The sequence below is a fragment of the Rhodanobacter soli genome (assembly GCF_040548735.1).
Lineage (GTDB): Bacteria > Pseudomonadota > Gammaproteobacteria > Xanthomonadales > Rhodanobacteraceae > Rhodanobacter > Rhodanobacter soli_A.
The window spans coordinates 1,922,997-2,151,754 of record NZ_JBEPSD010000001.1 but is presented as its reverse complement, the minus strand read 5'-3'; the positions used below and the strand labels follow the sequence as shown (position 1 = coordinate 2,151,754).

Below are 228,758 nucleotides of genomic sequence, written 5' to 3'. Positions count from 1 at the left end.
ACCCACCTCAACGAGCTGGAGTGGGTCGACGGCGAGATCTACGCGAACGTGTGGCTGACCGACCGCATCGCGCGGATCGACCCGGCCAGCGGGCATGTGGTGGGCTGGGTCGACCTCGCCGGCCTGTTCGACATCAACCAGCTGCCGAATCCCGGCGACGACGTGCTCAACGGCATCGCCTGGGACGCGGAACACAAGCGCCTGTTCGTCACCGGCAAGTGCTGGCCGCAGCTGTTCGAGATCAAGCTGGTGAAGCGGCCCGCACGGTAAACCCGCGTCGCGGCCGGTGGCGTCACAGCGTATTCAGATAGGTCGACAGCGCCTGCACGTCGTCGTCGCCGAGCGTGGCCGCTATGCCATGCATCACCTTCGCATTGCTGCTGCCGCCGCGCGCGCCGCTCTTGAAGTCGCCCAGTTGCTTGGTCACGTACAAGCCGGACTGACCACGCAGATGCGGGAAGGTCGCCCACGGCGGCTGCGGCGCGCTGCTCGGATGCGGCTGCGGGCCCAGCCCGGCCGGGCCGTGGCAGCCCTGGCACGGTGGTATGCCCTGCGCCGGATCGCCGGCCAGGTACAGCTGCGCGCCGCGCGAATTCGCATCGGCCTGGCCGGCCGGCTTCGGCGCCAGCGCGGCGTAGTAGCTGGCCAGGTCGCGCATGTCGGCGTCGCTCAGCGCGGCGGCCTGGCCGGTCATCACCGGGTCATTGCGCTGGCCGTCGTGGAATTCCTTCAGCTGCACGTACAGGTAGGTGGCCGATTGTCCGGCCAGGTTCGGAAAGTTCGGCGCGATCGCCACGCCCTGCGGGCCGTGGCAGGCCGCGCATACCGCGGCCTTGGCCGCGCCGGCGTGGGCATCGCCGCTGACCGGCTGCATGCGGCGCAGGTCCAGCACGCCGACCGGCGCAGCGGACGTCGCGGTGGCGGGTTGCTGTGCGGCGACGTCGAGCGCGGCAGTCGACATCAGCAGGCAAGCCAACAGGAGACTGGTGCGATACGTCATCACGGCTCCTACAACTTCAGGTTCAACATGACGCCGACCAGGCTCACGTTGTAGTGCAGCTGGCCGCCCTTGTCGGTGTAGAGGCGGTGGTCGTAGCTGAGCGTGTTGTCGAGCCCGGCGTAGTGCCAGTCGCTGAAGGCGCCGGTCTCGTAGCGGCCGTACAGGCGCACGCCGACGTTGCGGTTGACGCGGAAGCTGAGGCCCAGGTCGAGCGTGTTGGTGCGGTACTTGTTGTCGGGAAAGCCCGCCGCTGCGGCCGCCACCGAGGCCGGATCGCGGGTGGCCAGCGCGCCGATGGTGGCGTAGTTGTAGCCGACGTGACCGAACGAACCGGTGTAGTTGTAGCTGACATCGGCGCGCGCGCGACCGAAATCGTGGCTGAAGCTCAAGCCCGCGTTGCGATTGCTCTCGCGGTCGAACTCCCACCACTGGTTCGCGTACGGATACAGCGGCCCACCGAGATCGGGGTTGACCTGCTCGGGCGTGCCGAAGACGGCGCCGTTGTCCGGCCCGTCCGCATCGTTGACGTTGGAGATGCCCATGCGCGAGGTTTCCGCGCCGAGGTAGGCGTTCATCGTGGTCGCCGGGGTCGGCTGCCAGTCCCACTGCAAGGTGGCGCCGGTGGTGCGGGTGTTCTGCCGGCCGATCAGCGCGTCGTATTGATCGCGGTTGCCGTAGAAGGTGGCCGACAGCGTGGCCGAGTCGCCCCACGGGTAGGTGACGATCGCGCGCGCCTTGCTCTCGGTGCGGTCGGACAGGTCGTACTTGCGCATGTCGGCGACGGTATGCGCCGGCAGGCCGTTGGCCGGATCGACGAAACCGGGCAGCGACTCGGAGAAGAACTGCACGTACGGATCGTAGTTGTACTTGTCGCCGTCGCGCTTGGCGTATTCCCAGCTCAACCGCACGGTGGCGCCGATGACATCGCGGCTGACCCAGTCGAACTTGATGCGCTGGTCGTCGACGCGCTTGCGCTCGCGATACTTCGGCCGGTTGTGGTCGTAGGTGTAGGTGACGCCGAGCGAGGTCTTGCGCCCGAGCTGCCAGTCCGCGCCCAGTTCGAGGATCGTGTCGGTGTAGCCGAACGGCACGTTGCGCACGGTGACGTTGACCGACTGATACAGCGGATTGGTCGGGTCGAAAATGCCGGTCTCGCCCGGCACCACGCTGCCCTGCGAGCCGTTCTCGGAGATGTAGCCGTACTGGCCGGTGAGCGGGTTATAGGCGAGGTAGCGGGTCTTGTTGTCTTCGCGATACCAGCGCAGGCCGGCATGCCAGCCGAAGGCGGGGGTGGGATGGAAGGTGACCCGCGCATCGAGCAGGCCGGTGTCGATGCGCGCATTCGCGCTCTTCTGCGACAGCGCCGCGGTGGTGTTCCAGTTCGCGCACTGGAAGGTGTAGTCGGCCGGCGGCGCGATGAAGATGCCGCCGGTGCCGGTGCAGGTGGTCGGTGGCAGCAGCGCATCATTCTGGCGCATCGTGCCCCACGCGCCGGCCACGGTGAACTGGCCGTTCCACTTCAGTTCGCGCGACAGGTCCAGCCGCACGTTGTGGTAGTCGTTGTCCGGCTCGAGCGAGAACTGGCCGTCCTTGATGTCGGCCACCTGCGGCGTGCCGACCACGTTGTACAGGGCGAACGGGCTCTCGAAATTCAGGTGGTCCTTGTGGTTGCGGAAGAACGAGCCGTTGTAGGTCGCGAGGAAGTGCCACAGCTTGCCGACGTTGCGCACGCTGAGGTTGATGTCGGTGGTGCGGAAGTCGATCGGCCGCACCGTTTCCAGGATGCCGCCGTTGTCCGGGAACGGGAAGTTGAAGAACATCGAGCCGCCCCACAGGCGGGTCCCTGTGCGCTTCTCGTTGGTGATCGCGGCGGAGCCGATCCAGTTGCGATACAGCACGCCCTCGTAGCTGAGCCCTTCGCGCGTGCGGGTGAGCCCGATGCTGCGCCGTGGCGTGGCGGCCGATACAGCGGCCACCTGGGCCGGCGTGCTGGCGCCGGCCACCAGCGGCGCGGGCAGGGTCAGGTCGGTGCTGCCGACGCCATTCCAGATCGGGTAGGCATTGGTCGACACCGTATGCGGCATGTCGCGATAGAACGCTTCTATCCGGTAGCTTCCATAGCGTCCGCCGCGCAGGCGATAGAACTGATCGTCGCCGCTGAGTCGGCTGCCGCGGAATTCGACATAGCTGCCGGTCTTGCGGTTGTCGAACTGGAGGCCGAACAAACCCAGCACGGCGCCGCTTTTCCAGTCGGCGTACTGGCGGAAATATTCCGCGTTGCGGTCGCCGCCGACGTGCAGGTAACCGAAGTCGAGCACCCCGGCATAGGTCCAGTCGCCCTGGCCCACCGGTTTGCCGGCGTCGACCATCGGCGGATACGGATACAGCGCGCCGGTCGGCGTGCGCAGCATGCCTGCATGCAGGTACGACATGCCGTCGGGATCGGCCGGCTGCAGCATCGGTGTCCAGCCGCGCAGGTCGAGCGCATTGCCGAACTGCATGTCGCCCACGCGCATGGTGCCGCTGGTATCACCGGCCAGCGCGCCCTGCGTGCCGAACAGACCGCACAGCAAAGCCACGGCCAAGGTCGTCGGCGTCGTGCGATTTACTTTCAGCGCAAGCATCGTCCGCCTCCGTCACTTGTGGAACTTCGGTCCGGAAGGATTGTTCGAGCCGTGGATATTGCTGTGGCAAGTCAGGCAGCCGCGCCCGATCAGCCGCTCGTCCGGGTGCGGACCGTTGCCGAGTCCGGCCGCGCTCTGCAGGTCGTTCGGGTGCAGCGTCATGGTGTGGCACTGCTGGCACAGCATCGGGATCGGTGCGACCAGCAGGGTCTGCTGGTTGGAGCCATGCACGTCGTGGCAGTTGAGGCAGTTCGCGCGCACCGGCGCGTGCTCGAACAGGAATGGCCCGCGCTTCTCCGCGTGGCAGGTGTAGCAGGTCTCGTTGACCGTGTCGGTCTTCAGCAGCGGCTTGGTGATCGAGCCGTGCGGGTTGTGGCAGTCGGTGCAGGCCATCTGCCCTTCCGGCAGCGGCATGTGCGAGCGGCGGTTGAACTTGGCGCGGATGTCCTGGTGGCAGGTCGAGCAGACTTCGTTGATCGACGACTTCGCCAGCACGCCTTCGGGCGACAGCCGCGCCATCGGGTTGTGGCAATCGGTGCAGGACAGGCCGCGGTTCTGGTGGATCGAGCCGATCCAGTGCTGGCGTGCGCCACCGGCATGGCAGCTGAGGCACACCCCGGCCTGGACTTGCGGCGGGGTTTTCGCATCGTGGGTGAAAGCGATGATCGAGCCCGGCGCGGTCGGGTTCTTGGCGTGCTCGGAGCCCGGGCCGTGGCAGCTTTCGCAGGCGGCCTGCGGGCCGCTGTTCGCCGCACCGGCGCGGAACGAGGCGACGTGCAGGCTGTGCGACGCCTGCATGTTTTCCTGCGAATGACAGGCCACGCAGGTCTTTGCACCGACCGGATCGGCGTTCGGTGCCAGCGGATTGGCCGGAATGGACGCGGCATCGAACGGCGTGGCCGGGCTGTCGCTTGCCGGCGGCAGATGCGGATTGTTCGCCCGCGCCGCGCCTGCGCCCATGTCGGTGGCCGGCAACATCTTCGCGATATCGCTCTGGCTGAGCGCGCTGGACGGGCTGTGCGCGGAATCTGCCGGCGCGGGGGCGGTCGCCTGCTGAGCCCGCGCACCCCAGGATCCCGAGAGGATGCCCCCGGCACCCAGCACCACGCACAGCAAGGCGGCAGGAAACAACGAAATCACACGCATGGCTTGAAGCCCCTTGGCTAGCGTGAACAAACCGCAATCGGCCGACGCCCCTGCCCGGTACGAATTCCTTGGCGGCCGGCCTTGTCCCAAGCCGGAGTATTCACCCGGAGGTGAAAGATTGTTAAGCCTTTTTGATTGCGTTGAATGTCCATGATCACAGAACAATTCCCGGTGATTGTGCGTCGCAACAAGACATTGCGCCGCATCGCGCTAGCCTGATCCGGGCCGCAAGGACAAGTTGTGCAGGATCTCAACGACATTTACTACTTCGTGCAGGTGGTGGAGCTGGGTTCGTTCACCGCCGCCAGCAAGGCGCTGGGCGTGGCCAAGTCGCAGCTGAGCTTCCGGGTGGCGCGGCTGGAGGCCAGCCTCGGCGTGCGGCTGATCCAGCGCACCACGCGGCGCTCGCACGTCAGCGAGATCGGCCAGCGCTACTACGAACAATGCCGGCAGCTGCTGGCCGCCGCCGAGCAGACCCAGCGCGTCATCGACGAAGCCCAGGCCGCGCCGCGCGGACGCATCCACGTGGCCTGCCCGGTGCTGTTCGCGCAATTGCTGCTGGCGCCGATCCTGGTCGACTTCCTGCGGCGCCATCCCGAGGTGCAGGTCGACCTCGACATCTGCCACCACCAGGTCGACGTGATCGCCGGCGGTTACGACATCGCGTTCCGCGTGCACGATTCGCTCAAGGACTCCAGCCTGGTGATGCGCAGTTACGGCATGGACCCGCAGGTACTGGTGGCCAGTCCCGAGCTGTTGCGACGCCAGGGCCAGCCGACCCAGCCGCTGGAGCTCAAGCGTCTTTCCAGCGTGGGCCTGATCAGCGCCGAAGGGCGGCACTTCTGGCACCTGCAAGCCGCCGACGGCCGCACCCAGCAAGTGGAACACCACCCCAGCCTGACCAGCGACGACCTGCAGGTGCTGTACCAGGCGGTGATCGGCGGCGTCGGCGCGGCGCAGCTGCCGCAGTTCGTCTGCCGCGGACCGATTGCCGAAGGCCGGCTGGTGCCGCTGCTGCCGGCGTGGTCGCTGCCGGCCGGCAACGTGCACGCGGTGTACCCCTCGCGCCACGGCCACACCCCGGCGCTGCGCAGCTTCATCGAGTTCGTGGCTCAGCACATGCCGCAGGTATTGCGCCGCACGCAGCAGGGCGTGCTGGCCGAGAATGTGAAACCCGCACCGGCAGGCCTGATCGCCGGCTGAAACCGGGCCGGCTACGCAGCCAGCCAGCGGGCCGCACCGCGGCCGGCGATCAGGCCGCTGGCGAAACAGGCAGTCAGCAGGTAGCCGCCGGTGGGCGCCTCCCAGTCCAGCATCTCGCCGGCGCAGAACACGCCGGGACGGGCGTGCAGCATCAGGTCTTCATCCAGCGCCTCCAGCCGCACGCCGCCGGCCGTGCTGATCGCCTCGGCGACCGGCCGCGGCGCGCGCAGGCGCAGCGGCAAGGCCTTGAGCCGCGCCGCCAGCGCCAGCGGATCGGCCAGGGTGGGCTTGTCGGCGAGCTCGAACACCAGCGCGCACTTCGCCGCGTCCAGCCCGGCGCGGCGGCGCAGCCAGTCGCCGATGCTGTGCTTGCCGCGTGGCGCGGCAAGGCGTTCGGCGAGTGCCGCTTCGGTGTAGCCAGGTACCAGATCCAGGCGCAGCAGCGCTTCGCCGTGCTCGCGGATCTGCTCGCGCAACTCGGCGCCGATCGCGTAGATCAGGCTGCCCTCGATGCCGTATTCGCTGAGCACGAACTCACCCTGGCGCGAGCGGGCAACACCGCGACGGTCCACCCAATGCGCCACCACCGGTTTCAGCGGGGCGCCGGCGAAGCGGCTGGAAAGATGCTCGCTCCACTCGAGTTCGAAACCGCAATTCGCCGGTTGCAGCGGCGCGATGTCGATCCCCATTTCCTGCAACGGCTTTACCCAGGCGCCATCGGAGCCGAGCTGCGGCCAGCTGGCACCGCCGAGCGCCAGGATGACCGCCTTGGCCGGCACCGCGCACTCACCCTGTGGAGTGGCGAAGTGCAAGGTGTCATGCGCCTGCCAGCCGAGCCAGCGATGATGCATGTGAAACGTCACGCCGGACTCGCGCAGGCGTCGCAGCCAGGCGCGCAGCAACGGCGCCGCCTTCAGGTCGGCGGGAAATACCCGGCCGGAACTGCCGGCAAAGGTTTCCACGCCGAGTCCATGCGCCCACGCGCGCAGCGCATCCGCATCGAACGCGTCAAGCCAGCGCCCCACCTCGCCATGGCGCCTGCCGTAGCGTTCGACGAAACGCGCGCGGGGTTCGCCATGGGTGAGGTTGAGCCCGCCCTTGCCGGCCAACAGGAATTTCCGCCCGACCGAGCCCTTCGCGTCGTACAGGTCGACCGCCACGCCGGCCGCACACGCGGCCTCGGCCGCCATCAGCCCCGCCGGACCGCCGCCGATGATCGCCAGTCGGGGAAAGGCTGTCCGGGTCATCCGTGCATGGTCGCATGCCGCCTGTGCGGAATGAACCTGCAGCTTCAGCACTACGGCGGCGAGTGGGCGATCTATCGCGCCACCATGCCACGCACTCCGTTGGATCCGGGCAACGCTGCGCCACGGAGCATTCCACGATGAATCGGACATGGCTGGACATGCGCTGAAATGCCAGGGTGCAATAGGGCGCATCGAGGCAATATCTTTCGGAGCATCAATAATACTATCGTTCCAAACGTAACTAATTACGCCAATAAATCGCCAAGCCCGGGAAATAAATGCGGCGCAAAGATGCCGCAGGCGCAGATCGAGATAATACCGCCACGGTGCCGATTTTCCCGCTGAAAACTGGATTCACCGTGCCGTCTCGAGCGCAAAACCGGCAGTACGAAGCCATCTGCAGGCGCCAACTTCCGATTTGTTCGCTCATTCGAAAATCGTAGTTAATTACGTCATCCAGCCTTTTTCATAATCCGATAATTATGTGATGGCAATCACCCGATCCCTGAAAAAATCCTATTGACGGTTTTCGGTCGAAAACCCTACCGTCAACCAGTTCGCCAATGGGGAGCTTGACGAATGATCCCGTGATGACGTCACGCCACCGACGTTTATTTATCCGGCGGCAGACCTGCGCGACATCCCGGAGGGATTGACGGGGGGAGGGTCGATCGCAGTACGCACGGGATCGCTGGGCAATCCAAAAAAACCATGGCGCCGTATCCACGGCGCTCACTTCATGAGGTCCACGTGGCCCCAGCGGCTTCGTTCGCCTCGAAAAAACATTTTGGGAGCTTCACAAATGCCAAGCCATTTTCGTCTCACCTTGCTGACTGCCGCCATCGGCATGGCCGCCATCGCGTCGGCCAACGCCACGTCAGCAAACAGCCATGCCTTCGTTGCACTGAACCAGCACGCCACCCAGCTGCGCCAGGGGGATGTGGTCACCGGTCCGCTGGCCACCTCGCAGCCGATGCACATTGAAGTTGCGCTGAAGCTGCGCAACCCGGCCCAGCTGCACACCTTCCTGGCCACGGCCAGGACTTCGACCCTGTCGATGGTGGAACACAAGATGTCGCACCAGCAGTTTGTCGACAATTATTCGCCGACCGCGGATCAGGCCAATCAAGTGGCGGCGTGGTTGACCGCGGCCGGCTTCACCCATGTTCACATCGCATCGAACCGCCTGATGGTCTCGGCGGATGGCCGCGCGGATACCGCGCAGGCCGCGTTCAAGACCAGCTTCACCAAGGTGCGCACGAAGGAAGGCCGGATGGCCTTCATGAACAACAGCGGCGTGCAGATTCCGGCCGCGCTGCAGGACAGCGTGCTGTCGGTGATCGGCCTGCAGAGCGTGCACCAGGCGCACACCTTCGCCAAGCCGATGCAGGCTGGCTACACCACCCAGGCGGTGACCGGCCACAACCCGACCGAGTTCTCGTCGATCTACGGCGGCAACGGCGTGGCCACGGCGGCCGGCGTCCCGGTGGGCATCGTCACCCAGGGCAAGATCACCCAGACCATCACCGACCTCAACACGTTCACCTCGCAGAACGGCCTGGCTACGGTCACCACGCAGACCGTCAACACCAACGGCACCAGCACCGACACCAGCGGCCTGGGCGAATGGAGCCTGGACAGCCAGGACGTCGTCGGCATGGCCGGCGGCCAGGTCGGCAGCCTGATCTTCTACAACATCCCGACCCTGTCCAACGCCAACCTCACCGCCGACTTCAACACCATCGTCAACGCCAACGCCACCAAGATCATCAACGTGTCGCTGGGCGAGTGCGAGACCAGTGCGCAGGGCGACGGCTCGGCCGCAGCGCAGGACCAGATCTTCCAGCAGGCGGTGGCGCAGGGGCAGACCTTCTCCATTTCCACCGGCGACTCCGGCGCCGACGAGTGCGGCGACGGCGGTGTCACGCCGAGCTGGCCGGCCGCGTCGCAGTACGTGGTGGCGGTGGGCGGCACCACCCTGAACGCTTCCACCACCACCTGGACCAGCGCCACCGTGTGGACCAGCGGCGGCGGCAGCTCCAGCACCTTCGAGCCGCAGCCCAGCTGGCAGAACGGCGTGGCTCCGGGCAGCAAGCGCGGTCTGCCGGACATCGCCTATGACGCCGATCCCAACTCGGGCTCGAAGATCATCGTCAACGGTGCCACCCAGCAATACGGCGGCACCAGCCTGTCCGCTCCGTTGTTTGCCGGTGCCTGGGCGCGCGTCATCGCGATCAAGGGTTCCAACGTCGGCTTTGCCGCACCGCTGCTGTACCAGCTGCCGGCGTCCGATTTCCACGACATCACCTCGGGCAACAACGGCGGCGAGACCGCCAGCGCCGGCTACGACCTGGCCACCGGTCGCGGCGAACTGATCATCAGCGGCGCCGCCAACGACATCGGTGGCGGTTCGCCGCCGGCCAACGTGCCGCCGGTCGCCAACTTCAGCGATTCGATCAGCGGCCTGACCGTGAACTTCACCGACAGCTCCACCGACAGCGACGGCTCGATCGCCTCGCGCTCGTGGAACTTCGGCGACGGCAGCACCTCGACCGCGACCAACCCGAGCCACACCTACAGCGCCGCCGGCACCTATACCGTATCGCTGCAGGTAACCGACAACAGCGGCGCGACCAACACCAAGACGCAGTCGGTGACGGTCTCCAGCGGTGGCGGTGGCGGCAACGTGCTGCAGAACGGCGTGGCGCTCACCGGCCAGTCCGGTGCCACCGGCGCGCAGCTGTTCTACACCGTGGTGATCCCGGCCGGCGCCAGCAACCTGGTGATCTCCGAGTCCGGCGGTACCGGCGATGCCGACCTGTACACGAAGTTCGGCTCCGCCCCGACCCTGTCCAGCTACGACTGCCGCCCGTACGTCACCGGCAACAACGAGAGCTGCACCGTGGCCTCGCCGCAGGCCGGCACCTACTACGTCATGCTGAACGGCTACACCGCGTTCTCCGGGGTCAGCGTCAAGGCCACCTGGAGCACCAGCAGCGGCGGCGGCAACGTGCTGCAGAACGGCGTGCCGGTGTCCGGCCTGAGCGCGACCACGGGCAACGCCCTGTACTACACGATGGTCGTGCCGAGCGGGGCCAGTAATCTCAACATCAAGATCGCCGGCGGCACCGGCGACGCCGACCTGTACGTCAAGCTCGGTTCGACGCCGACCACCAGCAGCTACGACTGCCGTCCGTACGTCACCGGCAACAGCGAGAGCTGCACCGCCTCGGCGCCGACGGCGGGCACGTACTACGTCATGGTGCGTGCCTACAGCAGCTACAGCGGCGTCACGCTGACCGGCAGCTACACGCCGTAAGCGGCTGACTGCAGCACCGGCGCGCAAGGAAGCGCGCCGGCAGCAACCCGAGGCCCGGCCGGCAACGACCGGGCCTCGTGGTTTTCGATGGTGCAAGCGCACATCGGCCCGTTGCGCCAACGTTGTATCGTGCCGGCTTTACCGCCGGAGAATGCACGCGATGTCCCGGATCACCTCCCTGCTCCTGTTCGCCCTGCTCGCCACATCGACCGCCGCAGCGGCGCAACCCGCGCCGGCGATGCCGCATGAACAGCCGGCACTGCATGCGCTGGCTCACGCCCCCAGCGAGGTGGAACTGCGCGCCACGATCACGAAGCTGGTCGGCTTCGGCACCCGCCACACCCTGTCCGACACGACATCCGATACACGCGGCATCGGCGCCGCGCGACGCTGGGTGAAGTCGCGCTTCGAGGCGATCTCGCGTGACTGCGGCGGCTGCATCGAGGTGATCACCCCGTCGCAGACGTTCACCGGCAAGCGCGCACCAAAACCGACCGAAGTGATGGACGTGGTCGCGATCAAGCGCGGCAAGCGCGACCCGAACCGGGTGATCGTGATGACCGGCCACCTCGACTCGCGCGTCACCGACGTGATGAACGCCACCAGCGACGCGCCCGGCGCCAACGACGACGCTTCCGGCGTCGCTGCCTTGATCGAGGCGGCGCGGCTGCTGTCGAAACAGGACAACGACGCCACCCTGGTATTCGCCGCCTTGTCCGGCGAGGAGCAGGGCCTGTACGGCGGCAAGGTGCTGGCCGACTACGCCGTTGCGCACGGCTGGCAGGTCGAGGCCCAGCTCAACAACGACATCGTGGGGAACAGCCAGGGCCAGAACGGCGTGATCGACAACACCCACGTGCGCGTGTTCTCCGAGGGCACCAAGAGCAACGAGACGGCAGCCGAGGCGGACTACCGCCGCTACCACGGCGGCGAGGTGGATTCTCCCTCGCGCAACCTCGCCCGCTACATCGACCGCCTCGCCGACAGCTACCTGCCCGACTTCCAGGTGCGCATGGTCTACCGCACCGACCGCTACGGCCGCGGCGGCGACCAGGTGCCGTTCCTGGAAGCGGGCTACCCCGCCGTGCGGGTCACCGAGGCGCACGAGAACTACACCCGGCAGCACCAGGACCTGCGCAGCGAGGGCGGCGTACGCTACGGCGACACCATCGACGGCATCGACTTCCGCTACCTCGCCCGCGTCACCGCATTGAACGCCATCACCATGGCCGCACTGAGTCGCGCGCCCGCGCCGCCCACCGGTGTCGACAGCAAGGGCGCGCTGGCCACCGACACCACGCTCAGCTGGCGCAAGGTGCCCGGCGCCGCCGGCTATCGCGTGCACTGGCGCGACACCACCGCGGCGCAATGGCAGCACCAGCGCGCGGTCGGCGACGTCGACCACGCGGTGCTGCAGGACGTGGTGATCGACGACTGGTTTTTCGGCGTGTCGTCGGTCTCGGCCGACGGCTACGAGAGCCCGGTGGTGTTCCCCGGCTATGCCGGCAGCTTCGAGCGTTCGCCGGCAGCGGCGTCGAGCAGCGCCGGTCGCTGAAGCGGCGCCGGCAGCGCTCGCTCAATCCAGCGACACGCCCAGCAGGCCCAGCCGGCGCAGGCCGTCGGCGCTGGGTTGCAGCGCGCGGCCGTGCGGCAGCGGCCGCAACCAGCCGGCCTCGAGCATCGCCGCGGTCAGCGCCACGCCAAGCGGTCCGCCCAGATGCATGCGCCGCTCGGTCCAGTCCAGGCAGCTGCGGCCGTACAGCCTGGCCACGTTCGGCAACGGTAGTCCGCTGCCGACCAGCGCGTCGACGCCGGTAGGCAACAGCTGCAGGCCGCGCGTACCGGTGTGCAGCCAGTCGCGTTGCAGCAACGTGGCGCAGAACGCCACGCCCAGCGCGCCGGCCAGGTGGCGATAGCAGCAACGGGCACGGCGCAGTTGCGCATCGCCCTTGGCCGGCAGCGCGTGCAGCGCCGGGGCGCGGGCCAGCGACAACGATTCCAGCATCGCCGCGACGCGTTCGTCGGCGAGGCGGTAGTAGCGATGCCGGCCCTGCGCCTGCAACGCCAGCAGGCCGCCGTCGAGCAGCCGGCGCAGATGCGCGCTGGCAGTGGCCGGGCTGATCCCGGCTGCCTGCGCCAGCTCGCCCGCCGGTCGCGCGGTGCCGTCGACCAGGGCCAGCAGCATCGCGGCGCGTGCCGGCTCGGCCAGCAGGCTACCGAGTTCGGCCAGTTGGTAGCGATTGAGCGGTGCGGCTTCGTCCATGCGTGCAGTCTAGCCAGCGTGTTGCCCGGACGCTTCGCCGCGCAACGAAACGGCGGCGCCCTCAGTCGCGCTGGAACAGCGCCAGTTCGGGCCGGTGCAGGCTGAAACCCTGCACCCGGTTCACCCCCAGCGCCGCCAGCGCCTGCACGGTTTCCGCGTCGGCTACCCATTCGGCGACCACCTCCAGGCCGAGCCGATGGCCGATGTCGGTGACCGCCCTGACCATCAGGTGGCTGACCGGGTCGGTGAGCATGTCGCGCACGAAGCTGCCGTCGATCTTGATGATGTCCAGCGGCAGGTTCTTCAAATAGGTGAACGAGGACATGCCGGCGCCGAAATCGTCCAGCGCGATCTTGCAGCCCACCGCACGCAGTTGCTCCATGAAGCGCACCACCTGCGACAGGTTGCGCACCGCCACGGTCTCGGTGATCTCGAAGCAGACCCGCGACGGCTCCACCCGGTAACGGCGCAGCATGTCGATGATCAGTCCGGCCAGCGCCTCGTCCTCGACGCTGGCGCCGGACAGGTTGATCGCCACCATGCGCAGCACGCCGCCGGTCGGGTGCAGCCGGTCGAAGTTCGCCAGCGTGGTCTCGATCACCCAGCGGTCGACCACCGGCATCAGGCCGTAGCGCTCGGCCGCGGGCATGAACACACCGGGCACCACCAGCTGGCCGGATTCCTCGCGGAAGCGCAGCAGCATCTCGATGTCGGGTTCGCCGCCGGCGGCCAGCGGCAGCGGCCAGATCTCCTGGTAGGTGAGCACCAGGCGATGCTCGTCGATTGCCCAGCGCAGCCGGTTCGCCCATTCCATCTCGCTGTGCCGGCGCACCGTTTCGTCGTCGCTTTCGGAATAGAAATGCACGCGGTTGCGGCCGAGTTCCTTGGCCATGTAGCAGGCGGTGTCGGCCTGTGACAGCAGGTCTTTCACCAGGATGCCGGGGCGGTCGATCGCGACGCCGCCGATGCTGGCGCTGATCGTGTAGCTGCGCTGTTCCCAGATGAACACGTAGCCGTCGATGCAGCGGCGCACGCGCTCGGCGATCCGTTCGGCGTCCGCGAGGTCGGCCACGTTGGCCACCAGCACGCCGAACTCGTCGCCGCCGAGTCGCGCCAGCACGTCGGTGCCGCCCAGCTGCTTGCGCATCACGATCGCCAGCTGGGCCAGCAACTGGTCGCCGGCGAGATGGCCGGAGGTGTCGTTGATCAGCTTGAACTGGTCGAGGTCGATGTACAGCAGCACGGCCAGCGGAGTGCCGACCGCGGTCGCCACCAGCGCGCCGTGCAGGCGGCGTTCGAATTCGCGCCGGTTGTACAGCTCCGTCAGCGCGTCGTGGCTGGCCTGATGGCTCAGCAACTCGGTCAGCTGGCGTTGCTCGCTGATGTCGCTGGCCACCATCAGCAGCTTGCCGCGACCGCTCAGCAGCACCCGCGAGATCGCCACGCTGGCCCAGAAGCGTACGCCTTCGCCGTTATGCAGGGCCGCCTCGATCCGGCTGCAGCCGCGGGTGTCGGCATCCTGCAGTTGCGTGCGCAGATCCTGGTCCTCGAACAGGTCGGCCAGTTGCCGTTCGGTCACGTGCTCGCCTAGGCGGTCGCGCGAGGCCTGGTTCGCGTAGGTGATCTGCCCGCCATCGACCTCCGCCAGCAGCACCAGCGCCGGCAGCAATTCGTTCAACGCACGGAAGCGCTCCTCGCTCTCGCGGAAGCGGCGACTCATCCGCCAACCCAGCTCGAGCGCGCGCTGGCGTGTGCTCACGATGGAGTACACCAGCAACGCCAGCAACAGGCTCGCCAGCAGGCCGGCGGGCAAGGCGGACCGGCGCCAGTCGACGGCGAGCGCGTGGGAATCGCGCGCTTGCATCAACACGTTCCACACCCGGCCGCCATAGGCCAGCTGGCGCTCGAACCGGTAGCCGTCCGTCGCCATCGCAGCGCCCGGATCCGAATCGAACAGCGGCAGCACGTGCCGCGCATCGGTGACGTCGCTGAGGCGCAGGCGCAGCTCCTGGGCCGCCTTGTCCGGCAAGGCATTGCCGATCAGGCGGCTCGCCCGGAACGACACCGCGATCGAGCCGCGCAGGCGTTGCCGCCGCTCCTCGACCGACTGCGGCGGGTCCCCCGGAGCGAATACCGGCAGCCGCAGCGTGATGCCGTCATCCGCTCCCGCGGCAGCCGGCTGCTGCACCGGCCGGAACGGTGCCGACAAGGTTGCCCGGTCGCTGTCGCGCGAGGCCAGCAGCCCGGCGAGATTGTTCGGCTGCGCGCCCACGTCGAGCCCGACCACCGCCTCGTTCCCCATCATCGGCTCGACCCAGCGCGTCACGTAGTGCACGCCATCGGGCCCCGGCTCACGCTGCGCATAGGCCAGCGCAAGCAGGCTGGGAAACTGTTCGCGGGGATGCAGGTTGTTATAGAAGCTGTTGAACTCGGTCGCGGTCACTTCGTCCGAGGCGAGGAACAGGGTCTGCACCGCGCGCAGCAGCGACTCCGCCGAATGCAGCTTGCCCTGCAACCCGGCGTAGGTCTTGTTGGCCAGTTCGTCGCGGAGGAAGGTCCGTTCCACCTCCTGCCGCTGTTTCTGCTGATGGTGCACGGCCAGCGCCAGCGCCAGTCCCGTGAGCAGGGCGAGCAGGCTCCACAGCCAGGCCGTCAGTCGCCACGACGAAGGCATCGGGATCGCGGGATCGGACTCGCCGCGACTGTCCATCGCCGTCACCGGATCAAACTCGTCGAAATCCTTGTTTCCTGGCAAGGGGTCCACCACGCGATACCGTGAGCACGGATGGTACACAACTGCGTTGTGGTTGCACCGCCATGCCCGTCACGATGCCCGCCGACGCAACTCAACGCCGCTCGCGCGGCTTCGCCCGGTGGGTCGGCGTGGCGGTCCACGGATCGTCCGGCCACGGGTGGCGCGGGTAGCGGCCCTTCAGTTCCTTCTTCACTTGCGGGTAGGTGCGTTCCCAGAAACCCTTCAGGTCCTGGGTCACCTGGATCGGCCGGCCCGCCGGCGACAGCAGGTGCAGGGTGACCGGGATGCGCCCGCCGCCGATGCGCGGCGTGTCGGCCAGGCCGAACAGCTCCTGCAGCTTCACCGCCAGCACCGGCGGCTCGCCCTCGGCGTATTCGAGCCGGCGGCTCTGCCCGCTCGGCACGAGCAGGCTTTCCGGTGCCTGCGCGTCGAGCGTGCGGCGCTGTTCGTAGTCGAGCCGCGAGGCCAGCGCCTGCGTCAGTTCCTCCGCGCCAAGCGCATCGAGCCGATGCCTGCCGTCGAGACGCGGCGCCAGCCAGTCTTCCAGCGAAGCGAGCAGCGCCGCCTCGGAGACATCCGGCAAGCCCAACTCGGGCATCCATGCGCGCAGCGCCTGCATGCGTGCGCGCAGCCGCCGCGCATGATCGCTCCACGGCAACGCGTCGAGGCCCTTCGCGCGCACGGCGGCAAGCAGGGCGGGCAGCGCATCGGCGGGTTTCACCGGCACGCTGCGGCGCTCCAGCACGATCGCGCCGAAACGCCGTTCGTCGAACGCTTCGGCAGCGGCGCGTTCGTCGTTCCAGCGCAGCGTACGTTCGCGGGAGAAGCGCAGCGGGTAATCGCGCTCCAGCACGCGCGGGTCGAGCGGTGCGGCGGCGTACACCAGGCTGTCGCGCGCCTCCAGGCGCAAGTCCAGCACCACCAGCCACGGCTCGCCCAGCAGCGCGGTGTTCTCGTGCAGGCGCACGCCGCGGCCATTGGCCAGCGTGTAGCGCAGCGGATTGCCGTCGTCGCGATGCGCGATGCGGTCGGGGAACGCGTGCAGCAGCAGGTCGCCGACCGCGTGGCTGTCGGGCACGCCGCTGGCCGCCGTGCGCACGTCCAGGCGTCGGCGCCAGCCCTTGCTGGCCTGCTCGATCGCGGCCAGCGCGCCGCTGTCCACCTCGCCGCGCGCGGCCGCACCACGGCGGTCGCGCCAGGCATGCAGCGCGGTCACGCGGGCGCGGAAATCGTCGCTGCGCGCCTGCACGCCGCGCAGTGGCGAGCGTGCCTCCATCAGGGCCAGCAGGTCGGCCGCCAGCGCGTGCAGCTCCGGCGGCGCGCGCAGCGCGGCGGCGCCGAGTCGCGGCGTGGCGCCCAGTTCCAGCATGCGCCGGCCGAGCGCAGTGATGCGGCCATCAGTGTCCAGCGCGGCCAGACTCACCAGCAGTTCGCGCGCCTGCGCCAGCGCGCCGGGCGGCGGCGGATCGAGCCAGGGCAATGCCGCGCTGCTGCTCGCCGTGATGCCCCAGGCGGCCAGTTCCAGCGCGAGCCCCGACAGTTCCGCCTGCGTGATTTCGGCTGTGCGCGCCGGCTCCAGCCGCTTGCCCTGCGGCCACAGCCGGTACGCCGTGCCCGCCGCCACGCGACCGGCGCGGCCGGCACGCTGGTCGGCCGAGGCCTGCGAGATGGTCACCGTCTCCAGCCGGGTGAAGCCGGAGTTCGGATCGAAGCGCGGCTCGCGCGCGAGCCCGCTGTCGATCACCGCGCGGATGCCCGGCAGGGTGATGCTGGATTCGGCCACGTTGGTCGCCAGCACGATGCGCCTCGTACCGGACTCGGCCGGCGCCAGCGCGGCCTGCTGCTCGGCCAGCGACAATTCGCCGTGCAGCGCGACGACTTCGAGATTTTCTTCCCTCTCCCTCTGGGAGAGGGATCGAGGGTGAGGGTCCGACGAAGCCTCGACGCCACGCTCCGCCCGTACCCTCTCCCGGCCTTCGGCCACCCTCTCCCGAAGGGAGAGGGTCTCTTCCAGCACCGCCTGCGTGCGCGCGATCTCGCGCCGGCCGGGCAGGAAGGCCAGCACGTCGCCGTCGTTCTCTTCCAGCGCTTGCCGCACGACGCGGGCCAGCTGGTGCTCGATACTTTCCTGGGTGCGCGCCGGCGGATAGTCGACGCGCACCGGGAAACTGCGGCCCGGACTGCTGATGCGCGGCGCGCCCAGCCATGCCGCGATGCGCTCGCCATCCAGCGTGGCCGACATCAGCAGCAGGCGCAGCTCCGGCCGCAGCGTGGCCTGCACGTCCAGCGCCAGCGCGGCGCCCAGGTCGCCGGCGAGGTGCCGTTCGTGGAATTCGTCGAACACGATCGCGCCGATGCCGGCCAGTTCCGGATCGTGCTGGATCAAGCGGGTGAGGATGCCCTCGGTGACCACCTCGATGCGGGTCGCCGCGCTCACCTTCGACTCGAAGCGGATGCGATAGCCGACGGTCTGGCCGACCGCTTCGCCGAGCTGCTGCGCCATGAATTGCGCGGCGGCGCGCGCCGCGATCCGGCGCGGCTCCAGCATCACGATCTTCTGCCCGGCCAGCCACGCCGCGTCGAGCAAGGCCAGCGGCACCTGGGTGGTCTTGCCGGCGCCCGGCGGCGCCTCCAGCACCAGCCGCGGCTGCGCCGCCAGCGACGCACGGATCTGCGGCAGCAGCGGGGTGATCGGGAACGAAGGCGGCGCGCTACTCATCGCGCGCATGATAGCGGGCGACGTCGTGCGCCCGCCCCGGCAACGTGCTGGGGCGGGCGCTTGGCTACGGCTTCGTGCCGGCGCCAGCCGGTGCGCGCAGCGGCTCCAGCGATTCGAACTTGCTCTGGTAGTCGTCGGTGATCTGCTTCGCATCCGCGCCGCCGCGAATCACCCGCGGCGTGATCAGCACGATCAGCTCGGTACGGTTGCGGCTGCGGTTGGTGCTGCCGAACAGCCGGCCCAGCACCGGGATGCGGTTGAGGCCCGGGATGCCGGTATCGGTGTTGCCCTCGGCCTGCTGGATCAGGCCGCCCAGCAGCACGGTCTGGCCGCTCTGCACGGCAACCTGGGTGGCCAGTTTGCGCTGCGAGATGGCCGGGTTGCCGTTGACCAGCGGCACCGACTTGTCGGCCTGGCTGACTTCCTGGCTGATGTTCATGTAGACCAGGCCGCCGGGATTGATCCGCGGCTGCACGTTGAGGATCACGCCGGTGCTCAGGTAGTTGACCTGGCTGTAGCTGGTGGGGGTGCCGATGCCGGTGTTCACGCTGGTCTGGTTGATCGGGATCTGGTTGCCGACCGCGATGCTGGCCACCTGGTTGTTCATCACCACCATCGACGGCGCCGACAGCGTCTTGGTGTTGCCGCTGGTCTCCATCGCGCGCACGGCGACCTGCAGGTCGCTGTTGAGGAAGGAATAGAAGAACGGCTCGCCGCCGAACGCGTTGCCGCCCTGGCCCAGCCCGAGCTGGCGATGCCGGTATGGCTGGCCAGGCTGGAACGTGCCGTCCGACGTGCTGCCGGTGCTGCCGGTCAGTCCTTCCAGGTACCACTGCACGCCGAACTGGAATTCGCCGGTGAGGTTGACCTCGAGGATGCGCGTCTCGATCTGCACCTGCAGCGGCACGTTGTCGAGTTTGTTGATCGCGCCCTTGATCTCCTCCCACTGCGAGGGACGCGCGCGCACCAGCAACTGGTTGCTGCCGTCGACCGAGCTGATCCGCACGCTGCCGTCGCTGGAGCTGTACTGCTGGTCGCTGGCCGCGCCGTTGTTGGCGCCGGCCGGGTTGCTGCCGAAACCGGTCGAACTGCTGCCGAAACCGCCGCCGGCCGCCGCGCCGCCCTCGCGGCCGTTGCCGCTGGTGCCGCTGAAGCCGCCGCCCGCATTGACATTGTTCTGGCCGCCGTCGCGCGACGCATCGGCCGGGTTGCCGAAGCTGCCGGCGGTGCTGCCCATGCTGGTCGCGCCGGCGTTTTCGGCGCTGCCCAGGGTGGCGCCGGCCAGGCCCGGCCCGACCTGGCCGCCGTTGTCGCCGCCGCTGCCGGCGCCATTGGTGTAGATCTGCGCCAGGTATTTCGCCAGGTCCGACGCCTTGATGTTGCGCACGTCGTAGACGAACAGCTGCGGCTCGTTGCCGCCGCCGCGGTCGATGCGGGCAATCCAGTCGCCGACTTCCTGCAGGTAATCGGGCTGGGTGCTGATCACCACCAGCGCGTTGGTGCGCTCGATCGGGATGAAGCGCAGCATGCCGGCCAGCGGGGTGTCGCCGTGCACGCCGAACATGCCATCCAGCTTCGGCATCAGCTCGCCCACGTTCGCGTACTGCAGGTTGAACACGCCCACCGACATGCCGCGCAGCCAGTCGACGTCGAACGTGCGCACCATGCTCTGGTAGTTCGCCAGCTCCTGCGGCGTGCCGGACATCACCAGCAGGTTGCGCGCCGGATCCACCAGCAAGGTCGCGTCCGGCCGCGCGAACGGCTTGATCAGCTTCTGCATCTCGGTGGCGGAGATGTAATGCAGCGGGAACAGCCGCGCCTGCATGCCGCCCTGCGGCGCGGCGGCGCCGAGGCTGGGCACCAGGTTGCCGGCCACCGCATCCTTCTGCGGCATCACCACGTAGCCGCCGTCGCGACGCACCAGCGCGTTGCCGGTCCACGACAGCAGGGTCTCCAGGATCGGCAACGCCTGGCTCGAATCGACCGGTTCGGAGGTGGAGAACGAGATGTTGCCCTGCACGCCGGGCACGATCGTGTAGTTCTGCTTGAGCAGGTCGCCGAGGATCGCCTTGACCACCGCCTGCACCGGCTGGTTCTCGAAGTTGAACGTCACCGCGCCGTTGCCGCTGGCCGCCGGACGCGGCGTGGCCAGCGCGCCGGGCCGGATGAACTGGCCGCTGCCATGACTGACCTCGGCGGTGGCCGCGGGGACACTGCGGCTGCCGCCGTCGCTGTTCAGCGGCAGCGGCGCCGGCACCGGGTTTTTCGTGCCGGCCATCGCCTCGCGCTGCAGCGCGCCGTCGTCATGCGGTTGCGGCAGGCTGGCGCAACCGGCCAGGCCCACGACGAGGGCGAGCGTGGCGGTGCGCAGGATTTGCTGGGTGAGCGTGCGGGACATGGATCAACGTACTCCTTCGTGGGCCGCGGCGGCACGGGCGGCCCGACGTTTCTGGATGTTTTTGCGCAGCCGCTCGACGGCCGATTCCCCGGCAGGCTGCGGCGCGGCCACCGGGGCGGGATGCACCGGCACGATCGTGGCGCGGCCGGAGCCGCTGCGGTCGGCCGCTGGCGTCCCGGCAGCGCCCGGCGCGACCTGCATCGCCGCCTCGCCGGCCGGCTGGCCGCGTGCATCCGGCCCGGCCCGCGGCTGATCGATCGGCGCGCCGGCCGGCAGTTTCAGTTCGGTGCGTCCCGCCGGCGAGTCGAACAGCGCCGAGCGCGGGCGCAGCTCGACCAGCTTCACGCTGCCGTCGGGCAGCGCCTCGCCTTCGCGCAGGCGCACCTGCTTGTCGCCGTTGCGGTCGTGCAGCAAGGCCATGCGCAGGCCGGGGGTGAGGATGATGCCGGTCAGTTCGAGATCGCCGAGGTTGCTGCCGCCGTCGGCGGCGCGCGCGACCGGCTTGCGGTCGGGGCTGAACAACGGCTTCTGCCAGACCAGCGCGAATTGCTGCAAGGGCACGGGCTGCGGCAGGTTGGCGGGATTGCCGGCCGGTGGCAGCGGCGCCAGCGATCGTGGCGCATCCCACTGCGCGCCGCGGCCGATGCCGGCCAGCAGCAACAACAGCACGGCTCCCAGCACGACCACGAGCGCGATCAGCAACGGGGTCAGCTGACGCTGGTTGGCGGCGTTCATGGCGCGGCCCCCGTGGCATCAGGCGAACGGCTGGACGGCGCCGGTGCATTGCGCGCCGGGCGCACGTAGCCGGACAGGGTGAACTGCACCTCCAGCGGTGCGGCGCTGTCCTGCTGCGCCGCGACCGGGTTGCGGTAGATGCTGAGATCGTCGACGAACAGGTACGGCGTACCCTGTTCCAGCGCCTGCAGCACGGCCGCCAGCGGCTCGACGTCGCAGCTCAGGCTGATGCTCACCGCGGCCTTGCGATACGGCTCGCCGGCCGTGGCCGACGGGTTCGGCAGCGGCATCTTCTGGCTCACCACGCAGCGCCCGCCCGCGGTGTTGCCGGCGACCACGTCGACCACGCGCTGCATCAGGTCCGCGGCGGCGGTGTTCGGATCGTCGGCGGCAAGGAACGCGCTGCTGGCGGCCTGGCCGGCGCCGAGCGCGGCGAGGCGCTGCTGCAGCGCCGGCTTCTCCGCGATGGCGGCGGCGTAGCGGCTGTGCGTGTCGCGCAGGTCGGCCATCTCGCTGCGCACCTGCTGCAGCGGCGCCACGAACCACCAGTGCAGCAGCACGAAATAGGCCAGCAGCAGCGCCAGCAGCAACAGGAGGATCGCCGCGATGCGGCTGTCGCGCGGACTCAGGGCGGTCATCTTCATGGCGCGCTCCCGCCGGCAGCCGGAGTCGTGGTTGGCGGCTTCGGCTGGTTCACGCGGGCGGTCAGGTAGAAACGCTCCTTGCCGGTGGTCGGGTCGGGCTGGATGCTGCCCTGGAAACTGGCGTCGGTGATCAGCTTCGAATCCTTCAGCGCGTCGAGCAGTTTCGCGGCCTGCTGGCTCTGCCCCTGGAAGCCGACCTGGCCGGTATTGTCGACGCTGAAGCGCTCCAGCCACGCGCTGTCCGGCAGGCGCGCGGTGACGTCCTGCAGCAGGCTGAGCATGGCCACCGTGTTCTTCTTGCGCTGGGCCAGGAAGCCGGCCGCACCGGCGTTGTCCTGCAGTTGCTGGCGCAGCGCGGCCACCTGCTGCGCCTCGCCGCGCATCGCCTCGACCTCGGCCTGCATCTGCGCCAGCGCCACCTGACGGTTGTGCAGCCACTGGCCCAGCACCAAGGCCAGCAACAGCACGCACGCGGCAGCCAGGATAAGGTTCAGCCGGCGGCGCGGGCGCGCGCGATGCGGCACCTGCTCCGGTGGCAGCAGGTTGACGCCGAGACGGCCGTCGCCCACCGCCAGGTCCACCGCGTCCACCGCGATGCCCTGCGCACGCAGGCGCGCCAGCAACGGGTCCAGCGTGTCGCGGGTGACCACCACCAGCTCGGCGTTGAAGCGCCCGGGCGCGGCGGGCGGGCCCAGCTCGCGCGCGGCGTAGTACACCTGCGCCACGCCGAACGGGGTCTGCCGGTCCATCTCGAAACCGGCCACCTGCAGCAGGTTGTCGCGCGCCGCCAGCGGCAGCGCCAACGTGCGCCGCAGCACCACCGCGGGCGGCAGCAGCAGCGCCAGCCGCAGGTCTTCGCGATCCACGCGATGCAAGGCGGCGCCCAGCGCGACCGGCGGAACGCGCACGCCATCGGTGGTCATGTCGGCGCCGTCGTCCCAGCTCGCCAGCACGTCGCCGTAGCCACTGCGGCGCAGGCTCCACAGCGCGCCGGCGTGCTGCAGCAGATGCCAGTCCGCGCCGCTGCCGAACCAGCCACGCCAGCGTGGCGGCAGCATGCCGCGCAGTTCGCCACCCCACCAGCCGAGGAATCCCGGCAACGGCGAGGCACGCCAGCCGCGGCGTACACGATCCACCCACGGCCGCAGCGACTGCGTTGCCGTACTCATTCTGCCTCCCCCTCCTGCCAGCGCAGCACGGTATACGGTTGCACCTGCCCCGCCTGCAGGCGAATCGTGGCGCGCAGGAGCGCGCGCGTGCCGTCGGCCAGCGTAGCCTCGGACCGGATACTATGCGTCGTTCCGTTGCTCAGAACCAGCTGCGGGTCGTCCGCGTTGCGCTGCCGAGCCGCCTCGACCATCTTGCGCTGCTCCGGCGTCATCCCCGGGATCGCGGCCAGCGCCAACGGCGGCGCGGTGTTCGGGTCCGGGCTGGCACCGCCCGCCCAGATCGTCACCACCGGCGCCACCTGCCGATACAGCGCCGGCGTCATGCCCAGCACCATCTGCAATTCCTCGACGCTGGCGAACGGGCCGTTGCGCGGGCCGTAATCGCGCCCGTCCGCCATATACGCGGCACGCTGGCTGGCGGCCTCTCCTTCGAGGCCGATCGGGTTGCGCCAGTCGACTACGCGGTCGGCCAGGGCCTGCGCCTGGTCCGGCTTCAGCCCGGCGGCCTGGAACAGGCCCTGCAGCACCTCGGGCGAGGCGGCGTTGAGGTCGACCTTGCCGCCTTCGTCGATCGCGCGCACGCTGACCGTGGCGCCGTCGTAGCGGAACGTGTAGGCGCGGCCATCGGCCACCCAGCGCTGTTTCTGCTGCGGGTTCTGCAGGCCGTAGACGGCGCGCATCAGGCCGGCCTCGGCGGCGTAATGGGCCTGGGTCTGGGCGAACTGGTAGCGCGCCTGCAGACCTTCGGTGCGCGCCAGCGCGGCGTAACCGCCGAGCAGGATCGCCAGCAGCGTGCACGCCCACAGCACCAGCAGCAGGGCGACCCCGCGCTGGCTGGCCGGCGACCGCCGCGGTGCGCGCTTCATCGCAGGCTCCCGCCGCGCGGGCCCAGTTGCGGCAGGCCAGCCTGCGCCGGATTCACCCGCAGCGGCACGTCCAGTTGCGGCCAGTCCACCGTACCCAGCACCTGCAGCTCGACGCGCACCAGTTGCGGCAGCAGGCGACCATCGGCCCACGCCGGCGACCACGGCAGCGCCGCGCCCTGCCGATCGACGCCGCGATAGGTGAAGCTGCCAGCCTTGATATGGTCGAGCAGCACCTGCGGCTCGCCCAGCGGCTGCGGCGGCTGGCCGTCCGGCGGCAGCAGGGCCAGGCTCAGCTCCAGCCGCAGGCCGCCGTGGCCGTCGTCGACCAGTTGCAGCCGCTGCAGCTGCGGACCCAGCTTGCCCAGATAGCCGGGCAAGGGCGCCACGTAACGCATCTCGTGCGCGCTCCCCTCGAAATAGATCGGCTCGCCGTGGTCGGTGTGGCTGATCGGCTGGGTCAGGCTCTGCGCCAGTTCGCGGCGCAGGAACTGCTGGGCCGAGCGCACCTGGTCGATCCGCTCGATTGCCGCGGTGCCCGAGCGCACGCTGTGGGTGGCGGTGCGGATGCCCGAATACACCCCGACCAGCAGCAGCGCCAGCAGCACCAGCGCGGCGAGCACTTCCAGCAGGGTGAAGCCGGCGGCGCGCTTCACGGGGACGCCTGCGCATCGTTGGCAAGCACCGGCCCGCCCAGCCGCAACGTGCGGAAGTGCGCCGAACGCGGATGTGCCGACGGCCCCCACGACACGGCCAGGTCCAGCTGATACAGCTGCAATGGCGCGCCCGGCAGCGCCGGCCCGGCCTGGTTCCACGGGGTCACGTCGAGTTGCCAGCGGTACTGTGGGTTGAAGCGGCCGGAGCGGCTGCCCGGCTTGACCGGCTCGCCCACGAACGCACTGTCGAGCAGGCTGCGCGCCCACATCGCCGCTTCGCTGTGCTCGGCCGCGTTGTGGGTCAGGTTGATCGAGGCGCTGGCCACCTTCATCAGCGCGGTGAACGCGATCGCCAGCAGCATGATTGCAGCGATCACTTCGAGCAGGCTGAAGCCGCGCTGCGGGCGTGCGCCGTTCATCGCGCCGCCACCGTGTCGACCACGCGCACTTCGCCGGTCAGCCACGACACGTTGACGTGCCACTCGCGCCGGCCGCTCTGCAGCGTGATGCGCCCACCGGTGGAACTGCCGTCGGGGAAGAAGCGGATGCGCCCGGTGTGGTCGTTCGGCTGATCATCCTTCGCGCTGGTGATGCTCACGCGCAGGCCCTTCGGCAGGCGCACGTCCTGCCGCTTCGCGCCGTCGTAGCTGTTCGCGCGGGTATCCACGTCGAAATGCTGCTCCTCGCCGCGCACGATCGCCTGCGCACGGGTGGCCCGCAGTGCGCCGGCCAGCTCGCTGCTGGCCGCGCGCACGCGCGCACTGGCCAGGCCCTGGGTCACCGAGACCGACACCGCTGCCGCCGCGATCCCGACCAGCAGGATCACCGCCAGCATTTCCAGCAGGGTGAAGCCGTTGGCGCGCGAGGCTCTCACATGCTTACTGCCAGTTGCCCACGTCCTTGCTGTAGCCGTCGCCGCCCGGCTTGCCGTCCTGGCCGTAGAAGATCAGGTCGAAGCTGCCGTTCTGGCCCGGATACTGGTAGCCGAACGCGTGGCCCCACGGATCCTTCAGGTCGGACTCCTTCGCGTACGGGCCCTGCCAGTTCGGCGCGTTCGCCGGCTTCACCGCCAGCCCTTCCAGCTGCTGCGGCGGCGCACCGTTGTCCAGCGCGTAGTTCTCGATCTTCTGGCTCAAGGTCATCAGCTGCGCCTTGCCGGCGCCGTACTTGCCCTTGTCGACGTTCTTGCCGACCTGGGTCACCACCACCGCGCCGATGATGCCGATCAGCACGATCACCGCGAGCATTTCGAGCAGGGTGAAGCCGGCGTTCGAACCGGGTCGTCGTGGCTGTCTGTGCTGCATGGGAATCACCTCGGGTATGCGAATGGAATGTCTACTGGATATTGCTGGTCAGGCTGAGCAGCGGCAGCAGGATCGCGGCCATGATGATCGCCACCAGCACGGTCATCACGATGGTCAGCGCGGGCACCAGCGCAGCCAGCAGGCGGTCGATCGCGCGTTTGGACTCGAGCTCGAACGTGTCGGCGACCTTCAGCAGCATCGTGTCGAGCTGGCCGGCCTCCTCGCCCACCTGCACCATCTGCATCGCCAGCCGCGGGAACAGTTTCGACTGGCCCAGCGCCAGGCTCAGTCCCGCGCCGCCCTTGACCTGCTCGTGCGCCGCGTCCAGCGCGGCGTCCAGCGCGCGGTTGCCGGTGACCTGGCGCGCGATGGCCAGCGCGCTGAGCAACGGTACGCCGTTCTTCAGCAAGGTGCCCAGCGTGCGTGCGATCCGCGCGGTTTCCACCTTCAGCAGCAGCGGGCCGACCAGGCGCAGCCGCAGCAGGCGGGCGTGCCAGGCCAGCCGCGCCGCCGGATCGCGCAGCCGCGCGCGCCAGGCGAACAGGCCGCCGCCAAGCAGCAGCAGGATCAGCCACCACCACGATTGCAGCGCGTTGCCCAGCGCCAGCACCGCGGCGGTGATCCACGGGATCGGCACCTGCATGTCCTCGAAGATCGGCACGAACTGCGGCACCACGTAGGCCAGCAGCAGTACCAGCGAGCCGAGCACGCCGACCAGCAGGAACGCCGGATAGATCAGCGCATTGACGATGCTGCCGCGCAGCTGCTGCGCGCGCTCCAGATAATCGGCCAGCCGGCGCAGCGTCTCTTCCAGCGAACCGCCCGCCTCGCCGGCGCGCACCAGGCTGACGTACAGCTTGGGGAACACGCCATGTTCCTCATCCAGCGCCGACGACAGGCTGTTGCCGCCGCGCACGCGATCGCGCACGCGCTCGACCAGCTTCTTCGCGTGCTCGCCCTCGGGCAGTTCGAGCAGGATGCCAAGCGCGCGGTCCAGCGGCTGGCCGGCGCCGAGCAGGGTCGCCAGCTGATGGGTGAACTGCGCCAGCTGGTCGCCCGTGAACGGACCGCGCTTGAACAGCGCGGCGAAGCCGCTGCCACCGCCCGCACCGTCGGCTGGCAGGGCTTCCAGCGGCGTGTGGCCCTGATCCTGCAGGCGGCCGATCACTTCCTCGACGCTGGCGGCCTCCATCTGCCCCTGCAGCGTCTCGCCGGCGTCGTTGACCGCCTTGTAACGGAACTGCGCCACCTCAGCCTTCCTGCGTCACGCGCAGGACCTCTTCCAGCGTGGTGATGCCGGCCACGGCCTTGGCGATGCCGTCCTCGTACATCGTGCGCATGCCTTCGGCACGCGCCTGCCGTTCGATCTCGCCTTCGTCGGCGCGCTGCATCACCAGGCGGCGCAGCGGATCGCTCATGGTGAGGAACTCCATGATCGCGCGACGGCCACGGTAGCCGGTGGGATTAGCCGCGCTGCTGCCCGGCTTCCACAGGCGGATCGGGCGCTCGTCGGTGTACTTGTGCAACTCGAACTGCTCGATCACCTCGGGCAGCGCTTCATACGGGATCGCCGTTTCCGGATCGAGCCTGCGCACCAGCCGCTGCGCCAGGATGCCGTTGATGGTGGAGCCGAGCAGGTAGTCCTCCACGCCCATGTCGAGCAGGCGCGTGATGCCGCCGGCCGCCGAGTTGGTGTGCAGCGTGGACAGCACCAGATGGCCGGTGAGCGCGGACTGGATCGCGATGCGGCAGGTTTCCAGGTCGCGCATCTCGCCGATCATGATCACGTCGGGGTCCTGGCGCATGATCGAGCGCAGCGCGCCGGAGAAATCCAGCCCGATCTGCGGCTTCACCTGGATCTGGTTGATGCCTTCGAGCTGGTACTCGACCGGATCCTCGACGGTGATGATCTTCACGTCGTTGGTGTTGATCCGCGACAGCGCGGTGTACAGCGTGGTGGTCTTGCCCGAGCCGGTGGGGCCGGTGACCAGCAGGATGCCGTGCGGCTTTTCCAGCACGTCGACGAAGCGCTGCTGGAAGCTGTCGGTGAAGCCGAGCGAGGCGAAGTCGAACACCACCGATTCGCGGTCGAGGATGCGCATCACCACCGACTCGCCGAAGCTGGTCGGCACGGTGGACACGCGCAGGTCGAGTTCCTTGCCCTGCACACGCAGCTGGATGCGGCCGTCCTGCGGCAGCCGGCGCTCGGCGATGTTCAGCCGCGCCATGATCTTCACGCGCGAGATCACCGCCGCGGTGGACGACGACGGCGGCGCTTCCACTTCATGCAGCACGCCGTCGATGCGATAGCGCACCTTCAGGCGGTTCTCGAACGGCTCGATATGCACGTCCGACGCGCGCTGCTCGACCGCCCGCTGCAGGATGAGATTCACCAGCCTGATCACCGGCGCCTCGGAGGCCAGGTCGCGCAGGTGCTCGACGTCGTCCTCTTCCGCCGCGCTGCCGTCCAGGTTCTCCACGATCGTGCCCATCGCCGAGCGGCCGCTGCCGTAATAGCGCTCGATCAGCCCGTCGATTTCCGAACGCAGCCCGACCCGCAACGCCACCGGCCGGCCGGCGGCGAGTTCCACCGCCTGCAGCGGATACGGATCGGCCGGATCGGCCACGATCAACGCCAATCCGTGCTCGTCGTCCTGCACCGGCACCACGTGCTGCTGCTTCAGGAAGCGCAGCGATACGTCGAGGTCGGCCGGCGGCAGTTCCGGCGCGTCGCGCGCCGCCAGCAGCGGCACCTGCAGCAGGTCGGCCCAGGCTTCGGCCAGGTCGCGCTCGGACACCAGCCCGAGTCGCGCCATCAAGGTGGTCAGCGTGCCCTCGGCCGATTCCTCGTGCAGGCGGCGGGCGCGACCGAGGTCGCCGTCCTTCAGGCGCCCGCGCGCAACCAGCCACGCGCAGACTTCCGCCTCGCGATCGTTCACGGCCATGCCCGCCCCGCTGACCGCCGGCTCAATGGCTGCCGACATCCTTCACCCCGCTCGATACCCGCAAAAATCGCCGACGCCCCAGCAGCGGAACGACGCTCGTCATTGTTATCACATACGCCAACCGGCAAGCGAGCGTCGCCCGCGGCCATGTGCCGTTCCGTTCACGCAACCCATCTGCCGGAAGCGCCCATTGTGACGTCTGCACCAGGCTTCATGGGTGTCCACGGCCTAGGAAAATTTCCCGATCCGTGGCGGGCGTGATGCGGATCGCGCAAGTTGTTCCGACGACATGGCGCCGGCCGCCAGGAGGCCTCCCGGGCCCGAGGCGGTGGCCTGGGCTTGCCGGGGTCTGGGACAATGCCGGTCTTCGATGAACGGTCACCCCTCATGCAACTGCTCGACATCGGCGCCAACCTCACCCACGAGTCGTTCCACCACGATCTCGATGCCGTGCTGCAGCGTGCGCACGCGCAGGGCGTGACGCGGATGGTGGTGACCGGTGCGTCGCGCGACGGCAGCGAGCACGCGTTGATGCTGGCGCGGGCGCATCCCGGCGCGCTGTTCGCCACCGCCGGCGTGCATCCGCACCACGCGGTCGACTACGACGACGCCACCGATGCCGCGCTGCGCGAACTGGCGCGGGACCCTGCGGTACGCGCGGTCGGCGAAACCGGGCTGGATTACAACCGCAACTATTCGCCGCGCGACGTGCAGCTGCAGGTGTTCGAACGCCAGCTGCAGATCGCGGTGGACCTGCAGATGCCGCTGTTCCTGCACCAACGCGACGCACATGCGGATTTCGTCGCGCTGCTCGGGCGCTACCGCGACAAGGTACCGGGCGCGGTGGTGCACTGCTTCACCGATACCGGCGAGGCGCTGCGCGACTACCTGGCGCTGGACTGCCACATCGGCATCACCGGCTGGATCTGCGACGAACGCCGCGGCACCCACCTGCGCGAACTGGTGCGCACGATCCCGGCGAACCGGCTGATGATCGAGACCGACGCGCCCTACCTGCTGCCACGCACGGTGCGGCCGCCGCCGGCGCACCGGCGCAACGAGCCGATGTACCTGAAACACATCTGCGAGGAGATCGCCCGCGACCGCGGCGAGAGCGTGGAAGTCACTGCGGCGAACAGCACGGCGACGGCGGAGGCGTTCTTCGGGTTGGCACCCGTTCCGTAGGGCGCGTCCCTACCGCAAGAGCACGCGCGTCTCGCCCGGCGCCAACCCGTCCAGCGCGTAGTCGCCGATGCGCACGCGGATCAGCCGCAGGGTCGGGAAGCCGACCGCTGCGGTCATCCGGCGCACCTGGCGGTTGCGGCCTTCGCGCAGGGTGAGGCTGAGCCAGCTGGTGGGAATGGCCTTGCGGAAACGCACCGGCGGGTCGCGCAGCCACAGCCAGTCCGGTTCGCCGGCAAACGCCGCCTCGGCCGGCAGGGTCGGGCCGTCGTTCAACATCACGCCGCGGCGCATGGTCTGCAGCGCCGCCTCGTCGATCGCGCCATCGACCTGCGCCAGGTAGGTCTTGGCCTGCTTGTGGCGGGGGTCGGTGAGCCGGTGCGCCAGCCGTCCGTCGTCGGTCAACAGCAGCAGGCCTTCGCTGTCGTGGTCCAGCCGTCCAGCCGCATAGACGTCTTTTTGGCCGACGAAATCCGCCAGCGTGGCGCGGCCGCGATCATCGGTGAACTGGCACAGCACGCCGTACGGCTTGTTCAACGCGATCAGCATTCGCGCTTCGACTCAGGGAGTCGAAGCCGCTGCCGGCACCACGGGTTTGACGAAGCGCAGGGTCATCCGGTCGGACTCGCCGATCGCCAGGTACTTCGCGCGATCCTGCTCGCCCAGGGTGAGCGTGGGCGGCAGCGTCCACACGCCCTTCGGGTAATCCTTGGTGTCCTTCGGGTTCGCGTTGATCTCGCTGCTTTCGTCCAGCGTGAAACCCGCCTCGGTGGCCAGCTTCACCACGTAGCTGGTGGGCAGGTAGCCGCTGCGCTTCACCGCATCCAGCGAGGCGCTGTCGTCGGCGCGGTGGTCGACCACGCCGAGTACGCCGCCGGGCTTGAGCACGGCGAAGAACGCCTTGAACATCGCCGGCGCGGTGTCGGCCATCACCCAGTTGTGCACGTTGCGGAAAGTCAGCACCAGATCGGCCGAAGCCGGCGCGCCGAACACCGGCGCCTTCGGATCGAACTGCACGATGCGGGCGTTGCCGTAATGCAGCGCGTCAGCGGCGAATTTCTTGCGCAGGGCGCTGTCGTCGTCGCGTGCCTCGCTGTCGGCAGTAGGCGCCTTCTCCGCCGCGACGTAGTGGCCGTTGTCATGCAGCAGCGGCGCCAGGATCTCGGCATACCAGCCGCCGCCGGGGGTGATCTCGATCACCGTGCGGTCCGGGCGCACGCCGAAGAACTGCAAGGTGGCCTTGGGGTGGCGATACACGTCGCGGGCGCGGTTCGCCGGCGAACGCCAGCTGCCGGCCAGCACGCTGTCCAGCTGCGAGGCGGTGAAGTCGCTAGCGCTGGTGGGGGGCACCAGCATGTCGGCCGGCTGGTCCGGCTCGGCCGATGCGGCCTGCGCCACTTGCGCGCCGGCCATCGCGGGCAGGCCCAGGCAGGCCGCCAGCAGCAGCATCGCGACCAGGCGCGCCGTACCCATCCTTGTCACTCGTGTCCCGCGGTTCATCGATGACTCCTTGGCGCGTTGGCCGTCCGGAATTGACGCAATATCACGAAAATCATGTGCAGACTGGGTAGATGGCTCAAAACGGTCGCGGGCACACCGATTGCAGACCGTCGATGTGTTCGTGCAGATCCGGCGCGATGCCCTGCCACATCGGGTCGAGGATGAAGTCGATGCCTTCGTAGCGGGCCAGCTTCGCGGCCGGGATGAAATCCGCGTCGCCGGCGATCAGGATGATCTGGTCGACCAGCTTCTTGTAGGTCAGCGCGGCGATGTCGATGCCGATCTTCATGTCGACCTGGGTCTGCCGCATGTCCGGTTCGAAATGTTCGTCGCCCAGATCGTCCCAGTGCAGGCTGCCCTCGCGCAACTGCTGGTAGGCATTGCGCTTCAACTGCCACTCGCCGCGTTCGGCCAACCGACCCAGCCGCAGCGCCATCTTGCGCTGGCGGCGCAGCTGGTCGTGCAGCTCGCGGCGGAACGCGGCGGCGCCGGTGCGGCCGAAGTCGATGCTGTCGCCGCTGATCGGCTTGACGAAACTCTTTTCCAACGGCGGGCAGTCGTAGAAGAAGATGCGGTACAGCTGCTCGCGCGGCCGGTCGACCGCCTTCAGATGCTCCAGCGCCATGCTGAACACGGTCTTCGCCACTGCGCGCGCGTCGCTGGCATCACGCTCGCCGTATACCTTGCGGTAGCGGGCAAGAAAGAAGGCGCCGTCGACGAGGATGGCGGTGCGGTTCATGGAACAACCTTATGCATGGCGTCTACGGATATAAAAAACGATGGACGCCGCCAGCAGGATGGAGCCGGCGGCGTGTGCGCATTCTACGTCAGTAGTGGATCACCGAGCGGATCACCTTGCCTTCGTGCATCAGCTCGAACGCCTCGTTGATGCGCTCCAGCGGCAGCACCTCGGTGATCATCTCGTCGATCTTGATGTCGCCGGCCAGGTAACGCTCGACGTAACCGGGCAGCTGCGAGCGCCCCTTCACGCCGCCGAACGCCGAACCGCGCCAGACCCGCCCGGTGACCAGCTGGAACGGTCGCGTGCTGATCTCCTGTCCCGCGCCGGCGACGCCGATGATGATCGACTCGCCCCAGCCCTTGTGGCAGCACTCCAGCGCCGAGCGCATCACGTGCACGTTGCCGATGCACTCGAACGAATAATCCACGCCGCCGTCGGTGAGCTCGACGATCACCTGCTGGATCGGCGTGTCCGGATAGTCCTTCGGGTTGACGCAATCAGTGGCGCCGAGCAGCTTCGCCATCTCGAACTTCGCCGGGTTGGTGTCGACCACCACGATGCGCCCGGCTTTCGCCATCACCGCACCCTGCACCACCGACAGGCCGATGCCGCCCATGCCAAACACCGCCACCGATGCGCCCGGCTCCACCTTCGCCGTGTTCAGCACCGCGCCGATGCCGGTGGTGATGCCGCAACCGAGCAGGCACACCTTCTCCAGCGGCGCCGCCTTGTTGATCTTAGCCACGGAGATTTCCGGCAGCACGGTGTATTCGCTGAACGTGCTGGTGCCCATGTAGTGCAGCAGCGGCTTGCCGTTCAACGAGAAGCGCGAGGTGCCATCCGGCATCAGGCCCTGGCCCTGGGTGACGCGGATCTTCTGGCACAGGTTGGTCTTGCCCGAGCGGCAGAACTTGCACTCGCCGCATTCGGGCGTGTATAGCGGAATCACGTGGTCGCCCACCTCGAGCGAGGTGACGCCCTCGCCGATTTCCTCGACGATGCCGCCGCCCTCGTGGCCCAGGATCACCGGGAACAGGCCTTCCGGGTCCGCGCCGGACAGGGTGAACGCGTCGGTGTGGCAGACGCCGCTCGCCACGATCCGCACCAGCACCTCGCCGGCCTTCGGACCGGCCACGTCGACCTGTTCGATGCTGAGCGGTTTGCCTGCTTCCCAGGCGACGGCGGCACGTGACTTCATGATTCAACTCCTGGCGATGGACCGGCAACGACCCACGATGATGACGCGTCCGGCCTGTTTGCGAAACCGCGTCAATCGACCGCCTTGTCATCGGGCCGAAACGCCGACATCTGCCGACGGTAGTCGTCCGCCTCGGCTAGCAGCCATTCGCGGAACAGCTGCAAGCCCCGATGCTCCTGCGAGCGTGGCGGATACACCAACCAGTACGCCTCCTTCACCGCCAGGTAGTTTTCACCCAGCACCTGCAATCGCCCGGCGTCGATCAGCGACTTCGACGTCACCATCCGCCCCAGGGCCACGCCAAGGCCCTCCAGCGCCGCGTGCCGCAGCGCATCGAGGCTGTCGAACTGCGCCACGTAGCGCGTCGGTGGCGCGCCGCCGGTGCGGCCGAACCAATCGTTCCAGCGTGTGGAAGGGCTCGGCTCACCGAGCAGCGGCCAGCGCGACAGATCGCGCGGATCGGCACCGGCCATCCGCGCAATCAACTCGGGCGCGGCCACCGGTGCGATCCATTCGCCGAACAGCCGTTCGCAATGCAGGCCGGCCCATTCGCCGCGACCGTAACGCAGGGCCACGTCGACCGGTTCGCGCGTGAAGTTCACCAGCGTCGAACCGGACTGCAGGCTGAGCTCCAGCTCCGGATGCGCGGCAACCAGTTTCGGCAACCGCGGCACCAGCCAGCTCGACATGATGCCGGGGCTGGCGCTGAGCGTAAGCGCATCGTGGTGGCGCGTGCGGTAATGCGACAGCGCGTGTTCGATGCCGTCGAAATGTTCGCCGACCGCCTCCAGCAGGCTGCAACCGTCGACAGTCAGCGTCACCCCGCGTGGTCCACGCTCGAACAGGCGCCGTTCCAGCCGCTCCTCCAGCTGGCGCATCTGATGGCTGAGCGCGCTGACGGTGAGGTTGGCCTGCGCCGCCGCGCGCGACAGGTTGCCCAGCCGGGCGACCAGCACGAACTGTTGCAGCAGCCCCAGCGGCAGCTTTCCCATCTTGAATATTCCTCAAGGCTGGCTTGCGAATATATCGCTTTTTGGCGACCTCCGGCACGCGTACCTTGAGCGCACCCCAAGCCCAAGGCTTCCCAAGGAGGCTTCCCCCATGAGCTCGATCTGGAAAGATTTGCTGTTCCTGCACGGTCACATCACCAACATCGATCCGTCCTGGCGGCCCGACCCGCCAGATGATGCGGGCGAACGCAAAGCCATCGCCGACAAGGCTACGGCCAAGAAGGTCAAGTCGATCGCCGCGATGTGCTGCGCATCGGCCTGGCCGCGACTCATCCGGCCCCGCTGACCCGCACCACGGCGGCCGGCGCTTGATTCCGGCGCCGGTCGCAACCACCTCGGACGGAGTGCCCCCAGCCCCGCCCGAGGTTTTCCATGCAGCAGCGTCCACTCGGCCATTCGCCGCTTTCCATCGCCCCGCTCGCCTTCGGCGGCAACGTGTTCGGCTGGAGCGTGGACGAGAAGCGCTCGTTCGAACTGCTCGATGCCTTCGTCGACGCCGGCGGCAACCTGATCGACACCGCCGACGTCTATTCGGCCTGGGTGCCGGGCAACGCCGGCGGCGAATCGGAAACCATCATCGGCAAGTGGCTGAAGAAGAGCGGCAAGCGCGACCAGGTGGTGATCTCGACCAAGGTGGCCAAGTGGGCCGAGCATCCCGGCCTGTCGCCGGTGAACATCCGCCAGGCGGTGGACGGCTCGCTGCAGCGCCTGCAGGCCGAATGCATCGACCTGTACCAGGCGCACCAGGACGACGCCAGCGTGCCGATGGAAGACACGCTGGGCGAATTCGCCCGGCTGATCGAGGCCGGCAAGGTGCGCGTGATCGGCGCGTCGAACTTCTCCGCCGCCCGTTTCGCCGATGCGCTGGCGGTGTCGAAACGGCACGGCCTGCCGCGCTACGAAAGCCTGCAGCCGGAATACAACCTGGTCAGCCGCGCCGGTTACGAGAAGGAACTGGAGCCGCTGATCCGCCGCGAGCACATCGGCGTGATCAGCTACTACGCGCTGGCCAGCGGCTTCCTCAGCGGCAAGTACCGCAGCGAGGCCGACCTGGCCAAGAGCGCCGCACGCGGCGGCGCGGTGAAGCAGTTTCTGAACCCGCGCGGCCTGCAGGTACTCGCCGCACTCGACGCGGTGGCCGCCGCGCACCACGCCACGCCGGCCCAGGTCGCGCTGGCCTGGCTGATCGCCCGCCCCGGCCTCACCGCGCCGATCGTCAGCGCCACCAGCGTGGAACAGTTGCACGAGCTGCTCGGCGCCACTTCATTGCAGTTGAGCGACAACGAGATCGCGCAACTGGATCTGGCCAGCGCCTGATCACTCCGGCGCGTCGACCTGGTAGCCCTCGGCCTGCAACGTGGCCAGGTAGCCATCCGGCTTCAGCAGCTCGTCCATCGGCAGCAGCGCGAAGGTCTGCGCGTTGCCGGCCAGCGCCTTGCGCGCGGCGGCCAGCCACGTGGCGCGCTGTTTCGCCGGCACGTCGTCGAGGCCGAGCGCCTGTGCAAAGCCGGCGCCGGCGACCGCGGCCACGCAGGCATCGTGGCGATCGCTGTCGGGCAGTTCGCGCAGCGCCTGCAGGTCGCCGGTGGCCCAGGCATTCGCCCGGGCGGTCATCGCCGGCATGTCGTGCTCGACGCTGTCCAGGGTGCGGATGAAGCAGGTGGTGTCGCGCGGCGCGGCCTGCTTGAACGCCTTGATCGCCGCGCGCGGGTGCTCGATCAGCACGTGGTAGTCGGTCGACAGCTCGGGCACGCCGTGGCGCTTGGCCAGTGCGTCGATGTTCGCCTTGATCCCGCCGGAACGGCTCAGGCCGTTCGCCTTCAGCGCCTTCTTGTACAGCTCCTGCGACGCGAACAGCGGCCGCCAGCGTTCGATGCCGCGATCGTCGCCGATGTATTTCTGCTTCAGCGTCTGCCAGCGCGCATACACCGGCGGCGGCAGCACCTGCTGCAGGGTTTCGCCATCGGCGTTCTTGCGCGCGCCGTAGGCCGAAGGCAGCAGAAAGAGTTTTCCCAGGAAACCGACGTCGGCCTTCAGCTGTACCGAGGGCGCCAGCAGCACCTGCTGCGAGGCGCCGATCACCTGATCCACGTCGCGCGACTGCCACTGCATGTCACGCGGCAGCGGCGACAGCGTGCCGAGCACCCACATCACGTGATCGCCCTTGCTCACCTTCCATAGGCCGGGACCGGGCTGCACGCCGCTGACCACCACGGCGGGCAGGTCGGCCACGTCCGGCGCCGGCGGTGTGGCTGCCGACTGCGCGAACGCCGGCGGCAGCCCGCCCAGCGCGAACAGGAAAGCGAGATGCAGCAGACGCATGACGGACAGCTCCGGCTTCGACAGTCGCCATTGTGGCAGGGCGATGCTGAGTCGCAGGTGGCCGGCACGACAACGGGGCGCCGTGCGGCGCCCCGTTCCGCCACGCATGGTCGGCGCATCACGCCAACAGCTTCGCCAGCGCGGCGTTGAAGGTGGCGCTGGGGCGCATGGCCGCGCTCACCCGCGCCATGTCGGGGTGGTAGTAGCCGCCGATGTCGACCGGCTTGCCCTGCACGCCGTTGAGCTCGTCGACGATGGCCGCCTCGTTTTCCGTCAACGCCTTCGCCAGCGGCGCGAACTTCGCCTTCAGCGCGGCGTTCACGTCCTGCGCGGCCAGCGCCTGCGCCCAGTACAGCGCCAGGTAGAAGTGGCTGCCGCGGTTGTCGATGCCGCCGACCTTGCGCGAGGGCGACTTGTCGGTGTCGAGGAACTTGCCGTTGGCCTGGTCCAGCGTCTTGGCCAGTACGTCCACCTCGGCGTTGCCGTAGCGGTTGCCCAGGTGTTCCAGCGACGCGGCCAGCGCGAGGAACTCGCCGAGCGAATCCCAGCGCAGGTAGTCCTCTTCCAGGAACTGCTGCACGTGCTTCGGCGCGGAGCCGCCGGCGCCGGTCTCGAACAGGCCGCCGCCGGCCATCAGCGGCACGATCGACAGCATCTTCGCGCTGGTGCCCAGTTCCATGATCGGGAACAGGTCGGTGAGGTAGTCGCGCAGCACGTTGCCGGTGACCGAGATCGTGTCCAGGCCCTGGCGGATGCGCTCCAGCGAGAACTTCGTGGCCGCCACCGGATCCATGATGCGGATGTCCAGGCCGCTGGTGTCGTGGTCCTTCAGGTAACGCTCGACCTTGGCGATCACCTGCACGTCGTGCGCGCGCGCCGGGTCGAGCCAGAACACCGCCGGCGTGTGCCGCGCGCGGCTCACCGCCAGCTTCACCCAGTCCTGCACCGGCGCGTCCTTGGTCTGGCACATGCGCCAGATGTCGCCGGCCTCCACGTCGTGCTGCAGCAGCACGTTGCCGGCCTCGTCGATCACCTTCACCACGCCGTCGCCGGCGACCTGGAAGGTCTTGTCGTGCGAGCCATACTCCTCGGCCGCCTGCGCCATCAGGCCCACGTTCGGCACGCTGCCCATGGTCGCCGGGTCGAACGCGCCATGCGCCTTGCAGTCGTCGATGGTCGCCTGGTAGACCCCGGCGTAGCAGCGGTCGGGGATCACCGCCTTGACGTCCTGCAACTGGCCCTGCGCGTTCCACATCTTGCCGGAGTCGCGGATCATTGCCGGCATCGACGCGTCGACGATCACGTCGCTGGGCACGTGCAGGTTGGTGATGCCCTTGTCCGAATTGACCATCGCCACGCCCGGGCGCTGCGCGTATTCGGCGTCGATGTCGGCCTTGATCGCCGCCTGCGTCGCCTCCGGCAGCGTGCCGAGGCGCGCGTACAGGTCGCCGATGCCGTTGTTCGGATTGAAGCCGACCTGCTTCAGCGCATCGGCGTGCTTCGCCAGCACGTCCTTGTAGAACTCGCTGACCGCCACGCCGAACATGATCGGGTCGGACACCTTCATCATGGTGGCCTTCAGGTGCAGCGAGAACAGCACGCCCTGCCGCTTCGCGTCCGCGATCTGCGCGTCGACGAACGCGGCCAGCGCCTTGCGGCTCATCACCGCGCCGTCGATGATCTCGCCGGCCAGCAACGCGGTCTTCGGCTTCAGCACGGCGTGGCTGCCGTCCTTGCCGAACCATTCGATGCTGACGTTGCCGGCCTGCCCGATCAGCGCGGACTTCTCGGTGCCGTAGAAGTCGCCGCCATCCATGTGCGCCACGTGGGTCTTCGAATCCTTGCTCCACGCGCCCATCTTGTGCGGATGCTTGCGCGCGTAGTTCTTCACCGAGGCCGGCGCGCGGCGGTCGGAATTGCCCTCGCGCAGTACCGGGTTCACCGCGCTGCCCTTGACCCGGTCGTAGCGCGCCTTGATGTCCTTCTCGCTGGCGTCCTTCGGCGCATCCGGGTAATCCGGCAGCGCATAACCCTGGCCCTGCAGCTCCTTGATCGCCGCCTTCAGCTGCGGCATCGAGGCGCTGATGTTCGGCAGCTTGATGATGTTCGCCTCCGGCGTGGTGGCCAGCTGGCCGAGTTCGGCGAGATCGTCGGCGAGCTTCTGCCCGGCCTGCAGGAATTCCGGGAACAGCGCGACGATGCGCGCGGCCAGCGAGATGTCGCGCGTCTCCACCCTGATGCCTGCCGTGCCGGTGAACGCGGCGACGATCGGCAGCAGCGACTGCGTGGCCAGGAACGGGGCTTCATCGGTCAGCGTGTAGATGATCTTGGGCGTGGTGGACATTGTCTGTTCGGACCTCTCTGCTGCGGCATTCAGGGATGGGCGTTGCTGCTTCGGGGCGGGGCCGGCGCCGCATGGTGCGCGCCACGCCCGCGGCGGCCGGATCTTCCGAAGCCGCCCGGGCAAGCCCGATCGGAGCTCACGTAAAGCCTCCCATTGTCGCGTTTTCGCCGGGGAGGGGAAAGCGCGCGACCGACGCCGCCCCATACGGCTCCGCATGCATGCCGCTCCCGGTCACGCGGCGTGTACGACGGCAGAAAGCCGAAACGACAAGGGCGCGGCATGGCCGCGCCCTTGTCGTTTCGCTATCCCTCGCCGCAGCGATGGGTCACTTCACCGAGAAATCCTTGCTGGCGACCTGGTTGCCGTTCAACGAGATATCCACCTTGTAATTGCCGGCCGGGAACCCGCCGGGCTTGCTGATCATGAACGCGGTGGTCTCCGGGCCCGTGGCATTGAGGGTCTTGCTGTCCTCATGCACGACCTGGCCATCCTGGTAGGTCCACTTCACCGCCAGTGCGGCATTGCCGCTGCCGCTGGTGTCGACCGAGGCGTAGATGCTGTCCTTCGGCGCGAAACTGGTGCCACTGGCGAGGATCTTGTTGTTGGCGTCGACCGTCGAGCCCAGCTCCACCGAGCTGAAGGTGACTCCGGCAGGCGCGTTGTTCATGGCCATCGGCGCCGTGGAGGATGACGCAGGCGCCGCAGGTGCCGGGGCCGTGGCGGCGGCTGGCGGCGTGGCGGACGGAGCCGGCGCGGTCGATTCATTGTTCTTGCCGCAAGCGCTCAGGGCCAGCACGGCAGTCAGCGATGCGAGGAGGATCAAGGGTTGGCGAGTCATCTTCATGGGGCGTCTCCTGCTTCAGGACTGGGCGGGAATCTTCAACATCTGGCCGGGCCGGATCCGATCCGGATCGGTCAGCTGGTCGCGGTTTGCGTCGAAAATCCGCTTCCATTCATTCGCATTGCCATAGAAGTGCTTGGCGATCTTCGACAGGTTGTCGCCTGCCACCACGGCATAGGTGGTGGCCGCGTCGGCAGTCGAGCTGACCTGCGACTGCACGTCACTGAAATCCGCCTTGGGCGGTGCATCCGGCGCGGTGGACTTCACCCCGCCCTGCACATCGGAAAAATCCGGTTTGCTGGTTTCGTTGCCCATCGCACGCAACTCCGTCTCGGAAGGGGGATTCAGTGATAACCACCTTGCAGTTAACGGGTTGTGAGTGCGTTGACGGGGCGTTCAGGTGGAATCGCAGCCGCCCGGCGCCCCCTTGGATCAGCCGATGCCGGACCCGGCCAGCATCGCCTTGCGCCCTTGCCGCCGTGCCCACCACGCTTTCCGCCGCTCGGCGAGGCACGAGAAAATGACGTACAGCGCCGGGGTGCTGAGCAGGGTGAGGCTTTGCGAGATCAGCAGGCCGCCGATCAGGGCGATACCGAGCGGGCGGCGCAGTTCGCTGCCTTCGCCGAGGCCGATCGCGATCGGCAGGGCGGCGAGGATGGCGACCATGGTGGTCATCATGATCGGGCGAAAGCGCACGATGCACGCTTCGCGTGCGGCTTCCAGTGGCGGCTTGCCGTGTTCGCGTTCGGCGACCAGGGCGAAGTCGATCATCATGATCGCGTTTTTCTTGACGATGCCTATCAACAGCACCAGCGCGATCTGCGCCACCACCGACAGCTCGGTGCCGGTCAGCCACAGCGCCAGCAGCGCGCCCACGCCGGCGGCCGGCAGGGTGGACAGGATGGTGATCGGATGGACCAGGTTCTCGTACAGCATGCCGAGCACGATGTAGACGGTGAGCACGGCGGCCAGGATCAGCCAGCCCATGCCGCTCTGCGACTGCTGGAAGCGGCGGAAGTCGTTGCCCATCTGCACCCGGATGTCGCCGGGCATGCGCATGTTCTTCACGGTGGACTGGATGATCGCCATCGCCTCGCCCATGCTCACGTCGGGCGCGAGGTTGAAGCTCAAGTCCATCGTGGTGTACTGGTTTTCGTGGGTGATCTGCGACGGCGCCAGCCCCGGCTCCTGCCGCGCGAACGCGGTGATCGGGATCATCTGGCCACTGCTGGAGCGCACGTAGATGCGGTTGAGCGCCTCCGGCGTGGCGGTCTGTTCAGGCAGCGCGTTGACCACCACCTGGTACTGGTTGATGTCCGAATAGATGGTGGACACCTGGCGCTGGCCGAAGGCGTCGTACAGCGCGCCATCGATGCTGCCGATCGACACGCCGAGCCGGGCGGCCTTGTCGCGGTCGATCACGATGTTCTGGCGCAGGCCGGCCTCGTCGACGTCGGTGCCCACATCCATCAGCTTGGGATTTTTCTTCAACTCGGCCTGCAGTTTAGGCAGCCACTCCTGCAGGCTGGCCAGGTCGTTGCCCTGCAGCGACACCTGGTATTGCGCGCCCTGGCTGGTGCCGCCACCGCCGCTGGGCAGGTCCTGCACCGGGCGCAGGCGCAGGTTGAGGTCGGGATAGTTCGCGGCCTTCGCGCTGAGCCGCGCGAGCACCGCGAAGGTGTCGTCCTCGCGGCCTTCGGCGCGGGTCTTCAGGTCGATGTTGAACGAGCCGCTGGTGCCTTGCCGGCTGCTGCCCAGGCGCGAGCCCACGGTGGCGACGTCGGGATCGGCCATCAGCATCGTGGTGAGCCGTTCCAGCCGCTGCCTGCTTTCGGCGAACGAGACGGTGGCGCTGGAACTGGCGCGGCCCCAGATCAGGCCGGTGTCCTGCGCCGGGAACAGGCCGGTCTTGACCACGCCGAACAGGTAGAACGTGACCACGATCAGCACCAGCGGCGTCAGCGAGAACAGCAGCGCGTGGCGCAGCGAGAAGTTCAGCGCACGGGTGTACACGCGCAGCATGCCGGCGTGGAAACCGTCCAGCGTGCGGGCGAGCCGCGACGGCTGCGCCTTTTCCTTCGCGGCATGCCCATTGAGGAAGCGCCCGCACAGCGCCGGCGTCAGCGTCAGCGAGACCAGCGCGGAGACCACGATCGCCGCCACCAGGGTCACCGCGAACTCGTGCATGAACATGCCGGTGACGCCGCCGGCAAACAGCAGCGGGATGAACACGGCGATCAGCGAGGCGGTGATCGAGACGATGGTGAAGCCGATCTCGCGCGCGCCAGCCAAGGTCGCCTGCATACGCGACATGCCGCCGTCGATGTGGCGGATGATGTTCTCGATCACCACGATCGCATCGTCCACCACGAATCCGATCGCGATCACCAGCGCCAGCAGGGTGAGGTTGTTCAGCGTGTAGCCGAGGATGTACATCACCACGAACGCGCCGGCCAGCGACAGCGGCACCGCCACCGCGGCGATCAGCGTGGGCGCGAGCCGGCGCAGGAACAGCGCCATCACCAGGATCACCATCGCCAGCGAGATCAGCAACGTGGCCTGCACCTCGTGCAGCGAGGCGCGGATGGTCGGCGTGCCGTCGAAGAACGGGGTCAGCACCGTGCCGGGTTGCAGGTACTCGCGCAGCAACGGCAACTGGTTCTTGACCAGGTCGACGGTGGCGATGACGTTCGCGTCGGCCTTCTTGTACACGTACATCAGCACGGCCGGCTTGCCGTGGAACCATGCAGCCTGGTACGCGTCCTGCTGGCCGGCATAGACGTTCGCCACGTCGGCCAGCCGCACCGGCGTGCCGTTGTGGCTGGCGACCACCAGCTGGGCGAACTCGTCCGCGCTGTGCAATTGGGTGGTGGCGCTGACCGACATGGTGGTCTTGCCGTCGGACAGGAAGCCCTCCGGCGAAGTCACGTTGGCCGCGCTCAGCGCGTTGCGCAGCTGGTCCGGCGACAGGCCCATCGCGTTCAGCGCGCGCAGGTTCACGTCGACGCGGATCGCCGGCGTGGCCGCACCCGCGATCTCCACCGACGACACCCCCGGCAACTGGCGCAGCCGCTGCGCCAGCAAGGTGTCGGACAGGTTGTACAGGTCGGCCGCCGATTGCGTGGCCGAAGTCAGCGCCAGCGCGATGATCGGGTCGTCGTTCGGGTTCGCCTTCTGGTAGCTGGGCGCGCCGTTGAGGCCGGTGGGCAGGTCCGGTGCGGCCGAGTTGATCGCCGCCTGCACGTCGCGCGCGGCGGAATCCAGGTCGGTGCCGTTGCGGAACATCATGAAGACGAAGGTGCGGCCCTCGGAGCTGGACGAGCGCATCGTCTCGATGCCGGGCACCTGGCCCAGGTGCCGTTCCAGCGGTGCGGCCACGGTGGACGCCATCGTGCTGGCGTCCGCGCCGGCCTGGCTGGCCTGCACGAAGATCGCCGGGAACTGCATGTTCGGCAACGCCGCCACGCCGAGCAGGGCGTAGCAGATCATGCCGGCCACGAACAGGCCCATCGCCAGCAGCGAAGTGCCGATCGGGCGGCGGATGAAGGTGCCGGAGATGTTCATGGATTCAACGTGGGCGGGGGATGGGCGGGGTACGGCAGACGACGCGTGAACGAATCATCCCACCCTCAACGTCCATGCCGCGAAAAGGTTGATCGGGGAGAGGCACGCGAAGAGCAACCCCTCCCCAACCCTCCCCTGCATGCAGGGGAGGGAGCCAGGCGACGTGCACGGCTCCTCCCCCTGCGCAGCAGGGGGAGGTCGGGAGGGGGTGCTTCTGGCTTTCCCTCCCCTGCCCTGCAGGGGAGGGAGCAAGACAACACGACAGCGGGATCACACCGCGCTGCGGACCTGGGCGTGGGTCAGCGCGCGCTGCTCACGGCGCGCGGCCAGCCAGTCGGAGAAACGCTCCATGTACAGGTAGATCACCGGCGTGGTGTACAGCGTGACCAGCTGCGACAGCAGCAGGCCGCCCACGATCGACACGCCCAACGGCCGGCGCAGTTCCGCACCGATGCCGTTGCCCAAGGCCAGCGGCAACGCACCGAGCATCGCCGCGGCGGTGGTCATCATGATCGGGCGGAAGCGCAGCAGGCAGGCGCGGCGGATCGCGTCGCGCGCGTTGAGGCCGGTGCGGCGTGCCTCGATCGCGAAGTCGATCATCATGATCGCGTTCTTCTTCACGATACCGATCAGCAGCACGATGCCGACGATGCCGTCCACCGACAGGCTCATGCCGCACAGGATCAGCGCCAGCAGCGCGCCGACACCGGCCGGCGGCAGCGTCGAGATGATCGTCAGCGGGTGGATATAGCTCTCGTACAGCACGCCCAGCACGATGTAGATCACCACGATCGCGGCCAGCAGCAGCAGCACCTCGTCGCCGAGCGAGGAGGTGAATTCGGCCGCCTTGCCGACGAACTCGCCGCGTACCTGCGGCGGGAAGTTCAGCTGCTGCTCGACCTCGTGGATCGCCGCCACCGCGTCGGACAGCGAGTAGCCCGGCGCCACGTTGAACGCCAGCGTCACTGCCGGCAGCTGCTGCTGGTGGCTGACCACCAGCGGCGCGCTGGTGACCTGGGCGGTGACCAGCGAGGACAGCGGAATGGTGCCGCCGCCGCCGATCTCGAAGCCGACGTTGCCGGCGTTGCCGATGCCCGACGGGGTCGCCGAGTTGCTCGACTTCAACTGGCCGAAGCTGGTCGCGTTGCTGCCGGTGAGCGCACCGTTGCCGTTGCCGCGCACGGTGAGCTTGTTCAGCAGGTCGTCGCTGCTGCGGAACTCCGGTGCCACTTCCAGCACCACGCGATACTGGTTGAGCTGGGTGAAGATGGTGGAGATCTGGCGCTGGCCGAAGGCGTCGTACAAGGTGTCGTCGATGCTCTGCACCGGCACGCCGAGGCGGCTGGCCTTCTCGCGGTCGATGGTCAGCTTCAGCGCGTTGCCGTTGTTGGCCAGGTTGTTGTCGACGTCGGCCAGCTCCGGCCGCTGGCGCATCGCCTGGGTCATCTGGTTGGCGTAGCCGGCCAGCTCGACCGAGTTCACGTCGGACAGCGAATACTGGTATTCGGTGGCGGCGACGCGGCTGTCCAGGGTCACGTCCTGCACCGGCTTCAGGTACAGCGCCACGCCGGGGATGCCGGCCACCGCGTGCTGCAGCCGCGGCAGCAGTTCGTCCAGGCCGTCGCGATCGCCGCGATCCTTCAGCACGATGCTGAGCTGGCCCTGGTTAAGCGTAGGGTTGATCGTGCCGGCGCCGATGAAGGCGGCCACGCCGGCCACCGCGGGATCCTTGCGCAGCGCCTCGGCGACCGCCTTGGTGCGGTCCTCCATCTGCGGGAACGCGATGTTGTCGTCGGCCTGCACCACGCCGGTGATCAGGCCGGTGTCCTGCTCGGGCAGCAGGCCCTTGGGGATCACCATGTACAGGAACACGGTGAGCACCACCGCGGCGCCGGCCACCAGCATGGTCAGGCGCTGGTGGTCGAGCACCCAGTCCAGCGAATTCTCGTAGATGCCGACGGTGCGCGACCACACCGTGCGCTTGCCCGCCACGGCATGGCGCTCGTGCGCGTCGTCGCCCTCGGGCAACTGGTCGGGCTTGAGCAGGTAGGCGCACATCATCGGCGTCAGCGTCAGCGACACCAGCATCGAGATGGTCACCGCGATCGTGAGCACCCAGGCGAATTCGTGGAACAACCGGCCGGTGACGCCGGGCATCAGCAGCAGCGGCAGGAACACCGCCACCAGCGACACAGTCAGCGACAGCACGGTGAAGCCGATCTCCTTCGCGCCGACCTCGGCCGCCTCCTTGCCGCTCTTGCCCTGCTCGATGTAGCGCACGATGTTCTCGATCATCACGATCGCATCATCGACCACGAAACCGGTGGCGACGGTGAGCGCCATCAGCGAGAGGTTGTCCAGCGACATGCCGGTGAACGCCATCACGCCGAACGTGCCCATCAGTGACAACGGCACCGCCGTCGCCGGAATGATGGTGGCCCACAGCCGGCGCAGGAACACGAAGATCACGCCGATCACCAGGAACACGGTGAGGATCAGGGTGAACTCGACGTCGTGCACCGAGGCGCGGATGGTCACCGTGCGGTCGGCGAACACGTCCAGGTGCACGTCGGCCGGCAGCGCGCTGCGCAGTTCCGGCAGCACGTTGCGGATCTGCTCCACCGTCTGCACGATGTTCGCGCCGGGCTGGCGGCGCACGTCCAGCAGCACCGCCGGCTGGCCGTTCGCCCACGCGGCGAGCTGGTCGTTCTCGACGCCGTCGACCACGCTGGCCACGTCGGACAGCCGCACCGGCGAGTTGTTCTTGTAGCTGATGATGGTGCTCTTGTACTCGGACGCATCGCTCAGCTGGTCGTTGGTGCCGATCGAGTAGCTCTGCGTCTTGCCGTTCAGCGTGCCCTTCGGCGCGTTGACGTTGGCCTGGGTCAGCGCGCTGCGCACGTCTTCCAGGGTCAGGCCGAGGTTGGACAGCTGCGCCGGGTTCACCTGCACGCGCACCGCGGGGCGCACGTTGCCGGCGATCGAGACCAGGCCCACGCCCTGCACCTGCGACAGCTTCTGCGCGATGATCGAATCGGCCAGGTCGTTCACCTCGCGCAGCTGGCGGCTGTCGGAGGTGAGCTTGAGGGTGAGGATCGGCGCGTCGGCCGGGTTGACCCGGTTGTACACCGGCGGGTACGGCAGGTTGCCCGGCAAGGTGCCCTTGGCCTGGTTGATCGCCGCCTGCACGTCCTGCGCGGCGATGTCGACGTCGCGATCCATCGAGAATTGCAGGATGATCGTGGACAACCCGGCGGAGGAGTCCGAGCTCATCATGGTGAGCCCGGAGATCTGCCCCAGGTTGCGCTCCAGCGGTGTGGTGATCAGCGCCGCCATGGTGTTGGCGCTGGCACCCGGATACTGCGTGCTCACCACCAGGCTGGGCGCCTCGATCTCCGGCAAGGCGGACACCGGCAGCTGGCGGTAGCCGAGGATGCCGAGCAGCAGCACCGCCACCATCAACAGCGAGGTGGCGATCGGGCGGCGAATGAAGAGGGTCGAGAATCCCATGGCTATCCGTAACGTGTAGGTGCGGGTTCAGCCGCGATCATGGCCGGGACACGGCCGGGTTCACACGACTGCGGTGGCGTTGCACGGCTTGGCGCGCGGCCGCTCAGCCGCGACGGCGACCACCCTTGCTGCTCTGCTTGGCTTTCTCCAGTTCGGCCGCGGTCGGCGCCGCCGGCACTTCGCCCGGCTTCAGCGCATTGACCTTGCTGCCAGGCTTCAGCCGGAACTGGCCTTCGGTAACGACGCGGTCGCCGACCTTGAGGCCGCTGCCGATCATCACGTGGCTGTCGCCCACTTCACCGGCGATCGCCACCGCCTGCATCTTCACCGTGCTGTCGGCCTGCACCTGGTAGACGTAGTCGCCGTCCGGTCCGCGCTGCACCGCCTGCGCCGGGATCACCAAGCCGCCGTCGACCGTGTTCACCAGCAGCTGCACGTTGACGAACTGGCCCGGCCACAATTCGTTTTTGTCGTTCGGGAATTCCGACTTCAGGCGGAACGTGCCGGTGCTGGTGTCGATCTGGTTGTCGATCACCTTGAGCACGCCGCCGCTGGCGATCGGGTGCGCATCGGTGCGATCCAGCGCGGTCACCTGCAGCGAGGCGCCTTCCTGTGAGGCGGCGGCGCGCACCATGTCGAGGTTCTGCTCGGGCAGGGTGAACATCACGTTGATCGGGTGCAGCTGGGTCAGCGTGACGATGCCGGTGCTGGTGGTCACCACGTTGCCCGGATCCACGCCGCGGATGCCGGCGAGGCCGTCGATCGGCGAGATCACCTTGGTGTAGGCCAGTTGCACCTGGCTGTCGCGCACGCTGGCCGCATCGGCGGCCACCATGGCCGCGTACTGGGCGGCCGTGTTGCGCAGGGTGTCCAGGTCCTGCTTGGAGATGTAGCCCTGGGCGGCCAGGTCCTGGCTGCGCGTCAGGTTGCTCTTTGCCGTCTCCAGCAGCGCCTGGTCCTGGCGCTGCTTCGCCGCCGCCTGGTCGTAGGCGGCCTGGTAGGTGCGCGGGTCGATCTGCGCCAGCACCTGCCCCTTCTTCACCGGCTGGCCTTCGGTGAACTCCAGGCTGAGCAGCTGGCCGCCCACCTGCGGGTTCACGGTGACCGTGTTGAGCGCCTGCACCGTACCCAGCGCGGTCAGGTAGACCGGCACGTTCTGCTTGACCACCGGCACCACGGTGACCGGCACCGGCGGCGTTTCATCCTTGCCGTCCTTGCCGCCCTTGCTCTTGGTGGCGGACTGCGCCGACGCGGTACCCGCCGGGGCGGGCTTGTGCAGCAGGCGGAAACCCACCGCTGCCACCACGATCACGGCAATCACGATCAACGCGATCTTCCAAAAACGCGACATGTAAAACTCCTGGATTAAACGGTGCGCCCAACCGGCACACGACTGCGTGGCATGCGTTTGCGACATGACGGACGCGTGCCGGGCCATGCCGACACGCGTCTCTCGGGATCAAAGCATAGGGGCAGATCAACGAACTTGGACAATGCCGGTTGACATGGGTGCGGCATGACCGATGGCAGGGGCGCTGCCCGATACAGGGCCATCCGCAGGCACCGCGCGGGCTGCCGCGGCAGGCACGGTCGCCGCGACGGGTCGCCGCGGAGGCCTGAAACTTGCCGCGCGCTTCGTTTATAATCGCCGACTGTTGCCTGTCCGACCCTCGAATACGGGTCGAACGGCAAGCGCGATCCGTGTCGTGCACTCACGCACGGCAATCCACACCGGGATGCGTCCATCGCGCCGGTGCGACAGCAACAGGCAATTCAGGCAGGTCGGAACAGCCATCGTGGCGCTCCGTCCTGCCCACTGACAGGAGTACGTGCGTGAGCGGTCCCATGAGCAAATCCGATCAGAGCGTCTTGCGCCAGTTCTCGATCATGATCGGCGGTCTGGCTGTGCTGACGGTGGTGCTGATCTTCGCGGCGCTGGCGATCCACGACCACGAGCCGAAGGAAACCAACCCGAAGCAGCCGGCCAAGATTGCCGCGCGGATCGCGCCGGACGGCGCCGTCTACGCGGGCAATACCGGCCGCGCCGCCATGCAGGCCGCCGCCGATGCCGCCGCCAAGGCCGCCGCGTCGCAGGTCGCCTACGGCGGCACCACCGACGGCAAGGCGATCTTCGACCACCTGTGCACCAGCTGCCACACCTCCGGTGTCGCCGGCGCGCCGAAGGTGGGCGACAAGGCCGTGTGGGGCCCGCGCCTCGCCGAAGGCATCGACACCCTGGTCAAGCACGCGATCGAGGGCTACCACGGCCCCGACGGCAATTTCATGCCGCCGAAGGGCGGCAACCCGGCGCTCACCGACGAACAGGTGACGAACGCCGTGCACTGGATCGTCGATCAGGCCAAGTAACTGGCCTGATCCAACAAGCTTTCGCCAAACGCCGCCCACCGGGCGGCGTTTTCGTTTGCCCCTTCCCGTGAGGGGGACAAATCGGCAGGATTGCCGATTTGCACGGCGCAGCCGCCCGAAGGGCGAGGGCCATGGATGGCCCGAGTGCAGGTTGGGATGGGGAGCCCCGGCGTGCGGAAAGGTCAAAAACACCTCTCACCCGACCCTCCCCTGCTTGCACAGCGCAGGGAGTACACCCGATTACTCCGCGTGCTCCCCGATCCACGCCTGCGCGAACTCCCGCAGCTCCGGGAAGAACGCCGCGAAGCGCTGCTGCAACTCCGCTTCCCGCTCCAGCAGCACCGGCAACGCCGAATCCAGCGGATTGAGCCGGCTCAGGCGCTGCCCGATACCGCCCAGCGCCTCGTCCAGCACCGCGTCATCGGCGTAGCCGGCCGGCAGGCCATGCGCTTCCATGTAGCCGCGGAAACGCCGCAGCGCCGGCGGCAGCAGCGCATCCTGCCGCCACAGCAGGGCGCGCAGGGCGGCGGAATACTCCGGCAGCGGCTGCGCACTCCAGCGCGGAAAATCGCGCGCCAGGCAGCGGTCGAACCACATGTCCAGCAGGATCCCGGCATAGCGCCGGTACGGCGATGGCAGCAGCGCCTTCGCCGCCAGTACCTCGGAATGGGCATCGGTATACACGTCGATCGCCCGATGCAGGCGGATGCCGGCGATCACCCGCGGCGGGAACCAAGTCACGTCCGGCTGCCCGTGCACGAAATCGCCCAGCATCCCGCCAAGCTGCAGGGCCTCGTCGTCGCCGGCCAGCAGCGCGTGCGCCAGGTGGTTCATCCGGGGCGTCCGCGGCAGCCGGTCCGCCCGGCGGTTATCATCGTGCACATGAATCCCACCGAGCTCTCTGCCGAACCTGCCAGCTTTCCGGACGTCGCCGCCAGTTTCATGCTCGACGGCCCCGCCGGCAAGCTCGAGACCATCAGCGACGTCGCCGAACCCGCCTGTGCGCGCGGCGGCGTGGTCGTACTCTGCCATCCGCTCACGATCGAGGGCGGCAGCATGCACAACAAGGTGGTGACGATGGCCGAACGGGCGCTGCGCGAATCCGGGCTGGATACGGTGCGTTTCAACTTCCGCGGCGCCGGCAATTCGCAAGGCGACTACGACACGGGCCACGGCGAAAGCGACGACCTGGCCGCGGTGGTGGCCTGGGTGCGCCGCATGCGCCCGGACGATGCGTTGTGGCTGGCCGGCTTCTCGTTCGGCAGCTACGTGACCATCGCCAACGCGGTGCGCCTGCGCGCCGATGCGTTGATCAGCATCGCGCCGCCGGTCGGGCGCTGGCCGTTCGAGGCGATCGCGCTGCCGACCTGCCCATGGCTGATCGTGCAGGGCGAGGCCGACGAGATCGTCGAGCCGCAGGCGGTGTTCGACTGGGTCGAGACGCTGGAGCACCGGCCCGAACTGGTGCGCATGCCCGAAACCAGCCACTTCTTCCACCGCCGGCTGATGGACCTGCGCGGCGCGATCAAGCACGCGGTGCGCGGCTGGCTGCCGCCGAAGCGGCATGCCTGACGCCCGCCCATCACTCCTTCCCAAGACCCGTCCGCTCCATGAGTGAAACCCCCTCGCTCGCGCCCAGCGCGCGCTACCTCGAAGGCGTCGCCGCGCACCGCTGGGAGTCCGACCCGACCCAGCTGGCGCTGCTGCCGGAATTCGACCGCATGCACGCGGCGCTATGCGCCGAGCCCGCGAACGGCAATGGCAACGGTCTGTTTGACCGTCTGAAATCCCTGCTCGGCAACGACCCGCCCGAGGCGGTGCCGGGGCTGTACCTGTGGGGCACGGTGGGCCGCGGCAAGACCTTCCTGATGGACCTGTTCGTGGCCAGCCTGCCGCACGGCGTGGCGCTGCGCCGACACTTCCACCGCTTCATGGGCGAGGTGCACGCGAGCCTGCGCGCCCTCGGCGAGCGGCAGAGCCCGCTGGTCGAGGTCGCCGCCGACATCGCCGGACGCTGCCGGGTGTTGTGCCTGGACGAGTTCCTGGTCAACGACATCGGCGACGCGATGATCCTGTCCAACCTGCTCGACGCGCTGTTCGCGCGCGGCGTGAGCCTGGTCACCACCTCCAACACCGCGCCGGCAAACCTGTACAAGGACGGCCTGCAGCGCGCGCGCTTCCTGCCCGCGATCGCACTGATCGAACGGCGCTGCCACGTGGTCGAGATGGCCTCTTCGCGCGACTGGCGCCTGCGCGCGCTGACCCAGGCGCCGGTCTACCTGACCCCGCCCGGCGCCGAGGCGCACCGCGCGCTGGAGCGCATCTTCGCCAGCCAGGCCAGCGGCAACGTGCTGCAGGATGGCGTGCTGCACGTCAACAGCCGCGACATCCCGTTCCACAAGCGTGCCGACAACATCCTGTGGTTCGACTTCGCCGCGCTGTGCGAAGGCCCGCGCGCGGTCGCCGACTACATCGCACTGGCCAAGGCCGGCCCGGCGATCATCGTGTCCAACGTGCCGCAGTTCACCATCTACAGCGAGGACGCGGCAAAACGCTTCGTGCAATTGGTCGACGAGTTCTACGATCGCCACGTCAAGCTGGTGCTGTCCGCCGCCGCGCCGATCACCGAACTGTACGACGGCGAGCGCCTGCGTGCCGAGTTCGGCCGCACCGAGTCGCGCCTGATCGAGATGCAGAGCGAGGAATACCTGGCGCTGCCGCACCGCCCGGAGTGAGGCGGCGGCTTACAGCGCCGTCGCGGTGCCGGCATGCGCGCGCTGGAAGCGGCGGTGGTGGACCAGCAGGCCGCTGAAGTAGGCGATGTAGTAGCCGACCAGCAGGCCGATCACCAGCATGGTCAGCGGGCTGGAGGCGTAGCCCATCGGTGGCATCGCACCGGGCGCGGCCGACGCCTGCTGCATCTGCGGCCACGCCACCATCAACCGCCAGCCCAGCCGACCCAGCAGCAGCACGGTGAGCAGCGCACCGATCCATGGATTCGGCACGTAGCAGTCGCCCTTCGCCGGGTCGACCTCGAAGCGGGTCAGGCGCAGGCCGAGCAACCCCAGCGCGCCACCGACCAGCACGCCGCCGAGCAGGCCCTCGGCCAGTGCGACGTGGTGGAATCCGCTGAGCGCGAGCAGGCCGCCGATGATCGCGAACACCACGATGCGGAAGATCATCCGCTTGCGCCGGATCGGCTGGCGGCCGAACTGCCGGCTCACCCGCCGCCACACCATCCAGGCCAGCAGCGGCAGCATCACGAGGTATTGGGTCAGGTGGGCGGGCATGGGCATCTCACCGGATGGGTTGCGTCCAGCATAGTCGGCCGCGGGATGGCTGACGACTGACGTTTGTCACCCCTCGTCCCTGCGGCAGGAGCGAGGCGTGCTACTTCGCCTTGCCCTGGTTCGCCACCGCGGCCATCTTCGCCGCGATCGCGTCGGCGTCGCCGAGGTAGTAGTGGCGCAGCGGCTTCAGCGCGTCGTCGAACTCGTACACCAGCGGCACGCCGTTGGGGATGTTGAGCTCCACGATCGCCTCGTCGGAGATGCCGTCCAGGTACTTCACCAGCGCACGCAGCGAATTGCCGTGCGCCACCACCAGCACGCGCTGGCCGGACCTGATCGCCGGCGCCAGCACCTCGTGCCAGTACGGCAGCACGCGCGCCACGGTGTCCTTCAGGCATTCGGTATCGGGAATGTCCTTCGGGTCGAGCGCCGCGTAGCGCGGGTCATGCACCGACTCGTTCGCGGCCCGATCCAGCGGCGGCGGCGGGATGTCGTAGCTGCGCCGCCAGATCTTCACCTGGTCCTCGCCGTACTTCGCCGCAGTCTCGGCCTTGTTCAGGCCGGTGAGGCCGCCGTAGTGGCGCTCGTTGAGGCGCCAGTCGGTGAGCACCGGTATCCACATCAGGTCCATCGCGTCCTGCACGCCCCACAGCGTGCGCACCGCGCGCTTGAGCACCGAGGTATGCGCCACGTCGAAGCCGTAGCCTCCTTCCTGCAGCAGGCGGCCGGCCTCGCGCGCCTCGGCCATGCCCTGCTCGGTGAGGTCGACGTCGGCCCAGCCGCTGAAGCGGTTGTCGAGGTTCCACTGCGATTGGCCGTGGCGGATCAGGACGAGCTTGTGCATGGGGGCGCCCAACAGTGATGAGTAAACCGGGAATGGTGCCGGCCGCTCCCGGCAGCGTCAAATGCGGCCCCTGCCACAGGTCATGTCAACCCTCGGCCCGGTGGCTGCATCCTAGTGCGTGTACCCACCCACTGAAGACTCAAGGAGATTGCCATGCGTCGATTCCCGACGATCCTCATCCTGGCCGCACTGGCGCTGGGCCTGGGCCTGCCGCCGCTGGCCAGCGCGGGCGACAACGACATCGACAAGGTCAACGGTTCGGTGCAGGTCGCGGCCGGGCAACAGGTTGGCGACGTCAGCACCGTCAACGGCGCGGTCCATGTCGGCGATGGCGCCAGCGTGCACGAAGCCAGCACCGTCAACGGCGAAGTCGAACTGGGCACCAAGGCGCAGGCGACCGAACTGGGCACGGTCAACGGCGCGATCAGCTTGGGTGGCGACAGCCGGGTCAGCGGCAAGGTGAATGCCGTCAACGGCAGCATCCATCTGGCTAGCGGCGCCGAAATCGGCGGCCGGCTGGAGAACGTCAACGGCGCGATCGTGCTGGATAGCGCTCACGTCGCCGGCGGCATCGGCACGGTCGGCGGTGACATCACGGTCGGTGCCGACTCGCACGTCGAGGGCGGCATCCTGGTCGACAAGCCGAACAACGGCTGGTTCCACTGGGGCAGCGACCGTAAGCCGGTGATCGTGATCGGCCCGCACGCCGTGGTGCAGGGCACGCTGGAGTTCCGCCGCGACGTGGTGCTGAAGGTCAGCGACAGCGCGCAGATTGGCCCGGTCAAGGGCGCCACGGTGGAGCGGTTCCACGGGGATGCACCGTAGGCTGCGACCCGGCATTCGTCACCACAACGGAACACAGCGAGCCACCATCCGGGGCTCGCCGGGAGACTGCCATGAACACCTCAATCGCCGTCGCGGTCGTCGCCGCGGCGCTGGTGGGCTGCGCCAGCGCACCCATGAATCGCGACGCACTTCGCCAGCACGCCGAGCGCAACTGCCGCGTCCAGTCCGCTGTGTCGAGGGCCTATGCGATTGACAGTACTGGCGCAAGCATGCACAGCGTCGCCTATGTCCGTTGCCTGCGCGCCACCGGTTTCAAGACTGAAATCTGAGAGGAGTGGGGGTGGGCGCTACACCCAATCCCGCGGCTTCAGATATTCCATCAGCCGCGCCTCGGGCGAGCCCGGCTCGGGCTGGTAGGCGTATTCGAAACGCACACGCGGCGGCAGGCTCATCAGGATCGATTCGGTGCGCCCGCCGGACTGCAGGCCGAACAGGGTGCCGCGGTCGTAGACCAGGTTGAACTCCACGTAGCGGCCGCGCCGGTACAGCTGGAATTCGCGCTCGCGCTCGCCGTACGGCGTGTCCTTGCGGCGCGCCACGATCGGCAGGTAGGCATCCAGGAAACCCTGGCCCACGTCGCGTGTGAACGCGAAGCAGCGCTCGAAGCCGCCCTCGTTGAAGTCGTCGTAGAACAGCCCGCCGATGCCGCGGGTCTCGTCGCGATGCTTCAGGTAGAAGTACTCGTCGCACCACTGCTTGTAGCGCGGATAGACGTCCGCACCGTACGGCTCGCACAGGTCGCGCGCCACCGTGTGCCAGTGCCGCACGTCCTCGTCCACCGGATAGAACGGGGTGAGGTCGAAACCGCCGCCGAACCACCACACCGGTTCCACGCCTTCCTTGCTGGCCTCGAAGTAGCGCACGTTGGCGTGGGTGGTCGGCACGTGCGGATTCTTCGGGTGCAGTACCAGCGACACGCCGGTGGCGATGAAGCTGCCGCCAGCCAGCTCCGGCCGGTGTGCGGTGGCGCTGGGCGGCAGCTGGTGGCCGTGCACGCGCGAGAAATTCACCCCGGCCTGCTCGAACACTGCACCGTCGCGCAGCACGCGGGTGCGCCCGCCACCGCCGGCCGCGCGTTGCCACGCGTCTTCCTCGAAGCGCGCCGCGCCGTCGGCCTGTTCGATCGCGGCGCAGATGCGATCCTGCAGTTCGCGCAGGAAGGTTTCGGCCTGGTTGGCTTGCTCGCTCATCGTCCGGCTCGTCGATTCAACCCGGCCAGTCTAGCAAGCGCACCGACGTCGACCGCCGTGGCACGGCGTCGCGTCGGCCTGAGCCAGATCAGCCACCCAGCTCAGCTGATCCGCGCCGCCATCCGGCGGTGCCCGATCAGCTGCGCCCAGCGCAGGCCCAGGTCGATCCACATCAGGTAGCTGGCTTCGAGCAGCAACAGGCCGAGGTAGCGGCGCTGCCGCGGCAGCGCCGGTTCGGCGGCAACCGGCAAACCATCGAAGCCGAGCCGGCGCGCCAGCAGCAGGCAGCGCGCCAGGTGATAACGGCTGGTCACCAGCGCCACCGGTGGCAGGCCGGCGTCGCCGGCCTCGGCCAGCAGCAGGCGGCGCGCGTGGCGCAGGTTCTCCAGCGAGTCGACCGAATCCTGCTCCAGTTCCACCCGCACCCCGCCGGCCAAACCGTGCCGCTGCAGCCAGGCCTGACCGGCGGCCGCCTCGCTGCACTGGCCGCCGCTGCAGCCGCCGAGCAGCAGCAGGTGGTCGGTCTGCCGCTGCTCGGCCAGGCTCAGCGCACGGCGCAGGCGCTGCTGGTAGTCATGCTCGGGCGCATCGCGCTCGAGCCGGCGGCCGAACACCAGCGTCACCATCCGCCGCGGCGGCGCCAGCGGGCTGCGCATGGCAACGTGGCAGACGTGGATCAGGTAACCCAGCCAGACCAGGCCCGCGCTCAGCACCAGCGCCAGCACGGTCACCAGCGCGGCATGCTGCACGTCGCGGTCGCGCAGATAGCGCCAGCTTCGTGATGGGGACGGGGTCGACGACACGGGGTTTCGCGGAGAACCGGGGTGCTCCAGTTTAGCTGGCGTGCCCTGTTCGCGGCACCTTCATGCCGCGGCAACCACCCTGAATGCCCACCCGGTCACAGGCTAGGCAAGCTGCAGGGTGCCCGTTAGGCTTTCCTGATGCCCATTCTCATGACACCCCTCGCGGTCACCGCGTATACCGCCACTTCCGCCATGGGCAGCGGCCTCGCAGCACAGCTCGACGCGCTCGAACACGCCCGCAGCGGGTTGCGCCCGAACGACATCAGCAGTGCGCCGCTGGCCTGCTGGGTCGGCCGCGTCGACGGCGTGGAGGGTATCGCCCTGCCCGCGGCATTCGGCGCGTGGGACTGCCGCAACAACCGGCTGGCCTGGCTGGGCCTGAACCAGGACGGCTTCCTCGAACGCGTGCACGCCGCGCGCACGCGTTACGGCGCCGACCGCGTGGCGCTGCTGCTGGGCACGTCCACCGCCAGCATCGGCGCCACCGAGGAGGCCTATCGCCGCCTCGATGCCGACGGCGGCTTCGCCGACGACATGCTGCGCCCGGCGATCCACGCGCCGCACTCGCTGGCCGCCTTCGTCGCCGCCGCGCTGGAGCTCGAGGGCCCGTGCCTGACGGTTTCCACCGCCTGCTCGTCCAGCGCCAAGGTGTTCGCCAGCGCCGAACGGATGATCCGCCTCGGCCTGGTCGACGCGGCGGTGGTCGGCGGCGTGGATACCTTGTGCGACAGCGTGCTGTTCGGCTTCAACGCACTGGAGCTGGTGTCGCCCGAACCGTGCCGCCCGTTCGACGCCGCGCGCAACGGCATCTCGATCGGCGAGGCCGCCGGCTTCGCCCTGCTGGAACGCATCGAGGCGGCGGCGGATGCGCCGCGACTGCTCGGTTACGGCGAAGCCAGCGACGCACACCACATGTCCACGCCGCATCCGGACGGCCTCGGCGCCGAGCTGGCGTTGAACGACGCGCTGGCGCGCGGCGGCCTCGACGCGGCCCGGGTCGACTACATCAACCTGCACGGCACCGCCAGCCAGAAGAACGACGAGGTCGAGGCGGCGCTGGTCGGCCGCGTTTTTCCGGCCCGCACGCGGGCCAGCTCGACCAAGGGCTTCACCGGCCACACGCTGGGCGCGGCCGGCATCGTCGAGGCGACGATCGCGCTGCAGGCGATCGAGCATGGCCTGGTTCCCGGCAACCTCGGCGGCGACACGCCCGACCCGATCTGCGGCGCGCACTTCGCCTGGTGCAACGAACGCCAGCGCGTCGACGTGGCGCTCAGCAACTCGTTCGGCTTCGGCGGCAACAACGCCTGCCTGGCGTTCGCCCGCGCGGGATTCGCCGCATGAGCATGCTGCGCGTCCACGTCGAAGGCGTCGGCCTGTGGTCGCCGCAACTGGCCGACTTCGCCGCGCTGCGCGCGCTGCTGGCCGGCGCTACCGCGCCGGCGCCGTCACCGCGGCCGGCCGCCGCCACCCTGCCGCCGAACGAACGCCGGCGCGCGCCGGAAAGCGTGCTGCTGGCGATCGAGGCGGCCGGCCAGGCGGTGGCAATGAGCGGCCGCGATGCCGCCGCGCTGGCCTGCGTGTTCGCTTCCGCGCACGGCGACCAGGCGATCACCGACTACATGTGCGCCACCCTGGCGCGCTCGCCGGCGGAGCTGTCGCCCACTCGCTTCCACAATTCTGTGCACAACGCCGCGGTCGGCTACTGGACCATCGCCACCGGTTGCCACGCACCGTCCACCGCGATCTGCGCCCAACGCGCCAGCTTCGGCGCCGCGCTGCTGGAAGCGGCCAGCCAGGCGCTGGCCGAGCAGCGTGCGGTGCTGCTGGTATGCAGTGACACCACCGGCAGCGGCCCGCTGGCCGAAGTCACCGGCTGCGCGCAGGCATTCGGCTGTGCACTGGTGCTGGCGCCGCAAGCCGGCCCGGCGACGCTGGCCCGGCTCGACCTGCAGCTGGGCACCGCGCCCGCCGACGCGCCCTTGCCGGAACCGCTGCAGGGCTGGCGCGCCGGCAACCCGTCGGCCGCCAGCCTCCCGCTGCTGGCCCTGCTGGCCGGTGCGGGCGGGCACTGCGAACTGCCCGTCGCGGCTACACTCGGATTGCGGATCGACATGGAGAACGTCGCTTGAACACTGCCGTGGCGCGCTGGTGCGTGCTGATTCCCTGCCTCAACGAGGAGGCCGCCATCCAGTCGGTGGTCGAATCCGTGCTGGCGCTCGGCGCGCCGGTGATCGTGATCGACGACGGCTCGGACGACCGCACGCCGGAGATCGTCGGCGCGCTGCCTGTGACCCTGCTGCGCCACGAGGAGCGCTGCGGCAAGGGCGAGGCGCTGCGCCGCGGCTTCCGCGAAGCGCTGCGCCAGGGCTACGACGCGGTGCTGACGATGGACGGCGACGGCCAGCACCTGGCCAGCGACATCCCGCGCATCGTGGCCGCCGCCGCGCGGTATCCCGGGCACATCGTGATCGGCGCGCGCCTGCTCGACCGCGAACAGCAGCCGAAGGGACGCCGGCGTGCCAACGCGGTCGCCGACTGGGGCATCTCGTGGGCCTGCGGGCAGCCGATCGCCGACACCCAGAGCGGGCAGCGCTGGTACCCGCGCGCGGCGCTGGACCTGGTCGACCTGCCGGCGGAGAACTTCGTGTTCGAGGCGGCGATCCTGATCGCTGCCTCGCGCGAGAAGAAGCTCGGCGTGGTCTCGGTGCCGATCGCCTCGCGCTACCACGGCGCGTTTCGCCCCAGCCACCTCAAGCCGGTGCGCGACGTCACCCGCATCACCATCTACACGATCGGCCAGGTCCTCTACTACGGCCACATCATCGCCAGCCATCGCCGCTCGCGCGCAGCGCCGCTCATCGTCGACGACGGCACGACGGGCTGACGCCATGGGCCACGCGCTGCTGCTGGTGCAGTTGGTGGCGATCCTGGTTACCGCACGCGCACTCGCCTGGCTGCTGCGCTGGATCGGCCAGCCGCCGGTGATCGGCGAGATGATCGCCGGCCTGGCGCTGGGCCCGCTGCTGTTCGGCGCGCTGGCGCCGGCCTGGCAGGGCTGGCTGTTCGCACCGGCCAGCCTGCCGGCGCTGGACGGGTTGAGCCAGATCGGCCTGGTGCTTTTCATGTTCATCGTGGGTGCCGAGCTGCGCCTGTCCGGTGGCGTGCGGCAGGCGCTGCGCGCGGCCGGGGCGGTGGGCGGACTCGCCGTGCTGCTGCCGATCGGCCTCGCCCTGCTGATCACGCCGCTGCTGTATGCGCGCTACGCGCCGGCCGGCATCGCGTACTGGCCGTTCGCGCTGTTTCTGGCCGCGTCGCTGGCGATCACCGCGATGCCGGTGCTGGCGCGCATCCTCAAGGACCGCCACGTCACGCACACGCCGGTCGGCCAGCTTGCGCTGACGGCGGCGGCGATGGCCGACGTGCTGGCGTGGATCCTGCTCGCGCTCACCGTGGCCTTGATCTCCGCCCACGGCGACTGGACGCCGTTCTGGCGCAGCATGGGCGGCGTCGGCGCGATGCTGGTGCTGTGCTTCGCGCTGCTGCGCCCGCTGCTGCGACGCTGGCTGGCGCGGCATGCGTCGAAGGGCCGTCCGGACGGCGGCGTGCTTGCCGCACTGCTGATCGGCGCGTTCGGTTGCGCCGCGCTCACTGAATGGCTGCACCTCCACGCGGTGTTCGGCGCCTTCCTGTTCGGCCTGTGCCTGCCGCGCGACGATGCGCTGCTGGCCGGGTTGATCGAACGGCTGGAACACGTCACGGTGATCGCGCTGATGCCGGTGTTCTTCGCGCTGACCGGACTGAGCACCAGTGCCGATGCGTTCCAGCGCGATGCGCTGGGCGCCTTCGCGCTGATCTTCGCAGTGGCGGTGGTCGGCAAGGTGTTCGGCGGCGCACTGGGTGCGCGTCTTGGTGGCCATGGCTGGCGCGACAGCTTCGCGGTCGGCTCGCTGATGAACGCGCGTGGCATGGTCGAGCTGATCGTGCTGAAGATCGGCCTCGATGCCGGCGTGATCGGCCGCGAGATGTTCACCCTGCTGCTGCTGATGGCGATCGTCACCACCATGATGAGCACGCCGATGCTGCTGTACTTCAGCCGCCACCGTCGGCTTGCCGCCGTGGAATGCTCACGCCACCCAGACCAGGGTTGAGCCAGCATCGGTCGTGCACGGCAGCCGTCGTGCACTGCGGAGTCCTGGACCAGCATGAGCGATGCGATGCACGAAGCGGTGATCCTCGGCGGCGGCCTGGCCGGCCTGTGCCTGGCGTTGCAGCTGCGCGGCGAGTTTCCGGAGATGGACATCCTGGTGCTGGAGCGCAACCGGCATCCGCTGCCGGATGCGGCGCACAAGGTCGGCGAGTCGACGGTGGAGATCGGCGCGGATTATTTCGACCACACGCTGGGCCTGCGCGAACACATGGATTCGGCGCACATCCGCAAGTTCGGCCTGCGCTACTTCTTCTCCGACGGGCGCGACGACGTCGAGAACACCACCGAACTGGGCGTGAGCCGGATCCTGCCGGCACCGAGCTACCAGATCGACCGTGGCATCTTCGAGACCTTTCTCGGCGAGGAAGCGCGGCGACGCGGCATCGCGTTCCGCGACGGTGCCACGGTCAAGCGCTTCAACGTGGGCGAGCATGGCGCCGCGCACGAGGTGCATTACGTCGATGCCGATGGCGAGCACCATGTCACGGCGCGCTGGCTGCTGGATGCGTCGGGCCGCGCCGCGCTGCTGCGCCGGCGCTTCGAGCTGACCGTGGACAACGGCCATCACGCCAACGCGGTGTGGTTCCGCATGGATGCGAAGCTCGACATCGACCGCTGGAGCGACGACGCCGACTGGCACGGACGCGTTTCGCCGCCGGAACGCTGGCGCTCGACCAACCACCTGACGGGGCCGGGCTACTGGGCGTGGCTGATTCCGCTGGGTTCGGGCGCGCACTCGGTCGGCATCGTCACCGACGCGGCGATGCATCCGCTCGACGGCATGCGCAATTTCGAGCTCGCGCTCAAATGGCTGCATACCCGCCAGCCGGCCATGGCCCGCGCGATCGCCGCCGAGCGCGACAGCCTGCTCGACTTCCGCTTTCTGCGCAATTACTCGCACGACAGCCGCCAGCTGTTTTCCGCCGACCGCTGGGCGCTGACCGGCGAGGCCGGCAGCTTCCTCGATCCGTTCTACTCGCCCGGCAGCGACTTCATCGCGATCGCCAACACCTACATCGTGGCGCTGCTCGGTCACGACCGCGCCGGCCGCAAGCTGGCGCCGTACGCGCGCATCTACGAGCAGCTGTTCCGCTCGTTCTACGCGAACACGCTGAGCCTGTTCCGCGGGCAGTACCCGATGTTCGGCAACGCCCAGGTGCTGCCAGCCAAGGTGACCTGGGACTATGCATACTACTGGGGCGTGTTGTGCCAGCTGATGTTCCAGCGCCGGCTGACCGACCTCGACCTGCTCGGCGAGCTGCGCCCCGAACTGGACCACGCGCAGGCGCTCAATGCGCGCATGCAGCAGTTGTTCCGCCACTGGCATGCGGCCAGCGCCGGCCACAGCCGGCGCGAGATGCTGGACCAGTGCAGCCTGGTCTGGTTCGCCGCACTCAACCGCGGCCTGCACGACACGCTGGACGACGCCGGCATCCGTGCGCGGCTGCGCGGGCACGTGCGCGTGCTCGACGGCCTGGCCGATGCGCTCACCCTGCAGGCGGCCGCCGTCGACGCGCGCCTGCACGCGCCGTTGTCCGGCCAGCCGCGGCCGGCGCTGTTCAACGCGGCGTGACGGTTCGACTCAGCCCATCGCGCCGTTGACGCCGATCGACTGGCCGTTGATGTAGCCGGCCGCGTCCGAGCACAGGAAGGCAACCAGCGCGGCGACTTCCTCCGGCTTGCCGGCGCGCTGCGCGGGGACCAGTTCGCGGATGCGTTCGGGCGGAAAGGCGGCATCGGCCATGCGCCCCTCGATCACGCCGGGCGCGACCACGTTGACGGTGATCCCGCGCGAAGCCATTTCGCGCGCCAGCGACTTGCTGGCGCCCACCAGCGCGGCCTTCGCCGCGGCGTAGTTGGTCTGGCCGCGATTGCCCAACTGCGCCGCCGCCGAGCCGATCGAAACGATGCGGCCGAAGCGCGCGCGCGCCATCGGCAGCAGCAGCGGCCGGGTGACGTGGAAGAAGCCGTGCAGCGAGACGTCGATCACCCGGTGCCACTGCTCGTCGCTCATGCCCGCCATCGGCGCGTCGTCGTGGATGCCGGCGTTGTTGACCAGCGCCTGGATCGGCCCCTCGGACAGCAGCACGTCCAGCGCCGCGCGGGTCACTTCCGCATCCGTGACGTCGAACGCCAGCGCCTGCGCGCTGCCGCCGCCGGCGACGATCGCCGCGGTGGTTTCCTCGGCCCGGGTCAGGCTGTGGTGGCCGTGCACGATGACGTGCCAGCCGGCCGCGGCAAGCGCGTGGCAGATCGCGCCGCCGAGCTCGCCGCTGCCGCCGGTGACCAGGGCGCGGCGTGCGGGATGGGCTTCGGACATGGCAGGCCTCATAGGCGGATCAGCGGGAAGGATGGATCACCGCGGCACGCCCGCTGGCGAGCAGCCGGCCGCGATGCTCGACGCGGAACGCATACTGCGCGCCGCCGTCGTCGGCGTAAAGACACTCGGCACGGACGTCCAGATGGCCGTCGAGCCGGTCGACGTATTCGTCGAACAATTGCACGTCGCGCAGGCTGACCAGCATGCCGGGGCGCACCGTCTCGCTGCCGCGCGCACGCGCCAGCAGCGCGCCGTGCACCGCCATCGCCTGCGCGCCATATTCGGCCAGGTGCACCGCGTGCAGGCCGTGCTCGCCGCGCAGCGGGTTGTCGGCGCGCGCGTGGCCTTCGCTGATCGCGTGGATGCTGCGCTCGTCCCACGCCAGTACCGCATCGAGCAGGCACATCGTGCCCGCGTGCGGGATCAGGTGCGCCCAGTCAGTCTTGTCGAGCATGCGGCGCCATCAGGATAGACAGGCAGAAGTGGAACGCCACGCCGAGGCTCACGGTGAGCCCGATCGCGCGCAGCACCGGGATCGTGGCCCATGCCAGCATGCCGAACACCAGCAGTGCGGACAGCACGCAGACGAGGGTGGCGTGCAGCGTACGCCGCTGCTCGGCGGGGTCGCCGGTATCGCGTTCGAAGAACAGCGCGTAGTGCAGACCGAGGCCGCCGGCGAGGATCAGCGCGACCAGGTGGAACAGCGAGATCTCGATGCCGGCCACGCGCTCCACCGCCAGCACCAGGAAGGTGGCCAGGGTCATCGGTGCCAGCACGTGCCAGGCGCGGCGCAGGCTGCGCAGGGCGAACGTGATGGTCAGCACCAGCAAGATCGCCGCGACCAGCAGGGCCTGCAGGATGCGCGTGCGGTAGTCGACCACCAGCGACTCCGAAGCGGCCTTCAGGTCGAGCAGGCGCACCGCGCCGTTCGTGTTTTCGCCCAACGCCTGCAGCGCGGCCGCGTCATGCACGCCGCTGACCGTGCCCAGGCCCAGCCAGTGGCCGTCGCGCTCCACCAGCATCGCGGCGAGGCGCTGGCCCAGCGGCGTCTGCGCGTAACGCTCTGGTGTCAGCGGCGGCAGCTGGCGCGCAGCTTCCACATCGTCGACGAATGGCTGGAACAGGTCGGCGCGGAACGGTAGGCCCTGCAACGCTTCGCCCAGCGCGAGCTGCAGCGTGGCGCGGTCGGGCAGCTTCTGCTGTCGTTCGCGCTGCAACGCTGTCGTCGGCAGATAGCGCGACGGCAGTTCCAGCGCATCGGCCGCGTGTTGCGCCAGCAGCGCATCGACGCGCGGCTGCAGTTGCTCCGACAGCGCCAGCACGCCCTGCTCGGTCGGCGCCTGCAGCACCAGCAGGTAGCGCACGTCGGGCGCACCGAGCGCCTCGCGCAGGCGCGCGTCGTGCTGCAGCAGGTCCTGCGGCAGCGGGGTCAGCGCGGCGAGGTTGTTTTGCCAGAACGGCGCGGGTGCGAGCGCCAGCATCAGCACGATCGCCACGGCGACCGCGACGGGAATCCAGCGCGGTCGCGGCAGGCGATCCACGAACGCGCGCGCGCGCGCCAGCCAGCGCATGTCGGCGACGTCGCGCACGCGCCGCGGCAACAGGTACGGCAGCAGGTAGCGCGTGCTGAAGCCGGCCACCAGCAGGCCGACGATGGTGAACACGGCCAGCTGCTTCAGCCCGTTCACGCCGGAGGCGTAGAACGCCAGGTAGGCGATGCAGGCCGAGGCGATCGCGGTCAGCAGCAGCGGCCACAACGTACGCACGCTGTGCACCGCGTCCTCGCCGGCGCGGCGGTGGCTGAGCACACGGATCGGGTACTCCTGCGCCACGCCGAGCAGGGTGAAACCGAACGCCAGGGTGATCCCGTGCACTTCAGGGAAGGCGAGCGTCAACGCGGCGATGCCGGCCAGCGCGGCGCTGGCGATCGGCAACGCCGACAGCAGCAGCGAGCTGAAACTGCGATACGCCAGCAGCAGCAGCGCGATGAAGCCCACGGTGGAGATGCGCCCGATCCAGTCGGCCTGATGCCGTGTCTGCGCACCGACCACCACGCTGAAATAGCCCGGCCCGCTCAATTGCAGGGTCGCGCCGCTGCTGCCAGGCAGCGCATGGAAGGCCTGCCGGATGCCGTCGATCGCCTTCTGCTGCGCGCCCGGATCGAACCCGGCGGCGACCGTCTGCACCAGCAGCAAGGCTTCGTCCTGCGGCGAGAACCACACGCCCTCGCGCAGTTCCGGCGATTTCGCCGGCGCCCACCGCTCGGCCAGCTTCAGCACCTCCAGCGTGGGGTCGCGCGGCAACAGGCCTTTCAGCAGGCTGGCCGCCGGCGAGGAAAGATCGTCCAGCCGCTGCTGCAGCTGGTCGGCCAGGTACGCCTCGTCCAGCGGCTGCGTGTCCAGCGTGGGCGACAGCAGGTAGCGATACGGCAATAGCTTGGCGTCCAGCGCGCCGAGGTCGAAGCTGCCGTTGAGCACCTGGCTGTAGCGCCGGTCGTTTTTCAGCGCCGCGGCGAGGCCCTGGCTCAGGTTCGCCAGCTGCGCATCGGGCTGGCCATTGATCGACAGCAGCAGCAGGCGCGAACCCGGCCCTTCGCCGACCTGCTCCATCAACAGGCGCTGGTCCGGCGTGGTCGGCGCGGGCATGAAGCTGCGCAGGTCGGTGCTGACGTGCAGGCGCTGGCTGACCATCCAGCCGAGTCCGGCCAGCGCCAGCAACCATCCGATCAGCAATGCCGCGCGTGCACCCCGGCGCATGCTCAGGGTGCGCCCTGGCACAGCGCCTGCAGCGCCTCACGGGTGGGCGCGGCCGGCATCTGCGCGGCCAGCGGGCCGAGCAGGTCGACCGCGAGGTCGCCGTCGGCTTCCTGCATGTGCATGCAGCGCGAGGCCTTCGCGTAGCCGTCGATGCGGATGCTGGCGACGGTCTTCGCCACGCGGGCGTCGCGCGGCACCAGGGTCAGCGTCCACGCACCGCCGGCGTCGCCGCCCTGGCGGATCTCGAATGCCTGCTGCAGGCGCGCGGCGTCGCCGCTGAGCAACGCCACGAAGCTGTCCAGCAACACCTGCAACTGCGGTGCACGCTTCAGCGAGAAGTGCCGCGGACTCTTGCCGGCACGCTGCTGGGTCACCTCGCCGTCGGCGATGATGGACGTTTCCTGTTGCGGGTGATCGACGCGCCGCTGCAGGCGGTCGCCGCCGAGCCACGACAATTCGCCGGAGACCACCAGCGGCCGATCGAGCACCTGCAGGAAACGCGCCTCGGCGAAGGCGGTATGCGCGGGCGCGGGCTGGCCCAGGGCCGCGATCAGCGCCGGCGCAGACGACGCTGCCGGCGCCGGCTCAGACGCCGACGCGCTCGCCCACAGCGGCAGCAGCAGGCCCATCAGCCACAGGCGCGTCTTGCCAGAAATCATAGAAGTTGAACCAGTTGTAGGGAGCGACATGGATGTAGTGTTCCAGCCGTTGCGCGTAGCGGGCAATCAACGCATCCAGCGCCGGGCCGCGATCCTGCCGCGGGATGTGCACCTGGTCGCTGAACGGCTCGAAGATCAGCTTGTAGCGGTTGCCGCCCAGGTACAGCCCAAAGCACAGTACCACCGGCACCTGCAACGTATGCGCCAGCAGCCACGGGCTGATCGGGAACGGCGCGGAGGAACCGAGGAAGCCGGTGCGCCGCAATACCTCGTGGCCGCGGCCGCGATCGGCCAGCATCGCCACCAGTGCACCGTCGTGGCAGGCCTCGGCCATCGCCAGCGCGATCGTGGTGCCGTCCTGCGCCGCGTCGATCACGCAGGCACCGACGTCCGGCGCCAGCGCTTCGAGCAGTTCGGTCATCGCCGGGGTCTTCTGCTTGTCCAGCACCACGCGCAGCGGCATCTCCGGCCGCCGCGCGCCGATCGCCCGCAGCGCCTCGAAGCTGCCCTGGTGCGAGCCGAACAGCAGCACGCCGCGGCCCTGCGCGACACGCTGGTCGAGCAGGTCCAGGCCCTCGGTCTCGATCTGGAACGGCTTTTCGCCATGCGCGAGCAGGAAGATCCGGTCCAGGATCGTCGCGGCAAAGCAGTGGATGTGCTTCAGCACCTGCCACGCCGTGGCCGGCCGGCCGAACGCCCGCTGCAGGTATTGCCGCGAGGCCTGCCGTTCCGGCCCGCGACGCAGGAAGAAGTACAGCGTGATCGGGTACAGGCACAGCCGGCCCATCCGGCGTCCGCCATGCAGCGCGATCGCGCGGATCAGCCAGATCGCGAAACGTCCGCCGCCTTCCGGTCGGCTCTGCCAGTGTGTGTGCGTGCTCATGTCGTTCCCTCGACCAGGCCGCGTGCCAGCAGGATGCCGTCACGCCGGATCTCGAAACGCGCCCGCGCGCCGTCCGCGGCGGTCAGGCGCAACGTGGCGGTTTCTTCCGGCAGCAGCGGCGCCGCGAACTTCGCTTCCAGCACGCGGCCCAGCCGCTGGCCGCGCCAGGCGCGCAGGGCCAGCGCCACCTGCTCCAGCAAGATCACCCCCGGCACCAGCGGCGCAGCGGGAAAGTGGCCGGGCAACGCCGGATGCCCCGCGCCGATGCGCAGCGCCTGTTCGAAGCCGGCGTTCATGGCGCCACCGGGCGCTTGCCGCGCAGCAACTGCGGCCAGTGCAACGCCAGCTGCAGCAGCATGTCGTGCAGGCCGGGGTGATGCAGATGGCGCAGCCGCCAGCGGCGATAGACGTACTCCAGCAGGAACGCCGCGCCCAGCAGGACATAGCAGCCCAGGTGCAGCCATGTCGCGGCCCAGCGCTCGGGCACCGGCAGCGGCGAGGCGATGCCGGCGCGCGCCAGCAGGCCGCTGTGGTCGGCGCACAGCAACAGCACGGTCAACAGCAGCGCCTGGGCGCCCAGCAGCAGCGTCCAGAACCAGGTGATCTGGCGCGCGTAGGCAGCCACGCCCGGCTGCAGCAGTCGTTCGTCGCCCTCGATGGCGACGATGAAGCGCGCCACCAGCGGCTCGGACGTGCCCAGCGTGCGGCCGAACCAGCCCGCCAGCAGCGCATTGATCAGCACCGGCACCGCCTCCAGCAGCAAGTCGGCAAAGCCGTACCGCCACGTCCACAGCAAGCCGGCCAGCACGCCCGACCACCACAGCCACGGCGCGGCGCGGCGCGTCAGCAGCTGCGGCAGCATCAGCACGCTCAGCAGCAGGGCCAGCGCCAACAGTGCGAACACCTGCCGATGCGTCACCGCGCCGGCGATCGCCAGCAGCGGATAGGCCGGCAGCAACAGCAGGCCGTAGCGCCGCGTCGTGCCGTCAGAGGGTGAAGAGGACGTCATGCCGGGTTCCGCGTTGGCTCCATCGAAGCCGCCAGCCTGCCACCGGCGCCGGAACGTGGCGTGACAGAAGCGACGTCGATGCGTCGATGCGCCCGCTTCAACCGACGCGGTTCTTCTCGACATGCGCGGACAGCGTGCGCAGGTTGGTGAAGATCTGCCGGTTGTCCGGATTGTCCGAGCGCAGCTGGAAGCCGTAGCGCTTGGATACGGCCAGGGCGATCTCCAGCGCGTCGATGGAATCCAGCCCCAGCTCGCCGCCGAACAACGGCGCCTCCGGGTCGATCTGTTCCGGGGTCACGGTCTCGAGATTCAGGCATGCCACGACCAAGGTGGCCAATTCGTGCTGTGCCGCTGTCTGTTCCGCCATGCTCGATTCCGTACGCTGGATGCATTGCCTCCCCCCGGTGGCAGTGGGCGCGGAGTGTAACATAGCGCCCTTGTCGTTCCCGGTTGTACGCAATGATGCAGGGCTGTGAAAACCCCCAGATCGACCCGCAGTCGCGCCGCGCGCCGCGGGTGTCCTACCGCATGGCCGAGGTCGCGGCGACCCTGGCCGAACCCGGCACGCTGGCGCTGTTCGGCTTCGGCGACGACGCCCCGGCCAGCACCGACCCGCGCTACCTGCAGGTGGCGCTGCAGGCCTTCGACGCCCCGGCGCCCATGGAACTGTGGCAGGTCGACGCGCCGGTCGGCTGCGGCAGCGACGGTGCGCTGCGCTGGTCGGCCGGCGGCGGCTGGCTGTTCGCCTCGATCGAACTGGACGAGCGCGAACACGGCGGTCCCGTCGCCACCGCCCGGCTGGCCTACGAACGGTTGCATCGCTTCGTCGCGACGCGTGAGGCGCGACATGTACTGCGGGTCTGGAATTATCTCGGCGCGATCAACCACGGCGACGGCGATGCCGAGCGCTACAAGCATTTCTGCGACGGCCGCGCCACCGGCATGGGCGACTTCTTCGCCGAGGGCTTCCCCGCCGCCACCGCGATCGGCCATCACGGCGACCCGCATCGGCTGCAGGTCTACCTGCTGGCCTGCGACCAGCCCGGCACGCGGGTGGAGAATCCGCGCCAGGTCAGCGCCTGGCGCTACCCGCGCCAGTACGGCCGCACCCCGCCCAGCTTCGCCCGCGCGATGGCGCTGCCGGCGCAGGACGTGCTGGCGATCTCCGGCACCGCCGCCGTGGTCGGCCACGCCTCGGCGCACCAGGACGACCTCGACGCCCAGCTGGAAGAAACCCTGACCAACCTCGAGGCGCTGCTGGCCAGCGCCGGCATGGCCGCCGGCTTCGACACCCGCTCGCCGCTGAAAGCCTATGTGCGCCACGTCGCCGATGCCCCGCGCGTGCGCGCGTTCCTGCACAGCCGCCTGCCCGGCGTGCCGGTGCTGCTGTTGCACGGCGACATCTGCCGCAGCGAGCTGCTGGTGGAGATCGACGGCTGGCGCTACGCGTAGGACGAGGAGTGAGTGAAGAGGAGTGAGGAGTGAGAGAAAAGCCGAAGCGCACCCCGCCGTTGCCTTCTCTCACTCCTCACTTCTCACCACTCACTTCTGCTTCAAGGGTCGCTTCCATCCCTCGAACGTCTGCTGCCGGCCGCGCGCCACGGTGAGTTCGCCGGCCGGGGCGTCACGTGTGATCACCGAGCCGGCGCCGATGGTGGCCTGGGCACCGATGGTCACCGGGGCGACCAGCGCGCTGTTGGAGCCGATGAAGGCGCCGTCGTCGATGCGCGTGACGAACTTGTTCACGCCATCGTAGTTGCAGGTGATCGTGCCGGCGCCGATGTTGACGCCGCGGCCCACCACGGTGTCGCCGAGATAAGTGAGGTGGTTCGCCTTGCTGCCTTCGCCGAGGCGTGTCTTCTTGGTCTCGACGAAGTTGCCCACGTGCACGCCGGTGTCGAGTTCGGTGCCGGGGCGCAGCCGCGCGAACGGCCCGATCGTGCAGGGACCGTGGGTCACCACGCCGTCCAGGTCGCAGTGCGACTGCACTACCGTCCCGGCGGCCAGCTGCACGTCCTTCAGCCGGGTGAACGCGCCGATGCGCACGTCGTCGCCGAGCACCACACGGCCTTCCAGGATCACGTCGATGTCCAGCTCGACATCGTGACCGGCCTCGACCGCGCCGCGCACGTCGATGCGCAAGGGGTCGGCCAGACGCACGCCGTCGGACATCAGCGCGCGCGCGGCGCGCTGGCGATACGCCGCTTCCAGCTCGGCCAGCTGCTGCGGATTGTTGGCGCCGGCGGCCTCGATCGGGTCGATGCATTCGACGCTGAGCGCCGCCCGGTTTTCCGCGGCGGCCATGTGGAAGATGTCGGTGAGGTAGTACTCGCCCTGCGCGTTGTTGCGGTCGAGCCGGCCGATCCAGCCGCGCAGAGCCTGCGCCTCGGCGACCAGGATGCCGGTGTTGACCAGGTTCACCGCGCGCTGGTCGGCATCGGCATCCTTCTCTTCGACCACCGCGCGCACGCGGCCGTTGCCGTCGCACAACACGCGGCCGTAGCCGTGCGGGTCGGCGAAGCGGGTGGTGAGCAGGCTGAAGCCGCCTTCAGCCGCCACCAGCTGCTGCAGTGTCTCGACCCGGGTCAGCGGCACGTCGCCGTACAGCACCAGGACACGCACCTTGCCGGCGGGCACGCCGGACAGCGCCTGCTCCACCGCATGACCGGTGCCCAGCCGCTCTGCCTGCAGCGCCCAGTGCAGGTCGGGCTGGTCGGCAAACGCGGCTGGCACCTGTTCGCCGCCATGGCCATAGACGACGTGGATCGCCGCCGGCTGCAGCGCACGCGCCGCAGCGATCACGTGCGCCAGCAAGGGTCGGCCGGCCAGCGGCATCAATACCTTCGGCCGGTTCGATTTCATCCGCGTGCCGGCGCCGGCGGCGAGGATGACGACATGGAGAGGCGTTTGATTCATGGCTGCAGGACCTTGTCGCGCGTCGATCAAAAAAGCATACCAGTCCGTCCTGGCCGGACGATGGCGGAAATGGGCTCAGGGCGTTGCCGCCGCGGCCGATACCGTCGACTGGCCCGCATGGCACGCGAAGCGGAACACATAGGCCAGGCTGAACGGCTTCGTCTCGCTGTCCACCACATGGCTGTTGCCGTCGGCGTCAGCGGCCCAGCGGTTGATCTGCAGCGGATTGAACTGCCACTGCGCCGCGGCGGTGCGCACCGCGGCGATGAAGGCGCGCCGGCTGCCATCGGCCTGCCCCTCGCCCGCCACGCGCACTTCGCTGACCATGCCTTTCCCGTCGACGACCAGCAGCGCCGGCACCTCCTGCGGCGGCGGGCAGCTGGCGAGCAGGTTCGGCGGATACACCGGCGTCACGCGCTGGAACGGCGTACCGCCACTGGACACTTCGCCCAATGCCAGTTGATAGCGTGCCGTGCCGGGCGGTGCCACGGCCCGCCACGATGCCTCGCCCGTGGCGGATGGCGATGGCGGCGGCAAGGGCGGCGTGGTGGCGCAGCCGACGAGAGTCAGCAACAGCCCGCCCCATGCGCACTTCAGCCGCGTCATCGCCATCGTCGCCATCTGCCCAAAGCTGCATCGTGCCGACGCAAAAACGCCGGCACAAGGCCGGCGTCCTTTTCTGAAGTGTCCATCGAAGCGACCGCTTCATCCATGAGTGCGGCCACGGACGGCCGCCTCTTGATCCTGGCTCTGCGCTCACGGACGAGCGCACAAACTCAGTGCTTGAGGTTCTTGCGCAGCCGCTCCAGCGCCTGCAGCTGGGTGATCGCCTCGGCCAGCTTGGCCTGGGCTTCGGCGATCTCCATCGCGTCGGTGCGGTTCGCCAGCGCGTCTTCAGCCTCTTTCTTGGCGCGCTGCGCGGAAGCCTCGTCCAGGTCGGCGGCGCGGGCGGCGGTGTCGGCCAGCACGGTTACCACCTGCGGCTGCACCTCCAGCATGCCGCCGGAAACCCAGAACTGCTGGCGCTCGCCACTGGCCAGCAGCACGTCGACGTGGCCCGGCTTGAGACGGGTGATCAGCGGCGCGTGGCGCGGCGTGATGCCGAGCTCGCCGATTTCGCCGGTGGCAACGACCATCGTCGCGTCGCCGGAGAAGATCTCGGCTTCGGCACTGACGATGTCGACGCGAATGGTTTGGGTCATGACTCAGGTTCCAAATGCTTAAGGCGACGGGCGGACGCGCGGTCCGCCCGCAGGATCAGGCGGCCTTCTTGGCGCCCATCTCTTCCGCTTTCTTGATCGCCTCGTCGATGCCGCCGACCATGTAGAACGCCTGCTCCGGCAGATGGTCGACGTCGCCGTCGACGATCATCTTGAAACCGCGAATGGTTTCCTTCAGCGACACGTACTTGCCCGGCGAGCCGGTGAACACCTCGGCCACGTGGAACGGCTGCGAGAAGAAGCGCTCGCACTTGCGCGCACGCGCCACGGCCTGCTTGTCCTCTTCGCTAAGCTCGTCCATGCCCAGGATCGCGATGATGTCCTTCAGCTCCTTGTAGCGCTGCAGCGTGCCCTGCACCTTGCGGGCGACGTCGTAGTGCTCCTGCCCAATCACGTTCGGATCGAGCTGGCGGCTGGTCGAATCGAGCGGATCCACCGCCGGGTAGATGCCCAGGCTCGCGATGTTGCGGCTCAGCACCACGGTCGCGTCCAGATGGGCGAAGGTGGTGGCCGGCGACGGGTCGGTCAGGTCGTCCGCGGGCACGTAGACGGCCTGGATCGAGGTGATCGAGCCGGTCTTGGTCGAGGTGATGCGCTCCTGCAGCACGCCCATTTCCTCGGCCAGCGTCGGCTGGTAACCCACCGCCGACGGCATGCGGCCGAGCAGCGCGGACACTTCGGTACCGGCCAGCGTGTAGCGGTAGATGTTGTCGACGAAGAACAGCACGTCGCGGCCCTTGCCGTGCTCGTCCTTCTCGTCGCGGAAGTACTCGGCCATGGTCAGGCCGGTCAGCGCGACGCGCAGGCGGTTGCCCGGCGGCTCGTTCATCTGGCCGTAGACCATCGCGACCTTGTCGAGCACGTTGGAGTCTTTCATCTCGTGGTAGAAGTCGTTGCCCTCGCGGGTACGCTCGCCCACGCCGGCGAACACGGACAGGCCTTCGTGCGCCTTGGCGATGTTGTTGATCAGTTCCATCATGTTGACGGTCTTGCCCACGCCGGCGCCGCCGAACAGGCCGACCTTGCCGCCCTTGGCGAACGGGCAGATCAGGTCGATCACCTTGATGCCGGTTTCCAGCAGGTCGGTCGCGGCCGCCTGGTCGGCGTAGCTCGGCGCCTCCCGATGGATCACCCATTGGTCCTGCTCACCGATCGGGCCGGCCTCGTCGATCGCGTTGCCGAGCACGTCCATGATGCGGCCGAGGGTGGCCTTGCCGACCGGCACCTTGATGCCTTCGCCGGTGTTGCGTGCCTCGAGGCCGCGCTTCAGGCCCTCGGTGGAACCGAGCGCGATCGTGCGCACAATGCCGTCGCCGAGCTGCTGCTGGACTTCCAGCGTGATCGCGGTGCCGTCGATTTTCAGTGCGTCATACACCTGCGGCACCTGGTCGCGCGGAAACTCCACGTCGACGACCGCGCCGATGATCTGAACAACTTTGCCCTGGCTCATGCTGATAGCTCCGGATGTAACTTTTGAGGTTTGTTGCGGCGCCGCTTCGCGTCGCCATGAATTTTGGAGGAGCAGCAGCGGTTACACCGCTGCTGCTCCTCCCACGATTTCCGAGATTTCCTGGGTGATCGCCGCCTGGCGCGCCTTGTTGTAGATCAGCGTCAGCTCGTCGATCACCTTGTTCGCGTTGTCCGACGCGCTCTTCATCGCCACCATGCGCGCGGCGTGCTCGCTGGCCAGGTTCTCCAGCGCCGCCTGGTACACCACCGATTCGATGTAGCGGGTCAGCACGTGCTCCAGCACGGTCTGCGCATCGGGCTCGTAGATGTAATCCCAGTCGTGGCTCGCTTCCAGCTTCACGCCGGCGTAGGCCGACTCGCCCGCTTCCTGGTGCGCTTCCATCTCCGCGGCCACCAGCGGCAGCGGCAGCAGCGCGTCGATGGTCGGCTTCTGCGTCATGGTGTTGACGAAGTCGTTGTAGGCGAGGAACACGCGGTCCAGGCCATTCGCCTGGTAGGCATCCATCATCACCTTGATCACGCCGACCAGCTGTTCGAGCTTGGGCTTCTCGCCGAGGTGGCTGACGCTGCCGACCAGGTTGACGCCCTTGAGGCGGCGGAAGAACGCCACGGCCTTCTGGCCGATCGCCACCACGTCCACCTGCACGCCCTGCTTGTGCCATTCGGCGATCGCCGGCAGCAGGCGGCGGAACAGGTTGGAGTTGAGGCCGCCGCACAAGCCGCGATCGGTCGACACCACGATGTAGCCGACCCGCGCCACGTTGTCGCGCTGGACCATGAACGGATGGCTGAAGTCGGTGCTGGCCTGCGCCACGTGCGCGATCACCTTGCGCATCGAGCGCGCATACGGGCGCGAGGCCTTCATCAGATCCTGCGCCTTGCGGATCTTCGAGGCCGAGACCATCTCGAGCGCACGCGTCACCTTGCGCATGTTCTGCGTGCTCTTGATCTTGGTTTTGATTTCGCGTCCGCTGGCCATGCTCTATTCCGCTCGTTGTGCTCGCTGGTGGGAAGAGGCCCCGTTACCGTCGCACTCTTCCGATTCGCTCTTCTTGCCGGGCCTTACCAGCTACCGGTCTTCTTGTACTCGTCCAGCGAAGCCTTGAAGGTGGCCTCGATGTCCTTGTCCCAGTTGCCGGTGGCGACGATGGTCTTCATCAGGTCGGCATGGTTCTGGTGCATGAACGCGTGCAGGCCCTTCTCGAACGGCAGCACCTGATTCACCGGCAGATCATCGAGGTAGCCCTGCTCGGCGGCGTACACCGACAGCGCCAGTTCGGCGATCGACAGCGGCGCGTACTGCTTCTGCTTCATCAACTCGGTGACGCGCTGGCCGCGGTCCAGCTGGGCGCGGGTGGCCGGGTCCAGGTCCGAGGCGAACTGCGCGAACGCAGCCAGCTCACGGTACTGCGCCAACGCCAGCTTCACGCCGCCGGACAGCTTCTTGACGATCTTGGTCTGCGCGGCGCCGCCGACGCGGGACACCGAAATGCCGGCGTTCACGGCCGGACGGATGCCGGCGTTGAACAGGTCGGTTTCCAGGAAGATCTGGCCGTCGGTGATCGAGATCACGTTGGTCGGCACGAACGCCGAAACGTCGCCGCCCTGGGTCTCGATGATCGGCAGCGCGGTCAGCGAACCGGTCTTGCCCTTCACTTCGCCGTTGGTGAACTTCTCGACGTACTCCTCGGACACGCGCGAGGCGCGCTCGAGCAGGCGCGAGTGGAGATAGAACACGTCGCCCGGATACGCCTCGCGGCCCGGCGGGCGCTTCAGCAGCAGCGAGATCTGGCGGTAGGCCACGGCCTGCTTGGACAGATCGTCATAGACGATCAGCGCGTCCTGGCCGCGGTCGCGGAAGTATTCGCCCATCGCGCAACCGGAGTACGGCGCGACGTACTGCAGCGCGGCCGACTCGGACGCCGAGGCGACCACGATGATGGTGTTGGCCAGCGCGCCGTTCTCGTCGAGCTTGCGCACCACGTTGGCGATCGACGAACGCTTCTGGCCGATCGCGACGTAGATGCACTTAATGCCGGAATCCTTCTGCGCGATGATCGCGTCGATCGCCAGCGCGGTCTTGCCGGTCTGGCGGTCGCCGATGATCAGCTCGCGCTGGCCGCGGCCGACCGGGATCATCGCGTCGACCGACTTGTAGCCGGTCTGCAGCGGCTGGTCGACCGACTTGCGCCAGATCACGCCCGGCGCAACCTTCTCGATCGGCGCGTTGAGCTTGGCGTTCAGCGGGCCCTTGCCGTCGATCGGGTTGCCCAGCGCGTCGACGACGCGGCCGAGCAGCTCGGGGCCGATCGGCACTTCGAGGATGCGGCCGGTGGTCTTGGCGGTGTCGCCTTCGCGCAGGTGCTGGTATTCGCCCAGCACCACCGCGCCGACCGAGTCGCGCTCGAGGTTCAGCGCCAGCGCAAACGCGTTGCCCGGCAGCTCGATCATTTCGCCCTGCATCACATCGGCCAGGCCGTGGATGCGCACGATGCCGTCGGACACGCTGATGATCGTGCCCTCGTTGCGCGCTTCCGCGCCGAGCTTGAACTGCTCGATGCGGCTCTTGATCAGTTCGCTGATCTCGGACGGATTCAGGGTGGTACTGGACATGGTCGTTATCCCAAAGATCTAGAAACGAGTTGAGAGGAGTGAGTAGTGAGCGAGAGCGGCGGTGTGGTCATTGGCGTTCCACTCGTCTCTCACTTCTCTCCACACTTTTATCTGCTTTCAGTGCGCCAGCGCGCCGGCCAGCTTCGCCAGGCGTCCACGGGCGGAACCATCAATCACTTCGCTGCCGGTATCGATCACCACGCCGGCCAGCAACGCAGCATCGACCCGGGTTTCCAGTTCGATCTCGCGCTTGAAGCGGCGCTTCAGCGACGCCTTGAGCTGCTCGGCCTGGGCCGCGTCCAGCGCCATCGCGCTGGTCACCTTGACCAGCAGCTGCGACTCGGATTCGCGCTTGAAGGCCTCATACAACTCGGCCACTTCCGGCAGCAACGCCAGGCGCCGCTGCTCGGCCATCTCGGCGAGGAACTGCCCGAACGGCGCATCGGCAGCGATGCCGGCCGGCAGGTGCAGGGCCACCAGCTGCGCCGGCAGCACCCGCGGATCGTTGCCGAGACCGGCCACGCGCGGATCGTTCGCCACCGCGGCGGCGAACGCCAGCGCCTGCGACCATGCGTCCAGCGTACCGGCCTCGTGCGCCACTTCGAAAGCGGCGCGAGCGTACGGACGGGCGAGGGTGATTGCCTGGGCCATGGATCAGATCTCGGCCGCGAGTTGGTCGAGCAACGCCTTGTGCGTCGACGCATCGACCTCGCGCTGCACGATCTTGCTGGCGCCCTGTACGGCCAATGCGCCAACCTGCTCGCGCAACTGGTCACGGGCACGCTGCGCCATCGAGGCGATGTCGTCCTGCGCCGCCGCCTTCAGCCGGTTGATCTCGCTGACGGCTTCGCCGCGGGCCTTCTCGATGATCTGATTGGCCTGCTGCTGGGCCTTGTCGATGATCTCGGAAGCCTGCAGGCGGGCCTGCTTGATCTCGCCCGCCACCTTCACGTCCGCGCTCTTCAGCTCGGCGTGGGCGCGCTCGGCGGCGTTCAGGCCTTCGGCGATCTTGATCTGCCGCTCTTCAATGGCCTTGTTGATGTGCGGCCAGATGAAGTGGACGCTGAACCAGATCAGGATGGCGAACGAAATCATTTCGCCAATCAAGGTCGCGTTGAAATTCATCGCTGCGTTACCTGTAAATACGGAATGGAACAGACCCGGGTATCACAACACCCGAGCCGGATACGCGGTGGCGCCGCAACGGCGCCACCGGAGGATGCTGCTTACTGGCCTGCGCCGGCAGCGGACAGGACCTTGCCGAGCAACGGGTTGGCTACCGCGAAGTACATCGCCAGCGCCACGCCGATCAGGAACGCCGCGTCGATCAGGCCAGCCAGCAGGAACATGCGGCCCTGCAGCAGCGGCACCAGCTCCGGCTGACGGGCAGCGGCTTCAAGGAACTTCGAGCCCATGATGCCGATACCGATACAGGCACCGAGTGCGCCGAAACCGATGATCAGGCCGAGCGCGATGGCGGTGAAGCCCTGGATTTGTGCAAACTGAACGAGATGTTCCACGGTGATCTCCTGAAAAAAATTGAAGCTGAAAAGTTGATTTACAAAACGGATGTCGCGAAAACTTCACTCAGTGATGGTCATGCGCCATCGAGATGTACACGATCGTCAGCACCATGAAGATGAACGCCTGGATCGAAATGATCAGGATGTGGAAGATGCCCCACACCGTGTAGCCGATGATGCCCGCGCCATACAACGCCCAGCCAGCGAGACCCGCGCCGGCGCTGAACAGGCCGGCGATCAGCATGAACACCAGCTCGCCGGCGTACATGTTGCCGAACAGTCGCATCGCCAGGCTCACCGGCTTGGAGGCCAGCTCGACCAGGTTGAGCAGAAAATTCGGGATCCACAGCAGCGGATGCTTGCCGAACGGCGCGGTGAACAGCTCGTGCATGTAGCCGCTGGCGCCCTTGGCCTTGAAGCTGTAGAAGATGATCAGGATGAACACCGTCAGCGACATCGCGAACGTCATGTTGATGTCGGCGGTGGGCACGGCGCGGAAATGGCCGACGCCGAACTTCTCGGTGATCCACGGCAGCAGGTCGACCGGCAGCAGATCCATCGCATTCATCAGGAACACCCAGACGAACACGGTCAGCGCCAGCGGCCCGAGCACGCGGCGGTCGCCATGGAACACGTCCTTGACCTGGCCGTCGACGAACTCCAGCACGATCTCGACAAACGCCTGGCCCTTGCCCGGCACGCCGGCCGTGGCCTTGCGCGCCTTCAGCCAGAACCACAGGCAGAACATCGCGCCCAGCACCAGCGACACGGTGATCGAGTCGACGTGCACCGCCCAGAAACCACCCTCGCTCGTATGCGGGGTCAGATGCTGCAGATGGTGCTGGATGTATTCGGTAAGACCGCCCTGCGGCTCGCTTGCCATGGATCAACCCTTGAATCTGAACGCCAGCAGATAAACCGCGTAAGCCGCCGCCAACCCCGTGATGGCGGCCAGCGGTGGCAACTTGAATTGGAACAGGATCACGACCAGCCCCCCGACGATCACGATCCATTTCAGGAACATGCCCGTCAGCAGGCGGCTCAACGCCAGGCCCGCCCCGCCGAGGCCGCTGAAGAATCGCGCCGACATCAACGCGGTACCCAGCGCCACCAACGCCGCACCTGCAGCCGCCGACACCGCTTCGCGGCGCCCCAGCGCCAGGAAAACCAGGCCAGCCAGCAGCGCCACAGCGAGCTGCAGCAAAATGATGCGCAAGGCGAGGCGTCGACCAGAGGCAAGACTGTTCAGCACGTAGCGTCTCCGCGCGGCCTGCATCAGGCGGCACCGATACAGCTAAGGGCCACGATCCAATCCGCAAAAGTATATCAGTGCGGCAATTGCGCGGACAAGCCGTGCGGCCTGCGACATCGTGTCCGGCCGCCCGGAAACTGCCTGTACGGATCGCACCCTGCCCCGCCCGCCACCGCTCGCATCTTCCTGCGACCGTACATACAAACAGGGCCGAACACTAGGTTCGGCCCTGTTTCATCGCGTGAACTGCGACGTATGGCTGGATTACTTGGCGGCAGCCTTCTTGGCAGCGGCGACCGGCGCCACGACGGCGTCGTTGGCGGCCTGACGCTGCTCCTGCACGAGCGCATTCAGCGACTCGGCAGTCTTCTGGGTAATTGCGAGCACTTCCTGCGAAACCGCCACCGCACGCTCGGCATTGTCGCGGCTCAGGCTGGTGCCCTTTTCCCACAGGCTGCGCAGGCCGTTGATGTCGCGGGTTTCCAGCGCTTCGGCGACGAATTCGGCGGAGACCTTGGCCTGCTCCTCGAGCGCCTTGAGCTGCAGCTCGGCGACCGTCTCGAGGCCCTTCAGAGCCAGCGACTGCGCCTTGAACGCGCTGTCGGTGAACTGCTTGGTGAAAGCGAAAAGCTGGTTGTTGAGTTGCTGCGTCATGACGTAGTCCTCGTTGAGGATGGGGGTAGTGGCATGCACTCTAGCAACACTTCTGTTGCAATGCAACATATATTTTCATCAACAACCGGCCACGCCAAGAAACATTCATCAAAAACTGTAACTTATGACGATTTTAGGCGTTACGGCGGCGCGTCAAAAGCTGTCGCGACTGCAACTGGCCCCCGAGGTGCAGGTCTCGTGCACCACGACTTTGTCCAACCCGGCCAGACGCGGTTGCAGCCGTTGCCAGATCCAGCGCGCCAGCATCTCGCTGGTCGGGTTCTCCAGCCCTTCGATCTCGTTGAGATAGTGATGGTCGAGTTGCTCGTACAGCGGCGCAAAGGCCGCCTTGACGTCGGCGAAGTCCATCACCCAGCCCAACAGGGAATCCGGCTCGCCGGCCACATGGATCTCGATGCGGAACGAATGCCCGTGCAACCGCGCGCACTTGTGCCCGGCCGGCACGTTCGGCAGCCGATGCGCCGCCTCGATCTGAAACACCTTGAAGATATGCATGGCGGACGCCTGCGCGTGGTGGCGATGAATGGACCGGCGGAAAGACACACGCCCTGGTCCTGGTGGCTATGGGTGGACTCGAACCACCGACCCCAGCATTATGAGTGCTGTGCTCTAACCGGCTGAGCTACATAGCCTTGGGGAAACCCGCCATGCCGGATCGGAACGATGCGGGCGGGGCGCGGCAGTGTAGTCGGGTAACCCGGTCGGTTCAAGTCCGACGCTTGCCGCCGCTTTGCGCGCCGTGGTTGAATCGACTGCGGGACTTCGCTGCGGTCTTGCCGGCAATGGCCGGGGCCGTTCGATTCCAGGAGGCGACATGATTGATGTAGATGGCTACCGTCCGAATGTCGGCATCGTGCTGCTGAATGCAGACGGCCGGCTGTTCTGGGCGCGCCGGATCAATCGCGACGGCTGGCAGTTCCCGCAGGGTGGCATGCGCTCGGATGAAACCCCGCTGGAGGCGATGTACCGCGAACTGGAAGAGGAGACCGGCCTCGCCGCGCACCACGTCGAGGTCATCAGCGCCACCCACGGCTGGCTGCGTTATCGCCTGCCGAACCGTTACGTACGCCATCACCAGCGGCCCACCTGCATCGGCCAGAAGCAGGTCTGGTTCCTGCTCAAGCTGGTCGGCGGGGAAGATGCATTGAAGCTGGATGCCTGCGACAAGCCGGAGTTCGACCTGTGGCGCTGGGTCGACTTCTGGTATCCCGCCGCGCACGTCGTCAACTTCAAGCGGCAGGTATACGAACGGGCATTGCGCCACTTCGCCCCGTTGGTCGAAGACCTGTTCAGCGTTCAACTGGGCACCCTGCCACCGCGCGACAGCGACAACGCCGACACTCCGCCGACCGGGCCACGCGACGGCCGCGCTGCCGCCTGAACGGATCGCCGCGGCCCCGTCAACTGCTTGTTGACAATCATTCGCATTCGCGTTCTTATACGCGCCATGTACATCTGCATGTGCAATGCCGTCACCGACCACGACATCCGCCGCGAAGCGGCCGATGGGGTGCATACCTTTGCCGAACTGCAGGCCCGCACCGGCTGCTCGGACTGCTGCGGCTGCTGCGAACAGGAAGCCCGCGCCACGTTCGACCAGGCGGTATCGCAGGTCCGTTGCCAGCTGCCGCTCGCCGCAGCCTGAACCCTCGCGTTCTGCTCGCCATGCGCGGGTGCCCTCCCGCGCACAGGCAAACCATTGCCATTCTCATTCCGTCGATCGCCGCGTGGAATTCGTATAGTCCACGTTGTCCGTCGACGGGAGAACGACCATGAAAGGTGATGCCAAGGTCATCGAGTTCCTCAACAAGGTGCTCTACAACGAACTGACCGCGATCAACCAGTACTTCCTGCATTACCGCATGCTCAAGGACTGGGGCTACACCGAGCTGGCCGAGCACGAGTACAAGGAATCGATCGAGGAGATGAAGCACGCCGATCACCTGATCGAGCGCATCCTGTTCCTCGATGGCCTGCCGAACCTGCAGCACCTGGGCAAGTTGCGCATCGGCGAGAACGCGCTGGAATCCATGCAGGGCGACCTGGACCTGGAACTGGCCGCGGTGAAGGACCTGCGCGAGGCGATCGCGTACAGTGAAGGCATCGCCGATTACATCAGTCGCGACCTGTTCAAGAACATCCTGCACGACGAGGAAGAACACATCGACTGGCTGGAAACCCAGTTCAGCCTGGTCAAGGACATCGGCGCAGAGCGCTACCTGCAAAGCAAGATGCAGAGCTGAGCCACGTCGGCTGCATCGAGGTCCGGCGCACCGAAGCGTGCACCTGTTCCTTGACGCTTTCATCACGCCGGGGCTATACCTTCGGTTTTCCCCGGAACGCGCCGCATGGCCTCACGACCACCACCGCGTTTTGTCGTGCGCCGGCACGACGACGCCAGCCACCGCCGACGCTGGCTGTGGCTGGGCGTGGCCTGGCTCTGCAGCCTGCTGGTGGTCGGTCTGGTCGTCGCTGCGCTGAGCCGGCAGGCGAATGCCCCGGCCGCGGTCGACAACCGCCAGCAGCGCGCCCTGCTCGGCCAGATCGACGATCTGAAGCAGCAGCTCGCGAACCTGCAGCGGGCAGCCCAGGTCAACGAAATCGCCACCCGCTCCCTGCGCGGCACCCTGGCCCAGCGCGAGGAAGAACTCAACGGCCTGCGCGCCGACCTGGGCTTCTACTCGCGACTGGTCGGCGGCGACGCCCAGCGGCAGGGACTGAAACTGCAGGAAGTGAAGTTGCAGCCGATCGCCGGTTCGCGCGGCTGGAACCTCAGCCTCAGCCTGACCCAGAACGCCAAACGCGGCGACGAGATTTCCGGCAACGCCCTGGTCAGCGTGGAAGGCCTGCGCGGCGATCAGGTGGCGCGGCTGGACTGGCCCGCGCTGGGCGATGCCGCGCAGAAGGACGGCCTGCCGTTCCGTTTCACCTATTTCCAGCAATTGCACGGCACCATCGTGCTGCCGGCGGATTTCCGTCCGACGCGATTGCGCATCAGCATTCAGCCCGCCAGCGGCGAGCCGGTCAACCGTGCCGTCGCATGGGGCGCCGCGCTGAGCGGAAACATCACCAACGCCGAAGGGGACCGCGATGCTCAACCGTAGACGCAACGACCGCAACGATCGCAACAACACCAGCCACGAGACCAGCCTGATCGCGCGCGGCACGGTGATCCGCGGCGACCTGCGCTTCAGCGGCGCGCTGCACCTGGATGGCCGCATCGAGGGCACCGTGCTGGGCGAGGGCGACGACGCCATGTTCACGCTCAGCGAGCACGGCCAGGTGCACGGTGAGATCCACGTGCCGCAGGCGGTGATCAACGGCCACGTGACCGGCGACGTCAACGTCAGCGTCCGGCTGGAACTGGCGCCGCAGGCGCGCATCGACGGCGACCTGCGCTACCACACGCTGGAAATGGCCGCCGGCGCCCAGGTCAACGGGCGCATCTCGCGCCAGGTCGAGCAGGCGCAGCGCGAACTGCCGGCGCCGGATGCCGAACTCGACGAGGCCATGCCGGCCTGAAGCGGTATGCTTGGCTACAGTCCGCCACGCCCCCATCTAGATGACCATGGAAACTCTCGTCGCGATCCCCGATTACCGCAGCAGCGGCGCCCCGCTGGTGTTCACTGCCGCCGCCGCGCACAAGGTGCATGAGCTGATTGCCGAAGAGGGCAATCCGGCGCTGAAGCTGCGCGTCTACATCTCCGGCGGCGGCTGCTCGGGCTTCCAGTACGGCTTCACCTTCGACGAGGCCCAGGCCGAGGACGACCTGGCGATCGAGCGCGAAGGCGTGACCCTGCTGTGCGATCCGCTGTCGCTGCAGTACCTCACCGGCGCGCAGATCGACTACGCCGAGAACCTCAGCGGCGCGCAGTTCGTGATCAGCAACCCGAACGCGAAGACCACCTGCGGCTGCGGCTCTTCGTTCTCCGCCTGAGCACGCCGCCGATGGATCGGGCCAAACTGCCGCCGCCGAACACGTTCGCCGGGCTCAGCCTGGTGCTGAACCGCGTCGCCGAGTCGCGCGACGAATCGGTGTGGATCGTCGAACAGGCGCGCTCGCCGGAAGCGCGCTACCTGCTGCTGGATGCCACCGGCGAAGCCTTCCTGCGCCGTGACGGCGACGCGTTGCGCTGGCTCGACGTGAACGAACGCGAGCAATGGCTGGGCGGGCTGCACGCCAGCCTGCTCGGCATCGCCTACGAACGTCCGCATTTCCTGCTGGTGGTGGACGATCCCGCACGCAGCGGCGAACTGGAAGTTGCACTGGACGCACGCCGCATGAATCTGCGCAGTGCCGGCCTGCAGCTGGCCGCCGACGAGGCCGGCCTGTTCGCCTACGCCAAGGGCCTGTCGCACTGGCAGCGCGAGACGCGTTATTGCGCCCATTGCGGCGCACCGTTGCTGCTGGTCGCCGCCGGCCATCGCGCGCAATGCACCAACCCGGACTGCGCGCGGCTGCATTTCCCGCGCACCGATGCCGCCGTGATCATGCTGGTCGAGCACGACGGCGCCTGCCTGCTCGGCCGCCAGGCCGGCTGGCCACCCGGTCGCTATTCCACCCTGGCCGGCTTCATCGAACCGGGCGAGGCGCTGGAGGATGCGGTACGCCGCGAAGTGGCCGAGGAAGCCGGCGTGATCGTCGGCGAAGTGCGCTACCACTCTTCGCAACCGTGGCCGATGCCGGCTTCACTGATGGTCGGCTTCATTGCCACCGCCGTGTCGCGGCAGATCGTCATGCGCGACCACGAGCTGGAAGACGCACGCTGGTTCACCCCGCAGCAGCTCGTCGACGGCATCGCCGACGGCAGCTTCCTGCCCTCCACGCGGCTGTCGGTGTCCTACCAGCTGTTGGCGCACTGGCTGCAGCAGTGCGCCGGGCTGGACCTGGACGCGCTGGTCGCCGACGCCACGCCGCGCTGATCCACCGGCACGAACTTCATACCGATCCGCCGGTCCCAGCCGCATCCACCACCAAGGATCGGCCATGGCGCACGGAAGCACTCTCCTATCCGCCCGCGGGCGGTCGCATGCGCACCCGGCTTGGCGCGCCGCACTGCGCCGTGGCGTGATTCTCGGCGGCGTCACTGCGTTGCATCTAGCCACCATGGCACTGGTACTGCGTTCCACGCCGCCGTACCGATCGGCGCGCACCGCCATTCACGACGATGACGAAGCCCTGCACCTCAGCTTCGTGGCACTGCTCGACAGATCGCGGTCGGCCAGCCCGTCGCCGCGGCCCGTGCAACCCCGAGCGACACACCGCAGGACACTGGCTATATCGTTGCCACCGAGCGCGGCCATGCCCATCGTCATCGCCCCACCGGCAAACGTGCCGGGTGGTTCCGGCGACTACCGCTCCGCGATCCTGGATGCAGGCCTGAACGACGCGCAACAGGCGCCACGCGTGCGCCTGCCGGGTTCGTCGGATGCGCCGCTGCGCACCGGCATCCAGCTGCGAACCACCCCAAACCTGCAGCAGGTCGTGCGCGCGATGACCACGGCCAGCCGCTGCAAGTACGAACGCATGAAGATGGAAAGAAGTGCCAACCAGTTCGTGACACGCCAGCTGGTGGAACGCGCGCTCGATGCTGATGGCTGCGGGCCGCAGGCGACGCATGCCGCGGCCGACGCCACGACCGATACGATCTCCCGCCGCGCGATCTTCGACGAGTGATGCCATCACGTGATGTCGACACCGATCCGTCGCTTACAATGGCAGCCACTGTCCGCGAGCCCGTTACGTCATGGCCATCAGTCTGCTAGTCGCCCTCGTCGCCCTCGGCCTGCTGCACGTCATGCCGCAACTGGCACGCTGGCGCGGCGACGGCCTGTTCCGCCGCTGGGTGGCGCAATTGGCGGACACCAGCGGTGGCGGCCGCGTGGCGCTGGCCCTGCTGCTGCCGCTGATCCTGTGCGTGCTGCTGGAATGGTTGCTCGGGCGTTCGCCGCTGGGCGAATTGCTGCGGTTGCTGTTTGCGCTGGCGGTGCTGCTGTACTGCTTCGGCCCGCGCGAGTTCGAAGCCGACCTGGAAGCCATCCTGGACGCCCCGGATGGTGCCAGCCGCGAGGCCGCGGCGCAGGCGTTGGCCGACGACGGCCGTCCCATCGTCTGGAATGCACCGGCACTGGGCGAGGCGATCGCCTATGCCGCGTTGCGCCGGCGCTTCGCCGTGTTGCTGTGGTTCTTCCTGCTCGGCCCGGCCGGGGCGCTGCTGTATCGGCTGGCGCAGACGCTGGGCCGCGATGACACGTTGCAGCTCGATCCGGGCAGCCGCCGCGCCGCCGGCTACGTGGCCAACGCGCTGGACTGGCTGCCGGCGCAGCTGCTGACCTTCACCCTGGCCGTGGTCGGTCACTGGGAGGCGGTGATCGACGCCTGGCGCCGCTGGCACAGCCAAGCCGCGCCGACCGGCTGGTACGACGCCGGCCCGGGTTTCCTGGGCGCGGCGGCACAGGCCGACGTGCTGATCGATATCGAGGCCGGCGACGGCTACGCCGAGGAACACAGCGACCCGCTGGCCGAACTGCGGCGCCTGCGCAGCGCCTTGCTGCGCGCCTTGCTGGCTTGGCTGAGCGTGGTGGCGCTGATCGTGATCGGCAGCTGGGTCGGCTGAAAGAAGTCCTGGCTAGGCCAGGTCGCCGCGCAGTTCGCGCACCCGCGCCTCCAGCGTTGCCGCGGTGACCTGTTCGGGCGCACGCGGTGCATCGACCACCAGTTCCACCCGCGCCCGGAAACGCCGCGGCAGGCGCGCGCGATGCAGCATGGAATCGCGCCGGCTCCACACGCTGCCCCACAGGCCGCGCAGCGCGATCGGTACCACCGGCACCGGCCGCCGCGCCAGGATCTTCTCCACGCCTGGCCGGAACGGCGCGATCTCGCCGTCGCCGGTCAGCCCGCCTTCGGGAAAGACGCATACCACCTCGCCGGCAGCGAGCGCTTCGTCGATCGCGTCGTAAGCCTGTTGCAGCACCGCGGGATCCTCCTTGAGGCCCGCGATCGGGATCGCCCTGGCGGTGCGGAACACGAAGCGCAGCAAAGGGATGTTGAAGATCCTGTAATACATCACGAAGCGCACCGGCCGGCGCAGGTTCGCCATCAGCAACAGCGGGTCCATGAAGCTGACGTGGTTGCACACCAGCAACGCCGGGCCTTCCTCGGGGATCTGCCCGGTGCCATCGGCGCGCACCCGGTACAGCGTATTCACCAGCACCCAGGTGATGAAACGCATCACGAACTCGGGTACCAGGGTGAAGATGTACCAGGCCACCAGTACATTGAGCAGCGCCGCGGCGAGGAAGATCTGCGACGCATCCATGCCCAGCGCACCCAGCCCCAGGCCGAAACCGGCTGCCGCCACGATCAGCAGCGCGTTCAGGATGTTGGTACCGGCGATGATTCGCGACAGCTTCTCGCGCGGCGCGCGCGCCTGCACGAACGCGAACAGCGGCACCACGTAGAAGCCGGCGAATACGCCGATCAGGGTGAGGTCGAGCGCAACGCGCCAGCTGCCCGCGCCGTGCAGGAAGGCCAGCCAGTCCAGCCCGCGCGCGGCCGCCACGCCATGCCGCGCGAAGTACAGGTCCACGCCGAACGCGGTCAGCCCGAACGCACCCAGCGGCACCAGGCCGATCTCCACGCGCCGACCCGACATCTTCTCGCACAGCAGCGCGCCGACGCCGGTGCCGATCGAGAACAGGGTGAGCACCAGCGTGTTCACCGAACCATCGCCACCCAGCGTCTCGCGCGTGTAGATCGGCAGCTGCGCGATCAGCACCGTGCCGAAGAACCAGAACCACGAGATGCCGAGCACCGCGTTGAACACCGCGCGATCGGCGCGGGTGATCGCCAGCACCCGCTCGGTTTCGCTGAACGGGTTCCAGTTGAACTTGAGTTCCGGTGCGGTCGCCGGCGCCGGCGGGATCCGGCGGCAGGCCAGGTAGCCGGCCACCGCCACCGTGATGGTCGCGCCGGACGCCAGCAGCGGCCCCACACCAGCCACCAGCATCAGCGAGTTGCCGGCGATCATGCCCACCAGCATCGCCATCTGCGTGCCCATCTCGACCAGCCCGTTGCCGCCGACCAGTTCATCCGGCTTCAGCGCCTGCGGCAGGATCGCGTACTTGATCGGCCCGAACGTGGCCGAATGCATGCCCATCATGAACAGCACGATCAGCAGCAAGGAGGTGTGGTGCGTGTAGAAACCGTACGCGGCCAGCACCATCGCACCGATCTCGAACAGCTTCACGTAGCGGATGATCCGGCTCTTCTCGTACTTCTCGGCCAGCTGGCCGGCAGTGGCGGAGAACAGGAAGAACGGAATGATGAACAGCGCCGGCGCCAGGTTGGTGTACAGCGACACGGTGTGGTCGTCCAGCCCCATCTGGAACGCCACCAGCATCACCAGCGCATTGCGGAACGCATTGTCGTTGAAGGCACCCAGCGCCTGGGTCCAGAAGAACGGCGCAAAGCGCCGCTTGCCCAGCAATGCGAATTGGCTCATGCGATGCCTTGGTGAGTATGTGCCGCCCCGCCGTGGCCCATGAGCCGCGACGCCCGCTATTGGCCATTATTACCCACCGCGGTCAGTGACAGGGCAGCTTTGGGCATCCGACCACCCAGCAAACGCGTATCCGACATGAAAAAGGCCGCCGGGTTATCCCCGGCGGCCTTCTTGCAGCTACAACTATTACTTCAAATCATCAGAAGTCGTACGAGGCACCGAAGCGGACATATCGTCCCGTCTGCATGCTGTACGGACGGCCATAGCTCGAGCTTGCCTCGATCGGGTAGGTCTGGGTGATCTTCTGGCTGTCGAACACGTTGTTGACCATCACGTTGAAGGCCAGCTTCTTGCCCGCCCATTCCGGCCGGTACTCCGCGCTCAGGCTGAGCGTATAGGTCCACGGGTTGCGCGTGGCACCCGGCGACGACGGCTCGCCCTTGCAGAAGTGATAATACGGACCGTAACCGAGACCCGGATTGGTCTGAGCTTCACCGTAGTAGCCCAGGCAGGTCTTCGGCGAACCAGACAGGATCGCCAAATTGCCCGACACCATCCATTCCGGCGCGATCTGATACGAACCGTACGCCTTGATCTGGTGGCGACGATCGTTGGAGAGTGCGCCGTTGGCGTAGTCCATGGTCGCGGCGTAATCCCAGTCCACCGTTGCCGACACGTCATCCTGACCGATGTCGGAACGCACCTGGCCTTCGCTGTTACCGTAGCTGCGCGACCACACGTAGTCGACCTTGCCGAACCACTTGCCGTCGAACGGATGCTCCAGATACAGGTTCAGGCCGTAGTACTTGCGCTTCATCGTGGTGTTGAAGTGGAAGTCGTTCTTCCAGTCCATCTCCACGGTGTAGTAGCCGCCGCCCAGCTTCGGAATGTTGAAGACGGAGGTGCTGCCCGGATTGATCAGGATGCTCGCCGGTACCCGGGTAGCGTCGTAGCTATTCGGGTCGATGCCCATCGCGTTCATCTTGGCGATGATCGAAACGTTGTCACCGACGTCGTCAATCGCGTTGCGCAGGTTGCGGTAGGTCGCCTTGGCGCCGTACACCCACGAGTCGCCCAGCTTCTTGTCGAAACCAAAGATGTACTCGTCCTGGTACTCCGACTTCAGGTTGGTCGAGGCCGAGGTCTTCGGATCACGCGCCTGGCCGTACTCGCCGTTGGCCGACACGGGCGCACCGGAACCCAGATAGGTGTCGATCGGGGTCAGGCCTGTCGGGATGCCGTTGGCGTCGATGCCGGTGTAGGTAAAGTACTCGCGGGTGTACAGCGAGGTGCCGGCGGAACGCAGCGCCACGCTGGTGGGCAGCGCAAGGTAGTAGCGACCGGCGTTGCCGTAGACCTTGAAGCTGGAATCACCGTTCACGTCCCAGCTGAAGCCCACGCGCGGCGCCCACTGCGGGCTGGTCAGGCGCAGGTAGGGCTGGCCGACGGCGTTGTAGTTGGTGAACTGGTCGTTGCGCAGACCGATCTTGACCAGCCAGCGGTCATTCACCTGCCAGCTGTCCTCGACGTACTGCGCACGCTGCGCCACGCGCACCGACGCATTGTCGTGGTAGCGGTAGCGGGCTACGTAATAGCCGGTCTCGCCACCCGGCTGGGAGCCTGTATTAGCCACCCACGGCGAGTTCTGCCAGTCGGCACCCGGCTGGGCGGTACCCGGACCACCCATGACGTAAGTGTCGGGATCGCCGAAATCGTTGTACTCCCAGGCGTAGCCGAGGCCTTCGTCGGGGAACTTGGTGCCGCCGTCAATGTTCTTCTGATCCTGATTGTCGATACCGGCGGTCAGCGTATGGTCGCCGAGCTTGTAGCTCACGTCGACGCGCAGGTTGGTGTTGGTCGAGCGATGGCCCGGCAGGTTGATCGTCGACACCGTCTGGCTGTTAGTAATCGGCGAGTCGCCATTGAGATCGGGATTCTGATCCTGGGCGCCGAAGATATACGGATAGGTCGGATCGTAGTCGGCGACGCTGCTGTACCAGGTGCCCTTCATCTTGCCGTACAGCGCAGTGACTGTCAGGTCATCGGTGATATAGCTGGTGAACTTGGCCGAATAGACGTCCGCACCGTTCTTGGTGTGGGTGTCGTTGCTGTTGAAGCCGCCTTCCGTCTTGGTGGCATAGTCGAAGTCGTTGAATACGCCCTGATACGACGACTTGTTCGACGCACCGGTCAATTCGAGGATGTTGCTGTCGGTGATGTTCCAGTCCAGCTTGCCGTACCACTTCGGGTTGTCATAGCGGTAGTGGTCCACGAACGGCGCGACGTTCGAGCCGGTCGACTCGCCCTGCTGGCGCTCGGCCTCGACGGCCGCGAACAGGAACAGCTTGTCCTGGATCAGCGGGCCGCCGACGTAGGCGTCCACCGTGGTGGTCCACGACTTGTTGTTCTTGCGATACTGCCGCATCGCACCCTGCGAACCGTCCTTCTTGACGTAATACCAGTTCTTCGGGTCGGCACGCAGATCCTTCGGGGTCCATTGGATCTGGCCACCGAAGTGCCACTCGTTGGTGCCACGCTTGCCGACCTGGCTGATCACGCCGCCGTCGGAACGGCCGTAGGCTGCGCCGTAGCCGCCGCTCATGATTTCCTGCTGATCGATGGCGCCGTACGGCAAGGTGATACCGCCGAAGCCGCTGAGCGGGTCGGTGGTGTTGAAGCCGTTGATGTAGTACGCGTTCTCGGTCACCGAGGAGCCGCCGAACGACACCACCGAGCCACCGGTCAGATTGGTGAACAGGCCACTACCCTGGACCACGCCCGGGGCCAGCAGGGCAATCGCCTCGGCGCTGCGGGCCAGCGGCAGGCGGGCCAGCTGCTCGGCGGTGATGACCGTGCGGGAGTCGACACCGCTCACGTCGATGGTCGGCAGGGCGTTGGCCTGCACCGTCACCGCCGACAGGGTCTGGGCGTTCTGCGCACCGAAGGAAACCTCGGTACCCGAACCCACGCGCAGAGTAACGTTGGAGCGCGAGTCGACGGATTGGCCGTCGTGCTGCAGCGTCACCGTATAATTACCCAGCGGCAACGAATCAACCGCATAGCGGCCGGACGCATCGACAGTAACCTGACGGGTAATACCCGACGTACTCTTGACCAGCACGGAATCACCCGCCTGTGCTTGGCCGAAGATGCTGCCCGTGGTTGCCTGGCCAAAGGCCAATCCGGCGAAGCCCAGTCCCAGTGCCAGAGCGAGCGCTGTACGCTGCAGCTGCCCGGTCTTGAAGTTTTTACGCGAATTCATCGTGTGATTCCCCATGGTTCGGCCCGAGCTATCCGGGCACAAGAAACTTTTTGTGTGTTCGTGACATCCAAGGGCAACATCCCAAAAGCTATGCAAGCCCATGCCGATCCACATGATTTAAACTAGGTTTCTTGCGCAAATAGCTACGCAAGTTAGACCGACGTTAATTCAAGAAATCGCGAAGGTCAACACTTCCCTAACTTTATTTCGAAGGTTTTTTCGCTTGACATACGCTCATAACCTGCGCTAGCTCTACTCCCCTTCTCATAGGCACTCCAAATGGATACGCAAAAGCTCACGAATTCTTCACCCACTGGGACGTTCGCCGAACGCATCAGATTGCTGATCCAGCGCGTCGGGAGTGCTACCGAAATCGCAAGAATGTGCGGCTTCTCCGAAGGCGTGGTGCGCAGCTGGCGCGATGGCAACACCGATCCGTCGCGCGCGCGTTGCGTGACGCTGGCCAAGACACTGGGCATCTCGCTGGTGTGGCTGGTGGCCGGCGAAGGAACGCTGCAAGTCGACCCCACCCATGCCGGTGCGGATGAACAGTACAGTTCGGAAAAAGCCGCACCACACCGCTCCCACGGTCGCATGGGCCCTACGCATAACCATATGGCGACCACCACCACGAGTGTCGATGCGCAGCGGCTGGATACCGCCGTGCGCATCCTGCAGTCGGAGCTGAGTCTGGCCAACAGCCAGCTAGCCCTGTCCGACAATACCGATTTGCTGACCCAGCTCTATGAAATGCTCGGCCCTGGCGGCTCCCATGTGGATCCGCTCGCCATGGTGACGTTCAACCAGAAGCTCGCCGAGCGGATCCGCCAGGAGCGCGGCACGGCCTGACCCGCAACCTGCTTGCATCACAAAAAAGCGCGGCGGCCTTGAAGGTCGCCGCGCTTTTTTTGGCCTACCGTCAGAGCAGCGCGATATCGGCAATGGCCCCGAACTGGGCCTTCAGCTGGCCCAGCAAGGCCAGTCGGTTGGTACGCACGGCCGGATCGTCGGCGTTCACCAGCACGCTCTCGAAGAATGCGTCCACCGGCACCTGCAACTGCGACAGGCGTGCCAGCACCGCGGTGTAGTCACCGGCGGCCAGGGCCGTGGCGCTGTCCCGCTGTGCGGAGGCCAGCGCGTCGGCCAGTTCGCGCTCCGCATCCGCCGCGAAATGCGCCGGGTCGACGATCTTCCCGATGGGCGGTGCACCGGCCTCCTCGGCCTGTTTGCGCAGGATGTTCGCGACGCGCTTGTTGGCAGCGGCCAGGCTGGCCGCTTCCGGGCGACGGCCGAACTCGGCCACCGCGCGCAGACGGTGGTCGAAATCGGCCAGGCTGGCCGGCTGCACCGCCAGCACTGATTCGAACTGGGCGTTGTCGAAGCCCTGTTCGGCGTAGTAGCCGCGCAGGCGATCGAGCACGAAATCGTACAGTTCATCGACCAGGATCGCCCGCCGCTGGCCCGCGTTGAGGGCCGGTGGCTTGCCGTCCTTGCCCGGCTTCAAGCCCGCCGCCAGCGCAGCGTCCGGCAACAGTTCCAGCGCCTCGACAAAGCTGCCGCGCAAGTCCAGTTCGAGGCCGCCCTCGATCAAGGTGCGCGCCAGGCCCAGGGCGGCACGGCGCAGCGCGAACGGATCCTTGTTGCCGCCGGGCTTCATGCCGACGGCGAAGATGCCGGCCAGCGTATCCAGCCGTTCGGCCACGGCCAGCACCTGGCCGAGCCGGTCGGCGGCGATCGCATCGCCGCCGAAACGCGGCTGGTAGTAGCTGTCCAGCGCCTCGGCCACTACCGCCGGCTCGCCGTCGTGGCTGGCGTAATAGCGCCCCATCACGCCCTGCAATTCGGGGAATTCGCCGACCATGCGGGTCAGCAGGTCGCATTTGCTCAGGGAGGCGGCGCGGGTGGCCGCGCCGGCATCGACGCCAGCCCGGTTGGCGACGATCCGCGCCAGTTCGGCCACGCGCACGCTCTTGTCCCACAGACTGCCCAGCGCCTGCTGGTAGGTGACGCCCTTGAGCTGCTCCTGGTAGCCGGCCAACGGCGTCTTCAGGTCCTCGTCCCAGAAGAACTTGGCGTCGGCGAAGCGCGGCCGGATCACCCGCTCGTAACCCTTGCGGATCTCGGCCGGGTCCTTGCTCTCGATGTTCGCGATGCCGATGAAGTGCTCGGTCAGCTTGCCGTCGGCGTCGAATACCGGCACGAACTTCTGGTTCGCCACCATGGTGGTCACCAGCGCCTCGGGCGGAACGCCGAGGAACTCGCGCTCGAACGTGCAGGCGATCGCCACCGGCCATTCGGTGAGGTTGGCCAGTTCGTCCAGCAGCGCATCGTCGAGCCGCGGCACGCCACCGGTCACCCCCGCAGCCCGTTCGATCTGGTCGTGGATGCGCTGGCGCCGCTCGCGTGGATCGGCCAGCACGTTGCAGGCGCGCATCGCATCCAGCCAGCCGTCCGCATCGGCCAGGTGCACCGGCTGCGGGTGCATGAAGCGATGGCCGCGCGATTTGCGGCCGCTGCTCAGGCCCAGCACGCTGCCGTCGACGATGTTGGCACCGTGCAGGATCACCAGCCAGTGTGCCGGGCGTACGAAGCTGTAGTCGTGATCGGCCCAGCGCATCGGCCGCGGGATCGGCAGCGTCTTCAGCGCCTCGTCGATGATTTCCGGCAACAGCGCCGCCACCGGCTGGCCCGGCTTGACCGTCCGCCAGACGAACCAACTGCCTTTGTCGGTTTCCAGTTTTTCCAGCTGCTCGACGCCGACGCCGCAGGACTGCGCGAAGCCAAGTAGCGCCTTCGACGGCTGGCCTGCCGCATCGAGCGCCGCAGCCAGCGCTGGGCCACGGCGTTCCAGCGCCTGCTCCGGCTGCGTCACGGCTACTGCAGGGATATACGCTGCCAGGCGGCGCGGCGAGGCATAGGCCTGGGCCAGATCGAGCCCGGCGTCGATGCCGCGCCTGGCCAGGCCGTCGCAGATGCCGCGCAGGAAAGCGGCGGACAGTTCATCCAGCGACTTCGGCGGAAGCTCCTCGGTGCCCAGCTCGATCAGCAGTGACTTGGCGGCGCTCATGCGGCCTGCTCCTTCGCGTTCTTCGACGGCGCATGCTTCAGGCCCGGGAAGCCGAGCCTCTCGCGCTGCGCCACATAGGTCTCGGCCACGCTGCGCGACAGCGTGCGCACGCGCAGGATGTAGCGCTGGCGCTCGGTGACGCTGATCGCACGGCGCGCGTCGAGCAGGTTGAAGGTATGGCTGGCCTTCATCACCTGTTCGTACGCCGGCAGCGGCAGGTTCGCCCCGATCAGCTGGTTCGCGGTGGCCTCGCATACGTCGAACCAGCGCAGCAGTTCGGGCACGTTCGCGTGCTCGAAGTTGTAGGTGCTCTGCTCCACCTCGTTCTGGTGGAACACGTCGCCGTAGGTCACGATGCCACGTGGACCGTCGGTCCAGACCAGGTCGTAGACGTTGTCCACGTTTTGCAGATACATCGCCAGCCGCTCGAGGCCGTAGGTGATCTCGCCGGTCACCGGGCGGCATTCCAAGCCACCGGCCTGTTGGAAGTAGGTGAACTGGGTGACCTCCATGCCGTTGAGCCAGACCTCCCATCCCAGTCCCCAGGCACCCAGGGTCGGCGACTCCCAGTTGTCCTCGACGAAGCGCAGGTCGTGCACCAGGGGATCGAGACCGAGTTCCTTCAGCGAGCCGATGTACAGGTCGAGGATGTTTTCGGGATTGGGCTTCATCACCACCTGGTACTGGTAGTAATGCTGCAGTCGGTTCGGATTCTCGCCGTAGCGGCCGTCGGTGGGTCGGCGCGAGGGCTGCACGTAGGCGGCGGCCCAGGGCTCGGGACCGAGCGCGCGCAGGAAGGTGGCGGGGTGGAACGTGCCGGCGCCGACCTCGGTGTCGAGCGGCTGCAGCAGCACACAACCCTGCGCCGCCCAGTAGCGGTTGAGGGTCTGGATCACATCCTGGAAGGTGCGTGCGGACATGGTTTTCCGTGACCTTGGGTAAAGCGCGTTAGTATAGCCGCAGCTCGCTTTTCCACCGGGTTCCGGTCGGAAAACGCACCGCGGGGGACGCATCCGGATGGCCGCTTCACCTCAAATCGCATCCCTGCTCGGCCGACGTGGCCGGCTGGAGCTGGACGAACTGCTGGCGACGCTGGTGGTCGACGGTTACCTGCTGGCCGATGACGCCAAGCAGGTGCGCATGGGTGTCCGAGCCGGCCGCAGCACGGTCGAGCTGCATCCGCTGGTGCTGATCGCGAACGCCAAGCTGGCGAACCAGCACGAAAAGGGCCGACCGCTCAGCCTGGAAGCCCTGACCGAGTGGCTGGCCGGCCACGCCGGTCTGCCATACCTCAAGATCGATCCGATGAAGATCAATGTGGCCTCGGTGACGCAGGTGGTGAGCCATGCCTACGCCAAGCGCCACCGGATCCTGCCGATCGCGGCCGCACCGGGCGAGGTGACGTTCGCCACCTGCGAGCCGTTCGAGGCCGGTTGGGCGCCGGATCTGGCGCAGATGCTGCGGCGGGACATCAAGCGTGTGGTGGCCAGCCCGATCGACATCAACCGCTACCTGCAGGAGTTCTACGGCGTCCAGCGCTCGATCCAGCTGGCGCAGGACGCCAAGGGCAGCAGCGATGCCTCTTCCGCCATCCTCAATTTCGAGCAGCTGGTCGAGCTGGGCAAGAGCGGTGAAGTCGGCGCCGACGACCGCCACGTGGTGCACATCGTCGACTGGCTGCTGCAGTACGCGTTCGAGCAACGCGCCTCGGACATCCACCTGGAACCACGCCGCGACACCGGGCATATCCGCTTCCGCATCGACGGCGTGATGCAGAAGGTGTTCGAACTGCCGGCGCCGGTGATGACCGCGGTGACCGCGCGCATCAAGATCCTGGCGCGCATGGACGTGGCCGAAAAACGCCGCCCGCAGGATGGCCGCATCAAGACACGCTCGTCCTCCGGCCGCGAGGTGGAGCTGCGCATCTCGAACATGCCCACCGCGTTCGGCGAGAAGGTGGTGATGCGCATCTTCGACCCGGACCTGGTGGTGAAGGACTTTGCCCAGCTCGGCTTCTCCGCCGGCGAGGGCGCCAACTGGCGCAGCATGGTGGAGCGGCCGCACGGCATTGTGCTGGTCACCGGCCCCACGGGCTCGGGCAAGACCACCACGCTGTATTCCACGCTCAAGCACCTGGCCACGCCGGAGCTCAACGTGTGCACGGTGGAAGACCCGATCGAGATGGTCTCGCCGGAATTCAACCAGATGCAGGTGCACGCGGCGATCGACCTGGATTTCGCCGCCGGCGTGCGCACGCTGCTGCGGCAGGACCCCGACATCATCATGATCGGCGAGATCCGCGACCTGGAAACCGCGCAGATGGCGGTGCAGGCCTCGCTCACCGGCCACCTCGTGCTGTCCACCCTGCACACCAACGATGCGCCTAGCGCGGTCACCCGCCTGCTCGACCTGGGCGTGCCGCATTACCTGATCCAGTCCACCCTTACCGGCGTGGTGGCGCAGCGACTCGTACGCACGCTGTGTCCACACTGCAAGCGGGCAAGCGCGCAGGATCTTCAGGCCTGGACCGTACTCACCCACGGCTGGGACATGCCGCTCCCGCAGCAGGTGTTCCAGCCGGTCGGTTGCCTGGAATGCCGCAATACCGGCTTCCTCGGCCGTACCGGCATCTACGAGATGCTGAAGCTGTCGCCGCGGCTGCGCGGCATGATCTCGGCCCAGCTCGACCTGAGCGGATTCGGCCAGGCCGCGCTGTCCGAGGGCATGCGTCCGCTGCGCATCTCGGCCGCCGACCAGGTCGCCGCCGGATTGACCACCGTGCAGGAAATTCTCACCGTCTTGCCGCCGATCGACGCGTTCGACGATACTCAGCCGTAAAGACGTCCAGATGATGCGTGACCAACTACCCGCATGAAGCCCGTACTGATCATCCGCACCGGTCGCGCGCCGGATCGTATCCGGGCCCGCCACGGCGACTTCCCTCACTGGTTCCGGCTTGGCGCGGGATTGCATCCGCGGCAGCTGCGGATTGTCGACGTCGCGGCCGGCGAGGCATTGCCGGCGCCGCGTGAAGTCGCCGGAGCCATCATCACCGGTTCGGCGGCCATGGTCACCGAACGCTCGGCATGGAGCGAGCGCACCGCCGGCTGGATCCGCGATGCGATGGATGCCGAGCTGCCCTTGTTCGGGGTCTGCTATGGCCATCAGCTAATGGCCCACGCGTTGGGCGGGCGCGTCGACTATCTGCCGGGCGGGCGTGAAATCGGTACCCAGGCCATCGAGGTGTCAGCCGCCGGCGCGCAGGATCTGCTGGCGCGTGGGCTGCCGGCCAGCTTCCGCGCTCATACCACGCACGAACAAAGCGTGATCGAACCACCAAGTGGAGCTGCCGTACTGGCTCGATCGGCACGGGACCCGCATCAACTGCTGCGCTACGGACCCCATGCACTCAGCGCGCAATTCCACCCGGAGTTCAATGCCGAAGTGATGCGCGCCTATATCCGGCGCAAGCATGCCGACATGCGGCGCGAGGGTACGGACCCGCAGCAGATCTTCAGTGCGGTGGCCGCCACGCCGATTGCCCGCCGGCTGTTGCGCCAGTTCTCACGCCATCACCGCTGGATTGCGGCCGCAGGCTGAAGCCTCAGCCACGCAGGCGACGGGCGATGGCATCGCGAGAAAACAGCGCAAACACCACGCCGAACAGAAAACCGCCGATGTGTGCCCACCAGACATAGGCGCCATAGCTCGGCCCCGCATAGCTGAACAGCAATTGCAGCAGAACCCAGAGGCCGATCAGCAGGAACGCCGGCACCCGCACGAACTCCAGGTACAGGCCCAGTGGCAGCACCAGGCCGAGGCGGGCACGCGGAAACAGCGCCACGTACGTGCCGACCACCGCCGATACCGCGCCACTGCAGCCGATGATCGGCAGGCGTACACCGGTCAGGGACAACGCACCGATCAGGTTCGCCACGATCCCGCCCACCACGAACAGCAGCAGGAACCGCAGCGAGCCCAACGCGCGTTCGCCCGGCAGGCCGAAGATCGCCAGAAACAGCAGGTTGCTCAGCAGATGCAGCCAGGTCACATGGATGAACAGCGCCGTGAACAGCCGCAGCAGGGCGGGATCGGTCAACTGCGGCAGCAGCGCCTCATGTGGATCGAAGATGTTCGCCGGTACCGTGCCCCACTCCAGCAACAGGGAAACCCGTTGCGTCGCAGGCGTCAGCGCCAGGCCCACGAAACACATCACGCAGACCGTCACCACCAACAGGGTTGCCCAGTGCCAACGGGGACGGCGACGTGTTTCGACATGGACAAACAAGAATCGCTCCCCAGACATGTGTCGGCCGCAGTGTGCCAGCCATCATAGGCGATGACGAATTGCCCGCGATGATGGAATCGGTATTTCGCTACCAAAGAACCCCCCACCGTTGCCGTTGAGGGATATTCCAGGATGAAGCCCGAATCGGTGCGCGGTGGGAGCCGCCGATCGTCGATCGCGGCCGTAACCGCCACAAAGACGAAGGCCTCCCCGGATGGGGAGGCCTTCTTTGGATAAAGCCCCTGGCGGTGACCTACTCTTGCATGGCAAAGCCACACTACCATCGGCGCATGCGCGTTTCACTTCTGAGTTCGGGATGGGATCAGGTGGTACCACGCCGCTATGGCCGCCAGGGAAGGGGTGGGAGCAGCGCTGACGCGCCGGCTCCACATTTTTGAAGAGACGGCCCTGACAGCCGGCTCTCCTGTGAACGATCCTCGATTGAAGAGTTGAAGAGTCCGGCCATGGATGGCCGGTCTTGACTCTCCGTGAGAGGATCTCACGTAAAGATAATTGTAAACGAGTGACAAGCGTCGAGGTGAATTCGAATCAATCGAGACGGTGCAAAGGAACGTTTGCGAAGCGTCTTGGGGTTATATGGTCAAGCCGCACGGCTCATTAGTATCAGTTAGCTGAACGCATTGCTGCGCTTCCACACCTGACCTATCAACCACCTGGTCTTGATGGTGCCTTAAGGAGAGTCAAGCTCTCGGGAGATCTCATCTTGGGGCGTGCTTCCCGCTTAGATGCTTTCAGCGGTTATCACTTCCGTTCGTAGCTACCGGGCAATGCCATGGGCATGACAACCCGAACACCAGCGGAACGTCCACTCCGGTCCTCTCGTACTAGGAGCAGCCCCCCTCAAATCTCCAACGCCCACGACAGATAGGGACCGAACTGTCTCACGACGTTCTGAACCCAGCTCGCGTACCACTTTAAATGGCGAACAGCCATACCCTTGGGACCGGCTACAGCCCCAGGATGTGATGAGCCGACATCGAGGTGCCAAACACCGCCGTCGATATGAACTCTTGGGCGGTATCAGCCTGTTATCCCCGGAGTACCTTTTATCCGTTGAGCGATGGCCCTTCCATACAGAACCACCGGATCACTATGACCTACTTTCGTACCTGCTTGATCCGTCGATCTCGCAGTCAAGCACGCTTATGCCATTGCACACAGTGCGCGATGTCCGACCGCGCTGAGCGTACCTTCGTGCTCCTCCGTTACTCTTTGGGAGGAGACCGCCCCAGTCAAACTACCCACCATACACGGTCCCTGACCCGGATTACGGGCCGAGGTTAGAACGTCAAGCACTTCAGGGTGGTATTTCAAGGATGGCTCCACGCAAACTGGCGTCTGCGCTTCAAAGCCTCCCACCTATCCTACACAGAAGAACTCAACGTTCAGTGTAAAGCTATAGTAAAGGTTCACGGGGTCTTTCCGTCTTGCCGCGGGAACGCTGCATCTTCACAGCGAATTCAATTTCACTGAGTCTCGGGTGGAGACAGCGCCGCTGTCGTTACGCCATTCGTGCAGGTCGGAACTTACCCGACAAGGAATTTCGCTACCTTAGGACCGTTATAGTTACGGCCGCCGTTTACTGGGGCTTCGATCAAGAGCTTCGCCTTGCGGCTGACCCCATCAATTAACCTTCCAGCACCGGGCAGGCGTCACACCCTATACGTCCACTTTCGTGTTTGCAGAGTGCTGTGTTTTTGATAAACAGTCGCAGCGGCCAGGTTACTGCGACCCATCAACGCTCAGTCACGCACGTGACCACGTCGATGGGCGCACCTTCTCCCGAAGTTACGGTGCCATTTTGCCTAGTTCCTTCACCCGAGTTCTCTCAAGCGCCTTGGGATTCTCACCCTGCCTACCAGTGTCGGTTTACGGTACGGTTTTTCTACAGCTGAAGCTTAGTGGCTTTTCCTGGAAGCGTAGTATCAGTCACTTCGTCCAATAGGACTCGTCTCGGTGCTCGGCATAAAGGGTCCCGGATTTGCCTAAGACCCATGCCTACCGCCTTTCCCCGGGACAACCAACGCCCGGTAGACCTAACTTTCTCCGTCCCCACATCGCACTGTAGAAAAGTGCTGGAATATTAACCAGCTTCCCATCGACTACGCATTTCTGCCTCGCCTTAGGGGCCGACTCACCCTGCGCCGATGAACGTTGCGCGAGGAAACCTTGGGCTTTCGGCGTGGGGGCTTTTCACCCCCATTATCGTTACTCATGTCAGCATTCGCACTTCCGATACCTCCAGCAGACTTTACAATCCACCTTCACAGGCTTACGGAACGCTCCTCTACCGCGTACACATAAATGTGCACACCCCGAGCTTCGGTGCATAGCTTAGCCCCGTTAAATCTTCCGCGCAGACCGACTCGACCAGTGAGCTATTACGCTTTCTTTAAAGGATGGCTGCTTCTAAGCCAACCTCCTGGCTGTCTATGCCTTTCCACATCGTTTTCCACTTAGCTATGACTTTGGGACCTTAGCTGCGGGTCTGGGTTGTTTCCCTTTTCACGACGGACGTTAGCACCCGCCGTGTGTCTCCCGGATAGTCTGTCCTGGTATTCGGAGTTTGCCATGGTTTGGTAAGTCGCGATGACCCCCTAGCCATAACAGTGCTCTACCCCCAGGAAGATTCGTCCGAGGCGCTACCTAAATAGCTTTCGAGGAGAACCAGCTATCTCCGAGTTTGTTTAGCCTTTCACTCCTATCCTCAGCTCATCCCCATCTATTGCAACAGATGTGGGTTCGGTCCTCCAGTGCGTGTTACCGCACCTTCAACCTGGCCAAGGATAGATCACTCGGTTTCGGGTCTACTGCCTGAGACTATGCGCCCTATTCAGACTCGATTTCTCTTCGCCTCCCCTATACGGTTAAGCTTGCCACAGACAGTAAGTCGCTGACCCATTATACAAAAGGTACGCAGTCACCCTTGCGGGCTTCCACTGCTTGTACGTATACGGTTTCAGGGTCTATTTCACTCCCCTCTCCGGGGTTCTTTTCGCCTTTCCCTCACGGTACTAGTTCGCTATCGGTCAGTCAGTAGTATTTAGCCTTGGAGGATGGTCCCCCCATGTTCAGACAAGGTTTCACGTGCCCCGCCTTACTCAATTTCACACAAAGTGCCCTTTCGTCGACTGGGCTATCACCATCTATGGCCGGCCTTTCCATGCCGTTTGACTAGAACACAATGTGCTTTTGGGCTAGTCCCCGTTCGCTCGTCGCTACTCAGGGAATCTCGGTTGATTTCTTTTCCTCCGGGTACTTAGATATTTCAGTTCCCCGGGTTCGCCCTGCATGGCTATGTATTCACCATGCAGTACTCCTTGCGGAGTGGGTTTCCCCATTCGGACATTGCCGGATCAAAGCTTGTTGCCAGCTCCCCGACACTTTTCGCAGGCTGCCACGTCCTTCATCGCCTCTGACTGCCAAGGCATCCACCGTATACGCTTAGTCGCTTGACCATATAACCCCAAGTCGCCTCGGGGCAGCACCCTCCTCAGGTGCAGCCAAGTTACTTCGTTTTCGTGCCTTAACACTTGTCTCGGTTCGGTTCGAACCAAGACGCTTGTCACTCGTTTACGTGTTTTCAAAGAACATCACACCGGCCTCAATGCCGGGTGATTTCAAAATCTTGGGTGTGCTGATACTTCACGCAGCGCTTGATGGTGGAGCCTGTCGGGATCGAACCGACGACCCCCTGCTTGCAAAGCAGGTGCTCTCCCAGCTGAGCTAAGGCCCCAAGGTATCCTCGGACTAATGGTGGGTCTGGGTGGACTCGAACCACCGGCCTCACCCTTATCAGGGGTGCGCTCTAACCACCTGAGCTACAGACCCAGTGAGATCGAACCCCAGAACCTAAGCCAGGCTACCTGGAACTCGGTTCGAAGCGGCTGTTCCTGAAGAGCCCGGCCATGGCTGGCCGATTTGCTCTTCGCGAAACGGACTTCGCGTGAAATACAGGTGTCTTGTGTGGACGTCTTGCGTGAAGACTCACGCCGTCATTTCTTGAAAGGAGGTGATCCAGCCGCACCTTCCGATACGGCTACCTTGTTACGACTTCACCCCAGTCATGGACCACTCCGTGGGCGTCGTCCTCCTTGCGGTTAGACTAACGCCTTCTGGAGCAACCCACTCCCATGGTGTGACGGGCGGTGTGTACAAGGCCCGGGAACGTATTCACCGCGGCATAGCTGATCCGCGATTACTAGCGATTCCGACTTCACGGAGTCGAGTTGCAGACTCCGATCCGGACTGGGATCGGCTTTCTGGGATTGGCTCCACCTCGCGGTATTGCAACCCTCTGTACCGACCATTGTAGTACGTGTGTAGCCCTGGCCGTAAGGGCCATGATGACTTGACGTCATCCCCACCTTCCTCCGGTTTGTCACCGGCAGTCTCCTTAGAGTTCCCACCATTACGTGCTGGCAACTAAGGACAAGGGTTGCGCTCGTTGCGGGACTTAACCCAACATCTCACGACACGAGCTGACGACAGCCATGCAGCACCTGTGTTCCGATTCCCGAAGGCACTCCCGCATCTCTGCAGGATTCCGGACATGTCAAGGCCAGGTAAGGTTCTTCGCGTTGCATCGAATTAAACCACATACTCCACCGCTTGTGCGGGCCCCCGTCAATTCCTTTGAGTTTCAGTCTTGCGACCGTACTCCCCAGGCGGCGAACTTAACGCGTTAGCTTCGACACTGATCTCCGAGTTGAGACCAACATCCAGTTCGCATCGTTTAGGGCGTGGACTACCAGGGTATCTAATCCTGTTTGCTCCCCACGCTTTCGTGCTTCAGCGTCAGTGTTGTCCCAGATGGCCGCCTTCGCCACTGATGTTCCTCCCGATCTCTACGCATTTCACCGCTACACCGGGAATTCCACCATCCTCTGACACACTCTAGCTGTCCAGTATCCATCGCCATTCCCAGGTTGAGCCCGGGGATTTCACGACAGACTTAAACAACCGCCTACGCACCCTTTACGCCCAGTAATTCCGATTAACGCTTGCACCCTTCGTATTACCGCGGCTGCTGGCACGAAGTTAGCCGGTGCTTATTCCTCAGGTACCGTCAGCCCCATAGGTTATTAACCCGTGGTATTTCGTTCCTGATAAAAGTGCTTTACAACCCGAAGGCCTTCTTCACACACGCGGCATTGCTGGATCAGGCTTGCGCCCATTGTCCAATATTCCCCACTGCTGCCTCCCGTAGGAGTCTGGGCCGTGTCTCAGTCCCAGTGTGGCTGATCATCCTCTCAGACCAGCTAGCGATCGTCGCCTTGGTAGGCCATTACCCTACCAACTAGCTAATCGCACATCGGTCCGTCCAACCGCGCGAGGCCCGAAGGTCCCCCGCTTTCTCCCGTAGGACGTATGCGGTATTAGTCCCGGTTTCCCGAGGTTATCCCCCACGTCTGGGTAGGTCCCGATGCATTACTCACCCGTCCGCCACTCGCCACCCACAGTATTGCTACTGCTGTGCTGCCGTTCGACTTGCATGTGTTAGGCATGCCGCCAGCGTTCAATCTGAGCCAGGATCAAACTCTTCACTTAAGTTTTCGATCGTCACATCGCCTTTGCAGACCATGATGACAATCTATCTTTCTGAAGCGTTCTTCCCAACCAATCAAAACTCATTACTGACTTTTTACTTGGTGGGACGCTTGCATTGCTTGGACAGGTCGTAACCCTCCAGCACAAGACGTCCACACAATTCACCTGCGCACACTGTCAAAGATCCTTGTTCTGCATCCCGTTTCCGGTCTGCGCCCCAGAACGTTTCGTCCCGGGTGAGCCGCCCATTCTACATCGCTTTTTGCGACCGTCAACACCTCGGTGAAGCTTCTTCGAGGTCCCGGCAGTCCGTCTTGCGACGTTGGGCGACTGCGGGCCGCGAATAATACGGGCTGCGCTTTATTTGGCAAGCGTTTCTTGAGAAAAATTTCACGGAATCTTCGCAAGCGACTGTCGTGTCGTCGAATTTTCTTTTCCCAAACGCGCCCGCACATCGCCATACCTGTGGCACAGACGTACCGAAATCAGGCGAGTACGAGCTTCACGCGGGCAAAGTTGCGCTTGCCGACCTGCAATACGCCTTCGAAGCCGGCGCTGAAGACGCGCTGCGCATCCTCCACCACTTCCGCGTCGATGCGCACGGCGCGCTCCTTCAGCTTGCGATTCGCCTCGGAATTACTGGCGGTGAGTCCGGCCGCGGTCAGCAAGGCGGCCAGTCGCATGCCTTCGGCCGGCACCACGACGTCCGCCTGCGGCAGCAGCGAGGTATCGCCCTCGCCGCGTACGACGGCATGCCAGCCGGCTACCGCCTGCTCGGCGGCAGCCGCGTCGTGGAAGCGCGTGGCCAGTTCGCGCGCAAGGCGCAGCTTGGCGTCGCGCGGGTTGAGCGCGCCGCTGGCGATGTCCTGTTTCATCCGGGCCAGCTCGTCCAGCGACACGTCGAAACTGAGCAGCTCGAACCAGCGCCACATCAGTTCGTCGCCGATCTTCATGGTCTTGGTGACGATGTCGATCGCCGGCTCGTTGATGCCGATGTAGTTGCCCAGCGACTTGGACATCTTGTTGACGCCATCCAGGCCTTCCAGTAACGGCATGGTCAGCACGATCTGCGGCGGCTGGCCGTGGTGTTCCTGCAGCGCGCGGCCCATCAGCAGGTTGAACTTCTGGTCGGTGCCGCCCAGTTCCACGTCCGCCTTCAGCGCCACCGAGTCGTAGCCCTGCACCAGCGGATACAGGAACTCGTGGATCGCGATCGGCTGCTGCGCTGCGTAGCGCTTGGTGAAGTCGTCGCGCTCGAGCATGCGCGCCACGGTGTGCTGGGCAGCCAGCCTGATCATGTCGGCCGCCGACATCTGGCCGAACCATTCGGAATTGAAACGCAGCTCTGTCTTCTCGCGGTCGAGCACCTTGTAGACCTGCTCGGCATAGGTCTCGGCGTTGGCCAGCACGTCTTCGCGGCTGAGCGGCTTGCGGGTGACGTTCTTGCCGGTAGGGTCGCCGATCATGCCGGTGAAGTCGCCGATCAGGAAAATCACCTGGTGACCCAGGTCCTGGAACTGGCGCATCTTGTTCAACAACACGGTATGGCCCAGGTGCAGATCCGGTGCCGTGGGGTCGAAGCCGGCCTTGATCCGCAACGGGCGACCGCTCCTCAGACGCTCGGCCAGATCCTCCCGCTTGATGATTTCGTCGGCGCCGCGCGCAATCGTGGCCAGCGCCTGCTCAAGCTCGCTCATTGGTTTCTCTCTGATGAAGTGGGCAGCGGCCCGCAATGTGATCGTGCCGTCAACGTTAATTGTGTGTTAACCAGGAATGCGTTGCAAACCCTTGATGCGAAAGGCGTTGACGCCCTTTGCACATGACCGTTATGGTATGCGCAGTTTGTTACTTTGTAGCGCGGGCGTGTACAGCATGGCAGAAGAAAAGCAGGGGGCGCGGCAAACCCGCAAGCAGGCGATCTGTCGCAAGGCGCAGCGTCGGCACTCCCATTTCTACGAGCGCCGTGCACACTGGTCGTTCAATCGCTCGGGCGAGATCGAACCGATCCGCTGGAACCGCGAGCGTCTGGTGCTCGCCGGCACCGCGTTGCTGATCACCCTGCTGTCAGGTTTCATCATGCCCGCCTGGGCCAGCGCGATGCGTCCCGCGCCCACGCCGGAAGTCCACTCGTTGCTGCCGCTGGCGCTGCCCAAGATCGCGCCGGTCAACACCACGTCCGGCACCGTGGACGACTGGCAGGTGGTGCGGGTGCAGCCGGGGCAGACGCTGTCGGACATCTTCGGTGCCCGCGGCCTCGGCATGGCTGACCTGCAGAAAGTGATGGACGCCGCCGGTGGCGCGAAATCCGCCCTGCACAGCATTCGCCCGGGTCAGGAATTCGACTTCCTGCTCGGCAACGACGGCAGCCTCAAGGGCTTCCGCTTCGACCGCGACCAAGCCAGCCGCGCGACCGTCCGTCTCGACGGCGCGCAGCCCACCGTCGCCATCCAGCAGCGCGACATGGACCTGCGCGAACAGGTGGCGCATGGCGTGATCCGCAGCAGCCTGTATGCCGCCGGCGACCAGGCCGGCATGGACGCGGCGATGGTCGGCAAGCTTGCCGACCTGTTCAAGTACGACATCGACTTCGTGCAGGACCTCCGCGTCGGCGACAGCTTCACGGTGATCTACGACGATATCTACCGCGATGGCGTGCGCTACGGCCAGGGCAACATCATCGCGGCCGAGTTCGTCAACCAGGGCAAGCGTTACACCGCCTACCGCTTCAAGAAGGCCGACGGCAGCTACGGCTGGTACAGCGAGGACGGCCGGCCGATCCAGAAATCGTTCCTGCGCATCCCGGTCGATTTCACCCGCATATCCTCGCAGTTCACCGCGGCGCGCATGCACCCGGTCCTCGGCCGCATGCGTGCGCACAAGGGCGTCGACTACGCCGCACCCAGTGGCACGCCGATTCATGCGGCCGGCGATGGGGTGATCAAGTACCACGGCTGGGAGCGCGGCTACGGCAACTTCGTGGTGATCCAGCACGACAAGACCATCAGCACCGCCTACGGCCACATGTCGCGCTTCGTGAAGGGTCAACACGTAGGCGAGCGCGTGCGCCAGGGCGAAGTGATCGGCTACGTCGGCATGACCGGCCTCGCCACCGGTCCGCACCTGCACTACGAATTCCGCGTCAACGGCGTGCAGCGCAACCCGCAGACGGTCACGCTGCCGAAACCCGAGCCGCTGCCGGCCGTGCAGATGGCGCGCTTCAAGGCCGAAGTGGTGAAGCCCCAGCTGGCACGGCTGACCGAACTGGACTCCCGCATCAAGCTGGCGCGTGCCAACGCCCCCGCCAACCACGACAACTGAGCATCCACCGCGCGTGGACGACGACGCCTCGGCGCTCTACCTCGGACTGATCTCCGGCACCAGCGCGGACAGCATCGACAGCGTGCTGGTCAGCTTCAGCCGTGGCGTACCTCAGCTGCTGGCCAGCCACGCGCATCCCTGGCCCACGGCGCTGCGCGAACGCATGCTGGCCCTGGCGCAAGGCGAAACCGCGCTGGACCTGGATGCATTTGGACGGCTGGACGTCGAAATCGGCCACGGCTTCGCCGACGCGGCGCTGCACCTGCTCGAACACAGCGGCACCCCGGCAACGGCCGTCCGCGCGATCGGCTCGCACGGCCAGACCCTGCGCCACCGCCCGACCGGGACGTACCCGTTCACGCTGCAACTGGGCGACCCCAGCGTAATCGCCGAACGCTGCGGCATCGACGTCGTGGCGGACTTCCGCCGCGCCGACATCGCCGCGGGCGGGCAGGGCGCGCCGTTGCTGCCGGCGCTGCACGCGATGCTGCTGTCCCGGCCGGGACACGCCCGGGTGGTGCTCAACCTCGGCGGCATCGCCAACATCACCGTGCTTGGCGCCAACGGCAGCGTGCTCGGCTTCGACACCGGCCCGGCCAACGGCCTGCTCGATGCCTGGTGCCTGCGCCAGCGCGGCGAGTCGTTCGACCGTGACGGCGCGTACGCCGCCAGCGGCCACCTCGACGCTGGCCTGCTCGATGCTTTGCTGGCCGATCCCTACTTCGCCTTGCCGCCGCCGAAGAGCACCGGCCGCGAGCATTTCCACCTGGACTGGCTGGCCACGCACGCGCCCTCCGCCGCGCTGGACCCGGCCGACGTGCAGGCAACCCTGCTGGAGCTCACCGCGCGCAGTGTCGCCATGGCGATCGCGCAGCATGCCCCGGGCGCGGAAGAAGTGCTGGCCTGCGGCGGCGGCGTGCACAACGGCGCGTTGATGCGGCGCCTGGGCGAACTGCTGGCACCCCGCGTACTGCTGAGCACATCGCGCTACGGCATCGACCCGGATTTCCTCGAAGCCACCGCGTTTGCCTGGCTGGCGCGCCAGCGCCTGCTCGGCCTGCCCGGCAACCTGCCGGCGGTCACCGGCGCGCGCGGACCGCGGGTGCTGGGCGCGATCTATTCCGGGCCCGCCGCCGGTTCGCCGTAACGGATACGCTCCGGCGCCAGCTGGGTCGGGCGAGTTTGCGCCAGCGCGCGCAACGCTTCCTGGAATACTCCCTGTTCCGCGGCTTCCCACTGACCTTCGAGCACGGTCAGCGCTTCCGGATCGCGCAAGTTTTCGCTGAAATGCTGGGCGGCCGAGATGCCCAGGCCATTGCGCAAGGCGTGCAGCATCACGTCGTTGACCGAGCACTGGCGCTCCCTGGCCAACGCCCGGATCCGTTCGGTGAGCAGACTGTCGACGTGCTGCAAGATCATGTCCGGCACAAGCGTCACTCCCTGTTACACGTGCCCCTGTCGTGCCGGATGTTTGCACAGCCACGGCGAAGCCAGGCGTCACGACGACGATTCCGTGGATGACTTGGCAGTTCCACTGTGAGCGCGGCCACGCTGCCCGGCTGGGCGCCTACGCAGCTGCTTCCGCCGCGACACGCGCGCGTTCGACGCCGCGGAAGTAGCGCCACAGGCAGGCGAACAGCAGCATCGACGGCAGCACCGCCAGTACCGTGATGACGAAGTAGCCGCCGTAGCCGGTCGTCGTGGCGATGCCGCCGGCGAAAAAGCCGAGCAGCTTGCCGGGCAGGTTGACCAGCGAGCTCAGCAGCGCGTACTGCGTCGCGGTGTGCTGGCGGTTGACCAGCGAGGACAGGAACGCCACGGTCGGCGGCCCCAGCATGCCCAGGGTCAGGTTCTCGCCGGAGATCACCAGGGTCAGCACCAGCAGGTTGCCCGGATGAGCGATCAGCAACAGATACAGCAGGTTGCTGCAGCCGCACAGCACGATGGTGACGCCAAGCGGACGCCACGCACCCCAGCGCGCCACCGCGGCGCCGCCGATGAACACGCCGACGATGCCGATCCAGATGCCGTAGATCTTGGTGATCGTGCCGATCTCGGTCTTGGAGAAACCCATGTCGCGGTAGAACGGGCTCATGATGCCGCCGATCGTGGCCTGCTCGGGCATCTTGAACAGCAGCAGGAACAGCAGCGTCACGCCGGCCAGCGCCCAGCCGTAGCGACGGAAGAAATCGGCGAACGGATCGATCACGCTTTCGCGCATCGCGTCGCGCCAGCGCGTGGCCCGTATCCGCAACACGTCCGGCTCGCGTGCCATCAGCGTGGTCGCCAGCGGCACCACCATCGCGATCGCCATCAGCGCGTAGACCAGCCGCCACGGCAGGTGGTCGGCCAGGATCAGCGCCACCGCACCGGCCAGCAGCAGCCCGATCCGGTAGCCCAGCGAGTAGGTGGCGACCAGCGCGCCCTGTGCCTCGATCGGCGCGATCTCGATGCGGTAGGCATCCACCGCGATGTCCTGGGTCGCGCCAAAGAACGCCACCACCAGCGTAGCCGCCACGAACGGGACCAGCTGCACCGGCGTCAGCAACGCCATCGCCAGCAACCCCACCGTCACGCCCAGCTGCGCGAACAGCAGCCAGCCGCGGCGCTGGCCGAGCCGCGCGAAGCCGGGGATTCGCCAATGGTCGAGCAGCGGCGCCCACACGAACTTGAACGCATAGGTCATGCCGGCGCTGGCGATCATCGTGATGTCTTTCAGCTCGATGCCGTTTTCCTTCAGCCAGTACGCCAGCGTGCCGGCCACCAGCAGGAACGGCAGGCCGGAGGAGAAGCCGAACAGGAACATCGTCCACGCCGCCGGCTGGGCGAACGCCCGCCACACCGACGGCTTCGCCGGCTTACGTGGCAGCGGCTCAGTCGGCATAATCGACGGTGTAGGGCGCGTGGTCGGAGAAACGTTCGTCGCGGTAGATCGAGCAGGACTTGAGACGCTGGCGCAAGGATGGCGTGACGACCTGGTAGTCGATCCGCCACCCCACGTTGTTCGCGCGCGCCTGGCCGCGATTCGACCACCAGGTGTATTCGACCGCCTCCGGCTTGATCGCACGGAAGCTGTCGATCCAGCCGCGCTGCTGGAACAGCAGGTCCAGCCACGCGCGCTCCTCCGGCAGGCAGCCGGAATTCTTTTGGTTGGACGACCAGTTCTTGATGTCGTTCTTCGTGTGCACGATGTTCCAGTCGCCGCAGATCACGTAGTCGCGGCCGCTCTTCAGCCACTGGTCGAAGATCGGCGTGATCCACTCCATCGCCTTGAACTTGAACTGCTGGCGCTCGTCGCCGGAGGAACCGGACGGGAAGTACAGCGAGACCACGCTCAGATTGCCGAAGCGCGCCTCGATGTAGCGGCCTTCGTTGTCGAACTCGTCCCAGCCCAGTTCGGTCAACACCTGATCGGGCTCGCGCCTGGCGTAGATCGCCACACCGCTGTAACCCTTCTTGCTGCTGGCGTCGCGGTAGAAGCAATGATGCCCGTCGGGACGGAACATCGCGTCGGTCAGCTGGCCTTCCTGCGCCTTGGTTTCCTGCAGGCAAACCACGTCGGAATCCTGCTTGCGCAGCCAGTCGAACACGCCCTTGGTCGCGGCCGAGCGGATGCCGTTGGCGTTGAGGCTGATGATGCGCATGGGCTCTCCCGATCTCGTGATGGGTGATCATAACAACCACGGCACCCCGCCAACGCCATGGAAGCGAACATGCCAGCCACTGCCGCCATCCGCGTCGTCCCGGTCGACGACGCACTGCGCCCGAAGCTGCTGGGCCTGCACGTACTGCCGGTCCAAGGCGGCTGGGTCGGCGCGATCGCCGACCTGCTGGCCGACGTGGCGCAGTGCCCCGGCAGCGAGGCGATGGCGATCCTGCACGCCGACCGGCCGATCGGCTACTACCGCATCGAAGCCACGGCGCGCAGTGTGGCCGGGCGCGATCTCGAGCTGCCGTCGCTGGGCCTGCGCGGGTTCTTCATCGATGCCGCCTGGCAAGGCCAGGGCCTGGGCCGGCGGGCGTTGCAGGCGATGTTCGCCGACCTCGCCCGGCGCCACCCGTGGGCGCGCCAACTGGCGCTGATGGTCGACCGCAACAACCACGCAGCCCTGCGGCTCTACCAGCGCGCCGGCTTCGACGACAGCGGCGAGCTGTACCATGGCGGGCGTTCCGGCCCGCAGCACCTGCTGCTGCGACCGCTGCCCTGACCCCACCGTTTGCGAGAGACCCGTGCACGACTATCAGCGCGACTTCATCGAACTCACCCTGCAGCGAGAGGTGCTGCGCTTCGGCGATTTCACCCTGAAATCCGGCCGCCACAGCCCGTACTTCTTCAACATGGGTCGGATCGACTCCGGCGCCGCGCTGGCCCAGCTCGGCCGCGCCTATGCCGCCTCGGTGGTGAACTCCGGCATAGAGGTGGACATGCTGTTCGGCCCCGCCTACAAGGGCATCGCGCTGGCCGCCGCCACCGCGATCGCGCTGGCCGATGGCCACGGCCGCGATCTGCCGTGGGCCTACAACCGCAAGGAGGCGAAGGACCACGGCGAGGGCGGGGTGCTGGTCGGCGCCCCGCTCGAGGGCCGCGTGCTGATCGTCGACGACGTGATGACCGCCGGCACCGCGGTGCGCGAATCGCTGGCGCTGATCCGCGCGCACGGTGCCGAGCCGGCCGGCGTGCTGATCGCGCTGGACCGGCAGGAGCGCGGCCAGGGTGAGCGCTCCGCCGCGCAGGAAGTGGCCGCCGACTACGGCATCCCGGTGATCGCGATCACCGGTCTCGACGACGTGCTGGCATATGCCGGCGAGCGACCGCAACTGGCCGCCGAGCATGCCCGCTTGCTGGCCTACCGCGAGCGCTACGGGGTTCAGCGTTGAGAACCTGTTCGGCCGATAGACTCAGGCGAACCCGGTCACACTGCCAGCCGCTGCCGTCGGCGCGGAGCTAGGCAGCGCGGCGGCGGTCGCTATACTGGGCAACGAGAGAGGAATCCATGCGCAAACCATTGCTCGTCATTGCTGCTGTCGTATTGGTCGCGAGCCTGTCGGCGCATGCCCAGAACACCGGCAACATCCGTTACAAGTGGTACGACGGGCAAGGCCTGATGCACTTCAGTGACAGCCTCACCGCCGAAGCGATGAAGTACGGCTACGACCTGGTCAACGACCGTGGCCTGGTGGTGCAACACGTGCCGCGCCAGCTGACCGCCGCGGAACGCGCCGCCGCCAACAAGCTGGCCGCCGAACAGGCGGCCAAGCAGCGCGCCGCGCAGGAGCGCGCGAACGCCGACACGCAGATGCTGGCAGCCTATCCGGACGAGGAGTCCTACCAGATCTCGCTGCAGCAGACGCTGGACACCATCGACCAGCAGATCCACACCACCCAGATCAACCTGCGCAGCCAGGAAAAGGCGCTGACCGACCTGCTCGGCCGCGCGGCCGATCTCGAAAACGCCAAGAGCCCGGTGCCGAAATTCCTGGTCGACAGCATCGCGCAACAGCGCAACGTGGTCGCCGCCCTGCGCAACACGCTGCGCCGCCAGCAGGCCTTGCATGCACAGACCGTGCAAGAGCAGGTCGGGCAGCTGGCGCACTATCGCGAACTCAAGGCGGCGCAGGAGCAGCCGGCGGAGTAGGGCGATTCTGCGGCGACGTGAGCCCCATCATCCGCAGGAATGAGCCTCGGACCTTGTCGGGGCCCGCGATTTTCAGAAGGGCAGCTTCAGCCCGGAATCCACCGCCAGCAGCTGCTGGCGGAAGACCTGCTGGATCCGCTTCAACGCGACCGGGTTGTCCGCCTCAAACCGCAGCACCAGCACCGGCGTGGTGTTCGACGCGCGCACCAGTCCCCAGCCGTCCGGCCAGTCCGCGCGCATGCCGTCGATGGTGACGAGGGTGGCGTCCTCGAAGTTGGCCTGCTGGCGCAGCTTGTCCATGAAGCGGTAGTGCTCGCCCTCGGCCAGTTCCACTTTCAGTTCCGGTGTGGAGACGCTCTTCGGCAACGTCGCGAAGATCTCCTCCGGGCGGCGCCCCTGCAGGTCGCCGGCGAGGATCTCCAGCAACCGCGCGGCGGCATAGACGCCGTCGTCGAAGCCGTACCAGCGTTCCTTGAAGAAGAAGTGTCCGCTCATCTCGCCGGCCAGCTCGGCGCCGGTTTCGCGCATCTTCGCCTTGATCAGCGAATGCCCGGTGCGCCACATCAGCGGACTGCCGCCGGCATCCAGGATCTGCGCCTTCAGGTGGCTGGTGCACTTCACGTCGTAGATGACCGTGGCGCCGGGCTGGCGCGACAGCACGTCGCGCGCGAACAGCATCAGCAGACGGTCCGGATAGATGATCTCGCCGCCACGGGCGACCACGCCGAGGCGGTCGCCATCGCCGTCGAACGCCATGCCCAGGTCGGCGCCGGTCTGCCTCACCGCGAGGATCAGGTCTTCCAGATTGGCTGGATCGGACGGGTCCGGATGATGGTTCGGGAACGTGCCGTCGACGTCGCAGTACAACGGGACCACCTCGCAACCGACGCCCTCCAGCACCTGCGGCGCGATCGCGCCGGGGATGCCGTTGCCGCAATCGACCACGACCTTCAGGCGGCGCTCGGCGAGCACGTCGCCGACGATTTTCTCGATGTAGTCCGGGGCCACGTCGACCTGACGCAGACCACCGCCGCCGCCGCTGGCCAGGGCGCCGCTGGCGATGCGTTGGTACAGGTCCTGGATCGCCCCTTCGGACAGGGTCTCGCCGCCGACCACGATCTTGAAGCCGTTGTAGTCCGGTGGATTGTGGCTGCCGGTGACCGCCACGCCGCAGCCGGTGTTGAAGCGATACGCGGCGTAGTACACCACCGGGGTCGGCACCGCACCGATGTCGATCACGTCCACGCCGGCCTCGCGCAGGCCCTCGGCCAGCGCACCGGCCAGCTCCGGCCCGGACAGGCGGCCGTCGCGGCCGACCACGATCTCGCGCAGGCCCTTCTCGCCCATCAGCGTGCCGATCGACTGGCCCAGCGCGCGCGCCACGTCCTTGTTCAGGGTCTTGCCGACCACGCCGCGCACGTCGTACGCACGGAAGATGCTCGGGTCCACGCTGGCCGCCGCGGCAACCGGCGGTGGCGCGACCTGCGCCGGCGGGCGGACGCGGACCGCGGCAGCCTTGGGAACTTCGATCGACGCTTCGGGCGGTTCCGCTTCGGACGGCGCCGGTGCCCGCAGATGGCGCAGGCGCAGCCACAGCAGGTAGCCGCCGCCACCGAGGCCGAACAAGGTCAGCAGCCCACTCAACAGCCACGAACGCGGCAACACGATGAAGGCGCCCGGCAAGCCGGCGCCGACACTGAACACGCTGCCCGCGATCGGCTTGCCGGCCGCTTCGGCTTCGGCCGAGGTGGTGCCGTGCGACAACAATTGCACATAGCCGCTATCGTCGCCCTGGCGCAGGTCGAGCCGGCCGCCGGCCGGCGAAATCGCATCGAAACGCTGCCGCAACGGGGCGAACGGCAACTCGACCCAGGCCCAGGCCTGGGCTTGCGGCGGCGGCCCCAGCGGAATCACCAGGCTCAGCCGGCGATCGCCGTTGCCGTAGGAGACGCTCTGCGCCAACGGCACGCCCTCGGCGCTCTGCGCGGCCATCAGCTGGGCCGCCTTGGCATAGCCGAATTCGCGGTAATTGGCCTTGAGCACCTCGCTGAGGTCGCCGCTGTACAGCTCCAGCTTCTTCGCTTGCGGCAGTTGCTGGCGCAGCGCCGCGGCGGACCGCGCCGGATCGCTCATCAGGGTTGCCGGGTCCACGCCTGCCAGCACCTTTTCCACCGCACCGCGCTGGCTGGCGATTTCCCGGGACAGCGTCTGGACGGCCTCGTCCTGGGCCATATGCACGCGCTGGACCGCATTGCCTTCATCGGCAATCAGCCAGGTCTGCCATGCACAGAACAGACCCAGCAGCAGCAGCACGGTGCCGCCGGCCAGCGGCAGCAGGGCCTGCCAGTCGACCCGCAGGCCCCGCAGCCGTTCGTTCGCGATGTTCAAAGCCATACCCCGCCCCCGCGGCTGTAGCCGTGGGCCGGCCCGATCCGTTCGGGCCGGCCCCGCTGATTATTGGATGCCGGTGGAACCGAACCCGCCGCCGCCGCGCTCGCTCGGCGCGAAATCGGTCACGATGTTCAACCGTGCCTGCGCCACAGGCACCAGCAGCAGCTGGGCGATGCGGTCGCCCACGGCGATGGTGTACGACTGGCTGCCGCGATTCCAGCACGAAATCATCAGCGGACCCTGGTAGTCGGCATCAATCACCCCGACCAGGTTGCCCATCACCAGCCCGCGCTTGTGGCCCAGCCCCGAGCGCGGCACGACCAGCGCGCACCAGCCCGGGTCGCCGATATGGATCGCGATGCCGCTGGGCACCAGTGCGCTTTCGCCCGGCGCCAGGGTCAGCGGCGCATCCAGTGCGGCGCGCAGGTCCATGCCGGCACTGCCGGGCGTGGCGGCCTGTGGCAGCGGGATGCTGTCGCCCAGGCGCGGGTCGAGGATCTTCAGCTCGACGTCGATCGTCATCCGCGCGTCGCCCGGTAGCGTTCGGCCACGTGGGCGATCAGCCGGCGCGCCAGCTCGGCTTTCGATGTCCGCGGCAACTCGACGGTGCCGTCGGCCCAGTACAACGTCAACGCATTGTCGGCGGCCTCGAAACCGAGGCCGCCACCCACCTGGTTTGCCGCAATCATGTCCAGACCCTTGTGGCGCAGCTTGCCCTGCGCGTAGCTCGCCACATCATGCGTCTCCGCGGCGAATCCGACCAGGAACGGGTGCGCGGTTTGCGCGGAAAGGCTGGCCAGGATGTCCGGATTCTCGCCGAGGCGCAGGGTGAGTTCGCCGCCGTCGTGCTTTTTCAGTTTCTGCGCGGACACCTCCAGCGGACGGTAATCACCCACCGCCGCCGCGCCGATATAGATGTCCGCCTGCGCGGCGGCCAGTACCGCCGCATGCATCTGCGCCGCGCTGCGCACATCGACGCGCTGCGCCACGCCGGCCGGCGTGGTCAGGCTCACCGGCCCGGCCACCAGGGTCACTTCGGCACCGGCCTGGGCGGCCGCTTCGGCGACCGCGAAACCCATCCGGCCGGAACTGCGGTTGCCGATGAAGCGCACCGGGTCGATGTCCTCGTAGGTCGGGCCGGCGCTGACCAGCACCTTCAGCCCCGCCAGCGAACGATCGCCGAACGAGGCCACCAGCGCATCGCGCAATTCGTGCGGCTCCAGCATGCGGCCGCTGCCCACGTCGCCGCAGGCCTGGTCGCCCACCGCCGGCCCCAGCAGCTGCGCGCCGTGCTGGCGCAAGGTGGCGATATTCGCCTGCACCGCCGGGTGCGCCCACATCTGCTGGTTCATCGCCGGCGCCAGGTACAGCGGCGCGGCGCTGGCCAGGCACAGCGTGGTCAGCAGGTCGTCGGCCATGCCGTGCGCCAGCCGCGCCAGCAGGTCGGCGCTGGCCGGCGCCACCAGAATGCGTTCCGCCCAGCGCGCCAGCTCGATGTGGCCCATCGCCGCCTCGGCCTGCGCGTCCCACAGGCTGACCCGCACGGCCTGGCCGGACAACGCCTGGAACGTGGTCGGGCTGACGAAGTGGGTGGCGCCCTCGGTCATCACCACGCGCACCTCGGCATCGAGATCGCGCAGGCGGCGGACCAGTTCGCAGGACTTGTAGGCGGCGATGCCGCCCGACACTCCGAGCAGGATGCGGCGTTGGGCAAGACTCATGTAAGGCGGGCCTGACAATCGGGCAGAAGCCTAGCTTACCGGATTCACTCGTCTTGCCCGCTGCCCGGCGGCGGCGCCAGCGGGCAAGGTGGGGGACATGAGCATCCGCGACTGGCCCGAAGGCGAACGTCCCCGCGAAAAACTGCTGGCGCGCGGCAGCAGCGCGCTGTCCGACGCCGAGCTGCTGGCGGTGCTGCTGGGCAGCGGCAGCCGCGGCAAGGATGCGCTGGCGCTGGGTCGCGAACTGCTGAATATCGCCGGCAGCCTGGGCTCCCTGCTCGGCCGCACCGAGCAGAGCATCCGCGTCGGCGGACTGGGCCCGGCCAAGCGCGCCCGCATCGCCGCCGCGCTGGAGCTGGCCCGGCGTAGCCTGGCCGAACAGTTGCTGGAGAGGCCCAGCCTGGGCAACCCACGCGACAGCGGCGATTACCTGCGCGCGCGTCTGCGCCACCTGCCGTACGAGGTATTCGGCTGCCTGTATCTGGACAACCGCCACCGCGTGCTGGCGTTCGAGGAGCTGTTCCGCGGCACCGTCGATGGCGCCAGCGTGCATCCGCGCGAGGTGGTGCGGGCGTGCCTGCAGCACAACGCCTGCGCGGTGATCTTCGCCCACAACCACCCCTCCGGCGTGGCCGAACCCAGCGCCGCCGACCGCGCGATCACCCACGAGTTGCGCGACGCGCTGCAACTGGTCGGTGTGCGTGTGCTCGACCACCTGGTGATCGGCAGCGGCGAGCCGGTATCGATGGCGGCACGCGGCCTGATCTGAGAACCGGCTCGCGGGCAAAAAAACGGCGTGGCACAAGCCACGCCGCTGGGCCGATTGGGGAGGTGGAGAGAGCGGCGTCTCCGTCGCCGCGCCATGGAGGGGAGTTCATGTCGCGACCCAGCCAGTGTCGCAGTGCCGCATGACAAACGGATGACGCTCGCGGGTCTCGAAAGTGTCGCCAAGGTGCCGGAACTTATGCACAAAGCGGTGATACCGGCACTTGCCGCGCCTATCGGTTCTCTCGCTCTAGGTTGTCGGCATAGTCAATTGATATACATAAACAATTTCTTTCGATAGCTGAATTTTCGGCACTCCCGGGCGAACCTGAAGCCGCCAGTTGTCGCTTTCCCCACAGACTTATCCACAAGATGGCTCACCGCGGCGCATCAAAATCCTGCCGCCATGACACCACCCCATCAGCCCACGCCATGACGCCCTCTCCTGGCGCGTTTCGCCGGCATGGCGGTCTGTTAGGATTGGCGGTTCCATCACGAAACCGACCCCACCCGTGAAAGAACAGCTGCGCGAACTGGTGCTGCAGGCGATCCAGGCCCTGCAAGACGACGCCACCTTGCCTACCGATCTCAGCCTGCCCGGCTTCGTGATCGAGCGCGCGCGCAGCCGCGAACACGGCGATTTCGCCAGCAACGTGGCGATGCTGCTGGCCAAGCCGGCGCGCGCCAAGCCGCGCGAGCTGGCGGAGAAACTGGTCGCCGCGTTGCCGGCGAACACCCTGGTGGAGAAGGTCGAGATCGCCGGCCCCGGCTTCATCAACTTCTTCCTCGCCGCCGGCGCCTATCACGCCGAAGTGCGCCGGATCATGGCCGAGGGCGACGCCTACGGGCGCAGCACCAGCGGCAACGGCAAGACCGTCGGCGTGGAATTCGTCTCGGCCAACCCGACCGGCCCGCTGCACGTGGGCCACGGTCGCGCCGCGGCGATCGGCGACTGCCTGAGCCGCCTGCTCGACGCCAGCGGCTGGAACGTGAGGCGTGAGTTCTACTACAACGACGCCGGCGTGCAGATCGCCAATCTGGCGATTTCGGTGCAGGCGCGTGCGCGTGGCATCACCCCGGACGACAGCAGCTGGCCGGAGAACGGCTACCGCGGCGACTACATCGCCGACGTGGCGCGCGCCTATCTCGATCGCGAGACGGTGGTCGCCGATGGCGAGACGGTGACCGCAGCCGGCGACGTCGACGACCTCGACGCGATCCGCCGCTTCGCCGTGGCCAGCCTGCGCCGCGAACAGGACCTGGACCTGCAGGCGTTCGGCGTGAGCTTCGACACTTACTTCCTGGAGTCCTCGCTGTACACCGACGGCAAGGTCGAGGAGACCGTGCGCGAGCTGGTCGCGCACGGCCACACCTACGAGGACGGCGGCGCGCTGTGGCTGCGCACCACCGATTTCGGTGACGACAAAGACCGCGTGATGCGCAAGTCCGACGGCACCTACACCTACTTCCTGCCCGACGTGGCCTACCACCTCAGCAAATGGCAGCGCGGCTACGAACGCGCGATCACCGAGCTGGGTTCGGACCACCACGGCTCGCTGGCCCGCGTGAAAGCCGGCCTGCAGGCGCTCGATTGCGGCATCCCCAAGGGCTGGCCGGAATACGTGCTGCACCAGATGGTGACGGTGATGAAGGGCGGCGAGGAGGTGAAGATCTCCAAGCGTGCCGGCAGCTACGTCACCCTGCGCGACCTGATCGACGAAGTGGGCAAGGACGCCACGCGTTATTTCCTGATCTCGCGCAAGAGCGATTCGCAGCTCGTGTTCGACATCGACCTGGCGCGCTCGCAGTCGAACGACAACCCGGTGTACTACATCCAGTATGCACATGCCCGCGTGTGCAGCGTGCTGCGCCAGGCGCCGGAGAAGGGCTTCACGGTCGACCTGGACGACGGTCTCGCCCACCTGGCGCAACTGGACACCGAACACGAGCAGATCCTGCTCACCGAGCTGTCGAAGTACCCTGAACTGGTCGAGGCCGCGGCGGCGAACCTGGAGCCGCACCTGGTCGCGGCGTGGCTGCGCGAGCTGGCCAACGCGTTCCACACCTACTACAACTCGCACCAGTTCCTGGTCGAGGACGCAAGCTTGCGCAACGCGCGCCTGGCGCTGGTGGTGGCGACCCGCCAGGTGTTGAAGAATGGTCTGGATTTGTTGGGCCTCGGCGCCCCGGAGAAGATGTAATGGCAGCACGCAAGGGCAGGGGCCGGCAGGCCGTGCGCAACGGCAGCAATGGTTTCCCGGGCTGGGGTTACGCGGTCATCGGCCTGGTGGCCGGCGCGATCCTGATGGCCGTGATGATGCGCGGCAGCCTGCTGACCAGCTTGCGCAAGGCCGACGGCCCGCAGGCGAATCCGCAGGCCACGGCCGAGCGCGGCAGCGCACCGGGCGTGCTCGAATCGACCGGCGACAACGCGCCGAAGAAGCCGCAGTTCGACTTCTACTCGGTGCTGTCGGAGAAGGAAGTGCGCATCCCCGACGCCGAGATCAGCGCGCAGGCGCGCGTCGAGCAGCAACAGAAACAGCTGCAGGCGGCACAGCTGCAGGCGCAGCGGACAGCCCAGGCGGCGCCGACGGCGGCACCGGCCAATGCGCCGGCCGCGGTCAGCCAGGACGTCACCGCCGCGCCGGCCAATGCCGTGCCGCAACCCGCTGCCGGCAGCGGCTACCTGCTGCAGGTCGGCGCCTTCCCGAACGCCGCCGACGCGGAAACGCTGAAGGCGAAACTCGCGCTACAGGGCTTCGTGGCGAACGTGCAGTCGGTCAACATCGGCGGCCAGACCTACAACCGCGTGCGCCTCGGTCCGTTCCGCTCGGCCACCGAACTGGAATCGACCAAGCAGCGCCTGGCCGGTGCCGGCATCAACGCGATTGCACTGAAGGAAGGCCGCTAAGCCGGCCGCAGCCATCTCCCGCTAGACTTCCCGCATGACCACCAAGACCGTCTGGATTACCGGCGCCACCTCCGGGTTCGGCGCCGCCACCGTGGAGCGCTTCGTGGCCGGCGGTTGGCGGGTGATCGCCAACGGTCGCCGTGCCGACCGGCTGCAGCAGCTGGTGGAGCGGCACGGCGCCGAGCGCGTGCATGCGGCGGCGTTCGACGTGCGTGACGAGGCGGCGATGCGTGCGGCGCACGCGAACCTGCCGCCCGCGTTCGCCGGCATCGACCTGCTGATCAACAACGCCGGCCTGGCGCTGGGCACCGCGCCGGCGCAGCAGTCGGACCTGGCGCAGTGGAAGCAGATGATCGACACCAACGTCACCGCCCTGGTGACGCTGACCCACCTGCTGCTGCCGCAACTGATCGAGCGCCGCGGCGCGATCGTCAACATCAGCTCGATCGCCGGCAGCTACGCCTACCGCGGCGGCAACGTATACGGCGGCACCAAGGCCTTCGTCACCCAGTTCTCGCAGAACCTGCGCAGCGACCTGCACGGCACCGGCGTGCGCGTGACCTCGGTGGAGCCGGGCATGGCCGAGACCGAGTTCACCCTAGTGCGCACCGGTGGCGACCAGGCCGCGTCGGAGAAGCTCTACGCCGGGGCCCAGCCGATCACCGCCGGCGACATCGCCGACACGATCTGGTGGATCGCCAACCTGCCGCCGCACCTCAACATCAACCGCCTCGAGGTGATGCCGGTCAGCCAGTCGGCGGCCGGGCTGCAGGTGGCGCGGGACAGCTGAACCCGCTCAGCCCGCCGCGCCGCGATGCACGTCGTGCGTCACGAAGGGATGTTCGGGATCGGGCGCAGCCAGCCACTGCGGCTGCGCCAGCGTGTGGCGCATGTCGTCCAGGCCGCTCTGCCAGTGGCTGCGCATGCTGGCGGCGCTGAACTCGTAGTCCTTGAAGTGGCCTTCGTGCGGCCGGTCCTGGTAGATCAGGTGGACCACGTTGGTCAACGCCTCCGCCGCGCGTGCCTCGGCATGGCGGTACGCCGGGTCGTTGCGCCGCTCGGCCGGCACCAGCGCCATCACGTCGTGCAGCAGCCGGCGCTGTTCCTGCGTGCGGCGCATGAACTCGGTGACCAGCCGGGTGCGGCTGGAGTACTGGATCTCCTTGCTGCGCTCGGCCACGTCGGCGAGATCGCGCGGCAGCGCACCGCGGGCGCTCCATAAGTCGACCTGGAACACCAGCGTGTCGCAGCCGGGGCGCTCGCTGAGCACCTCGTACAGCGGGGTGTTGGAAACCATGCCGCCGTCCCAGTAGAACTCGCCGTCGATCTCCACCGCGGGGAAGCCCGGCGGCAGCGCGCCGGAGGCCATGAAGTGCTCGGGGCGCAGGCGCTGCCTGCGGTTGTCGAAGTAGGCGAAGTTGCCGCTGCGCACGTTCACCGCACCGACCGCCACGCGCATCGCGCGCGGGTCGTTGAGGCGGTCGAAATCGACCAGCCGCTCCAGCGTGGCGCGCAGCGGCGCGGTGTCGTACCAGCTCACGCTGTCCGGCGTGGCATGCGCGCCCAGGAACGGCGGCGGCTGGCGCGGGCGGAAGAAGCCGGCCTGGCCTTCGGTCATCGCGCGCCAGGCGGCCAGGCCGCTCAACCCGTTGAGCCATGACGTGGGCCACGCCACCGCGTCGAACCAGGGCAGCGACGGCGTATCCGGCCACAGCGGCGGGCGGCAGATCGTCTCCCAGAACTCGCGCAGCCGTTCCACCTGTCGCTCGCGCGCATTGCCGGCGATGATCGCCGCGTTCAGCGCACCGATCGAGATGCCGGCCAGGCGGTTCGGTTGCAGGCCGGCCTCGTCCAGCGCCTCGAACACGCCGGCCTGGTAGGCGCCGAGCGCGCCGCCACCCTGCAGCACCAGGGCGACGGTGCGGTAATCGCGGGCCACCGCCGCGGCCAGCGAACCGGCCGGCTCGGGCTTGCTCACTGCATGAACCAACCGTGGCTGACCACGATGCTCTGGCCGGTCAGCGCGGCGGACGGGAAGGTGGCCAGGTACAGCGCGGTCTGCGCGATGTCGTCGACGGTGGTGAAGGTGGCATCGACGGTGTCCTTCAGCATCACGTTCCTGATCACCTCGTCTTCCGTGATGCCCAGCTCTTTCGCCTGCTCGGGGATCTGCCGCTCGACCAGCGGCGTGCGCACGAAGCCGGGACAGATCACGTGCGAGCGCACGTTGTGCGGCGCGCCTTCCTTCGCCAACGTGCGGGCCAGGCCGAGCAGGCCGTGCTTGGCGGTGACGTAGGCGGACTTCAGCTTCGACGCCTCGTGCGAGTGCACCGAACCCATGTAGATCACGATGCCGCCACGGCTCTTGCCGGTGCCGTCGTCCTGGTACATGTGCTTGAGGGCGGCCTTGGTGGTGAGGAAGCCGCCGTCGAGATGGATCGCCAGCATCTTTTTCCAGTCGGCGAAGGCGAACTGCTCGATCGGGTTGATGATCTGCACGCCGGCGTTGGAGATCAGGATGTCCAGACGGCCAAACGCGGCGACCACCTTGTCGGTGCCGGCGTTGACCGCGTCCTCGCTGGTGACGTCCATCGCCACGCCGAGCGCCTTGCCGCCGGCCGCCTTGATTTCGGCCGCCACCTTGTCCGCGGCGTCCTGGTTGATGTCGGCGATCGCCACGCTGGCGCCGTGCTGAGCGTACAGCTCCGCGATCGCCTTGCCGAGACCGCTGGCCGCGCCGGTGATCAGGGCGACCTTGCCGTTGAGACTGCTCATGCGTTGCTCCTTCACGAATTCAGAGGATCGGGTTTTTCTTCTCCCTGCGGGAGAAGGTGGCGCGAAGCGACGGATGAAGGTGCGGCCGGAGCGGGATATCGCGCTCCGCACCGAACCCTCACCCCCACCCCTCTCCCGAGGGGAGAGGGGCTTTCCATCAATGCGACTCTTCGGCGAGATAGGTGTACGCGGTGAGCCCGCCGTTGAGCGTGTCGTACAACTGCCCGGCTTCCGCACCGGTCACGCCCGCGCCGGCGATGCGCTCGCGATAACTCTGCCGCAGCGCTTCCAGGTCGTAGCCGACGTAGTCGAGCATCAGGTCGGTGGTGTCGCCGCGGCGTACATGGGCGAAGGTGTAGCCGTCGCCGTCCACGCGCACGTTGACCGCGTCGGTGTCGCCGAACAGGTTGTGGATGTCGCCCAGCGTTTCCTGGTAAGCGCCGACCATGAAGATGCCGAGCCGGTAGCTTTCGCCGTTCCGCAGCGCGTGCAGGGGCAGGCTCACGTCGACGCCCTCGGCATCGACGTAGTGGTCGATGCGGCCGTCCGAATCGCAGGTGAGGTCGACGATCACGCCGCGCCGGGTCGGCTGCTCGTCGAGCCGGGCGATCGGCGCGATCGGGAAGATCTGCCCGATCGCCCACACGTCCGGGATCGACTCGAACACCGAGAAGTTGACGAAGTACTTGTCGACCAGCTTCTCGTCCAGCTCGTCCAGCGCCTGCCGGTGCGAGCGCTCGGCCGGCAGCAGGCGCAGCCGCACCGCGCCGGCGATCGCGTAGTACATCTCGTCCAGCCGCGCGCGGTCGGCCAGCGCGAGCTGGCCCAGCGCGTACAGCGTCTGGCCTTCGCTGAGGTGATGCTGGGCCTCGTGGAACAGTTCCAGCGCGGGACGCCGATCCAGTTCCTCCCAGGTCTCGCGCAGGCGGCGCAGCACCGCCGGTTCGTCCGCGCACGGCGGCGGGATCGCACCGGCGGGCACTTCCTCGACCTCGGTCACGTTGACCACCATCACCGCGTGATGCGCGGTCATCGCGCGGCCGGCCTCGGTGAGGATGTGCGGCGCATCCAGGCCTTCGGCGGCCACCGCCTCGGCCAGCGACTGCACGATGGTCGAGGCGTACTGCTCGATCGAGTAGTTGATCGAGTTGTGGCTGCGCGAGCGCGAACCCTCGTAGTCCACGCCAAGGCCGCCGCCGACATCGACGATCTCCAGCGGCACGCCCATCCGCTTCAGCTCGACGAAGTAACGCGTGGCCTCGCGCATGCCGTTGGCGATGTCGCGCACGTTGGAGATCTGCGAGCCCATGTGGAAGTGCTGCAGCTTCAGCGTGTGCTTGAGCCCCGCCACGTCCAGCCGTTCGATCAGGGTCAGCACCTGCTGCGGCGACAGGCCGAACTTGCCCTTGTCGCCGCCGGTGTTCTGCCACTTGCCGGCGCCGATCGAGGCGAGCCGCACGCGCACGCCGAGCAGCGGTTCCACGCCCAGCGCCTGCGCCTCGCTGAACACGTGGTCCAGTTCGGACAGCTTCTCGATCACGATGTGCACGCGCAGGCCGAGCTTGCGCCCGATCAGCGCGAGGCGGATGTATTCGCGGTCCTTGTAGCCGTTGCAGATCACGATGGAGCCGGGCCGCGCCATGGCCAACACCGCCATCAGCTCCGGCTTGGAGCCGGCCTCGAGGCCGAAGCCGTGCGTACCGGCGGCGACCAGCTCGCCGGCCACGCCGCGCTGCTGGTTCACCTTGATCGGATAGATCGCGGTATAACCGCCGGCGTAGCCGTGCTCGGCGATCGCCTGGGCGAACGCGCCCTGCAATCGCGCCAGGCGGTCGGCCAGGATGTCGGGGAAGCGCACCAGCAGCGGCAGCCGCAGGCCTTCGGCGCGGGCGCGTTCGACAATTTTCGGCAGCGACAGCGCCGGGCCGTACGCGCCGCGCGGACGCATCACGATCTCGCCGGCCGCGCTCACGTCGACATAGCCGTCGCCCCAGTGCGGCACCGCGTAGGTGTGACGCGCGGTGTCGGTATTCCAATGGTTCGCCATCAGCGTTGCTCCTCGTGCAAACGAATGATGTCGTCGCAGCGGCGAGCCTTGACGCTTTGCTCCACAAGAGCACGAGCCCGAGCGACCGGAAGCCTCGCACGCCGCGGGGCCGATCGGACTGGTCGGCCGCCGGCGCGCTGCGCCGGCCTGGCCAGCCGCCATTGTAATGGGCACCTGTGACGATATGCGCATGGGCCGCCGACCCGCTCTCGGGACGTTCACCCCGGTTATCGCTACAATTGGCAGTCTTTGTCCTTCCACCCGGTTCGTCAGGAACACCCGCCATGTCGCAGCAGTCCACTCCGAATGAAGCCAGCTGGTTCACCGAGGCCCACCAGGCCTCCGGCTCCTCCATCGGTTTCCGTACCGAGCAACTGCTGCACGCGGAGAAGACCCCGTTCCAGACCATCGAGATCCACAAGACCACCGACTGGGGCAACCTGATGGTGATCGACGGCTGCGTGATGCTGACCACGCGCGACAACTTCTTCTACCACGAGATGATGACCCACCCGGCACTGTTCACCCATGCGCGCGCCAAGCGCGTGGTGATCATCGGCGGCGGCGATTGCGGCACGCTGCGTGAGGTGCTCAAGCACGAGGAAGTCGAGCACGCGGTGCAGGTGGAGATCGACGAGCGCGTGACCCGGCTGGCCGAGGAGTATTTCCCCGAACTGTGCGAGTCCAACGGCGACCCGCGCGCCGAACTGCTGTTCATCGACGGCATCAAGTACATGGCCGAGGCCGAGCCCGACTCGCTGGACCTGATCATCGTCGACTCGACCGACCCGGTCGGCCCGGCCGAAGGCCTGTTCAACGCCGCGTTCTACGCCAGCTGCTACAAGGCGCTGCGTCACGGCGGCCTGCTGGTGCAGCAGAGCGAATCGCCGCTGGCGCATATCGAACTGATCAAGTCGATGCGCTCGGCCATGCGCACCACCGGTTTCAGCGCGGTGAAGACGCTGCCGTTCCCGCAGCCGTGCTACCCGACCGGCTGGTGGAGCTGCACGATGGCGCGCAAGGGCGGCGACCTGTCCGGCTTCCGCGAGCGCGGCGCGCTGAGCAAGAACTTCCCGACCCGCTACTACAACGCCGACATCCACAAGGGCGCGCTGGCGCAGCCGGAATTCATGCGCGAGGCGCTGGGCGAGTAACCATCCTCAGAACAGCGTGTTGCGCACCTTCGGCAACAGCACCAGCAACAGCGTGGCGAGCGGGCCGAACAGCAGCGACAGCAGGAACCACAGCAGGCCGCTGCGGTTCTTGCCCTGCGCCAGGGCGGCATTGATCAAGGCCAGCGTGCCCCAGCCGACAAACCAGGGTGCGCCATCGGCGAATGTCGACAGATGATCCACTACGCGTCTCCCGAACGATGACATGGGGGCGCGGCCCTGCGCCGGGGAACACCCATCCTAGCAAGCCTTGCCGCCCCGATCCGTCTTCGCCGGCCGATGGATCAGCCGCGCTTAATCCGCGGGAGGTATGCTGCGCGCTTTGACTGCGGACCCGAGCCCATGATGCGTGGATTGCGTTGCCTCGTCCTGACGTGCACCTTGTCGCTGGCCGTCGCGCCGGCATTTGCCAAGACCGCCACCGGCAAGAGCCAAGGCACGCCGGACAAGGCAGCCCAGGCCCGCGACAAGGCCCAGCTCGCGTTCCAGCGGGATCTGGTCAGCGTGCTGGCGCCGGGCGGCGATCCGTTGCGATTGCTCGGCGCGGCCCTGCTGGCGCGGCCACTGTTCAACCAGACCCCGAGCAACAGTTTCCATCGCCTGATCGAACGCGCCACCCAGGCCGAAGGCGCCGGTGCGGCGGTGTACTGGGTGCAACTGGCCGATTGCGACAGCAACGCCGACGCCTGTCCGAATGCCGTGGCGCTGGAACATCTGCTCGGCCAGGCGCCGGACAACGCCGCAGTATGGCTGCTCAAGCTCGGCGCCGATGCCCGCGGCATGAAACAGGACGCCGCCCGCGACGACCTGGCCAAGGCTGCCGCGGCGAAACTCTACGACGACTACACCGGCACCAGCCTGCAGGCGCTGGCCAACTCGGTCGGCGTGCTGCCGCCGCCGCCCGACACGCTGGACCCGGCCCACCCGGGTGGCGCGGTGGGCATGCAGACCGTGCTGGTCTTCGGCCTGGCCACCACCCAACCGCAGCCAAGCCTGCAACTGGTCGCCAAGCTGTGCGAGAACGCCGGCGAGGATGCCTCGATCAAGGCCGATTGCCTGGCCCTGGGCAAGACTCTCGAGTGGGGTTCCAGCCCGCTGGCGCGTTCGCTCGGCCTGCACCTGCGCGAAGTGCTGGCCGATGATCCGGCGCAACAGCAGGAAGCCAAGGACGCCCGCCGCAACCTGGTCTGGCAGGTACAGAGCTTCGCCCAACTGCTGGCCCGGGCGCAGGACGACGCAGCGCTGGCCCAGCGCCTGCTGGCGCTGGCCCGCAACGGCGGCACCGAGATGAGCCTGCAACTGGCCGCCCTGCGCGACAACAGCATTCCGGCCGAAGCCCCCGCCGACTGGCAGCCGCGCAAGGCGCAGTGAATCAAGCAGGGCAACGAGGGAACAAGCGTTCGCGCACTGCGCGTTTCCCGCTCCCTGTTTCCCTTTCCCGCTCCCCCCGGTAGGCTTGGTCCACCTTCCGTGGCAGGGGTGATCCGATGCTTACGACGCTGGTGGCAAGCAGCAAGGGTGGTTGCGGCAAGAGCACGCTGGTGACGCAACTGGCGTCGCACTGGGCACAGGCGGGGCAGCACACCGCGATCATCGACGCCGACCGGCAACACTCCAGCTTCCGCTGGGCCGAGCTCAGACCGGACAATGTCCCCGGCGTGCTGGCGCTCGACAGCGGCCGCCGCAGCCTGCAGCGCGTGCCGCCGGACACCCAGCAACTGCTGATCGACACCCCTGCCGGTTCCGGCGAGCGCGAGCTGGAGCCCTTCATCGACGTGGCCGACGTGCTGCTGGTGCCGGTGCTGCCGTCCTCATTCGATCTCGACGCCACGCTGCGCTTCCTCGGCGAACTGCAATCGATCAACCGCATCCGCCGCGGCAAGCTGCCGGTGGCGCTGGTCGCCAACCGGCTCAAGCCGTGGACCCACGCCAGCCAGGACGCGGTCACCCAGCTCGCCGAGCAATCGCCGTTCCCGATCGCCGCGCAGTTGCGCGACAGCCAGGCCTACGTGCTGCTGAGCGGCCTCGGCAAGGGCATCTTCGACTATCAATCCGAACAGGTCCGCAGCCACCAGCAGGACTGGAAGGCCCTGTTGCGCTGGATCAAACGCCAGCACTGAAGCGCGCCCCTCCCGATGTTCATCGCGCGCCTCGCGCAACCACACCCCCGGAGTCCTCCATGCACGAACTGATCCTGTTGCGACACGCCGAAGCCGTGCCGATAGAAACCTCCGGCGACGACCTGCAGCGCCCGCTCAGTGCGCGCGGCGAGCAGGAAGCCCAGGCCGCCGGGCTGTGGCTGGCCGCACACGGCCTGCGCCCCGACCGGGTGCTGTGCTCGCCGACCCGGCGCACCGACGAGACCACCCGGCTGGCGCTGGCCGCGATCGACAACGCACCGGTACCGCAGCAAGCCAACGAGATCTACGACGCCTCGCCCGGCGAGCTGCTGGCCCTGCTCGACCAGCATGCCGACGCCGACACGGTCATGCTGGTCGGCCACAATCCCGGCATGGAGCGGCTGGTCGCCCTGCTGGTCGAAGGCCGTTCCGACGAATTCCGCGGCATGCCGCCCGGCGCGCTGGCGGTGTTGCACCTGGACGGCGCACTGGAGCCGGGCAACGCCCGCCTGGACGCGTTCTGGTCGCCCTGACGCACGCGCCGGCCTGAGCTGCGCAAGTCGCGCCGGCCATCCGGTGCGGCGATGCGATGCCCGCCGCCGGTACCTCACGGCTACAGCACGCGCAGACCGTATCATTCGCCCATGCCTGTCCTGCGTCGATTCCTGCTCCCGCTCCTGCTCGCGCTCCTGTTGCTGCAAGGCTGCACGGTGTCGCGTGCGCAGATCCGCCGCGCCGATGCGGTGGTCGCCGCCACCACCGATCGCAGTGTCAGCTGCGCGCAAGCCGACCACTGCGCACTGCCGTCGCCGCTGCTGGCCGCAGCCACGGCGGCACTGGCCGCCTCCACGCCGGAGCGGCCGGTGCACGTGGTCACCCTGCTCGACGACTCCGAGCCGGCCATGGCCGCGCGGATCAACCTGGTGCGCGCGGCGCGACAGTCGATCGACGTGCAGACCTTCATCTGGGACCAGGACGACGCCGGCCAGCTGATGCTGGACGAACTGGTGCAGGCGGCGCGGCGCGGCGTGCACGTACGCATCCTGGCCGACCAGCTGTTTTCCTTCGACGACCTGGACCTGCTCGACCGGCTGGCGCGGGTCAGCCCGAACCTGCAGGTGCGGCTGTACAACCCGACCTTCCAGAAGGCCCACACGCAACCGCTGGAATTCGCCGCCGGCGTGCTGTGCTGCTTCATGCAGTTCAACCAGCGCATGCACAACAAGCTGCTGCTGGTGGACGACCGCATCGGCATCACCGGCGGGCGCAATTACCAGGACCGCTACTACAACTGGGACGACACGTTCGACTACGTCGACCGCGACGTGATGGTCGGCGGCCCCGCCGGGCGGCAGATGGCGGCCAGCTTCGAGCTGTTCTGGAACCACAAGCGCTCGGTGCCGCTGACCCACCTGCGCGACGTCAACCGACGCATCCTGTCCGACCGCGCGCCGCCGGTCTGGCCGGCCCCGCACTACCTGCGGCCGTCGCGGGTGGCCCGCGTGCAGCAGGCCGCCGAGGATCCGGCCTGGCTGCAGGCCTGGCTGGTCGACGCTTCGCTGCGGGTAGGCAAGGTCGACTATTTCAGCGACCTGCCGGCCAAGACCGATGCGACGCACAAGCGCAGCGCGATGGATTTCACCCGCCACATCATGCGCATGATCAGCGCGACGAAACGCGAGGTGCTGCTGCAGACGCCGTACCTGGTGATGAGCAAACACGCCCAGCACATCTTCCGCGTGCTGCACCGGCGCACCGATCCGCCACGGGTGATCGTCTCCACCAACTCGCTGGCCTCGACCGATGCGTTTGCCGTGTACGCGATGTCGTACAAGCACCGCAAGCGCTACCTGAAGAAATTCGGCTTCGAGATCCACGAGATGAAGCCGCATGCACCAAGCGCGGCGGTGGACAACGAACTGGCCAACCTGGGCATGGATGCGCCAGGCCTGCCGCGGGAAACCGCCAGCCCGGCCCGCGCCGCCGAGGCGCGCTTCCACCTGCTCGGCAGCCGCGGCAGCAACAACCGGCCGGTGCCGCTGCACAGCGAAGGGCGCCGCTTCGGCCTGCACTCGAAGTCGATCGTGGTCGACGACGCCTTCGCGATGGTCGGCTCGCACAACTTCGACCCGCGCTCGGACCGCTACAACACCGAAGCCGGCGTGATCGTCTACGACCACGCCTTCGCCGACCAGCTGCGCCAGAGCATCCTGCGCAGCACCCAGCCGGAGAACGCATGGGTGATCGCGCCACGGCAATCGAAGGTGCCGGTGCTGACCGACATCAACCAGGCGATCGGCACGGTCTCCGAGCAACTGCCGCTGTTCGACCTGTGGCCGTTCCGCTACGCCACCAGCTTCGACCTCAAGCCCGGCTGCCAGCCACTGCGCGCCACCGACCCGAACTTCTACGCCTGCTACCAGCCGGTCGGCGATTTCCCGGACGTGGCGCTGTCGCCGAAGCTGATCATCACGCGACTGGTCACCGCGTTCGGGGTGGGCGCCAAGGGCGTGCTGTGAGCGTCGCTGGCCGCCGCGCGTTCTGTTCTGCGGAAACCACTTTCGTCACCTGCCGCCTTGTTTGAAGCAAGGGCGAAGAGCTTTCGTCCCTCTTCGAAGACCGAGTCACTTTCTCTCGTTTGCCCCAGTGTGTCTCGAAGCAAAAGCTCAAGTGCAAAGCGGTCGATCGCCTTCGGCGACCGAGTCACTTTTCTCTTGCGTGGCCAAGAGAAAAGTAACCAAAAGAGAAGGCCACCCCGCTTGCGCGCCTTGCGGGCATCCCTGCCCGCAAGGTCCGCGGTCGGGTTACGGGGTTTGTCGACAGGGCATCCTGCCCTGACGCCAAACTGGTTCGCATCCATGCGAACCACCCTTCGGGCTTTTCCTCCACCCGTCCGCCGCTTCAGAGGGGCCCCGGGTAGAGCAGCAGGCCATCGTGGCCCGCACTGTTCAGAAGAGCCAGATCAAAAGCAGAACAACAGCAGAGCGGCGCCTTGCTCCGACTGCTGCTCTGCTTCGCTTCTACGCATCATCACCGAGTGCGGGCCACGATGGCCCGCTGCTCTACCCAGGGTCCCTTGCGCGGCGGTGAGTCGGGGCCGACAGGCCGCGCAGCGGGCATCGACAGGGATGTCGATGCCTTTTCGCCAGGGCAGGATGCCCTGTCGAAAAGCCCGGCCCCGGCTCACGGACTTGCCGGGCAGGAGCCCGGCAAGCGTCAAGCGGGGTGCCCCTCTCTTTGGTTACTTTCTCTCGGGCAAGCGAGAGAAAGTAACTCGCCCTCCCCAAGGAGGACGAAAGCTCTTGCTCTCGAACCACCAGCGTCAACGCGGCCGGACAAAGGCCCTACGGCAACTGCGCGATGCGGTCGCCCTGCGAGGAGAAGCGCATCGGCAGTTCGCCGCTGAGGCCGTCGGAGTGATCCGGCGGTACCGCGAAGCGCCAGCCGCGCACGCTGCGCAGGGCATGCTCGTCGAGCACCGGGTCGCCGCTGGACTGACTGACGCTGGCGCTGCGCACTTGGCCGGCGCCATCGATGTCGACGCGCAGCAGCACGCGGCCGTCCAGATGGCCGCGCAGCTTGTACCACGGTTGCGAGGTATCGCTGGGCATCGCCAGCGGCACCAGTTCCGGCGGTGGCGGCATGCTGGCCTGCGCATCGCCAGCGTCGATGGCGGAGAGATCCGCCGGGACGCGCGCCGTCCGCACCACGCGGGCAGGAGCATGCGAGCGCCGCGGCGAGGGCAGGGCATGCGGCGCGGATGCCGTCCGCGCGGCGGCATAGCGCGGCGGCGGGCCGGGCCAGTCGGTGGTCAGCGTGCTGAGCCAGCCGGTGCCGGCAATGCCGACGGCCAGTGCGAGCAAGCTGAGGGTGCTGGTGGTGCGCAGGCGAAACATGGCGGCCTTTATGCACCCTCCAGGGCGAATCGCGGCTGAAGCCGCCGACCCGTCACCGTTCGAGGATCGCGGTGACGCCCATCCCGCCGGCGGTGCAGATCGAGATCAGGCCGCGGCCGGAACCCTTCTGCTCCAGCATCTTCGCCAGCGTGGCGATGATGCGCGCGCCGGTGGCGGCAAACGGATGGCCGACGGCAAGGCTGGAGCCATGCACGTTGAGCCTGGCCGGGTCGATCGAGCCGAACGGCGCGTCCAGGCCGAGCCGGTTCTTGCAGTAGTCGGCCGACTCCCACGCGCGCAGCGTGCACAGCACCTGCGCCGCGAACGCCTCGTGGATCTCGTAGTAGTCGAAGTCCTGCAGGGTCAGTCCGTTGCGCGCCAGCATGCGCGGCACCGCGATGGTCGGCGCCATCAGCAGGCCCTCGCCGTGCACGAAATCCACCGCGGCGACTTCGGCATCACGCAGGTACGCCTGCACTTTCAGGCCGCGCTGCGCGGCCCACGCGTCGCTGCCCAGCAGCACCGCGGCGGCGCCGTCGGACAGGCCGGTGGAGTTGCCGGCGGTAAGCGTGCCGTGGCCGGACGTCTTGTCGAACGCCGGCTTCAGCGAAGCCAGCTTGTCCATGGTCGAGTCCGGGCGCAGGAAACCGTCACGCTTCAGGCCGCGGAACGGGACCAGCAGGCCCTCGAAGAAACCGGCGTCGTAGGCGGCGGCCAGCTTGTGATGACTGTCCAGCGCCAGCTGGTCCTGCGCCTCGCGGGTGACATGCCACTCCTTCGCCATCTGCTCGCAGTGGTCGCCCATCGACTTGCCGGTGCGCGGCTCCGCTACGCCGGGAAACGACGGCTTCAGCTCGCTGAGCGAGAATCCGCGCAACGCCGTGCGCAGCTTGTCCAGCGGCGTCTTGGCGCGGTTCATCGCCAGCAGGCGTTTGCGCAGGCGGGTGCCGTAGACGATCGGCACGTCGGACGTGGTGTCCGAACCGCCGGCGATGCCGGCTTCGATCTGTCCGGCGGCGATCTTGTTGGCGATGATGATCGCGTTGTCCAGCGACGTGCCGCAGGCGCGCGCGGTGGTGATGCCCGGCGTGGTCGGCGCCAGTCCGGAACTGAGCAGAGCCTCGCGCGCCAGGTTCCAGTCGGACGAATGCTTGATCACCGCACCCATCGCCACTTCACCCAGTTCCACCCCGTGCAACCCGAAGCGCTCGACCAGCGCGCCGAGCACTTTCACCGACATGCCGAAGTTGCCGACGTCGGCATACGCCGTGTTGTTGCGGCAGAACGGAATGCGTACGCCGCCGATGATGCCGACGCGCCTTTGCGTGTTTTCCATGCTCAGAACAGTCCACCACTCAAGTTTGTCAAGGCTAACCCGCCATGCCGCGCGGCGAAAGCCCAAAACGCTGAATGGTAGAATTGGTTCCCTTTGCCCATGGATCACCGCCTCGTGGAAGCGCAAACGCTGCTCGCCCTGCCTGTCGTGCTGGCGCTGGAACCGGTCGCGGGCGAGCCGCCGGCGCCGCTGACGCTCTCCCGCGACGAGGCCGCGGAGCTGGCCTCCCTGGTTGCCGCCGACCTGCACGCGCTGGTGCCGCAGGTGGACGCCGCCCGGCTGGCGCTGGCCGGCGCGCTGTTCGACCAGGTCGAGTTGCTGCGGCCGGGCTTCCCGGTATGGGCCACGCTGGACGAGCTGGCGCGGCGCGTGCCGCGCGGCCATCTGGAGAACGTGGTGGCCTTCGGCAGCCATGAAGGACACATGCCGGCGCAACCGCTGGAACCGTCGCCGGTGTACGCCGAAGGCCCGATGCGGCTGTTGCCGATGAGCCTGCTGGCGCCGGCGGCATTGGCCGAGGAGCTGTCCGGGCAACTGGAGATCCAACTGGTCGGCCGCGGCGAGGCAGGCACGCTGACCGCCGACTGGCTGATGCGCAGGCTCGGCATCCGACTGGAGCACGTGCGCTACCTCAGCCGCAACGACTTGCTGGCGCTGACCTGCGTGCAGTACGAGCACGTCAACCTGGCGCCGCTGTGGGCGCTGCTGGAGACGGCGCTGCTGACCCCGTATCGCGAGGAAGCGACGATGAGCGCGCGCGGACTGGTTCTGCGCTACGCCGACGGCAAGGTGCTGGTGCAGTCGCCTGCGCAATGGCTGGCCGCGCAAACCGGCGACGCCATGGAGCGCGCGCACGGGTTCGCCGGCATCGTGTTCGAACTGCGCCAGTACGCCGCGCTGCTCGATGCCCATCAGTTGCCGCTGCAGTTGCAGCTGGACGCCGCGCAACAAACCGAAGCCACCCACGGCTACCTGCTGGAGACCTTGGCCGCGGCCGATCCCGGCTACGACGCGCCGACGCTGTTCGCGCACGAGGCGCCCGGCCTCGGCGTGATCGCGATCACCGTGGCGCAGCGCGGTGACGGCGGCCATGCGCGCGCGCTGGCGCACGCTTATCCGCTGCAGCCGCAGGCGCTGGGGCCATTGCTGGCGCTGCTGGCGGACCGTTACGGCAGCGCCGGCGAACTGCACGCGCTGGGCCGCGTCGTGCTGGATGGCGACGGCCGGCTCGGCGCGCCGCCCACCGCCCTGCACTGACACCCCCCAAGGGCGTCATTCGGGACATATGGGCAACGGCAGCAACTCGGCGCATGATGGGGCGGCGCCGACAGGGGGCGCCATGCTGACGGAATGACCATGCGGCCGCTCAAGCCTGCCGAGGTATTGCCATCGCTTCCGGATGAAACCGACTGGCCGGCCCGGGTGGCGCGCGGCACGCCGGCGCTGCTCGCCTATCTCGACCTCGAGCAGCGCTTCCGCTACGCCAACGACACCCATCGCCGCTGGCTCGGCATCGACCCGCAGCAACTGTTCGGCCGGCGCCTGATCGACGTGGTCGGCCGGCGCAACCACCAGCTGGCGGGCGCAGCGCTGGAGCGCGCCTACGCCGGCCACATGGCCAGCTACGAGGGCGAGCTGTACAACGGCGGCGAGCGGCGCTACGCGCACGGCAACTTCCAGCCCGACTTCGACGCCGACGGCCGGGTCTGCGGCATCTTCACCGCGCTGATCGACATCACCGAGCGGCGCACCCTGGAACTGCAGCTGCACGAGAGCGAGCAGCGCTTCTTCGCCGCGTTCCAGCACGCCGCGATCGGCATGGCGCTGACCCGTCCGGACGGCCGTTTCCTGCGCGTCAACGCCGCGGTCTGCCAGATGCTCGGCTACCGCGAGGAAGAACTGCTGCAGCTGGACATCGCCAGCCTCACCCATCCGGACGACATGGCGGCCGACGCGGAACTGATGGCGCAGCTGCTGGCCGGCCAGCGCGAGTCGTACCAGCTGGAGAAGCGCAACTTCCACAAGGACGGCCGCGTCGTGCACATCCTGCTCAGCGTGTCGCTGGTGCGCGACGAGCAGGGCGCGCCGCTGTACTTCGTCTCGCAGGTGCAGAACATCAGCCAGCGCAAGGCGTTCGAGGACGCGCTGCACCGCGAGCGCGAGCTGGCCGAGGTGACCCTGCGCTCGATCGGCGACGCGGTGATCACCACCGATCCGCAGCTGTGCATCACTTCGCTCAACCCGATCGCCGAGGCGATGACCGGCTGGAACGGGATCGAGGCGCAGGGCCGGCCGATCGAGGAGATCTTCCAGCTGTTCGATGCCCAGCACGGCCACGCCGTGGCGAATCCGCTGCGCGCGGCGATCGAGCACAACACCATTGTCGACCTGGCCGGCCGGACCCTGCTGCGCCACCGCCACGGCTTCGACACGCCGGTGGAGGATTCCTCCGCGCCGATCCACGACCACGCCGGCAACGTGATCGGCGGCGTGCTGGTGTTCCACGACGTCAGCGAGACCCGCGCGCTGGCGCTGAAGATGATCCACCTGACCCAGCACGACACGCTCACCGGCCTGCCCAACCGCAGCCAGCTGCACGACCACATCGGCCAGGCGATCGCCACCGCGAACCGGCGCCAGCAGCGCGCCGCGCTGCTCTACATCGACATCGACAACTTCAAGCAGGTCAACGAACTGCACGGCCACGCGGCCGGCGACCGGGTGCTGCGCGCGTTGACCGCCCAGTTGCACGGCTGCCTGCCCGGCGACGAACTGCTGAGCCGCTACGGTGGCGACGAATTCGTGGTGATGCTGCCGCACCTGGAAAGCGTGGGCGAGGCGGCCAGCCTGTGCCAGATCCTGATCAACCACGGCGAGCAGACCCGCGTCGATGGTCTGTCCGAACTGTCGCTGCGCCTCAGCATCGGCATCAGCGTGTACCCGGACGATGCGGTCGAGCCGGAAGACCTGCTGCAGCACGCGGAGACCGCGCTGGTCGCGGTGAAGGCGCAGGGCCTGCACGGCTACCGCTTCTTCACCGCGTCGATGAACGAGCGCGCGCGGGCGCGCCGGCGGATCGAGACGGCGCTGCGCCAGGCGCTGCCGCGGCACGAACTGGACTTGCACTACCAGCCCAAGGTGGACGCGCAGAACGGCCGCATCGTCGGCGCCGAGGCGCTGTTGCGCTGGCACGCGAACGGGCGCGAGCAGTACACGCCGGACCAGTTCATCCCGGTCGCCGAGGATACCGGGCTGATCCTGCCGATCGGCGCCTGGGCGCTTCGCCAGGCCTGTCGCCAGGCACAGCGGTGGCTGAGCGCCGGGTATCCGATTCCGGTGTCGGTGAACGTGTCGCCGCTGCAGTTCCAGCATGCCGAGTTCTACAACTGGCTCGACGAGGTGCTGGACGAAAGCGGCCTCGAGGCCGGCCTGCTCGAACTGGAACTGACCGAGCGCATGGTGATGTCCGGCGGCGACGCCACTACCGGCCTGCTGCAGCGGATCAAGCGGCGCGGCGTGCGGCTGTCGCTGGACGACTTCGGCACCGGCTACTGCAGCCTGTCCTACCTGAAGCATTTCCCGATCGACGCGCTGAAGATCGACCGCGTGTTCGTACGCGACATCACCACCGACCGCGACACCGCCACCATCACCAGCGCGATCATCGCGATGGCGCGCAGCCTCAACAAGGACGTGATCGCCGAGGGCGTGGAGACGCAGGAGCAGGGCGCCTTCCTGCGTCACGCCGGCTGCTCGCAGCTGCAGGGTTTCCTGTACGGCGCAGCGGTGCCGGCGGCGGAATTCCAGAAGCTGCTGTTCGAGTCCGCCTGAAAAGCCCGCCCTACGAAGCAGGGCCCGGCAGCAGCGCCTCGTACATGAAGTAATGGCAGCGCTGCATGCCGAGCCCTTCGTAAGTGGCCTGCGCGCGCTGGTTCTCGGTTTCCACGTACAGGCGCAGGCCGACCGCGCCGGCGGCTGCGGCGCGTTGCGCGACGTCGGCGTACAACGCCCGGAACGCGCCGCCACGGCGCGCGGCGGGCACCACGTAGACGCTCTGGATCCACCAGAAATCGCCGTCGCGCCAGTCGCTCCATTCGTAGGTCACCAGCAGGCTGCCCACGGCCGCGCCGTCGCGCTCGGCCACCAGGTAGAAGCCGCGCTGCGGCCGCTCGAACACGCCGCGGATGCCGCGTTCCAGCGTCGCGGGATCGAGCCGCTTGTGCTCGGTTTCCCAGGCCATCGCCGCATTCCAGGCGGCCAGTTCGGGCAGGTCGGTGAGGGCGGCGGCGCGGATCTGCAGCGACACGGCATGGCTCCGGTGAGGGGATGGACGTACATCGTAGCGTGCGCGGCCTTCACACGCCGACGCGTAACGTGGAAGCGAAGCCGGCGGTTGCAGCCCATCGAGGCGGGCTCCTGCCGGCGTGCCGCCCGCACGGAGCGCGTCGTGTTCCGCTCCGGCACGAGCCCAAGGAAAACCTGCTTTGAACATCGGCAACCTCCTCGACCTGCTCAAACTGCGCCGCCTGCGCGCCTTCCGCCGCCGTCGCGCCGCCGCGCGCACGCGGCCGGAGCAGGAGCCGGCACTGCGCGCGGAGCTGTTCAGCACCGAACAGATGGAACGGCACGGTCGCGCCCTGGCCGCGCAGCACCGGCTCAGCCCGCAGGTCAGCATGGATTCGCTGCTGGCGCGGCTGGACGACAACGAGGCGGTGCTGACCCACACCTGCGAACGGCTGACCAGCGCCACCCGCAAGCGCCGTCGCATCACCCCGGCCGGCGAATGGCTGCTGGACAATTTCTACCTGGTCGAGGAACAGATCCGGATCGCCCGCCGCCATCTGCCGAAGGGCTACAGCCGCGAATTGCCGCGCCTGGCCAGCGGCCCGTCGGCCGGCCTGCCGCGGGTCTACGACATCGCGCTGGAAATCATTTCGCACGGCGACGGCCGGGTCGACACGCACAACCTGCTGCGCTTCATCGGCGCCTACCAGGAAGTGACTCCGTTGCGGCTGGGCGAACTGTGGGCGATCCCGATCATGCTGCGGCTGGCCCTGATCGAGAACCTGCGCCGGGTCGCTGCACGGGTGATGGCGGACTGGCGCGATCGCGGCAAGGCCGCGCGCTGGGCCGATGCGATGACCGCCACCGCCGAGCGCGACCCGAACTCGGTGGTGCTGGTGGTCGCCGACATGGCGCGCTCGGACCCGCCGATGAACGGCCCGTTTGTGGCCGAGATGGCGCGCCGGCTGCAGGGCCAGAGCCCGGCGCTGGCGTTGCCGCTGAGCTGGATCGAGCAACGCCTGGCCGCGTCGGGGCAGAGCATCGAGCACCTGGTGCAGCTCGAAGCGCAGCAGCAGGCCGCCAACCAGGTCACGATCGGCAACAGCATCGGCAGCCTGCGCACGCTGTCGGCGATCGACTGGCGCGACTTCGTCGAGCACTGCAGCCTGGTCGAGCGCTGCCTGCGCGAGGACCCGGCGGGCGTCTACGCGGCGATGGATTTCGCCACCCGCGACCGCTATCGCCACGCGGTGGAATCGATGGCGCGCCGGCACCGGCTGAGCGAACTGCAGGTGGCCGAGGCGGCGATTGCGCTGAGCCAGGCCGAGGCGCCCACCGACAGCACCGCGCCACCGCCGCAGCACGTCGGCTACTACCTGATCGACCGCGGCCGGCGCCGGCTGGAACAGCAGCTGGGCATCCGGCCGCCGCTGCGCGAGACGCTGCGCCGCGGCTTCGACCGCGCGCCGCTGCCGATCTACCTGGGCCTGCTGGCCTTGCTCACGTTCGCGTTCGCGCAACCGCTGGTCGCCGCCGCCGCGCACGAGGGGCTGTCGCCGTGGACACTGCTCGCGCTGGCGATTCCCGCCGTCATCGTGGCCAGCCAGCTGGGGCTGAGCCTGCTCAACTGGATCGCCACCCTGTCGATCGCGCCGCGGCAGCTGCCGCGCATGGATTACTCGCACGGCATCCCGGCCAGCGCGCGCACCCTGGTGGCGATTCCCAGCCTGTTCGCCAGCGCGCAGGACGTCGACGAGCTGGTCGAGTCGCTGGAGGTGCGCTTCCTCGGCAACCGCGACGACCACCTGCACTTCGCCCTGCTCACCGACTTCGTCGACGCGGACCGCGAGACCTTGCCCGACGACGAGGCGTTGCTGCGACGGGCGCAACGGCGCATCGAGGCACTCAACGAGCGCTATGCCGACGGCCGGGCCGACCGCTTCTTCCTGTTCCATCGCCCGCGTCGCTGGAACGTGGGCGAGCACTGCTGGATGGGCCACGAGCGCAAGCGCGGCAAGCTGGCCGACCTCAATGCGCTGCTGCGCGGCAACGCGCACGGCCGCTTCATGCTGATCGTGGGCGACATCGCGGCGCTGGACCCGGTGCAGTACGTGATCACCCTGGACACCGACACCGAGCTGCCGCGCGACGCGGCGCAGGCCTTCGTCGGCACCATCGACCACCCGCTCAACCGCGCCGTGTACGACCCCGAGCGGCGCCGCGTGGTCAGCGGCTACGCGATCCTGCAGCCGCGCGTCGGCATCAGCCTGCCCAGCACCGCGCGTTCGCGCTACGCGCAGCTGTACGGCAGCGACGCCGGCATCGACCCGTACACGCAGATGGTTTCGGACGTCTACCAGGACGTGTTCGGCGAAGGCTCGTTCATCGGCAAGGGCATCTACGCGATCGACCCGTTCGAGCGCACGCTGGACGGGCGCTTCCCGGAAAATCGCATCCTCAGCCACGACCTGGTCGAAGGCTGCCACGCACGCTCGGGCCTGCTCAGCGACGTGCAGCTGTTCGAGACCTACCCGGCCCGCTACGGCGCCGACGTGAAGCGCCGGCACCGCTGGATCCGCGGCGACTGGCAGCTGCTGCCGTGGCTGCTGCCGTGGGCGCCGACCGCGCACGCCGGCTGGCGGCGCAACGCGCTGACCGCGTTGTCGCGCTGGAAGATCCTCGACAACCTGCGCCGCAGCCTGGTGCCGGTGGCGGTACTGGCGCTGCTGGTCACCGGCTGGCTGCTGATTGCGCCGGTGCTCTCGTGGACCGTGGCCGTGCTGTCGATGGTGCTGGTGCCGCCGCTGCTGTCGGCCCTGCTCGACCTGGTGCAGAAGCCGCGCGAGGTGCAGCTCGACCAGCACTTGCGCGCCGGCTTGCGGGCCGGCATGCAGCACCTCGCGCGGATGGCGCTGGGGCTGGCATGGCTGCCACACGAGGCGCTGTACCACATCGATGCGATCGTGCGCACGCTGTGGCGCATGGCGATCAGCCAGCGCCACCTGCTGCAGTGGCAGACCTCCAGCGAGGTCGAGCGGCGCAGCGACAACGCGCCGGCCGCGTTGTGGCGGCAGATGTGGATCGGTCCGCTGCTGGCCGTGCTGCTGGGCGTGGCGCTGGTGTTGCAGCGTCCGCAGGCGCTGTGGCTGGCGATGCCGCTGCTGCTGCTGTGGCTCGCTTCGCCCGCGGTCGCGTGGTGGATCAGCCAGCCGCGCCCGCTGGACGCGTTCGCGCCGAATGCGGCGCAGCAGCGCTTCCTGCGCACGCTGGCGCGGCAGACCTGGGCCTTCTTCGACGCCCACGTCGGCGCCGCCGACCACTGGCTGCCGCCGGACAACCTGCAGGAGCAGCCCGGGCCGGCGATCGCCCACCGCACCTCGCCCACCAACATCGGCATGGCGCTGCTGGCGAACCTGGCCGCGCACGACTTCGGTTTCCTGAGCGGCGGCCGCCTGCTCGAACGCACGCGCCTGACCCTGGCCACCATGCAGCGGCTGCCGCGCCATCGCAGCCATTTCTACAATTGGTACGACACGCAGAGCCTGCAGCCGTTGACGCCGCTGTACGTCTCGGCGGTGGACAGCGGCAACCTGGCCGGCCACCTGCTCACCCTGCGCCCGGGCCTGCTGGCGCTGCCCGACGAGCCGGTGTTCCAGCCGCGCGTGCTGCGCGGCCTGCTCGACACGCTGGAACTGCTGCACGACGCGCTCGACACCGACGCCGCCCGCGCGCTGGAACCGCTGCGGCTGGCGCTGCTGGACGCGCTGGCCACGCCGCCGGACCGCTGCAGCGCCGCGCTGGCGCTGCTGCAGCGACAGCTCGATCACGTTCACCTGCTGACCCGGGACCTCGTCGCCGAACCCGTCAGCGACGCGGCGTTCTGGCTGGATGCGCTGCTCGGCCAGGTCAGCGAGTTCGTCGACGAAGCGCTCGCGTTCGAACTCGATCCGCCGGACGACGACAACGCCGGTTTCGTCGGCATTCCCAGCCTGCGCCAGTTGGCGCGCATCGAGCCGCTGTGCTGGCCGGCCGAGGCAGGCGCCGACGCGGTGCGCGAGCGCGCGTCCACACGCATCGCCGCGCTCGAGCAGCTGGCGCAGCAGGCCGGCGAACTGGCGCTGATGGACTACCGCTTCCTCTACGACAGCGCGCGCGACCTGCTGGCGATCGGCTACAACGTAGACCAGCGCCGGCTCGACGCCGGCTACTACGACCTGCTGGCCTCGGAGGCGCGCCTGGCCAGCTTCGTCGGCATCGCCCAGGGCCAGCTGCCGCAGGAGAACTGGTTCTCGCTGGGGCGCCTGCTCACCACCGTCGGCGGCGAGCCGGTGCTGCTGTCGTGGACCGGCTCGATGTTCGAGTACCTGATGCCGATGCTGGTGATGCCCAGCTACGAAGGCACCCTGCTCGACCAGACCTGCCGCGCCGCGGTCGCGCGGCAGATCGAATACGGCAACCAGTTGAACGTGCCGTGGGGCGTTTCCGAATCCGGCTACAACACGCTGGACGCGCACTTCACCTACCAGTACCGCGCGTTCGGCGTGCCCGGGCTGGGCCTCAAGCGCGGGCTGGGCGACGACGTGGTGATCGCGCCGTACGCCTGCGCGCTGGCGCTGATGGTGGCGCCGGCCGCCGCGACGAAAAACCTGCAGCGGCTGGCCGAGGCCGGCGCGCGCGGCCGCTTCGGCTTGTACGAGGCGATCGACTACACCCCGGCGCGACTGCCGCTGGGCCAGGACTCGGCGCTGGTGCGGCAGTTCATGGCGCATCACCAGGGCATGAGCCTGCTGGCGCTGGGCTATGCGCTGCTGGGCCGGCCGATGCAGCGGCGCTTCGAATCCGACCCGCAGTTCCAGGCCACCAGCCTGCTGCTGCAGGAGCGCGTGCCGAAGACCGCGGCCGAGTACCTGCACGCGTCTGGCTTCCCCGAGCTGGACGGCAGCCTGCAACCGGCCGAAGCGCGACTGCGCGTGTTCGCCGATCCCGACCGCCCGCGCCCGGCCGTGCAGCTGCTGTCGAACGGCCGCTACCACGTGATGCTGAGCAGCGCCGGCGGCGGCTACAGCCGGCGCGGCGAGCTGGCGTTGACGCGCTGGCACGAGGACATCACGCGCGACCACTGGGGCATGTTCTGCTACCTGCGCGACGTCGCCAGCGGCGACTACTGGTCCACCGCGTACCAGCCCACGCGAAGGAAGACCGAGCAGTTCGAGGCGATCTTCTCGGACGCGCGCGCCGAGTTCCGCGTGCGCGAACACGAGTTCGACGCGCACACCGAGATCGTGGTGTCGCCGGAAGACGACATCGAACTGCGCCGCACGCGCATCACCAACCGCAGCCGCACGCGGCGCACGATCGAGCTGACCAGCTACGCCGAGGTGGTGCTGGCACCGCCGGTCGCCGACGCGCTGCACCCGGCCTTCAGCAAGCTGTTCGTGCAGACCGGGCTGGTGCCGGAGCTGCAGGCGATCGTGTGCACGCGCCGTCCGCGCGCGGCCGACGAGCACGTGCCGTGGATGTTCCACCTGCTGGCGGTGCACGACGCCGACATCGACGCGATCTCCTACGAGACCGACCGCGCCCGTTTCATCGGCCGCGGCCGCAGCACGGCCGAACCGCAGGTGCTGGACCGCGAACAGGCGCAGCTGTCCAACAGCGAAGGCTCGGTGCTCGATCCGATCGTGGCGATCCGCTGCCGCATCACGCTGGAGCCGGAGCAATCGGCCACCATCGACTTCGTCACCGGCTACGCCGAGCAGCGCGACGGCTGCCTGCAGCTGATCGGCAAGTACCGCGACCGCCATCTCGCCGACCGCGTGTTCGACCTGGCCTGGACGCACAGCCAGGTGCTGCTGCGCCAGCTCAACGCCAGCCTCGCCGACGCACAGCTGTACGAGCACATGGCCACCGGCATCCTCTACCCGAACGCCAGCCTGCGCGCCGAGCCGGCCGTGCTGCGCGGCAACCGCCGCGGCCAGTCCGGGCTGTGGGGGCAGGCGGTCTCCGGCGACCTGCCGATCGTGCTGCTGCAGATCGCCAGCCCGTCACGGATCGAGATGGTGCGCCAGCTGGTGCAGGCGCATGCGTACTGGCGGTTGAAGGGTCTGGCGGTGGACCTGGTGATCTGGAACGAGGACCGCGCCGGCTACCGGCAGGAACTGCAGGACCAGATCATGGGCCTGATCGCCTCCGGCAGCGAAGCCAGCCTGCTCGAGCGCCCCGGCGGGATCTTCGTGCGCCCCGCGCAGCAGCTGTCCGGCGAGGACCGCGTGGTGATGCTGGCCAGCGCACGGATCATCCTCAACGATGGCCGCGGCAGCCTGGCCGAGCAGATCGGCCGGCGCCAGGTGGAAGCCCATGCACCGCGCTTCGAGCCGAGCCGGCCCCGGCGCATCGGCAGCGCCATGCTGGCTGCCAGCGCCAGCGCCCCGGCGACGCTGCAGCTGGCCAACCCGCACGGCGGCTTCAGCACCGACGGCCGCGAGTACGTGATCACCCAGGCCGCCGGCGACAGCACGCCGGCGCCATGGTCGAACGTGCTGGCCAACCCGTACTTCGGCACCGTGATCTCCGACAGCGGCAGCGCCTACACCTGGGGCGAGAACGCGCACGAGTTCCGGCTCAGCCCGTGGCACAACGACCCGGTCGGCGACGGCGGCGGCGAGGCGCTGTACCTGCGCGACGAGGAGACCGGCCAGGTATGGTCGCCGACCCCGTTGCCGTGCCGCGGCAGCGGCAGCTACGTCACCCGCCACGGTTTCGGCTACAGCGTGTTCGAGCACCACGAGGACGGCATCCGCTCCGAACTGTGGGTCTACGTGGCGCTCGATGCCTCGGTGAAATTCTCGGTGCTGAAACTGCGCAACGAGTCCGGCCAGGCGCGCCGGCTCAGCGTCACCGGCTACGTCGAGTGGCTGCTCGGCGACCTGCGCGCGAAGACCGCGATGCACGTGGTCACCGAGTCGGACCCGGCCAGCGGCGCGCTGTTCGCGCGCAACGCCTACAACAGCGAGTTCCCGAACCGGGTGGCGTTCTTCGACATCGACGACCCCGCCCGCGGCATCGATGGCGACCGCAGCGAATTCCTGGGCCGCAACGGCAGCATGCGCGCACCGGCCGGACTCGGCCGCACGCATCTCTCCGGCCGGCTCGGTGCGGGACTGGACCCCTGCGCGGCGTTGCAGTCCCGCGTGAACCTGGACGACGGCGAGCAGCGCCAGCTGATCTTCCGCCTCGGCCTGGGCCGCGACGCCGCCGACGCCAGCGCGCTGGTGCAGCGCTTCCGCGGCAACGGCAGCGCCGCCGACGCACTGGAAAAAGTCCGCGCGCACTGGGCGCGCACGCTGGGCGCGGTGCAGGTGCACACGCCGGAGCCGGCGCTCGACGTGCTCGCCAACGGCTGGCTGCTGTACCAGACCATCGCCTGCCGCCTGTGGGCGCGCAGCGGCTACTACCAGTCCGGCGGCGCGTTCGGCTTCCGCGACCAGCTGCAGGATTCGATGGCGCTGCTGCACGCCGCGCCCGCGCTGTCGCGTGCGCAGCTGCTGCTGTGCGCCGCGCACCAGTTCGCCGAGGGCGACGTGCAGCACTGGTGGCATCCGCCGCTGGACCGTGGCGTGCGCACCACCTGCTCCGACGACTACCTGTGGCTGCCGCTGGCCACCAGCCGCTACGTGCTGGCCAGCGCCGACCGCGGCGTGCTGGACGAGTGCGCCAGCTACATCGAGGGCCGCACGCTGCACCCCGGCGAGGAGTCGTACTACGACCTGCCGCAGTCCGCGGGCCTGCGCGAGACGCTGTACCAGCACTGCGTGCGCGCGATCGAACGCAGCATTGCCCAGCGCGGCGCGCACGGCCTGCCGCTGATCGGCGGTGGCGACTGGAACGACGGCATGAACCGGGTCGGCGAACAAGGCCGCGGCGAAAGCGTGTGGCTGGGCTTCTTCAGCTGCGAGGTCCTGGCCCGCTTCGCCGAGGTGGCCCGCCTGCAGCAGGACGAGGCCTTCGCGCTGCGCTGCGAGAGCGAAGTCGCCCAGTTGCGCATCGCGCTGGAACAGCATGGCTGGGATGGCGCCTGGTATCGCCGCGCGTACTTCGACGACGGCACGCCGCTGGGCTCCAGCGGCAACGACGAATGCCGGATCGACTCGATCGCACAGAGCTGGTCGGTGCTGTCCGGCATCGGCGCGCCGGAACGCCAGCAGCAGGCGATGGATTCGCTGGATGCCCACCTGGTGCGCCGCGAAGCCGGCCTGGTGCAATTGCTCGACCCGCCGTTCGACAAGTCGGCGCTCGACCCCGGCTACATCAAGGGCTACGTGCCCGGCGTGCGCGAGAACGGCGGCCAGTACACGCACGCGGCGATCTGGGCCACGATGGCGTTCGCCGAACTCGGCGACAGCGCGCGCGCGTGGGAACTGCTGCGCATGATCAGCCCGGTCAGCCACGGCATCGACGCCGCGCAGATGGACGTCTACAAGGTCGAGCCCTACGTGGTCAGCGCCGACGTCTACGCCGTCCAGCCGCACACCGGGCGGGGCGGCTGGAGCTGGTACACCGGCTCCGCCGGCTGGATGTACCGGCTGATCGTGGAGTCCCTGCTCGGCCTGCGCCTGGAAGCCGGCAAGCTGCGCTTCGCGCCGGTGCTGCCGCCCGAATGGGAAGGCTTCTCCATCGACTACCGCCACCACGACACCTCGTACCGGATCCACCTGCGCCAGAGCGATGCCGGCACGATGAGCACCGTGTGGCTGGACGGCGTGGCGCAGACCGATGGCTGCATCCCGCTCACCGACGACGGGGCGGAGCACAGCGTGGAGTTGAACTGGCCGCGCCGCCCATGAAGTCGGCTGCGGGTGCGACAACACCAGCATCACCGATCCAGCGGGCTCAGCACGCCGTGGCTGCCGCGGTTGAGCACATGCGTATAGATTTGGGTTGTCGCCACATCCTTGTGGCCGAGCAGTTCCTGGATGGTACGAATATCCTGGCCGGCCTCCAGCAAGTGGGTGGCGAAGGAGTGCCGCAAGGTATGGCAGGTGGCCGGCTTGACGATGCCGGCCTTGAGGCGCGCGTTGCGTACCGCACGCTGCAGGCCGGCCTCGTCCACGTGATGGCGCCGCCGCTCGCCGTCGCGCGGATCGCGCGATAGCTGGTCCGACGGAAACACGTACTGCCATCCCGGCTCGCGCGGCGCCGACGGATACTTGCGCGCCAGCGCATGCGGCAGCCACACCGCACCCAAGCCCGCCGCCAGGTCCTGCCGGTGGATCAGGCGCACCCGCTCCAGCTGCGCCTGCAGCGCCTCGCGCAGGCGCCGCGGCAACGGCACATGCCGATCCTTGCCGCCCTTGCCATCGCGCACGCAGATCTGGTTGAGCTCGAAATCCACATCCTTCACGCGCAGGCGCACGCACTCCATCAGCCGCATGCCCGAGCCGTACAACAACGAGGCCATCAAACCGAAGCGGCCATCCATCATCGCCAGCAGCCGGTTCACCTCGTCGCGTGAGAGCACCACCGGCACCCGTTGTGGCCGCTTCGCCCGCACCACCGTCTCCAGCCACGGCAGCTCGACCGACAACACCTCCTTGTACAGAAACAGCAGCGCCGACAGCGCCTGGTTCTGCGTGCCGGCCGCCACCCGGCCCTCGACCGCCAGCGTGCTCAAAAAGCCCTCGACCTCCGCCGCCCCCATGTCGCGCGGATGCCGCTTGCCATGGGCCAGGATGAACCGTCGAATCCAGCCCACGTACGCTCGCTCCGTCCGCAAGCTGTAATGCTTCAAGCGCAGCCGTGCATGCACCTGATCCAGCAACCGCGGCGTTTTCGCCCCTGTTACACCCTTACTTTCGCCCCGGTAACTCATACACCCTCAAAAGTCGCCGATAACAACGGCATGATGCCCGCCCGCCACGCGCAGGGCATCCGCGCAAGGCCATGATCCGATGTAGGAATTCGCCGCTTGTACGGTCAGGAGTGGCGCCGCATACTCGACGCAACACCTCACTTTTGGGGTCTACTTAGCGTTAGGCCCGCAAGGAAATTCAACGAATGCTTGTGTACTCGGAGCTTGGCAAGCAAGAGACTCGGCGCATGCAGCTACTCGGCATCCCGACGGTCATCGTCGTTGTTGCCTGCTCCATGACCATGGGAGCGCTCTGGAGCATTCTGTTCGCATTCGTAGCACTCATTCCTTACTCGTTCTTCTACACCAAGGCATACGCCGCGGTAGCTGCACGCAATGCATCACCGCCCGATTGGCGGTTCTACATAGGCGTGGTTCTGGTGCAACTTGTCTTCATCGCACTACTGGTGGCTCGCGCGCGGGCCTAACATCTCGTTCAAGGCGGACGGCTACGCCGCCGCTTAACTCCAGCGTTAGGCCTGCGTCCGGGAGATCAGCTCGCATGCTGCTAAACATCGACAAGCCCCTCCGCTGTTCGACGCTTCACGACGAAACTTGCTCACACGTTCCCAAGCCTCATGGCACAAGGTTCAAGCCACTTGGCACGCTGGGGCGAGACGGTGGCTGGTTCTCGGTTTCATCCGTCAGTCAAGCCAAGAAGGTTGCGGCACGTGAATTTCCGAGTGGCACGTTCAAGCCGTGTCAGTATTGCCAAGGGTCCTGACACGCATGCAGGCGCGCAGGCCTAACATTTCGTTCAAGGCGGACGGCTTCGCCGCCGCTTAACTCCAGCGTTAGTCGGCAGCTCGTGTTGGTTTGTCGTATGGTGTGTTTCGCCCAGCTTCGCGCGGGCTTGTCGTCCGTCGCCGCAGCAGCTTTTCGCGCAGCGTCGTCGCAAGTCCTCCGCTTTTGGAGCTGGTAGTTGTGGGTAGTCGGTTGTTCAAGCTGCGCGCTCGTCTTGGCAGTCGTTGTCGCCTGGGCAAGCCGCGTCGCAACCGTCTAACTCCTCGTCCAAGCGGACGGCTTCGCCGCCGCTTAACTCAGGCGTTAGGCAGCAATAGGGAATCACATGGACACAGGGACAAAGCAGTTGCTGAATCGCTGGGAGTCGCTACGTTCGGGAGCGGGGTTGGCCCGTGCAACGTCAGTTGCCCGCGCGCTCTGGCTTCTTGGTTTAGCTCTCTTCCTCGTTGTTGTCATTGGTCTCTACTGCATGCTTCCTCCTATCGTTCTCGTTGCAATTTCGGCCGTCATGGGCTGGGTCATCGCTGAGCGCAACGCCCTCAAATCGCGCATAGCTCAGTGGCCTACTTTTGCAAGCTATATCGATTGGGCACGGGTTAGTAATGACCTCGGTGGCAAATAGGTTGCCTAACAATTCGTTCAAGGCGGACGGCTTCGCCGCCGCTTAACTCCAGCGTTAGGCATCGTGTAGTCATGCAGGAAGAAATCACCAACGGCGTTATTGCTGTCGTCAAGTTCATCGCGTACTACGTCATCTGGTCGTTCGCTCTGTTCAACCTTGGCCGCGCGTCACTGCTTGTTGTTACGCTTGGGCAGTATCCGCGAGGCCTCGATGCTCAACGGCACGTCAATCAAATTTCGCTCGTCGGCGTTCTTGTACTCGTCATGGCTTGGTCGACTGTTGCCATCTACAACAACACACTTGGCGTCCATGCCTAACCACTCATTCGAGGCGGACGGCTTCGCCGCCGCTCAATTCCAGCGTTAGGTCTTTGCTTGTGCGGCAACGCGGCTAGGTGGGTTTCGTTCGTCAGCGCGTTGTCGTGTAGTGTTTCGTTTCGGCAAGTCTGTTTGGTGTTTGCGGTAAGTCGTCAAGTTTCAGAGCGTGGGGTCTGTGGCTCGTTGCTGTTACACGGCGTGGTGCAGTTCACCTTGTCGCGCTCTGGCCGCAAATCCCTAACCAGTCATTCAAGCGGACGGCTGCGCCGCCGCTTAATTCCAGCGTTAGGCCATGCGAAAAACTCTTCTCGCGTTAATCATCCTTATCGCAACGAGCTGTTCCAACAGTCCGTTTCGAAATGCGCCGCCGCAAGAGTCCGCTAGCCTCAGCCTCCCTAAGTCCGCCGATACATTGGCACCAAACCGGCTTGGCGGTATTTTCGCAATAGACGGGCGCTCCGTCGCGGCAGAAAGCAGAAATATTGTCTTTCTCTCACCAAGCTCACACAAGATCAGTTTTCTCTGCCCTGGCTGGATGTACGTCGACGGTTTTCCAAGCCTGCGGCACAAATTTTCCGTTGGCAAAAAGTACGAGCTATCCTGTTCCAGTGGCGCCGTCGAAATCAGGTTGCTTGGCGGCGCCTAACATTTCGTTCAAGGCGGACGGCTACGCCGCCGCTTAACTCCAGCGTTAGGCCGCAATGACACAGACCAACTCACGCATCTGGAAGATCTTGTGGTGGTCCTACTTCGCTCTAGTAGCCATCACCACGATTTCGTCATGGTTTGACATTCACTCGGTGTCAGATGCGTTGTTGGCTGTCTTCAACGCTTACGCACTTGTAGGTCTTTGGGGTTACTTACGTCGCGTCTCTATAGGTTGGCGTAAATTCTGGATCGTATATTCCGCTCTCTTTACAGCCTACGCTGTCTACGGCGTTGGCTTGGTTGCATCGCTTGCGTGGCAATCGCATGCTGCTATGTACTACTACATGGTCGTTGGGGCAGTTCTGCTGGTCGCTCCTCAGTGCTTGGCACTTTGGCGCTACGGGCTCTGCAGCGCCTCAATCTGGCAACCCACGCAAGTTGCGGCCTAACATCTCGTTCAAGGCGGACGGCTACGCCGCCGCTTAACTCCAGCGTTAGGCTTCTATGAAATGGATCGCAACAACGTGGCTATGGATTCGTCGGCTCTTCTGCTTCTTATTTGCGGCGTTCTTAGCCGGCGGAGCTGGCCTTACGGTATGGCGCTACTTCCACGGGAGTGTGCCGTTATCAAACGTTTTTTATAGTCTCGCGGCGGTAGGTGTTGCTGCTTGGTTCGTGTGGCTTGGCGTCTATGGTGCTTCGACAGGTAGCAGCGGCTTGTTCATCGTCGACGCTGAAGCCTCGAAGCAGATGCACAACACAAGAAAGCGTCGTTATGGCTGGCGTTGGTAGCGTCCGCCTAACATCTCGTTCAAGGCGGACGGCTTCGCCGCCGCTTAACTCCAGCGTTAGAGTCCCAATGAGATATCTGCAGCAATTTGCAAAAATAGAACTGGTTGCGCTCGCCGCGCTGGCGATTTTTGCGCTGGCATTCGCGTGCTTCTCCGCGGCGCAGGCATCGTTCGCGACTAATCCACTTTTTGGCGTCTTCGGCACAGGTGAGGTCGTCTTCGTCTATACGATCGTTACCGGTAGCTTGCCCGTCCTTCTCTTAGTCGCTCCGCTCTACTTCGTCCTTTGCCACTTTCATAAGGCAAGTTGGCTTTCCGTCCTTATCATCGGTATTGCGCCTGGCTGTGTCGCACTTTTCATCGCAACAGTTCCCGCTCTTTGGGCATTGCCCTGCGGAGCCTTTGTTGCAGCGTTTACTCATGCCATCTGCGGGCGGGGCTCTAACCCGTCGTCCAAGCGGACGCGTGTACCGCGCGCCGCTTAACTCCAGCGTTAGTCGGTAGCTCTTGTGGGTTCTTCGTGTGGTGCGTTTCGCCCAGCTTCGCGCTGGCTTGCCGTCCGTCGCCGCAGCAGCTTTTCGCGCAGCGTCGTCGTAAGCCTGGACATTCAGAGCTGATAGTTTTGGGGTAGTTGGTTGCTCATGCATCGCGCTCGTCGGCTGGTTGTTGTCGCCCGAGCATGCAGCGTCGCAACCGTCTAACATCTCATTCAAGCGGACGGCTACGCCGCCGCTTAATTCCAGCGTTAGCCTATTTAACGAGTCGAATCGATGAAAGTTATCACTGTTTTACTCCTGGCCTTGTTCTTCTCTCATGCCGCAAAAGCCTCAGAGCCACGTTGCTCGCATGAAGCTACAGAACAGGCCAATAAGCTGCTGACGTTTCACATGGGGGCGGCGTTTGATGGCCGAATGAGTTTTGAGTCGCCAAGGCAAAAGCCGTCGATAAAGAATCCCAGAGACGCAAAGCAGAAATTCAACGTACTTGAGGTCACGGCCAATGTGAGCCCCCATGGGCTATATCGCATGCGGTTCATCTACTTTGCTCCGCTTGGCTCAGACTGTACTTTGATGGGTCAAGAGATTCTGGAGTTTGCGCGCTTATGAGGCAATGATGGCTAACAATTCGTTCAAGGCGGACGGCTGCGCCGCCGCTTAACTCAAGCGTTAGGCCTCAAAGCATGACTTCTCTCAATAGGCCGCTTTCAAATCAAGAGAGTGCATTGGTGCGCTGGCTGCTGGAGCACGGCAAGCCCGAGGCAGCTCCCTTTCTTCAGCAGTTGGCACAGGCAACGGTTACTCCCTGGAAATGCCAGTGCGGCTGCGCAAGCATCAATTTTGTCGTGCAGGGCAAACCAGAGCCGTCTGGCGGTCTCAATCCACTCGCAGACTTTCTTTTCGGCTCAGATAGCGACCTCAGCGGCATCTTTGTTTACGAGCAGGCTGGCGTTCTCGCTGGTCTTGAAGTCTATGGTCTTGCTGGTGAAGCTCCTAAAGCGTTGCCTTCAATCGGCGCACTTCGGCCATGGTCGGATGCTGCACAATCGGCCTAACATTTCGTTCAAGGCGGACGGCTTCGCCGCCGCTTAACTCCAGCGTTAGGCTTCAAGAGCGCTTTCGGGTCAGTGGCAAGTCAACGCCAGCGTGTCGGCCGCGCTCCGCATCACCTTGGTTTCTTCGTTTGGCATCGGGCTGGCCTGCGTGTGTTGCGCGCGGGCGCTGGGGCAGTTCTTCGCAACTTGCGCGCGTGTGTTCGTTCGCGCATCCATTGCGTCTGTCGCACGCGCGATGTGTCGCAACGTCACCACTTCGTCAGCGGTTCGTCTGTCGTACGCAGGCCCTTACCATTCCGCGTTCTTGCAGTGCGTTTGGTGTGGCACTATCGTCGTCAAAGGTCGTGCTTCGGTGCCGCCTAACAGGTCGTTCAAGGCGGACGGCTTCGCCGCCGCTTAACTCTAGCGTTAGGCCGCATGAGCAAAGACCTCAGCAATGTGCATGTTCTTCTTGGTCAGCTTATCGACGGCTGGTGCGAGCGGCGCGCGCTCAATCCGCTCCGAGTCATCTTGTCGTGCTACCCACTCACGAACGGTTTCACGGAGGATTGGGTATTACTCGCAACGAGCTTAAAGACCATTCGTGTTCAATTCGCGAACGACCTTGCCACTGACGAGCTAGAGCAAGTTATCGAGCTTCAGCATCTTGCCGAGTCGGCTGCCTACCGGTGATCATGCTGCCTAACAACTCGTTCAAGGCGGACGGCTTCGCCGCCGCTTAACTCAAGCGTTAGATGGCACAACCGTGAATCGCGAACTCATAATTAGTGTTGAATTGCTCCAAACGCGAGAGCTGTTCTTGGGTATCCAAGGTGCTGGCCGGCCCTTCTATGAGTTTGTCTACCGTGAGGCCGCCGGCGTTTACTGGGATGGGGAAAGATCAGGGTTCAAAAGTACACCGCTCAAAGAATGGTCTTGCGCCATGTGGTTTGCGCAGATCGTCTCGATCGTGCGGCAGGGCCTTGGGGTTGAGCTTGTACTAGATCCAGCCGCAACTTGGCATGGTGTTTCCGAGTCAGACCGCGCAGAAATCCTGCGCAGTGCCATCTAACAAATCGTTCAAGGCGGACGGCTGCGCCAACGCTCAACTCCAGCGTTAGGCTTCTTCCTCCTCATCGTCGAGGCAATCACAAGAAATCGCTTGGCCATCGCATGCAGGGCAGCGCTCTACATCACAACCCGGCACGTGCAGTTGTCCCTTCACCACTGCACAGTCATGGCAAGGTCTTGTGCCCGCACCCCAGTCGTCAGTCTCATTGTCTCATCGTTTTTGGACGAGTGGCGTCGGTTCAAGGCGCTTAATGATGCAAGTGTCTCAAAAACCATTCTGGCAGCTGACCCTGCGGTAGAGCGAATTCAACAATGGCCTGGGATATATGAGCTCCGATCATCTGCCCTTGCCCACGGCTTCAGAAAGAAGGACAGATCGCTGGTGTGCATGGGCGATCTCTATGACCAAGATGTTGCACCGACTGCCTATGCAGAGCAGATTCTTCTTGCAGAATGCGCGGTCTATGCCATCGCGACAGCGATCTGCCAGCTTCATGACATCTACCAAGGCGGCCTTTCACAAGTCTATGGCTCTGGGCCGCACCATGTTAGCGACTGCGGAATACAAACTATGGAGGCGTTTGAGCAAGAAATTTTGGCTATCCGCCGTGCCATCACTTCGATCGATCCAGGCTTAGAGGCCTGCTTCAATGGAACGCGAGTCGCCCCCTAACAATTCATTACAAGCCGAACCCGCTTCGCGGGTCGGCTTAATTCAGGCGTTAGGTGCTCACCTTGACCACTTCCGTATCAATGGACACATCAGTAAGTCTCAAGCAAGCCTTCCTCATCATGCATGCGTATCTTGAGCAGCATTGGGTGTCCGTCGGCAAGCCCGCAGCTCTTGGTGTGCTACTCGGCCAAATTTCGCTCTGGGACACCGAGAGTGGTGGCAAAGAGCCAATGGACGGCTCGGTATTTCCTGACTGGTTGCGCTGTGCGAATTTGGTGTTGTCCGCTGAGGCCATTCCGCAGGGTTACACCGGCGCTGATATCCTCCTGGATGGCAAGCCACCCACAATAAAGGTGCTTCGTTGATGCTGTCTGCACCTAACCAATCATTCGAGGCGGACGGCTCCGCCGCCGCTCAATTCCAGCGTTAGGTCCTATGGCAACATCCCTTGAAACATTGCGTGGCGGTGCAAGAATCGGCTTGGCCAACGCAACATGGCCGTTCGCCAAGCTCCAGATCGCACCGGAGCAGCTTGTGCTTCAAGTGAAATTCCTCGGCACGTTTACCTTTACGCCCGACCAAGTCATCAAGGTCGCCCTTTTGGCATCATCCCTTTCTTCGGCAAAGGGGTTCGCATATTTCACCGTGTCGCCGGCTACCCAGACAAGATTGTCTTTTGGTACCTATGCGCAAACGTGCGGCCACTCGTTGCTAAGATCGAAGCATGCGGCTATGGCACCTAACTACTCGTTCAAGGCAGACGGCTACGCCGCCGCTTAACTCCAGCGTTAGGCACCTCAGGGGAGATCCATTATGGGTGAAACGGAAGAAGCAAATAGCCGCCGCGCCGACATTGCCATGCGTAATCGTCGCCGAACGCTGGAGTCCCGTGAGCGCAAGTTGACGATGGCTGTATTTGGGCTCATGGCTTACTCGGCGTTCGCAAACGTCGTCAGCGGCGCCATGCTTCTAACAACGTCGTCTTTGGATGCTGGCTTAGGTCTCATCCTTGGCGCTTTGTATTCACTTGGCGCTTATCGCATTTGGTTCAAAGACGATATCCGCTGGTGGCCCGTGGCAGTGCCAGCTGGTATCTCTGTTGCCGTCCTGATACTTGCCTGGCTCGGTGGAGTTCAGCACCCCATTCCGTTGCTGCTTAACACCGTTCTCCTCGTGCTCGTGCCTATCCGCAGGCGGGCCGTGGCAGCGGTGCCTAACATCTCGTTCAAGGCGGACGGCTCCGCCGCCGCTTAACTCCAGCGTTAGGCCCGCAAGGAATATCTACGGATGCTTGTGTACTCGGAGCTAAGCAAGCAAGAAACCCGGCGCATGCAGCTGCTCGGCATTCCGATGTTCATCGTCGTTGTCGCTTGCTCCATGACCATGGGGGCACTCTGGAGCATTCTCTTCGCGTTCGTTGCGCTTATTCCTTACTCGTTCTTCTACAGCAAGGCATACGCTGTAGTGGCTGCACGCAACTCATCGCCGCCTGGCTGGAGTGTGGTTCTGGTGCAACTTGCCTTCATCGCAGTATTGGTGGCTCGCGCGCGGGCCTAACATTTCATTCAAGGCGGACGGCTTCGCCGTCGCTTAACTCCGGCGTTAGACCTCATGTTCGAATCGCTCCGATACGGTTGGAAACCAAAGGACGTCAGGAACGCGTTCATCGGCCTGGTCGCCCTCGCAGTTATCGTGCTCGTTGCTGTTTTCCGGCCGGATGATGGCGTTGGCTTAGGCGTACCCCTGGAAGCTGTCGTCGTTTCGTCCGACCCCGTTAACGTGTCTAGAGCTTGCGGCGGGACGCGCGAGGTTGCGGTCGTCAGGCTTGCAAGCGGCCGGATTATTCAAGCGTCCGTCGTGCCTAGCCACCCCTTGTCAGTCGGCACACAGGTAGTCGTTAGCAAGCAACTTGGCACTTGCAACCCAACTAGATACGAGATTGCTCTTCGCAAGTAGGCTACGGTCTAACTGTTCATCCAAGCGGACGCGCAAAAATGCGCGCGCCGCTTAACTCCAGCGTTAGATGTTCTCGGCGTGAGGCGAGGAAGCACATGGGAAACCGGGACAAGCTCAAGCGCGCGTTCTTTCTTGCCGCCCAGATTGTGCTGTTTGCTGTTGCAGCAATTTGCCTCTACTACGCGCACGACAATTTTGCGATCCGAAGTGTCGGTTTACTTGCCATATTCGTGTCGCTTGCAATCATTCGGCGATCGCGGACATTGCCAGCGTCCCCGGAAGTGCGCGCAATGGAAAGCGCTTGGGCCCTGAAGCCATGGCATTGGCTGGTTGGGCTTGTTCTTGTTATCGCTGTAGTGGCCTCATACAAATGGCTTCAGCACGACGCCATGACAGGCGGTAAAAGTGCAATTCCTGTCTATGCCTTTGCAGCCGCGATTTTGCTCAGTGCCGGCTGGTGGGGCGGGCTTTTTGCGCGGTGGTTAAGCCAGCGACGTATCCATTAAGACCACACTCTCAGACACATCTAACTACTCGTTCAAGGCGGACGGCTACGCCGCCGCTTAACTCTAGCGTTAGGCACCTATGAAACTCATGGAAGTGACGAGTCGTATCCATCAACTCGATCCCGAGCAAACCATCTATGCCAAGGCACCTTGGCACGCTGACTCGGACGCTGTCGTTGCTGTAGAGGAGCAAGGTTCGCCCGATCCCGCCAGCCTGCGCGTCAAGGCTTCTCGTACTTCTTAGAGGTATCGGTGGCTAGCGAGGTCATTCCAGACTTGTCTCATGTCCAACCATCGTCCACTCTTGAGCAATGGTGCGAGCGGCTCATCCGCTACGCCGAGAACGATGCCTAACAACTCGTTCAAGCCGAACGGCTACGCCGCCGCTCAACTCCAGCGTTAGACGGCATCGGAGAATTCCATGATTTGCCGCATGTGGCACGGGGTCACACCACGCTCGAAGGCAGACGCCTATACGCGCTTCCTTGAGCAGCGCGCTGTTCCAGACTACCGCTCGGTTCCTGGCAACCTGAGCGTCGCCGTGCTTCGGCGGGATGAGGCTGAGGTCACGCACTTCCTGACGGTGACGCATTGGGAATCGGAGGAGAGCATCCGGGCTTTCGCGGGGAACGATTTGCTCAAGGCCAAGTACTACCCTGAAGATCAGGACTATCTGTTGGAGTTCGAGCCGCTCGTTCAACATTTCGTTGTGGCGGCCATCGAAAATGTCGTCTGACCATTCATTCGAGGCGGACGGCTACGCCGCCGCTTGACTCCGGCGTCAGGCTCCAGGTGCAACGATGTCGCCATTGAGCAATGCATTTGCGTTTCGGGGCGGCTGCCACTGCGGTCAGCTTCGCTTGGCCTTTTCAACCGCACTGGAGCCGGCAAGCATGGTTCCTCGGGCCTGCGACTGCTCGTTCTGCCGAAAGCACGCTGCCGCCTACGTTTCAGATCCGGCCGGGCGATTGTCCGTAACCCTGCAGAGCTCGGATGCGCTGCGGCGGTATCGGCAGGGATCAAATACCGCCGAATTCCTGCTCTGCGGTCGATGCGGCGTGCTGGTTGCCGTCGTCTTTGAGCACCATGCCCGCATTTACGGAGCTGTCAACGCACGGTCCCTGGAGGGGCCCACCGGCTTTGGGAGTGCCGTCCCGGCTTCGCCGCAATTGCTGGCTGCTGACGAAAAGGTCGCGCGATGGTCGCAACTGTGGATTCCGGATGTTGAGCTGGTCACGCTTGGCGCCTAGCATCTCGTTCAGAGCGGACGGCCTCGCCGTCGCCCAACGTCAGCGCCAGACGGCGACCCACGTTTCCCCGGGATCGGAATCTGCCATGAAATCCGACTTTCCAAGCTCCGATGAGTACTCGGCCGAAAGGGCACGGTATCCGGCCATGACTGTCGTGGACATTCGTGCGGAGCACGCCGGCATCACCGATGCCTACAGGAATCAGGTGCTGTTCGACATCAACAAGGAGTGCATGCGGCTTGCGGTGTTCGAGGGGGAATATCGTTGGCATCACCACCCGGATTCCGACGAGCTCTTTCTCGTGGTGGCGGGCGAACTCCAGATTGAATTCGAGAATGCTCCCCGGGTGACGCTCACCGAGTGGCAGGGCATGGTCATACCGGCGGGCACGGTGCATCGGACACGTGCCATGGGACGCACGGTCAACCTTACCTATGAAAGGCAGGGCGCGCAGACGGTCTTCATGGAAGCCCCGGTCTGACGACAGGTTGGTTCCTTCGTCTGGACAGCCATGCACGCAGAACGGAGTGATCCCAAGTGTCGCCCGGCCGCGCCGCGCACCTGCGAAGTCTCGCGACGGAACGCTGTCGTTCAATGGCAGCGCAAGTTCCTGCCCGGCCGCGTCAACTCCCGCGCGGCCTGGCTTATGCATTGACTTAACTTGTCGGCGTGCAGGCTGGAAGGTAAACCCGATGTCCGGCATGTTGGCGGAACCGCGCCATGCCGCGCGTACCTTGCGCGCCACGTCGGGCAACGAAGCCTGCCAACCCTACGGAGAGAATCATCCCCATGCCGACACCCCGCTCGGATGCCCTGGTCTTTTTCGGCGCCACCGGCGACCTGGCCTACAAGAAGATCTTTCCGGCATTGCAGGCGATGATGCTGCGTGACGGGCTGGACCTGCCGATCATCGGCGTGGCGCACTCGGGCTGGAGCGTGGAGCAGCTGCGCCAGCGCGCGCACGACAGCCTGGCGCAGGCGGCGCAGGAACAGGGCGGTGCGGTCGACGAGGCGGCGTTCGCGAAGCTGGCGGCGCAGCTGCACTACGTCGACGGCGACTACAACGACGCGGCCACGTTCCAGCGGCTGAAGCAGGCGCTGGGCGAGGCGCAGCGGCCGCTGCACTACCTGGCGATCCCGCCCAAACTGTTCGGCGTGGTGGCGAAGAACCTGCAGCAGGCCGGCTGCGCGGACGGCGCGCGGATCGTGGTGGAGAAGCCGTTCGGCCGCGACCTGGCCTCGGCGCGGGCGCTCAACCGCACGCTGCACGCGGTGTTCCCGGAGTCGGCGATCTTCCGCATCGACCATTACCTGGGCAAGGAGCCGGTGCAGAACCTCTTGTACTTCCGCTTCGCCAACACCGTGCTGGAGCCGGTGTGGAACAACCGCTACGTGGATCGCGTGCAGATCACCATGGCCGAGCAGTTCGGCGTGGACGGCCGCGGCGCGTTCTACGAAGGGGTGGGCGCGATCCGCGACGTGTTGCAGAACCACCTGCTGCAGGTGACCTCGCTGCTGGCGATGGATGCGCCGATCGGCAACGACCCGGAGGCGCTGCGCGCCGAGAAGCTGCGGCTGTTCCGCGCGATGCGCCCGCTCGACCCGGCCGAGGTGGTGCGCGGCCAGTTCAAGGGCTACCGCGACGTGCAGGGCGTGGCCGCCGATTCGAACGTGGAGACCTTCGTGGCGCTGCGCCTGCACATCGACACCTGGCGCTGGGCCGGCGTGCCGTTCTACATCCGCGCCGGCAAGAAGCTGCCGATCACCACCACCCAGGTGGTGGTGGACATGAAGGCGCCGCCGCTGTCGGTATTCGACGCGGTCGGCGCGGAGCAGTCGAACTACTTCCGCTTCCGGCTCAGCCCGGAGGTGATCATCGCCGAGGGCATGCGGGTGAAGCAGCCCGGCGAGGAGATGCGCGGCGAAGCGGTGGAGCTGGTCGTGCGGCATGACCTGGCGCCGGAGAAATCGCCGTACGAGCGCCTGCTCGGCGACGCGATCCGCGGCGACAACGCGCTGTTCACCAGCGACGAATGCGTCGAGGCGGCGTGGGCGGTGGTCGACCGTGTGCTCGCCCGCGAGGGGCCGGTGGGATTTTACGAGCCGGGCAGCTGGGGTCCAGCCGAAGCGGCGCGCATCGTCAGCGGCGACGAAGGCTGGCACGATCCGCAGGCAGAGGAGGGCAAGCCATGTTGAACACCCGTACATCCGAGGCCGCCGCGGTGATGTTCCTGCTCGACGTGGACAACACCCTGCTCGACAACGACCGCTTCGGCGCCGACCTCGGCGACACCCTTGAGCAGGCGTTCGGTCGGGCCGGCCGCGAGCGCTACTGGGCGATCTACGAGGAACTGCGCCAGCAGTCCGGCTTCGCCGACTACCTGGGCGCGCTGCAGCGCTTCCGCGCCGGCCTGGACAACGACCCCTCGCTGCTGCAGATGTCGTCCTACCTGCTGGACTACCCGTTCGCCGACCGGCTCTACCCGCACGCGCTGGAAACCGTGGCATACCTGCGCACGCTGGGGCCCACCGCGATCCTTTCCGACGGCGACGTGGTGTTCCAGCCGCGCAAGATCCAGCGCGCCGGGCTGTGGACCGCGCTGCGTGGCGAGGTGCTGATCTACGTGCACAAGCAGCAGATGCTGGTGGCGATGCAGCAGCGCTACCCGGCCGCGCATTACGTGATGGTCGACGACAAGCCGCACACCCTGGCCGAGATGAAGCGGCGCCTGGGCCACAAGCTCACCACGGTGTTCGTGCGCCAGGGCCATTACGCGGCCGACAGCGCCGGCGAAACCATCGACCCGGCAGCCGACCTCACGATCGCGTGCATCGGCGATCTGCGCGAGCGTAAGCTTGGTGATTTCCTGCCGAGTGCGCCGGTGATCCCCCTGCCGGCCCACTGAAGCACCCCATCCCCGAATCGAACTGGAGTCATGGAGACAAGCATGAAAGCAACCCGCCAATTGCACGAACTCGGCCAAAGCCTGTGGCTGGACAACATCACCCGCAGCCTGCTCGACGACGGCACGCTGGCGCGCTACGTCGCCGAGGACTCGATCACCGGGCTGACCTCGAACCCCAGCATCTTCGACGCGGCGATCGGCAACGGCGACGCCTACGACGCCGGCATCCATGCCAAGACACTGGCCGGGCTGAACGGCGAGGCGCTGTTCACCGAGCTGGCGCTGGAGGACCTGCGCCGCGCCGCCGACCTGTTCAGACCGGTGTTCGACGCCACCGCCCAGGTCGACGGCTGGGTCTCGATGGAGGTCTCGCCGCTGCTGGCCGCCGACACCGCCGGCTCGATCGCGGCGGCGCGCCACATCCACCACCAGGGTCAGCGCGACAACCTGTTCGTGAAGATTCCCGGCACCCCCGAAGGCGTGCCGGCGATCGAGGAGGCGATCTTCCTCGGCATCCCGATCAACGTGACCTTGCTGTTCTCGTGCGCGCAGTACCAGGCCTCCGCCGAGGCCTACCTGCGCGGCATCGAGCGCCGCATCGCGGCGGGCCTCGATCCGCGCGGGAGCTCGGTCGCCTCGCTGTTCGTCAGCCGCTGGGACGTGGCGGCCAACAAGCAGCTGCCGGACGAGCTGCACAACAAGCTGGGCATCGCGGTGGGCCAGCAGACCTACCGCGCCTACCGCGAACTGCTGGCATCGAAGCGCTGGCAGAAGCTCGCCGCCGCCGGCGTCCGGCCGCAGCGCCTGCTGTGGGCCAGCACCGGCACCAAGGACCCGTCCGCGCCGGACACGCTGTATGTCAGCGCGCTGGCCGCGCCAGACACCATCAACACGATGCCGGAGAAGACCCTGCACGCGTTCGCCGACCACGGCCAGCTGCACGGCGTGCTGTCCGATGACGGCGGCGACGCGGACGCGGTGCTGGCGCAGATCGCCAAGGCCGGCGTGGACATCGACGCGCTGGCGCTGAAGCTGCAGCAGGACGGCGCCGAGGCGTTCGTCTCATCGTGGAACCAGCTGCTGCAGCGGATCGCCGACAAGGCCAGCGCGCTGGCCGAAAAATCCAAGGGACCCGCCCTGCCATGAGCGAACCGCGACTCACCCGCCTGCCGTCATGGCAGGCGCTGCAGCGTCATGCCGACGCGATCGGCCACAAGCACCTGCGCGAGCTGTTCGCCGCCGATCCGCACCGCGGCGAGCAGCTCGTGGCCGAAGAGGTCGGCCTGTACCTCGACTATTCCAAGCAGCGCGTCGACGCCGACACGCTGCGCCTGCTGCGCGAGCTGGCCGAGGCCTGCCGGCTGCCGCAGCGGATCGCGGCGATGTTCAACGGCGAGCGCATCAACACCACCGAGAACCGCGCCGTGCTGCACGTGGCGCTGCGCGCGCCGGCGGGCGAGAAGATCCTGGTCGACGGCCGCGACGTGGTGGCGGACGTGCACGACGTGCTCGACCGCATGGCCGCGTTTTCCGACCGCGTGCGCAGCGGCGCGTGGCTGGGCCACGGCGGCAGGCGCATCCGCAACGTGGTCAGCATCGGCATCGGCGGCTCCGACCTCGGCCCGGTGATGGCGTACGAGGCGCTGCGCGACTACAGCCGGCGCGACATGACGTTCCGCTTCGTCTCCAACGTGGACGGTACCGATTTCGCCGAAGCCGTGCGCGACCTCGACGCGGCCGAGACGCTGTTCATCGTCTGCTCGAAGACCTTCACCACGCTGGAGACGCTGGCCAACGCGCATGCCGCGCGCGCCTGGTGCCTCGCGGCGCTGGGCGACGAGTCGGCGGTGGCGAAGCACTTCGTGGCGGTATCCACCAACGCCGGCGAGGTGACGAAGTTCGGCATCGACACCGCCAACATGTTCGGCTTCTGGGACTGGGTGGGCGGGCGCTACTCGATGGATTCGGCGATCGGCCTGTCCACCATGCTGGCGATCGGCCCGGAGCATTTCCGCGCGATGCTGGCCGGCTTCCACGCGATGGACGAACACTTCCGCCACGCGCCGCTGGAACGCAACCTGCCGGCGCTGATGGGCCTGCTCGGCATCTGGAACAGCAACTTCCTCGACGCCGCCACGGTGGCGGTGCTGCCATACGAGCAGTATCTGAAACGCTTCCCGGCGTACCTGCAGCAGCTGACGATGGAGAGCAACGGCAAGCGCGTCACGCTGGACGGCAGCGCGGTCGACTATGCCACCGGGCCGATCTACTGGGGCGAGCCGGGCACCAACGGGCAGCACTCGTTCTACCAGCTGATCCACCAGGGCACGCGCATCGTGCCGTGCGACTTCATCGGTTTCGGCCAGCCGCTCAACCCGCTCGGCGACCAGCACGACCTGCTGATGGCGAACCTGATCGCCCAAGGCGAGGCGCTGGCGTTCGGCAAGACCGCCGACGAAGTGCGCGCCGCCGGCACCGATGCGGCGCTGGCCCCGCACCGCACGTTCCCCGGCAACCGTCCCAGTAGCACCCTCCTCGCCAAGAAGCTCACCCCGCACACGCTCGGCACGCTGATCGCGCTGTACGAGCACAGCGTGTTCGTGCAGGGCGTGATCTGGGACATCGACTCGTTCGACCAGTGGGGCGTGGAGCTGGGCAAGCAGCTGGCGAAGACCACCATCGCCGAGCTGACCGCGCCCGATGAGCCGGCGCTCGCGCACGACAGCTCCACCAACACCTTGATACGCCGCTATCGCCAGCTGCGCGACAGCCAGACAACGGAAGGTCCATGAGCCAGCAGATCAGTCCCCTCGCCGGCAAGCCGGCACCGTCGTCGATCCTGGTCGACATCCCGCAACTGCTGGCCGCGTATGCGGACCTGAAACCCGATCCCGCGGTGCCGGCGCAGCGGGTGGCGTTCGGCACCTCCGGCCACCGCGGCAGCTCGTTCGAGCGCAGCTTCAACGAGGCGCACATCCTGGCGATCAGCCAGGCGATCTGCGAGTACCGCCGTTCGAAAGGCATCGACGGCCCGCTGTTCATCGGCGCCGATACCCACGCGCTGTCGCAGCCGGCGTTCGAGAACGCGCTGGAAGTGCTGGCTGCGAACGGCGTCGAGGCGATGATCTCCAGCGGCGGCGAATACACGCCGACACCGGCGGTGTCGCACGCGATCCTGGTCCACAACAAGGGGCGCACGAATGGCCTCGCCGACGGCATCGTGATCACGCCGTCGCACAACCCGCCGGACAACGGCGGCTTCAAGTACAACCCGAGCAACGGCGGCCCGGCCGACAGCGACATCACCAAGTGGGTGGAGAACCGCGCCAACGCCCTGCTCGAAGGCGGGCTGAAGGACGTGCGCCGGATGCCGTACGCGCAGGCGCGCAAGGCAGCCACGACGCACGAGCACGACTACCTCAACAACTACGTCGCCGACCTCGCCAACATCGTCGACTTCGACGTGATCCGCAGCGCCGGCGTGCACATGGGCGTCGACCCGCTGGGCGGCGCCGGCGTGCACTACTGGGCGCCGATCGCCGATCGCTACAAGCTCGACCTCACCGTGGTCAGTTCGGTGGTCGACCCGCAGTTCGCCTTCATGAGCGTGGACTGGGACGGCAAGATCCGCATGGACCCGTCGTCGAAGTATGCGATGCAGCGGCTGATCGGCTTGAAGGGCAAGTATGACGTCGCGTTCGCCTGCGACACCGACCACGATCGCCACGGCGTCGTCACCCGCAGCAGCGGACTGATGGAGCCGAACCACTACCTGTCCGTGCTGATCGACTACCTGTTCCGGCATCGCCCGCAATGGGGCGCGAATGCTGCGGTGGGCAAGACCGTGGTCAGCACCGCGCTGATCGACCGCGTGGCGAAACGGCTGGGACGCCGACTGTATGAAGTGCCGGTGGGCTTCAAGTGGTTCGCGCCCGGCCTGTTCGATGGCTCGCTCGGCTTCGGCTGCGAGGAAAGTGCCGGCGCCTCGCTACTGCGCCGCGACGGCACGGCCTGGGCCACCGACAAGGACGGCCTGGTGCCGGCGCTGCTGTCGGCTGAAATGACTGCACGCGAGGGCAAGGACCCGGGCGAGCTGTACGCACGGCTGACCGGCGAACTCGGCAAGCCGTACGCCAGCCGCGTCGATGCCGTCGCCACGCCGGCGCAGAAGGCGAAGCTGACCAAACTGTCGCCCGATCAACTGCAGACCCACCTCCTCGCCGGCGAGAAGATCGAACAAGTCCTCGACAAGGCACCCGGCAACGGCGCCGCGATCGGCGGCATCAAGGCGATCGCCGCCAACGGCTGGTTCGCCGCGCGGCCGTCCGGCACCGAGGCGATCTACAAGATCTACGCCGAAAGCTTCAAGAGCGAGGAACACCTGCAAGCGCTGCTGAAGGAAGCCCAGGGCATCGTCGACGCCGCGCTCGCCTGAGCCACCGCACACCACCACCGGAGATACCGCCATGTCCCACAACCTCGACCAGCAATGCATCGACCTGCTGCGCTTCCTGTCGGTGGACATGGTGCAGAAGGCCAACAGCGGCCACCCCGGCCTGCCGCTGGGCGCCGCGCCGATGGCCTACGCGCTGTGGACGCGGCAGCTGAAGCACAACCCCGCCAATCCGCACTGGCCCGACCGCGACCGCTTCGTGCTCTCCGCCGGCCACGGCTCGGCGCTGCTGTACAGTCTGCTGTTCGCCACCGGCTACGACCTCACGCTGGACGACCTCCAGCACTTCCGCCAGTGGGGCAGCAGGGCACCCGGGCATCCCGAGTACGGCCACACGCCAGGCGTCGAGATCACCACCGGCCCGCTGGGCCAAGGCCTGGCGAACGCGGTGGGCATGGCGATCGGCGAGGCGCACCTGGCCGCGCGCTACAACCGCGACGGCCACAGCGTGATCGACCACCGCACCTGGGCCATCGTCAGCGACGGCGACCTGATGGAAGGCGTGGCCAGCGAGGCGGCCTCGCTGGCCGGGCACCTCAAGCTAGGCAAGCTGATCTGCCTGTACGACGACAACTACGTGACGCTGGCCGGCGGCACCGACATCACCTTCTCGGAGGACCGCGCGAAGCGCTTCGAGGCCTACGGCTGGCAGACCATCCAGGTGGCCGACGGCAACGACCTGGCGGCGATCGACGCCGCGCTGCTGGAGGCGCGCGCCGACACTACCCGGCCCACGCTGATCCTGGTGCGCACGCATATCGGCTACGGCTCGCCCGAACAGGACACGTTCAAGGCGCACGGCTCGCCGCTGGGCGTCGAGGACGTCAGGAAGACGAAGGAGAAGCTGGGCTGGCCGGTCAAACCCGACTTCCTGCTGCCGCCGCCGGCGCTGGCGCATTTCCGCGAGGCACTGGATCGCGGCGTGGAGGCCGAGCGCGCCTGGAACAGCCGCATGGACGTCTATACCAAGGCCTTCCCCGAGCTGGCAACCGAGTTGCAAGGCCGCCTGGAAGGCGAACTGCCGGCGGGCTGGGACGCGGACATCCCGGTGTTTCCCGCCGACGCCAAGGGCCTCGCCACCCGCGTCGCCGGCGGCAAGGTAATGAATGCGATCGCACCGAAGCTGCCCGCGCTGGGCGGCGGCTCGGCCGACCTCGACCCGTCCACCCACACCGCACTGAAGGACCTGGGCGACTTCAATCCGCCGCTGGCGCCGGGCGAAGACAACCAGGGTTCGGACGGCGGCGGCTGGAGCCACGCCGGGCGCAACCTGCACTTCGGCGTGCGCGAGCATGCGATGGGCGCGATCGTGAACGGGCTGGCCGTGCACGGCGGTTTCGCGCCGTACGGTTCGACCTTCCTGATCTTCTCCGACTACATGCGCCCGGCGATCCGCCTGGCCGCGCTGATGGGCATCCACGTGGTGCACGTGTTCACCCACGACAGCGTGGCGCTGGGCGAAGATGGCCCCACCCACCAGCCGATCGAACAGCTGGCCAGCCTGCGTGCGATCCCCAACCTCACCGTGATCCGCCCCGCCGACGCGAACGAGACCGCGGTGGCGTGGAAGGTGGCGCTGGAAACGAAGAAACGGCCCGTGCTGCTGGCATTGACCCGACAGAACGTGCCCACGCTGGACCGCCGCCGCTACGCCAGCGCCGACGGCCTGCGTCGGGGCGCATACGTGCTCAGCGACGCGCCGGACGGCAAGCCCGCGTTGATCCTCATCGCCAGCGGTTCCGAAGTCGGCCTGATCGTCGAAGCCGCCGAAAAACTGCAGGCCGACGGCATCGCCGTGCGCTGCGTGTCGATGCCGAGCTGGGAACTGTTCGACGCGCAGCCGCAGGCCTATCGCGATCAGGTGCTGCCGCCCGACGTGCCGGCACGGTTGGCGGTGGAGCTGGGCGTGCCGCAAGGCTGGGACCGCTATATCGGCGCGCACGGCGACATGCTCGGCATCGACCACTTCGGCGCCTCGGCGCCGGCCGACGTGCTGCTGCGCGAGTTCGGCTTCACGGTCGCCAACGTGGTGGCGCGGGCGCAGGCCTTGCTGGCTGGATGACGCCCTTGCGACGGCATCCGGCTGGCCCTCATCCTGTGGCGTGACTGCGCGGTCGGCCGGCGGCTGCGGCGGCCGTGGGGCAAGCGCGGGATTGTAGATTCGGTCGGGTGACCAGGGGGTTGCTGTGCCGGCACCTGCCAGCTACCGGCCAACCCGTTCGGCATCGATCCGGTGCCCGTGACCATCGCCCTATATATCTGAACTCATCAGTCTGCTATTTTGCCGGCCCGGCGTCCCTTGCGCAGGTTACCTCCTTGTCTCTTCTTCTGTCTGATGCGAAACCCGCCTCGTTCGCCGGCTGCGCTTTCACGCTGCTGGCCGGTCTGGCGCTGGCCGGTTGCGCGGTGGGTCCCGACTACCGGCGCCCCGACGCTCCACCGGTGGACCGCTACACGGCGCAGCCCTTGCCAACCGGCACCGCGGCGACGAAAGCCGCCGGCGGCGACGCCCAGCGTTTTCTGCAAGGCCGCGACGTGCCGGCGCGCTGGTGGACGACGTTCGGCAATGCCGAGCTGACCCGCCGGGTGAACACGGCGCTGGAGCACAGTCCCACCGTGGCGTCGGCCCAGGCCGCGCTGCGCCAGGCGCAGGAAAATGCCAACGCGGCACGCGGCGGGCTGTTCCCGTCGCTGGACGCCGGCGCCGGCGCCACCCGCCAGAAACAGTCCGCCGCGCAATCGGTGGGTCCGGGCGGGCGCGGCCCGTTCACCGTCTACAACGCCTCGGTCAGCATCGGCTACACCCTCGATCTGTTCGGCGGCGTGCGCCGCGGCATCGAGGCGCAACTGGCGTTGGCCGATTACCAGCGCGCCCAGCTCGACACTACCTACTTGACCCTGGCCGCCAACGTGGTCACCGCTTCGCTGCAGGAAGCCTCGCTGCGCGAGCAGTTGCGTGCGACCGAACAGATCCTCGACCTGCAGGGCAAGAGTCTGCAGATCGCGCGCCAGCAACAGCAGATCGGTTCGAAGTCGTTGTCCGACACGCTGGCCGTGCGCTCGCAGCTGGCCGCCACCGAGGCCACCCTGCCGCCGCTGCGCGCCCGGCTCGCCGCGACGCGGAACCAGCTGGCCACCTACCTGGGCACCACGCCGGCGCAACTGGAGTTGTCGCCACTGATGTTGGATGCGATCGGCCTGCCGCGCGACATCCCGGTCAGCCTGCCCTCGGGCCTGGTCGAGCAGCGCCCGGATATCCGTGCGGCTTCGGCACAACTGCACGCCGCGTCGGCCCAGGTCGGCGTCGCCACCGCGGCGATGCTGCCGCAGATCACCCTGTCCGGCAGTGCCGGTTCGCAGGCATTGCGCGCAGGCGACTTGTTTTCCGCCGGCACCGGCGCCTGGTCGCTGGGCCTGGGCCTGACCCAGCCGCTGTTCCACGGCGGTGAGTTGCTGCACAAGAGGCGCGCCGCCCAGGCTGGCCTGGACAAGGCCGTGGCGGACTGGCAGCAGACCGTGCTGGTCGCGTTCCAGAACGTCGCCGATGCGCTGCAGGCGCTGCAATACGATGCCGAAGGACTGGCCGCCCAGGCCGCCGCCGAGGACGCGGCATCGCAGCAGCTCGCCCTGGTCGAACGCCAGTTCCAGCTCGGTTCGACCGGTTATCTCAACCTGCTCGATGCCCAGCGCAGCTACCAGCAGGCACGTATCGCCCTGATTCAGGCGCGCGTCGCGCGACTGGCCGACACCGCCGCGCTGTACGCCGCCCTCGGCGGCGGCTGGCGCAGTGATGCCGACATGGCCGGCCCCGCGGCCGGCACGTCCACCCCACCCACTACGTCCCACTGAGGAGTTCGCGCATGCCCACGCGCGTCGACAAGAAGCCCAGCACCACCAAGCGCATGATCTGGATGATCGTTGGCGTGCTGCTGCTGATCGCGCTGATCGCCGGCATCAAGGTGCTGCTGGTCATGCACATGATCCACAGCATGCCGAAGCCGGCACCGTTCACGGTCAGCACCACCACCGCCCGCGAACAGCCATGGCAACCCGCGCTGAGTGCCGTCGGCACCCTGCGTGCGGCCAACGGCGCCGACCTGGCGATGGACGTGGCCGGCCTGGTCACCGGGGTGAACCTGAAATCCGGCCAGGACGTAAAGCAGGGCCAGGTGCTGCTGCAGCTGCGCGACGGCGACGACGTGGCCCAGCTGCAACAACTGGAGGCCGCGGCCCAGCTGTCCCAGCTCACCTTCGAGCGGGCGCGCAAGCAGCTTGCGGCGCAGGCGATCAGCAAGGCCGATTACGACACCGCGGCCGCCGATCTCAAGGGCCGGCAGGCCGCGGTGGCGCAGCAGAAAGTGGTGGTGGCCAAGAAGCAGCTGCGCGCGCCGTTTGCCGGCCGTGCCGGCATCATCACCACCAGCCCCGGTGACTACCTCAGCGCCGGCACCGCGGTGGTGACGTTGCAGCAGCTCGATCCGCTGTTCGTCGATTTCTACGTGCCGCAAAGCGAACTGGGCCGCCTGCAGGTGGGCCAGGCCGTGAACCTGAAGCTGGATGCGTATGCCGACCGCGGCTTCACCGGCAAGCTCAGCGCGATCAGCCCCAAGGTCGACCTCGGCACGCGCAACGTGCAGGTCGAGGCAACCGTGCCCAACCACGACAAGGCGCTCACCCCGGGCATGTTCGCCAAGGTCAGCGTCGACGTCGGCAACGAGCAGCCCCGGCTGACCCTGCCGCAGGCGGCGATCGTCTACAACCCGTATGGCGACACCGTGTACGTGGTGCAGCCGTCCAAGGGCAAGGACGACAAGGGCCAGCCGCTGCCGCCCACGGTGAAGCAGACCTTCGTCACGGTCGGCGAGACCCGCGGCGACCAGGTGGCGATCCTCAAGGGCATCGAGCCGGGCACCGTGGTCGTCACCAGTGGCCAGATCAAGCTGAAGAACGACGCGCCGATCGCGATCGACAACCGCGTGAAGCCCGCCGACAGCGCCCATCCCGCGCCGCAGGAGCACTGAGCGAACCCCATGAAATTCACCGACCTGTTCATCAACAAGCCGGTGCTGGCGGTGGTCGTCAGCCTGCTGATCCTGGTCCTCGGCGTGCGTGCCGTCAGCAGCCTGACCGTGCGCCAGTACCCCAAGACCGAGAACGCCACGGTCACCATCAGCACCGCGTACTACGGTGCCGATGCGCAGACCATGGCCGGCTTCATCACCCAGCCGCTGGAACAGGCGATCTCGCAGGCGCAGGGCATCGACTACCTGTCCTCCAGCAGCGTGCAGGGCGTGTCCACCATCACCGCGACCCTGCGCCTGAACTACGACGCCAACCGCGCCTTGACCGAAATCACCACCCAGGTGAATTCGGTGAAGAACCAGCTGCCGCCGCAGGCGCAGCAGCCGGTGCTCAACGTACAGACCGGCGAGACCGTCGACGCGATGTACATGGGCTTCTACAGCGATGTGCTGCCCACCAACAACATCACCGACTACCTGGCGCGGGTGGTGAAACCCAAGCTCGATTCGATCGATGGCGTGCAGACCGCCGAGCTGCTCGGCGCGCGCCAGTTCGCCCTGCGCGCCTGGCTCGATCCGGCCAAGATGGCGGCGCATGGCATCACCGCCACCGATGTGAACACGGCGCTGGCCTCCAACAACTATCTGGCCGCGGTCGGCTCCAGCAAGGGCCAGGCGGTGACGGTCGACCTGACCGCCGACAGCAACCTGCATTCGGTCGACGAGTTCAAGCAGCTGGCGATCAAGCAGGGCAACGGTGCGATCGTGCGGCTGCAGGACGTGGCCACGGTCTCGCTGGGCTCGGAAAACTACGACTTCAACGTGGCCTTCAGCGGCAAGCGTTCGGTGTTCATCGGCATCAAGGTCGCGCCCGACGCGAACGTGCTGGACGTGGCCAAGCGCGTGCGCGAGGCGTTCCCGGAGATCCAGAGCCAGCTTCCCGGCGGCCTGACCGGACAGATCGTGTACGACGGCACCGAGTTCGTGAACAGCTCGATCAACGAGGTGGTCAAGACCCTGGTCGAGGCGCTGCTGATCGTCACCCTGGTGATCTTCCTGTTCCTCGGTAGCCTGCGTGCGGTGATCATCCCGGTGATCGCGATGCCGCTGTCGCTGGTCGGCACCTTCTTCGTGATGCTGGCGCTGGGTTACTCGATCAACCTGCTGACCCTGCTGGCGCTGGTGCTGGCGATCGGCCTGGTGGTGGACGACGCGATCATCGTGGTGGAGAACGTCGACCGCCACATGAAGGAAGAGGGCAAGACGCCGCTGCAGGCCGCCCTGTTGGCGGCGCGCGAGCTGGGTGGGCCGATCATGGCGATGACCGTGGTGCTGATCGCGGTCTATGTGCCGATCGGTTTCCAGAAGGGGCTGACCGGTGCGCTGTTCAGCGAGTTCGCCTTCACCCTGGCCGGCGCGGTGACGGTGTCGGCGGTGATCGCGTTGACGCTGTCGCCGATGATGACCTCGAAGTTCTTCCGCAACGAGCAGGAGAGCGGCCGCTTCGTGCAGTTCATCGACCGCCAGTTCGATCGCGTGCATCAGGGCTATCAGCGCGTACTACACAACACGCTGTCGACCAAGTCGGTGGTGATCGTCATGAGCGCGCTGCTGCTGCTGGCCACCATCGCGCTGGGCGTCACGGCCCAGTCCGAGCTGGCCCCCGAGGAGGACCAGGGCATCGTGGTCGGCCAGATCGTGGGCGCGCCGAACACGACGGCGCAGCAGATGAATGTCTATGCGACGCAGATGTTCGAGCTGTCCAGGCAGTTGCCGGAATACGAGCAGATGTTCCAGCTGACCGGCGTGCCCACCATCAACCAGGGCATCGGCGGCGTGCTGTTCAAGCCGTGGGACCAGCGCCACCGCAGCGCACATGAGCTGCAACAGGTGCTGCAGGAGAAGTGGAACGGCATCGCCGGCGGCCGGGTGGCCGCGTTCCAGTTCCCGCCGCTGCCCGGCGCATCGGGCCTGCCGATCCAGGTGGTGATCACCACCACCGAGCCGTTCGAGAACCTCAACGAGGTGGCTTCCCAGGTGCTGCAGAAGGCGCAGGCCAGCGGCAAGTTCTACTTCGTCGACTCCGACCTCAAGGTCGACAAGCCGCAGAGTACGGTCAGCCTCGACCGCGACATGATCACCACGCTCGGGCTGACCCAGCAGGACGTGGGCGCCGCGCTCGGCTCGGCGCTGGGCGGCGGCTACGTCAACTACTTCTCGATCTCCGGCCGTTCGTACAAGGTGATCCCGCAGGTATTGCAGGCCGACCGCCTCAACCCGAACCAGGTACTGGACTACTACATCCGCGTGCCGGACGGCTCGGTGATCCCGGCGTCGACCGTGGCCAAGATCACCAAGCAGGTGGTGCCGCAGTCGCTGAACCGCTTCCAGCAGTTGAACTCGGCCACGATCTCCGGCGTCAGCGGGATGTCGCAGGGCGATGCGCTGACCTACTTGCGTGACCTGGTGAAGCAGGTGGCGCCGACCGGCTACAACGTGGACTACGCCGGCCAGTCGCGCCAGTTCACCCAGGAGTCCGGCGGTTTCGGCAACACGCTGCTGTTTGCCGTGATCATCGTGTTCCTGGCCCTGGCCGCGCAATTCAACAGCCTGCGCGATCCGATCGTGATCCTGGTCTCGGTGCCGCTGGCGCTGTTCGGCGCGCTGATCTTCGTCAACCTGTTCACCAGCCTCAACATCTACACCGAGGTCGGCCTGGTGACCCTGATGGGCCTGATCAGCAAGCACGGCATCTTGATCGTGCAGTTCGCCAACCAGTCGCAACTGAACGGCATGTCCAAACGCGAGGCGATCGAACACGCCGCGGCGGTGCGCCTGCGGCCGATCCTGATGACCACCGCGGCGATGGTGCTGGGCGTGCTGCCGCTGGTGATCGCCTCCGGCGCCGGCGCGGCGGGCCGTTTCAACATGGGCCTGGTGATTTCCACCGGCCTGGCGATCGGCACCGTGTTCACCCTGTTCGTGGTGCCGGCGTTCTACCTGCTGCTGGCCGCCGACCGCCACGGCGGCAAGCCGTCGGATGAGCCGCGACTGGCGGCACCCGGGCCGACGGTACAGGCCTGAGCAACGGACAAGAGAAAGGCGCGGTCACCCGCGCCTTTCTCTTGTCCTTGGGTGACTCAGTTGCGCGATTGCAGCTTCGACAGCAGCCGCAGCAGTTCCAGGTACAGCCAGACCAGGGTGACCACCAGCGCGAACGCGCCGTACCACTCCATGTATTTGGGCGCGCCCGACTGGGCACCGGTCTCGATCAGGTCGAAGTCGAGGATCAGGTTGAGCGCCGCGATCACCACCACCACCGCGCTGAACGCGATGCCGACGCCGCTGCTGCCGCTGATGAAGCCCATCGAGTGGCCGAAAAAGCCCATCGCGAAGTTCGCCAGGTACAGCAGCATGATGCCGCCGGTGGCGGCGACGATGCCGAGCTTGAACTTCTCGGTAGCGCGGATCAGCCCGCTGCGATAGGCCAGCAGCATCGCCGCCATGGTGCCGAAGGTCAGCCCCACCGCCTGCATCACGATGCCGGGATAGCGCATCTCGAAGATCGCCGACAGCGCACCGATGAAGACGCCTTCCACCACGGCGTACAGCGGTGCGGTGATCGGCGCCCAGGTCTTCTTGAACACGGTGACCAGGGCCAGCACCAGGCCGCCGATGGCGCCGCCGAGCACCAGCGGCAGCATCGCCGGCAGGCTGTCCGGGCCACTGAAGCGGCTCCAGCTGACCATCGCGCCGACCAGTACCAGGATCAGCAGCAGGCCGGTCTTGTTCACCGTGCCGTTGATCGTCATCGCCTCGTCGCCGCGCGTGAAGACCGCGCCGCTGGCAGCGTCGAGGAAGGTGTTCTTGTTGAGCGCCGGATTGCCGCTTTGCATGATCTGCTCCTGTGGTTTGCCGCCATCGTAGCGGCTTTGCCGGCGCCCTGCGCCAACACGCCGTTGCGCCGCCGCGTGGAAACTACGCGACAATACGGTCTTGCCGAACCGCGCGGAGCCCCGATGAATCCTTCCACCCTGCGTATCGCCACCCGCAAGAGCGCGCTCGCGCTGTGGCAGGCCGAGCATGTCGCCGCGCTGCTGCGCGCGGCGCATCCGGGGCTGACGGTGGAGCTGGTGCCGATGAGCACCCGCGGCGACGAGGTCCTGGACCAGCCGCTGGCCACGATCGGCGGCAAGGGACTGTTCCTGAAGGAACTGGAGGTGGCGATGCTGGAGGGCCGCGCCGACCTCGCCGTGCATTCGCTGAAGGACGTGCCGGCGCAGCTGGAGCCGGGCTTCGCGCTGCCGGCGATCCTGCCGCGCGCAGATGCCGCCGATGCGTTCGTCAGCAACCACTACGCCGACCTCGCCGCGCTGCCCCACGGTGCGCGCGTCGGCACCTCGTCGTTGCGGCGGCAAGCGCAGTTGCGCGCGTTGCGACCCGATCTGATCCTGCTCGACTTGCGCGGCAACGTCGGCACCCGGCTGGGCAAGCTCGACGCCGGCGACTACGACGCGATCGTGCTGGCCTGCGCCGGGCTGGAACGCCTCGACCTCGCCGCGCGCATCCGCTCGCGACTGGCCGCACCGGACTGGCTGCCGGCGCCGGGCCAGGCGGCGATCGCGATCGAGGCGCGCGAAGGCCAGGCCGGCGTACTGGCCTTGCTGGCCGCGCTGGACGATGCCGACACCCGGCTCACCGTGAGTGCCGAGCGTGCGATGAACCAGGCCCTGGGCGGCAGCTGCACGGTACCGATCGGTGCCTGGTGCATGCTCGGCGAACACGGCCTGCACCTGCACGGCATGGTCGGCGACGCCGCCAGCGGCCAGCTGCTGCATGCCGAAGCCAGCGCCCCCAGCGACCAGGCGATCGCGCTAGGCCGGAAGGTGGCGGCAGCACTGCTGGCGCAGGGCGCCGGCAGCCTGCTCGGACTCTGAGGCGGCGCATGACGCAAACGGCCCTCCCGCTCGCGCGGAAGGGCCGTCATGGCCGCGTTTCGGACGTACCGGCTTAGAAGCTGTAGACCAGGTTGGTGGTGGTCAGCGTGTCGGTCTTCTTGGTGCCCGGCAGCACGTCGCTGTTGTGGCGCACCTGGAAGCCGACCTTCAGCGCCAGCTTCCTGGTCATGCTGACCGCCAGGCCCGCGTCGTTCTGCAGGTAGGTGTTCTTCGAACCCGCTTCCATCAGGAGCGTGTCCTCGAATGCGGTGTTCTCGGTGAGCTTGTACTTGTAGTTGGCCAGGCCGCGGGCAACCATCTCGCTCTCGGTCGGCTGCTGCTGGTGTATCACCACGCCGTCGACCACCGTGTCGACGTCGGCCGGGCGGTAACGTTTGTAACCGGGACCGATTTCGAACGACAGCTCGTTGCGCCCGTCCTTCAGTGCGATGTAGCCGTAACCGAGCGAGACGATGCCCTGCCACAGGTTCGCGCCGAAGTCGTCGTGCTCGTAACGGGCGGCACCGACGATGTAGCTGCGCGGATCGAGCTTGAGGCCGACCGAGGCGCCGCCGTCATAGCGGTTCGCGGTGGTGTTGAACTGCTCGACGGTGTTGCCGGCCGCATCGACCACGGTCTGCTGGCTCTTCGAGCGCAACGCGTCGATGAAGAAGTTGTTCTTCCACTGCTCGTTTTCCTGGCTCAGGCCGAGCTTGGCGTTGACGTTCTCCGAGCGGGAGTTGCCGGTGGCCGAAGCAAAACCGAATTCGCCCGAACCGGTCCAGCCGCCGTTGTTGGCCGGGTTGGCATCGGTGTCCTGGGCCTGGACGGCGAAACTCGCGAAGGCGGCCAGCAGCAGGCCGGCGATCAAGGTCTTTTTCATCAGGGGACGGTCCATTTGTTAAACAATAGTAAGACAGCTACCTTAACGGGACGGCTTGAACTTGCAATGAACGGCGCTGCAAAGCCATCCGCGCCATCTCACCCGGCCGCCGGCAACTCGCCCGCCAGCGCCGTTTCGTAGACGCGCTGCTCCAGCATCTTGCCCAGCAGGCAGCTGGGCACCGCCACCGCGGCGGCCAGCAGGCCGCCGCCGAAGCGTTCGGTCAGCAGCAAGGCGGCGCACGGCAGCACATAGATGAAGATCGCCGCCACGAAGCGCGCCGGCGGCACCTCGTGCACCTCCATTTCGCCGCCCACGCCATGCGGCACGCCCAGGGATTGCCAACGCATGCCTTCGAGCAGACCCAGCAGCAGGGCCAGCGCCAGCAGCAATAATATCCATGGATACGCGCTCTGCGGCGGCTCCAGCCCGCCTTGCACCATCATGCACAGCCACAACCACAGCCCGCCGCCATACCAGGCGGTGACCAGCCGGCTCACCGGCAGCGACGACGACACCCGCTGCAGGCCGGGCGACAACCGGCTGCGATAGCGGTAAGCGGTATAGACCAGGCTGACCAGGCTGCACAGCATCAGCGCCACGCCGGCCAGGCGCATGGCCGGGGTATGCCCGTGGCCGTCGCCCAGGATGATCACCAGCAGCACCGGCAGGAAGGTCACCAACGCCATCAGTGCCGCCCGCGAGGCCCCGCGGCTGCGGCCCGGCGGCCAGCCGTACCAGTCCGACGTTGCCGGCAGGTGCAGGCGAACCAGCAGCAGGCCCGCTCCGACCAGCGCGGTGCCGAGTATCAGCGGCATCCGCATGTCGCAGCGGCCGATCCGCTCCATCCCCAGCGCCAGGCCCATGCCGAGCCAGATCCACAGGCCGTAGCCGCTGATCGCCAGCACCCGCAGCAGGATCTCCGCATAGCCCGACGGGCGTACATCGGCCACCGTGGCATCAGGCATGGCGACCGGGGGTAGCTCGTGGAGAACTGGCATGGGGCGTCCGATGGGAGGCGACGGCGATGCACGCGGCGACTTGCGGCCGCCACAGGCCGCCGCCATGCTACACAACGCCTCTTCCCCACGATATGCCGACGACCCCATGGATCGCTACGAACGCATACTGACCCTGCACCGACTGCTGAAGTCGGCGCACTACCCGATTCCGCTGTCGCGCCTGCTCGGCGAGCTGGAGTGCTCGCGCGCCACGCTGTACCGCGACGTGGCCTTCCTGCGCGACGCGCTGGGCGCGCCGATCGAAAGCGCCGGCACCGACCAGGCCGCGTTCCGCTACGAAGTGGGCGAGGGCGAGAAGTTCGAGCTGCCCGGGCTGTGGCTGACCTCCGACGAACTGGCCGCGCTGCTGGCGCTGAACGAGCTGATCGGACGCTCCGGCCCCGGCGTGCTGGCCGGTGCGCTGGCGCCGTTCAAGTCGCGCATCGAGGGCCTGCTGTCGCACCAGGACAGCGGCAAGGCGCTGCCGATCGAGCGTATCCGCGTGATCCCGTGGGGCGAGCGCAAGCTCGACCAGCAGGTGTTCCGCATCGTCGCCGGCGCGGTGCTGGAACGCCGGCAGCTGCGCTTCCGCTACCGCGCGCGCACCACCAACGCGGACAGCCGCCGCACGGTGTCGCCGCAGCGGCTGACCCACTACCGCGACAACTGGTACCTCGACGTGTGGGACCACGACCGCCAGGCGCTGCGCAGCTTCGCGGTCGACCGCATCGCCGACGCGCAGGCGCTGGACACGCCGGCCACCGACGTGGCCGACGCCGAGCTCAACGAGCTGCTCGCCTCCAGCTACGGCATCTTCGCCGGCAAGCCAAAGGCGTGGGCGACCATCCGCTTCTCGTCGCACGCCGCGCGCTGGGTCGCCGACGAGCACTGGCACTCGCAGCAGAAGGGCGAGTGGCTGCCAGACGGCCGCTACGAGCTGAAGCTGCCCTACTCCAACTCGAAGGAACTGCTGATGGACGTGCTCAAGTACGGCCCGGACGCAGAGGTCGTGGCGCCGCTCTCGCTGCGCGAGGAAATGAAGATCCTGCTGCAGCTGGCCCTCGGCGGTTACCAGTCGCCGCAGGGCTGAGCGATGAACGCCACCGACATCGCCACTGCCACCCCGACGCCCGTGCCGCACAGGCCGACGGTGGCGCTGGCGCTCGGTGCCGGCGGCGCGAAGGGGCTGGCGCACATCGGCGTGATCGAGGAAATCGAGGCGCAGGGTTTCCAGATCGTGGCGATCGCGGGCGCTTCGATGGGTGCGCTGATCGGCGGCATCCATGCGGCGGGCAAGCTCGACGTGTATCGCGACTGGGTCTGCGCGCTGGCCAAGCTCGACGTGCTCAGGCTGGTCGACTGGACGTTCACCGGCGGTGGCCTGATCAAGGGCGAAAAGATCATCGAGACCATGCGCGGGCTGATCGGCGACGTGCAGATCGAGGAACTGCCGCTGGCGTTCACCGCGGTCGCCACCGACCTCGAGCGCGGCCGCGAAGTGTGGCTGAGCCGTGGCGGCCTGTTCGATGCGATCCGCGCATCGATCGCGATCCCCACGGTGTTCCGCCCGCACCTCATCGACGGCCGCCGGCTGGTCGACGGCGCCCTGCTCAATCCGGTGCCGGTGACGCCGCTGATCCGCGAAACCGCGGACTACCTGATCGCGGTCAGCGTGGACGGTCCGGCGGTGACGGTCACGCCGCCGGAACCGCCGATCCAGCCCGCAGCGGCGGAAAACGGCTATCGCCGCCGCATCGGCGAGTTCATCGGCCGGATGATCCCGCGTGGTGAAATCCGCCCGCGCGAGCCGGGCACGTTCGAACTGCTGGCGCAGTCGATGGACCTGATGCAGGCGAATCTGTCGCGTCTGCGCCTGGCCGCATACGCGCCGGACCTGCTGATCCAGCTGCCGCACAACATGGCTCTCGCCTACGAGTTCTACCGCGCGCGCGAACTGATCGAGCTGGGCCGCGTGCAGGCGCGCGCGGCACTGGCGAACTGGCCGCGCGCCGGCACGCCGCAGCGCGAGGCCTGAATCGCGCCGCGCCTCGGCCTCAACGCGGGCCGTGCGTGTGCAACCAGTTCTCCAGGTACGCCTTCATCGCCACCGCGTTGTTGTGTTCTTCGTCGCGTGCGCCGTAGAGCAGGGTGACGTGGTGTCGCGCGGCCCGTTCGGCCAGCGGCTGCCAGTACTCGGCCAGCGCATCCAGCTCGCTGGCGTAGCGGTGGCGGAAACCGTCCCACAGCGCCGGGTCATGTCCGAACCACTTGCGCAAGGCGGTCGACGGCGCCAGTTCCTTCGCCCACAGGTCCAGCGGCACCGCCTCCTTCTTCAGCCCGCGCGGCCACAACCGGTCGATCAGCACGCGATAGCCGTCGGCTTTCGCGGCCGGTTCGTAAACACGCTTGATGGTGATGCTCATGGGCGTCTCCCGAAAGGAAGATCCCCAGCATACGACGACCGGTTCAGACCGACGTGACCTGGATCAGAGTTCCTCGACCCGGGTCACCTTGCCGCGACGCATCAGCCACGCCACGCCACGCAGGTCGGCCAGGCCCACCCACAGCCGGTCCAGCATGCCGTACTTGGACACGCCGGCGGTGCGCGGGCGATGGCCGACCGGCACGCTCTGGCTGGCGAAGCCGGCGCGCTTGACCAGCGCCGGCAGGTAGCGGTGCATGTGGTCGAAGTAGGGCAGACGCAGGAACACCTCGCGCTCGAACAGCTTCAGGCCGCAGCCGGTGTCCGGGGTGGCGTCCTTCAGCATGCGCGAACGCACCGCGTTGGCGACCTTCGAGGAGATGCGCTTGTTGAAGCTGTCGCGGCGGGTGGTGCGCCAGCCGGCGAACAGCCGCGTTTCGGCCGATGCCGCGTCGCGCGCGGCGAGCAGCTTCGGGATGTCGGCCGGATCGTTCTGGCCGTCACCGTCCAGCGTGGCGATCCATGGCGAAGCCGCCGCGCGCACGCCGTTCCACACCGCCGTGCTCTGGCCGCTGCGGGTGACGTGGTGCAGCACGCGCAGCTCCGGATGCAGCGCCTTCTGCGCGGCCAGCACGGCGCGGCTGTCGTCGCTGGAATCGTCGTCGACGTAGATGACTTCGTAGTCGACCCGACCGCGCAGGGCGGCGGCGATCTCGGCCAGCAGCGGCGGGATGTTGTCGCGCTCGTTGAAGACGGGGACGACGACGGAGAGTTGCGGCATGGGGGAAGCCTTTCAGCGGGGGCAGATGCCGCGCCTGACGCAGCAACGGGTCAGTTTAATGCCAAAGCGCAGACTGCTGCTCCCCCTGCAAGGCAGGGAGAGGCTGGCGACCGAAGGGAGTCCTTCAGGTGAGGGGGCAGGCATTTGACTCAAGATCAAGAGCACCCCTCCCCAACCCTCCCCTGCAAAGCAGGGGAGGGAGCAAAGGCTCGGCCTAGCGGATCTTGCCGAGGATGCCTTCCAGCTCGTCGTTGCTGTGGTAGTGGATCACCAGCTTGCCGTGGCCGCCGCGGCCCTGGGCCAGTTCGACCCGAGTGGCCAGGCGTTCGGCCAGTTCGCGCTCCAGCGCGGCGATGTTCGGATCGCGCGCGGACGCGTGCTTGGCCTTGCCTTTCGGCGCGGTCTGCGCGCGGCGCGCGGCTTCTTCCAGCTCGCGCACCGACCAGCCGAGGGTCGAAGCCTGGCGCGCCAGCGGCACGGCGATGGATTCGTCCAGGGTGAGCAGGCAACGCGCGTGGCCCATTTCCAGCTTGCCGTCGTCGAGCAGGCGCTTGATCGACTCCGGCATCTCGGTGAGCCGCAGCATGTTCGACACCGAGGCGCGCGAACGGCCCACCGCGTCGGCGGCCTGCTGGTGGGTGAGGTCGAAGTCGTCGATCAGCCGCTTCAGCGCGTCGGCTTCTTCCAGCGGGGTGAGGTCCTGGCGCTGGATGTTCTCGATCAGCGCCATCGCCGGCACCGCTGCCTCCGGCACGCTCTTCACCAGCGCCGGCAGTTCGCTCAGCTGGGCGCGCTGCGCGGCCCGCCAGCGGCGTTCGCCGGCGATCAGCTCGTAGCTGTTCTTGCCGATCTCGCGCACCACCACCGGCTGGATCAGGCCCTGCGCCTTGATCGACGCGGCCAGTTCGTCCAGCGCCTCGTCGTTCCAGTGCCGCCGTGGCTGGTACTTGCCGGGCTGGATCTGCTGGATCGGCAGGATGCGCAGTTCGCCTTCCTGGGTCAGCACCGACGGCGCGGCGTCGCCGTCGCCGCCGAGCAGGGCATCCAGCCCGCGTCCCAATCCACGTTTTTTCGCAGCTGCCATGCCTTATTCCTGGTGGTTCGCGGCGGGCGCCTTGAGCACCGGGCCGCCGTCGTCATGTGGCGATACCGCCGCCTCGAATGCCTCGACCGGATCGGCCGCCGAGCGCGGCAGGCCGCGCTCGCGCCGGATCACCTCGCCGGCCAGGCCGATATAGGCGATTGCGCCGCGTGAGCTGCGATCGTACAGATGGATCGGCTGGCCGTGGCTGGGCGCCTCGGCCAGGCGCACGTTGCGCGGGATGATCGAGCGCAGCACCTTGTCGCCGAAATGCTGGGTGAGCTGGGCGGAGACTTCGTTGCCGAGGTTGTTGCGCACGTCGTACATGGTGCGCAGCAGGCCCTCGATCTCCAGCGTGGGGTTCAGCCGGTGGCGCACTGCCTTGACCGTGTCCAGCAGGCTGGACAGGCCTTCCAGCGCGAAGTATTCGCACTGCACCGGGATCAGCACGCCATCGGCGGCGGTCAGCGCGTTCAGCGTGAGCAGGTTCAGCGAGGGCGGGCAGTCGATCAGGATGGTGTGGTAATTGGCCGAGACCTTCGCCAGCACTTCCTTCAGCCGGTGCTCGCGCGCCAGCGCATCCATCAGCTTCAGTTCGGCCGCGGTAAGGTCGCCGTTGCCCGGCAGCAGGTCGTAGTGCGCGTCGGTGGGCACGATCGCCGCGGCGATCTCCACTTCCTCCAGCAGCACTTCGCAGCCGCTTGCCTTGATGTCGCGCTTGTTGATGCCCGAGGCCATCGTGGCGTTGCCCTGCGGGTCCAGGTCGACCAGCAATACCTTGCGCTTCGCGGCGGCCAGCGCAGCGGCGAGATTGACGGCAGTGGTGGTCTTGCCGACGCCGCCTTTCTGGTTGGCGACAGCGATGATGCGGGCCATGGATGGATAGCTACCGTACGCGTGGAGAGGGTGGAGCGTGGGCGACAGAAACGTCCGAGGCGAAAAGCTCTCTGCGCGAGGACAGTTTTTCGACGATTCGCCGGCCCATAGTGGTTCTATGGGCCAAGAAGCGGCGGAAAAGTGGACCGCGCAGAGGGCTTTGCAGCCCGGACGGTTTCTGCCGTCCACGCTCCTAGTGTAATGCCTCACCCCGCCGAGCGCTGCCCGCGCTCAGGCGCCGATCCGTGCCCCGCTGGCGGCATCGAACAGATGCAGATGTTCGGCCACCAGGCCCAGCGCCAGCGTGCTGCCCGGCTCGGGCAAGGCCCGCGGCGCGACCCGCGAAACCAGCGCCCGGTCGCCGTGACGCAGGTTCAGGAAGATCTCGTTGCCGACCGGCTCGATGACTTCCAGCTGCGCACTGAGCGCGGCGGTGGCGGCATCCTGCGGCTGCAGGTCCTCCGGGCGGATGCCCAGCACCACCTCGCGGTCGCGCCACGGCTGCCATGCCGCCGCCTGCGCCGGCTCGCCCAGCGCGATGTCGCCGTGCGCGGTGGCCAACTTCCAGCCATCGGCCAGCCTGAGCGTGCCGTGCAGCTGGTTCATCGCCGGGCTGCCGACGAAGCCGGCCACGAACAGGTTGGCCGGTTTCCCGTACAGGTTCATCGGCGTGTCGATCTGCTGGATCACGCCGCCGTCCAGCACCACGATGCGCTGGCCCAGGGTCATCGCCTCGATCTGGTCGTGGGTGACGTAGATCATGGTGGCCCTGAGCTGGCGGTGCAGTCGCGCGATCTCCACCCGCATCGACAGGCGCAGCTTGGCGTCCAGGTTGGACAGCGGCTCGTCCAGCAGGAACACCTTGGGGTCACGCACCAGCGCGCGGCCCAGCGCCACGCGCTGGCGCTGGCCGCCGGACAGCGCGGCCGGACGCGAAGCCAGCCGCGACTCCAGCTCCAACGTCTTCGCCGCCGCCGCCACGCGTCGGTCGATGTCGGCCTGCTTGTGGCCGCGCAGCTTCAGGCCGAAGCCGAGGTTCTCGGCCACCGTCATGTGCGGGTACAGCGCGTAGTTCTGGAACACCATTGCGATATCGCGATCCTTCGGCGCGACCTCGTTGACCACGCGGCCGTCGATGCTCAGCGTGCCGCCGCTGATCGATTCCAGCCCGGCGAGCATGCGCAGCAAGGTGGTCTTGCCGCAGCCGGACGGCCCCACCAGCACCAGCAGCTCGCCGTCGGCGATCTCGAAGCTGGCGTCGGCCACCCCGACGTGACCGTTCGGATAAACCTTGCGCAACTGGTCCAGACGCACGGCAGCCATGAATTCTCCGGGGTTGGCCACGACGGCCGTCATCGCCGCAGCATGCACTTGTCTGCACATCGGCGAAACATTCGGCTATTCTGCCGATGTAATCGTTTACATCAAGCACTTTGGCTGCAGGAACCCCCATGACCCGCCCCAGCTTCCGCTTTCCCGACGGCTTCCATTGGGGTGCGGCCACTTCGGCCTATCAGATCGAGGGCTCGCCACTGGCCGATGGCGCCGGCCCCAGCATCTGGCAGCGCTTCGCGCATACGCCGGGAATGATGGTCAACGGCGACACCGGCGACGTCGCCTGCGACCACTACCGCCGCTACAAGAGCGACGTGCAGTTGATGAAGGCGCTGGGCCTCCAGGGCTACCGCTTCAGCATCAACTGGGCGCGGGTGCTGCCCGAGGGCACCGGCCGGGTCAATCCGAAGGGGCTGGATTTCTATTCGCGGCTGGTCGACGAACTGCTGGAGAACGGCATCGCACCGAACGCCACGCTGTTCCACTGGGACCTGCCGGCGGCGCTGGACGACCGCGGCGGCTGGCTCAACCGCGACATCGCGCACTGGTTCGCCGACTACGCCGAAGTGATGTTCAAGGCGCTGGACGACCGCGTGCCGCGCTGGTCCACGCTCAACGAGCCCTGGGTGGTCACCGATGGCGGTTACCTGCACGGCGCGCTGGCGCCGGGCCATCGCAACAAGTTCGAGGCGCCGATCGCCGCGCACAACCTGATGCGCGCCAGCGGCGCCGGCATCCAGGCGTATCGCGCGCATGGAAAGCACGAGATCGGCGTGGTGTTCAACATCGAACCGAAGTACCCGTACTCGGACAGCGCCGAGGACCTCGCCGCCACCCGCCGCGCGCATGCCTACATGAACCAGCAATTCGCCGACCCGGCCCTGCTGGGCAGCTATCCGCCGGAGCTGAAGGAGATCTTCGGCGAGGCATGGCCGGATTTCCCGGCCGACGATTTCGAGCTGACGAACCAGCCGGTCGATTTCGTGGGCATCAACTACTACACCCGCGCGGTGGTGAAGCACGACGCGAACGCGTATCCGTTGCGGGCGGTCCCGGTACGCCAGCCGAACAAGACCCACACCGAGACCGGCTGGGAGGTGTTCGAACAGGGCCTGACCGACACGCTGACCTGGTTCAAGCAGCGCTACGGCGACATCCCGCTGTTCATCACCGAAAACGGTTCGGCGTTCTACGACCCGCCGGTGGCCGAGAACGGCGTGCTCGACGATCCGCTGCGCACGAACTACCTGCGCAAGCACCTCAGGGCGCTGCACGACGCCATCGCGGCGGGCGTGAATCTGAAGGGCTATTACGCGTGGTCGCTGCTGGACAACCTGGAGTGGTCGCTGGGCTTCTCCAAGCGCTTCGGCCTGTACCACGTCGACTTCGCCACCCAGCAGCGCACGCCGAAGGCCAGTGCGAAGCTGTATGCGCAGGTGATCGAGAGCAACGGCGGCGTGCTGGACGAATAAAGCCGCGGATCAGGCGCGGCCGAGCACCAGCAGATGGCGTTCGGCCGGCAGCCCCGGTACCGCCAGCTCGTGCGTGCCGCGCAGCTCGAAACCGGCCGGGATGCCGGGCAGTTCGTCGTCCGGCCGCTTGCCCTTCATCGCCAGCCAGATCCCGTCCGGCGCCAGCAGGTGGCCGCCCCAGCCGAGCATGTCGGCGAGACTGGCGAACGCGCGCGCGGTGACGCAGTCGTACTGTCCCTGCACGTCTTCCACCCGCGACTGCACAGCGCTCACGCCGTCGAGTTTCAGCGCTCGGATCGCCTCGCGCAGGAAGCGCACCTTCTTGCCATTGGAATCGACCAGCAGGATCTCCCGCCCCGGCGCGGCGATCGCCAGCACGATGCCGGGCAGGCCTGGACCGGTGCCCAGGTCGGCCAGGGTCCGGCCCTGCACGTACGGCAGGATCGCCAGCGAATCGAGCAGGTGACGGGTGACCATCTCCGCCGGATCGCGCACCGCGGTGAGGTTGTAGGCAGCGTTCCAGCGCTGCAGCAGGGCCTGGTAGTCGAGCAGCCGCGGCACCGCCTCCGCCGGCAGCTGCAGTCCCAGCGCGGCGATGCCTTGTTCGAGTCGTGCCTGCAAGGCGTCGCGCGTAGTCATCGGGTCACTCAAGAGGCGTGGGGCGCAAAGTATCCGCGGCGCGACCGGCATTGCCAACAAAAGAAAACCCGCCGAGGCGGGTCGAAGACTTGCAAATCCCCTGCGGCGCGGGCGCTCTCGGGCGCCCTGGCGCACTACCCGTGGTCAGGCGACGTCGAGGTCGACCCGGGTCACCATCATGCCGCGCTCGCGCAGCGCGCTGTTCAAGGCCTGCTTCACCCGTGCGCCGAGATCGCGGCGATCGGCGCTATCGGCCGCCGGCTCGCTGCGCAGCGCTTCCTGGGCGCCGCGGCGGATCAGCTGGTCGACCTGCTCGAATACCGCATCGGCCCGCTCCGGCTCCAGCACCTGCCAGTACACCGTGCCGCGCACGTCGTGCGCCTCGGCCAGCGGCTCCTCGAAACGCAGGGTCTGGCCGGCCAGGTTGATCTTGTGGGCGACCCGGTCAAACAGCGGCAACACCAGATGCGTACCCGACTGCAGCACGCGCACCAGCTTGCCGCGGCGATACAGGCTGTAGACCCGCCCGGCCGGCACGCGCCGGACCGCGCTGAGGATCAGCACGGCGCACAGGAGCAAGAGGGTGGACAGCAGGGTCATGGTATGCAAATCAGTTACTTGGTGAGTGTTTCTTCGCTATCACGGCAACTTGAGGATACAGCCGACTGAGCGGACATAGATTAACCCTGATTTAACGACAGGAAGAAATTTTTAACAACAGGCAAAAACGACCCGAATTGAGACGTCGTCCGCAAATGCCGCGCATTACGCTCCAGCCCGGCACCCGCCTCATCCGCGGCATGCTGCATTGCCATAACGCGATCCGCCCGATCCAATCACGCATTTTCCGCTCCGCCAGCCACTTGTCCGGCCCACTCATGAAAACGTTTGCGTAAACCTTCCGCAGCGCAGCAGAAGCCTTGTTAGCGGATGCTTTACAAGGCTTCATGAAAACGATTACGTTGTCGCCGCAATGGAGTTCGGCACTCGGGGCAACTCGCATGGCAACAGTGACAATCAAAGACGTGGCGCGCGAGGCCGGGGTTTCCGTGGCCTCGGTATCGCGTGCGCTGAATGGGGGTGGCGGCGTCACCGCGGCCACCAGCCAGCGCATCCACGACGTGGCCACGCGCTTGAGCTACGTGCCGCACGCCGGCGCGCGCAGCCTGATCACACGGCGCACGCACACGATCGGCGCGCTGCTGCCGGACCTGCACGGCGAGTTCTTTTCCGAACTGATCCGCGGCATCGACCTGGCCGCGCGTGCGCGCGGCCTGCACCTGCTGGTCTCCAGTTCGCACGACGGTGCCGAGGATGCCGCCGCCGCGCTGCGCGCGATGCAGGGCCGCGTCGACGGCATGCTGATCCTGTCCGGACACGTCGATGCCGCGTTCCTGCGCGCCAACCTTCCCGCCAGCGTGCCGGCCGTGCTGCTCAACAGCGCGGTGAAGAGCAAGGCGTACGCGGTGCTCAACATCGACAACTACGGCGGCGCCTACGCCATGGTGCGGCATCTGCTGGAGGCGGGCCACTCCAACGTGACCTTCATCGCCGGTCCCGCCGGCAACTTCGACGCGCAGCAGCGCGAGCTCGGTTATCGCGCGGCGATGGCGAAGTACGCCCCGCACGCACCGCTGGACGTGGTGGCGGGCGATTTCAACGAGGAGTCCGGCTATCGCGCCGGACAGCAGCTGCTCGCACGCAAGCCGCGGCCCGACGCCGTGTTCGCCGCCAACGACATGATGGCCGTGGGTTGCCTTTATGCCTTCAAGGAAGCCGGCGTGGACGTGCCGCGCGAGATCGCGCTGGCCGGCTTCGACGACATTCCGATCGCGCGCTACGTCACGCCGCCACTCAGCACGGTGCGCGTGCGCATCGTCGACCTGGGCCGCAGCGCGCTCGAACAGCTGGCGGCAATGTTGGAGGAATCCCGCCCGGACGCGGCATCCGCACATACGCTCGACTGCGAGATCGTCACCCGCGAGACCTGCGGCGCGGCGCGGCAGCCTGGGGCAGCAAAAGGCAAGGTTTTCGGTTCGGGGAATCGGTCATCCGGTACGGGAGGGAAGTCATGAAAGCATCCATACAACTCAGAAAGAAACTGCTCGCCAGCCTCATCAGCACCGCGGTGATCGCGGTGGCCGGCGTCCCGATGGTCTCGTGGGCGCAGTCCGCCAACGCGAACCTGCGCGGCAAGGCGCCACCCAGCGCGACCATCACGGCGAAGAACGTCGCGACCGGCGCCCAGCGACGGACCACCGCGAACGCAGACGGCAGCTACGCGCTGGTCGGACTGCCGCCCGGCACGTACACCGTCGACGCCGGCGCCGGCACCGAGCAGACCGTGCGCCTGTCGGTGGCCTCGACCGCCACTCTCAACCTGACGCAGGCAGCCGCCGCACCGGCTGGCGCCGTCAATGCCACCACCCTGACCGGGGTTTCGGTGACCGCGACGGCCCTGACCGAGGTGAAGACCTCGGAAATCGGCAGCACGGTTTCGCTGCATCAGATCAACACTACGCCGCAGATCACCCGCAACTTCCTCGAGTTCGCCGACACCGTACCGGGCATGGCGTTCAACGTCGAAAACGGCAAGACCTCGATCAAGGCCGGCGCGCAGCCTGCCGCCAATGTCAACGTATACATCGACGGAGTCGGTCAGAAGAATTACGTGCATGGCGGCGGCATCTCCGGCCAGGCCGGCCCGAACCACGATGGCGACGTAGGCAATCCGTTCCCGCAGCTGGCGATCGGCGAGTACCGCGTGATCACCTCGAACTACAAGGCCGAGTACGACCAGATCTCCTCCGCTGCCATCACGGCCGAGACGAAGTCCGGCACCAACGAGTTCCATGGCGAGGTGTTCAATACCTTCACCAGCGACCGCCTCCGCGCCGAGACGCCGGCCGAAAGCGATGCGCACAACAAGGCCCGTGGCGTGAGCCGCGAATACGGCGGCGCCTTCGGTGGCCCGATCATCACGGACAAACTGCACTTCTTCGTGACTTACGAGGGGAAGAAGTTCTCCACCCCGACCACCACCACCGGCTCGGGCCACACCTACAACAATGTTTCGTACAACGATTTCCTGCCTGCCGATGCGAAGGCCCAACTCGGGCCGACCGCATTGCCGTTCAAGGAGAACCTGTACTTCGGCAAGATCGACTGGGAGCCTACCGACCGCGACCGTTTCGAGCTGAGCACGAAGATCCGCAAGGAAACGCAGATCTACGGCGCTGGCCTTACCACCGCTGCCTCGGCCAATTACAACTACAAAAACGACGACAAGCGCTTCGACGCCCGCTGGCAGCACAGCGCGGATTCATGGTTCAACGAGCTGCTGTGGACCTACGAGAGCACGCTCGACACGCCCACACCGATCACCGACGCGCCGGCCACCACCTATTTCTGGAACGCGCCCGCCCCGGCGGATACGATCCTGATGATCAACGGTCAGGATCCGCGCCAGTATTTCGAGGCCTCGCAGAAGGGCAACGGCATCCAGGACAACCTCACCTTCAACGACCTGACGTGGCACGGTGACCACGTGGTCAAGATGGGCGTGAAATACAAGGAAGTGACGCTCTCCGATCGCGACAGCGCCACGAACGCCAACTACTTCTACAACGTGTCTCCCGACGGTACCGAAGCGACGCCGTACAAGGTGGTATTCGGCAAGGTCAATTCCGGCCTGCCGCTGACGGCGGTATCCAAGAACAAGCAGTTCGGCACCTATATCCAGGACGACTGGTCGGTCAACGACAAGCTCACCGTGAACCTGGGCGTGCGCTGGGACTACGAGAAGTCGCCGCAGTTCCTGGACTACCACACACTGCAGCCGATCGTGGACGCAATCAACGCGCCGACGTACGATTTCAACGGCGAGACCATCAATCAGTCGTACGCGCAGAGCCTCGCTGCCGGCGGCATCAACATCAACAACTACATCAGCACCGGCCACAACCGCAGCGCACAGAAGAACGAGATCCAGCCGCGTCTCGGCTTTTCCTACGACCTCAACGGCGATGAGGAACACGTGATCTTCGGTGGTGCCGGCCGCGCCTATGACCGCAACCTGTTCGACGTGATCTCGCTTGAGAACAGCAAGAACGCGCTGTCCGAGCCGACCGTCGATTTCGAGAACCCGACCGCCATCGACGGCTGCGGCCCGGGCAAGGCCAACGGCACGTCCTGTTTCGCGTGGGATCCGAAGTACCTTGACGCGGCCAACCTGCAGGGGCTGGGTTCGGGTGTGAGCGAAGTCGACATGATCAACAACAACATCAAGTCGCCGTACTCGGACCAGTTCAGCCTCGGCATGCGCAACAAGCTGGGCGACTGGAACACCAGCGTCACCCTAGCGCGCATTCTCCAGTACGACGGCATCATCGGTACGCTGGGCAACCGCTATCCCAACGGCAAGTTCTACAACTACGAGAACTTCACCAACCAGTGGGGCGGCGCGGGCGTGCCGGGCATCGGCAATCTGATCCTGTTCGACAACGGCAAGACGACCTACAACACCCAGCTGCTGCTGTCGGCCGAAAAGCCCTATACCCGCGAGAGCGGCTGGGGCATGACGATCGCCTACACCCACACGCACGCCACGCAGAACCGCTTGTATTCGGACGGCTACGCGTTCGACCTGCCGGGTATCCAGTACTACCCGTTCCAGACTTCCAGTGCGGCGCCCAAGCACCGGCTGGTGATGACCGGGGTGGTGGATGCGCCATGGGGCATCACCGTCGCCGGCAAGCTGACCCTGGCCACACCGACGCCGGTATCCGCGATCGGCTGCTGCAACCTGTGGCCGAACTCGGTCGGTGTCCAGGGCGAAATGTCGGCGGCTTACCCGGTCGTGGGTATACCTAAGGGTTCGCACTTTCTGGTGGGTGGGCCGATCTTCGGCTATCGGGATATCGACCTGCAGGCCACCAAGAACTTCGATCTCGGTCGCGACATGGTGCTCCAGCTGCGCTTCGATGCTCTGAATGTGCTGAACTTCAAGAACTACAACGACACCATCGACAACTACACAGGTGCCGCGTACAACCCGAGCTACAACCGGATCGGCAACATTCTCGGCGTACCGCGCACGTACAAGCTGACGGCGGATTTCAGGTTCTGAGCTGAGCGGTAGCGGAATCCCCTGCAGCCATGACGTTCTGCAAGGCCCGCTTCGGTGGGCCTTGCTTTTGATGATGCAAGGCTCCCCAGCGCCCCCATCGAACGGATCATCCTGCGCTTCGTCTTTCAGACCACTCCAAGCAGAAGGCCATGACGAACCAACGCATCAAGAACATCGTCATCGTGGGCGGCGGCACGGCCGGCTGGATGAGTGCCGCCGCACTGGCCAAGGTGCTCGGCCCCGGGCATTCGATACGACTGATCGAATCCGAGGAGATCGGCACCATCGGGGTCGGCGAGGCCACCGTGCCGCACCTGTCTCTCTTCAACAAGCTGCTCGGCATCGACGAAGCGGAGTTCGTCAGGGAAACCAGGGGCACGTTCAAGCTGGGCGTCCAGTTCGTCAACTGGCTGAAGCCCGGCAAGACCTATGTCCACGGTTTCGGCACCTCCATCGGCCTCGATATCGGCATGCTCCCGTTCCACCAGTACTGGCTGCGGGCCTTCAAGAGCGGCAACGCGAGCGAGATCGGCGACTACTCGTTGAACACCTTGGCGGCAGCGCACGGAAAGTTCATGGTCTCGGCGGTTGATGCGCCGCCGAATACGCCATTGGCGAATATCGCCTACGCCTACCACTTCGATGCCGGTCTGTACGCCCGCTATCTCCGCCGCTATGCAGAAGCCCGCGGCGTGCAACGCACCGAGGGAAAGATCCGCGAAACCCTGTTGCGGCCGAGCGATGGCTTTGTCGACGCCGTGGTACTGGAGAGCGGCGAGAAAATCAGTGGCGAGCTCTTCATCGACTGCTCCGGTTTCCGCGGCCTGCTGATCGAGCAGGCGCTGCATACCGGCTACGAGGACTGGAACCACTGGCTGCCAACCAATCGGGCGGTGACCGTGGCCTGCGAACGGACCGGACCGCCGACACCGTATACACGCGCCACCGCGCAGACCGCCGGCTGGCAATGGCGCATCGCTCTGCAGCACCGCGTGGGCAACGGCCACGTCTATGCCAGTCCGTACATCAGCGATGACGAGGCGGCGGCAACATTGCTGCGCAATCTTGATGGCGCTCCCCTCGGTGAGCCGCGGCTGCTTCGTTTTGTCGCCGGCACGCGCAAGAAGGTGTGGAACCGCAACGTCGTGGCCATCGGCCTCGCCAGCGGCTTCCTCGAACCGCTCGAATCGACCGGCATCTTCCTCATCCAGTCGGCCATCACGCGGTTGCTGACCCTGTTCCCCGACCGGAATTTCAGCGAGGCCGTCATCGATCGCTACAACGCGCTGTCACGTTTCGAGCTGGAACGCATCCGCGACTTCCTGATCCTGCACTTCCACGCCACGCAACGCGACGACACGCCCTTCTGGAACTATTGCCGCACGATGGAGATTCCCGAAACGCTGCGCAGCGTGATGGCGCTGTTCCGGGAAGGCGGGCAATTCATCCGCAACGCCGAGGAACTGTTCGGTCTGGTGAGTTGGGTCGAAGTGATGCTTGGCCAAGGCATCATGCCGACGACCTGGCACACGGGCGCCGATCAGATGTCGGAAAAGGACCTGAACGAATTCGTCGCACACGTGCAGCAGGTCATTGCCACCTGTGTCGACGCCATGCCTCCGCACCAGGCGTTCATCGATCGCTATTGCAAGGCCGCTGGTGTCTGACTCCGCTGCGGCAATGCCGTGGCGCGGATTGGCGAACGCCATCGGCTGCCATGGCGGCCACGCCGTGATCCCGATACGCCATTGAAGAGAGGGTTGTGATGATCTTGTCCAGGTTTCTTTTCCATACGCGAGTAACCATCCTCTTCGCGCTGCTGGTCATCGGTGCGGGTTGGCAGTCGCCCGCCACGGCGAGGCAGCCGGCTCTCGGCTACGCCGATCTCGCCCCACAGCGGCAGGCGCTGGTCAACGACCTCGAGAGGCGCAGCTTCGACTGGTTCTGGCAGGGTGCGGATCCGAAGACCGGGCTGGTGCCCGATTCGTATCCGGGCCAGTCATTCTCCTCGATCGCCGCGGTCGGCTTCGGGCTGACCGCCTACGGCATCGGCGCCGAGCGCGGCTACATCACGCGCGGGCAGGCAGCGGCGCGCACCCTGGCGACCTTGCGCTTCTTCGCCGCTGCGCCGCAGAACGACAGCGAGGACGATGCCACCGGCTACCACGGCTTCTTCTACCACTTCCTCGACATGAAGACCGGCCGGCGCGCGATGCGCTACGTCGAGTTGTCCAGCGTGGACACCACCCTGCTGCTCGGCGGCGTGCTGTTCGCGCAGTCGTACTACGACCGCGACACGCCGCAGGAGACCGCGATCCGCCAGCTCGCCGACACGATCTACCGCCGCGTCGACTGGCCCTGGATGCAGCCGCGCAAACCGCTGATCAGCATGGGCTGGACGCCGGGCGGCAAGTTCATCCCGGCCGACTGGAAGGGCTACAACGAAGGCATGCTGGTGTACATCCTCGCGCTCGGCTCGCCGACCCATCCGGTCGGACCCGAGGCATGGGCGGCATGGTTGTCCACCAATCACCTGACCTGGGGCACGTTCCAGGGCCAGACCTTCCTCAACTTCGCGCCGCTGTTCGGCCACCAGTACAGCCAGAGCTGGGTCGACTTCCGCGGCATCCGCGACGCCTGGGGCCGCGAACACGATCTCGATTACTTCGAGAACAGCCGCCGCGCCACCTACGCGCAGCGCAGCTACGCGATCGCCAACCCCGGCCACTGGACCGGCTACGGCACCAACGTGTGGGGCCTCACCGCCAGCAACGGGCCCGGCGGCCTGGTCGTGAAGAGTGCCGAGGGCGATCGCACCTTCTACGGCTACACCGCGCGCGGCGCCGGGCTCGACGACATCACCGACGATGGCACCGTCGCGCCGACCGCAGCGGCCGGCTCGATCGCGTTCGCGCCGGAGATCGTGGTGCCGGCGCTGGAAACCATGAAGCAGCGCTACGGCAAGTACATCTACGACGACTACGGCTTCGTCGACGCGTTCAACCTCAGCTTCCATACCCCGACCACGCTGCGCACCGGCAGACTGGTACCCGGCCTGGGCTGGGTCGACACTCTGCAGCTGGGCATCGACCAGGGCCCGATCGTGCTGATGATCGAGAACTGGCGCAGCGGCTTCGTGTGGAACGTGATGAAGAAGAATCCGTACATCCGCAAGGGACTCGAACGCGCCGGCTTCGAAGGCGGCTGGCTCGCGGGAACACCGGAAAAATGACGCACGGTCCGCGCCCACGGCGATCGCGGCGCGGCCTGTGGCTGGCCGCGATCGCCGTGGGCAGCGCGCTGCTCGGCAGTTGCGCGCCGGCGCCGGCGGGGCACCAGCTCACGCTCTGGACGATCGGCCGCGAAGGCGAGGCGATCATGCAGCTGCTGCCGGCGTTCGAGCGCGCGCACCCGGACATCCGCGTGAAGGTGCAGCAGCTGCCGCTGACCGCGGCGCACCAGAAGCTGCTCACCGCGTTCGCCGGCGGTTCCACCCCCGACCTCAGCCAGCTCGGCAATACCTGGCTGCCCGAGCTGGTGGCGCTGCATGCACTGGAGCCGCTGCAGGCGCGCGTGGACCACTCGGACGTGGTGCGGGCGGACGACTACTTCGCCAGCATCTGGGCCACCAACGTGATCGGCGGCACGCTGTACGGCGTGCCGTGGTACGTCGACACGCGGCTGCTGTTCTACCGCAAGGACCTGCTGCGGAAGGCCGGCTTCGACGCGCCGCCGCGCACCTGGGCCGAGTGGCGGCGCATGCTCGCCGCGCTGAGCGACCCGCAACGCCACGTCTACGGCATCCTCCTGCCGACCAACGAGTACGAGCAGCTGATGTCGCTGGCGCTGCAGCAGCCCGAGCCGCTGCTGCGCGATGGCGGCCGCTACGGCAACTTCGAGAGCGCCGGCTTCAAGCGCGCGCTGAGCTTCTACGTCGACACGTTCAAACTGAAGCAGGCGCCGGCGATCACCAATGTCGAGGCCGGCAACCCGTGGACGGAATTCGGCCGCGGCGTGTACGCGTTTTATCTGTCCGGGCCATGGAATATCGGCGAATTCCGCACGCGCCTGCCGGCCGCGCAGCAGGACGACTGGGCCACTGCGCCGCTGCCCGGCCCGGCCGGCGCCGGCATCGGCGCGGCCGGCGGCTCCAGTCTGGTGATCTTCCGCGCCTCGAAGCACAAGGACGCCGCCTGGCAACTGATCGAATACCTGTCGCAGCCGGCCGTGCAGCAGCAGTTCTACGAGCTGCTCGGCGACATGCCGCCACGGCGCAGTTCGTGGCAAGGCGGCGCATTGCGCGACGACCCGAAGGCACGCGCGTTCCGCGAGCAGCTGGAACAGGTGAAGCCGACCCCGCCGGTGCCGGAGTGGGAGCGCATCGCCAACGAGATGCAACTGGTCGCCGCCGAGGCGATCGCCGGCCAGCTGACCATCGACCAGGCCGCCGCCGAGATCGACCGGCGCGCCGACACGATCCTGGCCAAGCGTCGCTGGGTGCTCGACCACGCGCAGCCCGACCACGCCAGGGAACACCCGCCATGAATTCGCCGCGCAGCGCCTGGCTGTTCCTGGCCCCGGCCCTGGTCGTGCTGGGCGTGTTCTTCCTGTTGCCGGTGCTTGGCGCGCTCATCCTCAGCCTCACCGACTACGACCTCTACGCGCTGGCCGACATCCGCAACCTGCGCTTCATCGGCCTCGGCAATTACTGGGAGCTGCTGCATCGGCCGCTGTTCTGGTCGGCGCTGGGCCACACGGCGTACTTCGTGGCGGTGGGCGTGCCGCTGTCGATGGGTGCCTCGCTGGGCGCGGCGCTGTTGCTCAACTCGCCGCTGGCACGCTGCAAGCCGCTGTTCCGCACCGCGCTGTTCGCACCGGTGGTGACCACGGTGGTGGCGGTGGCGGTGATCTGGCGCTATTTGTTCAACACCAAGTACGGCATGGCGAACTACCTGCTGGGCCTGCTCGGCATCCACCCGGTCGACTGGCTGGGCGACCCGCACTGGGCGATGCCGACGATCATCCTGTTCGCGGTGTGGAAGAACTTCGGCTACAACATGATCATCTTCCTGGCTGGGCTGCAGGCGATCCCGCCGGACCTGTACGAGGCCGCGCGCATCGACGGCGCCTCGGCGTGGCGGCAGTTCCGCCACATCACCCTGCCGATGCTCAAGCCGACCATGCTGATGGTCGGCATCCTCACCGTGTCGGGCTACTTCCAGCTGTTCGCCGAGCCCTACGTGATGACCGAGGGCGGTCCGCTGCAGAGCACGGTGAGCGTGCTGTACCTGATGTACGACGAAGGCTTCAAGTGGTGGAACCTCGGCTCCGCCTCGGCGGTGGCGTTCCTGCTGTTCCTGCTCATGTTCGCGGTGACCGTACTGATGGTGAAGCTGTCGCGACGCGGCGAGCACCCCGACGGAGGGCCGGCATGAGCCCGCGACTGATGAAGGCGCTGATCAACGGCCTGCTGATCGGCGGCACGGTGGTCGCGCTATTCCCGCTGCTGTGGATGCTGTCGGTGTCGTTCATGGCGCCGGGCGAGGCCAGCGCGCTGCCGCCGCCGTTGCTGCCGAAGCACCCGGGCTGGGCGAATTACCGCGAGCTGTTCGTGCGCGCCGGCATGGGCCGCTACCTGCTCAACAGCGTGCTGGTCGCCGGCGCGATCACCGCGCTGTCGCTGGTGCTCAACCTGATGGCCGGCTACGCCTTCGCCAAGCTGCGCTTCGCCGGCCGCGAGCGCTTGTTCCAGGCGCTGCTCGGTGCGCTGGTGATCCCTGCCCAGGTGGCGATGCTGCCGCTGTTCCTGCTGCTGAAATACGTCGGCCTGGTCAACAGCTACGCCGGCGTGGTCGCGCCGGCGATGGCCACCGTGTTCGGCATCTTCCTGGTGCGCCAGTACGCGCGCGGCATCCCCGACGAACTGCTGGAGGCCGCGCGCATCGACGGTGCCGGCGAGTGGCGCATCTTCGTGCAGATCGTGCTGCCGCTGCTGAAGCCGATCATCGTGACGCTGGCGATCTTCAGCTTCCTCGCCGCCTGGAACGACTTCATGTGGCCGCTGATCGTGCTGACCGGGCAGGAGCACTACACCCTGCCGATCGGGCTGGCCTCGCTGGCGCGCGAGCACGCGCAGGACAGCGAACTGATGATGGCCGGCTCGGTGGTCACCGTGCTGCCGGTGCTGCTGCTGTTCCTGTCGCTGCAGCGCTACTACCTGCAGGGACTGCTGCTGGGCAGCGTGAAGGGGTAGCGATGCCGGTGCGCGCATGGTGATCGTGGTGATGGGTGTTTCCGGCAGCGGCAAGAGCACGCTGGCCCGGGCGCTGGCCGAGGCATGGAACTGGGATTTCCAGGAAGGCGACGAGCTGCACCCGCCGGCGAACATCGACAAGATGCGGGCAGGCCTCGCGCTCGATGACGACGACCGCCGGCCGTGGCTGGAGCGCGTGGCGGCATGGATCGCCGCCGAACTGGCCCGTGGCCGCGATGGCGTGGTGACCTGTTCCGCGCTCAAGCGCCGCTACCGTGACCGGCTGCGCCGCGCCGGCGCCGGGGTGCGTTTCGTCTGCATCGAGCTGCCGCCTGCCGAACTCGAGCGGCGCCTGCGCCGGCGCCGGCACTTCATGCCGGCCTCGCTGCTCGACAGCCAGCTGCGCACGCTCGAGGTTCCGGACGCGGCCGAAAACGTGCTGGTCATGGCGGGCGAAGATGCCACCGAGGACATCGTCGCGGCGGTAGGCCGCTGGCTGGAGCAGGACGATGCCGCTGGCTGAGCCGGAACGGCCGGCCCTCGTCCCGCCGGACGGACGAGGGCACGGCGCGGCCTCCGCTGCCTAGAACTTGCCGGCGCGGAAGTCGGCGATCGCTTCGTGGATCTGCTCGGGCGTGTTCATCACGAACGGCCCGTAGCGCGCCACGCTTTCGTTCAGCGGCTTGCCGGCGACCACCAGCAGGCGCGCGGGCTTGTCGCCGCCGGCCAGCTGCAGTTGCTCGCCGTCGGACAACACGCCCAGCTCGCTGCGCTGCAGCTGCTCGCCGCCGACCAGGGCCGACTCGCCGTCGAACACATAGGCGAAGCCATGATGCCCGGCGGGAAGATCCAGCGTGAACTGCGCGCCCGGCTGCAGTCCGATGTCCAGGTATACCGGCGCGGTGACGATGCCCTCGACCGGACCGGCGGCGCCGGCCAGTTCGCCGGCGATCACCTTCACTTCGACGCCTGCGGCCGGCTGCACCACCGGAATCCGCTCGGGGCCGATGTCCTGGTAGCGCGGCGCGGTCATCTTGTCGGCCGCCGGCAGGTTCACCCACAGCTGGAAGCCCCACATCAGGCCGTTTTCCTGCTGCGGCATTTCCGAATGCAGGATGCCGCGGCCGGCGGTCATCCACTGCACGCTGCCGGGCGTGAGGTCGCCGCGGTTGCCGTGGTTGTCCTGGTGCTGCATGCGCCCGGCCAGCATGTAGGTGACGGTCTCGAAGCCGCGATGCGGATGCTCCGGGAAACCGGCGATGTAGTCGCCGGCGCTGTCGGAACGGAATTCGTCCAGCAGCAGGAACGGGTCGAGCATGTCCAGTCCGGGCTGGCCGATCACGCGCTTCAGCTTCACGCCGGCGCCGTCGGACGTGTCCATGCCGCGGATGCGGCGGGTGATGTGGCGGTCGCTCATGGCGTACTCCAGATAAAAGGGAACTGGCAGCCAAGATGGCCCGGTTCGCCCACTTATCCAAGTACCCGGGCAGGAACGGATTGTTTCAACGGCGCAACGCTGGCCTCCGGCCTCAATGCACCCAGTGCCCGCTGCGCTGGCGCGGCGGAGTGCCGTCGTCGCCGGTGTTGGGCTGCTGCTGACGCACCATCGCCTCGACTTCGGCCTCGGTGGCGGGCTTGGCCTGCCAATACTGGTTCACCGCGCCGAGCACGGCCGGCACCTGCGCCAGGCATTCGTCGTATTCGTCGTCGCTGAGCTTCTCGAACTCGGTGTCCGCGCTGAGGATGCCCTCGTCCACCGCCAGCGCCATCACCGGGCCGAGCAGTTCCATCAGCTGCGGATCCTCGGCCAGGCGGCCCTCCCACAGCCCGGCGCGCAGGTCGATGCCGCGGCTGAAACCTTCGCACCAGCCGGCGGCGGACAGCATCGGGCCGCCTTCCATCTCGACCTCGCCAAGGATCGGCTCGTAGGCCTCCACCTCGAGCTCGGCGACGATCGAATCGTTGAGCTTGGCCAGCAGCGCCAGCACGCGGTTGCCTTCGTCCTCGTCGGCAAACGGTTCGTGCAGCACTTCGGGCAGCCATTCGTCCGGCAGCACCAGCAGCGGGCCGACCGCCAGCGCGCTGAGCAGGCCGTGCACGCCGTCCAGCAGCAGGTCGCCTTCGCCGGTGTGCGCACGCAGGTAGCGATCCAGCTCGTCCAGTTCGTTGTCGTCCAGCGAGCTGGGCCATTCGGTTTTTGCGGTCATTACTTCAGATGTCCAGTTCCAGCGTCACCGGCGTGTGGTCGGAAGGGCGCTCCCAGCGACGCGGTTCGCGGTCGATCGCCGCCGCCGTGGCGGCGGATTTCAATGCCTCGCCGATCAGGATCAGGTCAATGCGCAGGCCCATGTTGCGACGGAACGCGGCCTGCCGATAGTCCCACCAGCTGTAGTGTCCGGCCTCCGGCTGAAACAGCCGGAAGCTGTCGTGCAGGCCGAGGTCGGTGATCGCCTTGAGTCCGGCGCGTTCCGGCGGCGAGCACAGGATGTCCTCGCCCCAGGCGACCGGGTCGTAGACGTCGCGGTCGTCCGGGCAGATGTTGAAATCGCCCAGCACGACCAGGTTGGGGTGACGTTCCTGCTCGCGCGCCAGGAACTCGCGCACCTTGGCCAGCCAGTCCAGCTTGTACGCGTATTTCTCGTCGCCGACCGCCTTGCCGTTGACCACGTACAGGTCGACCACGCGCACACCGCCGATGGTGGCGGCGAGGATGCGCCGCTGCGGGTCGGCCAGGCCGGGGATGTCGGTGACGACATCGCCGAAACCGTCATGGACTTCGGCGCGGGCCAGGATCGCCACGCCGTTGTAGGTCTTCTGGCCCGAGTACACCGCGCGATAGCCGGCTGCCGCCAGTTCGTCGACCGGAAATTTCGCGTCTTCGAGCTTGGTTTCCTGCAGCGCCACCACGTCCGGCTGCGCGTCGGCCAGCCACTGGGTCAGGTGCGGCAGGCGCACCTTCAGCGAATTGACGTTCCACGAAGCGATCTTCATCGCGGCATTGTAAGGGAAGCGCCGTCGGGGGTTGCCGGGAACCGGAAAGCCACCCGGCCCGGCAGGCCTCACTGCCGTGGACCTGCTGCCGCGCTGTCGGCCGGAATGGCGCCGTACCGCGGTTCATGCCCGGAAACAGGAGGCTTTTGGCCGGCCCGGCAGGCCAGTTCGCGGAAGTTTGCGCAAAAAACCACCGAAACCCGGCATTCCAGTGTATGCTGATCGAGCAAGAGTCCAAGGTAACTCGGATTTCCTGCTTCTATTGCGGTCAAGTGCGCTTCGCTCCGAGCCGCAAACCATCCATGCTTCAAAGGTAATGTTACATGTCGGATCGTCAGAGCGGTACAGTCAAGTGGTTCAACGACGCCAAAGGTTTTGGCTTCATCACCCCGGAAAGCGGTGACGACCTGTTCGTGCATTTCCGCGCGATCCAGGGCACGGGCTTCAAGTCCCTGCAGGAAGGCCAGCGCGTCACGTTCGTCGTCACCAAGGGCCAGAAAGGCCTGCAGGCTGAGGAAGTCCAGGTTGCCTGAGTCCTTCGGGATTTGAGCGAATCTGAAAAGCCCGCTTCGGCGGGCTTTTTTTCGTCTGCAGCCAGGCAGTGCCCAAACTCGGGCACCGCCCGACCCGCCACGATCAGGCCAGCCCGTGGCTGCGCAGCAGCGCCTCCGGATCCGGCTTGCGGCCGCGGAAGGCGATGAAGCTTTCCAGCGCCGGGCGGCTGGCGCCGACCGCCAGAAACTCGCGGCGGAAGCGCTCGCCGGTGGCGCGGTCGATCACGCCATGCTCCTCGAACTCGCCAAACGCGTCGGCGCTGAGCAGCTCGGCCCACAGGTAGCTGTAGTAACCGGCCGCGTAACCGCCGGCGAAGATGTGGCTGAAGCCGTGCGGGAAGCGCTGCCACGCCGGTGGATGCATCACGGCGACCTGCTTGCGCACCTGTTCCAGCACCGCCAGCGGACGGGCGCCCTGCGCCGGGTCGTACTCCAGGTGCAGCAGGAAATCGAACAGGGCGAATTCCAGCTGGCGCACCAGGAACAGGCCGGCGTGGAAATGCCGCGCGGCCAGCATGCGTTCGAACAAGGCGTCCGGCAGCCGCTCGCCGGTCTGCCAGTGCTTCGCGAACAGGTCCAGCGCCTCGCGATTCCAGCCGAAGTTCTCCATGAACTGGCTGGGCAACTCCACCGCGTCCCATTCGACGCCGTCGATGCCGCCGATCGAGGGCAGCGCGATCTCGGTGAGCAGGTGATGCAGGCCGTGGCCGAACTCGTGGAACAGGGTCAGCACGTCGTCGTGGGTGAGCAGGGCCGGCTTGCCCTCGGTGGGCGGCGCGAAATTGCAGGTGAGGAAGGCCACCGGCAGCTGCCGTTGCCCACCGTCGTCGAAGCGGGCGCGGCAGACGTCCATCCACGCGCCGCCGCGCTTGCCGTTGCGCGCGTACAGGTCGACATAGGCGCCGGCGAACACGCGGCCGTCGGCGTCGCGCACGTCGTAGTAGCGCACTTGCGGATGCCACACGTCGACGCCGTCGCGCGGGGCGAGGGTGATGCCGTACAGCTGCGTGGTGAGGCCGAACAGGCCGTCGATCACCGCCGGCAGCGGGAAGTACGGCTTGAGCTGTTCCTCGTCCAGCGCGTACTCGCGCTGGCGCAGTTTCTCCGACGCATAGGCGACGTCCCACGGCTCGAGGTTGTCGAGCTTCAGCTCGGCATGGGCGAACTCGCGCAACGTGGCCAGCTCGCGCTGCGCCACCGGCTTCGCGCGCGCGGCCAGGTCATGCAGGAATTCCATCACTTCGGTCGGCGAGACGGCCATCTTGGTCGCCAGCGATTCCTCCGCCGCGTTGGCGAAACCGAGCAGCTGTGCCGCCTCGTGACGCAGCGCCATGATCCGCTCGATGCGCGCACTGTTGTCGAACTTGCCCGCGTTCGGACCCTGGTCGGAGGCGCGCGTCTGGTAGGCCCAGTACACCCGTTCGCGCAGGCCGCGGTTGTCGGCGTAGGTCAGCACCGCCTGCACGCTGGGTTGCTTCAGGGTGACCAGATAGCCGTCCAGACCCTGGTCCGCGGCGTACTGGCGCAGCACCGCGCGGCCGGAATCCGGGATGCCGGCGAGGTCGCGTTCGTCGGTGACGTGCTCGTGCCACGCCTCGCTGGCGTCGAGCACCGCATTGGAGAATTCGGTGGAGAGTTTCGACAATTCCACCCCGATCTCGCGGAAGCGCGAACGCGCCGGCTCGTCCAGCGCCACGCCGGACAGCCGGAAGTCGCGCAGCGCATGTTCGACCAGCGCGCGTTCGGGGCGCGGCAGCATGGCGAAGTCCGGCGCGTCCGCCAGCGCCTGCACCGCGGCGTACAGCTCGCGGTTCTGGCCCAGCTCGATCGCGTGCTCGGTGAGTTGCTCCTCGGCCGGTCCGTACACCGCGCGCAAGGCCTCGCTGTCGGCCACCGAATGCAGATGCGACACCGGCGCCCAGGCCCGCGCCAGACGCTGCTCCAGCCGCTCCTGGGTCAGCATCACCGTGGCGAAATCGCGTGGCGCGCCGGGCGCGACCAGCGCGTCGATGCCGGCGCGGTAGTCGGCCAGGATCGCATCGATCGCCGGCGCAACGTGCTCAGGAAGGATCTGCGAGAACGCCGGCAGGGTGTCGTCGGCCAGCAGCGGGTTGTCGTGACTCATGAACGCTCCTTTTCAGGCCATCAGCGTGGCGATCGCGCAAGGCGAAATCAAGCATGACGATGTGACGGCCAGGCCACGCCGCTAGAATGCCCGGATGAACCCCCTGCGCAGCTTCAAGGGCATCGCGCCCACCCTCGGCCAGCGCGTCTACGTCGACCCTGCCGCCAGCGTGATCGGCGACGTGGTGCTGGGCGACGACGTCTCGATCTGGCCGGGCGCGGTGCTGCGCGGCGACGTCAACCACATCCGCGTCGGCGCGAGAACCAGCATCCAGGACGGCAGCATCGTGCACGTCGCCCACGCCGGCCCGTACGGCCCGGGCTTCCCGTGCCTGATCGGCGAGGGCGTCACCGTCGGCCACGCCGCCGTGGTGCATGCCTGCAGCATCGGCGACTACTGCCTGATCGGCATGCACGCCAGCGTGCTGGACGGCGCGGTGGTGCGGAAATACGGCTTCGTCGGCGCCGGCGCGCTGATCCCGCCGGGCAAGGTGGTCGGCGAGCGCGAGCTGTGGCTGGGTAACCCGGCGAAATTCGTGCGCCTGCTCAGCGACCGCCAGATCGAGCACCTGCATTATTCCGCCGACCACTACGTGCGCCTGAAAGACGAGTACCTGGCATCCGCCTGATGGCACCGCGACGCGTACTGTTCCTGTGCAGCCGCAACCGCCTGCGCAGCCCCACCGCCGAGCGCGTGTTCGGCACCTGGCCGAACCTCGAAACTGACTCCGCTGGCTTGGCCGACGATGCAGAGACGATACTGACGGCCGAGCAGCTGGACTGGGCCGAATTGATCGTGGTGATGGAAGCGGCGCACCGGCGCCGGCTGCAGTCACGTCACCGCGTCCGCCTCCGGGGCAAGCGCATCGTCTGCCTGGACATCGCGGACAACTACGGTTACATGCAACCGGAACTGGTCGAACTGCTGCTCCGGCGCGCCGGCCCGCTGCTGCGCTGAACGCCGTGGCCGCCGGATGAGCGGCCACGGCGCCTTGCTCACCAGCCCAGCAGGCTGTTGCCGCCGTCCGGCGAACCGTCCGGATGGCTGAACCACCACACCTGATTCTGCCCGTTCGGGCAGCCCATGCCTTCGGCATTCGTCGTCACCACGCCGCCGACGCTGGCCACGTCCTTGCGATAGCAGCCGCCGAGCGAATCGTGGAAGGCGAAGCTCTGCATGTTCTGCTGGTTCGAGTGCCCGATGACGCTGAAGTTGGCATCGAAGTCCAGCGTGTCGCTGGCGTCGACCGTGTTGCTCACCTTGGCCGCATAGATCGTGCGGCCCAGCAGGCGATGGTCGCTGTCGTTGGTGTAGCCCTGGTGCAACAGCGTGGCCTGGATGTAGTTGCCGTCGTCGGTGGTCTGGAAGCTGTAGTCCAGGTGCAGCGGATAGCGCAGGGACTGGCGAAGCTCGCTGGTGACGAAGCGGCCGACCCGGCTCTGGCTGACGCTGTCGACCGAGGTGGTCTGGTCGGTGACCTGGCGGTAGGTGGCGGCGTCGATGGTGAAGCTCTGGGTGTCGTCGAAGCCCACGGTTTGTTCCACCCGCGTGTTCACGCGACCGTGCGAGGTATTGGCATAGCCCTCGATCACGAAGTGCCGGCTCAACCCGGTGGTGATGTCGCCGCTGACATTGCCGTCGGCGTCGGTGACCAGGGTGTCGCCGATGGTGGGCGTGGGCGGCTGCCCGGCGAGCGTGTTCTTCACGATGCCGCCCACCACGCGACTGGCGTGCGGGTCGAGGTAGAGCAGCAGGCTGGCGCTGGCCAGGAAGTAGTGATGGGCGCCGGCGACGCTGAGCGCCACCTCATGCGGGTTGCCGTCGCTGAGCACGCCGGCGAACGGCGTCAGGTCGACCCGGTACGGCATGAAGTTCAGCGCCTGCACGCCCGGCGTGGGACGCCACAAGTAGGGATCGATGCCGCCGGTGTAGATCCACGGATACACCGGTGCCACGCCGGCGGGCTGGCCGTCGATGCTCACCTCGGCCTCGCGGAAGTTGCCGCCGCCGCACTCCTGCACCCGGGCGGCGTACTGGTCGGGCACGCAGGTGTACCAGAATTCGTCGGCGTTCTGGCTCTGCGCGAACACGTCCAGGTAGGCACGCTCCACGTTGCGCGGCAGGTCGAGACTGCGGCTGAGCTTGCTGTTGCCGTCGTCCAGCAGGGTGGCGTCGCCCACCGGATCGCTGCCCAACGGCAGCACCGCATCGGGCACGCGCGGGGCAGGCGCCGCCGCCGTGGCCGGATAGAACAGCAGGCGCGCACTGCCATGCAGCACGCCGGTATAGGTGTCGTTGACCACGTTGCCGAGAATCACCTGCCCGTTGCCTGCCTGGCGCAACAGCGCGCTGTAGTCGGTGAGGTCGCGCTCCACGTGCCAGCTCGGCGACACCGTGGCGGAAGGCTCCTGGGTGGTGCCGTAATACAGATTCACCCCGTCCAGCCAGATCTCCGCGGTGCGGTCGAACTGGCGCCCGGCGGTGACCGAGAAATCCGCCTCCAGCACCACTTTCGACCAGCGCGTGCCGCAACCCTCGGGCGGCGCGTAGGTGTAGGGGTGGGTGCTGAAATCGGCAAACGTGTCGTCGCTGTACAGCTGCACCGCGCAAGGCGTACCTGGTGGTCGCGGCACGGCCGGATCGGCCACGGTGACCCCAGTCGAACCTGGCGGACTGGTATCGGCCACGGCGTCGAAGGCCGGCATGGAAAGCGCGAACACGAGCCCGGCAAGCAGCGGGCCGCCCTGAAGAAACCCCTTCGGCAACATGCGTGTGTCCTCACGTGATGGTGCCCCCCGTACCGCCGAAACTAGCACACGGCGGATGCCGCAACTGCGTACCGGCGATCACATGGCCGGACGCGTCGCCAGCGGCCGGGTCACCGGGCCTGGACCGCCTGCGCCGCGGCCTGGCGGATGCGTTCGGCTTCGGCCTCGTGCTGCCGCATCACGATGTTGCGCGCGGCGGAGAGCTTGCCGCCGAGCAGGGCCAGCGTGAAGTTGTCGCGGTCGAATTCGCGCAGCAGGTCGATCTCGCGCCGCGCCTCCTCCAGCTCCTTGCGGTTGATGGTGTGCTCGATCTCGTCCGCAGCGCGCGGGAAGGATTCACGCAATGCCTCCTGCGCCACCCGGTTCTGCGGTTCCAGCTGCAACACGCTGAGGTAGAACTCCCAGGCATTGCTGCCGGCCGGCGCCAGCAGGCGGCCGTCGCGCATCGCATCGCGAGCCAGCCCGAGCAGGATGCCGCTGCCGCTTTGCGCATCATCGGCCGGCGTATCCGCCCATCCGGCGGACGACGCCGTGGCATCGTTCGGTGCGGCGCTCGCGGTCGCCCGGCTGTACCAGAAAATGCCGCCGGCCGCGGCCAGCAACGACAGGCAGAGCAGGGTGAGCGCGGCGTATCGGTGCGATACGGCGGAAAGGAAACGGGGCATGACACCTGCTGCACAAACGACGGCCGCGCGCTGGAGTCTCCGTCATCGACGTACTCCCGGCGGATGCCGCCACGTTAGCGAGGCGGTGTTTCAGTCGTGTGGCGGCACGGCTTCAACGCGTCGTCGTGGCCGCTTCCAGCCGCGCCAGCCAGGCCAGCGCATGGGTGCGGTCCGTACCGCACATCGCCGGCTCCGCGCGCAGGCTGGCACACACGGCGGGACGCTCGGGGCGGCCGAAGATCGCGCAACGGTTGTCGTCGGTGAGCTGCACGCAGCGGGCGCCAGCCGGCTTGCCATCGGGCATGCCGGGGATCGGCGAGCTGATCGACGGGGCGATGCAGCAGGCACCGCAGCCGGCGCGGCATGCGAATGCGTTCATGCGGACTGCCGACGCAACGCCTGGTACACCGGCTCGGTATCCGGTCGCTGGCCATGCCACAGCTCGAACGCATCGGCAGCGGTCTCCACCAGCATGCCGAGGCCGTCGAACGCGTAGCGCGCACCCGCGGCCGTCGCCCAGCTCAGGAAGCTGCTGGCAGCGGCGCCGTAGGAGAGGTCGTAGCACAGCGCGCGCGCGCCGACCAGCGAGGGCGGCAGCTGCAGCGACACGCCCAGCACGCCAGCCGAGGTGGCGTTGATGATCATGTCGTAGCTGCCGATGTCGGCCAGGTCGGACCAGTAGCGGGTATGCGCGCGCGCCGGCTCGCCGATCGCGTCGGCCAGCGCATCGGCGGTCTCGGCGGTGCGGCTGACGATGGTCAGCGTCTCCACGCCGGCATCCAGCAGGTTCCAGGCCACGCCATGCGCGGCGCCCCCGGCGCCCAGCAGCAGGGCGGTGTGGCCGCGCAGGTCCACGTTGTGACGCTCGGTGAGGTCGCGCACCAGCCCGTCGCCATCGGTGTTGTGCGCGGCCAGCCGACCGTCGGCCAGCGGGGTCAGCACGTTCGCGCTGCCGGCGCGGGTAGCCGCCGTACTGCGCTGCGCCGCCAACGCATAGGCAGCAGCCTTGTGCGGCAAGGTGACGTTCGCGCCGCGGCCGCCAGCGGCGAAGAAGCGCTGCACGACCGCCACGAAGTCGGCGGGCGCGGCGTCGACCGCGCGGTACTCCAGCTCGATGCCGAACTGCCGCGCGAAGGCCTGGTGGATTTGCGGCGACAGCGAATGGCTGATCGGATGGCCGAACACGGCGAACTGGGCGGCTGGCATGGGGATCCCCTGATGGTTACCTGGCTTCATTCTACAAGCCGCCATCACGTCGCAATCGGTGAGATGGGAACACGGCAATGTGCGGTCACTTTCCCGCGGAGACCGCCCATGCCCACGCCAGCCTTGTCTTCCCCACACCATCAACGCCTGCTCGGCGCCGCCGTGCTGTGGCTGCTTGGCGGCAGCGCGTTGCTGCTGAGTACGCTGGTGCCGGCGCATACCGACCTGCTCGGCTGGACGCCGGCGTTCTGGCTGGTCGGCGCGCCGCTGGTCGTGCTGCTGGCGCTGGAACCTTCACTGCCGCGGCAGTTGCTGGCGCTGTGCCGGCCGCACCGGCGCATGGTTCGCAGCGTGGCCTGGCATTAACCACGGACGCACAGGGGATAGCGCCGGCCCACCTTTCAGTGGGTACTGCCGCCCTGGCGCTTGCGCTCCATCCGGCGCAGGAACTCCTGCATGATGCGCAGGTACAACTCGTCACCGAGGTGGGCGTCCTCGACGCCGGCGTCGATCGACGGGTTGTCGTTGACCTCGATCACCACCGGCTTGCTACCGACCCGTTTCAGATCGACGCCGTACAGGCCGTCACCGATCGGCTGGGTCGCCTTCAGTGCGAGTTTGACCACCTCGGCCGGCGCATCCTTCACCGCGATGGTCTCGAAGCCGCCGGATTTCGCGGTGCCCTTGGCGCCGTGGTTGTAGATCTGCCAGTGGCCGCGCGACATGTAGTACTTGCACGCGTACAGCGGCTCGCGGTTGAGCACGCCGATGCGCCAGTCGAATTCGGTATAGACGTATTCCTGCGCCAGCAGCAGCGCGCTGTGCTGGAACAGCCCGCTGGCCGCTTGCGCCAACGCCTCTTCGTCTTCCACCTTGACCACGCCGCGCGAGAACGAGCCGTCCGGGATCTTCAGCACCAGCGGAAAACCGAGCTTGGCGACGACTTCCTTCATGCCCTTGCTGTCGTCGCGATAGAGGATCTCGGTGCGCGGCACCGCCAGCTTGCGCGAGACCATCAAATCGTTGAGGTAGATCTTGTTCGTGCAGCGCAGGATCGAACTGGGGTCGTCGATCACCACCATGCCTTCCTTCTCCGCGCGGTGGGCGAAGCGGTAGGTATGGTTGTCGCTGGCGGTGGTCTCGCGGATGAACAGGCCGTCGTACTCGGCCAGGCGCTGGTAGTCGTTTTTGCCGATCGGGTCGACCTCGATGCCGAGCTCCTTGCCGGCGGCGACGAAGGATTTCAGCGCCTTCTTGTTCGACGGCGGCATCTGTTCCTTCGGATCGACCAGCATCGCCACGTCGTAGCGGAACTGGCGCCGCGCGCGCGGCTTGCGCCACAGCTTGCGCGAGAAGCGGTCGAGCTCCTCGGCGAACGCATCCTCCTGCGCGTCGTCCAGCGTGTGCAGGCCAACCGGCTTGATCGAGCTGACCTGCCACACGCGGTCGCGCTCGAACTCGATCCGCAGCAGCGGACAAGGAAACGTCTCGAACACCTGCCGCGCCAGATCCTGCAACGCCGGATAGGCGGTCTCGCCGAAGTAGACCAGGATGCCGAAGTCGGTGGTGTCGCGGCCACCGGCCGGCAGGAAGTGGGTCAGCTTCTGGTTGAGGTCGTCGATGTCCACGCCGTACAACGAGCGCCGGCGCAGGTCGTTCACCGTGCGCACCGACGGCATCACCTTGTGCCCGCGCGCCTCGGCCAGCAACGACACGTAGTAGCCGGCGCCGAGGTACTTGTAGCTGCGGCACAGGTTGATCACGTGGGTGCGTTCGTCGTCGCTGCCGACCGGCTTGCGCAGGTAGTCCATCGCACTCATCACGTCGACGGACGGATAGTACGAACTCCAGTCGGAGGCTTTTTCGACAACGATGACCAGACGGGTCATGGCACCACTCGGGCGATACGGCGATGGCGGGGCTGCCCCTGCGCAGGGCGCGGCAGGATGTGCAAAACGCGCAGTTTGGCACAGCGCCGCCGTGGCACAAGGGAAAGCGCTGAAGCGCGAATGAACGGGACACGCCATGTCCCGCCGCGGATGGAAAACACATCATCCGCCCGCGGGCTGCTAGAGTCCGCGCGTGCCGACTACCCTGCCCCTGCCGTACGACTACGCCCGCCGTGTCGTACCGGAATCCGCCGACATGCCGCCCGCTCCCGCCAGCCTGCGCGTGCGCCGCGCCGCCTCGTCCGACCTGGATGACCTGGTCGCGCTGGAACTGCGCAGCTTCAGCAGCGACCGGCTGAGCCGCGCGCAATACCGCCGCCATCTGGACAGCGACTCCGCCCTGGTGCTGGTGGCCAGCGCCAACCACCACCTTTTCCTCGGCAGCGCCGTGCTGTTCTTCCGCAAGCGCAGCGCCGTGGCGCGCCTGTACTCGCTGGCGACCCGGCCCGAGGCGCGTGGCCAGGGTGTCGGCGCAGCCTTGCTGGAAGCGGCCGCGGTGGCCGCCCGTCGCCGCGGCAGTCGCGCGCTGCGGCTGGAAGTGCGCACCGACAACGCCGCCGCGATCGGTCTGTACGAGCGGCACGGCTTCCGCCGCATCGGCCGCTACGCGCGGTACTACGGGGACGGAACCGACGCGTGGCGCTACGAGAAGACGCTGGGGTGAATGTCGCCTGCCTCAACCGCCAAGCGGTTGCCCGATCTTTCGCTCGGTCGCCTCGTCGGGCCGCGCCACCAGTGCGCCGGTGCGCATCAGGCTGACGCTGTAGTGGCCCTGGTCGACCAGCAGCAGGAAGGCGCCGCTGCCGTAGACGGTGTCGATTTCCGGCACCCAGCGCGGGTACTGCTTTTTCAGGTTGAGCAGGTCGAATGCGCCCGCTTCGCCGAAGCCGATCACCGTGCGCGGCGCCTCGGCCTCCTGCGCCGGATCGTCATAGCGGCCGGACAGCCGGTCGAGCCGGTACAGCGGCGGCACGCCGGCCAGCAGAGCGGGCAGTTTCCACTTCAGCACGATCGCCTCGACGCGCCAGTCGTCGCCGGCCAGCTGCACCTGGCGCGTGCTGCCGTCGGGCCAGGTGAGGGTGAGTGCCCAGCGCTGCGGCGACAGGATGCGTGCGTCGATCTCCACCACCGGCGCCTCCTCGCCAAGCAGCCGGTAGCCGCGCAGCGCATAGCCGGTGCCGGCCAGCAGCAGGGTCAGCGCGAAGCAGGCCAGGCACAGCAGCGCACGCCAGCAGGCGGCGAGCCGGCGGCCGCCGTGCAGTCGCTGGCGCAAGGCCACCAGCTGCACCAGGGTGACCAACCCGAACACCGCCGCCAGCACCAGCAGCACGGTCATCGGCATGCGCAGCAGCGCGCTCCAGTCCATCGTCGTTACCTCATCGCCTCGTCGTGCGATCCGTCCGCGCATCATAACGGCGATGCCGCGGCCGGTTCACCGCGGCTCGCTATACTGCAGCCGTCTTCAGGAATTCCGACCATGCGCCGATCCCTCTTGCTGCTGCCGTTCTGCCTCGCCATCGCCACGCTTGCCGGCTGCGGCAACAAGGGCCCGCTGGTGCTGCCGACCCAACCCGCCTCGACATCGACCACGGCGAAACCGGCCGCGCCCGCGCTGCCGGCCACCGTCGACGATCCGGCTACCGACCAGTACTGATCCGTCCATGCAACTGCGCTTCTCGAAAATGCACGGCATCGGCAACGACTTCGTCGTGCTGGACTGCCGGCAGCGCGCGTTCCCGCTGGACGCGGTGCAGATCCGCGCGCTGGCCGACCGCCATACCGGCGTGGGCTTCGACCAGTTGCTCAGCATCGAGCCGGCGCGCAACCCGGCCTGCGCGTTCTTCTACGGCATCTGGAACGCCGACGGTTCGCCGTCCGGCCAGTGCGGCAACGGCGTGCGCTGCGTGGCGGCGTGGCTGCACCGCGCCGGCGCGCTGGCGCTGGGCCACAGCGTGACGATCGAGAGCCCGTCCGGCCCGGTGACGGTGCGCCTGCTCGGCGCCAACGAGGTCACCGTGGACATGGGCGAGCCGGTATTCGAACCCGCGCGGATCCCGTTCGCGGCCGACGCCACGGCCGATCGCTACGAAATCGTCGTGGACGACGAGCGGCTGGACATCGGCGCGGTGTCGATGGGCAACCCGCATGCGGTGGTTGTGGTGGAAAACCTCACCGCCCCCGCGCTGCAGCGGCTCGGCCCGCTCCTGACGAACCATCCACGCTTCGCGCAGGGCGCCAATGCCGGCTTCGTGCAGTGGCTCGATCGCCGCCACCTGCGCCTGCGCGTGCACGAACGCGGCGCCGGCTGGACGCGCGCCTGCGGCACCGGCGCCTGCGCCGCGATGGCGGTGCTGCACCAGCGCGGCGACGTCGACGACGCGGTGGCCGTCGAGCTGCCCGGCGGCACGCTGCGGATCGACTGGGCCGGCCCCGGCCACACGTTGTGGATGACCGGCCCGGCCGCGTTCGCGTTCGAGGGTGAATGGCCGGTTCCGGCCGCCAGCACCTGACGCGGCGGTTGAAGCGCGCCCGCGTCCATCGCACACTCCAGCCGGACGGTGCGCATCTTTCGCGCGCCCCGCAACGGTTCGAGGACATTCACGCATGACCGCCACCCTGCTCGACGACGCCACCCAGGCCCGCGTGGTCGCCGCCTACCTGAAGCGCCATCCGGAATTCCTCAGCGAATATCCCGAGCTGGCCGCCAGGCTGACCATGCCGCCGCGCGAGCAGGGCGGCGCGGTATCGTCGCTGGCGGTGTACCAGCTGCAAAGCCTGCGCGACAAGAACGCGGAACTCGAACGCCAACTGGCCGAACTGATCGCGATCGCCGCCGAGAACGAAAAGCTGATGGAACGCGTGCACGCGCTCACCGTGGCGCTGCTGCGCGCGAACACGATGGAAGTAACCGCGCGCACGGTGATCGCCAAGCTCGGCGCGGATTTCCACACCGAGCAGGTGCGCCTGCTGCTGTTCGGCGACGAGCCGCAGCTGCCGCGCGCGGAATGGCTGCAGCAGATCCCCGGCGGCGCCGACGCACTGCCGGAGTTCGCCGAGTTCCTGCGCAAGGGCGAGCCGGTCTCCGGCCGCCTGTCGGCCGAGAAGCTCGAGCGCCTGTTCGGCGCCGACGCCGGGCAGATCCGTTCGGTCGCGATGATGCGGCTGGGCGACTGCGGCATCCTGGCGATCGGCAGCACCAACCCGGACCGCTTCCAGCCCGGCATGGGCACGCTGTTCCTTAAGATGATCGCCGCCACCATCACCGCCGCGCTGGCACGCTCGCGGGATATCTCCTGAGCCGGCGATGACGCCCGAACAACAGGTCGAGCAATGGCTCGCCCGCCTCGCCGACGAGCGCCACGCCTCGCCGCACACGGTCGCCGGCTATCGCCGCGACCTGGCCAAGTTGCTGCGCTTCATGCAGGAACAGCGGCTGGCCTCGTTCGATGCGCTGGACGCGAACCGGATGCGTACGTTCGTGGCCGGCGAGCATCGCACCGGGCTGGCGCCGAAAAGCTTGCAACGCCTGCTGTCGTCGTGCCGCAGCCTGTTCCGCCAGCTCAACCGAGAAGGCGGGCTGGCGAGTGATCCGCTGCTCGGCGTGCGCGGCCCCAAGGTGCGCCGCAAGCTGCCGCAGGTGCTCGACGTCGACGAGGCCGCCGCGCTGGTGGAGACCGACAGCGGCGGCAAGCTGGCCGTGCGCGACCGCGCGATGCTGGAGCTGTTCTACTCCAGCGGCCTGCGCCTGTCCGAGTTGTGCGGCCTGCGCTGGCTCGACCTCAACCTCGACGAAGGCGAAGTGCGCGTGCTCGGCAAGGGCAGCAAGACCCGCATCGTGCCGGTCGGCCGCCACGCGGTCGCCGCGTTGCGCGCCCTGGGCGCGGAAGAAGGTACGCCGGCAGACAGCCCGATCTTCCGCGGCCGCGGCGGTGCGCCGATCAACCCGCGCACGGTGCAGCTGCGCATGAAGACGCTGGCGCTGCAGCAGGGCATCCCCAAGCACATCCATCCGCACCTGCTGCGGCATACCTTCGCCAGCCACATGCTGGAATCCTCCGGCGACCTGCGCGCCGTGCAAGAGCTGCTCGGCCACGCCGACATCGCCACCACCCAGATCTACACCCACCTGGATTTCCAGCACCTGGCGCGGGTCTACGACGCGGCGCACCCGCGCGCGAAACGCAAGCCCTGACGCCATGCTCCTCCCCCTGCAAACCGGGGGAGGAGCCAGGACGCCCACCCTCGACATTGAAGCGAAACCGCTGCGGCCCCATCTCGTTCGCTCAGGCACACTCTTGCGGAGCTCCCATGGAATCGTTTCACGCCACCACCATCGTCTGCGTGCGCCGCGAAGGCCGCGTCGTGATCGGCAGCGACGGCCAGGTCACGCTGGGCAACACGGTGATGAAGGGCAATGCGCGCAAGGTCCGCCGGCTGGGCAAGGCGGGCGACGTGGTGGCCGGCTTCGCCGGCGCCACCGCCGACGCGTTCACCCTGTTCGAACTGTTCGAGCAGAAGCTCGAGAAGCACAACGGCAACCTCACCCGCGCCGCGGTGGAAATGGCCAAGGAATGGCGCACCGACCGCCGCTTCGGCCGGCTCGAGGCGATGCTCGCGGTGGCCGACAAGGAGGCGTCGCTGCTGATCTCCGGCAACGGCGACGTGGTGGAACCCGAGCACGGCCTGATCGCGATCGGCTCCGGCGGCCCGTTCGCGCAGTCCGCGGCGATGGCCCTGCTCGAGAATACCGAACTGGATGCACGCACCATCGTCGAGAAGGCGCTGAAGATCGCCGGCGACATCTGCATCTACACCAACCACAACGTGTCGATCGAAGAGTTGTGATTCGGGATGGCGGGAATCGTCCGAGCCCGCCAGCCTGATCATCCCGCGGCTTTGCAAATCCCGAATCCCGAATCCCGGCGAAACCCATGTCCGAATTGACCCCCCGCGAAATCGTCAACGAACTCGACCGCTACATCATCGGCCAGCACGACGCCAAGCGTGCGGTGGCGGTGGCGCTGCGCAGCCGCTGGCGGCGCATGCAGCTGCCGGCGGAGATGCGCAACGAGATCACCCCGAAGAACATCCTGATGATCGGCCCCACCGGCGTGGGCAAGACCGAGATCGCGCGCCGCCTGGCGACGCTGGCCAATGCGCCGTTCGTGAAAGTCGAGGCGACCAAGTTCACCGAGGTCGGCTATGTCGGCAAGGATGTCGAATCGATCATCCGCGACCTCGCCGACGTGGCCTACAAGCTGACCCGCGAGCATGCGATCAAGCGCGTGCGCACGCAGGCCGAGGACCGCGCCGAGGATCGCATCCTCGATGCGCTGCTGCCGCGCCGGCAGACGCCGACCGACTGGACCCACGATCCCGCGCCGACCATCGACAGCGACACCCGCCAGAAGCTGCGCAAGCAACTGCGCGAGGGCGCGCTGGACGAGCGCGAGATCGAGCTGGACTTCGCCATGAACCTGGGCGTGGAGATCATGTCGCCGCCGGGCATGGAGGAAATGGGCGCGCAGTTGCGCCAGATGTTCCAGAACCTGGGCGGGGCCAAGACGCAGAGCCGCAAGCTGGCGATCAAGCTGGCCCGGCCGCTACTGATCGACGAGGAAGCCGGCAAGCTGCTCAACGACGAGGAGATCCGCGCCCAGGCGATGGAGTCGGCCGAGCAGAACGGCATCGTCTTCATCGACGAGATCGACAAGGTGGCGCAGCGTTCCGACTACGGCCATTCCGGGGTCAGCCGCGAGGGCGTGCAGCGCGACCTGCTGCCGCTGGTGGAGGGCTCCACCGTGTCGACCAAGTACGGCCCGATCAAGACCGACCACATGCTGTTCATCGCGTCCGGCGCGTTCTCGCTGGCCAAGCCGTCCGACCTGATTCCCGAGTTGCAGGGCCGCCTGCCGATCCGCGTCGAGCTGTCCGCGCTGAGCGTGGACGACTTCAAGCGCATCCTGCGCGAACCACACAACGCGCTGACCAAGCAGTACGTGGCCCTGCTCGGCACCGAAGGCGTCGGCATCGAATTCACCGACTCCGGCGTGGACCGGCTGGCCGAGGTGGCGTTCCAGGTGAACGAGCGCACCGAGAACATCGGCGCCCGCCGGCTGCATACCGTGATGGAGCGCCTGCTGGAAAAAATCTCCTTCGAGGCCGCGGACAAATCCGGCGAAAAATACCTTATCGACGCCGAACAGGTAGATAAAAACCTCGGAAGCCTGGCCCAGAACGAGGATCTCAGCCGCTACATCCTCTGAACAAGCCGGTCACCCCCATCTGCTAAAATAGGCACCGTGAGCAACATTATTGAACTGAAAAACACCGGCCAGCGCGCCCAGTTGCGCGAGGCGCAGCAGAAGCAGACGCTGGTGCGGTTGTGGCGCGAGGAGCTTGAACACGGCAGCTTCTGCGGCTACGTGGGTGGCGTGGGGCGCGAATTCTTCCTGCTCTGGGTGGTCGGCGACGGCATCACCTACGACGGCATGTACGTGATGCGCCATCGCGACGTCAGCGAGCTGGAAGCGCCCGACAAGCACCACGTGTTCTTCGAGAAGGCGCTGGCGCTGAAACACATCCTGCCGCGCATGCCGCGCGGGTTCCCGCTGGACAATATCCGCGAAGTCATCCAGGCCGCCGGCGCGCAGGCCGCGGTGATCGGCGTGCATGTGGACAGCGAGGACGAGTCCGAGGTCTGCTACATCGGCCGCCTGATCGACGTCGAGGAAGACGGCTTCAACATGCAGGAGCTGAGTCCCGACGCGGAATGGATGCGCGAGCCCTCGTTCTTCGCCTGGGACGAAGTCTCCACCGTCAGCATCGAGGACAGCTACGCGCAGTCCCTGCTCGCCGTGGCCGGCCCCGCGCCGGCCCTGCTGCCCGGGGACACCGGCTTCGGCCGCGCTCCATCCCCCTGAGTGAAGCCGGGCGAGACCGGGGCGGACCTTCGCGGGCCGCTTCTCGGGCATGCGGCACGTCGATGATTCCAAGGCCATCGCGCCAGCGGTTAAGCTCTCACGTTCATCGTGAAGCCAGCGCGCTTTGGCGGGGGACAACAGATGACACGCATCGTCGTCGTCGGCAGCATCAATATGGATCTGGTCACCCAGGCACCGCGCTTCGTCGGCCCCGGCGAGACCATCCTGGGCGAACGTTTCCTCACCGTGCCCGGCGGCAAGGGTGCCAACCAGGCCGTAGCCGCGGCGCGGCTGGGTGCCGACGTGGCGCTGGTCGGCGCCACCGGTGACGACGCCTTCGGCCGGCAACTGCGCGAGGGTCTCGCGATGGAGGGTGTCGACCTCAGCCATGTCGCGCAACTCGCCGACAGCGCCAGCGGCACCGCCTCGATTACTGTCGCCGGCGGCGAGAACCAGATCATCGTGGTCCCCGCCGCCAACGCACGCGTTACCCCGGCGCAAGTCGAACGCGCGCAGACGCTGATCGCGCGCGCCGACGCCGTGCTGGTGCAGATGGAGATCCCGCTGGCAACCGTCGAAGCCACCCTGCGCCTGGGCCACCGCCTCGGCGTGCCGGTGATTCTCAACCCCGCCCCCGCACAGAAGCTGCCGATCGACTGGCTGCAACTCGCCCGCTACGTCACCCCGAACCAGCATGAACTGGCGATCCTGCTCGGCGCCGATCCCGACGAGGATTTCCGCACGTTGATGCAACGCGCGCCCTGTCCCGTCGTGCTCACCCGCGGCGGCGAGGGCGCCTGGTACCGCGAGCAGGGCGAACCGATCCACCAGTCCGGTTTCAACGTCGAGGTGGTCGACAGCACCGGCGCCGGCGACACCTTCAACGCCGCGCTGGCCGTGTTCCTCCACGAAGGCCTCGCCGCCGCCGTACGCAAGGCCTGCGCCGCCGCCGCGCTGTCGGTCACCCGGCTCGGCGCGCAGGGCGGCATGCCGGGCGTGCATGACGTGGATGCTTTCCTCGCGCAGCCGGCTGGCTGATCACTTGCCGATGCAGAACGAACTGAAGATCGCGCCGAGCAGGTCGTCGCTGGAATAGCTGCCGGTGATTTCGCCCAGCGCGTGCTGGGCCTGGCGCAATTCCTCGGCGGCGAGTTCGCCGGCGCGACTGCTGGCGAGGATGGCGCCGGTGCGATCGAGATGCGCGCCGACCTGCTGCAACGCCAGCACGTGACGACGACGCGCAGTGAAGGCGCCTTCACCGCTGCCGGCACCGGCCAGCCGCTTGAGATGCTCGCGCAGGGCGTCGAGACCTGTCCCGGTTTTCGCCGAGGCCCACAGCCAATGCATGCCTTCGCACTGGTTGTGGCGGGCGGGAACCTGATCGAGGTCGATCTTGTTGATCAGCACCACGCGTTCGACGTCGGCGGGCAGGGCGTCGAAGAACGCCAGGTCGGCGGCATAGTCGGCGGCGGTGGTGACCAACAGGGCGACGTCGGCGCGCTGCAGTTCGCCGTGGGCGCGGCGCACACCTTCGCGTTCGACTTCGTCTTGCGTTTCGCGCAGGCCGGCGGTGTCGGCCAGTTCCAGCGCGATGCCGTCGAGGCTGAGCGCTTCGCGCAGCACGTCGCGGGTGGTGCCGGGAATCGGCGTGACGATGGCGCGCTCGCTGCCGGCCAGCGCGTTGAGCAGGCTGGACTTGCCGGCGTTGGGACGGCCCACGATGGCCACCTTGAGGCCATCGTTCAGACGCAGGCCTCGTTGCGCTTCGCGAAGCAGCTCGGCCAGTTCGACACGCAGGCTTTCGAGTTGAGCAGTGATCGCCGGGTCGACAAGGAAGTCGATTTCTTCCTCGGGGAAGTCGATCGCCGCCTCGATGTGCACGCGCAGCGCGATCAGCGCCTGCAGCAGCGCCTCGACCCTGCGCGAAAACACGCCCTCCATCGACTGCAGCGCGGCACGCGCACCGGCTTGCGAACGCGCGGCGATCAGGTCGGCGACCGCTTCGGCCTGGGCCAGGTCGAGCTTGCCGTTGAGGAAAGCGCGTTCGGTGAATTCGCCGGGCCGCGCCAGGCGGGCGCCGAGTTCGCAGCAGCGGCGCAGCAACGCGTCGAGCAGCACGGCGCTGCCGTGGCCTTGCAGTTCCAGCACGTGTTCGCCGGTATACGAAGCGGGCGCGGGGAAATGCAGCAGAAGGCCGCGATCGATCAGTTCGCCGGCATCGTCGCGGAACGCGGCGAAGTGGGCATACCGGGGTTGCGGCATGCGGCCGAGCAAGGCTTGCGCGATCGCCGGCACCACCGGCCCGGATACGCGCAGCACGCCCACACCCGCCGCACCGGGGGCGCTGGCGATGGCGGCGATGGTATCGCTGGGGTGCTCGGTCATGCGATGACTCTAAACGAAGTCAGCCGCGACGGTGACCCGGTCGCGGCTGACGAAGGAAGCGTGATGGATCGGGCTCAGGCGGCCTTGGGCTTGATCACATCCTCGCGATCGATATGGTGGGTGATCCACCATTGCTGGCCCAGGCCCACGATGCCGTTGACCGCGTAGTACAGGCACAGGCCGGCCGGGAAGAACGCGAACATCACCGTGAACAGCAGCGGCATGACCTTCATCATCTTCGCCTGGGTCGGGTCCATGCCCGCGGCGACCGGGTTCAGCCATTGCGTGCCCAACATCACCAACGCGTAGATGATCGGCAGGATGTAGAACGGATCGGGCGCGCTGAGGTCAGGGATCCACAGGAACGGCGCGTGGCGCAGTTCCAGGCTGTACTCGAGCACGAAGAACAGGCCGTAGAACACCGGCAAGGTGATCAGCACAGGCAAGCAGCCGCCCATCGGGTTGACCTTCTCCTTCTTGTACAGCTCCATCATCGCCACTTGCATCTTCTGCTTGTCGTCGCCGTAACGCTCCTTGAGCGCCTGGACACGCGGCTGCAGCTTGCGCATGCGGGCGCTGGAGCGGTACTGGATGGCGGTGAGCTTCCAGCTCAGGCCCTTGATGAGCAGTACCAGCAGGATGATCGCCACACCCCAGTTCTTGGTGATCGCGTGGAACTGCGACAGCACCCAGTGCATCGGCACGGCGATGACCTTGAACATGCCGTAGTCGATGGTGAGATCCAGCCCCGGCGCGATCGCGTCCATCGAGCCCTGCTTGTTCGGGCCCACGTACAGGCGCGACTGGCTGGTGAGGCTCTGCCCCGGCGCCACGCTCAGGGCGGGGCCGACCGTGCGGATCAGGTAGCGCGGATGCGCGCTGTCCGGGTTGATCGTCTGGGTGACGTACTGCTCGGTCTGGTCGGCCGGCGGAATCCACGCGGTGACGAAGTACAGCTTCAGCATCGCCGCCCAGCCGCCCTTGATCGTGGCGTTGAGCTGGTCCTTCGGTTCGGCGAAGTCCTTGAACGGCAATTTCTCGAACTTCTCGCCGGTGTACCAGGCGGCGCCCTGGAAGCTGCGCGTCTCGGGATTGGTGTAGTTCGCCAGCCAGTTGCCGGCTTTCGGCGGCTCGACCCGCAGCAGCTGCTGGTAGGCGTTGCCCTGCCACGGCGTAGCAGTGCCGTTGTCGATACGCTGGCTCACCCCGATGACGTAGCTGCCGCGCTTGAAGGTGTAGGTCTTGGTGACCTTGAGGCCGGCGGCATCCTGCCAGGTGAGGTCGACCTTCAGCTCGTCCTGGCCGGCGGCGAGCGCGTAGGCGGTCTTTTCGCTGTGGAACAGTGCCAGGTGGTTGGGCTGGTCGGCCGGCGCGGTGTCGGTGCTGCTGACTAGGCCGTTCTGGGCCACCGAATAGCGCTCGGGCTCGCTGGTCAACAGTACGGTCGGCGGCGGGTTCGGCGCCTTGTGCGTGCGCGGCGCCTGCGGGTAGGCCAGCAGGTCGGCGTGCACCAGACTGCCGCCGCGGGTATCCACGCTCAGCTTCAGTACGTCGGTCTCGACGGTGATCAGCTGCGCTGCGGCCGGTGTGGCAGAAGCCGTGTCGCCGGCGATCGTCGGCGTAGCCGCGGAGCCTGGCGCGGAGGCAGCCGGAATTGCGCCCGGTACGCCGGCATCCGCCGCTGGTGTGGCCGTGCTCGCTGCGCTGGCTGCCGTGGTCGGCGGCGGTGGCGCGTAATCCTTCTCCCAGGCCAGGAACAGGAAGTAGGCCACGGCCAGCAGGGCGAACATGAGGAAGGTGCGCGTTTGATTCATCGCGTAGCAGATCCGGGTAACGCCACGACACTTGTCAACGCCGCGGAGACAGGAAGGAAAAAGGTCAACGCTCGATTGTGGTGGTGTCGCCGGCGGGCTTCAATGGTCCGGACGTCGCGGCATGGCTGGCCAGCAGTTTTTTCCACAAGCCGTCGAGTTCGGCCAGCAGCTGCGGCCCGGGTACGCCGGCGGCCTGTTCGCGCGCCATCACCATCATGTCGACCGCCGGCAGCTGATGGCGCACACGCCGGAACGACTCGCGCAGCAATCGCTTGATCCGGTTGCGCTCGACCGCTCGCTTGGAGACGCGCTTGGAAATCGCCAGGCCGAGCCGGGCATGCCCGAGGTCGTTGTCGCGATAGCGCATATGAAAACAGCGGCCGCCTGCGCGTCCGCTGCTTGTCCGCAAGGCGGCGAAGTCACTTGGCCGACGTAACCGCGCGTCGCGCGGCAGCCCGGCGATGGACATGACGCTTGCCCCCAATGCTTGATCGGTACTTACGGGATCAGGCGCTTGCGGCCCTTGGCGCGACGGGCGTTGAGAATCTTGCGGCCGTCGGCGGTGGCCATACGGGCACGGAAACCGTGCGTGCGAGCGCGCTTGAGCTTGCTGGGCTGGAAGGTCCGCTTCATGGCTTACTCCGAAGGGAATGTGGATAAAAAGGTTGGAAAGTATGTGGGGTATCCGCCGCCGCTGTCAAATGACGATGGAGGGCGCCTTGTGGATACCCGTGTGGATATGTGGCGGCCGAGGCGGCGGGGGAGGCTGCTAGACTAACCCATCACCCCGCGCGCAAGCGCTTCAAGCTGTGGTCGATTTTATTCATGAGTGATCTGTGGCGGCGCTGCCTTGAGCGCCTCGAAGGCGATTTGAGCGCCGAAGACCTGCATACCTGGCTGATGCCGCTGCAGGCGCGCGACGATGCCAACGGCCTGCAGCTGTTCGCGCCGAATTCCTACACCCTGGACACCGTGCGCGGGCGTTACCTGCAACAGATCGAGGCGGTATTGCTGCAGCTCGGCGGCAAACCCTGCCCGGTACGGCTGGAGGTCGGCTCCAGCGCGGTCCGGCCGGCACCGTCCGCCAAAACGGCGGCGGCACCCCGGGCGGCCGCCACCGCGGCCCCGGTGCCTGCGTTCACCCACAACCTGGACCCGCACTACACCTTCGAGACCTTCGTCGAGGGCAAGTCGAACCAGCTCGGCAAGGCCGCCGCGATGCAGGTGGCGACGAACCCGGGGCGCGCCTACAACCCGCTGCTGCTGTACGGCGGCACCGGCCTGGGCAAGACCCACCTGATGCACGCCGCCGGCAACCTGATGCGCGAGCGCAATCCGGACTGCAAGGTGCTGTACCTGCGCTCGGAGCAGTTCGTCGGCTCGATGATCGAGGCCTTGCGCGCCAAGAGCATGGACGAGTTCAAGCGACGCTTCCGCTCGGTCGACGCGCTGCTCATCGACGACATCCAGTTCTTCGCCGGCAAGGACACCACGCAGGAAGAATTCTTCCACACGTTCAACGCGCTGTTCGAATCCAAGCAGCAGATCATCCTGACCTGCGACCGCTACCCGAAGGAAGTGGACAAGCTCGAGCCGCGGCTAAAATCGCGCCTGGGCTGGGGCCTCTCGGTGGCGATCGAGCCACCGGATTTCGAAACGCGCGCGGCGATCCTGCTGGCCAAGGCGCACGAGAAGGGCGTGGCGGTCGACGAGAACGTGGCGATGCTGCTGGCCAAGCGGATCCGCTCCAACGTGCGTGATCTCGAGGGCGCGCTGAACACGCTGGCGGCGCGGGCGAACTTCTATGGCAAGCCGATCACCACCGACTTCGCCGAGGAGACCCTGCGCGACCTGCTGGCCACGCATGCGCAGGCGATCACCATCCCGAACATCCAGAAGATCACCGCCGAGTACTTCAACGTGCGGCTGCAGGACCTGCTGTCCAAGCGGCGCGTCCGTTCACTGGCGCGGCCGCGGCAGATCGCGATGACCTTGTCCAAGGAACTGACCGAGCACAGCCTGCCGGAGATCGGCGAGGCCTTCGGCGGGCGCGACCACACCACGGTGATGCATGCCTGCAAGACGATCCGGAAATTCATCGAGACCGACACGCGAATGCGTCAGGATTGGGAGCAATTGATCCGTACGCTGACCGGTTGAGCGATGACGCGCAAAGATTATGGATAAGCAGGGGCTCAAGCTGTGGATAATGGGTGGATGGATTCGCCCCTGAAGTTATCCACAAACTGTCCACCGTTAGGCAGCTCCTTCAAGCACAGCCATAAAATCTCTCAAGAAATTGATTTAGAAGAAAAAATCAGGGTATAAAAGTTACCCACCGGCCCAACAACAACCACTAACTTCTTTTAAAGACAGAACAGCAGGTATAGGGGAAGCACAGCCATGCAATTCAGCATCCAACGAGAAGCTCTGCTCAAACCGCTGCAGCAGGTGGTTGGTGTCGTTGAACGCCGCCAGACGCTGCCCGTGCTGGCCAACCTGCTGGTGAAGGTCGGCAACGGTCGGCTGTCGCTGACCGGCACCGACCTCGAAGTGGAAATGGTGGCTACCACGGAGGCGGAAAAACTGGTCGACGGCGAAATCACCATTCCCGCCCGCAAGCTGTTTGACATCGTGCGGGCCCTGCCCGATGGTGCGCGGATCGAGCTCAAGCTCAACGGCGACCGCGTGGCACTGAATGCCGGGCGCAGCCGCTTCACGCTGACGACCCTGCCGGCCAGCGAGTTTCCCACCGTCGACGAGATCGAACTGGTGGAAAAGGTCAGCCTGCCGGAAGAAGCGCTGCGCGACCTGATGGAACGCACCGCGTTCGCAATGGCGAACCAGGACGTGCGCTACTACCTCAACGGCATGCTGCTGGATCTGCAGGAGCACACGCTGCGCTGCGTGGCCACCGACGGCCATCGCCTGGCGATGAAGGAAACCGAGTTGCAGAGCTCGGTCAGCACGCGGCGGCAGATCATCATTCCGCGCAAGGGCGTCAACGAGCTGATCGGCCTGCTGGAAACCGGCGACGGGCAAGTCGAGCTGGAATTCGGCCGCAACCACCTGCGCGTACACCGTGGCGACGTGGTGTTCACCTCCAAGTTGATCGACGGCCGTTTCCCGGACTACGAGGCGGTGATCCCGCTGGGTGCCGACAAGACCGCCACGCTGGACCGCGAAGTGCTGCGCGGCGCGCTGCAACGCGCAGCGATCCTGTCGAACGAGAAGTACCGTGGCGTGCGGCTGGAACTGTCGCCGGGCAAGCTGCGCATCGTGGCGCACAACCCGGAGCAGGAGGAGGCGGTCGAGGAAGTCGAGGCCGATACCCACGTATCCGACCTGGCGGTGGGTTTCAACGTGGGCTACCTGCTCGATGCGCTGGCCGCGCTGCGCGGCGACCAGGCCCGGCTCAGCCTGCGCGACGCCCAGTCCAGCTGCCTCGTGCAGGAGCACGACAATGAGCACGCCCGCCACGTGATCATGCCGTTGCGGCTCTGACGGCCAGCGCATGGTCTTCGCCATGTGCGGCAAGAACAGGCGACGCCGGGGTTCCTACCAGGGATCCCGGCGTTCCTGTTTGTGGGTGCACCGCGCATGAGGCTGGAACAGCTGCGCATGCGCGGACTGCGCTGCCTTACCGATGTCGGTATCACGCTGGATCCGGCGATCAACGTCTTCGTGGGCGCCAACGGCGCCGGCAAGACCAGTGTGCTGGAAGCGGTGTTCCTGCTGTCGCATGCCCGCTCGTTCCGCAGCGGCGCGAAGGAGGCACTGTTGCAACGGGGCACCTCGCAGCTGTCGATCTTCGCCGAGCTGTGCCACGCCGATCAGCGTGTGTGCCGGCTTGGCCTGGGACGGGACGGCGTGCGCTGGGAAGCGAGAGTTGACGGCGAGAACGTGGCGATCGGGCAGCTGGTGCGCGAATGCGCGGTGGTCTGCTTCGAGCCGGGTTCGCATGCGTTGATCGCCGGAGCGGCCGAAGAACGACGCCGCTATCTGGATTGGGGCGTGTTCCACGTGGAACACGAATTCCTGACGGCCTGGCGCCGCTATCAACGTGCGCTGAAGCAGCGCAACAGCTTGCTGCGCTCCGCATCGCCCCCGACCGACGAGCTATTTGCGCCGTGGGAAGCGGAACTGGCGCAGTCGGCCCACCAGATCGACCTGCAGCGTCGCGCCTATCTGGACCTGTTGCGTCCGAGACTGTTGAGCAGCATCGCCGGATTGCTGCCGGAGCTGGGTGCGCTCGACCTGCGCTACCGTCGCGGCTGGTCGGATGAGCTGGATCTGGCGCAACAGCTACGCGAGCAACGGGGCAGGGATCTGGCCCGCGGGCACACCACGTTGGGCGTGCACCGGGCCGACTGGTCGGTCACGTTCGAATATGCGCCGCTGCGCGAGCATCTGTCCCGTGGCCAGGAAAAACTTACCGCGCTGGCCTGCATGCTGGCCCAAGCCGAGCTGTACGCCGAACATCGCGGCGAATGGCCTATCGTGTGCCTGGACGACCTCGCCTCGGAACTGGATCAGGCCCATCAGGCCGCCGTAGTGGCCCAGCTGACTGCGGCCCATGCCCAGGTCCTGCTGACTGGTACCGAACTGCCGGCTGCGCTGCAGGGGCTTCCCGCACGCGTGTTCCACGTGGAACAAGGCCAGCTGGCGCGCCTGCTATAATCGAAGGGTTGCATCTCCCAAGGATTGCATAACCCTGTCCGGCCTTTCACGGCGCCGTGTCGGGCGGGTCGCTGGCGCCAGGAAACGGTCAACGCATGAACGAATCCATGAACGAATCGCACTACGACTCAAGCAACATCAAGGTCCTGAAAGGCCTGGAGGCGGTGCGCAAGCGCCCGGGCATGTACATCGGCGATACCGATGACGGCACTGGCCTGCACCACATGGTGTTCGAGGTCGTCGACAACGCGATCGACGAGGCGCTCGCCGGCTATTGCGACAAGGTGGTGGTCACCATCCACGATGATGGCTCGGCCAGCGTCAGCGACAACGGCCGCGGCATCCCGGTCGACATGCACCCGGAAGAGGGCCGTTCCACCGCCGAGGTGGTGATGACGGTGCTGCATGCGGGCGGCAAGTTCGACGCGAATTCGTACAAGGTATCCGGTGGTCTGCACGGCGTGGGCGTGTCGGTGGTCAATGCATTGAGCGACCACCTGTGGCTGACGATCTATCGCGACGGATTCGAGCATCTGCAGGAATACGCGCTGGGCGAACCGGTGTTCCCCCTGAAGGTGGTGGGCCCGTCGACCAAGCGCGGTACGCTGGTGCGTTTCCTGCCCAGCCCCGCGACGTTCACCAACAACATCGACTTCCACTACGAGATCCTTGCCAAGCGCCTGCGCGAGCTGGCTTTCCTCAATTCGGGCGTCACCATCGAGCTGAAGGACGAGCGCGGCGAAGGCCGCCAGGACACGTTTGCCTATGAGGGCGGCATCCGCTCGTTCGTGCAGCACCTGGCCCAACTGAAGACCGCGCTGCATCCGAACGTGATCAGCCTGACCGCGGAGCAGGATGGCATCGTGGTGGAGGTGGCGATGCAGTGGACCGACTCCTACCAGGAGACCATGTTCTGCTTCACCAACAACATCCCGCAGCGCGACGGCGGCACCCACCTCACCGGTTTCCGCGCCGCGCTGACCCGTTCACTGCAGAGTTACATCGAGAAATCCGGCCTGGCCAAGAACGCCAAGGTGGGCACCTTGTCCGGCGACGACATGCGCGAAGGCATGATCGCGGTGTTGTCGGTGAAGGTGCCTGACCCGAAATTCTCCTCGCAGACCAAGGACAAGCTGGTCTCGTCCGAGGTCAAGACGGTGGTGGAGCAGGTCGTCAACGAGAAGCTCGGCGAGTTCCTGCTGGAGCATCCGAACGAAGCCAAGGCGATCGCCTCCAAGGTGGTCGATGCCGCCCGTGCCCGTGAAGCCGCCCGTAAGGCGCGCGAGATGACCCGGCGCAAGGGTGCGTTGGACATCGCCGGCCTGCCCGGCAAGCTGGCTGACTGCCAGGAGAAGGACCCGGCGCTATGCGAGCTGTTCCTGGTCGAGGGTGACTCCGCCGGCGGCTCGGCCAAGCAGGGCCGCAACCGCAAGACCCAGGCCGTGCTGCCGCTGAAAGGCAAGATCCTCAACGTCGAGAAGGCGCGTTTCGACCGCATGCTGGCCTCGGCCGAGGTCGGTACGCTGATCACCGCGCTCGGCACCGGTATCGGCAAGGACGAATACAACCCGGACAAGCTGCGCTACCACCGCATCATCCTGATGACCGATGCGGACGTCGACGGCTCGCACATCCGCACCCTGCTGCTGACCTTCTTCTACCGCCAGATGCCCGAACTGATCGAGCGTGGCCACATCTACATCGGCCTGCCGCCGCTGTACAAGGTGAAGCAGGGCAAGCAGGAGTTGTACATCAAGGACGACACCGCGCTGAACGACTACCTGATCTCCAGTGCGGTCGACAATGCCGTATTGACCTACAACCCGGATGCGCCGCCGATCACCGGCGAGGCGCTGGAGAAGCTGCTGCGCGGCTACCAGCACGCACTGGACCAGATCGCCAAGCTGGCCCACCGCTTCGACGCCGCCGTGCTGAACGCCTTGCTCGAACACGCGCCGATGACGCCGGCACTGTGGTCCGACCCGGTTGCGATGCAGGCCTGGCTGGACGGCGCCACCCAGCGCCTGGCCGCCAGCGGCCTGGGCAAGCCGCACTACCGCATGTCGCTGCGCCCGGCCCACGACGAGCAGCCGGCCGCCATCGAGGTGGTGAAGGAACAGCACGGGCTCAGCCACACCTGGCTACTGCCGCAGCCGTTCTTCGGCAGCGCCGAATTCCGCCCGCTGCTGGCGATCAGCCAACAGATCGCCGGCATGATCCAGCCCGACGCCGTGGTGCGGCGGGGCAACGCCTCGCGCGGCGTGCTCAGCTTCCTCGAGGCGCGCAACTGGCTGCTGGACGAGGCGAAGAAGGGCCGCAGCATCCAGCGCTTCAAGGGCCTGGGCGAAATGAATCCCGAGCAGCTGTGGGACACCACGGTG

201 protein-coding genes, 3 tRNA genes and 3 rRNA genes (2 of these 207 cut by a window edge) are annotated in these 228,758 nt (G+C 67.1%); 101 read left to right on the top strand and 106 right to left on the bottom strand.

Going from position 1 to position 228,758, the window contains the following annotated elements:
* Positions 1-270 carry the 3' portion of a glutaminyl-peptide cyclotransferase gene (locus tag ABIE04_RS09720; RefSeq protein ID WP_354549255.1) on the top strand. The gene continues 510 nt to the left of window position 1, outside the view, so the window shows 270 of its 780 coding nt (coding positions 511-780); its start codon lies beyond the left edge, outside the window; its stop codon occupies positions 268-270.
* Positions 271-292: 22 nt separating this feature from the next.
* On the opposite strand, the gene ABIE04_RS09715 is transcribed toward ABIE04_RS09720, so the two are convergent.
* Genes ABIE04_RS09715 through ABIE04_RS09705 form a run of 3 tightly spaced genes read right to left on the bottom strand, consistent with a single transcriptional unit; the run spans position 293 to position 4,770 of the window.
* The gene (locus tag ABIE04_RS09715; RefSeq protein WP_354549252.1) at positions 293-1,000 is read right to left on the bottom strand and encodes a c-type cytochrome; all 708 of its coding nucleotides are present in this window, start codon (positions 998-1,000) and stop codon (positions 293-295) included.
* A gap of 8 nt (positions 1,001-1,008) precedes the next feature.
* A complete protein-coding gene (locus ABIE04_RS09710) occupies positions 1,009-3,624 on the bottom strand; it encodes an MtrB/PioB family outer membrane beta-barrel protein (RefSeq protein ID WP_354549250.1) in 2,616 nt (871 codons plus the stop codon).
* A 12-nt stretch (positions 3,625-3,636) separates the two neighbouring features.
* Positions 3,637-4,770 carry a DmsE family decaheme c-type cytochrome gene (locus ABIE04_RS09705; protein WP_354549247.1) on the bottom strand — a complete coding sequence of 378 codons (1,134 nt, stop codon included), beginning with the start codon at positions 4,768-4,770 and terminating at the stop codon, positions 3,637-3,639.
* A gap of 240 nt (positions 4,771-5,010) precedes the next feature.
* Between ABIE04_RS09705 and ABIE04_RS09700 the strand changes: the two genes are divergently transcribed.
* Positions 5,011-5,973, top strand: coding sequence for a LysR substrate-binding domain-containing protein (locus ABIE04_RS09700; RefSeq protein WP_354549244.1), 963 nt, complete (start codon positions 5,011-5,013; stop codon positions 5,971-5,973).
* Between the two features lie 11 nt (positions 5,974-5,984).
* On the opposite strand, the gene ABIE04_RS09695 is transcribed toward ABIE04_RS09700, so the two are convergent.
* Positions 5,985-7,220, bottom strand: coding sequence for a TIGR03862 family flavoprotein (locus tag ABIE04_RS09695; protein WP_354549242.1), 1,236 nt, complete (start codon positions 7,218-7,220; stop codon positions 5,985-5,987).
* Between the two features lie 802 nt (positions 7,221-8,022).
* Between ABIE04_RS09695 and ABIE04_RS09690 the strand changes: the two genes are divergently transcribed.
* Both ABIE04_RS09690 and ABIE04_RS09685 read left to right on the top strand, forming a co-directional pair.
* Positions 8,023-10,539 carry a pre-peptidase C-terminal domain-containing protein gene (locus ABIE04_RS09690; protein ID WP_354549239.1) on the top strand — a complete coding sequence of 839 codons (2,517 nt, stop codon included), beginning with the start codon at positions 8,023-8,025 and terminating at the stop codon, positions 10,537-10,539.
* Between the two features lie 160 nt (positions 10,540-10,699).
* Entirely contained in the window at positions 10,700-12,094 is a 1,395-nt protein-coding gene (locus ABIE04_RS09685) for a M20/M25/M40 family metallo-hydrolase (protein ID WP_354549236.1), read from the top strand.
* Positions 12,095-12,115: 21 nt separating this feature from the next.
* On the opposite strand, the gene ABIE04_RS09680 is transcribed toward ABIE04_RS09685, so the two are convergent.
* From ABIE04_RS09680 to gspE, 14 genes are all read right to left on the bottom strand, one after another.
* Positions 12,116-12,802, bottom strand: a complete 687-nt coding sequence (locus ABIE04_RS09680) for an ArsR/SmtB family transcription factor (RefSeq protein WP_354549233.1) — start codon at positions 12,800-12,802, stop codon at positions 12,116-12,118.
* Between the two features lie 61 nt (positions 12,803-12,863).
* Positions 12,864-15,512, bottom strand: coding sequence for a bifunctional diguanylate cyclase/phosphodiesterase (locus ABIE04_RS09675; protein ID WP_354549846.1), 2,649 nt, complete (start codon positions 15,510-15,512; stop codon positions 12,864-12,866).
* Between the two features lie 136 nt (positions 15,513-15,648).
* The gene (gene hrpB, locus ABIE04_RS09670) at positions 15,649-18,276 is read right to left on the bottom strand and encodes an ATP-dependent helicase HrpB (protein WP_354549231.1); all 2,628 of its coding nucleotides are present in this window, start codon (positions 18,274-18,276) and stop codon (positions 15,649-15,651) included.
* 64 nt (positions 18,277-18,340) lie between these two features.
* Positions 18,341-20,674: a type II secretion system secretin GspD gene (gene gspD / locus ABIE04_RS09665; RefSeq protein ID WP_354549228.1), complete on the bottom strand. Its 2,334-nt coding sequence runs from the start codon at positions 20,672-20,674 to the stop codon at positions 18,341-18,343.
* 3 nt (positions 20,675-20,677) lie between these two features.
* Positions 20,678-21,409, bottom strand: a complete 732-nt coding sequence (locus ABIE04_RS09660) for a hypothetical protein (RefSeq protein WP_354549226.1) — start codon at positions 21,407-21,409, stop codon at positions 20,678-20,680.
* On the bottom strand, positions 21,406-22,053 hold the full coding sequence (gspM, locus tag ABIE04_RS09655) for a type II secretion system protein GspM (protein ID WP_354549223.1): 648 nt from the start codon (positions 22,051-22,053) through the stop codon (positions 21,406-21,408). Before gspM ends, ABIE04_RS09660 begins: the two co-directional genes overlap by 4 nt.
* A complete protein-coding gene (locus tag ABIE04_RS09650) occupies positions 22,050-23,222 on the bottom strand; it encodes a PilN domain-containing protein (RefSeq protein WP_354549221.1) in 1,173 nt (390 codons plus the stop codon). The genes gspM and ABIE04_RS09650 overlap by 4 nt, the downstream gene beginning before the upstream one ends.
* Positions 23,219-24,088, bottom strand: coding sequence for a general secretion pathway protein GspK (locus ABIE04_RS09645; protein ID WP_354549219.1), 870 nt, complete (start codon positions 24,086-24,088; stop codon positions 23,219-23,221). Before ABIE04_RS09645 ends, ABIE04_RS09650 begins: the two co-directional genes overlap by 4 nt.
* Positions 24,085-24,741 (bottom strand): prepilin-type N-terminal cleavage/methylation domain-containing protein, encoded by a 657-nt coding sequence (locus tag ABIE04_RS09640; protein WP_354549216.1) that lies wholly within the window; start codon positions 24,739-24,741, stop codon positions 24,085-24,087. The genes ABIE04_RS09645 and ABIE04_RS09640 overlap by 4 nt, the downstream gene beginning before the upstream one ends.
* A complete protein-coding gene (locus ABIE04_RS09635) occupies positions 24,738-25,160 on the bottom strand; it encodes a type IV pilus modification PilV family protein (protein ID WP_354549214.1) in 423 nt (140 codons plus the stop codon). Before ABIE04_RS09635 ends, ABIE04_RS09640 begins: the two co-directional genes overlap by 4 nt.
* On the bottom strand, positions 25,157-25,615 hold the full coding sequence (locus tag ABIE04_RS09630; protein ID WP_354549212.1) for a GspH/FimT family pseudopilin: 459 nt from the start codon (positions 25,613-25,615) through the stop codon (positions 25,157-25,159). The genes ABIE04_RS09635 and ABIE04_RS09630 overlap by 4 nt, the downstream gene beginning before the upstream one ends.
* A gap of 4 nt (positions 25,616-25,619) precedes the next feature.
* Entirely contained in the window at positions 25,620-26,045 is a 426-nt protein-coding gene (gene gspG / locus ABIE04_RS09625; protein ID WP_354549210.1) for a type II secretion system major pseudopilin GspG, read from the bottom strand.
* A gap of 31 nt (positions 26,046-26,076) precedes the next feature.
* Positions 26,077-27,294, bottom strand: a complete 1,218-nt coding sequence (gene gspF, locus ABIE04_RS09620; RefSeq protein ID WP_354549208.1) for a type II secretion system inner membrane protein GspF — start codon at positions 27,292-27,294, stop codon at positions 26,077-26,079.
* 1 nt (position 27,295) lies between these two features.
* Positions 27,296-29,029, bottom strand: a complete 1,734-nt coding sequence (gspE, locus tag ABIE04_RS09615; protein WP_436410364.1) for a type II secretion system ATPase GspE — start codon at positions 29,027-29,029, stop codon at positions 27,296-27,298.
* 348 nt (positions 29,030-29,377) lie between these two features.
* Between gspE and ABIE04_RS09610 the strand changes: the two genes are divergently transcribed.
* The gene (locus ABIE04_RS09610; protein ID WP_354549203.1) at positions 29,378-30,175 is read left to right on the top strand and encodes a TatD family hydrolase; all 798 of its coding nucleotides are present in this window, start codon (positions 29,378-29,380) and stop codon (positions 30,173-30,175) included.
* Between the two features lie 9 nt (positions 30,176-30,184).
* On the opposite strand, the gene ABIE04_RS09605 is transcribed toward ABIE04_RS09610, so the two are convergent.
* From ABIE04_RS09605 to ABIE04_RS09585, 5 genes are all read right to left on the bottom strand, one after another.
* Positions 30,185-30,721 (bottom strand): pseudouridine synthase, encoded by a 537-nt coding sequence (locus tag ABIE04_RS09605; RefSeq protein ID WP_354549201.1) that lies wholly within the window; start codon positions 30,719-30,721, stop codon positions 30,185-30,187.
* Positions 30,722-30,733: 12 nt separating this feature from the next.
* Complete coding sequence (locus ABIE04_RS09600; protein WP_354549199.1) at positions 30,734-31,645, bottom strand: class I SAM-dependent methyltransferase; 912 nt, start codon at positions 31,643-31,645, stop codon at positions 30,734-30,736.
* 103 nt (positions 31,646-31,748) lie between these two features.
* Positions 31,749-32,411, bottom strand: coding sequence for an NYN domain-containing protein (locus ABIE04_RS09595; RefSeq protein WP_354549197.1), 663 nt, complete (start codon positions 32,409-32,411; stop codon positions 31,749-31,751).
* 88 nt (positions 32,412-32,499) lie between these two features.
* On the bottom strand, positions 32,500-33,612 hold the full coding sequence (locus ABIE04_RS09590) for an S-(hydroxymethyl)glutathione dehydrogenase/class III alcohol dehydrogenase (protein ID WP_354549194.1): 1,113 nt from the start codon (positions 33,610-33,612) through the stop codon (positions 32,500-32,502).
* 71 nt (positions 33,613-33,683) lie between these two features.
* A complete protein-coding gene (locus ABIE04_RS09585; RefSeq protein ID WP_354549192.1) occupies positions 33,684-34,604 on the bottom strand; it encodes a LysR substrate-binding domain-containing protein in 921 nt (306 codons plus the stop codon).
* Between the two features lie 109 nt (positions 34,605-34,713).
* Between ABIE04_RS09585 and ABIE04_RS09580 the strand changes: the two genes are divergently transcribed.
* Entirely contained in the window at positions 34,714-34,908 is a 195-nt protein-coding gene (locus ABIE04_RS09580) for a hypothetical protein (protein ID WP_354549190.1), read from the top strand.
* 86 nt (positions 34,909-34,994) lie between these two features.
* A complete protein-coding gene (locus ABIE04_RS09575; protein ID WP_354549187.1) occupies positions 34,995-35,939 on the top strand; it encodes an aldo/keto reductase in 945 nt (314 codons plus the stop codon).
* On the opposite strand, the gene ABIE04_RS09570 is transcribed toward ABIE04_RS09575, so the two are convergent.
* From ABIE04_RS09570 to ABIE04_RS09540, 7 genes are all read right to left on the bottom strand, one after another.
* Complete coding sequence (locus ABIE04_RS09570) at positions 35,940-36,944, bottom strand: TraB/GumN family protein (RefSeq protein WP_354549185.1); 1,005 nt, start codon at positions 36,942-36,944, stop codon at positions 35,940-35,942.
* A 118-nt stretch (positions 36,945-37,062) separates the two neighbouring features.
* Positions 37,063-39,288 carry an NADP-dependent isocitrate dehydrogenase gene (locus ABIE04_RS09565; RefSeq protein ID WP_354549183.1) on the bottom strand — a complete coding sequence of 742 codons (2,226 nt, stop codon included), beginning with the start codon at positions 39,286-39,288 and terminating at the stop codon, positions 37,063-37,065.
* Between the two features lie 325 nt (positions 39,289-39,613).
* Positions 39,614-40,132: a hypothetical protein gene (locus ABIE04_RS09560; protein ID WP_354549180.1), complete on the bottom strand. Its 519-nt coding sequence runs from the start codon at positions 40,130-40,132 to the stop codon at positions 39,614-39,616.
* Positions 40,133-40,147: 15 nt separating this feature from the next.
* Positions 40,148-40,444, bottom strand: a complete 297-nt coding sequence (locus tag ABIE04_RS09555) for a LysM peptidoglycan-binding domain-containing protein (RefSeq protein WP_354549178.1) — start codon at positions 40,442-40,444, stop codon at positions 40,148-40,150.
* A 117-nt stretch (positions 40,445-40,561) separates the two neighbouring features.
* On the bottom strand, positions 40,562-43,693 hold the full coding sequence (locus ABIE04_RS09550; RefSeq protein WP_354549176.1) for an efflux RND transporter permease subunit: 3,132 nt from the start codon (positions 43,691-43,693) through the stop codon (positions 40,562-40,564).
* Between the two features lie 270 nt (positions 43,694-43,963).
* Positions 43,964-47,203 (bottom strand): efflux RND transporter permease subunit, encoded by a 3,240-nt coding sequence (locus ABIE04_RS09545; protein ID WP_354549174.1) that lies wholly within the window; start codon positions 47,201-47,203, stop codon positions 43,964-43,966.
* A 103-nt stretch (positions 47,204-47,306) separates the two neighbouring features.
* Positions 47,307-48,554 carry an efflux RND transporter periplasmic adaptor subunit gene (locus tag ABIE04_RS09540; RefSeq protein ID WP_354549172.1) on the bottom strand — a complete coding sequence of 416 codons (1,248 nt, stop codon included), beginning with the start codon at positions 48,552-48,554 and terminating at the stop codon, positions 47,307-47,309.
* Positions 48,555-49,048: 494 nt separating this feature from the next.
* On the opposite strand from ABIE04_RS09540, the gene ABIE04_RS09535 reads away from it, so the two are divergent.
* Positions 49,049-49,570: a c-type cytochrome gene (locus ABIE04_RS09535; RefSeq protein ID WP_354549169.1), complete on the top strand. Its 522-nt coding sequence runs from the start codon at positions 49,049-49,051 to the stop codon at positions 49,568-49,570.
* A 240-nt stretch (positions 49,571-49,810) separates the two neighbouring features.
* Here ABIE04_RS09535 and ABIE04_RS09530 read toward each other — a convergent pair whose 3' ends face one another.
* Positions 49,811-50,404, bottom strand: a complete 594-nt coding sequence (locus ABIE04_RS09530) for an ACP phosphodiesterase (RefSeq protein WP_354549167.1) — start codon at positions 50,402-50,404, stop codon at positions 49,811-49,813.
* Between the two features lie 48 nt (positions 50,405-50,452).
* Between ABIE04_RS09530 and ABIE04_RS09525 the strand changes: the two genes are divergently transcribed.
* Positions 50,453-51,142 carry an alpha/beta hydrolase gene (locus ABIE04_RS09525; protein ID WP_354549164.1) on the top strand — a complete coding sequence of 230 codons (690 nt, stop codon included), beginning with the start codon at positions 50,453-50,455 and terminating at the stop codon, positions 51,140-51,142.
* Between the two features lie 38 nt (positions 51,143-51,180).
* Complete coding sequence (zapE, locus tag ABIE04_RS09520; RefSeq protein ID WP_354549162.1) at positions 51,181-52,305, top strand: cell division protein ZapE; 1,125 nt, start codon at positions 51,181-51,183, stop codon at positions 52,303-52,305.
* A gap of 9 nt (positions 52,306-52,314) precedes the next feature.
* Here the strand turns inward: zapE and ABIE04_RS09515 are convergent, their stop codons facing one another.
* Together ABIE04_RS09515 and gpmA are read right to left on the bottom strand one after the other, a co-directional pair.
* A complete protein-coding gene (locus ABIE04_RS09515; protein WP_354549160.1) occupies positions 52,315-52,860 on the bottom strand; it encodes a DUF1453 domain-containing protein in 546 nt (181 codons plus the stop codon).
* Between the two features lie 100 nt (positions 52,861-52,960).
* Positions 52,961-53,704 carry a 2,3-diphosphoglycerate-dependent phosphoglycerate mutase gene (gene gpmA, locus ABIE04_RS09510; RefSeq protein WP_354549158.1) on the bottom strand — a complete coding sequence of 248 codons (744 nt, stop codon included), beginning with the start codon at positions 53,702-53,704 and terminating at the stop codon, positions 52,961-52,963.
* A gap of 153 nt (positions 53,705-53,857) precedes the next feature.
* Here gpmA and ABIE04_RS09505 point away from each other — a divergent pair, with 153 nt between their 5' ends.
* Positions 53,858-54,529 carry a hypothetical protein gene (locus ABIE04_RS09505; protein ID WP_354549155.1) on the top strand — a complete coding sequence of 224 codons (672 nt, stop codon included), beginning with the start codon at positions 53,858-53,860 and terminating at the stop codon, positions 54,527-54,529.
* A 71-nt stretch (positions 54,530-54,600) separates the two neighbouring features.
* Positions 54,601-54,819 carry a hypothetical protein gene (locus tag ABIE04_RS09500; protein ID WP_354549153.1) on the top strand — a complete coding sequence of 73 codons (219 nt, stop codon included), beginning with the start codon at positions 54,601-54,603 and terminating at the stop codon, positions 54,817-54,819.
* A gap of 18 nt (positions 54,820-54,837) precedes the next feature.
* On the opposite strand, the gene hemF is transcribed toward ABIE04_RS09500, so the two are convergent.
* Positions 54,838-55,740 (bottom strand): oxygen-dependent coproporphyrinogen oxidase, encoded by a 903-nt coding sequence (gene hemF, locus ABIE04_RS09495; RefSeq protein WP_354549151.1) that lies wholly within the window; start codon positions 55,738-55,740, stop codon positions 54,838-54,840.
* A gap of 101 nt (positions 55,741-55,841) precedes the next feature.
* Entirely contained in the window at positions 55,842-56,543 is a 702-nt protein-coding gene (locus ABIE04_RS09490; protein ID WP_354549148.1) for a YdcF family protein, read from the bottom strand.
* Positions 56,544-56,693: 150 nt separating this feature from the next.
* On the opposite strand from ABIE04_RS09490, the gene ABIE04_RS09485 reads away from it, so the two are divergent.
* From ABIE04_RS09485 to ABIE04_RS09465, 5 genes are read left to right on the top strand one after another with little or no spacing between them, the layout of a single operon-like run.
* A complete protein-coding gene (locus tag ABIE04_RS09485) occupies positions 56,694-57,887 on the top strand; it encodes a beta-ketoacyl-[acyl-carrier-protein] synthase family protein (RefSeq protein ID WP_354549146.1) in 1,194 nt (397 codons plus the stop codon).
* Complete coding sequence (locus ABIE04_RS09480; protein WP_354549143.1) at positions 57,884-58,675, top strand: beta-ketoacyl synthase chain length factor; 792 nt, start codon at positions 57,884-57,886, stop codon at positions 58,673-58,675. The genes ABIE04_RS09485 and ABIE04_RS09480 overlap by 4 nt, the downstream gene beginning before the upstream one ends.
* Positions 58,672-59,430 carry a glycosyltransferase family 2 protein gene (locus ABIE04_RS09475; protein WP_354549141.1) on the top strand — a complete coding sequence of 253 codons (759 nt, stop codon included), beginning with the start codon at positions 58,672-58,674 and terminating at the stop codon, positions 59,428-59,430. Before ABIE04_RS09480 ends, ABIE04_RS09475 begins: the two co-directional genes overlap by 4 nt.
* A 4-nt stretch (positions 59,431-59,434) precedes the next feature.
* Entirely contained in the window at positions 59,435-60,694 is a 1,260-nt protein-coding gene (locus ABIE04_RS09470) for a cation:proton antiporter (protein WP_354549139.1), read from the top strand.
* Between the two features lie 54 nt (positions 60,695-60,748).
* Positions 60,749-62,326, top strand: a complete 1,578-nt coding sequence (locus tag ABIE04_RS09465) for an NAD(P)/FAD-dependent oxidoreductase (RefSeq protein WP_354549136.1) — start codon at positions 60,749-60,751, stop codon at positions 62,324-62,326.
* Positions 62,327-62,335: 9 nt separating this feature from the next.
* On the opposite strand, the gene fabG is transcribed toward ABIE04_RS09465, so the two are convergent.
* The 8 genes from fabG to ABIE04_RS09425 all read right to left on the bottom strand — a co-directional run bounded on the left by fabG (position 62,336) and on the right by ABIE04_RS09425 (position 68,747).
* On the bottom strand, positions 62,336-63,073 hold the full coding sequence (fabG, locus tag ABIE04_RS09460; RefSeq protein WP_354549134.1) for a 3-oxoacyl-ACP reductase FabG: 738 nt from the start codon (positions 63,071-63,073) through the stop codon (positions 62,336-62,338).
* A gap of 19 nt (positions 63,074-63,092) precedes the next feature.
* A complete protein-coding gene (locus ABIE04_RS09455; protein WP_354549131.1) occupies positions 63,093-63,527 on the bottom strand; it encodes a phosphotransferase in 435 nt (144 codons plus the stop codon).
* Positions 63,511-65,829, bottom strand: a complete 2,319-nt coding sequence (locus ABIE04_RS09450; RefSeq protein ID WP_354549129.1) for an MMPL family transporter — start codon at positions 65,827-65,829, stop codon at positions 63,511-63,513. The genes ABIE04_RS09455 and ABIE04_RS09450 overlap by 17 nt, the downstream gene beginning before the upstream one ends.
* A 2-nt stretch (positions 65,830-65,831) precedes the next feature.
* Entirely contained in the window at positions 65,832-66,488 is a 657-nt protein-coding gene (locus ABIE04_RS09445) for a LolA-related protein (RefSeq protein WP_354549126.1), read from the bottom strand.
* Positions 66,415-67,371 (bottom strand): LpxL/LpxP family acyltransferase, encoded by a 957-nt coding sequence (locus ABIE04_RS09440; protein WP_354549124.1) that lies wholly within the window; start codon positions 67,369-67,371, stop codon positions 66,415-66,417. Before ABIE04_RS09440 ends, ABIE04_RS09445 begins: the two co-directional genes overlap by 74 nt.
* Positions 67,368-67,667, bottom strand: a complete 300-nt coding sequence (locus ABIE04_RS09435) for a hydroxymyristoyl-ACP dehydratase (RefSeq protein ID WP_354549121.1) — start codon at positions 67,665-67,667, stop codon at positions 67,368-67,370. Before ABIE04_RS09435 ends, ABIE04_RS09440 begins: the two co-directional genes overlap by 4 nt.
* Positions 67,664-68,380, bottom strand: a complete 717-nt coding sequence (locus tag ABIE04_RS09430) for a xanthomonadin biosynthesis protein (RefSeq protein ID WP_354549119.1) — start codon at positions 68,378-68,380, stop codon at positions 67,664-67,666. The genes ABIE04_RS09435 and ABIE04_RS09430 overlap by 4 nt, the downstream gene beginning before the upstream one ends.
* A gap of 97 nt (positions 68,381-68,477) precedes the next feature.
* A complete protein-coding gene (locus ABIE04_RS09425) occupies positions 68,478-68,747 on the bottom strand; it encodes a phosphopantetheine-binding protein (protein ID WP_354549117.1) in 270 nt (89 codons plus the stop codon).
* 92 nt (positions 68,748-68,839) lie between these two features.
* Between ABIE04_RS09425 and ABIE04_RS09420 the strand changes: the two genes are divergently transcribed.
* A complete protein-coding gene (locus tag ABIE04_RS09420) occupies positions 68,840-69,832 on the top strand; it encodes a pteridine-dependent deoxygenase (protein ID WP_354549115.1) in 993 nt (330 codons plus the stop codon).
* A gap of 90 nt (positions 69,833-69,922) precedes the next feature.
* Here ABIE04_RS09420 and glmU read toward each other — a convergent pair whose 3' ends face one another.
* The 14 genes from glmU to ABIE04_RS09350 form a co-directional block, all read right to left on the bottom strand.
* Entirely contained in the window at positions 69,923-71,296 is a 1,374-nt protein-coding gene (gene glmU / locus ABIE04_RS09415) for a bifunctional UDP-N-acetylglucosamine diphosphorylase/glucosamine-1-phosphate N-acetyltransferase GlmU (RefSeq protein ID WP_354549113.1), read from the bottom strand.
* 75 nt (positions 71,297-71,371) lie between these two features.
* Positions 71,372-71,908, bottom strand: coding sequence for a hypothetical protein (locus ABIE04_RS09410; protein ID WP_354549110.1), 537 nt, complete (start codon positions 71,906-71,908; stop codon positions 71,372-71,374).
* A 164-nt stretch (positions 71,909-72,072) separates the two neighbouring features.
* Complete coding sequence (locus ABIE04_RS09405; protein WP_354549108.1) at positions 72,073-72,498, bottom strand: F0F1 ATP synthase subunit epsilon; 426 nt, start codon at positions 72,496-72,498, stop codon at positions 72,073-72,075.
* 55 nt (positions 72,499-72,553) lie between these two features.
* The gene (atpD, locus tag ABIE04_RS09400) at positions 72,554-73,966 is read right to left on the bottom strand and encodes a F0F1 ATP synthase subunit beta (protein WP_354549105.1); all 1,413 of its coding nucleotides are present in this window, start codon (positions 73,964-73,966) and stop codon (positions 72,554-72,556) included.
* Between the two features lie 81 nt (positions 73,967-74,047).
* The gene (gene atpG / locus ABIE04_RS09395; RefSeq protein ID WP_354549103.1) at positions 74,048-74,965 is read right to left on the bottom strand and encodes a F0F1 ATP synthase subunit gamma; all 918 of its coding nucleotides are present in this window, start codon (positions 74,963-74,965) and stop codon (positions 74,048-74,050) included.
* A gap of 83 nt (positions 74,966-75,048) precedes the next feature.
* On the bottom strand, positions 75,049-76,599 hold the full coding sequence (gene atpA / locus ABIE04_RS09390; RefSeq protein WP_354549100.1) for a F0F1 ATP synthase subunit alpha: 1,551 nt from the start codon (positions 76,597-76,599) through the stop codon (positions 75,049-75,051).
* Positions 76,600-76,716: 117 nt separating this feature from the next.
* Positions 76,717-77,250: a F0F1 ATP synthase subunit delta gene (locus ABIE04_RS09385; protein WP_354549098.1), complete on the bottom strand. Its 534-nt coding sequence runs from the start codon at positions 77,248-77,250 to the stop codon at positions 76,717-76,719.
* A 3-nt stretch (positions 77,251-77,253) separates the two neighbouring features.
* Positions 77,254-77,724 (bottom strand): F0F1 ATP synthase subunit B, encoded by a 471-nt coding sequence (locus ABIE04_RS09380; RefSeq protein ID WP_354549096.1) that lies wholly within the window; start codon positions 77,722-77,724, stop codon positions 77,254-77,256.
* Between the two features lie 101 nt (positions 77,725-77,825).
* Positions 77,826-78,119 (bottom strand): F0F1 ATP synthase subunit C, encoded by a 294-nt coding sequence (gene atpE, locus ABIE04_RS09375; protein WP_007807016.1) that lies wholly within the window; start codon positions 78,117-78,119, stop codon positions 77,826-77,828.
* 67 nt (positions 78,120-78,186) lie between these two features.
* The gene (gene atpB, locus ABIE04_RS09370) at positions 78,187-79,005 is read right to left on the bottom strand and encodes a F0F1 ATP synthase subunit A (RefSeq protein WP_354549093.1); all 819 of its coding nucleotides are present in this window, start codon (positions 79,003-79,005) and stop codon (positions 78,187-78,189) included.
* A 3-nt stretch (positions 79,006-79,008) separates the two neighbouring features.
* The gene (locus tag ABIE04_RS09365) at positions 79,009-79,374 is read right to left on the bottom strand and encodes a hypothetical protein (protein ID WP_214556393.1); all 366 of its coding nucleotides are present in this window, start codon (positions 79,372-79,374) and stop codon (positions 79,009-79,011) included.
* 264 nt (positions 79,375-79,638) lie between these two features.
* Complete coding sequence (locus ABIE04_RS09360; RefSeq protein WP_056390767.1) at positions 79,639-80,028, bottom strand: phasin family protein; 390 nt, start codon at positions 80,026-80,028, stop codon at positions 79,639-79,641.
* A 153-nt stretch (positions 80,029-80,181) separates the two neighbouring features.
* Positions 80,182-80,544, bottom strand: a complete 363-nt coding sequence (gene queD, locus ABIE04_RS09355; RefSeq protein WP_354549088.1) for a 6-carboxytetrahydropterin synthase QueD — start codon at positions 80,542-80,544, stop codon at positions 80,182-80,184.
* Between the two features lie 60 nt (positions 80,545-80,604).
* Positions 80,605-80,681, bottom strand: a tRNA-Met gene (locus tag ABIE04_RS09350).
* 182 nt (positions 80,682-80,863) lie between these two features.
* Between ABIE04_RS09350 and ABIE04_RS09345 the strand changes: the two genes are divergently transcribed.
* The 9 genes from ABIE04_RS09345 (at position 80,864) to ABIE04_RS09305 (ending at position 86,666) form a co-directional block, all read left to right on the top strand.
* The gene (locus ABIE04_RS09345) at positions 80,864-81,430 is read left to right on the top strand and encodes an RNA pyrophosphohydrolase (protein WP_354549085.1); all 567 of its coding nucleotides are present in this window, start codon (positions 80,864-80,866) and stop codon (positions 81,428-81,430) included.
* 57 nt (positions 81,431-81,487) lie between these two features.
* Positions 81,488-81,694 carry a (2Fe-2S)-binding protein gene (locus ABIE04_RS09340; protein WP_436410375.1) on the top strand — a complete coding sequence of 69 codons (207 nt, stop codon included), beginning with the start codon at positions 81,488-81,490 and terminating at the stop codon, positions 81,692-81,694.
* Positions 81,695-81,821: 127 nt separating this feature from the next.
* On the top strand, positions 81,822-82,292 hold the full coding sequence (bfr, locus tag ABIE04_RS09335) for a bacterioferritin (protein ID WP_056390755.1): 471 nt from the start codon (positions 81,822-81,824) through the stop codon (positions 82,290-82,292).
* 105 nt (positions 82,293-82,397) lie between these two features.
* Positions 82,398-83,153, top strand: coding sequence for a DUF6776 family protein (locus ABIE04_RS09330; RefSeq protein ID WP_354549075.1), 756 nt, complete (start codon positions 82,398-82,400; stop codon positions 83,151-83,153).
* The gene (locus ABIE04_RS09325) at positions 83,140-83,571 is read left to right on the top strand and encodes a bactofilin family protein (protein ID WP_354549072.1); all 432 of its coding nucleotides are present in this window, start codon (positions 83,140-83,142) and stop codon (positions 83,569-83,571) included. The genes ABIE04_RS09330 and ABIE04_RS09325 overlap by 14 nt, the downstream gene beginning before the upstream one ends.
* Positions 83,572-83,617: 46 nt before the next feature.
* On the top strand, positions 83,618-83,986 hold the full coding sequence (gene erpA, locus ABIE04_RS09320; protein WP_214556387.1) for an iron-sulfur cluster insertion protein ErpA: 369 nt from the start codon (positions 83,618-83,620) through the stop codon (positions 83,984-83,986).
* A gap of 11 nt (positions 83,987-83,997) precedes the next feature.
* Positions 83,998-84,972, top strand: coding sequence for an NAD(+) diphosphatase (gene nudC, locus ABIE04_RS09315; protein WP_354549065.1), 975 nt, complete (start codon positions 83,998-84,000; stop codon positions 84,970-84,972).
* A 184-nt stretch (positions 84,973-85,156) separates the two neighbouring features.
* The gene (locus tag ABIE04_RS09310; protein WP_354549061.1) at positions 85,157-85,726 is read left to right on the top strand and encodes a hypothetical protein; all 570 of its coding nucleotides are present in this window, start codon (positions 85,157-85,159) and stop codon (positions 85,724-85,726) included.
* Positions 85,727-85,796: 70 nt separating this feature from the next.
* A complete protein-coding gene (locus ABIE04_RS09305) occupies positions 85,797-86,666 on the top strand; it encodes a beta-lactamase induction protein (protein ID WP_354549057.1) in 870 nt (289 codons plus the stop codon).
* A 12-nt stretch (positions 86,667-86,678) separates the two neighbouring features.
* On the opposite strand, the gene ABIE04_RS09300 is transcribed toward ABIE04_RS09305, so the two are convergent.
* Both ABIE04_RS09300 and ABIE04_RS09295 read right to left on the bottom strand, forming a co-directional pair.
* A complete protein-coding gene (locus ABIE04_RS09300) occupies positions 86,679-88,553 on the bottom strand; it encodes an MFS transporter (protein WP_354549053.1) in 1,875 nt (624 codons plus the stop codon).
* Between the two features lie 199 nt (positions 88,554-88,752).
* Positions 88,753-91,815: a TonB-dependent receptor gene (locus ABIE04_RS09295; RefSeq protein WP_354549049.1), complete on the bottom strand. Its 3,063-nt coding sequence runs from the start codon at positions 91,813-91,815 to the stop codon at positions 88,753-88,755.
* A 279-nt stretch (positions 91,816-92,094) separates the two neighbouring features.
* Between ABIE04_RS09295 and ABIE04_RS09290 the strand changes: the two genes are divergently transcribed.
* Positions 92,095-92,664 carry a helix-turn-helix domain-containing protein gene (locus tag ABIE04_RS09290; RefSeq protein ID WP_354549044.1) on the top strand — a complete coding sequence of 190 codons (570 nt, stop codon included), beginning with the start codon at positions 92,095-92,097 and terminating at the stop codon, positions 92,662-92,664.
* Positions 92,665-92,734: 70 nt separating this feature from the next.
* On the opposite strand, the gene glyS is transcribed toward ABIE04_RS09290, so the two are convergent.
* Positions 92,735-94,882, bottom strand: a complete 2,148-nt coding sequence (glyS, locus tag ABIE04_RS09285; protein WP_354549040.1) for a glycine--tRNA ligase subunit beta — start codon at positions 94,880-94,882, stop codon at positions 92,735-92,737.
* Entirely contained in the window at positions 94,879-95,802 is a 924-nt protein-coding gene (glyQ, locus tag ABIE04_RS09280; protein WP_354549035.1) for a glycine--tRNA ligase subunit alpha, read from the bottom strand. Before glyQ ends, glyS begins: the two co-directional genes overlap by 4 nt.
* A gap of 97 nt (positions 95,803-95,899) precedes the next feature.
* Here glyQ and ABIE04_RS09275 point away from each other — a divergent pair, with 97 nt between their 5' ends.
* Both ABIE04_RS09275 and ABIE04_RS09270 read left to right on the top strand, forming a co-directional pair.
* Complete coding sequence (locus ABIE04_RS09275; protein ID WP_354549030.1) at positions 95,900-97,720, top strand: GspE/PulE family protein; 1,821 nt, start codon at positions 95,900-95,902, stop codon at positions 97,718-97,720.
* A gap of 33 nt (positions 97,721-97,753) precedes the next feature.
* Positions 97,754-98,482, top strand: coding sequence for a glutamine amidotransferase (locus ABIE04_RS09270; RefSeq protein WP_354549025.1), 729 nt, complete (start codon positions 97,754-97,756; stop codon positions 98,480-98,482).
* 4 nt (positions 98,483-98,486) lie between these two features.
* Here ABIE04_RS09270 and ABIE04_RS09265 read toward each other — a convergent pair whose 3' ends face one another.
* The 7 genes from ABIE04_RS09265 to tyrS form a co-directional block, all read right to left on the bottom strand.
* On the bottom strand, positions 98,487-99,170 hold the full coding sequence (locus tag ABIE04_RS09265) for a rhomboid family intramembrane serine protease (protein WP_214556377.1): 684 nt from the start codon (positions 99,168-99,170) through the stop codon (positions 98,487-98,489).
* A 240-nt stretch (positions 99,171-99,410) separates the two neighbouring features.
* Positions 99,411-99,524 (bottom strand): 5S ribosomal RNA (gene rrf, locus ABIE04_RS09260).
* 243 nt (positions 99,525-99,767) lie between these two features.
* Positions 99,768-102,649, bottom strand: a 23S ribosomal RNA gene (locus ABIE04_RS09255).
* Between the two features lie 202 nt (positions 102,650-102,851).
* Positions 102,852-102,927, bottom strand: a tRNA-Ala gene (locus ABIE04_RS09250).
* Positions 102,928-102,945: 18 nt separating this feature from the next.
* A tRNA-Ile gene (locus tag ABIE04_RS09245) sits at positions 102,946-103,022 on the bottom strand.
* A 174-nt stretch (positions 103,023-103,196) separates the two neighbouring features.
* A 16S ribosomal RNA gene (locus ABIE04_RS09240) occupies positions 103,197-104,741 on the bottom strand.
* Together the 16S, 23S and 5S rRNA genes with 2 tRNA genes alongside form the textbook arrangement of a ribosomal RNA operon.
* Positions 104,742-105,226: 485 nt before the next feature.
* The gene (gene tyrS / locus ABIE04_RS09235; protein WP_354549017.1) at positions 105,227-106,438 is read right to left on the bottom strand and encodes a tyrosine--tRNA ligase; all 1,212 of its coding nucleotides are present in this window, start codon (positions 106,436-106,438) and stop codon (positions 105,227-105,229) included.
* Positions 106,439-106,613: 175 nt separating this feature from the next.
* Here tyrS and ABIE04_RS09230 point away from each other — a divergent pair, with 175 nt between their 5' ends.
* Both ABIE04_RS09230 and ABIE04_RS09225 read left to right on the top strand, forming a co-directional pair.
* The gene (locus ABIE04_RS09230) at positions 106,614-108,059 is read left to right on the top strand and encodes an OapA family protein (protein WP_354549012.1); all 1,446 of its coding nucleotides are present in this window, start codon (positions 106,614-106,616) and stop codon (positions 108,057-108,059) included.
* 13 nt (positions 108,060-108,072) lie between these two features.
* The gene (locus ABIE04_RS09225; protein WP_354549006.1) at positions 108,073-109,206 is read left to right on the top strand and encodes an anhydro-N-acetylmuramic acid kinase; all 1,134 of its coding nucleotides are present in this window, start codon (positions 108,073-108,075) and stop codon (positions 109,204-109,206) included.
* On the opposite strand, the gene ABIE04_RS09220 is transcribed toward ABIE04_RS09225, so the two are convergent.
* From ABIE04_RS09220 to ABIE04_RS09210, 3 genes are all read right to left on the bottom strand, one after another.
* Complete coding sequence (locus ABIE04_RS09220) at positions 109,176-109,478, bottom strand: hypothetical protein (RefSeq protein ID WP_354549002.1); 303 nt, start codon at positions 109,476-109,478, stop codon at positions 109,176-109,178. The genes ABIE04_RS09225 and ABIE04_RS09220 overlap by 31 nt on opposite strands.
* A gap of 148 nt (positions 109,479-109,626) precedes the next feature.
* On the bottom strand, positions 109,627-110,901 hold the full coding sequence (locus ABIE04_RS09215) for an AmpG family muropeptide MFS transporter (RefSeq protein ID WP_436410363.1): 1,275 nt from the start codon (positions 110,899-110,901) through the stop codon (positions 109,627-109,629).
* Positions 110,902-110,932: 31 nt separating this feature from the next.
* Entirely contained in the window at positions 110,933-111,703 is a 771-nt protein-coding gene (locus ABIE04_RS09210) for an exodeoxyribonuclease III (protein ID WP_354548997.1), read from the bottom strand.
* Between the two features lie 69 nt (positions 111,704-111,772).
* Between ABIE04_RS09210 and ABIE04_RS09205 the strand changes: the two genes are divergently transcribed.
* The 3 genes from ABIE04_RS09205 to ABIE04_RS09195 all read left to right on the top strand — a co-directional run bounded on the left by ABIE04_RS09205 (position 111,773) and on the right by ABIE04_RS09195 (position 113,695).
* A complete protein-coding gene (locus ABIE04_RS09205; RefSeq protein WP_354548992.1) occupies positions 111,773-112,267 on the top strand; it encodes a GNAT family N-acetyltransferase in 495 nt (164 codons plus the stop codon).
* 22 nt (positions 112,268-112,289) lie between these two features.
* Positions 112,290-112,937 (top strand): orotate phosphoribosyltransferase, encoded by a 648-nt coding sequence (gene pyrE / locus ABIE04_RS09200; protein ID WP_354548987.1) that lies wholly within the window; start codon positions 112,290-112,292, stop codon positions 112,935-112,937.
* A gap of 116 nt (positions 112,938-113,053) precedes the next feature.
* The gene (locus tag ABIE04_RS09195; protein ID WP_354548982.1) at positions 113,054-113,695 is read left to right on the top strand and encodes a DUF4124 domain-containing protein; all 642 of its coding nucleotides are present in this window, start codon (positions 113,054-113,056) and stop codon (positions 113,693-113,695) included.
* A 72-nt stretch (positions 113,696-113,767) separates the two neighbouring features.
* Here ABIE04_RS09195 and ABIE04_RS09190 read toward each other — a convergent pair whose 3' ends face one another.
* Genes ABIE04_RS09190 through coaBC form a run of 3 tightly spaced genes read right to left on the bottom strand, consistent with a single transcriptional unit; the run spans position 113,768 to position 117,807 of the window.
* Positions 113,768-116,089, bottom strand: coding sequence for a phosphomannomutase/phosphoglucomutase (locus ABIE04_RS09190; RefSeq protein WP_354548979.1), 2,322 nt, complete (start codon positions 116,087-116,089; stop codon positions 113,768-113,770).
* A gap of 60 nt (positions 116,090-116,149) precedes the next feature.
* Entirely contained in the window at positions 116,150-116,608 is a 459-nt protein-coding gene (gene dut / locus ABIE04_RS09185) for a dUTP diphosphatase (protein WP_354548974.1), read from the bottom strand.
* A complete protein-coding gene (coaBC, locus tag ABIE04_RS09180) occupies positions 116,605-117,807 on the bottom strand; it encodes a bifunctional phosphopantothenoylcysteine decarboxylase/phosphopantothenate--cysteine ligase CoaBC (protein ID WP_354548969.1) in 1,203 nt (400 codons plus the stop codon). Before coaBC ends, dut begins: the two co-directional genes overlap by 4 nt.
* 97 nt (positions 117,808-117,904) lie before the next feature.
* Here coaBC and radC point away from each other — a divergent pair, with 97 nt between their 5' ends.
* From radC to ABIE04_RS09160, 4 genes are all read left to right on the top strand, one after another.
* Positions 117,905-118,576, top strand: coding sequence for a RadC family protein (gene radC / locus ABIE04_RS09175; RefSeq protein WP_354548965.1), 672 nt, complete (start codon positions 117,905-117,907; stop codon positions 118,574-118,576).
* 508 nt (positions 118,577-119,084) lie between these two features.
* Positions 119,085-120,773: an arginine--tRNA ligase gene (gene argS, locus ABIE04_RS09170; protein ID WP_354548961.1), complete on the top strand. Its 1,689-nt coding sequence runs from the start codon at positions 119,085-119,087 to the stop codon at positions 120,771-120,773.
* Positions 120,773-121,483: an SPOR domain-containing protein gene (locus ABIE04_RS09165; RefSeq protein ID WP_354548956.1), complete on the top strand. Its 711-nt coding sequence runs from the start codon at positions 120,773-120,775 to the stop codon at positions 121,481-121,483. Before argS ends, ABIE04_RS09165 begins: the two co-directional genes overlap by 1 nt.
* 34 nt (positions 121,484-121,517) lie before the next feature.
* Entirely contained in the window at positions 121,518-122,273 is a 756-nt protein-coding gene (locus ABIE04_RS09160) for an SDR family NAD(P)-dependent oxidoreductase (protein WP_354548952.1), read from the top strand.
* Between the two features lie 6 nt (positions 122,274-122,279).
* On the opposite strand, the gene ABIE04_RS09155 is transcribed toward ABIE04_RS09160, so the two are convergent.
* From ABIE04_RS09155 to speA, 3 genes are all read right to left on the bottom strand, one after another.
* Positions 122,280-123,461, bottom strand: a complete 1,182-nt coding sequence (locus ABIE04_RS09155) for a patatin-like phospholipase family protein (protein WP_354548948.1) — start codon at positions 123,459-123,461, stop codon at positions 122,280-122,282.
* Positions 123,458-124,258: a 3-hydroxybutyrate dehydrogenase gene (locus tag ABIE04_RS09150; RefSeq protein WP_354548943.1), complete on the bottom strand. Its 801-nt coding sequence runs from the start codon at positions 124,256-124,258 to the stop codon at positions 123,458-123,460. The genes ABIE04_RS09155 and ABIE04_RS09150 overlap by 4 nt, the downstream gene beginning before the upstream one ends.
* Positions 124,259-124,415: 157 nt before the next feature.
* Positions 124,416-126,305 carry a biosynthetic arginine decarboxylase gene (speA, locus tag ABIE04_RS09145; protein ID WP_354548939.1) on the bottom strand — a complete coding sequence of 630 codons (1,890 nt, stop codon included), beginning with the start codon at positions 126,303-126,305 and terminating at the stop codon, positions 124,416-124,418.
* Between the two features lie 284 nt (positions 126,306-126,589).
* On the opposite strand from speA, the gene speE reads away from it, so the two are divergent.
* Positions 126,590-127,459, top strand: coding sequence for a polyamine aminopropyltransferase (speE, locus tag ABIE04_RS09140; protein WP_354548934.1), 870 nt, complete (start codon positions 126,590-126,592; stop codon positions 127,457-127,459).
* Positions 127,460-127,465: 6 nt separating this feature from the next.
* Here the strand turns inward: speE and ABIE04_RS09135 are convergent, their stop codons facing one another.
* Positions 127,466-127,660 carry an antitermination protein NusB gene (locus ABIE04_RS09135; protein ID WP_354548929.1) on the bottom strand — a complete coding sequence of 65 codons (195 nt, stop codon included), beginning with the start codon at positions 127,658-127,660 and terminating at the stop codon, positions 127,466-127,468.
* A gap of 159 nt (positions 127,661-127,819) precedes the next feature.
* Between ABIE04_RS09135 and ABIE04_RS09130 the strand changes: the two genes are divergently transcribed.
* The 4 genes from ABIE04_RS09130 (at position 127,820) to ABIE04_RS09115 (ending at position 132,116) form a co-directional block, all read left to right on the top strand.
* The gene (locus ABIE04_RS09130; RefSeq protein WP_354548925.1) at positions 127,820-128,848 is read left to right on the top strand and encodes a hypothetical protein; all 1,029 of its coding nucleotides are present in this window, start codon (positions 127,820-127,822) and stop codon (positions 128,846-128,848) included.
* A 116-nt stretch (positions 128,849-128,964) separates the two neighbouring features.
* Positions 128,965-129,597: a ParA family protein gene (locus ABIE04_RS09125; protein WP_354548921.1), complete on the top strand. Its 633-nt coding sequence runs from the start codon at positions 128,965-128,967 to the stop codon at positions 129,595-129,597.
* A gap of 59 nt (positions 129,598-129,656) precedes the next feature.
* Positions 129,657-130,130 carry a SixA phosphatase family protein gene (locus ABIE04_RS09120; protein ID WP_354548918.1) on the top strand — a complete coding sequence of 158 codons (474 nt, stop codon included), beginning with the start codon at positions 129,657-129,659 and terminating at the stop codon, positions 130,128-130,130.
* A 111-nt stretch (positions 130,131-130,241) separates the two neighbouring features.
* Positions 130,242-132,116 carry a phospholipase D-like domain-containing protein gene (locus ABIE04_RS09115; protein ID WP_354548916.1) on the top strand — a complete coding sequence of 625 codons (1,875 nt, stop codon included), beginning with the start codon at positions 130,242-130,244 and terminating at the stop codon, positions 132,114-132,116.
* An 825-nt stretch (positions 132,117-132,941) separates the two neighbouring features.
* Here the strand turns inward: ABIE04_RS09115 and ABIE04_RS09110 are convergent.
* Both ABIE04_RS09110 and ABIE04_RS09105 read right to left on the bottom strand, forming a co-directional pair.
* A complete protein-coding gene (locus tag ABIE04_RS09110) occupies positions 132,942-133,493 on the bottom strand; it encodes an energy transducer TonB family protein (RefSeq protein WP_354548914.1) in 552 nt (183 codons plus the stop codon).
* A 52-nt stretch (positions 133,494-133,545) separates the two neighbouring features.
* Positions 133,546-134,829 carry an acetyl-CoA C-acetyltransferase gene (locus ABIE04_RS09105; RefSeq protein ID WP_354548912.1) on the bottom strand — a complete coding sequence of 428 codons (1,284 nt, stop codon included), beginning with the start codon at positions 134,827-134,829 and terminating at the stop codon, positions 133,546-133,548.
* Between the two features lie 114 nt (positions 134,830-134,943).
* On the opposite strand from ABIE04_RS09105, the gene ABIE04_RS09100 reads away from it, so the two are divergent.
* Both ABIE04_RS09100 and ABIE04_RS09095 read left to right on the top strand, forming a co-directional pair.
* Positions 134,944-136,086, top strand: coding sequence for a hypothetical protein (locus ABIE04_RS09100; RefSeq protein WP_354549842.1), 1,143 nt, complete (start codon positions 134,944-134,946; stop codon positions 136,084-136,086).
* A 99-nt stretch (positions 136,087-136,185) separates the two neighbouring features.
* Positions 136,186-138,660, top strand: a complete 2,475-nt coding sequence (locus tag ABIE04_RS09095; RefSeq protein WP_354548910.1) for a sensor domain-containing protein — start codon at positions 136,186-136,188, stop codon at positions 138,658-138,660.
* 10 nt (positions 138,661-138,670) lie between these two features.
* Here the strand turns inward: ABIE04_RS09095 and ABIE04_RS09090 are convergent, their stop codons facing one another.
* Positions 138,671-139,135, bottom strand: coding sequence for a GNAT family N-acetyltransferase (locus ABIE04_RS09090; RefSeq protein ID WP_354548908.1), 465 nt, complete (start codon positions 139,133-139,135; stop codon positions 138,671-138,673).
* 178 nt (positions 139,136-139,313) lie between these two features.
* Here ABIE04_RS09090 and ABIE04_RS09085 point away from each other — a divergent pair, with 178 nt between their 5' ends.
* Positions 139,314-147,956 carry a GH36-type glycosyl hydrolase domain-containing protein gene (locus tag ABIE04_RS09085; RefSeq protein WP_354548905.1) on the top strand — a complete coding sequence of 2,881 codons (8,643 nt, stop codon included), beginning with the start codon at positions 139,314-139,316 and terminating at the stop codon, positions 147,954-147,956.
* A 29-nt stretch (positions 147,957-147,985) separates the two neighbouring features.
* On the opposite strand, the gene ABIE04_RS09080 is transcribed toward ABIE04_RS09085, so the two are convergent.
* Positions 147,986-148,981 carry an integron integrase gene (locus ABIE04_RS09080; protein WP_354548903.1) on the bottom strand — a complete coding sequence of 332 codons (996 nt, stop codon included), beginning with the start codon at positions 148,979-148,981 and terminating at the stop codon, positions 147,986-147,988.
* A 227-nt stretch (positions 148,982-149,208) separates the two neighbouring features.
* On the opposite strand from ABIE04_RS09080, the gene ABIE04_RS09075 reads away from it, so the two are divergent.
* The 25 genes from ABIE04_RS09075 (at position 149,209) to ABIE04_RS08955 (ending at position 174,593) form a co-directional block, all read left to right on the top strand.
* Positions 149,209-149,448, top strand: a complete 240-nt coding sequence (locus ABIE04_RS09075) for a hypothetical protein (RefSeq protein WP_354547950.1) — start codon at positions 149,209-149,211, stop codon at positions 149,446-149,448.
* Positions 149,449-150,457: 1,009 nt separating this feature from the next.
* Positions 150,458-150,703 (top strand): hypothetical protein, encoded by a 246-nt coding sequence (locus ABIE04_RS09070; protein ID WP_354548900.1) that lies wholly within the window; start codon positions 150,458-150,460, stop codon positions 150,701-150,703.
* A gap of 1,507 nt (positions 150,704-152,210) precedes the next feature.
* Positions 152,211-152,627 (top strand): hypothetical protein, encoded by a 417-nt coding sequence (locus tag ABIE04_RS09065; RefSeq protein ID WP_354548898.1) that lies wholly within the window; start codon positions 152,211-152,213, stop codon positions 152,625-152,627.
* A 285-nt stretch (positions 152,628-152,912) separates the two neighbouring features.
* Positions 152,913-153,248 (top strand): hypothetical protein, encoded by a 336-nt coding sequence (locus ABIE04_RS09060; RefSeq protein WP_354548895.1) that lies wholly within the window; start codon positions 152,913-152,915, stop codon positions 153,246-153,248.
* Between the two features lie 74 nt (positions 153,249-153,322).
* Positions 153,323-153,694: a hypothetical protein gene (locus tag ABIE04_RS09055; protein ID WP_354548893.1), complete on the top strand. Its 372-nt coding sequence runs from the start codon at positions 153,323-153,325 to the stop codon at positions 153,692-153,694.
* 417 nt (positions 153,695-154,111) lie between these two features.
* Positions 154,112-154,366, top strand: a complete 255-nt coding sequence (locus ABIE04_RS09050; RefSeq protein WP_354547981.1) for a hypothetical protein — start codon at positions 154,112-154,114, stop codon at positions 154,364-154,366.
* Between the two features lie 73 nt (positions 154,367-154,439).
* Positions 154,440-154,745: a hypothetical protein gene (locus ABIE04_RS09045; protein ID WP_354548891.1), complete on the top strand. Its 306-nt coding sequence runs from the start codon at positions 154,440-154,442 to the stop codon at positions 154,743-154,745.
* A gap of 387 nt (positions 154,746-155,132) precedes the next feature.
* Positions 155,133-155,417, top strand: a complete 285-nt coding sequence (locus ABIE04_RS09040; protein ID WP_354548889.1) for a hypothetical protein — start codon at positions 155,133-155,135, stop codon at positions 155,415-155,417.
* Between the two features lie 62 nt (positions 155,418-155,479).
* Positions 155,480-155,782: a hypothetical protein gene (locus tag ABIE04_RS09035; RefSeq protein ID WP_354548887.1), complete on the top strand. Its 303-nt coding sequence runs from the start codon at positions 155,480-155,482 to the stop codon at positions 155,780-155,782.
* 70 nt (positions 155,783-155,852) lie between these two features.
* Positions 155,853-156,197: a hypothetical protein gene (locus ABIE04_RS09030; protein ID WP_354548885.1), complete on the top strand. Its 345-nt coding sequence runs from the start codon at positions 155,853-155,855 to the stop codon at positions 156,195-156,197.
* Positions 156,198-156,230: 33 nt separating this feature from the next.
* Positions 156,231-156,671 carry a hypothetical protein gene (locus tag ABIE04_RS09025; protein ID WP_354548883.1) on the top strand — a complete coding sequence of 147 codons (441 nt, stop codon included), beginning with the start codon at positions 156,231-156,233 and terminating at the stop codon, positions 156,669-156,671.
* Between the two features lie 75 nt (positions 156,672-156,746).
* Entirely contained in the window at positions 156,747-156,974 is a 228-nt protein-coding gene (locus tag ABIE04_RS09020; protein WP_354548880.1) for a hypothetical protein, read from the top strand.
* 494 nt (positions 156,975-157,468) lie between these two features.
* Positions 157,469-157,879 carry a hypothetical protein gene (locus ABIE04_RS09015; protein ID WP_354548878.1) on the top strand — a complete coding sequence of 137 codons (411 nt, stop codon included), beginning with the start codon at positions 157,469-157,471 and terminating at the stop codon, positions 157,877-157,879.
* A gap of 433 nt (positions 157,880-158,312) precedes the next feature.
* Positions 158,313-158,615: an antibiotic biosynthesis monooxygenase family protein gene (locus tag ABIE04_RS09010; protein ID WP_354548876.1), complete on the top strand. Its 303-nt coding sequence runs from the start codon at positions 158,313-158,315 to the stop codon at positions 158,613-158,615.
* 64 nt (positions 158,616-158,679) lie between these two features.
* Positions 158,680-159,129 carry a GFA family protein gene (locus ABIE04_RS09005; protein ID WP_354548873.1) on the top strand — a complete coding sequence of 150 codons (450 nt, stop codon included), beginning with the start codon at positions 158,680-158,682 and terminating at the stop codon, positions 159,127-159,129.
* Between the two features lie 85 nt (positions 159,130-159,214).
* On the top strand, positions 159,215-159,610 hold the full coding sequence (locus tag ABIE04_RS09000; RefSeq protein WP_354548870.1) for a cupin domain-containing protein: 396 nt from the start codon (positions 159,215-159,217) through the stop codon (positions 159,608-159,610).
* Between the two features lie 308 nt (positions 159,611-159,918).
* Positions 159,919-161,325, top strand: a complete 1,407-nt coding sequence (zwf, locus tag ABIE04_RS08995) for a glucose-6-phosphate dehydrogenase (RefSeq protein WP_354548868.1) — start codon at positions 159,919-159,921, stop codon at positions 161,323-161,325.
* Positions 161,319-162,035 (top strand): HAD family hydrolase, encoded by a 717-nt coding sequence (locus ABIE04_RS08990; RefSeq protein WP_354548865.1) that lies wholly within the window; start codon positions 161,319-161,321, stop codon positions 162,033-162,035. The genes zwf and ABIE04_RS08990 overlap by 7 nt, the downstream gene beginning before the upstream one ends.
* A 42-nt stretch (positions 162,036-162,077) precedes the next feature.
* Positions 162,078-163,181, top strand: a complete 1,104-nt coding sequence (gene tal, locus ABIE04_RS08985; protein WP_354548862.1) for a transaldolase — start codon at positions 162,078-162,080, stop codon at positions 163,179-163,181.
* Positions 163,178-164,827 carry a glucose-6-phosphate isomerase gene (gene pgi / locus ABIE04_RS08980; protein ID WP_354548859.1) on the top strand — a complete coding sequence of 550 codons (1,650 nt, stop codon included), beginning with the start codon at positions 163,178-163,180 and terminating at the stop codon, positions 164,825-164,827. The genes tal and pgi overlap by 4 nt, the downstream gene beginning before the upstream one ends.
* Complete coding sequence (gene pgm, locus ABIE04_RS08975) at positions 164,824-166,470, top strand: phosphoglucomutase (alpha-D-glucose-1,6-bisphosphate-dependent) (protein ID WP_354548856.1); 1,647 nt, start codon at positions 164,824-164,826, stop codon at positions 166,468-166,470. The genes pgi and pgm overlap by 4 nt, the downstream gene beginning before the upstream one ends.
* Before the next feature lie 31 nt (positions 166,471-166,501).
* Positions 166,502-168,550, top strand: coding sequence for a transketolase (gene tkt, locus ABIE04_RS08970; RefSeq protein WP_354548854.1), 2,049 nt, complete (start codon positions 166,502-166,504; stop codon positions 168,548-168,550).
* 254 nt (positions 168,551-168,804) lie between these two features.
* Complete coding sequence (locus ABIE04_RS08965; RefSeq protein ID WP_354548851.1) at positions 168,805-170,337, top strand: efflux transporter outer membrane subunit; 1,533 nt, start codon at positions 168,805-168,807, stop codon at positions 170,335-170,337.
* Positions 170,338-170,348: 11 nt separating this feature from the next.
* Positions 170,349-171,509: an efflux RND transporter periplasmic adaptor subunit gene (locus ABIE04_RS08960; protein WP_354548849.1), complete on the top strand. Its 1,161-nt coding sequence runs from the start codon at positions 170,349-170,351 to the stop codon at positions 171,507-171,509.
* A gap of 9 nt (positions 171,510-171,518) precedes the next feature.
* Entirely contained in the window at positions 171,519-174,593 is a 3,075-nt protein-coding gene (locus ABIE04_RS08955; RefSeq protein ID WP_354548846.1) for an efflux RND transporter permease subunit, read from the top strand.
* Positions 174,594-174,649: 56 nt separating this feature from the next.
* Here ABIE04_RS08955 and ABIE04_RS08950 read toward each other — a convergent pair whose 3' ends face one another.
* A complete protein-coding gene (locus ABIE04_RS08950; protein ID WP_354548844.1) occupies positions 174,650-175,405 on the bottom strand; it encodes a Bax inhibitor-1/YccA family protein in 756 nt (251 codons plus the stop codon).
* Between the two features lie 123 nt (positions 175,406-175,528).
* Here ABIE04_RS08950 and hemC point away from each other — a divergent pair, with 123 nt between their 5' ends.
* Positions 175,529-176,446, top strand: a complete 918-nt coding sequence (gene hemC, locus ABIE04_RS08945; protein WP_354548842.1) for a hydroxymethylbilane synthase — start codon at positions 175,529-175,531, stop codon at positions 176,444-176,446.
* Between the two features lie 73 nt (positions 176,447-176,519).
* Here hemC and ABIE04_RS08940 read toward each other — a convergent pair whose 3' ends face one another.
* Together ABIE04_RS08940 and ABIE04_RS08935 are read right to left on the bottom strand one after the other, a co-directional pair.
* Positions 176,520-177,329, bottom strand: coding sequence for a DUF481 domain-containing protein (locus ABIE04_RS08940; RefSeq protein WP_354548840.1), 810 nt, complete (start codon positions 177,327-177,329; stop codon positions 176,520-176,522).
* A gap of 98 nt (positions 177,330-177,427) precedes the next feature.
* Positions 177,428-178,330 (bottom strand): hypothetical protein, encoded by a 903-nt coding sequence (locus ABIE04_RS08935; RefSeq protein WP_354548838.1) that lies wholly within the window; start codon positions 178,328-178,330, stop codon positions 177,428-177,430.
* Between the two features lie 106 nt (positions 178,331-178,436).
* On the opposite strand from ABIE04_RS08935, the gene ABIE04_RS08930 reads away from it, so the two are divergent.
* Positions 178,437-179,420, top strand: coding sequence for a helix-turn-helix transcriptional regulator (locus ABIE04_RS08930; RefSeq protein WP_354548836.1), 984 nt, complete (start codon positions 178,437-178,439; stop codon positions 179,418-179,420).
* A gap of 3 nt (positions 179,421-179,423) precedes the next feature.
* Positions 179,424-180,365, top strand: a complete 942-nt coding sequence (locus tag ABIE04_RS08925) for a patatin-like phospholipase family protein (RefSeq protein ID WP_354548834.1) — start codon at positions 179,424-179,426, stop codon at positions 180,363-180,365.
* Between the two features lie 19 nt (positions 180,366-180,384).
* On the opposite strand, the gene ABIE04_RS08920 is transcribed toward ABIE04_RS08925, so the two are convergent.
* The 5 genes from ABIE04_RS08920 to ABIE04_RS08900 form a co-directional block, all read right to left on the bottom strand.
* Complete coding sequence (locus tag ABIE04_RS08920) at positions 180,385-180,753, bottom strand: DUF488 domain-containing protein (RefSeq protein ID WP_354548832.1); 369 nt, start codon at positions 180,751-180,753, stop codon at positions 180,385-180,387.
* Between the two features lie 63 nt (positions 180,754-180,816).
* On the bottom strand, positions 180,817-181,533 hold the full coding sequence (locus ABIE04_RS08915) for a glycosyltransferase family 2 protein (RefSeq protein ID WP_354548830.1): 717 nt from the start codon (positions 181,531-181,533) through the stop codon (positions 180,817-180,819).
* Between the two features lie 214 nt (positions 181,534-181,747).
* The gene (locus tag ABIE04_RS08910; protein ID WP_354548828.1) at positions 181,748-182,617 is read right to left on the bottom strand and encodes a ParB/RepB/Spo0J family partition protein; all 870 of its coding nucleotides are present in this window, start codon (positions 182,615-182,617) and stop codon (positions 181,748-181,750) included.
* 3 nt (positions 182,618-182,620) lie between these two features.
* Positions 182,621-183,490 carry a ParA family protein gene (locus ABIE04_RS08905; protein ID WP_354548825.1) on the bottom strand — a complete coding sequence of 290 codons (870 nt, stop codon included), beginning with the start codon at positions 183,488-183,490 and terminating at the stop codon, positions 182,621-182,623.
* Positions 183,491-183,721: 231 nt separating this feature from the next.
* Positions 183,722-184,813, bottom strand: a complete 1,092-nt coding sequence (locus tag ABIE04_RS08900) for an ABC transporter ATP-binding protein (protein ID WP_354548823.1) — start codon at positions 184,811-184,813, stop codon at positions 183,722-183,724.
* A 128-nt stretch (positions 184,814-184,941) separates the two neighbouring features.
* Between ABIE04_RS08900 and ABIE04_RS08895 the strand changes: the two genes are divergently transcribed.
* A complete protein-coding gene (locus ABIE04_RS08895; RefSeq protein WP_354548821.1) occupies positions 184,942-186,297 on the top strand; it encodes a GH1 family beta-glucosidase in 1,356 nt (451 codons plus the stop codon).
* A 9-nt stretch (positions 186,298-186,306) separates the two neighbouring features.
* Here the strand turns inward: ABIE04_RS08895 and rsmG are convergent, their stop codons facing one another.
* Both rsmG and ABIE04_RS08885 read right to left on the bottom strand, forming a co-directional pair.
* The gene (rsmG, locus tag ABIE04_RS08890; RefSeq protein WP_354548819.1) at positions 186,307-186,936 is read right to left on the bottom strand and encodes a 16S rRNA (guanine(527)-N(7))-methyltransferase RsmG; all 630 of its coding nucleotides are present in this window, start codon (positions 186,934-186,936) and stop codon (positions 186,307-186,309) included.
* A 144-nt stretch (positions 186,937-187,080) separates the two neighbouring features.
* Positions 187,081-187,536, bottom strand: coding sequence for an SPFH domain-containing protein (locus ABIE04_RS08885; RefSeq protein WP_354548816.1), 456 nt, complete (start codon positions 187,534-187,536; stop codon positions 187,081-187,083).
* Positions 187,537-187,937: 401 nt separating this feature from the next.
* Between ABIE04_RS08885 and ABIE04_RS08880 the strand changes: the two genes are divergently transcribed.
* From ABIE04_RS08880 to ABIE04_RS08845, 8 genes are all read left to right on the top strand, one after another.
* Complete coding sequence (locus tag ABIE04_RS08880; RefSeq protein WP_354548813.1) at positions 187,938-189,011, top strand: LacI family DNA-binding transcriptional regulator; 1,074 nt, start codon at positions 187,938-187,940, stop codon at positions 189,009-189,011.
* A complete protein-coding gene (locus tag ABIE04_RS08875) occupies positions 189,008-192,064 on the top strand; it encodes a TonB-dependent receptor (RefSeq protein WP_354548811.1) in 3,057 nt (1,018 codons plus the stop codon). Before ABIE04_RS08880 ends, ABIE04_RS08875 begins: the two co-directional genes overlap by 4 nt.
* Before the next feature lie 149 nt (positions 192,065-192,213).
* A complete protein-coding gene (locus ABIE04_RS08870; RefSeq protein ID WP_354548809.1) occupies positions 192,214-193,731 on the top strand; it encodes a tryptophan halogenase family protein in 1,518 nt (505 codons plus the stop codon).
* Positions 193,732-193,829: 98 nt separating this feature from the next.
* Positions 193,830-195,296: a glucoamylase family protein gene (locus tag ABIE04_RS08865; RefSeq protein WP_354548807.1), complete on the top strand. Its 1,467-nt coding sequence runs from the start codon at positions 193,830-193,832 to the stop codon at positions 195,294-195,296.
* On the top strand, positions 195,293-196,609 hold the full coding sequence (locus ABIE04_RS08860) for a sugar ABC transporter substrate-binding protein (protein WP_354548805.1): 1,317 nt from the start codon (positions 195,293-195,295) through the stop codon (positions 196,607-196,609). Before ABIE04_RS08865 ends, ABIE04_RS08860 begins: the two co-directional genes overlap by 4 nt.
* Positions 196,606-197,499: a carbohydrate ABC transporter permease gene (locus ABIE04_RS08855; protein WP_354548803.1), complete on the top strand. Its 894-nt coding sequence runs from the start codon at positions 196,606-196,608 to the stop codon at positions 197,497-197,499. Before ABIE04_RS08860 ends, ABIE04_RS08855 begins: the two co-directional genes overlap by 4 nt.
* Positions 197,496-198,317 carry a carbohydrate ABC transporter permease gene (locus ABIE04_RS08850; protein ID WP_354548800.1) on the top strand — a complete coding sequence of 274 codons (822 nt, stop codon included), beginning with the start codon at positions 197,496-197,498 and terminating at the stop codon, positions 198,315-198,317. Before ABIE04_RS08855 ends, ABIE04_RS08850 begins: the two co-directional genes overlap by 4 nt.
* Before the next feature lie 16 nt (positions 198,318-198,333).
* The gene (locus ABIE04_RS08845) at positions 198,334-198,840 is read left to right on the top strand and encodes a gluconokinase (RefSeq protein WP_354548798.1); all 507 of its coding nucleotides are present in this window, start codon (positions 198,334-198,336) and stop codon (positions 198,838-198,840) included.
* A 60-nt stretch (positions 198,841-198,900) separates the two neighbouring features.
* On the opposite strand, the gene ABIE04_RS08840 is transcribed toward ABIE04_RS08845, so the two are convergent.
* The 3 genes from ABIE04_RS08840 to xth all read right to left on the bottom strand — a co-directional run bounded on the left by ABIE04_RS08840 (position 198,901) and on the right by xth (position 201,308).
* Positions 198,901-199,734 carry a pirin family protein gene (locus ABIE04_RS08840; RefSeq protein WP_354548795.1) on the bottom strand — a complete coding sequence of 278 codons (834 nt, stop codon included), beginning with the start codon at positions 199,732-199,734 and terminating at the stop codon, positions 198,901-198,903.
* Between the two features lie 112 nt (positions 199,735-199,846).
* A complete protein-coding gene (locus ABIE04_RS08835) occupies positions 199,847-200,524 on the bottom strand; it encodes a YecA family protein (protein WP_354548793.1) in 678 nt (225 codons plus the stop codon).
* Between the two features lie 4 nt (positions 200,525-200,528).
* A complete protein-coding gene (gene xth, locus ABIE04_RS08830; RefSeq protein WP_354548790.1) occupies positions 200,529-201,308 on the bottom strand; it encodes an exodeoxyribonuclease III in 780 nt (259 codons plus the stop codon).
* A 323-nt stretch (positions 201,309-201,631) separates the two neighbouring features.
* Between xth and ABIE04_RS08825 the strand changes: the two genes are divergently transcribed.
* Positions 201,632-201,841 carry a cold-shock protein gene (locus ABIE04_RS08825; RefSeq protein ID WP_007809889.1) on the top strand — a complete coding sequence of 70 codons (210 nt, stop codon included), beginning with the start codon at positions 201,632-201,634 and terminating at the stop codon, positions 201,839-201,841.
* 103 nt (positions 201,842-201,944) lie between these two features.
* On the opposite strand, the gene ABIE04_RS08820 is transcribed toward ABIE04_RS08825, so the two are convergent.
* Positions 201,945-203,987: a M3 family metallopeptidase gene (locus tag ABIE04_RS08820; protein ID WP_354548787.1), complete on the bottom strand. Its 2,043-nt coding sequence runs from the start codon at positions 203,985-203,987 to the stop codon at positions 201,945-201,947.
* Between the two features lie 94 nt (positions 203,988-204,081).
* Between ABIE04_RS08820 and ABIE04_RS08815 the strand changes: the two genes are divergently transcribed.
* Both ABIE04_RS08815 and ABIE04_RS08810 read left to right on the top strand, forming a co-directional pair.
* Positions 204,082-204,615, top strand: a complete 534-nt coding sequence (locus tag ABIE04_RS08815; protein WP_354548784.1) for a gamma carbonic anhydrase family protein — start codon at positions 204,082-204,084, stop codon at positions 204,613-204,615.
* The gene (locus ABIE04_RS08810; protein ID WP_354548782.1) at positions 204,615-204,944 is read left to right on the top strand and encodes a low molecular weight protein tyrosine phosphatase family protein; all 330 of its coding nucleotides are present in this window, start codon (positions 204,615-204,617) and stop codon (positions 204,942-204,944) included. Before ABIE04_RS08815 ends, ABIE04_RS08810 begins: the two co-directional genes overlap by 1 nt.
* Before the next feature lie 38 nt (positions 204,945-204,982).
* Here ABIE04_RS08810 and ABIE04_RS08805 read toward each other — a convergent pair whose 3' ends face one another.
* From ABIE04_RS08805 to aroE, 4 genes are all read right to left on the bottom strand, one after another.
* On the bottom strand, positions 204,983-206,755 hold the full coding sequence (locus ABIE04_RS08805; RefSeq protein WP_354548779.1) for a peptide-N4-asparagine amidase: 1,773 nt from the start codon (positions 206,753-206,755) through the stop codon (positions 204,983-204,985).
* A 110-nt stretch (positions 206,756-206,865) separates the two neighbouring features.
* Positions 206,866-207,420 (bottom strand): energy transducer TonB, encoded by a 555-nt coding sequence (locus ABIE04_RS08800; RefSeq protein WP_354548777.1) that lies wholly within the window; start codon positions 207,418-207,420, stop codon positions 206,866-206,868.
* A gap of 112 nt (positions 207,421-207,532) precedes the next feature.
* Positions 207,533-207,799: a YkgJ family cysteine cluster protein gene (locus ABIE04_RS08795; RefSeq protein ID WP_354548774.1), complete on the bottom strand. Its 267-nt coding sequence runs from the start codon at positions 207,797-207,799 to the stop codon at positions 207,533-207,535.
* Positions 207,796-208,626, bottom strand: a complete 831-nt coding sequence (gene aroE, locus ABIE04_RS08790; RefSeq protein WP_354548772.1) for a shikimate dehydrogenase — start codon at positions 208,624-208,626, stop codon at positions 207,796-207,798. Before aroE ends, ABIE04_RS08795 begins: the two co-directional genes overlap by 4 nt.
* Positions 208,627-208,734: 108 nt before the next feature.
* On the opposite strand from aroE, the gene ABIE04_RS08785 reads away from it, so the two are divergent.
* Positions 208,735-208,992: a hypothetical protein gene (locus ABIE04_RS08785; RefSeq protein ID WP_354548770.1), complete on the top strand. Its 258-nt coding sequence runs from the start codon at positions 208,735-208,737 to the stop codon at positions 208,990-208,992.
* Between the two features lie 35 nt (positions 208,993-209,027).
* On the opposite strand, the gene ABIE04_RS08780 is transcribed toward ABIE04_RS08785, so the two are convergent.
* Complete coding sequence (locus ABIE04_RS08780; RefSeq protein WP_354548768.1) at positions 209,028-210,515, bottom strand: RimK family protein; 1,488 nt, start codon at positions 210,513-210,515, stop codon at positions 209,028-209,030.
* A gap of 193 nt (positions 210,516-210,708) precedes the next feature.
* On the opposite strand from ABIE04_RS08780, the gene ABIE04_RS08775 reads away from it, so the two are divergent.
* Entirely contained in the window at positions 210,709-211,239 is a 531-nt protein-coding gene (locus ABIE04_RS08775) for an N-acetyltransferase (protein ID WP_354548765.1), read from the top strand.
* A gap of 12 nt (positions 211,240-211,251) precedes the next feature.
* On the opposite strand, the gene ABIE04_RS08770 is transcribed toward ABIE04_RS08775, so the two are convergent.
* Positions 211,252-211,941 (bottom strand): hypothetical protein, encoded by a 690-nt coding sequence (locus tag ABIE04_RS08770; RefSeq protein WP_354548763.1) that lies wholly within the window; start codon positions 211,939-211,941, stop codon positions 211,252-211,254.
* 111 nt (positions 211,942-212,052) lie between these two features.
* Between ABIE04_RS08770 and lptM the strand changes: the two genes are divergently transcribed.
* The 8 genes from lptM (at position 212,053) to rbsK (ending at position 218,536) form a co-directional block, all read left to right on the top strand.
* Positions 212,053-212,229, top strand: a complete 177-nt coding sequence (gene lptM, locus ABIE04_RS08765; RefSeq protein WP_354548761.1) for an LPS translocon maturation chaperone LptM — start codon at positions 212,053-212,055, stop codon at positions 212,227-212,229.
* Between the two features lie 7 nt (positions 212,230-212,236).
* Positions 212,237-213,085 (top strand): diaminopimelate epimerase, encoded by an 849-nt coding sequence (gene dapF, locus ABIE04_RS08760; protein WP_354548758.1) that lies wholly within the window; start codon positions 212,237-212,239, stop codon positions 213,083-213,085.
* Between the two features lie 94 nt (positions 213,086-213,179).
* Positions 213,180-213,872, top strand: a complete 693-nt coding sequence (locus ABIE04_RS08755; protein ID WP_354548754.1) for a DUF484 family protein — start codon at positions 213,180-213,182, stop codon at positions 213,870-213,872.
* 7 nt (positions 213,873-213,879) lie between these two features.
* Positions 213,880-214,767 (top strand): tyrosine recombinase XerC, encoded by an 888-nt coding sequence (gene xerC / locus ABIE04_RS08750; protein WP_354548750.1) that lies wholly within the window; start codon positions 213,880-213,882, stop codon positions 214,765-214,767.
* Between the two features lie 116 nt (positions 214,768-214,883).
* Positions 214,884-215,420: an ATP-dependent protease subunit HslV gene (gene hslV, locus ABIE04_RS08745; protein ID WP_354548744.1), complete on the top strand. Its 537-nt coding sequence runs from the start codon at positions 214,884-214,886 to the stop codon at positions 215,418-215,420.
* Positions 215,421-215,506: 86 nt separating this feature from the next.
* Positions 215,507-216,841 (top strand): ATP-dependent protease ATPase subunit HslU, encoded by a 1,335-nt coding sequence (gene hslU, locus ABIE04_RS08740; protein WP_354548742.1) that lies wholly within the window; start codon positions 215,507-215,509, stop codon positions 216,839-216,841.
* Between the two features lie 36 nt (positions 216,842-216,877).
* Positions 216,878-217,498, top strand: coding sequence for a hypothetical protein (locus ABIE04_RS08735; RefSeq protein ID WP_354548739.1), 621 nt, complete (start codon positions 216,878-216,880; stop codon positions 217,496-217,498).
* 141 nt (positions 217,499-217,639) lie between these two features.
* Positions 217,640-218,536, top strand: coding sequence for a ribokinase (rbsK, locus tag ABIE04_RS08730; RefSeq protein WP_354548736.1), 897 nt, complete (start codon positions 217,640-217,642; stop codon positions 218,534-218,536).
* On the opposite strand, the gene mnmE is transcribed toward rbsK, so the two are convergent.
* The 4 genes from mnmE to rpmH form a co-directional block, all read right to left on the bottom strand.
* Positions 218,537-219,883, bottom strand: coding sequence for a tRNA uridine-5-carboxymethylaminomethyl(34) synthesis GTPase MnmE (mnmE, locus tag ABIE04_RS08725; RefSeq protein ID WP_354548734.1), 1,347 nt, complete (start codon positions 219,881-219,883; stop codon positions 218,537-218,539).
* A gap of 74 nt (positions 219,884-219,957) precedes the next feature.
* Positions 219,958-221,697, bottom strand: a complete 1,740-nt coding sequence (gene yidC / locus ABIE04_RS08720; protein WP_354548731.1) for a membrane protein insertase YidC — start codon at positions 221,695-221,697, stop codon at positions 219,958-219,960.
* Positions 221,698-221,761: 64 nt separating this feature from the next.
* Positions 221,762-222,166 (bottom strand): ribonuclease P protein component, encoded by a 405-nt coding sequence (rnpA, locus tag ABIE04_RS08715; RefSeq protein WP_354548729.1) that lies wholly within the window; start codon positions 222,164-222,166, stop codon positions 221,762-221,764.
* Between the two features lie 29 nt (positions 222,167-222,195).
* A complete protein-coding gene (gene rpmH / locus ABIE04_RS08710; protein WP_008211413.1) occupies positions 222,196-222,330 on the bottom strand; it encodes a 50S ribosomal protein L34 in 135 nt (44 codons plus the stop codon).
* A gap of 192 nt (positions 222,331-222,522) precedes the next feature.
* Here rpmH and dnaA point away from each other — a divergent pair, with 192 nt between their 5' ends.
* The 4 genes from dnaA to gyrB all read left to right on the top strand — a co-directional run.
* Positions 222,523-223,857, top strand: a complete 1,335-nt coding sequence (gene dnaA / locus ABIE04_RS08705) for a chromosomal replication initiator protein DnaA (protein ID WP_354548725.1) — start codon at positions 222,523-222,525, stop codon at positions 223,855-223,857.
* 243 nt (positions 223,858-224,100) lie between these two features.
* Positions 224,101-225,201: a DNA polymerase III subunit beta gene (dnaN, locus tag ABIE04_RS08700; RefSeq protein WP_354548723.1), complete on the top strand. Its 1,101-nt coding sequence runs from the start codon at positions 224,101-224,103 to the stop codon at positions 225,199-225,201.
* Between the two features lie 96 nt (positions 225,202-225,297).
* On the top strand, positions 225,298-226,377 hold the full coding sequence (recF, locus tag ABIE04_RS08695) for a DNA replication/repair protein RecF (protein WP_354548720.1): 1,080 nt from the start codon (positions 225,298-225,300) through the stop codon (positions 226,375-226,377).
* 95 nt (positions 226,378-226,472) lie between these two features.
* Positions 226,473-228,758: the 5' portion of a DNA topoisomerase (ATP-hydrolyzing) subunit B gene (gyrB, locus tag ABIE04_RS08690; RefSeq protein ID WP_354548718.1), read on the top strand. Its footprint extends 150 nt past the window's final position; only the first 2,286 of its 2,436 coding nucleotides appear in the window; its start codon is at positions 226,473-226,475; its stop codon lies off the right edge, out of view.

Excerpts from the sequence above, each read along its gene's own strand:
- ABIE04_RS09715 (WP_354549252.1), bottom strand. The coding sequence starts at position 1,000 with ATGACGTATCGCACCAGTCTCCTGTTGGCTTGCCTGCTGATGTCGACT.
- ABIE04_RS09710 (WP_354549250.1), bottom strand. The coding sequence starts at position 3,624 with ATGCTTGCGCTGAAAGTAAATCGCACGACGCCGACGACCTTGGCCGTG.
- ABIE04_RS09705 (WP_354549247.1), bottom strand. The coding sequence starts at position 4,770 with ATGCGTGTGATTTCGTTGTTTCCTGCCGCCTTGCTGTGCGTGGTGCTG.
- ABIE04_RS09695 (WP_354549242.1), bottom strand. The coding sequence starts at position 7,220 with ATGACCCGGACAGCCTTTCCCCGACTGGCGATCATCGGCGGCGGTCCG.
- ABIE04_RS09690 (WP_354549239.1), top strand. The coding sequence starts at position 8,023 with ATGCCAAGCCATTTTCGTCTCACCTTGCTGACTGCCGCCATCGGCATG.
- ABIE04_RS09685 (WP_354549236.1), top strand. The coding sequence starts at position 10,700 with ATGTCCCGGATCACCTCCCTGCTCCTGTTCGCCCTGCTCGCCACATCG.
- ABIE04_RS09680 (WP_354549233.1), bottom strand. The coding sequence starts at position 12,802 with ATGGACGAAGCCGCACCGCTCAATCGCTACCAACTGGCCGAACTCGGT.
- ABIE04_RS09675 (WP_354549846.1), bottom strand. The coding sequence starts at position 15,512 with ATGGACAGTCGCGGCGAGTCCGATCCCGCGATCCCGATGCCTTCGTCG.
- hrpB (WP_354549231.1), bottom strand. The coding sequence starts at position 18,276 with ATGAGTAGCGCGCCGCCTTCGTTCCCGATCACCCCGCTGCTGCCGCAG.
- gspD (WP_354549228.1), bottom strand. The coding sequence starts at position 20,674 with ATGTCCCGCACGCTCACCCAGCAAATCCTGCGCACCGCCACGCTCGCC.
- ABIE04_RS09660 (WP_354549226.1), bottom strand. The coding sequence starts at position 21,409 with ATGAACGCCGCCAACCAGCGTCAGCTGACCCCGTTGCTGATCGCGCTC.
- gspM (WP_354549223.1), bottom strand. The coding sequence starts at position 22,053 with ATGAAGATGACCGCCCTGAGTCCGCGCGACAGCCGCATCGCGGCGATC.
- ABIE04_RS09650 (WP_354549221.1), bottom strand. The coding sequence starts at position 23,222 with ATGAGTACGGCAACGCAGTCGCTGCGGCCGTGGGTGGATCGTGTACGC.
- ABIE04_RS09645 (WP_354549219.1), bottom strand. The coding sequence starts at position 24,088 with ATGAAGCGCGCACCGCGGCGGTCGCCGGCCAGCCAGCGCGGGGTCGCC.
- ABIE04_RS09635 (WP_354549214.1), bottom strand. The coding sequence starts at position 25,160 with ATGAACGGCGCACGCCCGCAGCGCGGCTTCAGCCTGCTCGAAGTGATC.
- gspG (WP_354549210.1), bottom strand. The coding sequence starts at position 26,045 with ATGCAGCACAGACAGCCACGACGACCCGGTTCGAACGCCGGCTTCACC.
- gspE (WP_436410364.1), bottom strand. The coding sequence starts at position 29,029 with ATGTCGGCAGCCATTGAGCCGGCGGTCAGCGGGGCGGGCATGGCCGTG.
- ABIE04_RS09610 (WP_354549203.1), top strand. The coding sequence starts at position 29,378 with ATGCAACTGCTCGACATCGGCGCCAACCTCACCCACGAGTCGTTCCAC.
- ABIE04_RS09605 (WP_354549201.1), bottom strand. The coding sequence starts at position 30,721 with ATGCTGATCGCGTTGAACAAGCCGTACGGCGTGCTGTGCCAGTTCACC.
- ABIE04_RS09600 (WP_354549199.1), bottom strand. The coding sequence starts at position 31,645 with ATGGGTACGGCGCGCCTGGTCGCGATGCTGCTGCTGGCGGCCTGCCTG.
- ABIE04_RS09595 (WP_354549197.1), bottom strand. The coding sequence starts at position 32,411 with ATGAACCGCACCGCCATCCTCGTCGACGGCGCCTTCTTTCTTGCCCGC.
- ABIE04_RS09590 (WP_354549194.1), bottom strand. The coding sequence starts at position 33,612 with ATGAAGTCACGTGCCGCCGTCGCCTGGGAAGCAGGCAAACCGCTCAGC.
- ABIE04_RS09585 (WP_354549192.1), bottom strand. The coding sequence starts at position 34,604 with ATGGGAAAGCTGCCGCTGGGGCTGCTGCAACAGTTCGTGCTGGTCGCC.
- ABIE04_RS09580 (WP_354549190.1), top strand. The coding sequence starts at position 34,714 with ATGAGCTCGATCTGGAAAGATTTGCTGTTCCTGCACGGTCACATCACC.
- ABIE04_RS09575 (WP_354549187.1), top strand. The coding sequence starts at position 34,995 with ATGCAGCAGCGTCCACTCGGCCATTCGCCGCTTTCCATCGCCCCGCTC.
- ABIE04_RS09570 (WP_354549185.1), bottom strand. The coding sequence starts at position 36,944 with ATGCGTCTGCTGCATCTCGCTTTCCTGTTCGCGCTGGGCGGGCTGCCG.
- ABIE04_RS09565 (WP_354549183.1), bottom strand. The coding sequence starts at position 39,288 with ATGTCCACCACGCCCAAGATCATCTACACGCTGACCGATGAAGCCCCG.
- ABIE04_RS09560 (WP_354549180.1), bottom strand. The coding sequence starts at position 40,132 with ATGAAGATGACTCGCCAACCCTTGATCCTCCTCGCATCGCTGACTGCC.
- ABIE04_RS09555 (WP_354549178.1), bottom strand. The coding sequence starts at position 40,444 with ATGGGCAACGAAACCAGCAAACCGGATTTTTCCGATGTGCAGGGCGGG.
- ABIE04_RS09550 (WP_354549176.1), bottom strand. The coding sequence starts at position 43,693 with ATGAACATCTCCGGCACCTTCATCCGCCGCCCGATCGGCACTTCGCTG.
- ABIE04_RS09545 (WP_354549174.1), bottom strand. The coding sequence starts at position 47,203 with ATGGGATTCTCGACCCTCTTCATTCGCCGCCCGATCGCCACCTCGCTG.
- ABIE04_RS09540 (WP_354549172.1), bottom strand. The coding sequence starts at position 48,554 with ATGTCGCGTTTTTGGAAGATCGCGTTGATCGTGATTGCCGTGATCGTG.
- ABIE04_RS09535 (WP_354549169.1), top strand. The coding sequence starts at position 49,049 with ATGAGCAAATCCGATCAGAGCGTCTTGCGCCAGTTCTCGATCATGATC.
- ABIE04_RS09530 (WP_354549167.1), bottom strand. The coding sequence starts at position 50,404 with ATGAACCACCTGGCGCACGCGCTGCTGGCCGGCGACGACGAGGCCCTG.
- ABIE04_RS09525 (WP_354549164.1), top strand. The coding sequence starts at position 50,453 with ATGAATCCCACCGAGCTCTCTGCCGAACCTGCCAGCTTTCCGGACGTC.
- zapE (WP_354549162.1), top strand. The coding sequence starts at position 51,181 with ATGAGTGAAACCCCCTCGCTCGCGCCCAGCGCGCGCTACCTCGAAGGC.
- ABIE04_RS09515 (WP_354549160.1), bottom strand. The coding sequence starts at position 52,860 with ATGCCCGCCCACCTGACCCAATACCTCGTGATGCTGCCGCTGCTGGCC.
- gpmA (WP_354549158.1), bottom strand. The coding sequence starts at position 53,704 with ATGCACAAGCTCGTCCTGATCCGCCACGGCCAATCGCAGTGGAACCTC.
- ABIE04_RS09505 (WP_354549155.1), top strand. The coding sequence starts at position 53,858 with ATGCGTCGATTCCCGACGATCCTCATCCTGGCCGCACTGGCGCTGGGC.
- ABIE04_RS09500 (WP_354549153.1), top strand. The coding sequence starts at position 54,601 with ATGAACACCTCAATCGCCGTCGCGGTCGTCGCCGCGGCGCTGGTGGGC.
- hemF (WP_354549151.1), bottom strand. The coding sequence starts at position 55,740 with ATGAGCGAGCAAGCCAACCAGGCCGAAACCTTCCTGCGCGAACTGCAG.
- ABIE04_RS09485 (WP_354549146.1), top strand. The coding sequence starts at position 56,694 with ATGACACCCCTCGCGGTCACCGCGTATACCGCCACTTCCGCCATGGGC.
- ABIE04_RS09480 (WP_354549143.1), top strand. The coding sequence starts at position 57,884 with ATGAGCATGCTGCGCGTCCACGTCGAAGGCGTCGGCCTGTGGTCGCCG.
- ABIE04_RS09470 (WP_354549139.1), top strand. The coding sequence starts at position 59,435 with ATGGGCCACGCGCTGCTGCTGGTGCAGTTGGTGGCGATCCTGGTTACC.
- ABIE04_RS09465 (WP_354549136.1), top strand. The coding sequence starts at position 60,749 with ATGAGCGATGCGATGCACGAAGCGGTGATCCTCGGCGGCGGCCTGGCC.
- fabG (WP_354549134.1), bottom strand. The coding sequence starts at position 63,073 with ATGTCCGAAGCCCATCCCGCACGCCGCGCCCTGGTCACCGGCGGCAGC.
- ABIE04_RS09455 (WP_354549131.1), bottom strand. The coding sequence starts at position 63,527 with ATGCTCGACAAGACTGACTGGGCGCACCTGATCCCGCACGCGGGCACG.
- ABIE04_RS09450 (WP_354549129.1), bottom strand. The coding sequence starts at position 65,829 with ATGCGCCGGGGTGCACGCGCGGCATTGCTGATCGGATGGTTGCTGGCG.
- ABIE04_RS09445 (WP_354549126.1), bottom strand. The coding sequence starts at position 66,488 with ATGATTTCTGGCAAGACGCGCCTGTGGCTGATGGGCCTGCTGCTGCCG.
- ABIE04_RS09440 (WP_354549124.1), bottom strand. The coding sequence starts at position 67,371 with ATGAGCACGCACACACACTGGCAGAGCCGACCGGAAGGCGGCGGACGT.
- ABIE04_RS09435 (WP_354549121.1), bottom strand. The coding sequence starts at position 67,667 with ATGAACGCCGGCTTCGAACAGGCGCTGCGCATCGGCGCGGGGCATCCG.
- ABIE04_RS09430 (WP_354549119.1), bottom strand. The coding sequence starts at position 68,380 with ATGACGTCCTCTTCACCCTCTGACGGCACGACGCGGCGCTACGGCCTG.
- ABIE04_RS09425 (WP_354549117.1), bottom strand. The coding sequence starts at position 68,747 with ATGGCGGAACAGACAGCGGCACAGCACGAATTGGCCACCTTGGTCGTG.
- ABIE04_RS09420 (WP_354549115.1), top strand. The coding sequence starts at position 68,840 with ATGATGCAGGGCTGTGAAAACCCCCAGATCGACCCGCAGTCGCGCCGC.
- glmU (WP_354549113.1), bottom strand. The coding sequence starts at position 71,296 with ATGAATCAAACGCCTCTCCATGTCGTCATCCTCGCCGCCGGCGCCGGC.
- ABIE04_RS09410 (WP_354549110.1), bottom strand. The coding sequence starts at position 71,908 with ATGGCGATGACGCGGCTGAAGTGCGCATGGGGCGGGCTGTTGCTGACT.
- ABIE04_RS09405 (WP_354549108.1), bottom strand. The coding sequence starts at position 72,498 with ATGACCCAAACCATTCGCGTCGACATCGTCAGTGCCGAAGCCGAGATC.
- atpD (WP_354549105.1), bottom strand. The coding sequence starts at position 73,966 with ATGAGCCAGGGCAAAGTTGTTCAGATCATCGGCGCGGTCGTCGACGTG.
- atpG (WP_354549103.1), bottom strand. The coding sequence starts at position 74,965 with ATGGCCAGCGGACGCGAAATCAAAACCAAGATCAAGAGCACGCAGAAC.
- atpA (WP_354549100.1), bottom strand. The coding sequence starts at position 76,599 with ATGTCCAGTACCACCCTGAATCCGTCCGAGATCAGCGAACTGATCAAG.
- ABIE04_RS09385 (WP_354549098.1), bottom strand. The coding sequence starts at position 77,250 with ATGGCCCAGGCAATCACCCTCGCCCGTCCGTACGCTCGCGCCGCTTTC.
- ABIE04_RS09380 (WP_354549096.1), bottom strand. The coding sequence starts at position 77,724 with ATGAATTTCAACGCGACCTTGATTGGCGAAATGATTTCGTTCGCCATC.
- atpB (WP_354549093.1), bottom strand. The coding sequence starts at position 79,005 with ATGGCAAGCGAGCCGCAGGGCGGTCTTACCGAATACATCCAGCACCAT.
- ABIE04_RS09360 (WP_056390767.1), bottom strand. The coding sequence starts at position 80,028 with ATGACGCAGCAACTCAACAACCAGCTTTTCGCTTTCACCAAGCAGTTC.
- queD (WP_354549088.1), bottom strand. The coding sequence starts at position 80,544 with ATGCATATCTTCAAGGTGTTTCAGATCGAGGCGGCGCATCGGCTGCCG.
- ABIE04_RS09345 (WP_354549085.1), top strand. The coding sequence starts at position 80,864 with ATGATTGATGTAGATGGCTACCGTCCGAATGTCGGCATCGTGCTGCTG.
- bfr (WP_056390755.1), top strand. The coding sequence starts at position 81,822 with ATGAAAGGTGATGCCAAGGTCATCGAGTTCCTCAACAAGGTGCTCTAC.
- ABIE04_RS09330 (WP_354549075.1), top strand. The coding sequence starts at position 82,398 with ATGGCCTCACGACCACCACCGCGTTTTGTCGTGCGCCGGCACGACGAC.
- ABIE04_RS09325 (WP_354549072.1), top strand. The coding sequence starts at position 83,140 with ATGCTCAACCGTAGACGCAACGACCGCAACGATCGCAACAACACCAGC.
- erpA (WP_214556387.1), top strand. The coding sequence starts at position 83,618 with ATGGAAACTCTCGTCGCGATCCCCGATTACCGCAGCAGCGGCGCCCCG.
- nudC (WP_354549065.1), top strand. The coding sequence starts at position 83,998 with ATGGATCGGGCCAAACTGCCGCCGCCGAACACGTTCGCCGGGCTCAGC.
- ABIE04_RS09310 (WP_354549061.1), top strand. The coding sequence starts at position 85,157 with ATGGCACTGGTACTGCGTTCCACGCCGCCGTACCGATCGGCGCGCACC.
- ABIE04_RS09305 (WP_354549057.1), top strand. The coding sequence starts at position 85,797 with ATGGCCATCAGTCTGCTAGTCGCCCTCGTCGCCCTCGGCCTGCTGCAC.
- ABIE04_RS09300 (WP_354549053.1), bottom strand. The coding sequence starts at position 88,553 with ATGAGCCAATTCGCATTGCTGGGCAAGCGGCGCTTTGCGCCGTTCTTC.
- ABIE04_RS09295 (WP_354549049.1), bottom strand. The coding sequence starts at position 91,815 with ATGAATTCGCGTAAAAACTTCAAGACCGGGCAGCTGCAGCGTACAGCG.
- ABIE04_RS09290 (WP_354549044.1), top strand. The coding sequence starts at position 92,095 with ATGGATACGCAAAAGCTCACGAATTCTTCACCCACTGGGACGTTCGCC.
- glyS (WP_354549040.1), bottom strand. The coding sequence starts at position 94,882 with ATGAGCGCCGCCAAGTCACTGCTGATCGAGCTGGGCACCGAGGAGCTT.
- glyQ (WP_354549035.1), bottom strand. The coding sequence starts at position 95,802 with ATGTCCGCACGCACCTTCCAGGATGTGATCCAGACCCTCAACCGCTAC.
- ABIE04_RS09275 (WP_354549030.1), top strand. The coding sequence starts at position 95,900 with ATGGCCGCTTCACCTCAAATCGCATCCCTGCTCGGCCGACGTGGCCGG.
- ABIE04_RS09270 (WP_354549025.1), top strand. The coding sequence starts at position 97,754 with ATGAAGCCCGTACTGATCATCCGCACCGGTCGCGCGCCGGATCGTATC.
- tyrS (WP_354549017.1), bottom strand. The coding sequence starts at position 106,438 with ATGAGCGAGCTTGAGCAGGCGCTGGCCACGATTGCGCGCGGCGCCGAC.
- ABIE04_RS09230 (WP_354549012.1), top strand. The coding sequence starts at position 106,614 with ATGGCAGAAGAAAAGCAGGGGGCGCGGCAAACCCGCAAGCAGGCGATC.
- ABIE04_RS09220 (WP_354549002.1), bottom strand. The coding sequence starts at position 109,478 with ATGATCTTGCAGCACGTCGACAGTCTGCTCACCGAACGGATCCGGGCG.
- ABIE04_RS09210 (WP_354548997.1), bottom strand. The coding sequence starts at position 111,703 with ATGCGCATCATCAGCCTCAACGCCAACGGCATCCGCTCGGCCGCGACC.
- ABIE04_RS09205 (WP_354548992.1), top strand. The coding sequence starts at position 111,773 with ATGCCAGCCACTGCCGCCATCCGCGTCGTCCCGGTCGACGACGCACTG.
- ABIE04_RS09195 (WP_354548982.1), top strand. The coding sequence starts at position 113,054 with ATGCGCAAACCATTGCTCGTCATTGCTGCTGTCGTATTGGTCGCGAGC.
- ABIE04_RS09190 (WP_354548979.1), bottom strand. The coding sequence starts at position 116,089 with ATGGCTTTGAACATCGCGAACGAACGGCTGCGGGGCCTGCGGGTCGAC.
- dut (WP_354548974.1), bottom strand. The coding sequence starts at position 116,608 with ATGACGATCGACGTCGAGCTGAAGATCCTCGACCCGCGCCTGGGCGAC.
- coaBC (WP_354548969.1), bottom strand. The coding sequence starts at position 117,807 with ATGAGTCTTGCCCAACGCCGCATCCTGCTCGGAGTGTCGGGCGGCATC.
- radC (WP_354548965.1), top strand. The coding sequence starts at position 117,905 with ATGAGCATCCGCGACTGGCCCGAAGGCGAACGTCCCCGCGAAAAACTG.
- ABIE04_RS09165 (WP_354548956.1), top strand. The coding sequence starts at position 120,773 with ATGGCAGCACGCAAGGGCAGGGGCCGGCAGGCCGTGCGCAACGGCAGC.
- ABIE04_RS09160 (WP_354548952.1), top strand. The coding sequence starts at position 121,518 with ATGACCACCAAGACCGTCTGGATTACCGGCGCCACCTCCGGGTTCGGC.
- ABIE04_RS09150 (WP_354548943.1), bottom strand. The coding sequence starts at position 124,258 with ATGAGCAGTCTCAACGGCAAGGTCGCCCTGATCACCGGCGCGGCCAGC.
- speA (WP_354548939.1), bottom strand. The coding sequence starts at position 126,305 with ATGGCGAACCATTGGAATACCGACACCGCGCGTCACACCTACGCGGTG.
- speE (WP_354548934.1), top strand. The coding sequence starts at position 126,590 with ATGTCGCAGCAGTCCACTCCGAATGAAGCCAGCTGGTTCACCGAGGCC.
- ABIE04_RS09130 (WP_354548925.1), top strand. The coding sequence starts at position 127,820 with ATGATGCGTGGATTGCGTTGCCTCGTCCTGACGTGCACCTTGTCGCTG.
- ABIE04_RS09125 (WP_354548921.1), top strand. The coding sequence starts at position 128,965 with ATGCTTACGACGCTGGTGGCAAGCAGCAAGGGTGGTTGCGGCAAGAGC.
- ABIE04_RS09120 (WP_354548918.1), top strand. The coding sequence starts at position 129,657 with ATGCACGAACTGATCCTGTTGCGACACGCCGAAGCCGTGCCGATAGAA.
- ABIE04_RS09115 (WP_354548916.1), top strand. The coding sequence starts at position 130,242 with ATGCCTGTCCTGCGTCGATTCCTGCTCCCGCTCCTGCTCGCGCTCCTG.
- ABIE04_RS09110 (WP_354548914.1), bottom strand. The coding sequence starts at position 133,493 with ATGTTTCGCCTGCGCACCACCAGCACCCTCAGCTTGCTCGCACTGGCC.
- ABIE04_RS09105 (WP_354548912.1), bottom strand. The coding sequence starts at position 134,829 with ATGGAAAACACGCAAAGGCGCGTCGGCATCATCGGCGGCGTACGCATT.
- ABIE04_RS09095 (WP_354548910.1), top strand. The coding sequence starts at position 136,186 with ATGCGGCCGCTCAAGCCTGCCGAGGTATTGCCATCGCTTCCGGATGAA.
- ABIE04_RS09080 (WP_354548903.1), bottom strand. The coding sequence starts at position 148,981 with ATGAGTTACCGGGGCGAAAGTAAGGGTGTAACAGGGGCGAAAACGCCG.
- ABIE04_RS09075 (WP_354547950.1), top strand. The coding sequence starts at position 149,209 with ATGCAGCTACTCGGCATCCCGACGGTCATCGTCGTTGTTGCCTGCTCC.
- ABIE04_RS09070 (WP_354548900.1), top strand. The coding sequence starts at position 150,458 with ATGCAGGAAGAAATCACCAACGGCGTTATTGCTGTCGTCAAGTTCATC.
- ABIE04_RS09065 (WP_354548898.1), top strand. The coding sequence starts at position 152,211 with ATGAGATATCTGCAGCAATTTGCAAAAATAGAACTGGTTGCGCTCGCC.
- ABIE04_RS09060 (WP_354548895.1), top strand. The coding sequence starts at position 152,913 with ATGAAAGTTATCACTGTTTTACTCCTGGCCTTGTTCTTCTCTCATGCC.
- ABIE04_RS09055 (WP_354548893.1), top strand. The coding sequence starts at position 153,323 with ATGACTTCTCTCAATAGGCCGCTTTCAAATCAAGAGAGTGCATTGGTG.
- ABIE04_RS09050 (WP_354547981.1), top strand. The coding sequence starts at position 154,112 with ATGAGCAAAGACCTCAGCAATGTGCATGTTCTTCTTGGTCAGCTTATC.
- ABIE04_RS09040 (WP_354548889.1), top strand. The coding sequence starts at position 155,133 with ATGGGCGATCTCTATGACCAAGATGTTGCACCGACTGCCTATGCAGAG.
- ABIE04_RS09030 (WP_354548885.1), top strand. The coding sequence starts at position 155,853 with ATGGCAACATCCCTTGAAACATTGCGTGGCGGTGCAAGAATCGGCTTG.
- ABIE04_RS09025 (WP_354548883.1), top strand. The coding sequence starts at position 156,231 with ATGGGTGAAACGGAAGAAGCAAATAGCCGCCGCGCCGACATTGCCATG.
- ABIE04_RS09020 (WP_354548880.1), top strand. The coding sequence starts at position 156,747 with ATGCAGCTGCTCGGCATTCCGATGTTCATCGTCGTTGTCGCTTGCTCC.
- ABIE04_RS09015 (WP_354548878.1), top strand. The coding sequence starts at position 157,469 with ATGGGAAACCGGGACAAGCTCAAGCGCGCGTTCTTTCTTGCCGCCCAG.
- ABIE04_RS09010 (WP_354548876.1), top strand. The coding sequence starts at position 158,313 with ATGTGGCACGGGGTCACACCACGCTCGAAGGCAGACGCCTATACGCGC.
- ABIE04_RS09005 (WP_354548873.1), top strand. The coding sequence starts at position 158,680 with ATGTCGCCATTGAGCAATGCATTTGCGTTTCGGGGCGGCTGCCACTGC.
- ABIE04_RS09000 (WP_354548870.1), top strand. The coding sequence starts at position 159,215 with ATGAAATCCGACTTTCCAAGCTCCGATGAGTACTCGGCCGAAAGGGCA.
- zwf (WP_354548868.1), top strand. The coding sequence starts at position 159,919 with ATGCCGACACCCCGCTCGGATGCCCTGGTCTTTTTCGGCGCCACCGGC.
- ABIE04_RS08990 (WP_354548865.1), top strand. The coding sequence starts at position 161,319 with ATGTTGAACACCCGTACATCCGAGGCCGCCGCGGTGATGTTCCTGCTC.
- tal (WP_354548862.1), top strand. The coding sequence starts at position 162,078 with ATGAAAGCAACCCGCCAATTGCACGAACTCGGCCAAAGCCTGTGGCTG.
- pgi (WP_354548859.1), top strand. The coding sequence starts at position 163,178 with ATGAGCGAACCGCGACTCACCCGCCTGCCGTCATGGCAGGCGCTGCAG.
- pgm (WP_354548856.1), top strand. The coding sequence starts at position 164,824 with ATGAGCCAGCAGATCAGTCCCCTCGCCGGCAAGCCGGCACCGTCGTCG.
- tkt (WP_354548854.1), top strand. The coding sequence starts at position 166,502 with ATGTCCCACAACCTCGACCAGCAATGCATCGACCTGCTGCGCTTCCTG.
- ABIE04_RS08960 (WP_354548849.1), top strand. The coding sequence starts at position 170,349 with ATGCCCACGCGCGTCGACAAGAAGCCCAGCACCACCAAGCGCATGATC.
- ABIE04_RS08955 (WP_354548846.1), top strand. The coding sequence starts at position 171,519 with ATGAAATTCACCGACCTGTTCATCAACAAGCCGGTGCTGGCGGTGGTC.
- ABIE04_RS08950 (WP_354548844.1), bottom strand. The coding sequence starts at position 175,405 with ATGCAAAGCGGCAATCCGGCGCTCAACAAGAACACCTTCCTCGACGCT.
- hemC (WP_354548842.1), top strand. The coding sequence starts at position 175,529 with ATGAATCCTTCCACCCTGCGTATCGCCACCCGCAAGAGCGCGCTCGCG.
- ABIE04_RS08940 (WP_354548840.1), bottom strand. The coding sequence starts at position 177,329 with ATGAAAAAGACCTTGATCGCCGGCCTGCTGCTGGCCGCCTTCGCGAGT.
- ABIE04_RS08935 (WP_354548838.1), bottom strand. The coding sequence starts at position 178,330 with ATGCCAGTTCTCCACGAGCTACCCCCGGTCGCCATGCCTGATGCCACG.
- ABIE04_RS08930 (WP_354548836.1), top strand. The coding sequence starts at position 178,437 with ATGGATCGCTACGAACGCATACTGACCCTGCACCGACTGCTGAAGTCG.
- ABIE04_RS08925 (WP_354548834.1), top strand. The coding sequence starts at position 179,424 with ATGAACGCCACCGACATCGCCACTGCCACCCCGACGCCCGTGCCGCAC.
- ABIE04_RS08920 (WP_354548832.1), bottom strand. The coding sequence starts at position 180,753 with ATGAGCATCACCATCAAGCGTGTTTACGAACCGGCCGCGAAAGCCGAC.
- ABIE04_RS08915 (WP_354548830.1), bottom strand. The coding sequence starts at position 181,533 with ATGCCGCAACTCTCCGTCGTCGTCCCCGTCTTCAACGAGCGCGACAAC.
- ABIE04_RS08910 (WP_354548828.1), bottom strand. The coding sequence starts at position 182,617 with ATGGCAGCTGCGAAAAAACGTGGATTGGGACGCGGGCTGGATGCCCTG.
- ABIE04_RS08905 (WP_354548825.1), bottom strand. The coding sequence starts at position 183,490 with ATGGCCCGCATCATCGCTGTCGCCAACCAGAAAGGCGGCGTCGGCAAG.
- ABIE04_RS08900 (WP_354548823.1), bottom strand. The coding sequence starts at position 184,813 with ATGGCTGCCGTGCGTCTGGACCAGTTGCGCAAGGTTTATCCGAACGGT.
- ABIE04_RS08895 (WP_354548821.1), top strand. The coding sequence starts at position 184,942 with ATGACCCGCCCCAGCTTCCGCTTTCCCGACGGCTTCCATTGGGGTGCG.
- rsmG (WP_354548819.1), bottom strand. The coding sequence starts at position 186,936 with ATGACTACGCGCGACGCCTTGCAGGCACGACTCGAACAAGGCATCGCC.
- ABIE04_RS08885 (WP_354548816.1), bottom strand. The coding sequence starts at position 187,536 with ATGACCCTGCTGTCCACCCTCTTGCTCCTGTGCGCCGTGCTGATCCTC.
- ABIE04_RS08880 (WP_354548813.1), top strand. The coding sequence starts at position 187,938 with ATGGCAACAGTGACAATCAAAGACGTGGCGCGCGAGGCCGGGGTTTCC.
- ABIE04_RS08875 (WP_354548811.1), top strand. The coding sequence starts at position 189,008 with ATGAAAGCATCCATACAACTCAGAAAGAAACTGCTCGCCAGCCTCATC.
- ABIE04_RS08870 (WP_354548809.1), top strand. The coding sequence starts at position 192,214 with ATGACGAACCAACGCATCAAGAACATCGTCATCGTGGGCGGCGGCACG.
- ABIE04_RS08865 (WP_354548807.1), top strand. The coding sequence starts at position 193,830 with ATGATCTTGTCCAGGTTTCTTTTCCATACGCGAGTAACCATCCTCTTC.
- ABIE04_RS08860 (WP_354548805.1), top strand. The coding sequence starts at position 195,293 with ATGACGCACGGTCCGCGCCCACGGCGATCGCGGCGCGGCCTGTGGCTG.
- ABIE04_RS08855 (WP_354548803.1), top strand. The coding sequence starts at position 196,606 with ATGAATTCGCCGCGCAGCGCCTGGCTGTTCCTGGCCCCGGCCCTGGTC.
- ABIE04_RS08850 (WP_354548800.1), top strand. The coding sequence starts at position 197,496 with ATGAGCCCGCGACTGATGAAGGCGCTGATCAACGGCCTGCTGATCGGC.
- ABIE04_RS08845 (WP_354548798.1), top strand. The coding sequence starts at position 198,334 with ATGGTGATCGTGGTGATGGGTGTTTCCGGCAGCGGCAAGAGCACGCTG.
- ABIE04_RS08840 (WP_354548795.1), bottom strand. The coding sequence starts at position 199,734 with ATGAGCGACCGCCACATCACCCGCCGCATCCGCGGCATGGACACGTCC.
- ABIE04_RS08835 (WP_354548793.1), bottom strand. The coding sequence starts at position 200,524 with ATGACCGCAAAAACCGAATGGCCCAGCTCGCTGGACGACAACGAACTG.
- xth (WP_354548790.1), bottom strand. The coding sequence starts at position 201,308 with ATGAAGATCGCTTCGTGGAACGTCAATTCGCTGAAGGTGCGCCTGCCG.
- ABIE04_RS08825 (WP_007809889.1), top strand. The coding sequence starts at position 201,632 with ATGTCGGATCGTCAGAGCGGTACAGTCAAGTGGTTCAACGACGCCAAA.
- ABIE04_RS08820 (WP_354548787.1), bottom strand. The coding sequence starts at position 203,987 with ATGAGTCACGACAACCCGCTGCTGGCCGACGACACCCTGCCGGCGTTC.
- ABIE04_RS08815 (WP_354548784.1), top strand. The coding sequence starts at position 204,082 with ATGAACCCCCTGCGCAGCTTCAAGGGCATCGCGCCCACCCTCGGCCAG.
- ABIE04_RS08810 (WP_354548782.1), top strand. The coding sequence starts at position 204,615 with ATGGCACCGCGACGCGTACTGTTCCTGTGCAGCCGCAACCGCCTGCGC.
- ABIE04_RS08805 (WP_354548779.1), bottom strand. The coding sequence starts at position 206,755 with ATGTTGCCGAAGGGGTTTCTTCAGGGCGGCCCGCTGCTTGCCGGGCTC.
- ABIE04_RS08800 (WP_354548777.1), bottom strand. The coding sequence starts at position 207,420 with ATGCCCCGTTTCCTTTCCGCCGTATCGCACCGATACGCCGCGCTCACC.
- ABIE04_RS08795 (WP_354548774.1), bottom strand. The coding sequence starts at position 207,799 with ATGAACGCATTCGCATGCCGCGCCGGCTGCGGTGCCTGCTGCATCGCC.
- aroE (WP_354548772.1), bottom strand. The coding sequence starts at position 208,626 with ATGCCAGCCGCCCAGTTCGCCGTGTTCGGCCATCCGATCAGCCATTCG.
- ABIE04_RS08785 (WP_354548770.1), top strand. The coding sequence starts at position 208,735 with ATGCCCACGCCAGCCTTGTCTTCCCCACACCATCAACGCCTGCTCGGC.
- ABIE04_RS08780 (WP_354548768.1), bottom strand. The coding sequence starts at position 210,515 with ATGACCCGTCTGGTCATCGTTGTCGAAAAAGCCTCCGACTGGAGTTCG.
- ABIE04_RS08770 (WP_354548763.1), bottom strand. The coding sequence starts at position 211,941 with ATGGACTGGAGCGCGCTGCTGCGCATGCCGATGACCGTGCTGCTGGTG.
- lptM (WP_354548761.1), top strand. The coding sequence starts at position 212,053 with ATGCGCCGATCCCTCTTGCTGCTGCCGTTCTGCCTCGCCATCGCCACG.
- dapF (WP_354548758.1), top strand. The coding sequence starts at position 212,237 with ATGCAACTGCGCTTCTCGAAAATGCACGGCATCGGCAACGACTTCGTC.
- ABIE04_RS08755 (WP_354548754.1), top strand. The coding sequence starts at position 213,180 with ATGACCGCCACCCTGCTCGACGACGCCACCCAGGCCCGCGTGGTCGCC.
- xerC (WP_354548750.1), top strand. The coding sequence starts at position 213,880 with ATGACGCCCGAACAACAGGTCGAGCAATGGCTCGCCCGCCTCGCCGAC.
- hslV (WP_354548744.1), top strand. The coding sequence starts at position 214,884 with ATGGAATCGTTTCACGCCACCACCATCGTCTGCGTGCGCCGCGAAGGC.
- hslU (WP_354548742.1), top strand. The coding sequence starts at position 215,507 with ATGTCCGAATTGACCCCCCGCGAAATCGTCAACGAACTCGACCGCTAC.
- rbsK (WP_354548736.1), top strand. The coding sequence starts at position 217,640 with ATGACACGCATCGTCGTCGTCGGCAGCATCAATATGGATCTGGTCACC.
- mnmE (WP_354548734.1), bottom strand. The coding sequence starts at position 219,883 with ATGACCGAGCACCCCAGCGATACCATCGCCGCCATCGCCAGCGCCCCC.
- yidC (WP_354548731.1), bottom strand. The coding sequence starts at position 221,697 with ATGAATCAAACGCGCACCTTCCTCATGTTCGCCCTGCTGGCCGTGGCC.
- rnpA (WP_354548729.1), bottom strand. The coding sequence starts at position 222,166 with ATGTCCATCGCCGGGCTGCCGCGCGACGCGCGGTTACGTCGGCCAAGT.
- rpmH (WP_008211413.1), bottom strand. The coding sequence starts at position 222,330 with ATGAAGCGGACCTTCCAGCCCAGCAAGCTCAAGCGCGCTCGCACGCAC.
- dnaA (WP_354548725.1), top strand. The coding sequence starts at position 222,523 with ATGAGTGATCTGTGGCGGCGCTGCCTTGAGCGCCTCGAAGGCGATTTG.
- dnaN (WP_354548723.1), top strand. The coding sequence starts at position 224,101 with ATGCAATTCAGCATCCAACGAGAAGCTCTGCTCAAACCGCTGCAGCAG.
- recF (WP_354548720.1), top strand. The coding sequence starts at position 225,298 with ATGAGGCTGGAACAGCTGCGCATGCGCGGACTGCGCTGCCTTACCGAT.